At 71.6% G+C, this 230,686-nt stretch carries 186 protein-coding genes, 4 pseudogenes and 2 CRISPR repeat arrays (2 of these 192 cut by a window edge); of the genes and pseudogenes, 82 read left to right on the top strand and 108 right to left on the bottom strand.

What is annotated here, in order from left to right; genetic code table 11:
- On the top strand, positions 1–565 hold the 3' portion of the coding sequence (locus PZB75_RS32095) for a CorA family divalent cation transporter (RefSeq protein ID WP_343286260.1). It extends 20 nt beyond the left edge of the window; only the last 565 of its 585 coding nucleotides appear in the window; its start codon lies off the left edge, out of view; the stop codon is at positions 563–565.
- A gap of 93 nt (positions 566–658) precedes the next feature.
- Here the strand turns inward: PZB75_RS32095 and PZB75_RS26460 are convergent, their stop codons facing one another.
- Both PZB75_RS26460 and PZB75_RS26455 read right to left on the bottom strand, forming a co-directional pair.
- Positions 659–1,453, bottom strand: a complete 795-nt coding sequence (locus PZB75_RS26460) for a VanZ family protein (protein WP_275537799.1) — start codon at positions 1,451–1,453, stop codon at positions 659–661.
- 105 nt (positions 1,454–1,558) lie between these two features.
- The gene (locus PZB75_RS26455; RefSeq protein ID WP_275537798.1) at positions 1,559–2,029 is read right to left on the bottom strand and encodes a cupin domain-containing protein; all 471 of its coding nucleotides are present in this window, start codon (positions 2,027–2,029) and stop codon (positions 1,559–1,561) included.
- Positions 2,030–2,527: 498 nt separating this feature from the next.
- On the opposite strand from PZB75_RS26455, the gene PZB75_RS26450 reads away from it, so the two are divergent.
- The 5 genes from PZB75_RS26450 to PZB75_RS26425 all read left to right on the top strand — a co-directional run bounded on the left by PZB75_RS26450 (position 2,528) and on the right by PZB75_RS26425 (position 9,246).
- Positions 2,528–3,589: an alpha/beta hydrolase gene (locus PZB75_RS26450; protein ID WP_275537797.1), complete on the top strand. Its 1,062-nt coding sequence runs from the start codon at positions 2,528–2,530 to the stop codon at positions 3,587–3,589.
- 623 nt (positions 3,590–4,212) lie between these two features.
- Positions 4,213–5,847, top strand: a complete 1,635-nt coding sequence (gene abc-f / locus PZB75_RS26440) for a ribosomal protection-like ABC-F family protein (protein WP_275537796.1) — start codon at positions 4,213–4,215, stop codon at positions 5,845–5,847.
- A gap of 79 nt (positions 5,848–5,926) precedes the next feature.
- Positions 5,927–7,624 (top strand): ABC-F family ATP-binding cassette domain-containing protein, encoded by a 1,698-nt coding sequence (locus PZB75_RS26435; RefSeq protein WP_275537795.1) that lies wholly within the window; start codon positions 5,927–5,929, stop codon positions 7,622–7,624.
- Between the two features lie 42 nt (positions 7,625–7,666).
- Entirely contained in the window at positions 7,667–8,230 is a 564-nt protein-coding gene (locus PZB75_RS26430; RefSeq protein WP_275537794.1) for a CGNR zinc finger domain-containing protein, read from the top strand.
- Positions 8,231–8,595: 365 nt separating this feature from the next.
- Positions 8,596–9,246 (top strand): hypothetical protein, encoded by a 651-nt coding sequence (locus PZB75_RS26425; protein ID WP_275537793.1) that lies wholly within the window; start codon positions 8,596–8,598, stop codon positions 9,244–9,246.
- Positions 9,247–9,491: 245 nt separating this feature from the next.
- On the opposite strand, the gene PZB75_RS26420 is transcribed toward PZB75_RS26425, so the two are convergent.
- A complete protein-coding gene (locus PZB75_RS26420; protein WP_275537792.1) occupies positions 9,492–9,863 on the bottom strand; it encodes a hypothetical protein in 372 nt (123 codons plus the stop codon).
- A gap of 317 nt (positions 9,864–10,180) precedes the next feature.
- Here PZB75_RS26420 and PZB75_RS26415 point away from each other — a divergent pair, with 317 nt between their 5' ends.
- Positions 10,181–10,621, top strand: coding sequence for a cold shock domain-containing protein (locus PZB75_RS26415; RefSeq protein WP_275537791.1), 441 nt, complete (start codon positions 10,181–10,183; stop codon positions 10,619–10,621).
- Between the two features lie 243 nt (positions 10,622–10,864).
- On the opposite strand, the gene PZB75_RS26410 is transcribed toward PZB75_RS26415, so the two are convergent.
- Complete coding sequence (locus PZB75_RS26410; protein ID WP_275537790.1) at positions 10,865–11,686, bottom strand: helix-turn-helix transcriptional regulator; 822 nt, start codon at positions 11,684–11,686, stop codon at positions 10,865–10,867.
- Positions 11,687–12,831: 1,145 nt separating this feature from the next.
- Here PZB75_RS26410 and PZB75_RS26405 point away from each other — a divergent pair.
- Together PZB75_RS26405 and PZB75_RS26400 are read left to right on the top strand one after the other, a co-directional pair.
- Positions 12,832–14,085 carry a hypothetical protein gene (locus PZB75_RS26405; RefSeq protein ID WP_275537789.1) on the top strand — a complete coding sequence of 418 codons (1,254 nt, stop codon included), beginning with the start codon at positions 12,832–12,834 and terminating at the stop codon, positions 14,083–14,085.
- 18 nt (positions 14,086–14,103) lie between these two features.
- Positions 14,104–16,290: a tetratricopeptide repeat protein gene (locus PZB75_RS26400; protein WP_275537788.1), complete on the top strand. Its 2,187-nt coding sequence runs from the start codon at positions 14,104–14,106 to the stop codon at positions 16,288–16,290.
- Positions 16,291–16,360: 70 nt separating this feature from the next.
- Here PZB75_RS26400 and PZB75_RS26395 read toward each other — a convergent pair whose 3' ends face one another.
- The 10 genes from PZB75_RS26395 to PZB75_RS26350 all read right to left on the bottom strand — a co-directional run bounded on the left by PZB75_RS26395 (position 16,361) and on the right by PZB75_RS26350 (position 26,168).
- Positions 16,361–16,870 carry a DinB family protein gene (locus tag PZB75_RS26395; protein ID WP_275537787.1) on the bottom strand — a complete coding sequence of 170 codons (510 nt, stop codon included), beginning with the start codon at positions 16,868–16,870 and terminating at the stop codon, positions 16,361–16,363.
- A gap of 65 nt (positions 16,871–16,935) precedes the next feature.
- Positions 16,936–18,324: an LLM class flavin-dependent oxidoreductase gene (locus PZB75_RS26390; RefSeq protein ID WP_275537786.1), complete on the bottom strand. Its 1,389-nt coding sequence runs from the start codon at positions 18,322–18,324 to the stop codon at positions 16,936–16,938.
- Positions 18,308–19,138 (bottom strand): ABC transporter ATP-binding protein, encoded by an 831-nt coding sequence (locus PZB75_RS26385; protein WP_275537785.1) that lies wholly within the window; start codon positions 19,136–19,138, stop codon positions 18,308–18,310. Before PZB75_RS26385 ends, PZB75_RS26390 begins: the two co-directional genes overlap by 17 nt.
- Positions 19,114–20,007, bottom strand: a complete 894-nt coding sequence (locus PZB75_RS26380) for an ABC transporter permease (protein WP_275537784.1) — start codon at positions 20,005–20,007, stop codon at positions 19,114–19,116. The genes PZB75_RS26385 and PZB75_RS26380 overlap by 25 nt, the downstream gene beginning before the upstream one ends.
- Positions 20,004–21,068 carry an ABC transporter substrate-binding protein gene (locus PZB75_RS26375; RefSeq protein ID WP_275537783.1) on the bottom strand — a complete coding sequence of 355 codons (1,065 nt, stop codon included), beginning with the start codon at positions 21,066–21,068 and terminating at the stop codon, positions 20,004–20,006. Before PZB75_RS26375 ends, PZB75_RS26380 begins: the two co-directional genes overlap by 4 nt.
- A 20-nt stretch (positions 21,069–21,088) precedes the next feature.
- Positions 21,089–21,625 (bottom strand): flavin reductase family protein, encoded by a 537-nt coding sequence (locus PZB75_RS26370; protein ID WP_275537782.1) that lies wholly within the window; start codon positions 21,623–21,625, stop codon positions 21,089–21,091.
- A gap of 458 nt (positions 21,626–22,083) precedes the next feature.
- Complete coding sequence (locus PZB75_RS26365; RefSeq protein WP_343286285.1) at positions 22,084–23,307, bottom strand: ROK family transcriptional regulator; 1,224 nt, start codon at positions 23,305–23,307, stop codon at positions 22,084–22,086.
- A 358-nt stretch (positions 23,308–23,665) separates the two neighbouring features.
- The gene (locus PZB75_RS26360) at positions 23,666–24,577 is read right to left on the bottom strand and encodes an alpha/beta hydrolase (protein ID WP_275537780.1); all 912 of its coding nucleotides are present in this window, start codon (positions 24,575–24,577) and stop codon (positions 23,666–23,668) included.
- Positions 24,578–24,657: 80 nt separating this feature from the next.
- Positions 24,658–25,938, bottom strand: a complete 1,281-nt coding sequence (locus tag PZB75_RS26355; RefSeq protein ID WP_275537779.1) for a beta-ketoacyl-[acyl-carrier-protein] synthase family protein — start codon at positions 25,936–25,938, stop codon at positions 24,658–24,660.
- Positions 25,935–26,168, bottom strand: coding sequence for an acyl carrier protein (locus tag PZB75_RS26350; protein ID WP_275537778.1), 234 nt, complete (start codon positions 26,166–26,168; stop codon positions 25,935–25,937). The genes PZB75_RS26355 and PZB75_RS26350 overlap by 4 nt, the downstream gene beginning before the upstream one ends.
- Positions 26,169–26,851: 683 nt before the next feature.
- On the opposite strand from PZB75_RS26350, the pseudogene PZB75_RS26345 reads away from it, so the two are divergent.
- Positions 26,852–27,811 (top strand): annotated as a pseudogene (locus tag PZB75_RS26345) (N-acetylmuramoyl-L-alanine amidase); the annotation flags it as partial.
- A 106-nt stretch (positions 27,812–27,917) separates the two neighbouring features.
- Positions 27,918–28,139, top strand: a complete 222-nt coding sequence (locus PZB75_RS26340) for a hypothetical protein (protein ID WP_275537777.1) — start codon at positions 27,918–27,920, stop codon at positions 28,137–28,139.
- A gap of 162 nt (positions 28,140–28,301) precedes the next feature.
- Here the strand turns inward: PZB75_RS26340 and PZB75_RS26335 are convergent, their stop codons facing one another.
- From PZB75_RS26335 to PZB75_RS26285, 11 genes are all read right to left on the bottom strand, one after another.
- On the bottom strand, positions 28,302–29,054 hold the full coding sequence (locus PZB75_RS26335) for an SDR family oxidoreductase (protein WP_275537776.1): 753 nt from the start codon (positions 29,052–29,054) through the stop codon (positions 28,302–28,304).
- A gap of 91 nt (positions 29,055–29,145) precedes the next feature.
- Positions 29,146–29,871 (bottom strand): urease accessory protein UreD, encoded by a 726-nt coding sequence (locus PZB75_RS26330; protein WP_275537775.1) that lies wholly within the window; start codon positions 29,869–29,871, stop codon positions 29,146–29,148.
- Complete coding sequence (gene ureG / locus PZB75_RS26325; RefSeq protein WP_275537774.1) at positions 29,868–30,566, bottom strand: urease accessory protein UreG; 699 nt, start codon at positions 30,564–30,566, stop codon at positions 29,868–29,870. Before ureG ends, PZB75_RS26330 begins: the two co-directional genes overlap by 4 nt.
- Positions 30,559–31,248 carry an urease accessory UreF family protein gene (locus PZB75_RS26320; protein WP_275537773.1) on the bottom strand — a complete coding sequence of 230 codons (690 nt, stop codon included), beginning with the start codon at positions 31,246–31,248 and terminating at the stop codon, positions 30,559–30,561. The genes ureG and PZB75_RS26320 overlap by 8 nt, the downstream gene beginning before the upstream one ends.
- Positions 31,248–32,951, bottom strand: coding sequence for an urease subunit alpha (locus tag PZB75_RS26315; RefSeq protein WP_275537772.1), 1,704 nt, complete (start codon positions 32,949–32,951; stop codon positions 31,248–31,250). Before PZB75_RS26315 ends, PZB75_RS26320 begins: the two co-directional genes overlap by 1 nt.
- Position 32,952: 1 nt before the next feature.
- Positions 32,953–33,393, bottom strand: a complete 441-nt coding sequence (gene ureB / locus PZB75_RS26310) for an urease subunit beta (RefSeq protein ID WP_275537771.1) — start codon at positions 33,391–33,393, stop codon at positions 32,953–32,955.
- Complete coding sequence (locus PZB75_RS26305; RefSeq protein WP_275537770.1) at positions 33,390–33,692, bottom strand: urease subunit gamma; 303 nt, start codon at positions 33,690–33,692, stop codon at positions 33,390–33,392. Before PZB75_RS26305 ends, ureB begins: the two co-directional genes overlap by 4 nt.
- 414 nt (positions 33,693–34,106) lie before the next feature.
- Complete coding sequence (locus tag PZB75_RS26300; RefSeq protein WP_275537769.1) at positions 34,107–35,225, bottom strand: XdhC/CoxI family protein; 1,119 nt, start codon at positions 35,223–35,225, stop codon at positions 34,107–34,109.
- 44 nt (positions 35,226–35,269) lie between these two features.
- On the bottom strand, positions 35,270–37,819 hold the full coding sequence (pucD, locus tag PZB75_RS26295) for a xanthine dehydrogenase subunit D (RefSeq protein ID WP_275537768.1): 2,550 nt from the start codon (positions 37,817–37,819) through the stop codon (positions 35,270–35,272).
- Position 37,820: 1 nt separating this feature from the next.
- Complete coding sequence (locus PZB75_RS26290; RefSeq protein WP_275537767.1) at positions 37,821–38,423, bottom strand: (2Fe-2S)-binding protein; 603 nt, start codon at positions 38,421–38,423, stop codon at positions 37,821–37,823.
- The gene (locus tag PZB75_RS26285; RefSeq protein WP_275537766.1) at positions 38,414–39,316 is read right to left on the bottom strand and encodes an FAD binding domain-containing protein; all 903 of its coding nucleotides are present in this window, start codon (positions 39,314–39,316) and stop codon (positions 38,414–38,416) included. Before PZB75_RS26285 ends, PZB75_RS26290 begins: the two co-directional genes overlap by 10 nt.
- 311 nt (positions 39,317–39,627) lie before the next feature.
- Here PZB75_RS26285 and PZB75_RS26280 point away from each other — a divergent pair, with 311 nt between their 5' ends.
- Positions 39,628–41,421 carry a PucR family transcriptional regulator gene (locus tag PZB75_RS26280; RefSeq protein ID WP_275537765.1) on the top strand — a complete coding sequence of 598 codons (1,794 nt, stop codon included), beginning with the start codon at positions 39,628–39,630 and terminating at the stop codon, positions 41,419–41,421.
- Between the two features lie 174 nt (positions 41,422–41,595).
- A complete protein-coding gene (locus PZB75_RS26275) occupies positions 41,596–42,378 on the top strand; it encodes a hypothetical protein (RefSeq protein WP_275537764.1) in 783 nt (260 codons plus the stop codon).
- Positions 42,379–42,639: 261 nt separating this feature from the next.
- On the opposite strand, the gene PZB75_RS26270 is transcribed toward PZB75_RS26275, so the two are convergent.
- Together PZB75_RS26270 and PZB75_RS26265 are read right to left on the bottom strand one after the other, a co-directional pair.
- Positions 42,640–43,002: a hypothetical protein gene (locus tag PZB75_RS26270; protein ID WP_275537763.1), complete on the bottom strand. Its 363-nt coding sequence runs from the start codon at positions 43,000–43,002 to the stop codon at positions 42,640–42,642.
- A 215-nt stretch (positions 43,003–43,217) separates the two neighbouring features.
- On the bottom strand, positions 43,218–43,973 hold the full coding sequence (locus PZB75_RS26265) for a GntR family transcriptional regulator (protein ID WP_275537762.1): 756 nt from the start codon (positions 43,971–43,973) through the stop codon (positions 43,218–43,220).
- Positions 43,974–44,120: 147 nt separating this feature from the next.
- On the opposite strand from PZB75_RS26265, the gene PZB75_RS26260 reads away from it, so the two are divergent.
- Entirely contained in the window at positions 44,121–44,969 is an 849-nt protein-coding gene (locus PZB75_RS26260) for a (2Fe-2S)-binding protein (protein WP_275537761.1), read from the top strand.
- A 191-nt stretch (positions 44,970–45,160) separates the two neighbouring features.
- The gene (locus PZB75_RS26255) at positions 45,161–46,234 is read left to right on the top strand and encodes a DUF2637 domain-containing protein (protein WP_275537760.1); all 1,074 of its coding nucleotides are present in this window, start codon (positions 45,161–45,163) and stop codon (positions 46,232–46,234) included.
- 207 nt (positions 46,235–46,441) lie between these two features.
- On the opposite strand, the gene PZB75_RS26250 is transcribed toward PZB75_RS26255, so the two are convergent.
- Positions 46,442–46,804, bottom strand: a complete 363-nt coding sequence (locus tag PZB75_RS26250) for an ATP-binding protein (protein WP_275538875.1) — start codon at positions 46,802–46,804, stop codon at positions 46,442–46,444.
- Positions 46,805–47,139: 335 nt separating this feature from the next.
- Here PZB75_RS26250 and PZB75_RS26245 point away from each other — a divergent pair, with 335 nt between their 5' ends.
- Both PZB75_RS26245 and PZB75_RS26240 read left to right on the top strand, forming a co-directional pair.
- Positions 47,140–47,592 carry a ribonuclease domain-containing protein gene (locus PZB75_RS26245; RefSeq protein ID WP_275537759.1) on the top strand — a complete coding sequence of 151 codons (453 nt, stop codon included), beginning with the start codon at positions 47,140–47,142 and terminating at the stop codon, positions 47,590–47,592.
- 39 nt (positions 47,593–47,631) lie between these two features.
- Entirely contained in the window at positions 47,632–48,021 is a 390-nt protein-coding gene (locus tag PZB75_RS26240) for a barstar family protein (protein WP_275537758.1), read from the top strand.
- 80 nt (positions 48,022–48,101) lie between these two features.
- Here the strand turns inward: PZB75_RS26240 and PZB75_RS26235 are convergent, their stop codons facing one another.
- From PZB75_RS26235 to PZB75_RS26190, 10 genes are all read right to left on the bottom strand, one after another.
- Positions 48,102–50,519, bottom strand: coding sequence for a M9 family metallopeptidase (locus tag PZB75_RS26235; protein WP_275537757.1), 2,418 nt, complete (start codon positions 50,517–50,519; stop codon positions 48,102–48,104).
- An 812-nt stretch (positions 50,520–51,331) separates the two neighbouring features.
- Positions 51,332–52,144: a GntR family transcriptional regulator gene (locus PZB75_RS26230; RefSeq protein ID WP_275537756.1), complete on the bottom strand. Its 813-nt coding sequence runs from the start codon at positions 52,142–52,144 to the stop codon at positions 51,332–51,334.
- Between the two features lie 78 nt (positions 52,145–52,222).
- Entirely contained in the window at positions 52,223–53,170 is a 948-nt protein-coding gene (locus tag PZB75_RS26225) for an ornithine cyclodeaminase family protein (protein ID WP_275537755.1), read from the bottom strand.
- The gene (locus PZB75_RS26220; protein WP_275537754.1) at positions 53,167–54,168 is read right to left on the bottom strand and encodes a proline racemase family protein; all 1,002 of its coding nucleotides are present in this window, start codon (positions 54,166–54,168) and stop codon (positions 53,167–53,169) included. Before PZB75_RS26220 ends, PZB75_RS26225 begins: the two co-directional genes overlap by 4 nt.
- A gap of 75 nt (positions 54,169–54,243) precedes the next feature.
- Complete coding sequence (locus PZB75_RS26215) at positions 54,244–55,152, bottom strand: dihydrodipicolinate synthase family protein (protein WP_275537753.1); 909 nt, start codon at positions 55,150–55,152, stop codon at positions 54,244–54,246.
- A gap of 244 nt (positions 55,153–55,396) precedes the next feature.
- Entirely contained in the window at positions 55,397–57,034 is a 1,638-nt protein-coding gene (locus PZB75_RS26210; protein WP_275537752.1) for an NAD(P)/FAD-dependent oxidoreductase, read from the bottom strand.
- Positions 57,015–57,362: a (2Fe-2S)-binding protein gene (locus PZB75_RS26205; protein ID WP_275537751.1), complete on the bottom strand. Its 348-nt coding sequence runs from the start codon at positions 57,360–57,362 to the stop codon at positions 57,015–57,017. Before PZB75_RS26205 ends, PZB75_RS26210 begins: the two co-directional genes overlap by 20 nt.
- Complete coding sequence (locus tag PZB75_RS26200; protein ID WP_275537750.1) at positions 57,359–58,525, bottom strand: FAD-binding oxidoreductase; 1,167 nt, start codon at positions 58,523–58,525, stop codon at positions 57,359–57,361. The genes PZB75_RS26205 and PZB75_RS26200 overlap by 4 nt, the downstream gene beginning before the upstream one ends.
- A gap of 225 nt (positions 58,526–58,750) precedes the next feature.
- On the bottom strand, positions 58,751–60,493 hold the full coding sequence (locus tag PZB75_RS26195; RefSeq protein ID WP_275537749.1) for a pyruvate dehydrogenase: 1,743 nt from the start codon (positions 60,491–60,493) through the stop codon (positions 58,751–58,753).
- Positions 60,494–60,579: 86 nt separating this feature from the next.
- On the bottom strand, positions 60,580–61,935 hold the full coding sequence (locus PZB75_RS26190; RefSeq protein WP_275537748.1) for a protein phosphatase 2C domain-containing protein: 1,356 nt from the start codon (positions 61,933–61,935) through the stop codon (positions 60,580–60,582).
- Positions 61,936–62,117: 182 nt separating this feature from the next.
- Between PZB75_RS26190 and PZB75_RS26185 the strand changes: the two genes are divergently transcribed.
- On the top strand, positions 62,118–63,107 hold the full coding sequence (locus tag PZB75_RS26185) for a helix-turn-helix domain-containing protein (RefSeq protein ID WP_275537747.1): 990 nt from the start codon (positions 62,118–62,120) through the stop codon (positions 63,105–63,107).
- 69 nt (positions 63,108–63,176) lie between these two features.
- A complete protein-coding gene (locus PZB75_RS26180; protein WP_275537746.1) occupies positions 63,177–63,659 on the top strand; it encodes a DUF456 domain-containing protein in 483 nt (160 codons plus the stop codon).
- A gap of 8 nt (positions 63,660–63,667) precedes the next feature.
- On the opposite strand, the gene PZB75_RS26175 is transcribed toward PZB75_RS26180, so the two are convergent.
- Both PZB75_RS26175 and rsgA read right to left on the bottom strand, forming a co-directional pair.
- Positions 63,668–65,053, bottom strand: a complete 1,386-nt coding sequence (locus PZB75_RS26175) for a DNA-3-methyladenine glycosylase 2 family protein (RefSeq protein WP_275538874.1) — start codon at positions 65,051–65,053, stop codon at positions 63,668–63,670.
- A 94-nt stretch (positions 65,054–65,147) separates the two neighbouring features.
- Complete coding sequence (gene rsgA, locus PZB75_RS26170; protein ID WP_275537745.1) at positions 65,148–66,302, bottom strand: ribosome small subunit-dependent GTPase A; 1,155 nt, start codon at positions 66,300–66,302, stop codon at positions 65,148–65,150.
- Positions 66,303–66,712: 410 nt separating this feature from the next.
- Between rsgA and PZB75_RS26165 the strand changes: the two genes are divergently transcribed.
- Positions 66,713–67,213 carry a DUF5949 family protein gene (locus PZB75_RS26165; protein WP_275537744.1) on the top strand — a complete coding sequence of 167 codons (501 nt, stop codon included), beginning with the start codon at positions 66,713–66,715 and terminating at the stop codon, positions 67,211–67,213.
- A 157-nt stretch (positions 67,214–67,370) separates the two neighbouring features.
- Here the strand turns inward: PZB75_RS26165 and PZB75_RS26160 are convergent, their stop codons facing one another.
- From PZB75_RS26160 to PZB75_RS26135, 6 genes are all read right to left on the bottom strand, one after another.
- Positions 67,371–67,778, bottom strand: a complete 408-nt coding sequence (locus PZB75_RS26160) for a rodlin (protein WP_275537743.1) — start codon at positions 67,776–67,778, stop codon at positions 67,371–67,373.
- A gap of 116 nt (positions 67,779–67,894) precedes the next feature.
- Positions 67,895–68,095: a hypothetical protein gene (locus PZB75_RS26155; protein WP_275537742.1), complete on the bottom strand. Its 201-nt coding sequence runs from the start codon at positions 68,093–68,095 to the stop codon at positions 67,895–67,897.
- A 323-nt stretch (positions 68,096–68,418) separates the two neighbouring features.
- On the bottom strand, positions 68,419–68,829 hold the full coding sequence (locus tag PZB75_RS26150; RefSeq protein ID WP_275537741.1) for a rodlin: 411 nt from the start codon (positions 68,827–68,829) through the stop codon (positions 68,419–68,421).
- Positions 68,830–69,039: 210 nt separating this feature from the next.
- Positions 69,040–69,330, bottom strand: coding sequence for a hypothetical protein (locus tag PZB75_RS26145; RefSeq protein ID WP_275537740.1), 291 nt, complete (start codon positions 69,328–69,330; stop codon positions 69,040–69,042).
- 442 nt (positions 69,331–69,772) lie between these two features.
- A complete protein-coding gene (locus tag PZB75_RS26140; protein WP_275538873.1) occupies positions 69,773–69,964 on the bottom strand; it encodes a chaplin in 192 nt (63 codons plus the stop codon).
- A gap of 303 nt (positions 69,965–70,267) precedes the next feature.
- The gene (locus tag PZB75_RS26135) at positions 70,268–70,678 is read right to left on the bottom strand and encodes a rodlin (protein WP_275537739.1); all 411 of its coding nucleotides are present in this window, start codon (positions 70,676–70,678) and stop codon (positions 70,268–70,270) included.
- Positions 70,679–71,013: 335 nt separating this feature from the next.
- On the opposite strand from PZB75_RS26135, the gene PZB75_RS26130 reads away from it, so the two are divergent.
- Entirely contained in the window at positions 71,014–71,793 is a 780-nt protein-coding gene (locus PZB75_RS26130; protein ID WP_275537738.1) for a chaplin, read from the top strand.
- Positions 71,794–71,914: 121 nt separating this feature from the next.
- On the opposite strand, the gene PZB75_RS26125 is transcribed toward PZB75_RS26130, so the two are convergent.
- From PZB75_RS26125 to PZB75_RS26100, 6 genes and pseudogenes are all read right to left on the bottom strand, one after another.
- Positions 71,915–73,978, bottom strand: a complete 2,064-nt coding sequence (locus tag PZB75_RS26125; protein WP_275537737.1) for a reprolysin-like metallopeptidase — start codon at positions 73,976–73,978, stop codon at positions 71,915–71,917.
- Positions 73,979–74,154: 176 nt separating this feature from the next.
- Complete coding sequence (locus tag PZB75_RS26120; protein ID WP_275537736.1) at positions 74,155–75,090, bottom strand: dihydrodipicolinate synthase family protein; 936 nt, start codon at positions 75,088–75,090, stop codon at positions 74,155–74,157.
- Entirely contained in the window at positions 75,087–76,094 is a 1,008-nt protein-coding gene (locus PZB75_RS26115; RefSeq protein WP_275537735.1) for an ABC transporter ATP-binding protein, read from the bottom strand. The genes PZB75_RS26120 and PZB75_RS26115 overlap by 4 nt, the downstream gene beginning before the upstream one ends.
- Positions 76,091–78,054, bottom strand: a pseudogene (locus PZB75_RS26110) (dipeptide/oligopeptide/nickel ABC transporter permease/ATP-binding protein). Before PZB75_RS26110 ends, PZB75_RS26115 begins: the two are co-directional and overlap by 4 nt.
- Position 78,055: 1 nt before the next feature.
- A complete protein-coding gene (locus PZB75_RS26105) occupies positions 78,056–79,006 on the bottom strand; it encodes an ABC transporter permease (RefSeq protein WP_275537734.1) in 951 nt (316 codons plus the stop codon).
- A 66-nt stretch (positions 79,007–79,072) separates the two neighbouring features.
- Entirely contained in the window at positions 79,073–80,668 is a 1,596-nt protein-coding gene (locus tag PZB75_RS26100) for an ABC transporter substrate-binding protein (protein WP_275537733.1), read from the bottom strand.
- A 171-nt stretch (positions 80,669–80,839) separates the two neighbouring features.
- Between PZB75_RS26100 and PZB75_RS26095 the strand changes: the two genes are divergently transcribed.
- Both PZB75_RS26095 and PZB75_RS26090 read left to right on the top strand, forming a co-directional pair.
- A complete protein-coding gene (locus PZB75_RS26095) occupies positions 80,840–81,559 on the top strand; it encodes a FadR/GntR family transcriptional regulator (protein ID WP_275537732.1) in 720 nt (239 codons plus the stop codon).
- Between the two features lie 193 nt (positions 81,560–81,752).
- Positions 81,753–82,733, top strand: a complete 981-nt coding sequence (locus tag PZB75_RS26090) for an acetylxylan esterase (RefSeq protein WP_275537731.1) — start codon at positions 81,753–81,755, stop codon at positions 82,731–82,733.
- 177 nt (positions 82,734–82,910) lie between these two features.
- Here PZB75_RS26090 and PZB75_RS26085 read toward each other — a convergent pair whose 3' ends face one another.
- Positions 82,911–83,657 carry a FadR/GntR family transcriptional regulator gene (locus PZB75_RS26085; RefSeq protein WP_275537730.1) on the bottom strand — a complete coding sequence of 249 codons (747 nt, stop codon included), beginning with the start codon at positions 83,655–83,657 and terminating at the stop codon, positions 82,911–82,913.
- A gap of 150 nt (positions 83,658–83,807) precedes the next feature.
- Between PZB75_RS26085 and PZB75_RS26080 the strand changes: the two genes are divergently transcribed.
- From PZB75_RS26080 to PZB75_RS26065, 4 genes are all read left to right on the top strand, one after another.
- Entirely contained in the window at positions 83,808–84,767 is a 960-nt protein-coding gene (locus PZB75_RS26080; RefSeq protein WP_275537729.1) for a dihydrodipicolinate synthase family protein, read from the top strand.
- A complete protein-coding gene (locus tag PZB75_RS26075) occupies positions 84,764–85,774 on the top strand; it encodes an ROK family protein (protein WP_275537728.1) in 1,011 nt (336 codons plus the stop codon). Before PZB75_RS26080 ends, PZB75_RS26075 begins: the two co-directional genes overlap by 4 nt.
- Positions 85,775–85,842: 68 nt before the next feature.
- The gene (locus PZB75_RS26070; protein WP_275538872.1) at positions 85,843–86,523 is read left to right on the top strand and encodes a putative N-acetylmannosamine-6-phosphate 2-epimerase; all 681 of its coding nucleotides are present in this window, start codon (positions 85,843–85,845) and stop codon (positions 86,521–86,523) included.
- Between the two features lie 60 nt (positions 86,524–86,583).
- Positions 86,584–88,053 (top strand): sialate:H+ symport family MFS transporter, encoded by a 1,470-nt coding sequence (locus PZB75_RS26065; RefSeq protein WP_275537727.1) that lies wholly within the window; start codon positions 86,584–86,586, stop codon positions 88,051–88,053.
- Between the two features lie 21 nt (positions 88,054–88,074).
- Here the strand turns inward: PZB75_RS26065 and PZB75_RS26060 are convergent, their stop codons facing one another.
- On the bottom strand, positions 88,075–89,310 hold the full coding sequence (locus PZB75_RS26060; RefSeq protein ID WP_275538871.1) for an acetyl-CoA C-acetyltransferase: 1,236 nt from the start codon (positions 89,308–89,310) through the stop codon (positions 88,075–88,077).
- Between the two features lie 302 nt (positions 89,311–89,612).
- On the opposite strand from PZB75_RS26060, the gene PZB75_RS26055 reads away from it, so the two are divergent.
- Positions 89,613–91,181 carry a 3-hydroxyacyl-CoA dehydrogenase gene (locus tag PZB75_RS26055; RefSeq protein WP_275537726.1) on the top strand — a complete coding sequence of 523 codons (1,569 nt, stop codon included), beginning with the start codon at positions 89,613–89,615 and terminating at the stop codon, positions 91,179–91,181.
- A gap of 98 nt (positions 91,182–91,279) precedes the next feature.
- On the top strand, positions 91,280–91,672 hold the full coding sequence (locus PZB75_RS26050; protein WP_275537725.1) for a VOC family protein: 393 nt from the start codon (positions 91,280–91,282) through the stop codon (positions 91,670–91,672).
- Here the strand turns inward: PZB75_RS26050 and PZB75_RS26045 are convergent.
- Both PZB75_RS26045 and PZB75_RS26040 read right to left on the bottom strand, forming a co-directional pair.
- The gene (locus PZB75_RS26045) at positions 91,612–92,376 is read right to left on the bottom strand and encodes a helix-turn-helix domain-containing protein (protein WP_275537724.1); all 765 of its coding nucleotides are present in this window, start codon (positions 92,374–92,376) and stop codon (positions 91,612–91,614) included. The genes PZB75_RS26050 and PZB75_RS26045 overlap by 61 nt on opposite strands.
- A 49-nt stretch (positions 92,377–92,425) precedes the next feature.
- Entirely contained in the window at positions 92,426–93,565 is a 1,140-nt protein-coding gene (locus PZB75_RS26040; protein WP_275537723.1) for a YihY/virulence factor BrkB family protein, read from the bottom strand.
- A 17-nt stretch (positions 93,566–93,582) separates the two neighbouring features.
- Here PZB75_RS26040 and PZB75_RS26035 point away from each other — a divergent pair, with 17 nt between their 5' ends.
- The 14 genes from PZB75_RS26035 to PZB75_RS25975 all read left to right on the top strand — a co-directional run bounded on the left by PZB75_RS26035 (position 93,583) and on the right by PZB75_RS25975 (position 107,188).
- Positions 93,583–95,223: an acyl-CoA dehydrogenase family protein gene (locus tag PZB75_RS26035; RefSeq protein WP_275537722.1), complete on the top strand. Its 1,641-nt coding sequence runs from the start codon at positions 93,583–93,585 to the stop codon at positions 95,221–95,223.
- Between the two features lie 271 nt (positions 95,224–95,494).
- Entirely contained in the window at positions 95,495–96,751 is a 1,257-nt protein-coding gene (locus PZB75_RS26030) for a GAF domain-containing protein (RefSeq protein ID WP_275538870.1), read from the top strand.
- A 230-nt stretch (positions 96,752–96,981) separates the two neighbouring features.
- Entirely contained in the window at positions 96,982–97,584 is a 603-nt protein-coding gene (locus tag PZB75_RS26025; RefSeq protein WP_275537721.1) for a GNAT family N-acetyltransferase, read from the top strand.
- A 119-nt stretch (positions 97,585–97,703) separates the two neighbouring features.
- On the top strand, positions 97,704–97,787 hold the full coding sequence (locus PZB75_RS32090) for a putative leader peptide (protein WP_343286284.1): 84 nt from the start codon (positions 97,704–97,706) through the stop codon (positions 97,785–97,787).
- A gap of 135 nt (positions 97,788–97,922) precedes the next feature.
- Positions 97,923–99,620, top strand: a complete 1,698-nt coding sequence (locus PZB75_RS26020; protein ID WP_275537720.1) for a nitrite/sulfite reductase — start codon at positions 97,923–97,925, stop codon at positions 99,618–99,620.
- On the top strand, positions 99,617–99,796 hold the full coding sequence (locus PZB75_RS26015; RefSeq protein ID WP_275537719.1) for a hypothetical protein: 180 nt from the start codon (positions 99,617–99,619) through the stop codon (positions 99,794–99,796). The genes PZB75_RS26020 and PZB75_RS26015 overlap by 4 nt, the downstream gene beginning before the upstream one ends.
- On the top strand, positions 99,793–100,494 hold the full coding sequence (locus tag PZB75_RS26010; protein WP_275537718.1) for a phosphoadenylyl-sulfate reductase: 702 nt from the start codon (positions 99,793–99,795) through the stop codon (positions 100,492–100,494). The genes PZB75_RS26015 and PZB75_RS26010 overlap by 4 nt, the downstream gene beginning before the upstream one ends.
- A 23-nt stretch (positions 100,495–100,517) precedes the next feature.
- The gene (cysC, locus tag PZB75_RS26005) at positions 100,518–101,063 is read left to right on the top strand and encodes an adenylyl-sulfate kinase (RefSeq protein WP_275537717.1); all 546 of its coding nucleotides are present in this window, start codon (positions 100,518–100,520) and stop codon (positions 101,061–101,063) included.
- Positions 101,060–101,995, top strand: a complete 936-nt coding sequence (cysD, locus tag PZB75_RS26000) for a sulfate adenylyltransferase subunit CysD (protein WP_275537716.1) — start codon at positions 101,060–101,062, stop codon at positions 101,993–101,995. The genes cysC and cysD overlap by 4 nt, the downstream gene beginning before the upstream one ends.
- Positions 101,996–103,327 (top strand): GTP-binding protein, encoded by a 1,332-nt coding sequence (locus PZB75_RS25995; protein ID WP_275537715.1) that lies wholly within the window; start codon positions 101,996–101,998, stop codon positions 103,325–103,327.
- Positions 103,328–103,552: 225 nt separating this feature from the next.
- Positions 103,553–104,668 carry an aliphatic sulfonate ABC transporter substrate-binding protein gene (locus tag PZB75_RS25990; RefSeq protein WP_275537714.1) on the top strand — a complete coding sequence of 372 codons (1,116 nt, stop codon included), beginning with the start codon at positions 103,553–103,555 and terminating at the stop codon, positions 104,666–104,668.
- 57 nt (positions 104,669–104,725) lie between these two features.
- Positions 104,726–105,517 (top strand): ABC transporter ATP-binding protein, encoded by a 792-nt coding sequence (locus PZB75_RS25985; RefSeq protein WP_275537713.1) that lies wholly within the window; start codon positions 104,726–104,728, stop codon positions 105,515–105,517.
- Complete coding sequence (locus tag PZB75_RS25980; protein WP_275537712.1) at positions 105,504–106,412, top strand: ABC transporter permease; 909 nt, start codon at positions 105,504–105,506, stop codon at positions 106,410–106,412. The genes PZB75_RS25985 and PZB75_RS25980 overlap by 14 nt, the downstream gene beginning before the upstream one ends.
- An 8-nt stretch (positions 106,413–106,420) precedes the next feature.
- The gene (locus tag PZB75_RS25975) at positions 106,421–107,188 is read left to right on the top strand and encodes a sirohydrochlorin chelatase (protein ID WP_275537711.1); all 768 of its coding nucleotides are present in this window, start codon (positions 106,421–106,423) and stop codon (positions 107,186–107,188) included.
- Between the two features lie 32 nt (positions 107,189–107,220).
- Here the strand turns inward: PZB75_RS25975 and PZB75_RS25970 are convergent, their stop codons facing one another.
- A complete protein-coding gene (locus tag PZB75_RS25970; protein WP_275537710.1) occupies positions 107,221–107,805 on the bottom strand; it encodes a TIGR03086 family metal-binding protein in 585 nt (194 codons plus the stop codon).
- 308 nt (positions 107,806–108,113) lie between these two features.
- On the opposite strand from PZB75_RS25970, the gene PZB75_RS25965 reads away from it, so the two are divergent.
- Together PZB75_RS25965 and PZB75_RS25960 are read left to right on the top strand one after the other, a co-directional pair.
- Entirely contained in the window at positions 108,114–108,953 is an 840-nt protein-coding gene (locus PZB75_RS25965) for an aldo/keto reductase (protein WP_275538869.1), read from the top strand.
- 113 nt (positions 108,954–109,066) lie between these two features.
- Positions 109,067–109,912 carry an ATP-binding cassette domain-containing protein gene (locus tag PZB75_RS25960; RefSeq protein WP_275538868.1) on the top strand — a complete coding sequence of 282 codons (846 nt, stop codon included), beginning with the start codon at positions 109,067–109,069 and terminating at the stop codon, positions 109,910–109,912.
- Positions 109,913–109,961: 49 nt separating this feature from the next.
- Here the strand turns inward: PZB75_RS25960 and PZB75_RS25955 are convergent, their stop codons facing one another.
- From PZB75_RS25955 to PZB75_RS25945, 3 genes are all read right to left on the bottom strand, one after another.
- On the bottom strand, positions 109,962–110,345 hold the full coding sequence (locus PZB75_RS25955; RefSeq protein ID WP_275537709.1) for a nuclear transport factor 2 family protein: 384 nt from the start codon (positions 110,343–110,345) through the stop codon (positions 109,962–109,964).
- Between the two features lie 193 nt (positions 110,346–110,538).
- Positions 110,539–111,750, bottom strand: a complete 1,212-nt coding sequence (locus PZB75_RS25950; protein ID WP_275537708.1) for a S8 family peptidase — start codon at positions 111,748–111,750, stop codon at positions 110,539–110,541.
- Between the two features lie 449 nt (positions 111,751–112,199).
- Entirely contained in the window at positions 112,200–113,090 is an 891-nt protein-coding gene (locus PZB75_RS25945; RefSeq protein ID WP_275537707.1) for a LysR substrate-binding domain-containing protein, read from the bottom strand.
- Between the two features lie 103 nt (positions 113,091–113,193).
- Between PZB75_RS25945 and PZB75_RS25940 the strand changes: the two genes are divergently transcribed.
- From PZB75_RS25940 to PZB75_RS25930, 3 genes are all read left to right on the top strand, one after another.
- A complete protein-coding gene (locus PZB75_RS25940) occupies positions 113,194–113,559 on the top strand; it encodes a nuclear transport factor 2 family protein (protein WP_275537706.1) in 366 nt (121 codons plus the stop codon).
- A 254-nt stretch (positions 113,560–113,813) separates the two neighbouring features.
- The gene (locus tag PZB75_RS25935) at positions 113,814–114,224 is read left to right on the top strand and encodes a heme-binding protein (RefSeq protein WP_275537705.1); all 411 of its coding nucleotides are present in this window, start codon (positions 113,814–113,816) and stop codon (positions 114,222–114,224) included.
- Positions 114,225–114,432: 208 nt separating this feature from the next.
- Entirely contained in the window at positions 114,433–115,299 is an 867-nt protein-coding gene (locus tag PZB75_RS25930; RefSeq protein WP_275537704.1) for an aminoglycoside phosphotransferase family protein, read from the top strand.
- Between the two features lie 81 nt (positions 115,300–115,380).
- Here PZB75_RS25930 and PZB75_RS25925 read toward each other — a convergent pair whose 3' ends face one another.
- Positions 115,381–116,118 carry a 3'-5' exonuclease gene (locus PZB75_RS25925; protein WP_275537703.1) on the bottom strand — a complete coding sequence of 246 codons (738 nt, stop codon included), beginning with the start codon at positions 116,116–116,118 and terminating at the stop codon, positions 115,381–115,383.
- A 78-nt stretch (positions 116,119–116,196) separates the two neighbouring features.
- Entirely contained in the window at positions 116,197–117,429 is a 1,233-nt protein-coding gene (locus PZB75_RS25920) for an SAV2148 family HEPN domain-containing protein (protein WP_275537702.1), read from the bottom strand.
- Positions 117,430–117,979: 550 nt separating this feature from the next.
- Here PZB75_RS25920 and glgX point away from each other — a divergent pair.
- The 3 genes from glgX to PZB75_RS25905 all read left to right on the top strand — a co-directional run bounded on the left by glgX (position 117,980) and on the right by PZB75_RS25905 (position 125,687).
- The gene (gene glgX, locus PZB75_RS25915; protein WP_275537701.1) at positions 117,980–120,202 is read left to right on the top strand and encodes a glycogen debranching protein GlgX; all 2,223 of its coding nucleotides are present in this window, start codon (positions 117,980–117,982) and stop codon (positions 120,200–120,202) included.
- Between the two features lie 94 nt (positions 120,203–120,296).
- Positions 120,297–122,672 (top strand): malto-oligosyltrehalose synthase, encoded by a 2,376-nt coding sequence (gene treY, locus PZB75_RS25910; RefSeq protein WP_275537700.1) that lies wholly within the window; start codon positions 120,297–120,299, stop codon positions 122,670–122,672.
- Between the two features lie 144 nt (positions 122,673–122,816).
- Entirely contained in the window at positions 122,817–125,687 is a 2,871-nt protein-coding gene (locus PZB75_RS25905; protein WP_275537699.1) for a M4 family metallopeptidase, read from the top strand.
- A gap of 101 nt (positions 125,688–125,788) precedes the next feature.
- On the opposite strand, the pseudogene PZB75_RS25900 reads toward PZB75_RS25905, so the two are convergent.
- The 3 genes and pseudogenes from PZB75_RS25900 to PZB75_RS25890 form a co-directional block, all read right to left on the bottom strand.
- Positions 125,789–125,932 (bottom strand): annotated as a pseudogene (locus PZB75_RS25900) (LysR family transcriptional regulator); the annotation flags it as partial.
- Between the two features lie 62 nt (positions 125,933–125,994).
- Positions 125,995–126,561, bottom strand: a complete 567-nt coding sequence (locus tag PZB75_RS25895; RefSeq protein WP_275537698.1) for a DUF1707 and FHA domain-containing protein — start codon at positions 126,559–126,561, stop codon at positions 125,995–125,997.
- A gap of 221 nt (positions 126,562–126,782) precedes the next feature.
- A pseudogene (locus tag PZB75_RS25890) lies at positions 126,783–127,193 on the bottom strand (family 1 glycosylhydrolase); the annotation flags it as partial.
- A gap of 162 nt (positions 127,194–127,355) precedes the next feature.
- On the opposite strand from PZB75_RS25890, the gene treZ reads away from it, so the two are divergent.
- Positions 127,356–129,155 carry a malto-oligosyltrehalose trehalohydrolase gene (gene treZ / locus PZB75_RS25885; protein ID WP_275537697.1) on the top strand — a complete coding sequence of 600 codons (1,800 nt, stop codon included), beginning with the start codon at positions 127,356–127,358 and terminating at the stop codon, positions 129,153–129,155.
- 123 nt (positions 129,156–129,278) lie between these two features.
- On the opposite strand, the gene PZB75_RS25880 is transcribed toward treZ, so the two are convergent.
- The gene (locus PZB75_RS25880; protein WP_275537696.1) at positions 129,279–129,488 is read right to left on the bottom strand and encodes a DUF397 domain-containing protein; all 210 of its coding nucleotides are present in this window, start codon (positions 129,486–129,488) and stop codon (positions 129,279–129,281) included.
- A complete protein-coding gene (locus tag PZB75_RS25875; protein ID WP_275537695.1) occupies positions 129,485–130,312 on the bottom strand; it encodes a helix-turn-helix transcriptional regulator in 828 nt (275 codons plus the stop codon). Before PZB75_RS25875 ends, PZB75_RS25880 begins: the two co-directional genes overlap by 4 nt.
- Before the next feature lie 106 nt (positions 130,313–130,418).
- On the opposite strand from PZB75_RS25875, the gene PZB75_RS25870 reads away from it, so the two are divergent.
- Together PZB75_RS25870 and PZB75_RS25865 are read left to right on the top strand one after the other, a co-directional pair.
- Complete coding sequence (locus PZB75_RS25870) at positions 130,419–130,628, top strand: hypothetical protein (protein WP_275538938.1); 210 nt, start codon at positions 130,419–130,421, stop codon at positions 130,626–130,628.
- 661 nt (positions 130,629–131,289) lie between these two features.
- Positions 131,290–132,453: a methyltransferase type 11 gene (locus PZB75_RS25865; RefSeq protein WP_275537694.1), complete on the top strand. Its 1,164-nt coding sequence runs from the start codon at positions 131,290–131,292 to the stop codon at positions 132,451–132,453.
- A 9-nt stretch (positions 132,454–132,462) separates the two neighbouring features.
- Positions 132,463–132,795: a CRISPR direct-repeat array (repeat unit 28 nt; unit sequence GGACCACCCCCGCGTGCGCGGGGACCAC).
- Positions 132,796–133,127: 332 nt separating this feature from the next.
- On the opposite strand, the gene PZB75_RS25860 is transcribed toward PZB75_RS25865, so the two are convergent.
- From PZB75_RS25860 to PZB75_RS25835, 6 genes are all read right to left on the bottom strand, one after another.
- Positions 133,128–134,273, bottom strand: a complete 1,146-nt coding sequence (locus PZB75_RS25860) for a DUF6596 domain-containing protein (RefSeq protein WP_275537693.1) — start codon at positions 134,271–134,273, stop codon at positions 133,128–133,130.
- A 6-nt stretch (positions 134,274–134,279) separates the two neighbouring features.
- A complete protein-coding gene (locus PZB75_RS25855) occupies positions 134,280–134,687 on the bottom strand; it encodes a YciI family protein (RefSeq protein ID WP_275537692.1) in 408 nt (135 codons plus the stop codon).
- Between the two features lie 249 nt (positions 134,688–134,936).
- Positions 134,937–135,636: direct repeats of the CRISPR family, unit length 29 nt; unit sequence GGGACCACCCCCGCGTGCGCGGGGACCAC.
- Positions 135,637–135,973: 337 nt separating this feature from the next.
- Complete coding sequence (locus PZB75_RS25850) at positions 135,974–137,050, bottom strand: aminopeptidase P family protein (protein WP_275538867.1); 1,077 nt, start codon at positions 137,048–137,050, stop codon at positions 135,974–135,976.
- A gap of 211 nt (positions 137,051–137,261) precedes the next feature.
- Positions 137,262–137,906: a nucleoside/nucleotide kinase family protein gene (locus PZB75_RS25845; RefSeq protein WP_275537691.1), complete on the bottom strand. Its 645-nt coding sequence runs from the start codon at positions 137,904–137,906 to the stop codon at positions 137,262–137,264.
- Positions 137,907–137,995: 89 nt separating this feature from the next.
- Entirely contained in the window at positions 137,996–138,655 is a 660-nt protein-coding gene (locus PZB75_RS25840; RefSeq protein WP_275537690.1) for a response regulator transcription factor, read from the bottom strand.
- Positions 138,643–139,878: a sensor histidine kinase gene (locus PZB75_RS25835; RefSeq protein ID WP_275537689.1), complete on the bottom strand. Its 1,236-nt coding sequence runs from the start codon at positions 139,876–139,878 to the stop codon at positions 138,643–138,645. Before PZB75_RS25835 ends, PZB75_RS25840 begins: the two co-directional genes overlap by 13 nt.
- Before the next feature lie 204 nt (positions 139,879–140,082).
- On the opposite strand from PZB75_RS25835, the gene PZB75_RS25830 reads away from it, so the two are divergent.
- A complete protein-coding gene (locus PZB75_RS25830; protein ID WP_275538866.1) occupies positions 140,083–140,805 on the top strand; it encodes an ABC transporter ATP-binding protein in 723 nt (240 codons plus the stop codon).
- Positions 140,806–141,002: 197 nt separating this feature from the next.
- Positions 141,003–143,600: an FtsX-like permease family protein gene (locus PZB75_RS25825; protein WP_275537688.1), complete on the top strand. Its 2,598-nt coding sequence runs from the start codon at positions 141,003–141,005 to the stop codon at positions 143,598–143,600.
- Between the two features lie 292 nt (positions 143,601–143,892).
- Here the strand turns inward: PZB75_RS25825 and PZB75_RS25820 are convergent, their stop codons facing one another.
- The 4 genes from PZB75_RS25820 to PZB75_RS25805 form a co-directional block, all read right to left on the bottom strand.
- Positions 143,893–144,834: a LysR family transcriptional regulator gene (locus PZB75_RS25820; protein ID WP_275537687.1), complete on the bottom strand. Its 942-nt coding sequence runs from the start codon at positions 144,832–144,834 to the stop codon at positions 143,893–143,895.
- Between the two features lie 185 nt (positions 144,835–145,019).
- Positions 145,020–146,213 (bottom strand): glycine C-acetyltransferase, encoded by a 1,194-nt coding sequence (locus tag PZB75_RS25815; protein ID WP_275537686.1) that lies wholly within the window; start codon positions 146,211–146,213, stop codon positions 145,020–145,022.
- Between the two features lie 174 nt (positions 146,214–146,387).
- Positions 146,388–147,416: an L-threonine 3-dehydrogenase gene (gene tdh / locus PZB75_RS25810; protein ID WP_275537685.1), complete on the bottom strand. Its 1,029-nt coding sequence runs from the start codon at positions 147,414–147,416 to the stop codon at positions 146,388–146,390.
- 480 nt (positions 147,417–147,896) lie between these two features.
- Complete coding sequence (locus PZB75_RS25805; RefSeq protein WP_275537684.1) at positions 147,897–148,715, bottom strand: response regulator; 819 nt, start codon at positions 148,713–148,715, stop codon at positions 147,897–147,899.
- Between the two features lie 107 nt (positions 148,716–148,822).
- Between PZB75_RS25805 and PZB75_RS25800 the strand changes: the two genes are divergently transcribed.
- A complete protein-coding gene (locus PZB75_RS25800; protein WP_275537683.1) occupies positions 148,823–150,439 on the top strand; it encodes a sensor histidine kinase in 1,617 nt (538 codons plus the stop codon).
- A gap of 53 nt (positions 150,440–150,492) precedes the next feature.
- Here the strand turns inward: PZB75_RS25800 and PZB75_RS25795 are convergent, their stop codons facing one another.
- Positions 150,493–151,038 carry a putative immunity protein gene (locus tag PZB75_RS25795; RefSeq protein ID WP_275537682.1) on the bottom strand — a complete coding sequence of 182 codons (546 nt, stop codon included), beginning with the start codon at positions 151,036–151,038 and terminating at the stop codon, positions 150,493–150,495.
- 333 nt (positions 151,039–151,371) lie between these two features.
- Between PZB75_RS25795 and PZB75_RS25790 the strand changes: the two genes are divergently transcribed.
- On the top strand, positions 151,372–151,833 hold the full coding sequence (locus PZB75_RS25790) for a hypothetical protein (protein ID WP_275537681.1): 462 nt from the start codon (positions 151,372–151,374) through the stop codon (positions 151,831–151,833).
- Between the two features lie 319 nt (positions 151,834–152,152).
- On the opposite strand, the gene msrB is transcribed toward PZB75_RS25790, so the two are convergent.
- From msrB to PZB75_RS25770, 4 genes are all read right to left on the bottom strand, one after another.
- Positions 152,153–152,560, bottom strand: a complete 408-nt coding sequence (gene msrB, locus PZB75_RS25785; protein ID WP_275537680.1) for a peptide-methionine (R)-S-oxide reductase MsrB — start codon at positions 152,558–152,560, stop codon at positions 152,153–152,155.
- Between the two features lie 10 nt (positions 152,561–152,570).
- Positions 152,571–153,974 carry a UDP-N-acetylmuramate--L-alanine ligase gene (gene murC / locus PZB75_RS25780; protein WP_275537679.1) on the bottom strand — a complete coding sequence of 468 codons (1,404 nt, stop codon included), beginning with the start codon at positions 153,972–153,974 and terminating at the stop codon, positions 152,571–152,573.
- A gap of 47 nt (positions 153,975–154,021) precedes the next feature.
- The gene (locus tag PZB75_RS25775; protein ID WP_275537678.1) at positions 154,022–154,474 is read right to left on the bottom strand and encodes an indole-3-glycerol phosphate synthase; all 453 of its coding nucleotides are present in this window, start codon (positions 154,472–154,474) and stop codon (positions 154,022–154,024) included.
- Positions 154,475–154,737: 263 nt separating this feature from the next.
- A complete protein-coding gene (locus tag PZB75_RS25770; RefSeq protein ID WP_275537677.1) occupies positions 154,738–155,601 on the bottom strand; it encodes a pyrimidine reductase family protein in 864 nt (287 codons plus the stop codon).
- A gap of 213 nt (positions 155,602–155,814) precedes the next feature.
- On the opposite strand from PZB75_RS25770, the gene zapE reads away from it, so the two are divergent.
- The 3 genes from zapE (at position 155,815) to PZB75_RS25755 (ending at position 158,574) form a co-directional block, all read left to right on the top strand.
- On the top strand, positions 155,815–156,912 hold the full coding sequence (gene zapE / locus PZB75_RS25765) for a cell division protein ZapE (RefSeq protein ID WP_275537676.1): 1,098 nt from the start codon (positions 155,815–155,817) through the stop codon (positions 156,910–156,912).
- A gap of 58 nt (positions 156,913–156,970) precedes the next feature.
- Positions 156,971–157,396 (top strand): OsmC family protein, encoded by a 426-nt coding sequence (locus tag PZB75_RS25760; protein WP_275537675.1) that lies wholly within the window; start codon positions 156,971–156,973, stop codon positions 157,394–157,396.
- Between the two features lie 257 nt (positions 157,397–157,653).
- Positions 157,654–158,574, top strand: coding sequence for a polysaccharide deacetylase family protein (locus PZB75_RS25755; protein WP_275538865.1), 921 nt, complete (start codon positions 157,654–157,656; stop codon positions 158,572–158,574).
- Between the two features lie 335 nt (positions 158,575–158,909).
- Here PZB75_RS25755 and PZB75_RS25750 read toward each other — a convergent pair whose 3' ends face one another.
- Both PZB75_RS25750 and PZB75_RS25745 read right to left on the bottom strand, forming a co-directional pair.
- Positions 158,910–159,092 carry a hypothetical protein gene (locus PZB75_RS25750; protein WP_275537674.1) on the bottom strand — a complete coding sequence of 61 codons (183 nt, stop codon included), beginning with the start codon at positions 159,090–159,092 and terminating at the stop codon, positions 158,910–158,912.
- A 249-nt stretch (positions 159,093–159,341) separates the two neighbouring features.
- Positions 159,342–160,019, bottom strand: coding sequence for an AIM24 family protein (locus PZB75_RS25745; RefSeq protein ID WP_275537673.1), 678 nt, complete (start codon positions 160,017–160,019; stop codon positions 159,342–159,344).
- A 70-nt stretch (positions 160,020–160,089) separates the two neighbouring features.
- On the opposite strand from PZB75_RS25745, the gene PZB75_RS25740 reads away from it, so the two are divergent.
- From PZB75_RS25740 to PZB75_RS25730, 3 genes are all read left to right on the top strand, one after another.
- Complete coding sequence (locus tag PZB75_RS25740; RefSeq protein ID WP_275537672.1) at positions 160,090–160,974, top strand: peptidyl-tRNA hydrolase; 885 nt, start codon at positions 160,090–160,092, stop codon at positions 160,972–160,974.
- Positions 160,975–161,202: 228 nt separating this feature from the next.
- Complete coding sequence (locus PZB75_RS25735) at positions 161,203–162,657, top strand: DUF692 domain-containing protein (protein ID WP_275537671.1); 1,455 nt, start codon at positions 161,203–161,205, stop codon at positions 162,655–162,657.
- Positions 162,658–162,876: 219 nt separating this feature from the next.
- The gene (locus PZB75_RS25730; protein ID WP_275537670.1) at positions 162,877–164,487 is read left to right on the top strand and encodes an alpha/beta hydrolase; all 1,611 of its coding nucleotides are present in this window, start codon (positions 162,877–162,879) and stop codon (positions 164,485–164,487) included.
- Positions 164,488–164,519: 32 nt separating this feature from the next.
- Here PZB75_RS25730 and hemQ read toward each other — a convergent pair whose 3' ends face one another.
- The gene (hemQ, locus tag PZB75_RS25725; RefSeq protein WP_275537669.1) at positions 164,520–165,233 is read right to left on the bottom strand and encodes a hydrogen peroxide-dependent heme synthase; all 714 of its coding nucleotides are present in this window, start codon (positions 165,231–165,233) and stop codon (positions 164,520–164,522) included.
- Positions 165,230–166,792, bottom strand: coding sequence for a protoporphyrinogen oxidase (hemG, locus tag PZB75_RS25720; RefSeq protein ID WP_275537668.1), 1,563 nt, complete (start codon positions 166,790–166,792; stop codon positions 165,230–165,232). Before hemG ends, hemQ begins: the two co-directional genes overlap by 4 nt.
- 126 nt (positions 166,793–166,918) lie before the next feature.
- On the opposite strand from hemG, the gene PZB75_RS25715 reads away from it, so the two are divergent.
- The gene (locus PZB75_RS25715; RefSeq protein WP_275537667.1) at positions 166,919–168,055 is read left to right on the top strand and encodes a DUF4349 domain-containing protein; all 1,137 of its coding nucleotides are present in this window, start codon (positions 166,919–166,921) and stop codon (positions 168,053–168,055) included.
- Between the two features lie 79 nt (positions 168,056–168,134).
- Entirely contained in the window at positions 168,135–169,517 is a 1,383-nt protein-coding gene (locus PZB75_RS25710; RefSeq protein WP_275537666.1) for an FAD-dependent oxidoreductase, read from the top strand.
- Between the two features lie 94 nt (positions 169,518–169,611).
- On the opposite strand, the gene hemE is transcribed toward PZB75_RS25710, so the two are convergent.
- Positions 169,612–170,685 carry a uroporphyrinogen decarboxylase gene (hemE, locus tag PZB75_RS25705; RefSeq protein ID WP_275537665.1) on the bottom strand — a complete coding sequence of 358 codons (1,074 nt, stop codon included), beginning with the start codon at positions 170,683–170,685 and terminating at the stop codon, positions 169,612–169,614.
- A gap of 91 nt (positions 170,686–170,776) precedes the next feature.
- Between hemE and PZB75_RS25700 the strand changes: the two genes are divergently transcribed.
- The 6 genes from PZB75_RS25700 (at position 170,777) to PZB75_RS25675 (ending at position 178,348) form a co-directional block, all read left to right on the top strand.
- Positions 170,777–171,436 (top strand): DUF3000 domain-containing protein, encoded by a 660-nt coding sequence (locus PZB75_RS25700; protein ID WP_275537664.1) that lies wholly within the window; start codon positions 170,777–170,779, stop codon positions 171,434–171,436.
- Positions 171,437–171,842: 406 nt separating this feature from the next.
- Positions 171,843–172,505, top strand: coding sequence for a response regulator transcription factor (locus PZB75_RS25695; RefSeq protein WP_033300087.1), 663 nt, complete (start codon positions 171,843–171,845; stop codon positions 172,503–172,505).
- A gap of 110 nt (positions 172,506–172,615) precedes the next feature.
- Positions 172,616–173,890: a ribonuclease D gene (locus PZB75_RS25690; RefSeq protein WP_275537663.1), complete on the top strand. Its 1,275-nt coding sequence runs from the start codon at positions 172,616–172,618 to the stop codon at positions 173,888–173,890.
- A 376-nt stretch (positions 173,891–174,266) separates the two neighbouring features.
- Positions 174,267–175,493 carry an acetyl-CoA C-acyltransferase gene (locus PZB75_RS25685; RefSeq protein ID WP_275537662.1) on the top strand — a complete coding sequence of 409 codons (1,227 nt, stop codon included), beginning with the start codon at positions 174,267–174,269 and terminating at the stop codon, positions 175,491–175,493.
- On the top strand, positions 175,490–177,622 hold the full coding sequence (locus PZB75_RS25680) for a 3-hydroxyacyl-CoA dehydrogenase NAD-binding domain-containing protein (protein WP_275537661.1): 2,133 nt from the start codon (positions 175,490–175,492) through the stop codon (positions 177,620–177,622). Before PZB75_RS25685 ends, PZB75_RS25680 begins: the two co-directional genes overlap by 4 nt.
- Positions 177,623–177,910: 288 nt before the next feature.
- Positions 177,911–178,348, top strand: a complete 438-nt coding sequence (locus tag PZB75_RS25675; RefSeq protein ID WP_275537660.1) for an NTP pyrophosphohydrolase — start codon at positions 177,911–177,913, stop codon at positions 178,346–178,348.
- 5 nt (positions 178,349–178,353) lie between these two features.
- Here the strand turns inward: PZB75_RS25675 and PZB75_RS25670 are convergent, their stop codons facing one another.
- From PZB75_RS25670 to ngcE, 9 genes are all read right to left on the bottom strand, one after another.
- On the bottom strand, positions 178,354–179,826 hold the full coding sequence (locus tag PZB75_RS25670) for an amino acid permease (RefSeq protein WP_275537659.1): 1,473 nt from the start codon (positions 179,824–179,826) through the stop codon (positions 178,354–178,356).
- Between the two features lie 429 nt (positions 179,827–180,255).
- Complete coding sequence (gene dxs, locus PZB75_RS25665) at positions 180,256–182,181, bottom strand: 1-deoxy-D-xylulose-5-phosphate synthase (RefSeq protein WP_275538864.1); 1,926 nt, start codon at positions 182,179–182,181, stop codon at positions 180,256–180,258.
- A gap of 243 nt (positions 182,182–182,424) precedes the next feature.
- Entirely contained in the window at positions 182,425–183,645 is a 1,221-nt protein-coding gene (locus PZB75_RS25660; RefSeq protein WP_275538863.1) for a sugar ABC transporter permease, read from the bottom strand.
- Between the two features lie 203 nt (positions 183,646–183,848).
- Positions 183,849–184,637, bottom strand: a complete 789-nt coding sequence (locus PZB75_RS25655) for an ATP-binding cassette domain-containing protein (protein ID WP_275537658.1) — start codon at positions 184,635–184,637, stop codon at positions 183,849–183,851.
- Positions 184,638–185,285: 648 nt separating this feature from the next.
- On the bottom strand, positions 185,286–186,401 hold the full coding sequence (locus PZB75_RS25650) for a substrate-binding domain-containing protein (RefSeq protein WP_275537657.1): 1,116 nt from the start codon (positions 186,399–186,401) through the stop codon (positions 185,286–185,288).
- Positions 186,402–186,521: 120 nt separating this feature from the next.
- Positions 186,522–187,721, bottom strand: coding sequence for an ROK family transcriptional regulator (locus PZB75_RS25645; RefSeq protein ID WP_275537656.1), 1,200 nt, complete (start codon positions 187,719–187,721; stop codon positions 186,522–186,524).
- Between the two features lie 195 nt (positions 187,722–187,916).
- A complete protein-coding gene (locus tag PZB75_RS25640) occupies positions 187,917–188,840 on the bottom strand; it encodes a carbohydrate ABC transporter permease (protein ID WP_275537655.1) in 924 nt (307 codons plus the stop codon).
- On the bottom strand, positions 188,840–189,763 hold the full coding sequence (locus PZB75_RS25635) for a sugar ABC transporter permease (RefSeq protein WP_275537654.1): 924 nt from the start codon (positions 189,761–189,763) through the stop codon (positions 188,840–188,842). Before PZB75_RS25635 ends, PZB75_RS25640 begins: the two co-directional genes overlap by 1 nt.
- A 50-nt stretch (positions 189,764–189,813) precedes the next feature.
- A complete protein-coding gene (ngcE, locus tag PZB75_RS25630; RefSeq protein WP_275537653.1) occupies positions 189,814–191,262 on the bottom strand; it encodes an N-acetylglucosamine/diacetylchitobiose ABC transporter substrate-binding protein in 1,449 nt (482 codons plus the stop codon).
- Positions 191,263–192,370: 1,108 nt separating this feature from the next.
- Here ngcE and PZB75_RS25625 point away from each other — a divergent pair.
- A complete protein-coding gene (locus PZB75_RS25625; protein ID WP_275537652.1) occupies positions 192,371–193,276 on the top strand; it encodes a universal stress protein in 906 nt (301 codons plus the stop codon).
- 269 nt (positions 193,277–193,545) lie between these two features.
- Here the strand turns inward: PZB75_RS25625 and PZB75_RS25620 are convergent, their stop codons facing one another.
- Positions 193,546–194,037: a hypothetical protein gene (locus tag PZB75_RS25620; RefSeq protein WP_275537651.1), complete on the bottom strand. Its 492-nt coding sequence runs from the start codon at positions 194,035–194,037 to the stop codon at positions 193,546–193,548.
- A 441-nt stretch (positions 194,038–194,478) separates the two neighbouring features.
- Positions 194,479–197,208 (bottom strand): aconitate hydratase AcnA, encoded by a 2,730-nt coding sequence (gene acnA / locus PZB75_RS25615; protein ID WP_275537650.1) that lies wholly within the window; start codon positions 197,206–197,208, stop codon positions 194,479–194,481.
- A gap of 432 nt (positions 197,209–197,640) precedes the next feature.
- Between acnA and PZB75_RS25610 the strand changes: the two genes are divergently transcribed.
- Positions 197,641–199,170, top strand: a complete 1,530-nt coding sequence (locus tag PZB75_RS25610; RefSeq protein WP_275537649.1) for a UDP-N-acetylglucosamine 1-carboxyvinyltransferase — start codon at positions 197,641–197,643, stop codon at positions 199,168–199,170.
- A gap of 144 nt (positions 199,171–199,314) precedes the next feature.
- Here PZB75_RS25610 and PZB75_RS25605 read toward each other — a convergent pair whose 3' ends face one another.
- Positions 199,315–199,941 carry a TetR/AcrR family transcriptional regulator gene (locus PZB75_RS25605; protein WP_275537648.1) on the bottom strand — a complete coding sequence of 209 codons (627 nt, stop codon included), beginning with the start codon at positions 199,939–199,941 and terminating at the stop codon, positions 199,315–199,317.
- 31 nt (positions 199,942–199,972) lie between these two features.
- Between PZB75_RS25605 and PZB75_RS25600 the strand changes: the two genes are divergently transcribed.
- From PZB75_RS25600 to PZB75_RS25590, 3 genes are all read left to right on the top strand, one after another.
- Positions 199,973–200,632, top strand: a complete 660-nt coding sequence (locus PZB75_RS25600; protein ID WP_275537647.1) for a CatB-related O-acetyltransferase — start codon at positions 199,973–199,975, stop codon at positions 200,630–200,632.
- Positions 200,629–201,537 (top strand): virginiamycin B lyase, encoded by a 909-nt coding sequence (locus tag PZB75_RS25595; protein ID WP_275537646.1) that lies wholly within the window; start codon positions 200,629–200,631, stop codon positions 201,535–201,537. The genes PZB75_RS25600 and PZB75_RS25595 overlap by 4 nt, the downstream gene beginning before the upstream one ends.
- Positions 201,538–201,705: 168 nt before the next feature.
- A complete protein-coding gene (locus PZB75_RS25590; protein WP_343286283.1) occupies positions 201,706–201,960 on the top strand; it encodes a YciI family protein in 255 nt (84 codons plus the stop codon).
- A gap of 281 nt (positions 201,961–202,241) precedes the next feature.
- Here PZB75_RS25590 and PZB75_RS25585 read toward each other — a convergent pair whose 3' ends face one another.
- From PZB75_RS25585 to PZB75_RS25545, 9 genes are all read right to left on the bottom strand, one after another.
- Positions 202,242–202,553 carry a hypothetical protein gene (locus PZB75_RS25585; protein WP_275537645.1) on the bottom strand — a complete coding sequence of 104 codons (312 nt, stop codon included), beginning with the start codon at positions 202,551–202,553 and terminating at the stop codon, positions 202,242–202,244.
- Between the two features lie 558 nt (positions 202,554–203,111).
- Positions 203,112–204,794 (bottom strand): GMC oxidoreductase, encoded by a 1,683-nt coding sequence (locus PZB75_RS25580; RefSeq protein ID WP_275537644.1) that lies wholly within the window; start codon positions 204,792–204,794, stop codon positions 203,112–203,114.
- A complete protein-coding gene (locus tag PZB75_RS25575; RefSeq protein ID WP_275537643.1) occupies positions 204,791–205,699 on the bottom strand; it encodes an alpha/beta fold hydrolase in 909 nt (302 codons plus the stop codon). The genes PZB75_RS25580 and PZB75_RS25575 overlap by 4 nt, the downstream gene beginning before the upstream one ends.
- A gap of 99 nt (positions 205,700–205,798) precedes the next feature.
- Positions 205,799–206,392, bottom strand: a complete 594-nt coding sequence (locus PZB75_RS25570; RefSeq protein ID WP_275537642.1) for a maleylpyruvate isomerase family mycothiol-dependent enzyme — start codon at positions 206,390–206,392, stop codon at positions 205,799–205,801.
- Positions 206,393–206,488: 96 nt separating this feature from the next.
- A complete protein-coding gene (locus PZB75_RS25565) occupies positions 206,489–207,877 on the bottom strand; it encodes a wax ester/triacylglycerol synthase domain-containing protein (RefSeq protein ID WP_275537641.1) in 1,389 nt (462 codons plus the stop codon).
- 53 nt (positions 207,878–207,930) lie between these two features.
- A complete protein-coding gene (locus PZB75_RS25560) occupies positions 207,931–208,896 on the bottom strand; it encodes an SDR family NAD(P)-dependent oxidoreductase (protein ID WP_275537640.1) in 966 nt (321 codons plus the stop codon).
- Positions 208,893–213,671: an SDR family NAD(P)-dependent oxidoreductase gene (locus PZB75_RS25555; protein WP_275537639.1), complete on the bottom strand. Its 4,779-nt coding sequence runs from the start codon at positions 213,669–213,671 to the stop codon at positions 208,893–208,895. Before PZB75_RS25555 ends, PZB75_RS25560 begins: the two co-directional genes overlap by 4 nt.
- Positions 213,668–214,975 carry an acyltransferase domain-containing protein gene (locus PZB75_RS25550; protein ID WP_275537638.1) on the bottom strand — a complete coding sequence of 436 codons (1,308 nt, stop codon included), beginning with the start codon at positions 214,973–214,975 and terminating at the stop codon, positions 213,668–213,670. Before PZB75_RS25550 ends, PZB75_RS25555 begins: the two co-directional genes overlap by 4 nt.
- 37 nt (positions 214,976–215,012) lie before the next feature.
- Positions 215,013–215,387: a carboxymuconolactone decarboxylase family protein gene (locus tag PZB75_RS25545; RefSeq protein ID WP_275537637.1), complete on the bottom strand. Its 375-nt coding sequence runs from the start codon at positions 215,385–215,387 to the stop codon at positions 215,013–215,015.
- A 1,197-nt stretch (positions 215,388–216,584) separates the two neighbouring features.
- Between PZB75_RS25545 and PZB75_RS25540 the strand changes: the two genes are divergently transcribed.
- From PZB75_RS25540 to PZB75_RS25520, 5 genes are all read left to right on the top strand, one after another.
- Positions 216,585–217,598 carry a ParB/RepB/Spo0J family partition protein gene (locus tag PZB75_RS25540; RefSeq protein WP_275537636.1) on the top strand — a complete coding sequence of 338 codons (1,014 nt, stop codon included), beginning with the start codon at positions 216,585–216,587 and terminating at the stop codon, positions 217,596–217,598.
- Between the two features lie 759 nt (positions 217,599–218,357).
- Positions 218,358–219,656, top strand: a complete 1,299-nt coding sequence (locus PZB75_RS25535) for a bifunctional o-acetylhomoserine/o-acetylserine sulfhydrylase (protein WP_275538861.1) — start codon at positions 218,358–218,360, stop codon at positions 219,654–219,656.
- Positions 219,653–220,795 carry a homoserine O-acetyltransferase gene (locus PZB75_RS25530; RefSeq protein WP_275537635.1) on the top strand — a complete coding sequence of 381 codons (1,143 nt, stop codon included), beginning with the start codon at positions 219,653–219,655 and terminating at the stop codon, positions 220,793–220,795. Before PZB75_RS25535 ends, PZB75_RS25530 begins: the two co-directional genes overlap by 4 nt.
- A 152-nt stretch (positions 220,796–220,947) precedes the next feature.
- Complete coding sequence (locus PZB75_RS25525) at positions 220,948–221,538, top strand: hypothetical protein (protein ID WP_275537634.1); 591 nt, start codon at positions 220,948–220,950, stop codon at positions 221,536–221,538.
- A gap of 192 nt (positions 221,539–221,730) precedes the next feature.
- Positions 221,731–230,686, top strand: the 5' portion of a protein-coding gene (locus tag PZB75_RS25520; protein ID WP_275537633.1) for a type I polyketide synthase. The gene runs 143 nt beyond the window's last position; only the first 8,956 of its 9,099 coding nucleotides appear in the window; its start codon is at positions 221,731–221,733; the stop codon falls past the right edge of the window.

Genomic DNA, 230,686 nt, shown 5'->3' with positions numbered 1-230,686 from the left:
CATGCCGTGTCCCACTCTCCGAGCGACGCAAAGGCACCTGCCGCTGCCCCATCTTTTCGCTCACTGCCCAGGAGAGCCTCCAATGACCAGCCTCACCCGCCGCCCCCGCACGGCACCCGATCCTGCCGCGTCGGATCCGCACCGGTGGATGACACTGACCATGGCGTCCGTCGCGACACTGATGGTCGTCCTCAACGTGTCGATCGTGAATATCGCCCTGCCTCGGGCCCGGGGCGATCTCGGCATGAGTGACACCGGCAGACAGTGGACTCGACTGCGTAACCTGGCACGATCCCGAAAGGCTCTGAAAGACTCATCCGCGCAGGTAAGAGGCAATGAAGGCCACATCGCTGCAGGTCAGCGCCGCCAAGTGGACAACTTCAAGAAGATCTCCGCGTGGGCGGCCATCCTGTTCGCCCCGACGCTGGTCGGCACGATCTGCGGGATGAACTTCGACCTGATGCCGGAGCTGCACCGGCGGCTCGGCTATCCGTTCGCGATCGGGCTGATGGCGGTGGTCTGCGGCGGCCTGTACCTCGTCTTCAAACGGCGGGACTGGCTCTGAGCGGACGGCGCCGGAAAGCGCCGAGGCGCCGACGCGGGCCACCCCCGCGCCGGTCACGCCAGCGGGCTTCGCCGCCCGAGGCTGAAGAGCGGGTCAGGAACGCCTGCCGCGCGTACCGGCGTTCGGGCCCCGCCACCGGTCACGGACCCGGTCGGCAAGGGAGCGTCCGGTCCCCGTCCGACGCTCCCTCCTCGCGCCGGATACGGACCTGGACCGTACGGTGTCGATCCAACCGCCCCTGGTACGGGCCGACTTGGACATGAATGGCTTCGACAGCGGTGTCCTGGGTGCTGCGGCCCCGGACGGGTCCCGCTCCGAGCGGCGCCGGCCGGGCCGCGGAAGGTCGTTCCCGCCCACCGGTTCGGTCCGGGCGCGAGGCCGTCGACGGGCCTCGTCGTCGCCGTCCACCATCACGTGGTAGCGGTGACTGATCCGACGGCCCAGCAGCAGATATCCCAGCAGCGCACCGGCCGTGTTGAGGATCACGTCGTCGACGTCGAAGGCCCGGCCCGTCACCAGCGCGCCCTGCACCAGCTCGATCAGCACCATGACCAGTGCGGTCAGGAGAGCCATGCGGACCATCCGCATCCTGCGCGGCACGAGGATCGGCAGCAGCAGGCCGAAGGGGACGCCCAGCAGCAGATTTCCGCCCGCCTGTTTGCACGCGGCGAGGAAGGTGTACTCCTCGGCGTACTGCCGCAGCGAACGCCCCGGCCGCAGATTGGACCTGACCAGATCCTCGGACGCCGGGGACGGCGTCAGGGTCACTTTCGCCAGGAGGAGGGAGAAGGCCACAAGAGCCGTGACGACGACCAGCAGGACAAGTACACGTAACACGACTCGGCGCCCGGTCCGGCGCCGCTCACCACGATCCGCCTCGGCTGTCATTCCGGACAGATGCCCCGGGCTTCCTCCACCACACCCGTTCCGGGACCGGGCTTCCCGAAAGGCGAAGGCGACCTCTCACGCGAGGCGTCAACGGGTGATCGCCCGTCAGTAGGTGGTCACCAGGGGCTTCGTCTCGTCGACGACGTAGGTGGACAGCATCATCGTGGTCACCGTCCCCACGTTGAGGGCGTTGTGGATGGCACCGGCCGGAATGAAGAAGGGGTCTCCGGTACGCAGCCGCAGGGCGGGTCCGTCATCGAATTCCATCAGCACGTCACCGCGCACGATGTATCCGACCTCGACCCCGGGATGACTGTGCCGCCCCGATTCCTTGCCGCGGGGGATGCGAACGAGGGTCTGGACGGTCTCCCAGCCCTTGGTCGGCGAAGGATGCCGCTGAAGTTCCGTACGGGTGACACCGGCGGTCGGGCCGGTCGGATCGATCGGCCCTCGGTGGTCATGAGCACCACCGGACGCATGACCGGCGGCCTCGGCGGCCGAGGGCTTGAGGGCGCTCGCACCGAGAACAGTGACCGCGACTGCGCCACTGGAGCGCATCAGAGCGCGACGGTTCATCATCGTCCATCCCTTGTTCGGTCGGCAGGGAACACCTGGGACATGGGCACCGGAGGACCACCCTGCGGGGCGCGGCCGGTGGCCTTCCGGCGGGAACAGCAAGAACAGCGGGACCAGCCGGAACGCTCGTCCTACCTCGTCGGCAAAATAGCCGTTCCGCCGCAGGTCACCACGGAAGAAGGCCCGGCCCCACTCGAACGGCCCCGTCGCGTCCCGCCGACTCGCGCCCCCATCGGCGCAACGCACGGCCGGACTCCGGCCGCTGAACGCGCCCTATCGGAACTCACGGCCGACACACGTCACCTGCTTGACCGGTGACGACCCCCGTGCGACAGTCATCGCGCACGCACCTCTCGGCCCGGCGCACACGAACCCCCGGCCCGGCTCTCCTGACACACGGGCCGACACACCGTCACGCCGACGCACACCTACGCACGCACACACGGACGCACGGACATGGCGACACACCTGGACACCGGCACACACGGAGGGCTTCACATGATCAACAGGCGTACCTTCAGCAAGGCACTGGGGCTGGGCACAGGTGCGGCCGCGACGTCATTGGCCGGACTGCAGGGCATCCCGACCGCCTCGGCCACCCCGCGGACCGGGACGCGGACACCGGTCGCGCCCACGGTCCGTCCCGGCACGCACACCTCGTTCCCCTCCCTGAAGCGGGTCAGGGCCGGACTGCTCGACATCGGCTACGCCGAGGCGGGCCCCGCCCGCGGCCCCGTCGTCATCTGTCTGCACGGATGGCCCTACGACATCCACAGCTTCGTCGATGTCGCCCCTCTGCTGGCGGCGCGGGGCTATCGCGTGATCGTCCCCTACCTGCGCGGCCACGGGACGACCCGCTTCCTGTCCCCCCGGACGTTCCGCAACGCCCAGCAGTCGGCGGTCGCCCTCGACATCGTCGCCCTGATGGACACCCTCAGGATCGAGCGCGCCGTTCTCGCCGGCTTCGACTGGGGTTCGCGTACCGCCGACATCATCGCGGCCCTCCGGCCGGAGCGCTGCACGGCACTCGTGTCGGTCGGCGGGTACCTCGTCACGAACCTGGAGGCCAACCTCCAGCCGTTGGCCCCACAGGCCGAACACGCCTGGTGGTACCAGTACTACTTCGCCACGGAGCGGGGCCGTCTCGCCATGGAGGACACGGTGAAGCGCCACGACCTGGCCCGACTCGTCTGGGACACCGTCTCGCCGACGTGGAACTTCGACGACGCCACCTTCGAGCGCACGGCCAGGGCCTTCGAGAACCCCGACCACGCCGACATCGTGATCCACAACTACCGCTGGCGGCTGGGCCTCGCCGACGGGGAGCGCCACTACGACCACCTGGAGAGGCGACTCGCCGCGCGGCCGGTGATCGAGGTCCCCACCATCACCCTCGACGCGGACCGCGACCCCTTCACCGCGCCCGGCGACGGCTCGTCGTACCGGGACAGGTTCACGGGCCCTTACGAGCACCGCACCCTGAGGGGCATCGGGCACAACCTGCCGCAGGAGGCGCCCACGGCCTTCGCCCAAGCCGTCGTCGACGTGGACCACTTCTGATCCGCCGAAGGCGGAGCGCAGCCAACAGGAAACAGGGAGCGGAAGGCCGGTCGACCGCGCGGCGACATCACCCGCCAGAAATCACCTCCTTGACAGGTGACGTCTGGAATGTGAGCCTTGATGTCATCCAGCGGTAGGCGCGATCGGCCACCGATCGAGCGGAGGTCGACCATGGAGGACCGGGCCACGACGGACGCCACCGCGGCGGTGCGTCACGCACGCTTCGGCAAGCTGCCCGAGCGCGTCCGTTACGAGGAAATGATCGAGGAGAGACCGGCCTCGCCGAAGGGTGATCCGGTGAGGGACGCGTACAACCCCAAGGGTCATGGTCGTCCTACTCCTGTCTGGCCGCCGACCTGGGACTCTGAGGACTGCCAGACCCGCCGGAACCGGGCGCCGAGGCAGCGGCTCCTGCTAGGATCGACGAGAGGTTCATTCTCTATCGAGGAGTGCGAGACATGGCGGGTGACGACGACATCTCCGGGTGATACCCGGATGTGATCGGCCACCAGCAGGTGCGTGGAAGCACTGCTGTCGTGGCCGTTTGGTCGTCCCCTTTTCCGTCATGCCTGCCTAGGGCAGTGGTGTTTTTTCCCTGCCCTCATACTCCACGAGGTCGTCCCATGTCCGACGCCGTCATCGTCTGCTCGAACCTGTCCTTCTCCTGGCCCGACGACACACCTGTCTTCCACGAACTGTCCTTCGTCCTGGGCGGCGGCCGTACGGGGCTGGTCGCGCCCAACGGCTCCGGCAAGAGCACCCTGCTCAAACTGATCGCGGGCGAGCTGCGTCCCGGCGCAGGCTCGCTGTCCGTGGGCGGCACGCTCGGCCACCTCCCGCAGAGCCTCCCCCTGACCGGGGACCTGACGGTGGCCGAGGTCCTCGGCGTCGCCGCTGTGATCCGGGCCCTGGACGCCGTCGAGTCCGGGGACGTGAGCGAGGAGCACTTCGCGACCATCGGTGACGACTGGGACGTCGAGGAACGCACCCGCGCCCAGCTGGACCGGCTCGGCCTGACCGGGCTCGACCTCGACCGGAGTCTCGGCACGCTCAGTGGCGGCCAGGTGGTCTCGCTCGGCCTGGCGGCCCAGTTGCTGAAGCGACCCGATGTACTGCTGCTCGACGAGCCGACCAACAACCTCGACCTCGACGCACGCCACAAGCTCTACGAGGTCCTGGAGGACTGGAAGGGCTGTCTGCTGCTGGTCAGCCACGACCGGGCGCTGCTCGACCGCATGGAGTGCATCGCCGAGCTCGACCGCGGCGAACTGCGCTTCTACGGGGGCAACTTCACGGAGTACGAGGAGGCCGTGCGGGCCGAACGGGAGGTCGCCGAGAAGAACGTCCGCAACGCCGAACAGGAGCTGAAGCGGGAGAAGCGGGAGATGCAGCAGGCCCGTGAGCGGGCCGAGCGGCGCGCGAGCAACGCGGCCCGCAACCTCAAGAGCGCCGGCCTGCCGCGCATCTTCGCCGGGAACATGAAGCGGGGCGCCCAGGAGTCCGCCGGACGGGCGGGGCAGATGCACGCCTCCCGGGTCGGCGAGGCCAGGTCCCGCCTGGACGAGGCCGGCCGGGCGCTGCGCGAGGAGCAGCGGATCACCCTGGATCTGCCGGACACCGGCGTCCCCGCCGGGCGCACCCTCTTCCTGGGCGAGCGGATGCAGGTCCGTCACGGCGCACAGGCCCAGTTCGCCGGTGCCGGCGCAGATCTGACGATCCGGGGGCCCGAACGCATCGCGTTGACCGGTCCCAACGGGTCGGGGAAGACCACGCTGTTGCGTCTGATCAACGGCGATCTGGAGCTGGACGGCGGCCGGATCAGGCGGGCCGACGGACGCATCGCCTATCTTTCGCAGCGGCTGGACGTGCTGGACCCGGGCCGGACGGTGGCCGAGAACTTCACCGCGTTCGCCCCGCACAGGCCGGAGGCGGAGCGGATGAACCTGCTCGCGCGTTTCCTCTTCCGCGGTGCCCGTGCCCATCTCCCCGTGGAGGTGCTGTCGGGTGGCGAACGCCTGCGGGCCACCCTGGCGTGTGTCCTGTGCGCCGAGCCGGCCCCCCAGTTGCTGCTTCTGGACGAACCGACCAACAACCTCGACCTCGTCAGTGCCGGCCAGTTGGAGAGCGCGCTGGGCTCCTACCAGGGGGCGTTCGTCGTGGTCAGCCACGACGAACGCTTCCTCACCCGGATCGGCGTCGACCGGTGGCTACGGCTGGCGGGCGGTGCGCTGGCGGAGGCAAGGGCACCCCAGGTGTGACTCCCCGGCGTGTCGACCGGGCCCGCGTCCGAGGTGTGTCACCCGGCGGGCCGAGGACCAATCAGTTGGGCTCACCACCATGCCTCAGCCGGCCCTGATCGCACATGACGTCGTCCGCACCCTCGGGAACAGGCGGGTGTTCGACGGCGTCTCCCTCACCGCGTCCCCCGGCCACCGCATCGGGCTGATCGGGGAGAACGGCGTCGGCAAGTCGACGCTGCTGCGCCTGCTCGCCGGTACGGAGGAACCCGACGCCGGCAGCGTCACACGGCCGCCCGGTCTCGGCTTCCTCCACCAGGAGATGCCGTACGACGCCACGTCGACGATCACCGACGTACTGGACGACGCCCTGCGCGAGGCCCGCGCCTGCCTCGCGGAACTCGAACGTCTCACGGAGCGGCTGGCCCGCACCCCGGAGGACTCCCCCGGCTACGCCGAACTGCTCGACTCGTACGGCCGACGGCTCGAAGAGGCCCAGGAGCAGGAGGTGTGGGACGCCGACCGGCGCGCCACGATCGTGCTGGCAGGGCTCGGCCTCGGCCCGGTCCGGCACGACCGGACACTCGGCTCCCTCTCCGGCGGGCAGCGTGGCCGTCTGGCACTGGCGGCGCTCCTGGTGCGGCGTCCCTCGGCACTGCTGCTGGACGAGCCGACCAACCATCTCGACGACGCCGCCGCCGTGTTCCTGGAGGAACAGGTGCGCGGCCTGCCCGGAGTGATCGTGGTGGCCAGCCACGACCGGGCCTTCCTCGACGCCGTCTGCACGGATCTGATCGATCTCGATCCGGCCGTGGGCGGGCCGGTGCGGTACGGCGGCGGCTACAGCTCCTGTCTGGAGCGGAAACGCGCCGAGCGGCAGCGCTGGGAGCGGCGGTACGCCGAGGAACAGGAGGAGTTGGAGGAGCTGCGCCGCTCGGCCGGTGTGACCGCTCGGCTCGTCGCCCCGGACCGCGGACCGCGCGACACCGAGAAGATGGGCTACGGCCGTCGCGCGGGCCGGGTGCAGAACCAGATCTCACGACGGGTGCGCAACGCCACCCGTCGGCTCGAAGAGCTGGAGCGCGACCGGATCGGTGAACCGCCGCGGCCGTTGCGGTTCCGGGGCGGTGCGCCGGCCGAGGAGTCGGCGGAGGGCGTCCTCGTCTCCTTGCGCGGCGTCCGCGTGCCGGGCCGGCTCCTCCTCGACCGCCTCGACGTGTCGGCGACCGAACGCCTGCTGGTCACGGGCGACAACGGATCGGGAAAGTCCACACTTCTGGCCGTGCTCGCCGGGGACCTCGTGGCCGAGGGGGAGGTACGGCGGCGGCCGGGGCTGACCGTGGGGGTACTGGCCCAGGACACCGTGTTCGACCGGCCGGAGCGCACAGCACGTGACACCTATGCCCTCTCACTCGGCGCCGCGCGGGCGGAGGAGGTTCCGCTGGGTTCGCTGGGCCTCCTGCACGAGGCGGACGAGGACCTGCCGGTCGGGCGCCTGTCGGTGGGCCAGCGCCGCAGGCTCGCGCTGGCACTCCTGGTGGCACGGCCGCCGGAACTGCTGCTGCTCGACGAGCCCACGAACCACCTGTCCCCCCGACTGTGCGACGAGCTGGAGGCCGCTCTGGGCACCGGCCCCGGCGCGATCGTCGTCGCCAGCCACGACCGCTGGCTGCGAAGGCGCTGGCAGGGCCGCGAGATCCGGCTCGGCGCCGCCGAGTGTGAGCGCGGTGGCGGCTCGCCGGACGGCTGGCCTTCGCGCGACCCACACCAGGGAAGCGGTGACGGTTTCAACAGGTGACGAATCTTGCGGAGGCATTGGTCACCTGCCAGGATGGTGATCGTGAACCTGAACCATGTCTTCGTGTGCGGCAACCCGGCCCTCGACTTCGCGGCCACGCTGCGGGCGCGCCGGTCGGCGCGGTTCGAGATGTTCGCGACGCCGGACCGGCTGGAGGCGTGGTACCTGGAGTCCGGCGTCGTCGATGCCGTCTCACCCGCCCAGCAGGAGGATGTCGACCGCGCGACGACCGTACGGGAGGCCGTCTACCGGCTGGTCACGGCCCGGCGTCTCGGCGAGGAGTACGGCGACGACGCGCTGGCGGTGCTGAACGACGCGGCCCGCAGGCCGACGGCGGCGCCGCAGCTCACCCCGTCCGGGCGCTGGACGACGGCGACGCCGGAAGAGGCCCTGGCCGCTGTGGCACGGCAGGCCGTCGAACTCCTGAGCGGGCCGGACATGCCGCTGCTCAAGGAGTGCGGCAACCCCGAGTGCACACGCGTCTACATCGACCGCTCGCGGGGCATGCGGCGGCAGTGGTGCGGCATGGAGTCCTGCGGGAACAAGATCAAGGCGGCGGCCTACCGCGCCCGTAAGAGGAGTGCCCCCGCCGCGACAGCACACTGACGCGGCACGGGCCCGCTCACATCGGCGGCCTTCCACTCCTTCGCCGGACGAACACAAGGACGAGGGGACGGGGAACAAGACCGACACCCCGCCCGCCGAGGTGACTCCCGGGAGAAACACGTATGGGTCGGCCCTCGCCACCCGGCGGGTGACACGGTGTCGGCCCTTTGCGCGCGCGGCGCTTGCCTGATCACCGCACCGGCCACGGCATACCAGCTGTTCCGCGGAGCCCCACGGAACAGGGCGAGTCCCACTCCGGAGGGGCGCCATCAGCGCCGAGCACGGCCGCCCCGCGCTTCTTCCCCTCAGGCGCGGCCCAACGGGCTGGGTAGCATGCGCAACGTCATCCATCTACCAGGGAGTGCATGGTCGTGCCCAGTCAACCAACCGCCACCACGCTCCGGTCGCGGTACGTCGAACAAGCCGCGTCGGATCTGGCGGAAAATCGCCGACAGCAGCAGCAACTGACCGAGAAGATCGAGTTGTTGCGGCAGGAGGAGACACTCCTGTCGGACATCCTGATCCTCGCCGAACGTTTCGAGGGCTCCCCGGACACCGCGCACATTCCGCGGCAGGCCCAGAACGAGTCCGCCGCCGCGCCCGGTGGGGCAACCCCCCGGCGCAAGGCCCGTGTCAAGGTTTCCGGCCCGCGCTCCAAGAAGAGCACCACGAAGGCCGGTACGAAGACAGGCGCGAAGACCGGTGCGCAGGGGAAGCCGAGCCATCCCCTGCTGGGACACATCTTCATGGACCTGCTCGCGGAGCACAACGAACCGCGGCTCGCGAAGGAACTGCGCGAGGAACTGCTGGAGAAGCATCCTGACCGGCGCCCGACACCGCAGGTCGTACGCAACACGCTGGAAGCACTCGTAGCCAAGGGCAACATCCAGCGGCACAAGCAGCAGAGGTCGGTGATGTACTCGGTCGTCGAGCCGGACGCTCCGACGCCGGCCCCGGCGCCCGGCACACCAGAGCCCGGCACACCGGAGCCCGGCACACCGGAGGACAGCGACTGACACCCGGCCCTCGGCATGGGCGGACGCACCCCCGACCGGACCGGCCTCACCCGCTCGGGCGAGATGAACTCCCGTACGGCAGAGGCCGGTCGGGCCGTCCGGTCGCACCCGAAGGTGTGCCGCCGCGCGGCTGAAGGTGTACTGATCCCACAGCGGCGCCGCACATGTGCGCACCCGTACGGGGCGTGCGCCCGCGCCGCACGCACGCCGGGCGGAGCCGCACTCCCGCCAGGGCCGGGACCCGCCTACCGGGCGTCGGCCCGTACCCGGTAGCTCACGGCGGTCCAGGGAAAGTCGCCCGAGTTCAACGTCCCCGTCACATAGACGAGGTCGCTGCTTTCACCCGGTGCGCCGGCCCGGCAGTCCGCGTTGAAGAAGACCTCGACGTTGCGGTCCGTCGCCGCGAAGTAGGACCGGGCCGAAGGGGACAGCTCCTGGCACACCCCCACCTGGGCGAGGTCGGCCGCGACGGCGGTGCCCGTCCCGTGGAGACCTGTGTAGAACGTCACTCCGGGACGCACCGCCGCGCTGCTCGGCGCGCCCGTCCCCAGGACGAGCAGACCTCCCGCGGCCGTCGTAGCCACGATCGTCGCCCACTTCTTGTGTCGGTTCGCCATGTGTGCCTCATCTCGGATGCGTACCGGTGACACCGGTAACGGTGCGGAAGCGGCGGTGCGGTGCGCGCGCCACAGAGGACACTTTCCTTGCACTTTCAACGAATACATAAGGAAGAATCCGGCCACGAACGGTGGCCGTTCGGTGGAAGCGCGAGCCCCGCCGGGCTCCCGGTCCGCGGTCACCCGTACTTCCCAAAACGCGGCCGATGCAGCACTGTCTTGCGTATGCTCATTTGATCACTCGCTCTGCCCGCCACCGGGCCGCGATCCTTTTCGGACCGGTGACGGCGCGGGGCCCGAATTGTTTGGAGGTCGGCATGGCTTCTGGTCGTGTGGTCCGGTTCGACGGAGCCCGGGGGTACGGGTTCATCGCTCCCGATCACGGTGGAGAGGATGTCTTCCTGCATGTGAACGAGATGCTGATCCCCGAGTCCTACGTGCGTTCCGGCACGGCGGTCGAGTTCGAGGTCGAAGAGGGGGGCCGGGGGCTCAAGGCGTCGTCCGTCCGCCTCGCGGAGGGACCGGACGGTACACCGCTGACACCGCCGCCCGTCGCTCCGGCCGTCGCGGTGCCCTCCGTGCCCCGGCAGACGGACGGTGACGACTCGCTGTGCGACGTGCTCGGAGCCGACGAGTACCTCAGCGAGGTGACCGAGATCCTGCTCAAGGCCGCGCCCTCGCTCACTGGTGAGCAGATCCTGCAGATCCGCGGTGGGCTGGCGAGGTTCGGGAAGAGCCACGGTTGGACGGAGAACTGACCGGGGGCTGACGAGGCCACGGACCCGCTCGCGGACGGCTGTGCGGCTCCGGTCGCGCGGCCGCCGGTGACCGGCGGCGTGCCCGGTGGCGGCACCGGCCTGCCGGGCCGGCGCCGCGAGGACCGTCGAGACCGGGGTACGGCCGGACGAGCACCGGGGGCAGGGGCACGACCGCGCGTGTTGTGCCACCACGTACCCATCGGCCGTCACCTCCGCCGGTACGCCGGAGCCCGGTCCCCCGGGTCAGGCCAGGGCCTGGCCGACCTCCGGGGGCGTGTTGTCCTCCAGATCGTGCGGGGCGTCGGCCGCGCGGACGTATCCGTCCCGCACGGGGGCGTCCGGCGCCATGGCCGACAGCAGCAGGCTCGCGCCCACCACGGCGAGCGAAGAGGCCATGGCCCGTATCAGCTCAACGCCCTTGCGTTCCACGTCGGTTCGGACCACCGGGGCCGGGGCGGCGCCGGTCCACCACTGATGGGTGCGTCGCCGCAGGACGGCTGTGAGTTCCGCGACGGCCGACGGGAGCGCCGTGGCGCCCGCGGTCCCGTGGCCGACGGCTTCCGGGTGCGCCGGTCCGTCCTGTGACCCGGTACCGGTCGGTTCCGTGGTCGCGGGGTTCTCGACGGGGCGGGCGGCCGGTACCGGCCCGCCACCGGCCAGCTGGCCCGCCCGGTCGGCGAGCGCTTCACGGCGCAGTGCCAGCAGGGTGCCCGGGGGCACGGCGAAGACCGACTCGCAGGACCGGACCAGCGCTTCCGACGGAAGCCTGCGTCCGCCCTCGAAATCGGCGATCGCGCTGTGCGCGCTGTAACCCAGCCGACGCGCGAGCGCCCGTAACGACAAGCCTTCTTCCAGCCGCAACCTGCGCAGGGCAAGCCCCAGCCGGATTTCGGCCGGAAGCGCGTCCGGCGGCTGTGGGGCGGGCCGCGCGTCGGGCAGGGGTCTTTGCGACCGCTGCGCGACCGTTTCCCGCGGCGGCCGGTGCCCACCGCGTCCGGTGCCGGTACATCGCGGTGTGTCGGCGGTTCCGTCCGACGCGGGTCCCACCAGGTCTCGCTCGCTCATCGGAATCGGCCTTTCCCTGCGTGTCGGTGTGCGTTCTCCGGGAAATGGTGAAGCGTCCTCGTTCGGGCATCGACGTTCGCGGACGATCCTCGGCAGCTGTCCCATCACCGGCCGGACCGAGCCGTACGGGAAGGCCCCGTCGCACGGCGGCACCCACGGTGACCGGCACACGGGACGGACCTCATGCGCAGCATGCTTCGAACCGGCTGCCTCCGTCGTCTCATCTGTCCAACACCCGCCGCACCCGCGTCGAACCGGGCGGAGAGCGGCCACCAGGGGAAGCAGCGCGCCTCGTGGCCGGATGAAGCCGTCCCGGCCCGGAGTCGCGCCACGAGGCCACGCGCGGCTGAAGCGCACTCAGGATGCCGCCTGCCGAAGTGCCCGTCAATGGGCGGACATCGCCCCGCCCACGTCGCATGTCCTTTGGTGAATGGCCGGTATCGGTCTGGTGTGAGGACCGTACGGGCGCGTGGCTTGAGGCCGTTTCGCTCCGGCTCCCCCGCCCCGGCACCGGTGCCTTCGGGCGGACGCCCGGCGGGCCCGGTCCGCTGTCCGAGGCGGGCGGGCGGAGGCGTTCTGAGAATGTTCTGCGTACGTTCTGCATGTGTTCTGTGCCCCCTGGAGACCGGCCTCCTCCTGCTACACCTGTTGCTGTTCGCCGGAACACCGCCCGTCCGGCCCGCGAACGATGCCGGCCGCGCGCCGGGCGTTGTACCGGTCATGTACGCACTCCCAGCGAAAGGTCGACACCATGAAGAAGATCACCATCCGCAAGGCCGGCGCCGTCAAGCTCACCGGCTCGGGCGCCTCGCTGTACGGCTGTGGTTGCGCCGCCAACTAGCCCCATGACCGGCGGCGTTCGTCCCTGACCACTGTTCCCGCGTGCGTTCGCGAAGCGGACCGAAGTCCTCGAAGGGCCCCTGGCCCTCAGGGTTTCGGAGGAGAAGCCACCGGGCCTCCGGTCGACGCCGCGAGCGTGCGCACCGGGTGACGCGACGGGGCGAGACCCTCTGTCGGGACCGGCGCCGTCGGTCCGACGCCACATGCCGTGGGTGGTGCGGCGGGTGTCCGTCGTACGCACCGCCCACGGCTCTGCCGCACACCCGGGTACCCGTCCAGCGACGAGGCCGTCCTGTGGAGGACCTATGTCAAGAACTCCGGCACCACAGGCGCCGCGGAACACCGAGGCGTCGGGGGCGGCCCCGGAGCGCGTCGCCTTCCATCCGCTGGTCTTCCAGCCCGAGGGCGACGAGGTGACGGTGGGCCGCATGGACGCCGGCACGTTCGTCGTACTGCCGTCGGACGGCGCGGCGCTGCTGCGGCGGCTGGTCGACGGTGAGAGCAGGGCGCGGGCCGCCGAGTGGTATCTCGTCCAGTACGGCGAACCGGTGGACATCGACGACTTCGTCGCCGATCTGACCGAACTCGGATTCACCCGCGACGCCGATCAGGCGGCCTCGGCACCCGTGCGGGTGCGCTGGGCGCGCCTGGGCCGCGCGGTCTTCTCGCCGGTGTCCGGGGTGTTGTTCGCGGCGCTGATCGTGGCGTGGCTGGGGGTCACCGTGAGGGCCCCGGTTCTGCTTCCCACGTACCACCACCTGTTCTTCACGCACTACATGTCCCTGGTCATCGTGACGCTGTATCTGGCGCAGACGCCGCTGATCCTGCTGCACGAGGCCGCTCACGCACTGGCCGGACGCAGACTGGGGCTGCCGTCACGGCTGTCCGTGGGACGCCGGCTGTACTACCTGGTGTTCCAGACGACCATGGACGGGCTGGTCGCCGTCCCCAGGCGCAAGCGCTATCTGCCGATCCTCGCGGGCATGCTCACCGACGCGGGCGTGCTGGCCGCGCTCACCCTGGTCGCCGCCGTGCTGCGACGGCCCGACGGCACGTTCCCCGCCGTGGCCACGATCGCGTTGGCGCTGGCGTACCTCACCATGCTGCGGCTGCTGTGGCAGTGCTGGTTCTTCCTCCAGACCGATGTGTACTACCTGGTGGTCACGGTCCTTGGCTGTGTGGACCTGCAGACCACCGCCAAGCAGCTCAACCGCAACCGGTGGAACGCGCTGCGCGGCCGGCCGGCCGCGCACGATCCGCGGGGCTGGCACCCGCGTGACCGGGACGCGGCCCGCTGGTACTCGGTGCTGATGGCCGCCGGCTACGCGTTCTCGCTGGCCACTCTGGCGTTCGCCATGATCCCGGCGGCGTACCGGCTGTTCGGCACCGTGCTCGGGCGGCTGTTCGACGGCCGGTCGGCGGGGGCCGCCGAACTGGTCGACAGCGGCGTGTTCCTGCTGCTGAGCATCGGCGAGATCGGGATCGCGTGCGCGCTGTACGTACGCGACAGGCGAGCGGCGAGGGCCGCCGCCGATGACGTCGCCTTCCCTCCCTCCTGACCACACCTGGAGCGCGTCTTGTCCGCTGAAGGAGCCACGTCGACGGGTGCCGACCGGCACATCCTCCTCGTCGGAGCACATCGCCGCGACCGGGCGGCGCGCTGCCGGGAGCTGGTCCTGCCGCCGCCCCTGCTGCCGGCGGTGTCCGCCCACCGGCGGCTGCGCGGCCCGTACACGGCGGCCGGGACACTGATGCGCGCCGTGGTGCCCGGTGTCTTCGCCGAGCGGCCGGACCTGGTGAGTACCCATGAGGTCGAAATCCTAAGCGTGGCACCGGAGTTGCGTGATCTCGTACCGGCCTCCCTGGAAACGCTCACCTCCCTCGCCTCACCCGCCGAGCGCACCCGCTACTACTCCCGTCTGCGCACACGGCGGATCGCGCACGGGCTCACCGACTTCCTGCTCGCGGTGCTGTCCGCCGACGGGACGGGGTCCCGTTCCGTGTTCGTGGACGCATTGGACCAGGCCGATCCGACCGACCGGGAGTTCGTGGCGGTGCTGCTGCGGCGGATGCCCGCCCGACTGTTGACCCTGGTGGTGGGCGGTACGGAGGCGCTGCTCGTTCCGCCGGTCCCCGACGAGCGGCTGGAGCCGGGCACCAAGGGGAACGAGGAACTGTCGCCCTCGGTGCTGGAACGGCACTGCCGTCGCGTGGACGCCCCCCGGTCGTCGCAGGGCGCAGCCGGCGGTGCGGAGATGTCCGGGGACGGGCCGGACGAGGCGGCGGCGGCGGCGGCCGAACGGTACGTCAACGGGGACGGAACCGACGACGAGCTGCTGGCCGCGTATCTGCGCGCACCGCTGTCGGCGCGGCGGGAACTGCACGACCTGCGGGCCGCCGAACTGCGGGCCGACGGCCAGCGCTCATGGGCCTTCGGGGCGATCCCGTACCACCTGATGCACGGCGCGGACCCGCTCGGCGCGGGTACGGCCGCGCTGCTCGACGCCATGGACGACTGCATGCGTCACGGGTTCTACGACGCCGCCATCGACTTCTGCGACCGGGGCCGCGCCCTGGTCGACCGGGAGCGGGACTTCGGCCTGTGGTGGAAGCTCACCAGGAAGCTCCCCACCTGTCTGTCCGCGATGGGCCGGGCCGAGGAGGCCGAGGCGATCTGCGACGAGGCACGGGCCCGCACCCGCGACGCGGCCATCCACATCGAGTGCGCCTACGCGACCGCCATGCTCTACACCCGTCACCGCGAGGCCGGACGCCGGGACCACGTCCGCGCGATGGCCTGGATCAACGAGGCCATCGCGATCGCCTCGCTGCTGCCCGATCCGAAGGACCGCGCCTTCAACACGGTCTTCCACAGCAACGGTCTGGCCCTCATCGAGGCACACCGCAAACGACCGCTGGCGGCGCTCGACCTCGTCACCTCGGGCATAGCCACCCTCGACCGCGAACTCGGCGCGGACGAGCACCATCTGCACCGGTCCGTGCTGCGCCACAACCGGGCACAGGTGCTGACCGCGCTCGGCCGGCTGGACGAGGCGCTGACCGATCTGCGCGCGGTCGTCGAGGTCGACCCGTACTACCCCGAGTACCACTTCGACCTCGCCAACCTGCTGCGCCGGGCCGGACGTTGGCAGGAGGCCCTGGACGAGTACCGGACGGCGCTGCGTCTCGGTCCGCCGTTCCCCGAGGCGTACTACAACCGGGGTGACCTGCGGAACGAACTCGGCGACACCGAGGGCGCGTTGGAGGATTTCACCCTGGTCCTGGAACTCGACCCCGACTTCACGGACGCCTATGTGAACCGGTCCGGCATCCATCTGGCGGCGGGCGACCTGGCGGCGGCCGAGCGCGACGCGCTCGCGGGCCTGGTGGAGTCGCCGGACAATCCCCATCTCCTGGCGGTGCTCGGCCAGGTGCACGGTGAACGTGAGGAGCACGAGGCGGCGCGGGCGGCGTTCGACCGGGCGCTGGCCGCCGATCCCGATCTCGTCGCGGCGCTGTGCGGCCGGGCCACCGTCGCCCATGCCACCGGCCACGCGGCGATCGCGCTGGCCGACCTGGAACGCGCGGTGGCCCTGGCCCCGGACGATCCCGCCGTGCGGTTCAACCACGCGTATCTGCTCCAGGACGCGGGGCGCTGGCAGGAGGCACTGGCCGAACTCGACATCGCGGCCGGGCTCGCGCCGGACGACCCGGACGTGCTGCTCGCCCGTGACGACTGCAGGGCCCGGGTCACCGTGTCCTGACCGGTGCGCGCCCGCCCGGCGAGCCGCCGGCCCGTTCCCGACCGGGCCGGCGGCTCCGCGTCCGTACGGTTCAGCGACGCTTCAGCGAGCCCCGGACGAAGGCCGCCTGGCCCGCGTGCTGGAGGTCGTCCGAGATCACGCTGATCAGGCGCACCCCGAGCGTCACCGGGGGCGACCAGTTCTCGTCCACGACGCGGTCCAGCGCCTTGTCGTCGAGTCCTCGGACGAAGCCGACGCTCCGCTCGTGCACGGCGTCGTGGTAGCCGAGCAGCAGCTCCGCCGATTCCACCCGTACGGCCCCGACCTCCTCGCTGCTCTGACCGTAGCCGGTCGCGCCCTCCTCGAAGGGCAGCTCGAAGCGGGCGGCCCAGTCCTCGTCGAACCAGACCTGTTCGGTCCCCGCCGCGTCCGCGAGGTGATCGTCCTGGACCCGGGTGAGGTGCCAGACGAGCCAGGCGATCGAGTTCGCCCCCTCGTCGATCCGGGCGTTGAGGTCGTCCGGGGAGAGGCCCTCGACCGCGCCGTGCACCGTTTCCTTGATGCGCTCGAACGCATCCGCCAAAATCGTTGCGGTGTTCATACCACCACCATGACCGGTCCACCGCCCGGCCGGGGCGACCGACACGTCGTCCGGGAGCCGCCTCCTCACCCCGCCTCGGCGGCGAGCCCGACCCCGACGTACTCCTCGCGGCGGTCGACGGTGTCGAAGAGGCGGTTGGCGGGGCGGGGCAGTCCGTAGTGCTCGCGGAGGGTGCTGCCGGTGTACTCGGTACGGAACAGGCCGCGTTCCTGGAGGATCGGGACCACCCGGTCGACGAAGACCTCAAGGCCGGAGGGGAGCACGGCGGGCATGATGTTGAAGCCGTCGGCCGCGCCGCTGTCGTACCAGTGCCCGATGGTGTCGGCGACCTGCTCGGCCGTACCGGCGAAGGTGCGGTGCCCCCGGCCGCCTCCGAGTCGCCCGATGAGCTGACGTACCGTCAGGTGCTCGCGCCGGGCCAGTTCCACGATGAGGGTGTAGCGACTCTTGGCGCCCTCGATCTCGTCCTCGGTGGGGATGTCGTCGGGGAGTTCGGCGTCGAGGTCCAGTTCCTCGGGTGCGAGTCCCAGACTCCGCGCCAGCTGGACCTTGGCGTACTCGGGCACGATCAGCCGGTCCAGTTCGGCGTCCAGCTCCAGGGCCTGCGCCTCGGTGTCGCCGATGACGGGCACGATGCCGGGGAGGATCTTGAGTCCGTCCGGGTCACGGCCGATGAGCCGGGCGCGCTGTTTGACGTCCTTGTAGAAGGCGACGCCCTCCTCCAGTGTCTGCTGCGCGGTGAACACCGCCTCCGCGTAGCGGGCCGCGAAGTCCTTGCCGTCCTCGCTGGACCCGGCCTGCACCAGCAACGGGTAGCCCTGTGGCGGGCGTTGTACGTTGAGCGGGCCGTCGACCCGGAAGAACTCACCGGTGTGGCCGATGCGCCGCACGCGTGCGGCGAGGGCGTGGACGCCGCGTTCCTTGTCGGCGACCACCGCGTCGTCGGCCCAGCTGTCCCAGAGTTTGGTGGAGACCTCGACGAACTCGGCGGCCCTGCGGTAGCGGTCGTGATGCGGTGGCGTGTCGTCGAGCCCGAAGTTGCGGGCCGCGTCGGCGCCGGCCGTGGTGACGATGTTCCAGCCGGCCCGGCCGCCGGAGACATGGTCGAGCGAGGCGAACCGGCGGGCCAGGTTGAACGGCTCGTTGTAGCTGGTGGACGCGGTCGCGATGAGACCGATGTGCCGGGTGGCGCCGGCCAGCGCCGTCAGCAGGACGGTGGGCTCCAGCGTGGCGGCGGGGCGCCGGCCCGGGTCGCCCATCAGGACCGGGCTGTCCGCCAGGAACACCGAGTCGAGCCGGCCGCGTTCGGCGACCCTGGCCAGGTGCTTGTAGTGCTCGATGTCCGCGTTGGCCCTGGCCTGGCTCCCAGGCAGCCGCCAGGACGCCTCGTGGTGGCCGGTGGACATCAGGAACGCGTTGAGGTGCAGGGGCTTGCGGTCAGACGTGCCGGGCATGGGTCTTCCTCTCATCGGAAGGGACGGGGGGTGGTGTCACGCCGAGCGCGGCGAGCAGCGTGTCGCGGTACTCCTGGAAGCGGGGGTCGCGCCGGACGCGCGGGGTCGGCAGCTCGACGGCCAGGTCCACGGAGATCCGGCCGTCCTCCAGCACGAGGACCCGGTCGGCGAGTTCGACGGCTTCGTCCACGTCGTGGGTGACCAGCAGGACGGCGGGCCTGTGCCGCTCGTACAGCTCGCGCAGCAGTCCGTGCATCTTGATCCGGGTGAGCGCGTCGAGTGCCCCGAACGGCTCGTCGGCGAGCAGGAGTTCGGGGTCACGCACCAGGGCGCGGGCGAGTGCGGCGCGCTGCTGTTCGCCACCGGAGAGTTCATGGGGCCAGGCGCGTTCGCGCCCCGCGAGGCCGACCTCGGCGAGTGCGGTGAGACCGCGTTCCCTGGTCCCGGGGCCGCGCAGTCCCAGGACGACGTTGTCGACCAGGCGCAGCCAGGGAAGCAGCCGCGAGTCCTGGAAGGAGAGCGACACCCGGTCGGGGACGACGAGTTCACCCGAACCTTCGACCGTGTGGTCGAGGCGGGCCACGGCCCTCAGCAGGGTGGACTTGCCGGAGCCGCTGCGGCCGAGCAGGGCGGTGAACTGCCCCTTGGGGATGGTGAGATCGAGTTCGCGGAGGATGGTCCTGCCGCCGAATCCCCGGACCAGTCCGGTCGTCCGGACGGCGGGCGCGGAGCCGTCGGTGGGGGGTGCCGGGTGGTTCTTCGCGGGTGTGGGGCGGGGGCCCGGGCGGGTCAGCCCGCCAGTGTGCGTCGCCATGACAGGACCTTCCGTTCGATCGTCCGTACCGCCGCGTCGGAGACGTATCCGAAGGTCCCGTAGGCCACCAGTCCCACGATGATCACGTCGGACTGGGCGTACTGCTGGGCCTGGAACATCATGTAGCCGATGCCGCTGGTGGCGTTGATCTGCTCGACCACGATCAGGCCCAGCCAGGACGCGGTCACTCCGAGCCGCAGTCCGACGAAGAAGCCGGGCAGGGAGCCGGGTACGACGACCTTGCGGACGAACTGCGCCCGGCTCAGGTCGAGTCCTTCGGCCAGCTCCACGTACCGGCTGTCGATGGCGGTCAGCGCGGCGTAGGTGTTGACGTACATGCTCACCGCGACGCCGAGCGCGATCACGGTGACCTTCATCTGCTCACCGATGCCGAGCCAGAGGATCAGCAGGGGGAGCATCGCCAGTGCGGGGATGGCGCGTTTGATCTGGAGCGGGCCGTCGACGAGGTATTCCCCGGTGCGGCTGAGTCCGGCCAGGACGGCGAGCGCCGCCCCGGCGACGACTCCGAAGAACAGGCCGAGTCCGGCGCGTTGCAGGGAGATCAGCACATGGTCCTGGAGCCGGCCGGCGGCGATCAGGTCCCCGGCGGTCGCCGCCACGGCGCCGGGGCCGGAGAGGATGCGCGGGTCGAGGTGGCCGGAGGCGGAGGCCGCCCACCAGACGGCGACCACCAGCACCGGGCCGATCAGCCGGCCGAACGGCAGGGCCCGGCCGGGGCCCAGGCGTCTGCGGGTGCTGCGGACGGCGGTGCGGGCCGTCGGGGAACGGCGGGCAGTGGCCGGGCCGGACGGCTCCGGTCCGGTGGCCGCCGGGCCCTGGAGGCGTGTGTTCTCCAGCACTTCGGTCATGACGTCTCCCGGTAGCGGGCGGGTACCGCGGTCGCGGCCAGCCCCTCGAAGCGACGGTCGAACAGTCCGGTGACGTCCTGTTCCGGTACGAAGCCGCCCTCCGCCATCAGATCGGCGGTCTCCTGCTCCCACGCGATGGCCTTGTCCCAGCTCACCGGGAACGTCGGCGCGCGCAGTGAGGCGACGATGCGTGCGCCGTCCTCCTCGGTGACCCCCTGGTCCTTGACGTAGTAGGTGTCGATCCACTGGTCGGTGTGCTCCCACGCCCATACCTGGCCGCGCGCCCAGACCGGGATGAAGCTGCGGACGGCCGCGGCCTTCGCCGGGTCGTTCAGCACGTCGGTGGGCGCCCAGAGCACGACCAGCAGGTCCACGACGTCGGTGGTCACCGCGCGGGCGCCGTCCTTCCCGTACTGATCGAGGTACTTGGTCAGCGTGGGCTCGGCCAGCGGGGCGACGTCCACCTGTCCGGACTGGAGGGCGGTGAGGAACTGGGTGCTGGGCAGGGCGACCAGTTCGACGTCGTCGTTGCTCAGCCCGGCCTTCTTCAGCGCGCGCAGGACGACCACGCCCTGGGCCTGTCCCTGGGAGAAGGCGATCTTCTTGCCCCGGAAGTCCGCCACGTCGGTGAGGGACGAACCGGGCGCGGTGGCGAAGACGTAGATCGGCTCGTTGCGCACCTGTACGGCGACGATCTTCGCGTCGACGCCGATGGCGTTGGCCTGTATCGGCGGAATTCCGGCATTGGCCGCCAGATCGATGGACCGGGCACGAAATCCCTGGATGATGTCGGGTCCGGCATTCAGATTGGGCCACTCGGAGACCTTGAAGGGCACCTCCTTGTCGAGCCCCGATGGTTTCAGCTGGAGCCGGGTGGTGCGGACCGCGACGGAGAGTTTCGTATCGGGCGGTGGAGCACCCGAGGGGAGCTTTCCGACCGTTTCGCTCCGGGCGACCGTACCGGTCTGTGGAGAGCAGGCGGCGAGGCCCAGGACCGTCCCGCCCGCGAGGGCGAGAAAGGATCTGCGGCCGACCATTGCGTACGCGAGTTGCTGAGACATGACCGGTTCCTGATCGTGGGTCAGACGGAGCGGTAGGCGCCGTCGTGGAAGAGAAGCGGGCCGCGTCCCTCGTCGAGCCAGGAGTCGACGACCCGGGCCACGACGATGCGGTGGTCTCCGGCCGGGACCAGTTGTTCGATCGTGAGCCGCAGCCAGCCGGTCACACCGCCGAGGACCGGCTCGCCCCCGGGCAGCCGGCGCCAGTCGGTCGGCGCGGCGAAGCGGTCGATGCCACTGGTGGCGAACGTCCTCGCCAGTCCCTCCTGTTCGGCGCCGAGGAAGTTGACGACCGCGGTGGTGGCCCGTTCGATGTGCGGCCAGGACGAGGAGGTCTCGGCGACGCCGAAGGACACCAGCGGCGGGGACAGGGACAGCGAGCTGAGCGAGGTGGCGGTGAATCCGACCGGGCCGTGGCCCGCGTCGGCGGTGACGACGACCACGCCCGCGGGATAGCGGCGGAACGCCCGTTTGAAGTGGTCAGGGGCGATGCCGGTCGCGGCGGCCGTGGTGGCGTACGAGGGCACGGTGACAGTCAACGTCTCTCCCGAGAGGGGCATGCGGAAAGGGAATCCGGAACGGGGAACCGGAACGGGGGAACTGGAACGGGGTCCCGGAAATCGTTCCGGTGAAGGGAAAAAGATGTGCCGGAGTGGTACGGGCGGGCGCAGCGGGAATCCTGGTGGATTCAGGCGTGCGCACCACCCCGTACGGCCCGCACCCGATTCAGGGGAGGCACGGGCGGGACAGGCGGAAAGGGCGGGACCGGATGCGGGGCTGCGGGCTCAGCGAAGACCCGGACAGGGGTGACAACAGGAATGCCGGGCGTATCCGCACATCGGCTCAGCCGCGCCTCGGCGACATACCACTGAGGGCATGCACCGGGAAATACGCTGTCGGCTGCTCATGAATCCATCATCCCGTTCGGGCGTCGGCCCGGTCAACAATGCAACGATTTGAATTAATTCGGTTCCCCGGTCATCCGGCGGAAACCGGCGACCGGATCACGGAAAGGGCTTCAGGGGTCCACGTACAGGGCGTCGAGTGCCACCGCCCCGCCCGCGGTGGCCAGTACCGAGCCGGTGAAGCTGCTCGGCACCACCGCTCGTTCCGGTGCGCCACAGACCCAGGAGCGCTCCGCCACTTCGGCCCGCAGGTCGGCCAGGCAGTGCGGCAGCCGCCCCACCCCGGGCTCGACCACCACCAGCACTTCGGGGTCGAACATGTCGAGGAGCAGGGCCGCCGCCCGTCCGACCAGCCCGGCCCGGCGACGGAAGAGGGCCACCGCCCGCTCCTCACCGGTCAGCGCCAGTTCGAGCAGATCGGGGAACGACCTGACGGGCAGGCCGCGTTCGAGCGCGTGCCGCACCATGGCGGGCTCCGACACCTCGGACTGGAGGCAGCCGGGCCGGCCGCAGCCGCAGGGCTCGGCCGCGCCGGGCCCGCTCCGGAGGCCCAGGGGCAGATGCGCGACGCTGCCCGCTCCCGAGCGCGGCCCCCGGTGCATGGTTCCCTCGGTGGCGAAGGCGGCGTCCACGACGGCGCCGACGAACAGGAGCACGGTGCTGGCCCGGGTCGACGCCTCGCCGAACATCTGCTCGGCCCGTGCCAGCGCCCGGGAGTGGTTGTCCACGTGGACCGGCAGCCCGGTCGCCGCCGCGAGCACCTCCCGTACCGGAACATCGCGCCAGCGGAGCTGCGGATGCTCCACCACGGTCCCGGCCACCGGATCGACGCGGTGCCCGGTGGCCACGCCGAGGGCGAGCACGGTTCGGCCCGCCGCGTGGCCGGAGACCATCGGGGGCAGGCGCGCTGCCAGGTCGGCGAGCACCTGGTCCGGGCCGGTCCCCCGGTGCGGGCGCCGCTCCTCGGCGACGATCCGGCCGCGCAGGTCCATCAGCGTGACCGTCGAGTGGGCGACCGCGATGTGCGCACCGGCGACCAGATGGCGGCCGGTGTCGATCTCGACGGGGACGTGCGGCCGGCCGCGTCCGCCGGGCCCGGCGGTCTCGGCGCTCTCGCGGACCAGTCCGCGGGCGAGCAGACGGCCGACGTGTCCGGTGACGGAGGCGGGTGACAGACCGGTGAGCCGGGCGACGGTGGAGCGGGCGACGGGCCCGTGGTCGAGGATCGCGCCGAGCACCGAACCGGTACCCGTGGGACGGCGGGTCGGGGCGGGGGCCGGTATGTCGGACCGACGCAGGTGGGCAGGGCGACGGGCGGGTGCGGAGAGACTTTTCACAGAGGTCTTCCAGGTCATCGGTGGCAGCGGGCGACGCGGTGCGGGCTCCTCCGCGGAGCCGCGGTGGCGGAACCGGGCCGGCCGTGCGGCCGACGGGTCCGCTTCTCCCGTGGAGAGGGCGCCCCGCGCGCGGGCGGGCGTCGTGCTCTCAGGCCCGGTGACACGCGGCGGAGCACACACGCTTCAGGTCGACATGACCTCGCGTCGTCAGGTGTGCGGATCGCTGCATGTCGCGCAACGTAACCGGAGCGGAGTGGGCCGGTCAACCCTGCGCGGGTCCGTCGTCCGCATCATGGACGCCTGGGCGCCCGCCCTGTGTTGCGGGACTGTTGCCGCGTCATGTCGTGCCCCTCGGCCGTCAGGGAGTGGCCGGGTCCGGGACTCCGGCCCGGCGGGGCCGGGGCACCCCCGTGAGACCGGGCGCCGTGTCCAAGGGGCGGTCGGTGAAGAAGCGGGCGACGAGATCGGCGACGTCGTCGGCGCGTTCCAGGACGACCCAGTGGTCGGATTCGCCGACCGTGACGAAGCGGCTGCCCTCGATCGTGTCGGCGAACACGCGCTGCCGTTCCGGGGAGGTCACCGTGTCGTGCTCCCCCGCGAAGATCAGGGCCGGCACGCCGGAGAGGCCGCCCGTGAAGTCCGGCCGGTCCGCCAGGGCCCGGTGCAGGGAGTCCACCGCGTGCGCGGAGTGGTTGAGCGCGTGCAGGAACGAACGGCGTACGTAGCGGCGGGCGAGTTCCCTGCGGTGGACGTGCCGGTCCGGGTCGAGGCACATCAGTCCGTCCGCGGCCAGTGCGGCGAATCCCTCCGGGTCACCGGCGGCCAGCCGCTCCACCGCCCTTGCCCAGTAAGCGCGTTGGCCGGCGCTGATGTGGGCGGGTACACCGCCGAGGACCAGCCGGGCGATCCGGTCCGGGTCGCGGCGGGCGCAGCCGAAGGCGATGGCGGCCCCGTAGGAGAAGCCGAAGAGGTTGACCCGGGGCGCTTCCAGCGCGTCGATGATCCCGGTGACCGCCGCGCACAGGGTCTCGGTGGCGGCGCCCGGTGGGAGCGGGTCCGCGGAGCCCATGCCCGGCAGGTCCGCGGTGACGACGTCGGTCAGGGGCCCCAGGTGGTCGTCCATCTGGGGCCAGCCGTACATCCCCTGGAGGGCGCCGCCGATGACGACGGCCGGTTCGGTGCGCGGCGCGGGACACGGGAGCACCCGGTAGCTGTAGCGCAGCCCGTTCTCGGACAGCGACCGGACGATCTCTGTGGTCTCCTCCGCCATGGCCTGTCCGTCCTCCGCCGTTCCGTTGTTCCGCCGGGCCTTCGGCCGCGGCGTGTGTGTGCTGTGCTCGTGCGGGTTCGTCAGGCCCTGGTGAGGACGAGTGCGGCGTTGTGTCCGCCGAAGCCGAGCGAGGTCTTGACGGCCGCGTCGAAGGTCGCGGGGCGCGCCTCCTTGGCCACCACGTCGCCGGGGATGTCCGGGTCGGGTGCGTCGAGGTTGACGGTGGGCGGCACGAGCCGGTGCTGGAGCGCGAGCACCGTCAGGGCCGCCTCGATGCCGCCGGCCGCGCCGAGGGTGTGTCCGGTCATCGCCTTGGTGGAGGTGATGAGGGGGCCTTCGCCGAGGACCCGGTGGAGCATCCGTGCCTCGATGAGGTCGTTGGCGACCGTGGAGGTGCCGTGGGCGTTGACATGGCCGATGTCGGCGGGGCCGAGGTCCGCGTCCGCGAGGGCGGTGCGCAGCGCCCGCTCGATCCCGTGCCCCTCCGGGTCGGGGGCGACGGTCGAGTGCGCGTCGCTGGAGGCGCCGTATCCCGCGAGGTGGCCGCGGACGGTGGCACCCCTGGCGCGGGCGTGCTCGGGACGTTCCAGCACGAGGAGTCCGGCGCCCTCGCCGACCACGAAGCCGTCGCGGTGTGTGTCGAACGGGCGGCAGGCCGCTCGCGGGTCGTCCCTGCGGGTGGAGACCGCCTTCATCTGGCAGGCGCTGGCGATCAGCAGACGGGAACAGACCGATTCGGCGCCGCCCGCGATGACGATGTCGCAGGCCCCGGCGCGCAGCATCTGGTACGCGGTGCCGAGGGCGACGGTACCGGAGGAGCAGGCGGTGGAGACGGCCTGGCTCGGGCCGTGTACGCCCAGGTCCATGGTGACGCTGCTCGCGGCGCCGTTCACGACGGTCAGCGGGGCGAGCTTCGGGGTGACGCGGCGGGCGCCGCGTTCGATGAGGATGGTGTGCTGCTCGTCGTAGAAGGGCAGACCGCCGTGCGCGGAGCCGATGACGACGGCGACCCGGGTGCTGTCCCAGGCCGCCGGGTCGAGTCCGGCGTCGGCGACGGCCTCACGGGCCGCGATCACGGCGAGCTGCGAGAAGCGGTCCATCAGCCGCTGGGCGGCCACACCGAGCAGCGCGTGGGTGTCGAGGTCCGTGATGGAGTACATGAAGTCGCAGGGCAGGCCCTGGAGTTCGGGACGCCGCAGCACCGAGGGCGGGGCGGTGGCCTCGGTGACACCGCGCCAGCAGGCGTCGACCCCCACCCCGGCGGGTGTGACGAGGCCGAGCCCGGTGACCGCCGCCGTGAACGGCTCGGCGAACCGGCGGACGTGTGCCGGGGCCCGGCCCGTGCCCGGACCGGCGGTCACGCGGCGGTCTTGCTGTGCACCGCGGCCACCAGCTGTCCGACCGTGTCCCGCGAGGTCAGCGAGACGTCCTCCAGGTCGACCTTCATCCGGTCCTCGATGAGGAGCCTCAGCTCCTCCAACGCCAGTGAGTCCATGTGGAGTTGGCGGAGAGGAACCTCGGCCCGGATGGCGAGTGGATCGGCTCCGAACTTCGATACCAGCAAGGCGTTGATCTCTTCTGCCGTGTTCATGGGAGGCACTCCTCCGCTCTCGTACGCGGTGACGCCGGCCGCGTGGGGGGTGAGTGCCATCGGGGGACGCCGGCTGCTCCGGAGGCACCCTTTATACGCCTTCGCGGCGGGGACTCCGATCAGAGTTCCCCCGTACGGTGGGAGCCCGTCCAGGTGTACGAATCCGGTCGGCGACGCGGGGCCGGGCGCGGGCCCGGCCGCCGGGTACGGCGCGGTGACCGCTCGTCAAGTCCATCCGGGTGAAAGCGACTTCGACACACCCGCACAGCGTTGTCATGCCCCGAACACTGCATAGCCTGACCGGGCCGCACGGCACTCGGCCCACCCGTCCGGGCCGGAGCCGCTCGCCTCCCCGTGGTCCTCTCCCCCACACAGCAGGAGCAGACATGCCCCGACACCCCTCCACCCCCACCGGGGGCCGCGCATCCGCGGTCACCGCCCTCGCGGTCACCGCCCTGCTCGCCACCGCGACGGCGGGACCGGCCACCACGGCCGCCGCCGTACCGCCCGCCCCGGCCACCTCGTACACCCCCGAAGCCCCTCCCACCTCTTCCGTACCGACCACCTCGTACACCCCGATCACCCCGTCCGCCCCGGCCTCGCCCCAGGTCATGCCTGCCGCCCCCGTCCCCGGCGCCCCGCTCCCCGTGCTCCCCGCACCCACCCCTTCGGACGCCGCCGGCCCGATGAACCACGCCTTCGAGCGGGCCGCCGCGCGGTTCGGCGTACCGCGTGACCTGCTCGTCGCCGTCGCCTACGGCGAGACACACCTCGACGGCCATGCCGGCCGCCCCAGCCAGGCGAACGGCTTCGGTGTGATGCACCTGGTGAGCAACCCCACGAACCGGACCCTGGAGAAGGCCGCCGCGCTCACCGGCCGGCCCGTCGGCAACCTCCGGCGGGACACCGGGGCCAACATCCTGGGCGGCGCGGCCGTGCTTCGCTCGTACGCGGACCGACGGGGCCTCACCCCCGCCGAGCGCGCCGATCCCGACGCCTGGTACCCGGCCGTCGCCGATTACAGCGGCGCCGAGGGCCCGGCCGCCGCGCTCTACGCCGACACCGTCCTCTCCTTCCTGGAGCACGGCGTCGACGCCACCGCCCCCGGCGGCGAGCAGGTCGCCTTCCCCGGCCGCCCGGTCACTCCGCGGAAGGACCCCCTGACCGGCGCGGACGAGCGCACCCGGAGCCCCGACTACCCCCCGGCGCTGTGGGCACCGGCGGACCCGAACAACTTCGACCGGGGCCGGACGGCGGCGATCCAGAAGGTGGTCATCCACGTCACCCAGGGCTCGTACGCGGGATCGATCAGCTGGTTCCAGGACCCGGCCGCCGTGGTGAGCGCGCACTACGTGGTCCGGTCGTCCGACGGCGAGATCACCCAGATGGTCCGGGACAGCGACACCGCGTACCACGCGCGCAGCGCCAACGCCTCGTCGCTCGGGGTCGAGCACGAGGGGTACGTCGACGACCCGTCGTGGTTCACGGACCCGATGTACCGCTCCTCGGCCGCCCTGGTCCGGCATCTCTGCGACCGGTACGGCATCCCGAAGGACCGGACGCACATCGTCGGCCACAGCGAGGTGCCGGGCAACGACCACACCGACCCGGGCCCGCACTGGGACTGGACCCGCTATCTGCGGTACGTCACCACCGCCGACGCCTCGCCGGTGGCTTCGCGGTCGGACGGTGCCTCCCGCTGATCGGTCCGGCGATCTTCGGCGAGAGCTTCGAAAGGCCACCGCGGCCGTGTTCGAACGCCGGGCCGACGGGCGGATGCCGGCCGGCAGGTCCGCCGACGGCTTCACGCCGGGTCCCGGCTTCGTCGCCGACACCCTGGAGACGGCCGCCCGCTGGACGGACCTGCCGGTGATCCGCGACGAGGTGGTGGCCGTGGTCCGGTGCGGGTCCGGCACGCCGGCGACCTCGGCCCACCAGTCCGCCGAGTGCCCGACACCCCGGGCCTGTTGAAGTTCTGACGGGACGGACTCCCGCCGCCGGGCGATCCGTCCGTCAGGTCCGGGTGACGCTCCCGCCGACCGCGCTGGACGGGGACACGCGAACGGTACGGGAGCCGCCGGCGGAGGTGGACCGGGGCCGGCGCCGGGCGGGGCGTCGGCCCCGGTGCGCGGCTCAGCGCAGCTTGATCGCTCCGCCGTCGGCCATCAGGGTCTGGCCCGTGATGTAGCGGGCGTCGTCGCTCGCCAGGAAGGCGACGACCGGGGCGACATCCTTCACGGGGTCGCCGAACCGGCCGAGCGGGACCTTGGCGGCCGAGAGGCGGTACTGCTCGGGGTTGGCCTCGGCCCACCGGGTGACACCCGCCGTGGCGGCCATCGGCGACACGACGTTGACCCGGATCTGGTCCACGGCCCACTCGTTGGCGACCACCCGGCTCAGTCCGCGGATGGCTTCCTTCGCGGCCGCGTACGAGGTCTGGTTCGGCTGTCCGTCGATGCCCGCGCCGGACGCGAAGTTGACGACCGCCCCCTGTGCCTTCCGCAGCTCCGGGTGAGCGGCCAGCATGAAGTTGCGGGTGGCGTACAGGCCGGTGTCCATCGCCAGCCGCCAGTCGTCCTCGGTCTGCTCGACGAAGGGCCGCACCCGGGAGGCACTGGCGTTGTTCACCAGGATGTCGAGCTTGCCGAAGCGTTCCACGGCCGTGGCGACCGCCCGGTCGGCGACGGACCGCTCGGAGACGTCTCCCTGGATGAACGTCACCGCGTCGCCCAGCTCACCGACGAGCGCGTCTCCGGCCGCCTGCTGGAGGTCCACGACGACCACCCGGGCACCGCGCTCGACGAACACGCGGGTGACGGCCTCACCGATGCCGGACGCCCCGCCCGTGACGACCGCGACCTTGTTCTCCAGGTTCTCCGACTTCATCGCACTCTTCCCTCGACGTGTTGTGATGCGGCGCTCCACCCCCGCCCGACGCCCGCACTCTGCACCATACACATCACATGCATCATGCACATCATGACGCTTCCCAGGCCGCCCAGACGTCCGTGAGCCGGCCGAGTTCCGCCTCGACGGCGGGCGCCACCGTGTCCAGGAGGCGCACCTGCGCGCCCGGTCCCGCCAGATCGGTGCGGTACGGGTGGGGCGGACCGCCCGGTCTGCCGCCGAGGGCGGTGACCGAGCCGATGACCCGGTGCGGGCCCAGGATTCCGGGGAGCTCGCGCAGCCACGGGTCCGTCAGGTCCAGGTCCTCGACCAGCAGCTCATCCCCGTCGTAGGAGGCGCGGGTCGTCGCCCGTACACCGCCGCCACGCTCACCCGACCGGCCCAGGACCAGGGTGTCGCGCCACACCATCCTGGCCCCGCGCGCCAGCCGGACGTCCATGGAGCGCTCGACGCTCGCGCCCGACGAGATCACGAACGGCTGTGAGTCCCAGCGCAGTTCGCCGCCCTCCGCGATGTCGATCCGGGCCCGCCAGGCCGAGGTGCCGCCCCGGTGGTCGTAGGCCACGAGCCCGGTGGGTTCGACGAGGCGCAGCCGGGCCCCGGGGCCGACCGTGATCCGCAGTGACAGGTCGTCCCCGGCGAGCAGGCCCGCCGTGGTCCCCACCAGCGCGATGCGCAGCCCGTCCGGGACCGGCAGCAGAGGACGGGGCGCCAGGAAGGAACCGGGACCGAGGTCGCGGGCGAGGTGGCGGCCGGCGCCGTCGCGTTCGACGGTGACGACCGTCGGCGCGGTCATGTGTGGCTGTGGCCGTGCGGCGCCATCGGGCCCGGATCGGCGGGGACATGGGTGCCGGAGCGGTGGCGTACGAGCAGGGCCCTCACCCAGTCGGCGAGTTCGGCGACGGACGCGGCGTCCTTCCTGGACAGTGCCAGCACGGGCAGTCCCGACCGGACCGACTCGGCGTCGGAGACCATGGCCGCGACGTCGACCTCCACATGGGGGGCGAGGTCGGTCTTGTTGATGATCAGCAGGTCGGCGCCGGTGATGCCGGGGCCGCCCTTGCGGGCCACGTCGCCGCCGCCCGCGACATCGATGCAGAAGAGCTGCGCGTCGGCCAGGGCCGGGCTGAAGGTGGCGGTGAGGTTGTCGCCGCCGCTCTCGACGAGGACGAGGTCGAGCGGACCGTACGCCTCCTCCAGGTCCTCGACCGCGTCGAGGTTGGCGCTGATGTCGTCGCGGATCGCGGTGTGCGGGCAGGCGCCGGTCTCGACGGCGCGGATGCGTTCGGTGGGCAGGACACCCGCCGAGCGCAGGAAGCGGGCGTCCTCGTCGGTGTAGATGTCGTTGGTGACGACGGCCATGGACAGTTCACCGGACAGCTCGCGGCACAGGGTGGCCAGGATCGAGCTCTTGCCGGTGCCGACCGGTCCCGCGACGCCGAGGCGCAGCGCACGGACCTGGTGGGTGTGGGGGGATGTCTGGTCAGGCAAGGAAGAGTCTCCGTTCTCGTCGTTGGTGTTCGAGTGCCCACTGTTCGGTGAGCGGGGGTGTGCGGGCGGGCAGTTCGCCCGGGGTGCGCACGGTGAGGGCGGTCGCCACGGCGGACTCGGCGTCCGGTTCGGCGGCGAGGAGCCAGGCGACCGAGTCGAGCGGGTCGCCCGGCAGCAGTTTGAGTGCGGCCGAGGCGATGGTCTGGAGTTCGTCGTAAACCACTCCGTACGCCAACTCCCTTTCGTTCACGTCGAGTACGGCGCCGAGCGCGCCGAGCGCGACCGGTCGCAGCGGGCGCAGCGATGCGGTGCGGGCGGTGGCGAGCGCGGTGACCGCGGGGTGGTCGGGGGCCAGTCGCCGGGCCAGCCGGTGCACTCCCCGGCCGAGCGCGGCCGAGGCCTCGCGCAGGGGAGCCGCCGGGGTTCTGGCGGCGAGTGCCCGCTGTACGGGGCCGTAGTCCACCGGGTCGCCGCGCGCCGCCCGCAGCGCGAGGACGGCGGCCGCGGCCTCGGTGACGGCCGTGGTCCGCAGCCGGGCCCTGAGCAGGTCGGGGATCTGGTCACGGGTGAGTCCGGCCGCCACGGCCGGCTCCAGGCCCGCGCTGTAGGTGTACGCGCCGACCGGGAGCCGCCCGTCCGCGAGCAGGAGGGGCGCGAGACCGCGCGCCGGGGCCTCGCGCATCAGAACATGCTGTACCGCTGGGTGAGCGGCAGTTCGGCGGCGGGGGCGGGCTCGACGGGTTCGCCGTCGATCCGGATGGCGAAGGTCTCCGGGTCCACCTCGATGGCGGGCAGCGCCGTGTTGTTCGGCAGATCCGCCTTGGTGAGGTGGCGGGTGGGCCGTACGGCGACCAACTCCCTGGACAGGGCCAGGCGTTCGGCGAGGCCGTCGGCCAGCGCGGCGGGGGCGACGAAGCTGACCGACAGATGGGCCCCGGCTCCGGCCGCGGCCGTGGGGCGGAGCAGGACGGGCTGGGTGGTGGGGATCGCGGCGTTGGCGTCGCCGAGCGGCGCGTACACCACCATGCCGCCCTTGATCACCGCGGCGGGTCTGATCCCGAAGAAGGCGGGGTCCCAGAGCACCAGGTCGGCGAGCTTGCCGGGTTCGACGGAGCCGACGACGTGGTCGATGCCGTGGGCGACGGCGGGACAGATCGTGTACTTGGCGACGTAGCGGCGGGCGCGTTCGTTGTCGGCGGGCAGGGTGGTGCCGCGGTCGCCGAAGCGCCGCTTCATGACGTGGGCCACCTGCCAGGTGCGGCAGACGACTTCGCCGATGCGGCCCATGGCCTGGGCGTCGGACGAGGTGATGGAGAGGGCGCCGATGTCGTGCAGGACGTCCTCGGCGGCGATGGTGGTGGCGCGGATACGGGATTCCGCGAAGGCCAGGTCCTCGGGCACACGGGGGTTGAGGTGGTGGCAGACCATCAGCATGTCGAGGTGTTCGGCGACGGTGTTGACGGTGTGCGGGAGCGTCGGATTGGTCGACGCGGGGAGGATGTTGGGGTGGGAGGCCACGGTGATGATGTCCGGTGCGTGGCCGCCGCCCGCGCCCTCCGCGTGGAAGACGTGGATGCCGCGTCCGGCGATGGCGTCGAGGGTTCCCTCGACGTATCCGGCCTCGTTGAGACTGTCGGCGTGCAGGGCGACCTGGAGGCCGTGGGCGTCGGCGGCGCGCAGCGCGGCGTCGATCGCGGCCGGGGTGGCGCCCCAGTCCTCGTGGACCTTGTAGCCGCCCGCGCCGCCGAGCGCCGCTTCGCGCAGGGCCTCGTCGCCGACGGTGGAACCCTTGCCGAACAGCATGATGTTGAGGGGGATCGCGTCCAGGGACCGGTGCATCATCGCGAGGTTCCAGGAGCCCGGGGTGACGGTGGTCGCCTTGGACCCCTCGGTGGCTCCGGTGCCGCCGCCGATGACGGTGGTGGTGCCGGTGGCCAGGGCTTCGTGCAGGGTTTCCGGCATCAGGAAGTGGACGTGGGTGTCGACGGCGCCCGCGGTGAGGATTCGGCCCTCGCCGGAGACGACGTCGGTGCCGGGGCCGATGACGAGGCCGGGGTGGACGCCGTCGCTGATGTCGGGGTTGCCCGAGCGGCCGAGGGCGACGATCCGGCCCGCTCTGATGCCGACGTCCGCCTTGACGACGCCCCAGTGGTCGAGGACGACGGCGTTGGTGATGACCAGGTCGAGTGCGCCCTCGGCGCGCGGAGTGGTGGCCTGGGCCATGGATTCCCGGATGGACTTGCCGCCTCCGAAGACGGCTTCGTCACCGCCGAAACAGCGGTCCTCCTCGACCTCGATCCAGAGGTCGGTGTCGGCGAGCCGGACCCTGTCTCCGGTGGTGGGGCCGTACAGCGCCGCGTAGGCCGCGCGGGTCAGCTGGGCCATGTCAGTGCTCCTCCTCTCCTGCCGCACGGGCGTCGTCGGCCGCCACCGCGCCGGGACCGGTGGCGGTCTCCCTCGCGTCGGGGCCACGGGTGGTGGTGGACTCCCTCGCGTCGGAGCCGACGGCGGTGCGGTGGTGGGTGCGGGTACGTGTTCCGGGGAGCACGATCCCGGGCACCACGCGCCGCCCGGCCAGCTCGACGAGCGTCACCTCGGCGCCCACGCCCGGTTCGAACCGCATCGACGTACCGGACGGAATGTCGAGGCGGAATCCCTCGGTCCTCGCCCGGTCGAAGGAAAGCGCGGGATTCGCGTCGGGGAAATTCAGATGCGATCCGATCTGAATGGGGCGATCACCGTCGTTCACCACGATGACCTGTATTTTCACGCCGTTCTCGTTGACGGTCAGCACGCCCGGTCCGGTCCGGATCTCGCCGGGGATCACGGGATCGGCGCCGTGATCGTGACGAGCTTGCGCCCGTCCGGGAAGGTCGCCTCGACCTGGACGTCGTGCAGCATCTCGGGGATGCCTTCCTGCACGTCAGCACGGGTCAGCACGGTCCGTCCACGGACCATCAGCTCGCTCACGGGCGCCCCTTCACGAGCCCGTTCGAGCACCCAGCAGGAGAGCAGGGCGACGACTTCGGGGTAGTTCAGCAGAACGCCGCGCTCGCGCCTGTCACGGGCGACCATTCCGGCAACACTCAGCAGCAATTTCTCCGTGTCGGACGGAGTCAGAAACATGGGAAACCTCCATGGCGGCAGCCCCCGGAATTCACGGAATCACCGGACCACATCCCTCTTATAAGCCTGCCGACCGGCCCGTGGCAACTTTCCACGCACCGCAAAAAGTCCCTTTCCAGGATTATGACCCACTAAATACGGGCAAACAGGTGCGAAATCTGCCCGATTTCGGTGGTTCGCGGCGGGCGATCCGGAAGGAGCGCGGGGCCGCCCGCCCGGTTCGTGGGCGCCGAAACGACCCTCGCGGTACGCCGGTTGCGGACATCGCTCGCCGTGACGCGGCCGTCGGTTCGGCCGCGGTGGTCGCCGTACCGGGACGACCGTGGACGGATCGGCGCCCGGCGCCCGTCCCGGGCCGTCCGGCCGACGGCTTCCCCCGTGACAGGGAGCGGGCTTCCTGCCACGGGAAGGGCGTCAGACCCCCTCATGGTGGATCGAGGTGTGCGCGCCGGTCAGCGGCGTCCCGCTCCCGCCGCGCCGGTCGGCGACGATCTCGGCGGCGATCGACAGCGCGGTCTCCTCCGGCGTACGGGCGCCGAGGTCCAGCCCGATCGGTGAGCGCAGCGCGGCCAGCTCCCGCTCGGTGACCCCGGCCTCGCGGAGCCGGTCGTTGCGCTCCAGATGGGTCCGGCGCGAGCCCATCGCGCCGACGTAGGCGACCGGCAGTTTCAGCGCCGCCGCCAGCAGCGGGACGTCGAACCTGGCGTCGTGGGTGAGCACGCAGAGGGCGGTGCGCGCGTCGGTCGCGGTCGAGGCGAGGTAGCGGTGCGGCCAGTCGACGACCAGTTCGTCGGCGTCCGGGAACCGGGACCTGGTGGCGAAGACGGGCCGGGCGTCGCACACCGTGACGTGGTACCCGAGGAACTTCCCGGCCCGCACCAGGGCGGAGGCGAAGTCGACGGCCCCGAAGACGATCATGCGGGGCGGCGGCACGCTCGACTCGACCAGCAGCGTGAGCGGCTGTCCACAGCGCGAGCCCTCGGCGCCGATGACGACGCAGCCGGTGCGCCCCGCGTCCAGCAGGGCGCGGGCCTCGGCCGCCGCGCTCCGGTCCAGCTCGGGATGTCCGCCGAGCCCGCCCTCGTACGGGCCCTCGGGGCGTACGAGGAGAGGCCGGCCGAGAAGACCCGCGGGCCCCCGCGTGATCCGCGCGACCGCCGCCGCCTCCCCACGCGCGGCGGCGGCCACGGCGGCGGCGTACACCGGTCGCGCGGGGTCGTCCGCGGGTACCGGTGTCACCAGGACGTCGAGGGCGCCTCCGCACGTCAGGCCGGCCGCGAAGGCGTCCTCCTCGCTGTGCCCGAACGTCTCACGGACGGTGACCCCGTCGTCGAGGGCCTGCCGGCACAGCTCGTACACCGCGCCCTCCACGCACCCGCCGGACACCGAACCGATCGCGGCGCCGTCGCGGTCGACGGCGAGCGCCGCTCCCGGCTGCCGGGGCGCGCTGCCGTCGACCGCCACGACGGTGGCGACGGCGAAGTCACGGCCCTGCCCGACCCACCGGTCGAGCTGCTCGGCGATGTCCAGCACGGCGTTCTCCTTACAGGTACGTGAAGCACGGGGACGGGTACGGATCAGGTGCCGGTCAGGTGCTCCGGCCGTACCGGGGTCCTGTTGAGTTCCAGACCCGTCGCGTTCCGGATCGCCGCGAGGACGGCCGGGGTCGAGGACAGGGTCGGGGCCTCCCCCATGCCGCGCAGCCCGTACGGGGCGTGCTCGTCGGCGAGTTCGAGCACATCGACCGGGATGGTCGGGGTGTCGAGGATGGTGGGGATCAGATAGTCCGTGAAGGACGGGTTGCGCACCTTCGCGGTCCTGGGATCGACGACGATCTCCTCCATGACGGCGATGCCGAGCCCCTGTGTGGTGCCGCCCTGGATCTGGCCGGCGACCGACAGCGGGTTCAGCGCCTTGCCGACGTCCTGGGCGCAGGCGAGTTCGATGACCTTCACCAGGCCGAGTTCGGTGTCGACCTCGACGACCGCGCGATGCGCGGCGAAGGAGTACTGGATGTGGCCGTTGCCCTGTCCGGTGCGGCGGTCGAGCGCCTCCGTGCGCCGGGGGCGCCACTCCCGCTCGATGTCGACCGCCTCGTCCTCCAGGACGTCGGCCAGGTCGGCCAGCGCTTCACCGCCCTCGGTGACGACCTTGCCGTCCTCCAGGAGGAGTTCGGCGGTGGCCCAGGCCGGGTGGTGGGTGCCCAGTTTGCGGCGGCCCATCTCCAGGACCCGCTCCCGGACGGCCTCGCAGGTGTGCCTCACGGCGCCGCCGGTGACGTACGTCTGCCGGGAGGCGGAGGTCGAACCGGCGGAGCCGACCCGTGTGTCGGCGGGGTGGACGGTGACCTGGCCGACGCCGAGTTCGGTACGGGCGATCTGCGCGTGCACGGTGACGCCGCCCTGTCCGACCTCCGCCATCGCGGTGTACACGGTCACGACGGGTTCGCCGCCCACGACCTCCATCCGGACCCTGGCGGTGGAGTAGTCGTCGAAGCCCTCGGAGAAGCCGACGTTCTTCAGGCCGACCGCGTAGCCGACGCCCCGTACGACCCCTTCGCCGTGGGTGGTGTTGGAGAGACCGCCGGGCAGGGCCCGTACGTCCGGGCCGGTGCCCGCGTTCTCCCACTGGCGTTCGGGCGGCAGCGGTCTGGCCTTGACGCGGCGCAGCAGTTCGGCGACCGGCGCGGGTGAGTCGACCCGCTGACCGGTCGGCAGCAGCGTGCCCTGTTCCATGGCGTTGAGCTGTCTGAACTCGACCGGGTCCATGCCGAGTCGAGCGGCGAGCCGGTCCATCTGGGCCTCGTACGCGAAGCACGCCTGGACCGCGCCGAAGCCGCGCATCGCCCCGCACGGCGGGTTGTTGGTGTAGAGCGCGACGGCTTCGATGTCGACGTCGTCGATGACGTACGGTCCGGCGCCGAGCGAGGAGGCGTTGCCGACGACGGCCGGTGAGGAGGACGCGTAGGCCCCGCCGTCCAGCACGATGCGGCACTTCATGTGGGTGAGCTTGCCGTCGCGGGTCGCCCCGTGCTCGTACCGGAGCTTGGCCGGGTGGCGGTGGACATGGCCGAAGAAGGACTCGAACCGGTTGTAGACGATCTTCACCGGCCTGCCGGTGCGCAGGGCGAGCAGACAGGCGTGGATCTGCATCGACAGGTCCTCGCGACCGCCGAACGCGCCGCCGACACCCGCCAGCGTCATGCGGATCATGTCCTCGGGCAGACCGAGCACGGGGGCGATCTGACGGAGGTCCGAGTGCAGCCACTGGGTGGCGACGTACAGATCGACGCCACCGTCCTCCGCGGGCACGGCGAGTCCGGACTCGGGACCCAGGAACGCCTGGTCCTGCATGCCGAAGACGTACTCACCGGTCACGATCACATCGGCGCGGGCGGCCGCCGCGTCCGCGTCGCCGCGGACGATGGGCTGGCGGTGGACGATGTTCGGGTGCGGGACGTGGTCCGCGAAGTGGTCGTCGCGGTCCTCGTGGAGCAGCGGGGCACCGGGGGCGGTCGCGGACGCCTCATCCGTGACGAGCGGCAGTTCGCGGTAGTCGACGCGGATCTTCGCGGCGGCGCGGCGGGCCGTCTCGGGGTGGTCGGCGGCGACGAGCGCCACCGGTTCGCCGTGATGGCGGACCTTGCCGTGGGCGAGTACCGGGGTGTCCTGGATCTCCAGGCCGTAGTTCTTCACAGCGGTCGGCAGGTCGTCGTGGGTGAGGACGGCGTGGACACCTGGGGTCGCCAGTGCCTCGGAGATGTCGATGGAGAGGATCTCGGCGTGCGCGACGGTGGAGCGCAGGGTGTGACCCCAGAGCATGTCCTCGTGCCACATGTCGGAGGAGTACGCGAACTCTCCGGTGACCTTCAGGATTCCGTCGGGGCGGAGCGTGGACTCGCCGATGCCGCCCTTGGTGCGGGAACCCTGGTCGGTGCCGGGGGAAGTACCGACGGGAGTGACGGAGGGGATGCCGGCGGAAGTGCGGACGGGGGTCCGGGCGGAAGTCCCGGCGGGGGTGCCGGCGGAAGTCCCGGCGGGGGTGCCGGCGGAAGTCCCGGCGGGGGTGGGGGCGGAGGTGACGGGAGCACCGGCGGAGGCGCCGACGCGGGTGTCTGTGGACCGCATCTCAGATCTCCTCTTCCGCGCGGGCCGCCGCGAGACGGACCGCGTCGAGGATCTTCTCGTAGCCGGTGCAGCGGCAGAGGTTGCCGGACAGTGCCTCGCGGATGTCCGCGTCGGACGGCTCCGGTTCGCGTTCGAGGAGTTCGTCGGCGGCGACCAGCAGGCCAGGGGTACAGAACCCGCACTGCACGGCCCCCGCGTCGATGAACGCCTGCTGGATCGGGGCGAGTTCACCACCCGCGAGGCCGCTCTGTCCACCGTCCGGCCGGGCCTGGCGCCGGGCGGTCTCGTCGGGTCCCGTACCCCCGGCGGCGTGGCCGGTGCCGTGGTGCCGGGCCGCGCGCCGGGCGGCCCGGTGGGCGGCCAGGTCCGCGAGCCCTTCCACGGTGACGATCTCGCGCCCCTCCGCCTGTCCCGCCGCCACCAGGCAGGAGCAGACCGGCACGCCGTCGAGGCGGACCGTGCAGGACCCGCATTCGCCCTGCTCGCAGGCGTTCTTGGAGCCGGGCAGTCCCATCCGTTCTCGCAGGACGTGGAGCAGGGACTCGCCCTCCCAGACGTCGTCGGCCTCGTGCCGCCGTCCGTTGACGGTGAACGTCACGCGCATGACCAGGCCGCTCCTTCGGTGCCGCGGTCGTCGCCGCGGTACGACTCCCAGGCCCAGCCGAGGGTCCGGCGGGCCATGATCCGGACGGCGTGTCTGCGGTAGGCCGCCGTGCCGCGTACGTCGTCGATGGGGTTGCACGCGCCCGCGGCGAGCTGGGCGAACCGCTCGGCTACGGACGGTGTGAGCGCCGCTCGGCTCTCCCAGAGGCCGCCCTCGTCCAGCGCGGCGGTGAGGAATTCCTCGGCCGTCCCCGCCCGGACGGGGGTGGGGGCGGCCGAGCCGATGCCGGTGCGGACCGTACGGGTGTCGGGGTGGAGGGCGACACCGAAGGCGCAGACGGCGATGACCATGGCGTTGCGGGTGCCGACCTTGGAGTACTGCTGCGGTCCCGCTGCCTTCTTGATGTGGACGGCCCGGATCAGTTCGTCGGGGGCGAGGGCATTGCGCTTGACGCCGGTGTAGAAGGCGTCGATCGGGATCATCCGCGTACCGCGCACGGACTCGGCCTCGACCTCGGCGCCCGCGGCGAGCAGGGCCGGATGGGCGTCGCCCGCCGGCGACGCGGTGCCGAGGTTGCCGCCGACACCGCCCCGGTTGCGGATCTGCGGCGACGCGACGGTGTGGGCGGCCAGCGCCAGTCCGGGCAGCTCGGCCCGCAGGTGCGCCATGACGCGGCTGTACGGGACGCAGGCGCCGAGCCGTACGTTCTCCTCGCCCACCTCCCACTCCTGGAGGTCGGCGACGCGGTTGAGGTCCAGCAGGTACTCGGGCCGCCGGTGGTCGAAGTTGATCTCGACCATCACATCGGTGCCGCCCGCGATGGGCACGGCCGCCGGGTGCGCGGCCTTGGCGGCGAGCGCGTCCTCCCAGCGGGCGGGACGAAGGAAGTCCATGGCGGCTCTCTTCTCCTCGAACGGGTCGTTCGCCGGGGCCGGGGACGGTCCGTCCGCGACCGGTTGTCCAACCATCTGTTGACGCGGTGTGCCCTTCAGTACACAAGCAGTGCTCCGACCGGTGCAGTCACCGAAACCATGAAGAGTTGGCTGGTCGCCTTCCTCGTCTTGTAGATTCGAACGAATGACGGGGACCGGCGGCCTCACCCCACCGCACAGGCCGCTCCCGTACCTCCCTCCCACGCACCGACCCACCCTCTTCCGCATCACCCAAATCTTCCGTACCAACCACACAGATCGGCGGCGACGACATGCGGCTGCGCGCACTGCTGGACACCGACGCGCTGGGCCTGCGACTGCTCGGCGGCGATGAGGAGCTGGACAGGAACGTCCGCGGTGTCATGACCACCGATCTGCGTGATCCGAGCCGCTATCTCTCCGGCGGTGAACTGGTCCTCACCGGGCTGGCCTGGCGGCGGGACGCGACGGACTCGGAGCCCTTCGTACGCATTCTGGCGGGCGCCGGGGTCGCCGGCCTCGCGGCGGGCGAGGCGGAGCTGGGCGCGGTGCCCGACGATCTGGTGGAGGCGTGCCGGGCACACCGGCTGCCGCTCTTCGCCGTCCATGAGACCGTCGCGTTCGCAACGATCACCGAGCATGTGGTGCGCCAGGTGTCGGGCGAGCGGGCCGACGACCTGGCGGCGGTCGTGGACCGGCACCGCAGGCTCATGACGTCCGGCCCCGCGGGTGGTGGTCCCGATGTGGTGCTGGACCTCCTCGGCTCCGATCTGGACCTGCGGGCCTGGGTGCTCTCGCCGACCGGCCGGCGGATCGCGGGGGCCGGGGAACCGCTGCCCGCGCCGCTGGCCGCCCGGCTAGCGGGCGAACACCTGGCCGCGGCCCGGACCGGCCGCCGGGGCCCGCACCGGGTCGACGTCGACGGTACGACGTACTCGCTGTTCCCGATCGGGAACACTCCCCCAGCCGTCGTACCGGCTCCCCAGGAGCCCCGCGAGGTCCGGAACGCGGCGCTGTCCGACTGGCTCCTGGCCGTCGAGGCCGACGCGGGCGACTGGCCCGCCGCCCGGCTCGATCTGCTCCAGGGCGTCACCCAGCTGATCGCGGTCGAACGGGACCGCCGCGACGCGGCCCGCGCGGTCCGCCGCAGACTCGCCCAGGAAGTCGTCGAACTCGTCCAGGCGGGAGCCCCGCCCGCCGAGATCGCGGCCCGGCTGCGGGTGGCCACGCCCGTCCTGCTGCCGGGCGTCGGGACCGTACCGCACTGGCAGGTGGTGGTGGCCCGGGTCGAGTGGACCGCCGACGGGGGTACGGGGGTGCCGGGCGCGGACGGTGGCGGTACGGGCCCCGCCGGAGCGGACGGACCGGGCGCGCGCGGCTCCGGCCCGGCCGGGGACGGCGCGGTCGCCCAGGCGCTGCTGGAGGAGATCCTGACCGGCCCGGAGGCCACCGGCCCGGACTCGGGTGACCGGATCGCGGTCGCGTTGACGGGTGACGAGGCGATCGCCCTCGTCCCGCTGCCGGCCGGGGCCGGTGCGGAATCCGCCAACGGTGGCCACGAGGGCCGGGACGGCCATGGGGACCATGACCGCGCCCTGCACGCCGACGCGCTGCTCACCGCCGTCCGTGACCCGCTCGGCGCGGGGCTCGGCGACGACGGCCGGCTGACACTCGGTGTCAGCGCCGCCGTGCACTCCGCCGAGGGGCTGCGCGGCGCCCTGGAGGAGGCCCGGCACGCCCGACGGGTCGCGGCGGCCCGCCCGGGACGGGTCCGCGCCGCCGGACACCACGAGCTGGCGTCGCACGTCCTGCTGCTGCCGTTCGTCCCCGACGACGTGCGCCGCGCCTTCACCGCCCGGCTGCTCGACCCGCTGCGGGACTACGACCGGCGCCACCGCGCGGAGCTGATCACCACGCTGGAGGCGTTCCTCGACTGCGACGGCTCCTGGACCCGGTGCGCCACCCGATTGCACCTCCACGTCAACACACTGCGCTACCGGGTCGGGCGGATCGAGCAGCTGACGGGCCGCGATCTGTCGCGCCTGGAGGACAAGCTCGACTTCTTCCTCGCCCTGCGCATGAGCTGACCCCCGCGCCCGTGAACCGGGGCGCGACGCGCCCACCGGACCCCGCCCGGGACCGGGCCGATTGTGAATTCATTCACCTGCCCCCTTGGCTCGGCGTGCCATTCCGTGCTGAGATGCGCGCAGACTCAACAGCTCAATGGCGCGCTCGGGGAGGGCAATGTGGCGCATACCGCCATGTCTGGTTCCGGAACGACAGCCGATGACGATCCGCCGCTCCAGACAGCGGTATGGCGGCTGCGGTCACGCGCCTGCTGGACGGACGCCGCCGCACTGCTCGAAAGGGACGCCGCCACCGATCCCGCGACGGCGCTCCAGCGGTCCGCCCTGCTGACCGAACGATGTCTGTACACCGGGCACGGCTGGACCGACGCCGAGGACGCGCTGCGGACCGCCGAGGCGCTCGCCCACGACGACGCCGAACGCGGCGGCGCCGCCTGTGAGCGCGGCCATCTGGCGTACGCGTCGACGCTTCTGCGGGTACGCGACCGGGCCGACGAGGCCCGGGTGGCACTGAGCCGCGCCGCCGCGCTGCTCCCTCCGGGCGCGGCGGGCCGGCCGCTGCTCGACTTCCGGCGGGGCCTGATCGCGCAGAACATCGCGGACTCGCCGCAGGCCGCCCGCGCCGCGTACCGCAGGGCCCACGCGGGTGCCACGGCCCGGGGCGACGAACTGCTGCTCTCCGACACCTGGCGCCATCTGGCCTCGCTCGCCCTGAACGACGGCGAGCTGGCGGAGGCCAGGCACGGCTTCGCCGAATCGCTGCGGATCAGGGAGGAACTGGGGTTCCTGGTGGGTACCGCTCCGGCGCTCATCGCGCTCGCCGCCACCGAGACCGGGCCGGAGGCGGCCCGGCTTCGCGCGGAGGCCGGACGGCTGTTCCGGCTGCTCGGCGGGGTCCCGTCCTGGCTGGCTCCCCAGCTGGAGCCCCCAGCGCCGGAGACCGCCGAGGCGAGCTGAACCGGGGCCGGCCCGCGGCCCCGGCGCGATCGCGACGAGGGGGACCGGCACGCGGACCGGTTCCTCGGGCACCAGGTCGGCGCCTCGAACACACGGGCCGACGTCCCAGGTACGAGAACCGGTGCCTCGGCCTCGGGCACCGGCCCGGAACCTCGGACACATGTGCCGACATCCCAGTACGGGAACCGGTGCCTCGGACACACGGCTCGGTGCCTCAGCCTCGGACACCGGGCCGACGTCCCGGACACACGGGCCGGTGCCTCAGGTCAGGTCGACGTCCACCGGGTCGCCCGGCTTCCAGCCCGCGTCGCTCCACTCCGGGACCGGCTTCGGGGCGGGCGGCGCGGGCGGCGGGTGCGGGCCCCGGTTGGGGTTCTGCGGGATGTGCCGGGAGCCCCCGCCGCCGGACCCGCCGCCCGATCCGCCCTCGGCGGGCCGACGCCCCGCGTCCTGGGGGCCGCTGTCGCGCGGGGGCGGTGTGCCCGGCGACTTCGGCGGTGCCTTCCTGCGGGGCGGCGGCACGGGAAGCGAGACGGCCGGGGAGACAGCGGGAGAGACGTCCGCGGAGGTCCGCGGGGAGACTTCGGCGGACGGCGACAGGGACCCGGCGGTGGCCGACGGCACCGGGGAGACGGGACTCGACGGAAAGCCGGACACGGTCCCGGACGGCGACACGCTCGGTGCCGGACCCGCTCCGCCCCCGCCCGAGCAGCCCACCGCTCCCAGCACCACCGTCAGCGCCGCGGCCACGGGCCACCGGACCCCGCTTCGCACCATTCCCGCCCCCAGAACATTCGAACAATCAGGGGCACACACTATCGCCGCAGGTCACGGAGATGTCAGCCGTCCGAGCCCGTGAAGTGTTCCCGTACGAGCGACTGCACCACCGGCAGGTCCTGGGCGATCAGCGCGTCGAGCAGCGCGCTGTGCTCCGAGGCGTCGGCGAGGAGGTCCGCGCGGCGCGTCACCGGGCCGCCGTCCAGGGGCCACTGCGAGCGCCGGTGGAGGTCGTCGGCGATCGTCACGAGCTGCCGGTTGCCGGAGAGTTCCAGGACGGCGCCGTGGAAGGCGCGGTCGCACTCGACGTACCGCGCGCGGTCACCGACCGCCGCGGCCGAGACCGTGGCGTCGGCCAGCGGGCGCAGCCGCCGCCAGCGGGCCGGCGGCACGGTACGGGCCAGCCGCAGCATGACGGGGACCTCGATCAGGGCGCGCACCTCAGCCAGCTCGGCCAGCTCGCCGGGACCGCGCCGGGCGACCCGGAATCCCCGGTTCGGCACGACCTCGACCGCGCCCTCGATGGCCAGCTGCTGCATCGCCTCACGGACGGGCGTCGCCGATACGCCGAAGCGGGCGCCGAGCGCGGGGGCGGAGTAGACCTGGCCGGGGACCAGCTCGCCGTCGACCAGGGCGGAGCGCAGGGCGCCCAGGATCTGACCGCGCACGGAGTGCCGCACCACCCGGGGGGCGGGGGGATCGGCGGGAGGCTGGTCGCCGCGGGCCTGCTCCGGCACCCGAACGGTGGAAGGGGTGCTCGCGGACACACCGGGCGGGTGCGGGGCCCGTACGTCCCCGCCCGTTCTGCCCTGCTCCACTCGGACCTCCTCGGCCTGCCGTGGGCCCGACTCGCCTGCGCCACGCCCCTCGTGCACGATAGGCGCAGATGACACCGGTTCACACATCGTCCTGATCGAGTAAGGTAAGCCTTACCTGAAAGCGATCGCGATTCGGTGGTCCCCCGCATGCCCCTCTCCACCCTGCCCACCAGCACCGCGCAGTCCGCCGTGACGGACGCGTACGCCCGGCTGACCGAGGTCTTCCCCGGACTGCGGGCCGAGGTGCTCACGGACGGTGAGGCGTTCCCCTCCGGTCCCGGCTGGGTACGCGCGGACGAGCTGGCCTCCGGGGGCGCCGCCCTCGACAGGTTCCTGGCCTGGGACGACGCGCAGGTGGTCCGCGACCACGGGCGGCCGGCCCGCCCCGACGTGATCGCCAGCTTCGGCCTGCACCGCTACGTCTGGCCGGCCTGCCTGCTGGTGACCGTGCCGTGGTTCCTGCACCGCCGGGTGCCGCGCGTGCCGGTCGCGAATGTGGCGTTCCAGCGCACGCTCGGTCACCTCGCCGTGCGGGTGCGGGAGTTCGCCTGCCTGCCGGACGACCCGGCGGCCGCGCTGCCCGGCGCCCGGGTGGTGGCCGACGAGGCCGCGCTGAGGGCCGAGGTGCGGACGTCCGTAGCCGAGCACATCGGCCCGGTGCTCGACGGCTTCGGCCCGCGGATGCGGCGCGGGAAGCGGGCCCTGTGGGGCATGGCGACGGACGAGATCGTCGAAGGGCTCTGGTACATCGCCCATCTGCTCGGCGAGGAGCGCCGCGCGATGGCCGAGCTGGAGGAGCTGCTGCCGGGCACCACCAAGCCGTACGTCGGCACGGCGGGCTTCCGTGAACTCACCGGCCCCGGGGGCGAGTCGCTGCCGACCAGGGACCGGGCCAGCTGCTGCCTCTACTACACCCTGCGCCCCGAGGACACCTGTGTGACCTGCCCGCGCACCTGTGACGCCGACCGGGTCCGCAGGCTCTCCGTCGGCCCTTGATCCACACCACCATTTCAGGTGATAAAATCCGCACGTAACTCCATTCTCGCGTAAGGGAATTCGAGAAGACCCCGCCAACCACCGCCTGTGACGACCCAATGGCGTGCTCTTGACCCGAAAAACCCTGGACGCGTGAGGATTTCCGCCATTATGGGCGCCCGAAACCCCCTACGCGACGCAAGGAACCGTGCATGAGAATGACCGACATATCGCTCGGCTGGCTGCTTCCGGGCGCCGTGCTGCTCGTAGGAGTCGTCGCTGCGGTGACGGTGCTCCTACGCGGCAAAGGCGTTGCCGGGAAGAGCGGCGCCGACGAGAGCTGGGAACGCAGCGAGGACCGGCGCAGACGCAAGGAGGCGCTGTACGCCAGCGCCTCGTACGTGCTGCTGTTCTGCTGCGCCGCGGTCGCCGCCGCACTCTCCTTCCACGGGCTCGTCGGCTTCGGCCGGCAGAACCTCGGCCTCTCCGGGGGCTGGGAGTACCTCGTCCCGTTCGGACTCGACGGGGCGGCGATGTTCTGTTCCGTCCTGGCGGTGCGCGAGGCCAGTCACGGTGACGCGGCCCTCGGCTCGCGGCTGCTGGTGTGGACGTTCGCGGGAGCGGCCGCCTGGTTCAACTGGGTGCACGCGCCCCGGGGAATGGACCACGCGGGCGCGCCGCACTTCTTCGCCGGGATGTCCCTGTCGGCCGCGGTGCTCTTCGACCGCGCGCTGAAGCAGACCCGCCGGGCCGCGCTGCGCGAACAGGGCCTGGTGCCCAGGCCGTTGCCGCAGATCCGGATCGTACGGTGGCTGCGGGCACCCCGGGAGACCTTCCGGGCCTGGTCGCTGATGCTCCTCGAAGGCGTCCGCTCCCTGGACGAGGCGGTGGACGAGGTCCGCGAGGACCGCAGGACACAGGAGCAGGACCGGCTCCGCAGGAGGGACCAGGAGAAGCTGGACCGCGCCCACATCAAGGCACTCAACCGGCAGAACCGCGCCTGGAGGCGGGTGGGCCGGGGCGGTCGGCAGGTGGACGTACCGGCCATCGCGCCGTCGACCGGCTCCGCACCCTCCACCGCGGAGCCTGCCATAGTGGTGCCGGGACAACTGCCCGCGCGGCCCTCCCTCCAGGCCGTGCAGGGCGCGGACCCGAGGAGCGCATCGGTCCCGTCCGCGGGTGAGCTGACGACGGTCGACCTCACGGCGGAGGACGACACCCAGACGCTGCCCCGGCTCGATTCGCTTGAGCGCAAACTCAAGGACCTGGAGCAGCAGTTCGGCTGAGTCCGTTCCTGACGGGTACGGCCTCGCCCGGAACCCGACGATCGGACAAGCCGTCAGGCGTCGGCCCAGGACCTCAGGTCCTGGGCCGACGCCTGACGTTTCGGTCGGGGCCCGGAGCACCCGCCCGCGCCGGTGCGGGCGACGGAACCCCGGCGCCGTCGAAGGCACCGGGTGGTCACCGCACCGGACATCGAGCCCGGCGGGGCGTCAGGCCCCGTCGTCGCGCAGTTCGAACCAGACCACCTTGCCGAGAGCCTGCGCGTCGATCCCCCAGGAGTCCGCGAGACTCCGCACCAGGAACAGTCCCCTGCCGTGCGTACCGTCGTCGGCGATCGGTACGTACGACTGCGGCAGGCCGGGTACGAAGTCCCGCACTTCCACCCGCAGCCGGCCCTTCGCGAGGGTCACCGTGACGATCGCGCCGTGCCGGGTGTGGATCAGTGCGTTGGTGGTCAGTTCGCTCAGCAGGAGTTCCGCGGTCTCGGCGGCCTCCGAGGTCGACCGGTGACGCAGGAACTCCCGTAACGCCCGGCGTGCCTCGGATATCGACGACAGCTCCGTGTGCCCCAGTCTGAGGCACAGAGTGGCGAGTTCACGCTCACCCTCCGGCCACGTCCGCCCCGGGTTCTCCCCCAGCACGGACTCGGCACCTCCTCGACGCTCCATCAACTCCCCCGTTCTCACAGTTGATCGGTCTGCCTTGCCGTAGGACGCGCCCACCGGGATGCATGCCCCCGGCGGAACTCCCTCACGCACACCGCCCCACCAATGGGACGCACGCCACGTACATCCGCGCCATGCCGGTACACCTGAGCGACACATAGATGCACATTTAGTCAACGTCTGAGTAATTTCCGTCAGTTGGCGTTGACGCTGCGCCATCTACGCGCGTCATCATGAGATTCATGCGAATCTCCCCACGGTTCACCACGCTCGGCGGCGTCGCCGCCCTCCTGTCCGCCCTCTTCGTCGGCGGCCCGGTCACCGCGACCGCCGCACCCGTCCCGGTCTCCGCGCCCTTCACCACCTCCGCACCGGCCCCCGGCGCCGACGCCCGCCCCGGCTTCGCCTCGGTCGGCAGCGTGTGCTACTCCGCCCTTCCGTCCCAGGCGCACGACACCCTCGCCCTCATCGACGCGGGTGGCCCCTTCCCGTACCCGCAGGACGGCACCGTCTTCCAGAACCGCGAGCGGGTGCTGCCGCGCCAGAACTCGGGCTACTACCACGAGTACACGGTCATCACCCCGGGTTCCCGGGACCGCGGGGCCCGGCGCATCGTGACGGGCGAACGCTCCGAGGAGGACTACTGGACCGCCGACCACTACGAGACGTTCGCCCTCGTCGACCACGACTGCTGAGTCCGCGTGCGGGCCGCCGGACCCCGTAACCTGCGCCCCATGACTGTGACGTATGTGCTCGAAGGCGCCGGGATCACGGACCTGGACCGGTTCTGGCAGGTGGTCGGCGAGGCGGTGAACGGCCCCGGCGGCTACTTCGGCCGGGGTCTGGACTCCTTCGCCGACTGTCTCGGCGGCGGCATGGGCACGCCACCCGACGGCGACTTCACCATCGAGTGGCGTGATCACGGGCGGTCCGTCCGGGCTCTCGGTCATGCGGAGACCGCACGATACCTGCGACGCCTGCTCGAAGGGGCCCATCCCACCAACCGGACCGCCCTGCAAGGGGAGTTGCTGGACGCGTTGGCCGGTCGGGGACCGACCCTCTTCGACCGGCTGGTGGAGATCGTCCGGACACGGACCGCGCCCGGCACACTCCGGCTGAACTGAACCCGCACGGTCGGCCGGTGGCTGAACCGCACCACCGACCGACCGCGCGGAAGCTGCGCCGGCCGGAGCCGGCGACGGGATCAGAACTGGGTGGAGACGCTCACTCCGTCGAACGCCTTGACACCGTAGAGGCTGATGTAGTTGGCACCCGACCTCGGGTTCTTGATGGTCAGGGTGTGGCTGTTGCCGGTGCCGGTGGCCCGGTTGGTGTAGCCGCTGGTGGTGGCCCAGCCGCTGGTGCTGTAGTAGAGGTCGGCGTCACCCGTGCCACCGCTCGCGGTGATCTTCAGCTGGGTGGTTCCGGCGGGGACGTAGACGTACAGGTAGGAGTAGTTGCCCTGGGTGGCCGTCAGCCCGCTGCGCTTGCAGTTCTGGTCGAGCTGGCGGGCGTCACCGGCGGTGCACTCGGGGTTGGGGTCGGTCGACGGGTCGGTGGGCGGGTTGGTGGTCGTACCGCAGTCGCCCGCGGCGCACGCCGTCAGCCAGGTGTTCCAGTCGGCGTCGTAGCGGTTGCCGATGGTGGAGGTGAGCAGGGTGCGGGCACCGTTCCAGTCACCGACGCGGTAGAGGCCGAGCAGCTTGTCGACGTCCGCGCGGTGCGACTGGAGCATGTAACGCACGGCCAGGTAGCCCCAGTTGTAGACCCGGGTCTGGTCGGCGTTGTCGTAGGTGGTGTCGAAGAGGGTCCGCAGGCTGTAGGTGTGCGACGCGGCCTGGGCGATCGCGTCGTCGTAGGTGACGTTGCGGTACGTGTAGGAGACGTACTCCGCGAAGCCCTCGATCCACCAGATCGTCGGCGTGGTGATGCCGGCGTCGAAGTCACCGAGCATGTCGAACCGGCCGTCGAGGTAGTGCGTGTACTCGTGGTTGAGGTTCCAGATCTGGAAGGTCGGGCGCGCCCACTCGGCCTCGTAGGCGATGAACCGCGGCTGGTTGCCCGCCACGGAGGGGTCGCCCTCCAGGTACATGCCACCGTTGTTGGTGTCGATCCCGTAGATCGCCCCGGCGTAGGTCTGGTAGTCGGTGGTGGAGTCGAACACCACCACCTCGATGGTGGAGTTCTTGTCGTTGGCGACCGGACCGTTGTCCTTGACGACGCTGTGGAAGTACGCGTCCTGGTTGCGCAGGCTGGTGCAGCTGGCGGCGAGGTCCGTCGTGGACATCTCCTGGGCCAGGATGCGGATGCTGTCGCTGCAGGTGTACTTGACCGGCAGGACGGCGGACTTCAGACGGTTCGCAAGGTCACAGGTGCCGTAGTAGGAGCAGTTGGCCTTGTCGTAGTAGTCGGTCATCTCGGCGAGGCCGACCCAGAGGGGGGCGGTGCGGCCGGTTATGGAGCTCTTGCCGAGCAGACCCGCCACGAGGGGCTTGACCTTGGGCCGCAGCGATTCTTCCTGGAGGAAGCGGGCGAGCTCACGGCCCGCGTTCGAGGTCAGGTACGACTGGTCCGTGCCCAGCAGGTCCAGGTGGTTCGAGGCGAAGCTGGACAGCGAGGTGAGCAGGCTGGAATCAGCCTCGATCGCGCTGATGAACGCCGGAACCTGGTGGCCGCGGAAGGTCACGGTGTAGACGTTGTTGACCGCTTTGAGCATGTTCCGGGAGCTGTTGTACGAGGAGTTGTAGCCCGCGAGCAGCCGCTTGACGACGTACAGGTACCGGGCGTTCTGCTCGGCGCTGTCGATCAGCGTGACGGCCTCGGCCAGGGTCTCGCCGTTGGCGTCGGTGACGTCCGACGAGTGCGAGGAGGCGAAGAAGCCGTCGAGGCCACCCTGGATCGCCGTGCGCAGCGCGGTGCCGTAGGTGCCGACCGTGCCCGGGTCGTAGTACTGGACGTAGTAACCGGCCCGGAGGTAGAGGACCAGCTGCGGCATGCCGGTGCTGCTGTTGCCCGGGTAGGCGGCGGAGATGTCGCGCATGGCATTGGCGACGGAGACCATCTGCGCCTCGCGGAAGGCGTAGTAGCCGTCGCTGCCCTTGACGCTGAAGAGGGTGTTGACGCAGTCGGTCGTCGACGACTTGATCTGCTGGACGAGCGCGCTGCCCGTGCGGCTGGTGAAGTCCGAGACGTTGCAGGTGGCCGCGGCGGCGAGTCCGGCGGACTTCGCCATGGCGCGGGCCTTGGACTTCATCGAGGGCGCCGGGTCGCTTGACGGAGTGGTGCCCGGACTGTCGTAGTCCCGCTTGAGCGCGTCCTTGGACGCGGCCAGCGGGGGGCGGTCCGCGGGCTTGAGGGCCTTGCTGCCGACGTGGTCGGAGTCCGCGACCGGCGCGGCGAGGGACTGTGCCGCGGGGCCGCCGCCCGGCTTGTCGGCGTTGATCGATGCCGCGCCGGCCGAACCGGCCAGACCCGCCGCCGCATTGGCCGTCGCCGCGGTGGAAGTCGCGGGCCCCGGCTGGGCTGCCTGGCTCGGTGCGGAGAGCATGCCAACGCCCAGGCATGCAGCCAGGACCACGGTTGATAGCCCGGTAAATCTTTGTCGAACCGTTCGGTTCTTCACGTGCCGCCTCCCAGCGGTGTGGTGGCCGCGCGACGCTGCGCGGCCGTGGGGGATGCGGGGATTCGAGGTGGGACTGGCTCTGCCCATCGTCCTGCGATGGCATGGACACGCCTCGCTTCCCTGCGGGCTGTACAATGGCACATGTCACATGTCCTTTGGAAGACGCTGGGCCCACATTCATTTCCGCGACATCTTCCGGACGCGTCCGACGCCCTCCGAACCGCCCCGCGAACCCTCCGGGAACTGTCTGCGGACGGACTCACGCGCGGCGTTGGGAGTTGGACCGAGAGGGAGCGGGCAGGGGACCGGGGAGGGAGCCGGAGGGATGCCGCGCACGGCACGGAACCGACTCACGGGGGCACGGCTGCGCGTGCGGCGGTCCGCGCGCGCGATGGCCCGTGCATGCGGAGGTGCGTGCGGTGGTGCGCGCGGCGGCCCGCGCTCAGTGGCCGCGCCCACCACGATCCGCACTCCGACTCGACGCGCCCACCACGATCCGCCCGCCGGCTCGACACGCCCGTCGGCTCGACACGCCCAAGGGCATGAACACATGGGGCGTCGAGGTGAAGCGCGTCAGCCTGGAGGGACGGGCTCACGGCCTGACGTGACGTCACCGCCTCGGCCACCTGGAGCACTCGGCGTCAGCGGCGAAGGGGGTCTTCAGCTCACGGGAAGCGCACGCCGCTCGGCCCGTGCGCGCTCATCGGGCGCGCGGCCCACGTGCGACGCGTCGCGTACGGCTCAGCCCGTGGCGCCACGCGCCCGGTGCGCCATTCATCCCTCGCACGCCGCCGGACGGCGATTACGGCAGGTCACTTCTCGTCGAGGCTCAGCGACAACTTCCCGGGGGCGGACGCCCGCCCCGACGTCCCCGTACCCAGCCGTCCACCGGCCCGTACGGTCCGTCCCCCGCTCCGCACCTCGGTCGTCCCGACGGCCGGTTCCTCGGCCGGTTCTTCGGCCTGGTCGCCCGCCCACAGTGACCGGACGTGCGACATATGGGCGAGCATGCACTCCTCGGACCCCGCCACATCCCCGGCGATGATCAGGTCGAGCAACTGCACATGTTCCTCGGCCGAGGCGATCAACTGCCCGTTCTCGGCGAGCCGGTTGAGGCCGAACAGCCGCGACCGCTTCCGCAGATCGCCGACCTCCTCGACCAGCCTGCGGTTGCCGGCCAGCCCGAGGAGGTCGAGGTGGAACCGCCGGTCCGCCTCCAGATAGCCGAGGATGTCGTGCTCGCGTGCGGCGTCGACGATGGCGAGGGCGAGGGGCCGCAACGCCTCCAGCTCCCGGCTCTTGCCCATCCGGGCGATCCGGCCGACGGTGGGCACTTCGATCATGGCCCGGAGTTCGGTGAAGTCGTCGAGGTCCTGCTCGGTCAGCTCGGTGATCCGGAAGCCCTTGTTGCGGACCGCCTCGACCAGCCCCTCCCGGGCCAGGTCCAGCATGGCCTCACGGACCGGGGTCGCCGACACCCCGAACTCCGACGCGAGAGCGGGGGCGGAGTAGATCACCCCGGGGCGCAGCTCGCCCGCGATCAGCGCCGCCCGCAACGCGTGCGCCACCTGGTCGCGCAGATGCTCCTGTGCCGAGATCACATTGAGCGACGTCAGGCGGGCCATGTCTGTTCCTCCAGCACCGTGCGGAGCCCCAGAATACAATGTCACCTTTCCACCGGGCCCCGCACGCCGATGCCTGAATCAGGGGTTCAACCTCCGATGGACGGCCGCGGCGATCGCCAGGTCCTCCCAGCCCATTCCGACGCTCTTGAAGAACCGGGGACGGCCGGACGACGCCAGTTCCTTGCGCAGCTCCGTACCCACGCCGTCCTGCGACACCAGATCGGCGAGGTTCCCCGCGATGTCCTCCGGCGCGATGGCGCCTTCGGCGATCGGTACGAGGAGGTCGCCCGCCTCCGCCAGCGCGGCCGACCTCGCCTCCACCAGGACGATCGAGCGGGCCACCAGCCGGGAGTCGGTCTCCCGGGCATCGGGCAGGTGCGAGCCGACGGCCACGACCGTGGCTCCGTCCCGTACCGACGCGCCGTCGAACAGCGGCGTCCGGGACGTGGTGCAGCACAGCACCAGGTCGGCGGTGGCCACCTCCTCGGGGCCGCCCTCGTCCGCGCGCAGACCGAGGGTCCGGGCGTGCGCCACGAGCGACGCCACCCGCTCCGGGGTGCGGCCGATCACCGTGAGCCGGTCGACGGGGCGTTCGGCGAGCACGGCTGTGAGGTGGCCGTACGCCTGCGGTCCGGTACCGAAGATCACCAGGTGGCCGACGGACGGGACCGTCAGGTGTCTGACGGCGAGGGCGGAGACGGCCGGAGTACGCAGGGTGGTGAGCGCGGCACCGTCGAGCAGGGCGAGGGGGACCAGGGTCGGCCCGTCGAGCAGCAGGTAGCTGCCGGTGATGCGGGGCAGCCCGAGCGCCGCGTTGCCGGGCGCCACCCCCGCGATCTTCACCCCCGTGACGTCCTGGGTCGTCGCGGGCATGAGGAGCAGTTCGCCGCCGGGCACCGTCAGATTGCTGCGGGCGGGAACGGTCTCCGGATCGAGCCCCTCGCGCAGCGCCTCCTCCAGCGCGTCCACGGCCGCCGCCGGGCCCAGGGCCTCGATGTCGGCGGCGCCGATCAGGGGAAGACTCACAGCAGGAATCCTTCGGGGAAGGGGTCGGACGGGTCCAGGAAGAATTGTGCGGTGCCGGTCAGCCAGGCGCGGCCGGTCACGGTGGGCACGACGGCGGGCAGTCCGCCCACGGTGGTCTCCTCGACGAGGCGTCCGGTGAAGGAGGTCCCGATGAACGACTCGTTCACGAAGTCGGTGTGCAGCGGGAGTTCGCCCCGGGCGTGCAGCTGCGCCATCCGGGCCGAGGTGCCGGTTCCGCACGGGGACCGGTCGAACCAGCCCGGGTGGATGGCCATGGCGTGTCGGGAGTGCGCCGCGTCGGAGCCGGGGGCGATCAGCTGGACGTGCTTGAGGCCGCGGATGTCGGGGTTCTCCGGGTGCGTGGGCGGGTCCGCGGCGTTGATCGCGTCCATGAGCGCGAGCCCGGCCGCCAGGATGTCGTCCTTGCGGGCCCGGTCGAAGGGAAGTCCGAGGTCGGCCAGTGGGAGCATCGCGTAGAAGTTGCCGCCGTAGGCGAGGTCGTAGCGGACGGTGCCGTGACCCGGGACGTCCACCTCGCGGTCGAGCCCGGCGCAGAACGCGGGGACGTTGGTGAGGGTCACCGCGGTGGCCGCGCCGTCCTTCACCTGGACGTCGACGCTGACCAGCCCGGCGGGGGTGTCCAGCCGTACGGTGGTGACCGGCTCCACGACCTCGACCATGCCGGTCTCGACGAGGACGGTCGCCACCCCGATGGTGCCGTGGCCGCACATCGGCAGATAGCCGGACACCTCGATGTAGAGGACGCCGAAGTCCGCGTCGGGGCGGGTCGGCGGCTGGAGGATCGCGCCGCTCATCGCGGCGTGGCCGCGCGGCTCGTACATCAGGAGGGTGCGGACCGCGTCCCTGTGCTCCCGGAAGTAGCGGCGCCGCTCGGCCATGGTGGCGCCCGGGATGGTGCCGACGCCCCCTGTGATGACGCGGGTGGGCATGCCCTCGGTGTGCGAGTCGACGGCATGGAAGATGTGGCGTGTCTGCAAGGCTCCCCCTGGGTCGGCCTGGTGGGTCGGAAGGTCTCTCTCACATGTGGCGGCGCACCCGTCGTGCGCCCGGTGTCAGTTCAGTCCTTCGGCGAGCGCTTTCTCGGTCGCGGCGCGGACCGCGGCCGCGGCGTCGGCCGGCAGCGGGAAGCGCGGCGGGCGGCAGGGTCCTCCGTGGCGTCCGACGACATCCATCGACACCTTGATCGCCTGGACGAACTCCGGCTTGGAGTCCCATCGCAGCAGTGGGTGCAGTTGCCGGTAGAGCGGGACCGCGGTCGCCAGATCGCCGGTGACGGCGGCCCGGTACAGCTCCACACAACAGTCGGGCAGCATGTTGGGGGTTCCCGCGATCCACCCGACGGCGCCGGCCAGGGCGAGCTCCAGGAGGACGTCGTCGGCGCCCACGAGCAGATCGAGGCCGGGCGCCAGCTCGGCGATCTCGTACGCCCGGCGGACGTCGCCGGTGAACTCCTTGACGGCGACGACCGCGCCCTCCTGGTGGAGTTCGGTGAGCAGCCGCGGGGTCAGGTCCACCTTGGTGTCGTACGGGTTGTTGTACGCGACGACCGGTACCCCGACCGCCGCCACCTCGGCGTAGTGGGCGCGGACCGCGGCGTCGTCGCAGCGGTAGCCGTTGGGGGGCAGCAGCAGCACCGATCCGGCGCCCGCCTCGGCGGCCTGTTCGGCCCAGCGCCGCGACTCGGCGCCGCCGTACGCGGAGACGCCCGGCATCACCCGGTCGCCGTCCCCCGCCGCCTCCACGGCGACGCGTACGATCCGGGCCCGCTCGTCGTCGGTGAGGGTCTGGTACTCCCCCAGCGAACCGTTGGGGACGACACCGTCGCAGCCCGCGGCGATGAGCTGCCGGACGTGTTCGCCGTACGCGTCGAAGTCGACGGACCGGTCGTCGCGCAGGGTCAGCGGGGTGGCGACCATGACGCCTCGCCAGGGGCGGGTGCGGGCGGGCGGGTTCGGCTGCATCGGGGCTCCTTGAGAGGTGTGAGAGGGCGGGGTGGGACGGTGGCGCGATTCCGTGAGGTGGCGGCGGGTCGGGGACGGTGGGTCGAGGTGCCGGACGGCGGAGGACCACTGTCGTACGGGAGTCGCCGGATGGCCCCGGCTCCGCCTCCGACGCGGCGGACCGGGTCCGGGCCGGACGAGAGGTCCCGGTGCCTCTCCCGGCAGATCTTGCTGGGAGGTGCACCAGGGGCTGTCCCGTGATCCCTCAGGTCCGGTCGCCAGGGGCGGCCTCAGCGAGCGCGGACAGGGGGACCGGGCATGCCAGTGGTCGTCGGCCCGGCCCGGCCGCCTCCTCACCGGCGCCGTGGCAGCGGGCCAGTTCACCGACGGCGAAGCCGCACATCCGGCCCTGGCACCAGCCCATTCCGGCCCGGGTGAGCAGTTTGACCGTACGGGCGTCTCCCGCCCCCAGGTCGTCGAGCGCCGTACGGACCTGTCCCGCGGTGACCTCCTCGCAGCGGCAGACCTCGGTGTCGTCCGCCGTCCAGCCGCTCCAGCCCCGGCCCGGCCGGTGTGCCGCGCCCATGACCTCGGCGAAGGCGCGCATCCTGCGGCGCGCCAGGCGGAGCGCTGTCACCCGGCGGCGGTCCACCCCCGGGGCCGTCCCCCCGCCGTCGTCGATCACCGAGAGAGCAGCCAACTCGCCCTCCGCAAATGCGAGTTGCACTCCTCCGATGCCTCCCGGCTCGCCCGCCGCCCAGATGCCCGGCACGGTGGTGCGCAGTCGGCGGTCGAGGAGCAGCGCGTGGGTGCCGTCGGCGCAGCGGCGGGTGGCGCAGCCCAGCGTGGTGGCGAGTTCGATCTGGGGCACGAGCCCGTGCCCCACGGCGAGGGCGTCGCAGTCGATGCGGCGATCACTGCCCGGTACCGGCCGCCAGTCGCGGTCGACGCGGCTGACGGTGACGCCCTCCACCCGTCGTGTGCCGTGCACCGCGGTCACCGCCCGGTGCGACAGCACCCGTACACCGCTCCGCGCCAGGGCGAGTCCGTGGCGCGCGCCCTCCGCCAGCTTGCCCGGGTTGGCGGCCAGCACATGGGGGGCGCGGGCGTACGCGGCGTAACCGGACGCCTCCACCAGGGCCGGTACGTCGGCCCCGGCCAGGGTCAGTGAGGCCGCGACGGCCTGGAGGAGCGGGCCGCTGCCCGCGACGACGACGCGCCTCCCCGGCAGCACCAGCCCGGACTTCAGCATGGCCTGGGCCCCGGCGGCGCCCACCACTCCCGGCAGGGTCCAGCCGGGAAAGGGGAGTTGGCGCTCGTGGGAGCCGGTGGCGAGCAGCAGGCGGCGGGCCCGGACGGTGGCCCGGCCCTGCCCGCCCGCACCGGTCAGGGAGTGCAGGGCCCAGTCGTCGCCGGTCCGCTCGACGGCCCACACCTGGTGTTCGGCCAGATGGCGGACCCTGCCGGTGGCGCGGTGCCGGTCCAGCCGGGCGGTCAGGCCGGCGAAGGCGGCCCAGCCGTGGTGCAGGGCCTCCGGCCGGGCGGCGCCGAGGCCGGGTGCCGGGCTGCGGTAGTACTGCCCGCCCGGTGCGGCCGACGCGTCGAGCAGGACGACGTCGAGGCCGTGGTCGGCCGCCGTGACGGCCGCGGCGAGACCCGCGGGCCCGGCGCCGATCACCGCCAGCGCGGCGGACGCCGTCGCCCCGGCGGAGGCACCGGAGGTGCCGGGGACCTCGCCGGTGGTGCCGGACACCCCGCCGCCGGGCCCGGACCGCACGCCCGCGTCCGAGGGGCCGGAGGCCCCGCCACGGCCCGGCCCCACGCCCCGGTCCGGACCCCGGTCGGGGCCGGGTCCTCCGCCCGGTCCCGGGACCCCGGAGACCTCACCCGAGGTGTTCTGCATGTCCGTCGCCCTCCTGGGTGGTCACGGTGTCGCCGGGTCCGGCGGGGAGCAGGCAGGCCCGCTGATTGGGCCGGCCGTTGACAGTGGCCAGGCAGTCGAAACAGGAGCCGATTCCGCAGAAAGCCCCCCTGGGGCGGCCGTTCACCCGGGTGGTGCGCCAGGCCAGGACCGAGGCCGCCCAGAGGGCCGCGGCGATGCTCTGACCGGGCAGCGCCGGGATCGTACGGCCGTCGAAGGTGAACTCGAACTCCGGCTCGGGGACCGCTCCGACCAGTTCGGCGGGCGTACGCGCCCGGCTGCGCTTCACGGGGCTCCTCTCCGCGGTCATGCCGCGTCGCGGGTGGTGTCGAACCGCTCGGGCGCGAACGGTCCGGGGTCGAGTACGGGAGTCTCCCCCCGGATCGCGTCCGCGATCAGCCGGCCGGTGGCCGGCGCCAGCCCGATCCCGGCGCCCTCGTGTCCGCAGGCGTGGAACAGTCCGGGAACCCGGGGATCGGCCCCGATCGCCGGGAGGTGATCGGGGAGGTACGGACGGAAGCCGTGATAGGTCCGCAGCACCCGGACGTCGGCGAGCACCGGGAAGAGTGCCGTGGCCCCGGCGGCCAGCCGGCTGATCACCGGCACCGACAGGGTGCGGTCGAAGCCCACGCGTTCACGGCTGGCGCCGATGAGCACCGGCCCGGACGGGGTTCCCTCCACCACGGGCGAGGTCTGGAGTGCGGCCGACCCGCTCGACACGTCGGCCACGTACTCCGCCGCGTACACCTTGTGCCGGATCAGCGGCGGCAGCGGTTCGGTGACCAGGACGAAGCCCCGTCGCGGCAGCACGGGCAGCTCGACCCCGGCCAGTGCCGCCAGTTCGCCGCCCCAGGTGCCCGCGGCGTTGACCACCGCCGGTGCGAGCAGTTCACCCTTGTCGGTCCGCACTCCCCGCACCTCGCCCGAAGCGCCGGTGAGCACGGCGACGACCTCCACGCCCGGCAGCGTCCGTGCCCCACCGCGCCCGGCGGCCCGCAGCAGGTGGGCCGCGGCGAGGGCCGGTTGGACCTGGGCGTCCTGCGGGTAGTGGACTCCGCCGGCCAGACCGCGGGCCAGATGCGGTTCGAGGTCCCGCAGTTGGTCCGCGGCCACCGCGAACGCCTCGACGCCGACAGCCCTCTGACCGGCCGCCGTCGCGCCCAGTGTGGCCAGGGACGCCTCGCCCGCCGCCACGACCAGGCCGCCCTTCTGCTCGTACTCGATGTCCGGGGGCAGTTCGTCGGCCAGCTCGCGCCAGAGCGCGGCGGAGAGCAGGGCCAGGTCCAGTTCCGGACCGGGCACCTTGTCGGAGACCAGGAGGTTTCCCTCACCGGCTCCGGTGGTGCCACCGGCGACCGGGCCACGGTCGACGACGGCCACGGAGAGTCCGGACCGGGAGGCGTAATAGGCGCACGCGGCGCCGACCACCCCGGCCCCGACGATGACGACATCCAAGGGCTGTCTCATGAGCACGGCAGTAATATGTCACATTGCTCAAGGCGTGCCAAGAGGGCGCATGAGGGCACGCGGAGGAGCCTGACGAACGCCCGGAGGCACCCGGAAATCAGCCCGCCGATGCCCCGGAGAACACCTGGTGAACGCCTGGAGCAGCCACGAGCCCCCCGCCCCGGGTCCCGTCGGCCGCTGCCCTCTCCCCCGGCGGGCGAAACCGTCGGGGCGCTCCCGCACGGCCGGCGCTCAGGGCCGTGGCACGTTCCGCAGATTGGAGCGGGCCATCTGGATCATCCGGCCCACTCCCCCGTCCAGCACCACCTTGCTGGCGGAGAGCGCGAACCCGGTCACCATCTCGGCACTGATCTTCGGCGGGATGGAGAGCGCGTTCGGGTCCGTGACCACGTCGACGAGCGCCGGGCCCTTGTGCCTGAACGCGTCCTTCAGCGCTCCCGCCAACTGCTTCGGCTTCTCCACCCGCACGCCGTACGCCCCGGCGGCCCGCGCGATGGCGGCGAAGTCCGGGTTGGTGTTGGTCGTGCCGAACGACGGCAGGCCCCCGACCATCATCTCCAGCTCGACCATGCCGAGCGAGGAGTTGTTGAACAGCACGATCTTGACGGGCAGGTCGTACTGGACCAGGGTCAGGAAGTCGCCCATCAGCATGGTGAATCCGCCGTCACCGGACATCGAGACGACCTGACGCCCGCGGTCGACGAACTGCGCGCCGATCGCCTGCGGAAGCGCGTTGGCCATCGAACCGTGGCTGAACGAGCCGATCACCCGACGCTTGCCGTTCGGCGTCAGGTAGCGGGCCGCCCACACATTGCACATACCGGTGTCGACGGTGAACACGGCGTCGTCGTCGGCCAGTTCGTCCAGCACGGCGGCGACGTACTCCGGATGGATCGGCACGTGCTTGTCGACCTTGCGGGTGTACGCCCTGACGACGCCCTCCAGCGCGTCGGCGTGCTTCTTCAGCATCCGGTCGAGGAACTTCCGGTCGTCCTTGGGGCGGACCAGCGGGGTCAGACAGCGCAGGGTCTCACGGACGTCCCCCCAGATCGCCAGGTCCAGCTTCGAGCGCCTGCCCAGGTGCTCGGGTCGCACGTCGACCTGGACGATCTTCACGTCGTCCGGCAGGAAGGCGTTGTACGGGAAGTCGGTGCCCAGCAGGACGAGCAGATCGCACTCGTGGGTGGCCTCGTAGGCGGCGCCGTAACCGAGCAGCCCGCTCATGCCCACGTCGTACGGGTTGTCGTACTGAATCCACTCCTTGCCGCGCAGCGCGTGCCCGACCGGCGACTTCACCCGCTCCGCGAACTCCATCACCTCCGCGTGCGCGCCGGCCGTGCCACTGCCGCAGAAGAGGGTGACCCGCTTCGCCGCGTCGATCATCCGCCGCAGCTTCTCGATCTCCTCGTCGCCGGGCCGGACCGTGGGCCGCGAGGTGACGAGCGCGTGCTCGATCGACTTCTCCGGCGCCTGCTCGGAGGCGATGTCGCCCGGCAGCGCCACGACACTGACCCCGCCGCGGCCGATCGCGTGCTGGATCGCCGTCTGGAGCAGCCGGGGCATCTGCTGCGGGTTGGAGATCATCTCGTTGTAGTGGCTGCATTCCTGGAACAGCTGGTCCGGATGGGTCGCCTGGAAGTAGCCGAGGCCGATCTCGCTCGACGGGATGTGTGAGGCGAGGGCCAGTACGGGGGCCATCGAGCGGTGGGCGTCGTAGAGACCGTTGATGAGGTGCAGATTGCCCGGACCGCAGGAGCCCGCGCAGGCCGCCAGACTGCCGGTGATCTGCGCCTCCGCCCCGGCGGCGAACGCGGCGACCTCCTCGTGCCTGACCTGGACCCACTCGATGGCCGAGTTGCGCCGGATGGCGTCGACGACCGGGTTGAGGCTGTCGCCGACGACCCCGTACATCCGCTGGACGCCCGCCCGGACGAGAATGTCCACGAACTGCTCCGCCACGTTCTGCTTGGCCATGGGTGCGCACCCTTCCTGCACTGTCGGCCCACCGGGCTCCGGTCGCCGTACGGTCTCCGGAGTCCATCAACCCACGGCCCACGCGGTTACGCCTCCCAGACGGCGGCCCCCGTACGGTCGTCGGCGTACCCCTTGGCCCTGAGCTGGATGTCCGCGAGGTACGCGGCGAGACCGGGCGGGCCGCCGGTCGTCCAGCGTCCGGCGAGCGCGTCGGTGAGGGCCGGCTCACCGCGTACGGGGTCGGCGAGACCGGGGCCGCACAACAGGAGCGTGTCGCCCGGACGGGCCTGTGCCGCCCGGAACAGGAAGCGCCCGTCGGACGGTGGGACCGGCTCCCCGTCCACGTCGTACGGGGCCGGCGGCGACGCGTCCCCCGGGGCCATGGCGGGCCGTTCGCCGTCCGGAGTCTCCTCGCCCCCGGCTCCGCCCTCTGCGGCCACCCGTGGTTCGAGGTCCTGCCAGGCACCGTCGCGGAGCCGGAACAGCCCGCCGGGACCTTCCCCGAAGACGACCCGGGTACGGCACTCCGGGTCGGTCGGCAGCAGGAGGCAGCGCAGGCCCGCCGTGTACTCCTCCGGTCGCAGCCTCAGCTCGGCGGCGCGGGTGCGGAGCCTGCCGTAGCCACGGTCAGTCAGCCGGTGCAGCCCCGCGCGCAGGTCGGGCCGCCGGTCCGCCCGTATGTCGTCGCAGAGCCGGGCGTGGCTGCGGCCGACGGCGCGGGCGATCCAGCGGCAGAGGTCGGCCGCCGCACGATGCGTCCCCGTCCCGGCCCGGCCGCCGCCCGCGACGGCGACCAGGACGAGGGCGTTCTCCGCCGTGCCGAACCGCACGGTGAGCAGGGAGTCCCGGCGCGGCTCCCCCCGGAACCGCGCGGAGTCCCCGCGCACGGAGGCGGCGCGCAGGACGTACGAGCCGTAGCTCGCCCCGTCGAGCACGGTGTCCGCGAACGGGCCGTCGAGTTCGTCCAGCTCATCGGGACCGGTGGCGGGCAGGGCGGTGGGTTCGGCGTCGTAGGTGGGCGGCCGGTCCCCCACGTACCCGACGCGCGGCCGGTCGTCGGCGGTGTCGGACCCGTCGGCGGCGCGTGCCTCGGCGGGGGTCCGGGCGGTGGCACGGCCCGGCCCGGATTCAGCTCCTGCCACCGTCCCGTCCGCCACGGTCGGCTCCGCCCGTGGTACGGGGACCGGCTGCGGCACCACCGTCCTCGGCCCTTCGAAGGTCCGCGGCCGGGTGGGCTCCGCCGGTCTCTCCCACGGCGCGCGGCCCGGCACCGTCCGGGACTCCGGTACGGGATCGGCGGCCTGCCCCCGATCCCGTACCCCCACCTCCGCCCCTGCCTCCGCCTCCGCCTCCGCCACGATCCCGACCGCCACCGCCTCGTCGTACAACCTGTGCCACCAGTCGTCCTCGCGGGTGACGCGCCCCTCCCCCTGCTGGCTCATGCCCTTGATTCTCCACCGCCAGGGCCCGGGAAAACCTGTTCATCGGGAAATAGCGATCCGCTGGGCACAACGGCGAGCGTTACGGGGATGATGGCCCGCGGCGGATTCACGCCGTGGCCGCGTTCCGCCACGGCCGGCCCACGAGTCCGGCGGAACGAACACGCTCGGGGAGGAGTCCGGAGTTGCTGGGAGCCATAGGTCTCGACGAGAGGCAGGAATCGGCCTACCGCGCGCTCGTCTCCGTGGGGGCGGCGGAGGTGACCGATCTCGCGCACCGGTTGGGGCTCCCCGAGCACGACACGGACCTGGCGCTGCGCGGGCTGGAGCGGCACGGACTGGCCGCCCGGTCCTCCACCCGCGCGGGACGGTGGGTGGCGGCGCCGCCCGGGGTGGCGCTGGGCGCGTTGCTGACCAGGCAGCGCCGTGAGCTGGACCGGGCGGAACGGTCGGCCGCGCGGCTCGCGGAGGAGTACCGGGCGGAGGCCGCCGAACCGGCCCTGCACGACCTGGTGGAGGTGGTCACGGGGGCGAGCGCGGTGGCGTACCGGTTCCAGCAGCTCCAGCTGGGGGCGGCCGACGAGGTCTGCGCGCTGATCACCGGCAAACCGGTCGCGATGAGCGGCGCGGCCGACGGATCACGGAGACGGGCGGCCGACCGGGGCGTGACGTTCCGGGCGGTGATCGAGCGTGAGGTGCTGGCGCTGCCCGTCGCGGTCCTGGAACTGCCGACCGCGCGGAACCGCGACGCGCGGATCAGGTCCGTCGACCGGTTGCCGACCGAGTTGGTCGTCGCCGACGGCCGTCTGGCGATGGTGCCGATGACCGGGCACGGCACGGAGCCCGCCGCACTCGTCGTCCACGCCTCCGGTCTGCTGGAATCGCTCACGGGACTGTTCGAGGCGGTGTGGCGGGAGGCGATGCCGCTGCGACTCGGCGGGAGCGGCTGGGAACGGGAGGGCCCGGCGGGACCCGACCCCACCGATCTGGAGATCCTGTCGCTGCTGCTGGCGGGACTGACGGACGCGAGCGTGGCCAAACAACTGGAGCTGGGGCTGCGTACCGTGCAGCGGCGGGTGAAGGGTCTGATGGAGCTGGCCGGGGTGTCGACGAGGCTCCAGCTGGGCTGGCACGCGTACGAGCGGGGCTGGGTGTCCCGGGGAGGACGGGGCTGAACCGAGGGCTCTCCCCACCCGGGTCGCGGCCGGCGAGCGGGACGTGACGGAGTCCGGCAGGCTGGCCGGATGAGTGTGTGGCAGCTCGTCGCCGTCGGTCTGGTCATGCTGCTCGGCCTGATCGGAGTGCTGGTGCCGGGGGTGCCGGGCCAGGCGATCGTCTGGGCCGCGGTGCTCTGGTGGGCACTGACGGACACGACCCCGGTGGCCTGGGGGGTGCTGATCGGGGCGACGGCCCTGCTGTTGCTGAACCAGGCGCTGAAGCCGTTGCTGCCGTCGCGTCGGCGGGGCGAGTCGGGTGCGCCTCGCGGGACGCTGATGCTCGGTGGTCTCGCCGGGATCGTCGGCTTCTTCGTGGTGCCGGTGGTGGGCTGCGTCCTGGGATACGTCGGCGCGGTCTACGGCGCCGAGCGGCTGCGGCTCGGCAGCCACGCGGCGGGCTGGTCGTCGGTGCGCTCGGTGATCCGGGCCACCGGTGTCTCCGTACTGGTGGAGCTGTTCGCCTGTCTGCTGGTCACGGGCGCCTGGCTCGGCACGGTCATCCGGGGCTGACCCGCCCCTCACCGCGCTCCGGCACCGGCCTGGGCCCGGCGGGCGTGCTCCAGATGGCGTACGGCGTACGACCGCCACGGTCGCCACGCCCCGGCCCCCGGGATGTCGTCGGGATCGACGTCCGGATCGCCCAGTGCCCGCATCCTGATCAGGGCCGCGGCCCTCGGTCCGATCCCCGGCAGCCGCAGCAGGGCCCGCTCGGCCTCGTCCCGGTCGGCCCCGGCGTCGAGCCGTACGGTCCCGTCGGCGAGCGCGGACGCCAGCGTCCGCAGTTCCGGCCGCTCCTCCCCCGCACCGGCCAGCGCCCCCGGCTCCGGGAAGACGTGGCTGAGACCACCGCACGGCGCGTCGAGGCGCTTCCCGTACGCCTCCACGAGTCGCCCGGCCTCGGCACGCCCCAGCAGCGCCCGCACGGCGAACTCCTCCGGGTCGGCCACTCCCGGCGAGCGCAGTCCGGGCCTGGCGGCGACGAGCGGGGCGAGCCGGGGATCGGCGCCCAGCGCCTCGTCCACGGCGTACGGATCGGCGTCGAGATCGAGGAGCCGGCGCAGCCGCTGGACCGCCGTCGTCAGATCACGCAGATCGGTGAGCTGGATCCGGGCGTCCAGCCACGCCCCGGCGGACCGCTCGTCGACGGCGACGACACCGGAGCCGTACGGCAGCCGGAGGGTGCGCCGGTAGACACGGTCGCCGGGTGTCCCCGTCATCTCCTCGACCAGCGGAACCGTCTCCTCCGCGAAGAGGTCGAAGACCTCCCGGGCCGCGTACGGGCCCCGGTGCGCGAGCCGCAGCGGGATGCCGGCCCGGCTCGCCCCGTCCGGACCGCCCACCGGCCCGGCCCCGGACTCGGCCCGCAGACCGCTGGGGGTGCGGGAGTAGATCTTCCGGACCGTGTCGTTGAACTGGCGCACGCTCGCGAACCCCGACGCGAAGGCGATCTCGGTGACCGGCAGGTCCGTGGTCTGGAGCAGGACCCGGGCGGTGTGGGCCCGCTGGGCTCGGGCGAGAGCGACGGGACCGGCACCCAGTTCGGCGGTGAGCTGCCGCTGCGTCTGGCGTGTGCTGTAGCCGAGCCGGTGGGCCAGGCCGGGCACCCCTTCCCTGTCGACCACGCCGTCGCTGATCATGCGCATGGCCCGTCCGACGACATCGGCCCGTACGTTCCAGGCCGCCGAACCGGGGACGGCGTCCGGGCGGCAGCGCCGGCAGGCCCGGAAGCCGCCCCGCTGGGCGGCTGCCGCGGTCGGGAAGAAGCGGACGTTCTTCCGTTTGGGGGTGACGGCGGGGCAGCTCGGGCGGCAGTAGATCCCGGTCGTCTCGACGGCGAAGAAGAACTCCCCGTCGAACCGCGCGTCGCGGCTGCTCACCGCCTCGTACCTGGTCTCGTCGTCCATCACACCGTCCAGTGTGCACCGGCCGGGACCGGTGCACTCGCGGCTTTCGGACGTCGGCCCCGAAGGGGGTTCCGGGGCCCGGAAGGCGTGCGGCCTACCGCAGCCTGCCCCGCTTCGCCGCCAGGGCGGCCCGTCCTTCGGCCTCCCTGCGCTTCCATACGTTCCGCAGCTCGGACCGCACCCTGGTGTCGGTCCTGGCGACGAGGCGCTGGTTCTCCCGCAGCAGCCCGCGGTAGCTGTCGAGCCGCCGCTCGGGCAGCGCTCCGTCCTCGACGGCGGACAGCACCGCGCACCCGGGCTCGGAGACATGGCCGCAGTCGTGGAACCTGCACCCCCGGGCCAGTTCCTCGATCTCCGAGAAGAGCCGCCCGACCCCGGTCTGCGCGTCCCAGAGCCCGACACCGCGCAGCCCTGGGGTGTCGATGAGTACGCCGCCGCCGGGCAGCACCAGGAGGTTGCGGGTCGTGGTGGTGTGCCGGCCCTTGCCGTCGGCCTCGCGGGTGGCCCGGACCGCCATCGCGTCCTGTCCGAGCAGCGAGTTGGCGAGGGTCGACTTGCCCGCGCCGGACACTCCGATCAGCACGCTCGCCCCACCGGAGATGACGGCGGCCAGCACATCGAGCCCTTCCCCGGTGGCGGAACTGACCGGCAGCACCTGCACACCGGGCGCGACGGACTCGACGTCCTGGACGAGATGCGCCACCGTGGCCGCGTCCGGCACCAGGTCGGACTTGGTGAGCACCACGAGCGGTTCGGCGGCGGAGCCGGAGGCGTCCGGGCCGTCCCGCAGCAGCGCGTCACCCTCGGAGCTGGACATCGCGAGCGCCAGGAACCGTTCCAGGCGCCCCAGGTCGAGTTCGGCGGCGATCGACACACAGATGGCGACGTGGTCGATGTTGGTCGCGAGCACCTGCCCCTCGGAGCGCTGGGAGGTCGTCGAGCGTACGAAGGCGGTGCGCCGGGGCAGCAGCGTCCGCACGAACCGCGGATCACCGCCGGGGTCGACGGCCACCCAGTCACCCGTGCAGATGATCCGCATGGGATCGCGGGGCACCACGAAGGCGGTGTCGGCGCGGACGGTGCCGTCCGGGGTGACGACATCGGCCTGCCCACGGTCCACCCGCACCACCCGGCCGGGCACCAGGCCCTGCTCGGCGTACGGGGTGAACGCGGCGGCCCAGCCGTCGTCCCAGCCGTAGCGGGACAGCGGGTGCGACGGCGAGGAAGCCGACAGGAACGAGAAAGACAAGGGGAACCCTTCGAAGGAGTGGCCCCGGCCACGCGCACACAGGCGCGGACGAACGCGAAGGAGATCCGGAACGGATCAGCCGGTGACCACGGGGATGAGAACGACACACTTCCGGTCGTGGGCAGTGCCCGTCGCAACGACAGTCATCAAGTCCTCACCTCCTGATTCACGCGACGCGTGCGGTCCTCCGCACCCGGCTGACGGCAGCGGCCGAGGCCACTGTCCGGAACACCGCGGATTTTAGCCCGGGGTCCGAGGGTGGCGCCAACGGATTTCGGCCCGCCCCGACCCCCTGCCCGCTCCCGAACCGGGCGTCGTGCCAGTCATGTTCGCCGAAGTTGTCAGGGAAGTCCCCCGATCAGGTGATACGCGTGCACTACGCCCGTTCCCTGGCGGTTATGGTGCCGGACATGACCTCACCCCAGACCGCCACCGCCCCTTTCACAGCTAGCCAGTTGGGCACGCTCGTCGTGATCGGCTGGAGCGGCCCGCACCCGGAGAACGGCCAGGACGTCGCTTTTCTGCTCAGCTACTCCCTCGGCGACGGGAGGGACGGACCCGAGGCCGGTGAGGCGGCGATGCGCGCCGCCCTGGAGCGCAGCGGACTGCCCGTCGACGGCAGCCTCGTCAAGGCCGCGGAGACCCCCGGTCTTCCGGTGAAGCTCCTGGTCCAGGCCGGGCAGGCGGTGCTGACGCTGCCTCACTTCACCGCCCAGTACCCGGCGCCCGCCGAGTGGCTGTCCGCGGCCACCGAGCAGGGCGAGGCGTACGCGATCTTCGCGACCCGTCCCTGGCCGGAGGCCGCGCCCGGACGGCCGGTCACCGAGGAACTGCTGCGTTCGTTCGCGGCCGACGAGGAGGTCATCAGGACCTCGGCCCACTGCCTGTTGCCGGTGAGCGCCCTGGCCTGACGCCCGGCTCCACCTCCGGACATCAGTGTCCCCGCGCCCGATACGCCGCGATGCCCACCGCCCCCCGTAGAGCGGTGGGCATCGTCATGAGCGATACCGCACAGAGATGTGCGGGCGGCACGAGGATGTCACCTCGTGCCGCCCGCAGGTGACTACATCAGCGGTTGGCGACGCCGTTGCCGGAGAGCACCGGGATGCCGTCGACGAGGTGCGACAGCGCCTCGTCACCCTTCGCCTGCGTGGAGTTGTCCGCGCACTGCTGGTTCTGCGGGGAGGCCAGCACGTTGACGTCCTGGACCGTGATCGGCACGACGCCGATCAGCGAACCGAGGTTGGCCTTGACCGGCACACCGAGGCAGAGGTCGTTCAGCGTGCCCTGGATGAGCTGCGACTGCGGGCTGCCGTCTCCCTGGGTGGCGGCGTTGCCGTAGGCCTGGGTGGCGCCGTTGCCGTTGAACGACGTGGTGCCGGTGTCGTTGCCGATCGCCATGGCCGTGGGGGCCAGGGCGGCCGAGAGGCCGACCAGGGACGCGGCCACGGCCGCACCGGCCATCATCTTCTTCATCAAGCTTCACCTTTCGGAGCGTTCCGTTCTGGAACGTACTGATCAACCGCGTACGGACAGATCGGTTCCGCAGTACCACTCAAACGGGTTGATTTTGCCGCACATGGACGTCCGGCTCAGCTGCCATGGGCGTCGCCCGAGGTCCGGGCCGCGGGAACGAGCCCGCTCGCACGGGACGGTGCCGCGCTCGTGGAAGAAGTGGGCCCGGGGGCGCACGAGGCGGCCTGCCACTCGGCGAGCAGCCGGTCATAGATCGGTGTGGCGTCCCCCGGGTGCTGCGGTCCGCCCGACGGGCCGCGACTGTCGTACTGGTCCATGGAGGGGCTGTACCCGCTCTTCGGACCGGATCGGCAACCGCTGCGGCATCCGGCCCAACGGGCGTCGGGCCGGATGCGGACGGTGGAGGCACGCCGAAGGGCCGGCCCGTCCGGGCTGCCGGGTAACGGCTGCCGCGTTGGACGGACCGGCCCCTCGTGTTCCGAGCACTTCGGACCACTACGGACAGGCAGCGGCCGGGCCGTCCCCGCGGAATTCGAGATCAGCGGGTGAGGTCCGGAGCCGTACGGTCCCCGCGCCGGTCACCGCACCACGCCGGTCGCGACGTCGGTGCGGGGAAGCGGTACTGGTGCCCCTCCGGGGACTAGCGGTTGCCCGCACCGTTGCCGGAGAGGATCGGGATGTTGTCCAGGATGTGCGACAGCGCCTCGTCGCCCTTGGCCTGTGTGGAGTTCTCGGTGCACTGCTGGTTCTGCGGCGAGGACAGGACGTTGATGTCCTGGACCGTGACCGGCACGACGCCGACCAGCGAGCCGAGGTTGGCCTTGGCCGGGAGGGCGATGCAGGGCTTGTTGAGCGAACCCTGGATCAGGGCGAACTGCGGGCTCCAGTTGCCGTGGGTGGCGGAGTTGCCGAACGCCTGCGAGGCACCGTTTCCGTTGATGGAGGTCGTGCCGTTGCTGTCGCCGACGGCCAGCGCCTGCGGAGCCATCGCGGCGGAGACACCGACGACGGAGGCAGCGATGGCTGCCGAAGCCATAATCTTCTTGATCATGAAATAGCCCTTCTGGTTTTTCTGTGTGCCCGCCTATCCGGAGCGCACTGACCAACTCGTTCCGGCGGGAATGGTTGTGGAGTTTCACCCGAACGGTGCTCTCTCGTCCGGGTGATCTCCGGACGAGCGTGAACGGGAAATGCGAAACGCGTGAGCTGACCGCTTCAGGCGAGCGGTTCATCGGCGACGAACGCGCCGCCCCCGGTCCGGTCAGCGGCCGAGTGCCACCCCGCCGAGCAGCGGGGCGGCGCTCTTGGCCACTCCGGTGGCCTCGCCGGCCAGCCTTCCGACGGTGCCGTCCTTCTTCGCCGTCTCGGCCGCCTTCGCGACGGTTCCGACCACGGGGTCGATACCCTGCGGCGCCCTGGTCAGCACCTGCTGGATGCCGCCGTCGAGGCTGAAGTTGGGGGCCGTGGCGTCAGTGACGGCGAAGGCGGGAGCAGCCGTTCCGAGGGCGACCAAGGAGCCGGCGACGAGGGCGGCGGTCTTCGCGTACTTCACTTTCAGGTTCCCTTCTCCAGCGGCAGCTGCTTCGGTCGCGTCTCGCGCCGCACAGGCCATCCTTGACCCGTGACTTCTGCCGCTTTCCCTCTGGCTAACGATTCTTCGGAGCCGCGGCAACTGCGTGCTCCGACATTTCTCGGACAGCCCGGATACGCGGCACGCTTGCATGACTAATCACTGGATCGGGTGCACCGCAGGACATCGGGCGGGAATTGGTGGTGCACTTGTCCCGCACCGTTCCGGATGTCCGCCCGGACGTCCGCCCACCAGCCGCCGGGCGCACAGCGCCTCGGGCCGGCGGAATGCCTCCGGCCGTCCGCCGCGTCCGGGCGGGAGAACACAGCCGGAACGGGCCCCGAGGAAAAGGGGAAGGCCCCGGAGCGCGCTTTGTGCGCTCCGGGGCCTTCCGCTGTGAACGACCGTGTCGGCGGACCGACGGTCAGCTGTTGACGCAGGTGTTGCCGAAGGCGGGGTTCAGCAGACCGATGACGTCGATGGTGTTGCCACAGAGGTTGATCGGAACGTGCACCGGAACCTGGAGCACGTTGCCGGACAGCACGCCCGGGGAGCCGGCGGCGAGGCCTTCGGCGCCGGAGTCGGCGAACGCGGGAGCGGCGGCGCCCATCGCCATGAGGGTTCCGGCGGCGACGGCGGCGATCTTGGTGTACTTCACTTTTGTCCCTTTCGACAGTGGAGTCCGAAGCGGTCACGATTTTCGCGCCGCACGAGCGGTGTCCTGATCACTCGTAACTCCACGGCTGTATTTCGTAACGATTTAAGACCGGGATCGAAACTATTGCAGGAGCGGTTTGCTGAAAAACCGCCCGAATGACGCAACGGGCCCACCCGGATCACCGAGTGGCGTCCGGGACGCGGCGGCGGGCCCGGCCACCGCGTCGAGGAGTGCGCGGCCGGGCCCGTCGTCGCGTCGGGCTCAGCGGTTGGCGACGCCGTTGCCGGAGAGGACCGGGATGTTGTCGAGGATGTGCGACAGCGGCTCGTCGCCCTTGGTCTGGGTGGAGTTCTCGGTGCACTGCTGGTTCTGCGGCGAGGACAGGACGTTGATGTCCTGGACCGTGACCGGCACGACGCCGACCAGCGAACCGAGGTTGCCCTTGAGCGGGAGACCGATGCAGGGCTTGTTCAGCGAACCCTGGACCAGGCCGAACTGCGGGCTCCAGTCGCCGCGGGTCTCGGCGTTGCCGAACGCCTGCGAGGCGGCGTTGCCGTTGACGGAGGTGGTGCCGGTGTCGTTGCCGATCGCCAGGGCCTGCGGAGCCATGGCCGCCGAGAGGCCGACGATGGAGGCCGCGACGGCGCCCGTAGCAAGAACCTTCTTGATCACGATGAACCCTTCTCGTTCCTGAATGCCCCGTGCCGGAGCGCGCCCTGCCCAACTCACCTCCGCACGTTTGGTTCTCGCCATTCACCCGAATGCCGGACACCCGGACCACGACCGGAACGGACGGCGTCAACCGCGGCCTCGCCAAGGACCGTCCGCTCGTCCCTCGTTCGAGTGGTTACGGAATTTCCACCCGATTTCAAGTTTCCTCCGCAATCAGCCGTCGTTATGGCTGTCGTCAACGTCTCCGTGCCCCACCACGGGGCTGCTCCGTCCCGGAAACGGGAAAGAACGACGGGCCGTCGGCCCGCACGAAGTGTCCTAAGGAAGGGCAGTACATGCGACAGGCTTTGAACAAAAGCATGCTCATCATGGCGGCGGCGTCAGGCATCCTGACCGCGACCGGCGGTCACGCATACGCGGACGCGTCGGCAGGAGGCGCCGCCGTGGGGTCACCGGGCGTCGGTTCGGGCAACGCCGTCCAGGTGCCGGTGCACATTCCGGTGAACCTCTGCGGCAACACGGTCGACGTCGTCGGCCTGCTGAACCCCGCCTTCGGCAACAGCTGCGCCAACGTCTCCGGCGGTGGCGGCAGCCACTCCGCGCAGGGCGCCGACGCGGAGGCCGTGGCCACCAACTCCCCCGGCGTGCTGTCCGGCAACGTCGTCCAGGTGCCGGTGGACGTCCCGGTCAACGCCTGTGGCAACTCCGTCGACGTCGTGGGCGTGCTCAACCCCACCTTCGGCAACGGATGCGTCAACGCGTCCGACCCCGTGGGCCGCCCGCCGGTCGACCCGCCCCGCCAGCCGCCGACACACCACCAGCCCCCCACGCACACCACTCCGCCCACGCATCACACACCTCCGGCCGAGCCCCCCCTCACTCCGGACGAGCCGCCCATCACCCCGGAGACCCCTCCGGCCACTCCGGAGGAGCCGCCGCTCGCCGCTGACGAGCCGGCGCTCGCCGCGGACGACCCCGCGGCCTCGCCCGCGGCGACCGCTGCGCTCCTGGCGGACACCGGAGCCGGACAGGTGGGCCTGGCGGCCGGGGCCGGCGCCGCTCTGCTGCTCGGCGGCACGGTGCTGATGCGCCGTACCCGCGCCTCCAGGAACTGAACCGACCGTCCGCCCTCCCCGGCTGACCTGCGAAGGGTCCGGTCGGACAGCCTCGGCTGTCCGACCGGACCCTTCGTGTTCCAGGGCACCGGGGCCTTCACGCGGCCGCTGGGCCGCGTCGTCAGCGCTTCGTGAGCACCGGAGCGAAACGAGCGGTGATCAGATGACTGTCCGCGCCGAAGGTGACGGCCGTCTGTCCGATGCCCGGGGTCACCCTCCCGCCGTACTTCTTGCCGTCCATGAACCAGCCGACGAAGCGGTACCCGCGTGACGGCGTGGCCGTCACGATGACGGTGTCCCCCTCGGCGAACAGGCCTGGCCGCGACGGCTCGATCGTGCCGAGACCGCCTTCGACGGCCGGCATCAGCGGATGGACGGCGGGCGCGAACGTGGCGCTGAGGACCAGGTCCTCGTCGCCCAGGTCCACTCCGACGTCGGCCGTGTCACCCGCGTACGAATCGCCCAGTTCCCAGCCCACGAAGTGGTAGCCGGGTTCCGGGACCGCGCTGTACAGCAGTCCGACGCCCATCGCGGCGGCCTTCGCCGCGGGGGCCTGCTTGACCGCGCCGCCGCGTGTCGTCCTGGTGACGACCTTGGGGGCGGGAGTCTTCCCCTTGACGAAGAAGGCGACCAGCTTCCGGTCGAAGCCGACCGGGACGCGCGCGGTGGCCGACGTGCCGGCGACCCGCTTGCCGTCGAGGATCCAGTGCGAGAAGACGTACCCCTTGGCCGGCTTGGCGGTGAACACCGCGGTGGTGCCCTTCGGGTACGGACCGGTGCGGGCCGCCGCGACCGTGCCGGACGACTTGGGGGACACGGAGGTGGTGACCCCGCACAGGGCCTCGGTGCTCTTCGCCGCGCGGTAGGCCGCGACCCCCTTGACCGTCGTGTTGAACACCTCGCCGGTGTCGGCCTCGTCGGGCCTGCCGAGCGGGACGCCCAGGGCTTCGCCGCGGTACGTCTCGTGGGCGTTGGCGAAGTGGTTGATCCGCCCGCAGCGGCCCTTGGTGGCCTTGCGGCAGCCCGATTCGTACGCCATCAGCGACGACCAGTTGCCGGACTTGGGGAAGTAGCCGTTGGCGCCCCGGGGCGGCGGCTGCTTGGGCTGGGTGACGCGGTCGTGCGAGGCGCCGAGGTTGTGTCCGATCTCGTGCACGAGGGAGAAGTGGCTGAGCGCCGACCGGGCGACGACCGAGAACCCGTAGTTGCTGGTGTTGACCGACGGTGCGGTGGGCGTGTAGGCGAGGCCACCCGCCGCGTTGCCTCCGGCGATGACGGAGACCAGGTCGGCGCCGTACTTGTCGCGCAGCGGGTGCAGTTCGTCGGCGACCTTGTCGTTGGTCGCGGCGACGGCCTTGATGAGTTCCTGGGTGACCCCGTCCTGGGCGGCCGTCACCTTGACCGGGGTGACGTGGACCAGCCGCAGTCTGGCCTTGGTGCCGCTCACCGCGAACGCCTCGTTGGCGAGCGCCACGGCCCGGGTGATCTCGGCCCTGATCTGCTTGTCACCGCCCGCCTCCGTGGTGGCCTTCGGGGTGTAACCGATCAGCAGGTCGATGAGGGTGATGCCCTGTCCGCCTTTGCACGCGGCCGCCGCGCGCGGGGTGACGGCGGTGTCAGCCGCCGCTCCGCGGGGTCCGGCCGGTGGTGTTCCGAGCCCGGGTTCGTTCTCGTCGGTCAGCGGGGTGACCTGGCTGATCCGTACGGTGCCCGGACCGGTGGTCTCGACCGTGTAGACGTCACCACCCAGCATGAACTCGGCGTTCATCCGCTCGTTGTCCGGGACGCCGTCGCAGCCTCCCTCCAGGGTCACGAACCCGCGCTGCCCGGACCCGCCGCCCACGCCGCCGGTCCACAGGAGGGTGCCGCCCGAGGTGTACCGGCTCTGCTCGGTGAGCTGGATCGAGACGTCGTCGAAGAGCGGGAACGTCGCCGGGCGGCCGTACTGGTCGCCGCAGAGCGGGCCGAGGGCCGCCGAGTCGATCCGGGCGTGCCGCACGCGCGTCGCCGCGCCGCCGATGTCGTCGGCGGCACCGACCTCCGGATCGGTGCTCGCGGGGGCGGTGAGGATCGTGCGGTGGCCCCCGGCCGCCGCAACGGCGGCCGGGGGCGGCGGGGCGAAGGCGGTGGCGCCGAGCACCATCGCCCCCACCGCGACGCCACTGGTCCATCTTCTTACGGACATGCACTGCCTTTCTGTCTGTTCACGAACAAACAGGACAGTGCCCCGCGTGCCGGACGTGTCACACGGTCGCCCTCCGATGTCACCTCTCCGGGCGGCGCGCACCAGGGCCGGTCGGCGGCATCCGCGAGCCGGGGCGGGCGCCGGGGGAAGGCCGGGGCACCGGGGCTGACCGGACGTCAGGTCCGGGACAGTCCGGCGCGGTCCAGGCAGGCGGCGACGGCCGCGGTCTCCTCGGCGTCGAGCCGGCGCATCGGCGGGCTCATCACATTGGTGGCGATCACACCGCGCAGCATGAGCGCCGTCTTGAACGCGCCGAGTCCGGCGGCCGTCGCGGAGGCGGTGCCGGGGCGGGCCGCGCGGACGATGTCGAAGAGGGCGACGAGGCGGTCCTGTTCGGCCTTCGCCGCCGCCCAGTCGCCCCGTACCGCGGCCTCGTGGAGCCGGACGTATCCGTGCGGGTCGACGTTGCCGAGTCCGGGAACCGAGCCGTCGGCGCCGCTGAGCATCATCGCGTCGACGACGAGTTCGTGTCCGGTGAGCACGGCGAAGCCGGGCATTTCGCGGGCGCCGATGGCGAGGCGGCGGAACGCCCCGTCGTCGCCGCTGGAGTCCTTGACACCCGCCAGGACGCCGTCCGCGGCGAGCCGCAGCAGCAGGTCCGGGTCGAGCTTGCTGTGGACGCAGACCGGTACGTCGTACGCGAGGAGCGGCAGGTCGACGGCGGCGGCGACCAGGCGGAAGTGCCGGTCGATCTCGGTGTCGTCCGTCCGGGTGTAGAAGGGGGCGGTGACGACGACGGCGTCGGCGCCGCGCGCGGCGGCTGCGTGGGCGCGTTCGATCGCGCGGTCGGTGGTGGTCTCGATCGCGCCGACGAGGACGGGGACCTGTCCGGCCGCGGTGGCGGTGATCACCTCGATGACCTCGTCCTGGCGGCCGGGGGTCAGATAGGCGGTCTCGCCGGAACTGCCGAGCGCGAACAGGCCGTTGACACCGCCGTCGATGAGGTGGCCGACGACCCGTTCCAGGGACGCGCGGTCGAGCTCGCCGTCCGTGGTGAGGGGGGTGACGACGGGCGGGATCACTCCGCTGTGACGGGGGGTGCGGGCGGTCATGCGGTGCTCCTTGCGGACGGTACGGAGGCCGCCTCCCCGGGGAGGCCGGCGGGTGTCTGGGGGTGGACGCAGTGCCAGCGGTGTCCGTCGGCGCCGGCGCTCTCGGCGGGGAAGACCGTGGCGCAGGCGTCGTCCGCCTTCCAGCAGCGGGTGCGGAACGGGCAGCCGGACGGAGGGTTGGTGGCCGACGGCACGGGGCCGGTGAGCACGATCCGTTCGGTGGTCTCCAGCAGGCTGGGCGTGGCGGAGAGCAGTGCCTCGGTGTACGGGTGGCTGGGGGCGCCCGCGACGTCGGCGGCGCGGCCCTGCTCGACGATCCGGCCTAGGTAGAGGACGGCGATGCGGTCGGCGAGGTAGCGCACGGTCTGGATGTCGTGGGAGATGAACACCATGCCGAGGCCGAGGCGTTCCCGGAGGTCGACGAGGAGGTTGAGGACCTGGGCGCGGACGGAGACGTCGAGTGCGGAGGTCGGTTCGTCGGCGACGATCAGTTCGGGTTCGAGGGCCAGGGCGCGGGCGATGGCGACGCGTTGGCGCTGGCCACCGGAGAGCTGGCCGGGCAGGGCGGCGAGGGTGTGGCCGGGCAGGCCGACCAGGTCGAGGAGTTCCTCGACGCGCCGTTCGCGCTCGTCGCGGGTGCCACGCCGGTGCACGTCGAGCGGGTCGCGCAGGATCTGACGTACCGTCAGTCGTGGGTTGAGCGCGGTGGAGGGGTCCTGGAAGACGACGCCGACGGCGGAGCCGAAGTCGTCGCGGCGCTGGGCCGCCGACATCTCCCAGAGGTCGCGTCCGTGGAAGCGCACCTCTCCCTCGGTGGGCTTCTGGAGGCCGGTGAGGACCCGGGCCAGCGTGGACTTGCCGCAGCCGGACTCGCCGACCAGTCCGACGATCTCGCCGCGCTCGATCTCCAGGGTTGCGTCGGTGAGGGCGTGCACCGCGTCCCGGCGGAAGACCCCGCCGCTGCGTGCCTTGTGGCGTACGTGAACGCCGTCGAGCCTGATCACAGGGCGCTCCCTTCCAGCTGTGCGGTCCTCGCCGGGTGGTGGCAGGCGTAGTCGTGGTCGTGCGTGGCGCCGTGCCGGGCGAGCGGGGGGACGGTGGTGCGGCAGAGTTCGGTGGCGGCGGCGCAGCGGGAGGCGAAGCGGCAGCCGTCGCCGAAGCCCTGGGGCGCCGGGACCACGCCGTGGATCTGGTGCAGCCGGTCGGCGCCCGCTTCCAGCGAGACGACGGAGCCGAGCAGGCCGCGGCTGTAGTGGTGGGTGGGGGCGGTGAGTACGGAGCGGGTGTCGCCGATCTCGGCGAGACGGCCGGCGTACATCACGGCGACGCGGTGGGAGAGGTCTCCGACCAGGGCGAGGTCGTGCGAGACGAGGACCATGGCGAAGCCGAGTTCCTCGCGCAGCTTGATGAGGAGTTCGACGACCTGGGCCTGCACGGTGACGTCGAGCGCGGTGGTGGGCTCGTCGGCGATGAGGAGGCGGGGGCTGCGGGACAGGGCCATGGCGATCAGGACGCGCTGGCGCTGGCCGCCGGAGAGTTCGTGCGGGTAGCTGCGCAGGGTGCGTCCGGGCGAGAGGCCGACGAGTTCGAGGAGTTCGGCGGGGTCTTCGTACCGCCGCGTGAGGTGAGCCTGCGGAGCTGGGTGCCGACGAGGACGGACGGGTTGAGGGAGGAGAGCGCGTCCTGGTAGACCATGGCGATCTCGGGGCCCATCAGGGCGCGCCGTTCCTTGGTCGAGAGCTTCAGCAGGTCGCGGCCCCGGTAGATGATCTCGCCGCTGATCTCGGCGTTGCGGGCGAGGAGGCCCATGACGGCGAGGCTGGTGATGGATTTGCCGCAGCCGGACTCGCCGACCAGACCGAGTGTTTCGCCCTCGTGGACGGTGAAGTCGAGGGAGTCGACGACGGGGACGGTGCCGTAGCGGTCGGGGAAGCGGATCGCGAGGTCGCGTACGACGAGGAGTTCGCCGGCGTCCTCCGGTACCGGGACGATGGTGGGTTCGGTGGCGTTGACGCGCCGGGCGAGCTTGTCGAGGGCGGCGTCGACGGATTCGGCCGAGCGGGCCACGAGCGGGTCGGCGCCGGCCGCCGTGGGTCCGGGCGTGACGCGGGCGCTCTTCGGCGCGGCGGAGGCGTCGGTGAGTCCTTCGGAGAGGATGTTGAGCGCGAGGACGGTGATCAGCAGGGCGAGGCCGGGGAAGAAGGTGGCCCACCAGCCGCCGGCGAGGAGGATCTGCCGGCCGTACGCGAGGACGCTGCCCCAGCTGGGGTCGGGGTCCTGCACTCCGGCGCCGATGAAGGACAGGCTCGCCTCGAAGATGATGGCCTCGGCGACCATCACGGTGGCGAAGACCATGACCGGGGCCATGCAGTTGACGGCGACGTGCCGGAGCACGATGTAGCCGCGGCGGGCGCCGATGACCTTCTCGGCGGCGACGTAGTCCTCCCCGTACTGGGACAGCACGTTGGCGCGGACGACGCGGGCGAGCGACGGGGTGTAGACGAAGGCGATCGTGAAGATGATCACCGGGATGCTGGTGCCGAAGACCGCGACGAGGACGGCGGCCAGCGCGATCGGCGGGAACGACATCACGATGTCGAGGGTGCGCATCACGGATTCGTCGCCGAGTTTGCGCGAGGTGGCGGCGAGCGCCCCGAGGAGCGCGCCCGCGACGAGGGCGAGGGCGGTGGCGCCGAGTCCGATGATCAGGGAGTAGCGGGAGCCGTGGACGACGCGGGCGAACACGTCGCGGCCCGCCCGGTCGGTGCCGAACCAGTGGGCGCCGCCGGGGGCTTGGACCGGGGTGCCGGTGGTCAGCGGGTCCTGGGTGAGCAGGGGCGCGAACACGGCTCCGAGGATGACGACGAGCAGGACGCCGAGGGCGACGCGGGAGGTGACCGGGAGGGCGCGGAACGCGATTCCGGGGCGGGAGAGCTTGGCGGCCAGACGGCCCGTGGCGAACATGTCACACCGTCCTGATGCGCGGGTTGACCAGCAGGTAGAGCAGGTCGACGATGACGTTGACCACCAGGAAGGCGATGGCGATGGTCAGTACGGTGCCCTGGACCAGGGCGACATCGCCGCCGGTGACACCTTCGAGGATGAGTTTGCCCATGCCGGGCAGGTCGAAGATCGCTTCGATGACGACGGCGCCGCTGAGCAGATAGCCGACCTTGACGCCGAGCACGGTGAGCGGGGTGACGAGCGCGTTGCGCAGCACCGAGCGGATCACCATGGACGACGGCAGGCCGCTGCCGCGGGCGGTACGGACGTAGTCACGGTCGAGTTCGGCGACCATCGAGGTGCGGACGAGCCGGGCGAGGGACGCGGCCACGGGCACCGCGAGCGAGATCGAGGGCAGGGCCATGGTCCTGAGCCAGCCGCCGAAGGAGTCGCCCGGGTTGGTGTAGCCGCCGGTCGGGAAGAGCGGTGTGTTCAGCGCGAACTGCTGGATGAGGAGTACGCCGAGCCAGAACGAGGGGATGGCGACCCCGGCCATGGAGAGCACCCGGAAGAGCTGGTCGGGCCAGCGGTCGCGGTACATGGCTCCGACGACGCCGAGCAGGACGGCGAGGACGACCGCGATGATCAGTCCGAGGACCGTCAGCTGGAGGGTGAGCGGGAAGGCGGCGGTGATCCGGTCGACCACGGGCACGCTCGGCGGCACGGTCATGCCGAGGTCGAAGTGGAGCAGTTGGCCGAGGAAGTGGAAGTACCGCACGGGCAGCGGGTCGTTGAGGCCGTTGGCGTCGGCGAAGGCCGCGCGGGCCTCGGGGGTGGCGCTCTCCCCGAGCGCGTTGAAGGCCGGGTCGGCCGGCGAGAACTGCAGCACCACGAAGACCAGCAGCGCGATGCCGAGGATCATCACCGGCATCATCGCGACGCGGCGCAGCGCGAGCCGGAGAAAAGCAACCATCGTCGGGTTCCTTGGGATTGGGCGGGCGGGCCCGGGCCCCCGGTGCGGGGCCCGGGCCGTGATCGGTCAGGCGCGGCCGACGTCCACGAAGGACAGGCCCGTGGTGGGCAGCGGCTTGAAGCCGGGGAGGGCCTTCTCGTTCCACGCGGTGGGGAGCTTGCGGTGGAGGATCGGGTAGAGCGCGGCCTCGTCGGCGACGAGGTCGGTGACCTGGCCCCACAGCTCCCTGCGCTTGGCCTCGTCGGCGGCCTGGGCAGCCTTGTCGAGGGTCTGCTTGACCTGCTTGTACGCGGCCGATCCGGCCCAGCCGTAGCGCTTCTCGGGCCAGAATCCGTAGTAGAACCAGCGCAGCAGCAGGTCGGCGTCGTTGCCGAAGACGGAGGGGTCCCCGGGGGCGACGAGGACGTCGAAGTCGCCCTTGTCGACCTTGGCGTACTGGGCCGGGGACTGGGCGATGTTCAGGGTGACCTTGACCCCGGCCGCCTCCCAGCTCTCCTTCAGCAGCGGTGCGATGTCCTTGACCCAGCCGGTGTCGGTGGTGAGGACGGTGAAGGAGAGGTTCTTCGCGCCGGCCTCCGCGAGCAACCGCTCGGCCTTGGCCACGTCGTGGGTGTAGACGGTCGCGGCCTTGGTGTAGTCCGGGTGGGTCGCGGGGACGTAGCCGGTGGCGGCGGCGGCGTTGCCGACCATCGCGGTGGAGATGATCTTCTCGGTGTCCAGGGCGTAGTGCAGCGCCTGGCGCACCCGCTTGTCGGCGAAGCGCTTGTCGGCGGTGTTGAACATCAGGAAGAGCAGGCCGAAGGACTGCACGGACTCCGTCTTCGCGCTGCCGGAGAGCCGCTTGACGTCGATGTACGGGACGTCCTCGATGGCCTGGACGCGGCCGGACTCCATGGCGCTGACGCGGGCCGACTGGTCGGACATCAGGCGCCAGATCATCTTCTTGGCCTTGGCCGGGTGGGGGCCGTTGTACTTGCCGTACGCCTCGAAGACGATCTTGTCCTCGCGGGTCGCCTCGACGAACCGGTACGGACCGGAGCCGACCGGCTTGGCGTCGAACGCCTTGGGGTCGGCCGAGACGATCTTCTTCGGGACGATCCGGGCGACGGCTATGCGCGAGGGGAAGAGCGCGAAGGCGTACTTGAGCTTGAACTCGACGGTGCTCGCGTCGACGGCCGTGACCTTGTCGACGAACGGCACGAACTGGGCCATCAGCGAGGAGTTCTTGGGGTCCAGGATGCGTTCGAAGCTGAACACCACGTCGTCGGCGGTGACCGGTGATCCGTCGTGGAAGGTGGCGCCCTCGCGGAGCGTGGCGCGGTAGGTGGTGGCGTTGATCTTCTTCGGCACCTCGGTGGCGAGCGCGGGACGGGCCACGAGTGTCGCCGGATCGAGATCGACCAGGCCCTCGAAGATGTGCATGTTGGCGGCGTACGGGGTGGCACCGGAGGTGATCATCGGGTCGAAGCCGGTCGACAGGGGGTACGAGAGCCCGGCTTCGATGGTGCCCGCGCCGTCGCCCTTCCCGGCCGAGCCGTCGGCGGTCGAGGACGGGCCGCCGCAGGCGGCGAGGCTCGCCGTGATGGCGGCGGCCGCGCCGATGGCACTGGTGTAACGCAGGAAGGTGCGGCGCTCGACACCGGCTGATCTCAGCTCGGGCACGGGTCCTCCAGGGACGTTGAGGGTGGGGCGGAAGGGGCGGGGCGTGGGGGGATCGGCGTGGTCTCGGGGACCGGTGGAGTACGTAGCGTCAGACGTCAGATGTCTGATGCCTTGATAGCGTGGGAACGTAGCTTGACAATCGAGAGGGGTCAAGAGGTGGGGAGTTCACATATGTCCGGTACGCGGCCCGGCCGGCAGTTGCTCAGACAGGAAGTCGTCGAGGGGATCAAGCGCTACATCCTCGAAAAACAGCTCCGCCCCGGGGACTCGCTGCCCACCGAACCCGCCCTGTGCGAGGCGCTGGGCGCGAGCCGTTCGAGCGTCCGGGAGGCGATGAAGATCCTGGACGCGCTGGACATCGTGGAGGTGCGGCACGGACACGGCACGTACGTCGGCAGGCTCAGTCTGTCCGCGCTGGTGGAGAGCCTGACGTTCCGGGGGCTCCTCTCCCCCGACGACGACTTCCAGGTGCTGGCGGACCTCGTCGACGTCCGCGAACTCTTCGAGCGCGGCATGGCCGACCGGATCGTCTCGCTGCTCAGCCCGGAACAGCTCGACCGCATGGACGCCCTGGTGGCGACCATGCGGGAGACCGGCGCCCGGGAGGGGCACGGGTTCGTGGAGGCCGACCGGGCCTTTCACGCACTGCTGGTGGCGCCGCTCGGCAATCAGCTGATCGGCCAGCTCTCGATGGCGTTCTGGGACGTGTACACGATCGTCGCACCGCATCTGGACGGTTTCACGCACGCCGACGAGACGGCGACGGTCGCCGCCCACCAGAACATCGTGGACGCGGCGCGGGCCGGGGACACCCCCGGATTCATCAAGGCGCTGGGGGAGCACTACGCGCCGGTCAGGCGCCGGATCTCCGAGGCCCGCGCCCGGGGCTGACCGCCGGGCCCCCGGCCCGGAAGGACCGCCCCGGGAGCGGAGCACCGCCCGTCCGGCGACCCCGCCACCGAGCCCGGCGGGCGGGGCGAGCCCTTGACGGCCCCCGCGCCGGTGCCTAAGGTCCGTGTGCCGCCAAGACATCAGACGTCTTCTGTCCTGGCGCTTCCCGGACCCGCCCCAGGAGGGCACCTCCATGCCTCTGACCGATCTCCCGCTCGCGGACTGCCGCGCCTTCCGCCCGGACCTCCCGGTGCCCGCCGATTTCGACGAGTTCTGGGCGCGGACCCTGGACGATTCCCCGACGTCCCGTCAGGAGAGCCTGGACAAGCCGGAGTTCACGCGTGTCGACACCGGGCTGCCCCTGATCCGGACGTACGACGTCACCGTCCCCGGGTTCGCGGGGCGGCCGGTGCGCGGCTGGCTCCACCTGCCCACCGGGGACGCCCGTCCGCTCGGCTGCGTGGTGGAGTTCCTGGGATACGGGCGAGGCCGTGGGCTGCCCCACGAGAAGCTGCTGTGGTCGTCCGCCGGTTACGCGCACCTGGTCATGGACACCCGCGGTCAGGGCTGGTCCGCGGCAGGTGGCGCCACCGCCGACACGGACGCCGGGGGCGCCGGAACCGTGCCCGGGTTCGTGACCCGGGGCATCGAGAGTCCGCGTACCCACTACTACCGCCGGGTGTTCGTCGACGCGGTGCGCTGCGTCGAGGCCGTGCGTGGCCACCCGGAGGTCGACCCCGGCCGGGTCGTCGTCACCGGGGTCAGCCAGGGCGGCGGTATCGCGCTGGCGGTGTCCGGGCTGGTGCCGGGGCTGGCGGGGGTGATGCCCGATGTGCCGTTCCTGTGCAACTTCCGGCGTGCGGCGGAGATCAGCGGCAGACCGCCGTACACCGAGATCGCCGACTATCTGAAGCTCCACCGCGACCGCACCGAGGCCGTGTTCACCACCCTGTCCTACTTCGACGCCGCGCTGCTCGCCGAACGCGCCACCGCCCCGGCGCTGTTCTCGATCGCGATGATGGACGAGGTCTGCCCGCCCTCCACCTGCTTCACCGCCTACAACCGTTACGCGGGCCCGAAGGACGTCCGGGTGTACGCGTTCAACGGGCACGAGGGCGGTGCGGAGTACCAGCAGCGTGAGCAACTGGTCTGGGTGCGGGCGCTCCTCGGCTGACGGCCCGCCGCCCGGCCCCGGACGCGCGGTGGGGCCCCCGGCCACGCCGTGACCCCGGCCGGTCCGCCGAATCCTTCCTCCCTCCCGGCGCCGAGCCGGAGACGCCTCCGGGACCGCGCTCCGGCGGAGCCGGTGCGGGGCGGCGGTGGACCCAGGCCCACTGCCGCCCCGGGGGCGTCAGGTCCGTACGTCCGGAAGCGCGTTCCCGGGCCGTCGGGCCCGGGTGTCCGGACCGCGCGGCGGGGCGTTCAGGCGGGCGCGGATTCCGTCGAAGTGCGTCCGCATGGCCCGTACCGCGCGTTCGCCGTCGGCCGCCGCGACCGCGTCGACGATCTCGCGGTGCTGGGCGCAGGTGGTCGCCGGGTCCTGGTGTCCGTCGTCGAGGTCTTCCCGCACCCGGTCCATGGCCGCCCAGAAGGCGTCCAGCACCTCGCTGAGCAGGTGGTTGTCGAACGAGGCGTAGAGCGCCAGATGGAAGGCGCGGTCGGTCGAGCGGGCGACCCGGCCGGTGTGCGCCTCGGTCTCCATCGTGGCCACCAGCCCACGCAGCACGTCGAGATCGGCCGCCGGGACACCGGCCGCGACGGCCCCGACGAGGCCCGTCTCCAGCGCCTCCCGCACCTCCGTCAGCTCGGCGAGTCCCGGCGCGCCCTGCCGGTGGCGGACGGCGGCCCGGAAGGCGAGCCCTTCGGCGAACGGTGACAGGGACAGCGAGCCGACGAACGTCCCGGAACCCCGGCGGATCTCGACCACGTTGACGGCCTGGAGCGACTTGAGCGCTTCACGCACCGAGACCCGTCCGACGCCGAAGACCTCCATCAGCTCGGCCTCGGTCGGCAGCGCGTCTCCGGGCGCCAGCCTGCGGTCCAGGATGAGTTCCTTGATTCCGCGCTCGACGTCCTGAGCCATGGTGGGCCGCGCCACGGCGTCCTCCTGAGTTCTCGGTGCCCCTTGACCGGTCGCCGGAGCATCTGCTTAAGGTGAAACAAGACATCAGACATCTTACGTCCCATGTCCCGGTTGCGCGGCCATTGCGGCCGTGGCCGGTGTTTCGACACGCTGGAGCCCTTCACCATGCCTCTGACCGCACCGCTGCACGGCGTAGTACCGCCGGTCTGCACCCCGCTCGACTCGCGGGGGGACGTCGACACCGCGTCCCTGGCGAGGCTCGTGGAGCACCTCGTCGGCGGGGGCGTGCACGGCCTCTTCGCGCTCGGTTCGACCGGCGAGGTCGCCTATCTGACCGACGAGCAGCGCGCCACGGCGCTGGAGACGGTGATCAACGTGGCGGACGGACGGGTGCCGGTGCTCGCCGGTGTCATCGACACGACGACCGCCCGTGTCGCCGAGCACGCGCGGTCCGCCGCCGAACTGGGCGCCGACGCACTGGTCGCGACCGCGCCGTTCTACACCCGCACCCACGGCAAGGAGGTCGCCGGGCACTTCAGGCGGCTGCGTGAGAGCGTCGATCTGCCGCTCTTCGCGTACGACATCCCGGTCGCCGTGCACAGCGAGCTCGCCCCCGAGCTGGTGCGCGAACTGGCCGAGGAGGGCACCCTCGCCGGTCTCAAGGACAGCAGCGGCGACGAGGGCGGTCTGCGCAGGCTGATCGTCGAGCTGGGCGGGCGCACCGGCCGCGCGGAGGGTCCGGCGCCCCGGTTCAGCATCCTGACCGGTTCCGAACTCACCGTCGACGCGGCCCTGTTGGCAGGCGTGGACGGGGTCGTGCCGGGCATCGGGAATGTGGACCCGGCCGGATACGTCCGGCTGTACGACGCGGCGCGGGCCGGGGACTGGTCGCTCGCCGCGAAGGAGCAGGAGCGGCTCGTGGAGCTGTTCGCCATGGTCGACGCGGGTCCGGAGGCGGACATGGGCCGCAGCTCGTCGGCGCTCGGTTCGTTCAAGGCGGCGCTGCGGCTGCTCGGTGTCATCGACCGCGGTGACACGGCGTTCCCGCAGATCCAGCTGTCGGCCGAGTCGGTCGCCCTGGTCGCCCGCCGGCTGCGCGCCGCCGGTCTGCCGCCGGTCCGATGAACCGGCCGTTCTCCACGGGGGAATCCCCCGGCGCGGGGGACCGCCCCGGCGCGGCGGCCACGGCGTTCGCCGGGCCGGTGATCGGGCTGGACCTCGGGGGTACGAAGATCGCCGCCGCGCTCCTCGACTCGGACGGTGGCGTGCTGGCCCGTGCCACCCGGGCCACCCCCGCCCGGGACGGCGCGGCGGCCGTGCTGGACGCGCTCGCGGCCACCGCCGCCGAGGTGGACCCCGCCCGGCTGGCCACGGCGGTGGGCGTCGCGGCGGCCGGGGTGGTCGACCCCCGTACCGGCATGGTCACCAGCGCGACCGACTCCATCCTCGGCTGGGCCGGTACCGCGCTGGGTACCGGGCTCGCGGACCGCACCGGGCTGCCGGTCGCCTGCGACAACGACGTACGCGCCACGGCCGGTCCGGAACTGGCCGCGCTCCGCCCGCCCGGCGGCCCCGGCACGGCGTCGCTGATCTTCGCCGCGGTCGGGACCGGGGTGGGCGGCGCGGTCGCCGTGGACGGCCGGATGCTGCACGGCGCCTCGGGGGTCGCCGGGCATCTGGGGCACCTGCCGAGCCCGGCGGCGGCCGGGCTGCCCTGCACCTGCGGCGCGAGCGGCCATCTGGAGGTCATCGCCTCCGGGCCCGCCGTCACCGCGCACTACGAGCGGCTGGCCGGCACGTCGGTGGACCGGCTGGAGACCGTCGCCGCACGGGCCGCCCGAGGCGACGACCACGCCGTCCGGGCCATCACGACCGGTGCCGCGGCCGTCGGCCAGGTCCTGGGCGGGCTCGCCAACGCCCTCGGCCCCGACCGGGTCGTCGTGGGCGGCGGGGTCCCCCGGATCGGACCGCTGTACGCGGACGCCCTGACCGCCGCCTTCACCGCCGAGCTGATGCCTCCGCTGCGGGGGCTCGTCCCCGTACCGCCACTGTTCGGGCACGACGCGGCCGTGCTCGGCGCCGCCGCGCTGACCACCACTCTTCCCCTCCACCACCCGGGAGCCCTCCGATGAACGAACCCGACGCCACGACCACCCCAGGACGGCCGACCACCACCGCGGCGGCCGGCCGCCGCGCGCCGCTGACCGCCGCCGAGCTGGCCGAACGGCTCCGGGGCACGCTGATCGTGTCCTGCCAGGCCCCTCCCGGGGACCCGATGCGTGAGACGGACACGCTCGTACGGCTCGCGCGGGCCGCCGCGGCCGGGGGCGGCGCGGCGATCCGCGCCAACGAACCCGAGGTCGTCGCCGCGATCTCCGCCGCCGTCGATCTGCCGCTGATCGGGCTGTGGAAGGACGGTGACGTCGGTGTCTACATCACGCCCACCCCCCGGCACGCCGTGGCGGTCGCCGAGGCCGGTGCGCACATCGTCGCGGCCGACGCCACCGACCGACCGCGCCCCGACGGATCGGCCTTCGCGGACCTGGTCGCCGCCGTCCACGCGGCCGGTGCGCTGGTCATGGCCGACGTCTCCACACTCGCCGAAGGAGTGACCGCCGCCGCGCAGGGCGCCGACTTCGTCTCCACCACGCTCTCCGGCTATGTGCCGGGCACCCCGAAGCGGGACGGCCCCGACCTCGACCTGGTCGCCGCGCTCTCCGCCGCCATCGACGTGCCGGTCGTCGCCGAGGGCCGGATCGGCACCCCCGAGGAGGCCGCGGCGGCCCTGGCCAGGGGCGCCCACAGCGTCGTCGTCGGCACCGCCATCACCGCCCCCACCGCGCTGACCGCGCGCTTCGTCGCCGGGATCGTCCGGCCCTGACCCACCCCCACGCGGGGCGGCCGCTCGCCGGCGGGCGCCGTCCCGCATCCTGGAGACACCGTGCACACCACACCACCCCCCGCGCCTCCCTGGTACCGCGAGGTGAGCCGAACCCAGTGGAAGGCGTTCTTCGCCGCCTGGATCGGCTATGTCCTCGACGGCTTCGACTTCGTGCTGATCACTCTCGTCCTCACCGAGATCAGTGACGACTTCGGTCTGAGCACGGTCCAGGCGGCCGGCCTGATCTCCGGCGCGTTCATCACCCGCTGGCTCGGCGGCGCCGTGCTCGGCGCCATCGGTGACCGCTACGGACGCAAGCTGTCCATGGTGCTGAGCATCCTCCTGTACTCGCTGGGGACCTTCGCGTGCGGTTTCGCCTGGAACTACCAGAGCCTGTTCGCCGCCCGGCTCGCCATCGGCATGGGTATGGCCGGTGAGTACAGCGCCAGTGCCACGTACGTCATGGAGAGCTGGCCCGCCCGGCTCCGCGCCCGCGCCAGCGGCTTCCTGATCTCCGGGTTCTCGGTCGGCTCGGTGCTCGCCGCGCAGGTCTACGGCTGGGTGGTGCCCTCGCTCGGCTGGCGGTGGATGTTCTACCTGGGCCTGATCCCGATCGGTGTCGCGCTGTGGATGCGCCGCTCACTCCCCGAGGCGGAGGAGTGGACCGAGTCCGTCGCGGAGCGGGACGCCAGGCCCAACCCGTTCCGGCCCCTGTTCAGGACCCGCCGGTCGGCCACCATCAACACCGTCGTGGTCGTCGTCGCCACCGTCGCGCTCTTCCTGGTCTTCACCCCGGGCGGCGCCGGAATGGTCCCGGCGCTCTCGGTGGTCGCCGGGCTCGCGCTCCTCGCGCTCGCCGTGCAGCTCGGCGGACGGCGCGGCTGGGTGCTGTACGTCTCGATGATCGTGACGCTGTTCTTCGCGTTCCTGTACTCGTGGCCGACCCAGGCCCTGTTGCCGACCTATCTGAAGACCGATCTGGGCTACACCACCGACCAGGTCACCGATGTCCTCTACTTCGCCGGCTTCGGCACCATGGTGGGCTGCTGGGCGGCGGGCTTCCTCGGTGACCGGATCGGAGCGAAGAAGGCGTACGCGCTGACGCTGCTCGCGTCGCTCGCCTTCGTCTTCCCGGTGTTCGCCGTGCGGAACAACCTGTTGCTCCTCGGCATACTGCTGTTCCTGCTCCAGGCGACCAGCTTCGGCATCTCCGGGCTCCTCCCCCGCTACATCGGCGGCCACTTCCCGACCGAGAGCCGTGGTGCGGCGCTCGGCTTCACGTACAACGTGGGCGCGCTCGGCGGAGCCGTCGCCCCCGTCCTCGGCGCGCACCTCGCGTCCGGGATGGACCTGGGGCGGGCCCTGGCCGTGCTGACGTTCGCGGGCACGGTGATCGTCGTCCTGCTGGTCGGCCTCGATGTCCCGGCCCGGCTGAACCGGCTGACGGACCCGGACGGGCCGGCGGACCACCTGGCGGAACCGGCACCGCGCGAGCGCGTGCCCCGGGCGAGCACCACCGGGATCGGCTGACCACGGATCACGGGAGGGTCCTCAGCCGGCGTCGATCCGTTCGAACACGGCGGCGAGTCCCTGGCCGCCGCCGACGCACATCGTCTCCAACCCGTAGCGCGCCCCACGGCGGTGGAGTTCCCTGGTCAGGGTCGCGAGAACACGGGCGCCCGTGGCACCGACCGGGTGGCCGAGGGAGACCCCCGAGCCGTTGACGTTGATCCGCTGCTCGTGATCGGTCTCCCCCAGGCCCAGTTCCCGGGTGCACGCCAGCACCTGGGCGGCGAACGCCTCGTTGATCTCGATCAGATCCAGGTCGGCCAGGCCGAGACCGGCCCGGCCCAGCGCCTCGCGGGTCGCGGGGACGGGCCCGAGGCCCATGGTGGCCGCCGGCACCCCTGCGCGGGCGAAGGAGACCAGCCGGACCAGCGGGGTCAGACCGAGCCGGGCGGCGGTGGCGGCGCTGGTGACCAGGCAGACGGCGGCCGCGTCGTTCTGCCCGCTGGCGTTGCCCGCGGTGACGGTCGCCTCCGGGTCCGAGGCCAGCAGGACGGGGCGCAGCGCGGCGAGCTGTTCGGCGGTGGTGCCGGGGCGCGGGTGCTCGTCGTCGGTGACGACCGTCTCGCCCTCGCGGGTCCGTACGGTGACGGGCACGGTCTCCGCCGCGTACCGTCCTTCCTCCGCCGCGCGGGCGGCGCGCCGCTGGGAGCGCAGCGCCAGGGCGTCCTGGTCGGCGCGGCTGATCCCGTACGTCCGCCGCAGGTTCTCGGCGGTCTCGATCATGCCGCCCGGGACGGGGTGGTGGAGGCCGCCCGCCGTGACCCGGCCGCGGGCGAGCGAGTCGTGGAGCTGGAGGCCGGGTCCCTTGATGCCCCAGCGTCCGTCGTGCGTGTAGTAGGGGGCGCCGCTCATCACATCGGCGCCGCCCGCGAGGACGACCTCGCTGAAACCGGCCCGGATCTGCATCGCCGCGTCGAGGACGGCCTGGAGGCCGGAACCGCAGCGGCGGTCGATCTGGATTCCGGTCACCGACTCGGGGAGTCCGGCGTCGAGCGCGGCGACGCGGCCGATGGCCGGGGCGTCGGCGGAAGGGTAGGCGTGCCCGAGGATCACCTCGTCGACCCTGGCCGGGTCGATGCCGGTTCGGGCCACCACCTCGGCGATGACGCGCGCGGCGAGCGACGCCGGGGTCTGCTGGGCGAAGACGCCGCCGAAGCGGCCGATGGGGGTGCGCAGCGGTTCGCAGACGACGACGTCGGACGGGTCGGGCGCGGACAGGGGCACGGCGGGGCCTTTCGACGACGGCGGCGGTGGCGGTGACGGTGTCAGTGGCGGTGGTGACAGGCGAAGGGTGGTGAACGACGGACGGTGGCGCCCGCCCCGTCCACCCGCTCCACGACGGCCGTGCGCGCGCCGACCGATCGATCGGTCAGCAGTTCGGTCACGACCTTATGCGGGTGGTGGACAGCGATCAATGGGCGCTGACACGGTGGCGACGCACGCCCATGGACCCGGCGGCCACAGGCCGGGGCGGGGCGGGCGTACCGCGTCAGGATCAGCCGAGAGGACCGTGGACCGTCATGCGTATCAGAATCGTCGGCGCCGGAGCCATGGGCCGGGGCATCGCCCAGTGGGCGGCGTCCGGGGGCCACACCGTCGAGTTGTGCGACGTACGGCCCGAGGCGGTGACGGAGGCGCTGGAGTTCGTACGGTCCATGCTGGAGCGGGCCGTGCGGAAGGGGCGGCTGTCCGCTGAGGAGGCGGCGGCCACCTCGGACCGGCTGATCCCGCTGGCCGACCCCTGGGCGGAGAGCGCGGACGTCGAGCTGGTCGTCGAAGCCGTGCGGGAGGACCTGGGGACCAAGGCGGAGGTCTTCGGCAGGCTGGAGCGGGCGCTGCCCGCCTCCACCGTCTTCGCGACCAACACCTCCTCCCTGTCGGTCACCCGGATCGCCACGGCCCTGAAGGACCCGTCCCGGCTGGCGGGCCTGCACTTCTTCAATCCCGTACCGCTGATGAGGATCGTCGAGGTGGTGCCGGGCGCCGCCACCCGTCCGGAGATCCCGGGCGCTCTCACCGCGCTGGTGGAGAGCTGCGGTCACCGGGCGGTGACGGTCGCGGACACCCCCGGTTTCCTCGTCAACCACGCCGGGCGCGGTCTGGTGACGGAGGCTCTGGCGCTGCTGGAGGAGTCGGTCGCGGACCCGGCGGGCATCGACCGGATCGCCCGTGACGTGCTCGGGCTGCGGATGGGTCCGTTCGAGCTGATGGACCTCACCGGTCTCGATGTGACGGCCGCCGTGATCGACTCGATCTGGCAGGGGTTCCGGTACGAGGACCGGCTCCGCCCCTCGTACCTCACCCCGAACCGGGTCGTCGCGGGTCTGCACGGCCGCAAGACCGGGCGCGGCTGGTTCGGGTACGGCGCCGACGCGCCGGGCCCCGCCCCTGAGCGGCCGGTCACGGGTGACGCGGACCGTCCGGTCCAGGTGGTGGCCGAGCCGGGCGGTCCGGGCTCCGGCGGCTCCTGGCGCACGGAGCGGGCGGCGGCGCTGCGGGACGCGCTGACGGCTTCGGGCGCCACCGTCCGGACCGGCGCGGCCCCCGCCGCGGACGCCCTGGTGCTGGTGCCGGTCTGGGGCACCACGGTGGCGGCGGCCGTGGCCGCGCTCGGACTGCCCGCCGCCCGCACCTTCGCTGTCGACCCGCTCGCGGCGGCCGGGCGCCGTCGGGTGCTCGCGGTGACGGCGGCGTCGGACCCGTCCGCCGCCCGGGACGCCCGAGCGGTCCTGGCACGGGCGGCGGACGGCGAGGACCCCTACGCCGTGTCGGTCGTACGGGACACGGCCGGTTCGGTGGCGCAGCGGCTGCTCGCCTCGATCGTGTCGGTCGCCGCGTCGATCGCGGAACGCTCGCTCGCCGCGCCCGGGGACATCGACCTGGCCGTGACGGCCGGGCTCGGCTACCCGGTGGGCCCGCTGGCCTGGGGGGACCGGATCGGTGCGGGGCGGATGCTGGAGCTGCACCGGGCGCTGCACGCGACGACCGGCGACCCGCGCCACCGCCCGACCCGCTGGGTCACCGAACGGGCCCAGCTCGGGCTGGCGCTGACCGACCCGGGGACGGCGCCCGGGACGTGCGACGGCTGACGCGGGCGGGGCGCCGCGGAGCGGCCGGACGGGCGGCGGCCGGTCCCCGTGACCGTTTCGTACAAGACCGGTGGGCACAGCCGTTCTACGTTCGGTTCATGACTCCACGACTTGACGCGATCGGCGTCACCACCGGCGACCTGACCGCCTCGCTCGCCTTCTACCGTCGGCTCGGGCTCGACATCCCCGCCGACGCGGACTCCGCACCCCATGTCGAGGTGACCCTGCCGGGCGGGCAGCGCCTGCTGTGGGACACCGAGGACATCGTCCGGTCCTTCGACCCCGGGTGGCCTGGGTCGAAGGGCGGCGAACGGCTGGGGCTCGCCTTCCGCTGCACCGGCCCGGCCGAGGTCGACGCGGTGTACGCGGACCTGACCGGCGCCGGGTACCGGGGGCATCTCGCGCCCTGGGACGCCGTCTGGGGACAGCGCTACGCGATGGTGCTCGACCCGGACGGGTGCGCGGTCTCGCTGTTCGCGGACGCCTCGTAGCCCGTACGCGTACCCGCCAGGTAGGCGCCGAGCGTCATACCGGTCAGATCCCGCATCTCCCTGGCGAGATGGGCCTGGTCGGCGCAGCCGGCCGCGAGCGCCGCCTCCGCGTACGGCGTGGCGGACCGTACGAGAGCCAGCGCGCGTTGCAGCCGCAGCACCCGGGCCAGCGTCTTCGGGCCGTATCCGAAGGCCGCCCGGGAGCGGCGGTGCAGCTGACGGACCCCGAGTCCGACCGACCCGGCGGTGGCGGCGACGGACCGGCCGCGCCCCAGTCGGGCGGCCACGGCCGTCATCAGCGGGTCGGGCGGTCCGGTGTCGGCCGCCCGGCGCAGGGCCAGTTCCTCCAGCGCCACCGCCGGGTCCGGCGCGTCCCCGATCCGCTCGACGAGCCGACGGGTCGCGGCTCCCGGCCACAGGTCGGCGAGGTCGACGCGGCTGTCGCGGAGTTCGTGCGCCGGTACACCGAGGAGTACGGGCGCCGTCCCGGGCGCGAAGCGGATGCCGGTGAAGCGGCCGCCGCCCACGTCCGACGCCTCGAAGGCGCGGGTGTCGGGGCCCGCCACCAGCAGCCGGTCACCGCTCCAGAGCAGATCCATGCAGCCGTCGGGCAGCACCGGCCGGGGCCGCCCGGCCGGGGCGTCCAGGGTCCAGACGGTCGCGCCGTCGAACCGCGACGCCCGCTCCTCGTACCGCTCACGCATGTCCACGACGCTCCCGGGAAACCCTGGTCGTCCCTCTCGTGCCGGTGTCTCAGCTGTCCTTCTCGCGTCCGGTGTGCAGCCGGGACCTCACATCGTCCGGTGGCAGGAACCGCGACCAGCGCTCGGGGAACTCGGACGGCATGTACGGGCTGTCCTCCAGGTCGTCGCCGTCCTCCCCGTCGTCCCAGGACCAGGTCTCCGACTGCGTCCTGGCGACGAACTCGGCGGCCTGCGCGGCGCGGATGCGGTCGTTGGCCGCGCGGGCCGCGGCCGTCGCCATCGAGGGCCACACCCGGTCGATGGCGGCGTTGACCGCCGCGCCCACCAGTACCGCGAAGGCGGAGACGCCGATCCACAGCAGCACGGCGATCGGGGCGGCCAGGGACCCGTAGATGGTGGGGCCCTCGACCGTGCTGGTCAGATAGATCCGCAGCAGGAAGCTGCCGATCACCCACATCCCGAGCGCCACCAGTGCTCCCGGCACGTCCTCCATCCACGGTGAACGCACCGGCACCGACACGTGGTAGAGCGTGGTCAGGAAGGCGATGGTCAGCATGATGACCATCGGCCAGTACAGGACGCTGACCACCTCCGTGCCCCAGGGGACGAACTCCACGACCCGGTCGGGACCGACCACGAGCACCGGCAGGACCACCGCGCCCAGCAGCAGCGCGACGACGTACAGCAGGAAGGACAGCAACCGGGTCTTGACGATGCCGCGCTGGCCGTCGAGCCCGTACATCACGGTGATGGTCTCGATGAAGACGTTGACCGCGCGCGATCCGGACCAGAGCGCGATCGCGAACCCGATCGAGATGACGTCCGGCCGGGCCCCGGTGGTGACATCCTCCAGGAGCGGCTTGGCGAAGTCGTTGACGCCCCGTTCGGACAGGACGGTCTGCGCCGCGTTGAGGATGTTCCGTTCGATGGAGGCGACCGTGGTGGTGCTGGTCCATTCGTCGACGTAACCGAGCAGCCCGATCAGACCGAGGAGCAGCGGGGGCAGGGAGAGCAGCGTGAAGAACGCCGCCTCCGCCGCGAGGCCCAGGATGCGGTATTCCATGCAGGAATTGACCGTGTCCTTGAGCAACTGCCAGGCCATCTGCCGCTTGGACACGTTGCGATAGAGGACCCGGGCCCGGTGGAACCGGCCGCGTGGCCGCTCGGGTGTTTCGTTTGCTGCCTGCACCTCCTTACCGTAGCGGCATGGCAGCCACCACCCACACAGTGACCAATCAGGTTCCGCCCCTGGTCGGCTATGACGTCTTCGCCGCCGACCGGGCCCTCACCGAGGCGGTGGAACGGCACGTCGCGCCCGGACTCCTGGGCGAGGTGCGCGAAGAACTCGGAGCGCTCGGCCGGGCCGCCGGTTCCGCGCAGGTCCAGAGATGGGGCAGGCTGGCGAACGAGAACCCGCCGGGGCTGCGCACCCACGACCGGTACGGGAACCGCGTCGACGAGGTCGAGTTCCACCCGGCCTGGCACCGGCTGCTGGGGCACGCGGTCTCGGCCGGGCTGACCAACGCCTGGGGCAGGCCGGGGGGCCATGTGCGGCGCGCGGCCGGGTTCCTGGTCTGGACACAGGTCGAGGCGGGGCACGGCTGTCCGCTGTCGATGACGCACGCCGCGGTGCCCTCGCTGCGGACCGATCCGGCGCTGGCGGCCGAGTGGGAGCCGCGGCTGACGTCCTCGGTGTACGACGAGGAGCTGCGGCCGGCCGCGCTGAAGGCCGGGGCCCTCCTCGGGATGGGGATGACGGAGAAGCAGGGCGGCACCGACGTGCGGTCCAACACGACACGCGCCGAACCGCTGGCGGAGGACGGGACCTATCTGCTCACCGGGCACAAGTGGTTCTGTTCCGCGCCGATGTCCGACGGGTTCCTGGTGCTGGCGCGGGCGGCCGAAGGGCCGACGTGTTTCCTGGTGCCCCGGGTGCTGCCCGACGGCGGGCGCAACGTGTTCGCGATCCAGCGCCTCAAGGACAAGCTGGGCGGCCGGTCCAACGCCTCGGCCGAGGTCGAGTTCGACGGGACGTGGGCGCGCCGGGTCGGTGACGAGGGGCGTGGGGTGCGCACCATCATCGGGATGGTGGCGGCGACCCGGCTGGACTGTGTGGTCGGGTCGGCGGCGCTGGTGCGGCAGGCGGTGGCTCAGGCGATCCACCACTGCGCGTACCGCGACGTGTTCGGCGGTCCGCTGATCGAGAAGCCCCTGATGCGCAACGTGCTGGCGGACCTGGCGCTGGAGTCGGAGGCGGCGACGGTGCTCGCGCTGCGGCTCGCGGCGGCGTACGACGCGGACACCGAGGAGGAGCGGGCGTTCCTGCGGATCGCGGTGCCCGCGGCCAAGTACTGGGTGACGAAGCGCTGCACGCCGGCGGTCGCCGAAGCTCTCGAATGCCTCGGCGGCAACGGGTACGTGGAGGAGTCGGGGATGCCCCGGCTGCTGCGCGAGGCGCCGCTCAACTCGATCTGGGAGGGTTCGGGGAACGTCCAGGCGCTGGACGTGCTGCGGGCGCTCCAGCGCGAGCCGGACGCGTTGAACGCGTTCCTCCAGGAGGTGGGCCTGGCGCGGGGGGCCGATCACCGGCTCGACCGGGCGATCAGGGATCTGCTGACGGAGCTGGCCGATCTCGACGCCGTGGAGGCGCGGGCACGCAGGCTCGTCGAGCGGATGGCGCTGGTGCTCCAGGGGGCGCTGCTGGTGCGCTGGGCGCCGCCGGAGGTCGCGGACGCGTTCTGCGCGTCGCGGCTCGGCGGGGACTGGGGGTCGGCGTTCGGGACGCTGCCCCACGGGGCGGGGCTCGGCGTCGTCGTCGAGCGGGCGCGGGCGTTCACCGACCGGTAGCCGGGGGGCCGTCCCGGCGGACGGCGGGGGTTCCCCGCCCCGGGCGGGCGACGGGGGGGTGGTGCTGCGCCGACACGGCACCACCCCCGCGCTTTCGCACACCGGACGGCGGGGCACAGGCTCCGTCGTACGGTGTTCCCCACTGTCGTACGCGATCCGGGCCGGTGGCCAGGGTTGCAGGGGGTTGCAACCATTGCGAGGTGTGCGCGGTAATGGGCACCGGGGGTGTGGAGTGGAGACGGACTCTGGCGGGGCGGTCCGGTCCGCCGCGCTGCGCGCGGACACCTCCCGCGCCCGGCGCGCGCTGCGCGAGGCGCGGGAGGCCGGACTGAGCGGGGACCGCTCCGGGTTCGCTCCGCGCGCCGAGATCGGTGCCTCCTGGGCCCGGATGCTGCGCAGCGGCGTCGACCCGGAGCAGTCCACGGAGAGCGCGTTGCTGGAGACCGACGAGATCGAGCACCGGCGCAGGAGTTCGGCGCTCGGCGAGGTGATGCCGGTGTTACGCGACGGCCTGGCGTCGGTGGCCGACGCGTCCCGGCAGATCATGGTCGTCACGGATGTCGAGGGCCGGGTGCTGTGGCGTCAGGGCGATCGCGGGGTGATGCGCCGGGCGCGCGGCATCTGTCTGGAGGAGGGCGCCGCGTGGGCGGAGACCGCGACGGGCACGAACGCCATCGGCACGGCCCTCGTCGCGCGGGTCCCCGTACAGGTGCACTCGGCGGAGCACTTCGTGCGCTCGCTGCACGACTGGACGTGCGCGGCGGCTCCGGTGCGCGACCCGCGCAGCGGGCGGCTGCTCGGCATCGTCGACATCAGCGGCCCGGCCGCCACCTTCCACCCCACGACCCTGGGCCTGGTGGGGTCGGTCGCCCGGCTCGCCGAGAGCGACCTCAGGACCCGGCACCTGTACGCCATCGAGCGGCTGCGTTCGGTGGCGGCGCCGATACTGTGCCGGATCGGCGGCCGGGCGCTGGTCGTGGACGCCCACGGCTGGCTGGCCGCGGTCACCGGGATGCCGCCGGTCGACCGGCTGTCGCTGCCGAAGGCGTTGCGCCCCGGCCGGGTCTGGCTGCCGTCGCTCGGCATGTGCGGGGTGGAGCCGCTGGCGGGCGGCTGGCTGGTGCGGGTGGCGGACGGTCATCAGGACGCGCCGCCGCGCAGGGTGGTGCTGGATCTGAGCAGGCCCCGGGCGCTGGTGGTGAACGTGGTGGGCCCGGTCGGCACCTGGACGCGCCGGCTCTCGCCGCGCCACGCCGAGCTGCTGTTCGCGCTCGCGCTGCGCCGGGAGGGGCGTACGGCCTCCGAGCTCGCGGAGGACATCTTCGGCGATCCGACCCGGACGGTGACGGTGCGGGCGGAGATCTCCCGGATGCGGCGTGATCTGGCGGAAGTGCTCGCGCACCGCCCGTACCGGTTCGGCGAGGGGGTCGAGGTGGAGGTGATCCACCCGGAGCATCCGGCGGACCTGCTGCCGCGTTCGACGGCTCCGGTGGTGGTCGGGGCGCGCGCACCGGGGACCGGCGTCTGACGCGCGCCCCGCGCGGGGCCGGGCCGGGATGGGCCGGGCCGCCGGCGCGGGGCCGGATCAGGATGGGCCGGGCCGCCGGCGCGGGGCCGGATCAGGATGGGCCGGGCCGCCGGCGCGTGGCCGCCCGCGCGGGGCGGTTCCGCGGCCCCGCGCGGCAGCGGGACCCCGCCGCGTACGCGTCCCCGGGCCCGGCTCGGGGCGTGACCGGGCGGCATGATTCCCTGGGCGCCATGAGCGACACGACACGCCACGCCCCGGGGCCCGCCACGACCGAGGTGACCATCTGGTCCCTGGAGCAGACCTCGCCCGCGGACCTGCGGCCCGCCACAGCGCCGGACGGGGATCTGCGGATCGTGCGGTCGCAGGTGCCGCTGCCCGAGTTCAGCCGTTTCCTGTACACGGCCGTCGGCGGCGACATCCGGTGGACCGACCGGCTGGGCATGACGTACGCGCAGTGGCAGGAGGCCCTGGAGCGGCCGGGCGCGGAGACCTGGGTGGCGTACGAGAACGGCACACCGGCCGGATACGTCGAGCTGGACGCGCAGGACGACGGGGCCGTCGAGATCGTGTACTTCGGACTGATACCCGCCTTCCGGGGTCGGCGGATCGGCGGCCACCTCCTCTCGTACGGGACGGCGCGCGCCTGGGACCTGGCGCGACGGTGGCCGGAGCGGAAGCCCACCGAGCGCGTCTGGCTGCACACCTGCTCCAAGGACGGGCCGCACGCCATGGACAACTATCTGCGCCGCGGATTCCGTCTCTTCGACACCAGGACCGTGACCGAGCCGGACGTGGCGAACCCGGGACCCTGGCCCGGCGCAGACCTCCGATAGCCGACCAAGGCGACAATTGGACAGTGACCGATGACACACTGTCTCGCCTGTCGAGACCATGTCGTCCACATCATGGATAGTGGTGGACTGGTCCGAGATCCACGTGCCACGCTTCCGTCATGTCTGGAACTGGAATTGCCTTGGTGAGTCGACGCCACGTCGACCTCGTCCGCGTGTCCAGCGCCATCTGTCCGGCCGGCTGAGAGTCCCAGCACCGCCGCGTTCCCGCTGTCCCGCAGTTCCCTCGTTCTCCTCTGTTCACCCCTGCGCACCGCCGCGCCTCATCGCGAGTGTGCAGCTCAGAGCCGCCCACCCGCAGTCCCGAAGGACGTATTGTCATGGCCGCCACCTCGGACCAGCCTGCGACCACCGCACCCCGCCGCAAGGCCGGCCGCCACCGTGGCGAAGGCCAGTGGGCCCTGGGGCACTTCACTCCGCTCAACGCCAACGAGCAGCTGAAGAAGGACGACGACAGTCTCAATGTGCGGACACGCATTGAGACGATCTACGCCAAACGTGGTTTCGACTCGATCGACCCGAGTGACCTGCGCGGACGCATGCGCTGGTGGGGCCTGTACACGCAGCGCAAGGCCGGGATCGACGGCGGGAAGACCGCGGTGCTGGAGCCGGAGGAGCTGGAGGACAAGTTCTTCATGCTCCGGGTCCGCATCGACGGCGGTCGGCTGACGACCCGTCAACTCCAGGTCATCGGCGAGATCTCGCAGCAGTACGCCCGCGGCACCGCCGACATCACCGACCGGCAGAACTTCCAGCTGCACTGGATTCGCATCGAGGACGTTCCCGCGATCTGGGAGAAGCTGGAGGCCGTGGGGCTCTCCACCACGGAAGCCTGTGGCGACTGCCCGCGCACCATGATCGGTTCGCCGGTGGCCGGGATCGCCGCCGACGAGATCATCGACGGAACCCCGGCCCTCGACGAGATCCACGAGCGGTACATCGGCAACAAGGAATTCTCCAACCTCCCCCGCAAGTTCAAGACGGCGATCTCCGGTTCCCCGGTGCAGGACGTCGTGCACGAGATCAACGACATCGCGTTCGTCGGTGTCGAGCACCCCGAGCACGGGCCCGGCTTCGACCTCTGGGTCGGCGGCGGTCTCTCCACCAACCCGCGGATGGCCGAACGCCTCGGCGCCTGGGTGCCGTTGGACGAGGTGGCGGACGTCTGGGCCGGCGTCGTCGGCATATTCCGCGACTACGGTTACCGCCGGCTCCGCAACCGCGCCCGGTTGAAGTTCCTGATCGCCGACTGGGGCGTCGCCAAGTTCCGCCAGGTGCTGGAGGACGAGTACCTGAAGCGCCCCCTGGTCGACGGGCCCGCCCCCGCGGAGCCCAGCAGCCGCTGGCGCGACCACATCGGTGTCCACCAGCAGCGGGACGGCCGGTTCTACGTGGGCTTCGCCCCCCGGGTCGGGCGGGTCGACGGCTCCACGCTGACCAAGATCGCGGAGCTGGCGGAGGAGCACGGCTCCGGCCGGGTACGGACCACCGTCGAGCAGAAGATGATCATCCTTGACGTGGAGCAGGACCGCGTCGAATCGCTGTCCGCCGGTCTGGAGGCACTGGGCTTCCAGGTGAAGCCCTCACCGTTCCGGCGCGGCACGATGGCCTGCACCGGTATCGAGTTCTGCAAGCTCGCGATCGTCGAGACCAAGGGGCGGGCCGCCGCGCTCATCGACGAACTGGAGCGCAGGCTCCCGGACTTCGGGGAACCGCTCACCATCAACGTCAACGGCTGCCCCAACGCCTGCGCCCGCATCCAGACGGCGGACATCGGGCTCAAGGGCCAGCTCATGCTCGACGACGAGGGAAACCAGGTCGAGGGCTACCAGGTCCACCTCGGTGGCGCGCTGGGCCTGGACGCCGCGTTCGGCCGCAAGGTCCGTGGCCTGAAGGTCACTTCGGCCGAGCTTCCGGACTACGTCGAGCGCGTCCTGGGGCGGTTCCAGGCGGAGCGCGAGGACGACGAGCGGTTCGCGACCTGGGCCGCGCGGGCCAGTGCGGAGTCCCTGTCGTGAGCGAGCGTGCCGCGCCGTTCCACTGCCCGTACTGCGGCGACGAGGACCTCCGTCCGCACGAGGCGGGCCACGGCGCCTGGGAATGTGCCTCCTGCAACCGGGCGTTCCAGCTGAAGTTCCTCGGGCTCCTCGCCCGGGGGCTTCGGACCGACGACCCGGGAGGGGAACGGACATGACGGACACTCTGCGGACGGACGATCTCAAGGAGCTCGCCGAGCGGGCCGGCCGGGAGCTGGAGGACGCGTCCGCGCCGGAGATCCTGAAATGGGCCGTCGACACCTTCGGCAAGCGCTTCTGCGTGACCTCCTCGATGGAGGACGCGGTGGTCGCCCACCTGGCCTCCCGGGTCTCCCCCGGGGTCGACGTGGTCTTCCTGGACACCGGCTACCACTTCCCCGAGACCATCGGGACCAGGGACGCGGTCGAGGCCGTGATGGACGTCCGTGTCATCACGCTGACACCGCGCCGGACCGTGGCCGAGCAGGACGCCGAGCACGGACCGAGGCTCCACGACCGCGACCCCGACCTGTGCTGCGCGCTGCGCAAGGTCCGCCCCCTTGAGGAGGGCCTGACCTCGTACGCGGCCTGGGCGACCGGACTGCGCCGCGACGAGTCCCCGACCCGGGCGAACACCCCGGTGGTCGGCTGGGACGAGAAGCGCCGGAAGGTCAAGGTCTCGCCGATCGCCCGCTGGACGCAGGACGACGTGGACACGTACGTCACGGAACACGGCGTCCTCACCAACCCGCTGCTGATGGACGGTTACGCCTCCGTGGGCTGCGCGCCCTGCACCCGCAGGGTGCTGGAGGGCGAGGACGCGAGGGCCGGCCGCTGGGCCGGACGGACGAAGACCGAGTGCGGACTGCACGGCTGATGACGAACGATCAGGAGATATCGATGAGCGTGACGGAGACGGGCGCCACCGTCTGGCTCACCGGACTGCCGAGCGCGGGCAAGACCACCATCGCGTACGAGCTGGCGGGACGGCTGCGGGCCGACGGCCACCGGGTGGAGGTCCTCGACGGCGACGAGGTCAGGGAATTCCTCTCCGCGGGCCTCGGCTTCTCCCGCGAGGACCGGCACACCAATGTGCAGCGGATCGGCTTCGTCGCCGAACTGCTCGCGGCCAACGGCGTGAAGGTGCTCGTGCCGGTCATCGCACCGTACGCGGACAGCCGGGACGCGGTGCGCAAGCGCCACCGGACGGAAGGCACCCCCTACCTCGAAGTGCACGTCGCGACACCGGTCGAGGTCTGCTCCGAACGGGACGTGAAGGGGCTGTACGCCAAGCAGGCCGCGGGTGAACTCAGCGGCCTCACCGGGGTGGACGACCCCTACGAGGAGCCCGAGTCCCCGGATCTGCGGATCGAGTCGCACCAGCAGACCGTGCAGGAGTCCGCCGCGGCGCTTCACGCGCTGCTCATCGAGAGGGGCGCGGCATGACGACCGCCACCACGCTGTCGGAAGGCACCGACAATCCCTACGCACTGAGCCACCTCGACTCGCTGGAGTCGGAGGCGGTGCACATCTTCCGTGAGGTGGCGGGGGAGTTCGAGCGGCCGGTGATCCTGTTCTCCGGCGGCAAGGACTCGATCCTGATGCTGCACCTGGCGCTCAAGGCGTTCGCACCCGCGCCCGTGCCGTTCACGCTGCTGCACGTCGACACCGGGCACAACTTCCCCGAGGTCCTGGCCTACCGCGACCGGACCGTCGCCGAGCACGGACTGCGGCTGCACGTCGCCTCCGTACAGGAGTACATAGACGCCGGGAAGCTGCGCGAGCGGCCCGACGGCACCCGCAACCCGCTCCAGACCGTGCCGTTGACCGAGGCGATCCAGCAGCACCGCTTCGACGCCGTGTTCGGCGGCGGCCGGCGTGACGAGGAGAAGGCACGGGCGAAGGAGCGGGTGTTCTCGCTGCGCGACGAGTTCTCGCAGTGGGACCCGCGCCGCCAGCGTCCCGAGCTGTGGCAGCTGTACAACGGCCGCCACGCCCCCGGCGAGCACGTCCGGGTCTTCCCGATCTCCAACTGGACCGAGCTGGACGTCTGGCAGTACATCGAGCGCGAGGGCATCGAGCTCCCCGAGATCTACTTCGCCCACGAGCGCGAGGTCTTCAACCGGTCCGGCATGTGGCTGACCGCCGGCGACTGGGGCGGCCCCAAGGACGGCGAGCACGTCGAGACCCGCACGGTGCGCTACCGCACGGTCGGCGACATGTCCTGCACCGGCGCCGTCGACTCCGACGCGACCACGCTGACCGCCGTGATCACCGAGATCGCCGCCTCCCGGCTCACCGAGCGGGGCGCGACCCGCGCCGACGACAAGATGTCCGAGGCCGCGATGGAAGACCGCAAGCGCGAGGGGTACTTCTAAATGACCACCACCACCGAGACGTTGTCGACCACGACGCTGCTGCGGTTCGCCACCGCGGGATCGGTCGACGACGGCAAGTCCACCCTCGTCGGACGTCTGCTGCACGACTCCAAGTCGGTCCTCACGGACCAGCTCGAAGCCGTCGAGCGGGTCTCGCTCGGCCGCGGCCAGGAGGCACCCGACCTCGCTCTCCTGACGGACGGGCTGCGGGCCGAGCGCGAGCAGGGCATCACCATCGATGTCGCGTACCGCTACTTCGCCACGCCCCGGCGCCGGTTCATCCTCGCCGACACCCCGGGCCATGTGCAGTACACCCGCAACATGGTGACGGGCGCGTCGACGGCGGAGCTGGCCGTCGTGCTCGTCGACGCCCGCAACGGTGTCGTCGAGCAGACCCGCCGCCACGCCGCCGTCGCCGCGCTGCTGCGCGTCCCGCACGTCGTGCTCGCGGTCAACAAGATGGACCTCGTCGAGTACGCGGAGCCCGTGTTCGCCGCGATAGCCGAGGAGTTCACCGCGTACGCCGCCACGCTGGGCGTGCCCGAGATCACCGCCATCCCGATCTCCGCGCTGGCCGGCGACAACGTGGTGGAGCCGTCCGCGAACATGGACTGGTACGGCGGCCCGACCGTTCTGGAGCACCTGGAGACCGTCCCGGTCAGCCATGACCTGACGGCGTGCCCGGCCCGGTTCCCGGTGCAGTACGTGATCCGTCCGCAGACCGCGGAGCACCCGGACTACCGGGGATACGCCGGCCAGATCGCCTCCGGTGTGCTGCGGGTCGGTGAGCCCGTCACGGTGCTGCCCTCGGGTCTGACGTCGACGATCGCCGGGATCGACGCGCTCGGCGAGAGCGTCGACGTCGCGTGGGCGCCGCAGTCGGTGACCGTGCGGCTCGCCGACGACCTGGACGTCTCGCGCGGCGACCTGATCGCGCCGAGCGCGTCGGTGCCGCCCGTCACCCAGGACGTCCTCGCGACCGTCTGCCACGTCGCCGACCAGCCGCTCACCGTCGGCCGTCGGGTGCTGCTCAAGCACACCACCCGCACGGTCAAGGCGATCGTCAAGGACATCCCGTCCAGGCTCACCCTGGACGATCTGTCCCAGCACCCGGCGCCCGGACAGCTGGTCGCCAACGACATCGGCCGCGTCGTCGTCCGTACCGCCGAGCCGCTGGCGCTCGACGCCTACTCGGACTCCCGGCGCACCGGTTCGTTCCTGCTGATCGATCCGGCGGACGGCACGACGCTCGCCGCCGGCATGGCGGGCGAGTCGTTCGCCGCGGTCGTCACCGAAGCCGCCCCGGACGACGACGCGGAGTGGGACTTCTGATGAGCATCGACATGTACGCGACGTTCGCGAAGGAGGGCGGCCGGGTCGGCAGCGGCGCCCTCGGCAGCGGTCAGGGCGGGGTCGCACGATGTGCGCGCTGACGTACGCGCACTGCCTGCGCGCCCGCTCGTACCACCCGTTCAGACGCAGACCTGCCGACTTCCCGGCCGCGTCCCCGGATTTCCGAGGGACGTGAGTTCCGGGCCAACGAGAGGACCACCTCCCGTGCCTGCCACCCACGCCCCCCTGCGCCGCGGCATCGCCGCCGTCGCCGCCCTGCCGCTGCTCGCCGTGGCGCTGACCGCCTGCGGTTACGGCTCCGAGGCGAAGGACGACGACGCCAAGAAGGCGAACGTCTCCGCCGGAGGCAAGAAGCTCTCCACCGACACCGTCAAGATCGGCTACTTCCCCAACCTGACCCACGCCACCGCGCTGGTGGGTATCCAGGAGGGCCTGATAGCCAAGGAGTTGGGCGGCACGGCGGTCCGGCCCTCGACGTTCAACGCGGGGCCGTCCGAGATCGAGGCGTTGAACGCCGGTTCGATCGACATCGGCTTCATCGGCCCCTCGCCCTCCATCAACGGCTACACCAAGTCCAAGGGCAAGAGTCTGCGGATCATCGGAGGTTCGGCGTCCGGCGGGGTACGGCTGGTCGTCAACCCCAAGAAGATCAAGTCCCTGGACGACCTCAAGGGCAAGAAGATCGCCACCCCGCAGCTCGGCAACACCCAGGACGTGGCGTTCCTCAACTGGATCGCCGAGAAGGGCTGGAAGGTCGACGCCCAGAGCGGCAAGGGTGACGTCTCCGTGGTCCGCTCGGACAACAAGGTCACCCCGGACGCGTACAGATCGGGCTCCATCGACGGCGCGTGGGTGCCGGAACCGACCGCGTCGAAGCTGGTCTCGGAGGGCGCGAAGGTACTGCTCGACGAGACGTCGCTGTGGCCGGACGACAAGTTCGTGATCACCAACATCATCGTGTCGCAGAAGTTCCTCAAGGAGCACCCGGACGTCGTCGAGGCGGTGCTGCGCGGGTCGGTGAACACCAACGCGTGGATCAACGCCAACCCGGAGAAGGCGAAGGCGTCCGCCAACGCCGCGCTCAAGGCGCTGACCGGCAAGGCGCTGGCGCCGGAGATCCTCGACCCGGCGTGGAAGTCGATCCAGATCACCGACGACCCGCTGGCCGCCACTCTCGACGCGCAGGCCGGCCACGCGGTGAAGGCCGGGCTGCTGGAGAAGCCCGACCTGAAGGGCATCTACGACCTCAGGCCGCTGAACAAGATCCTGAAGGCCGCGGGCAGGCCCGAGGTCGCGGACGCCGGCCTCGGCGCCGAGTAGAGCCCGATACCGATTCCGATCCCGTACCCGATCCAGGATTCCCAGGAGGTGACGACCATGGCGACCACCACCCTCACCACGTCCGAGGACCGTCTCGCGGTCGAGCACGCCGCTCGCATCGCGCACGTGTCCAAGTCCTTCTCCGGACCGGCGGGGCAGCAGCTCGTCCTGGACGACATCACACTCGATGTCGCTCCCGGCGAGTTCGTCACCCTCCTGGGGGCCTCCGGGTGCGGGAAGTCGACGCTGCTCAATCTGGTGGCCGGGCTCGACCGTCCGACCGCGGGGTCGATCGAGACCCCCGGCGGGCGGCCCGCCCTGATGTTCCAGGAGCACGCCCTCTTCCCGTGGCTGAGCGCGGGCAAGAACGTCGAACTCGCGCTGCGGCTGCGCGGCGTGCCCAAGGCGGACCGCCGTCCGGAGGCGGAGCGGCTGCTCGAACTCGTCCGGCTCGGCGGGGCGTACGGAAAGCGGGTGCACGAGCTGTCCGGTGGTATGCGGCAGCGCGTCGCGATGGCCCGCGCGCTCGCCCAGGACAGCCAACTGCTGCTGATGGACGAGCCGTTCGCCGCGCTCGACGCGATCACCCGGGACGTGCTGCACGACGAACTGACCCGGATCTGGCGGGAGACGAACGCCGCCGTGCTGTTCGTCACCCACAACGTCCGGGAGGCGGTGCGGCTCGCCCAGCGGGTCGTGCTCCTGTCGTCCCGGCCGGGCCGGATCGCCCGGGAGTGGACGGTCGACATCGATCACCCGCGCCGCATCGAGGACACCGCCGTCGCGGAGCTGTCCGTCGAGATCACCGAACAACTCCGTGGGGAGATCCGCCGTCATGGCCAGCACTGACACCAAGTCCGACGAGATCACGCCGGGCGGCGCCAAGTCCGACGATCTGGCCGGCCTTGAGGCCGGTCTCGACGCACTGGACGCCGTGCAGCTGCGTCGCACCCCGATCGGCCAGGTGCTGGTCCGCAAGGTGCTGCCGCCGCTGGTCGCGGTGGTGCTGGTGCTCGCCATCTGGCAGCTGCTGGTCCAGGCGCACGTCACCGAGGACTACAAGCTGCCCTCCCCGTCCGCGGTGTGGGACAGCGCGACCACCATGTGGTTGCAGGGGACCTTGCTGGAGGTCGTCTGGACCAGTGTGTCGCGCGGCCTGCTCGGTTTCCTGCTGGCCGTCGCCATCGGTACGCCGCTGGGTCTGCTGGTCGCCCGGGTGAAGCTCGTCAGGGCGGCGATCGGCCCGATCCTGTCCGGGCTCCAGTCGCTGCCCTCGGTGGCGTGGGTGGCCCCGGCGGTGATCTGGCTCGGGCTCAACGACTCGATGATGTACGCGGTGATCCTGCTGGGCGCGGTCCCCTCGATCGCCAACGGGCTGGTGTCCGGCGTCGACCAGGTGCCGCCGCTGTTCCTGCGGGCGGGCCGGACGCTCGGCGCGACCGGGCTCAGGGGGACCTGGCACATCGTGCTGCCCGCCGCGCTGCCGGGCTATCTGGCGGGGCTCAAGCAGGGCTGGGCGTTCTCCTGGCGCTCGCTGATGGCCGCCGAGATCATCGCCTCGTCACCCGATCTCGGCCTGGGGCTCGGGCAGTTGCTGGAGAACGGCCGCAACAACTTCGACATGCCCGGGGTCTTCCTGGCGATCATCCTCATCCTGTTCGTCGGTATCGCCATCGACCTGCTGATCTTCAGTCCGCTGGAGCGGTGGGTGCTGCGCAGCCGCGGTCTCCTCGTCAAGAACTGAGTCCTGACATGCCCGCCCCGGTCCTCCTAGTCATCGCCCACGGCAGCCGCGACCCGCGGCACGCCGCGACCGTGCGCGCGCTCACCGCGCGGGTGCGTGCGCTGCGGCCCGAGCTGCGCGTGGAGACCGGCTTCCTCGAATTCAACTCCCCTTCGGTCACGGAGGTGTTGGACCGGCTGGAAGCCGAGGCGGCGAAGGAGCCGGGGGTACGGGAGGTGGTGGCCCTGCCGCTGCTGCTGACCCGGGCGTTCCACGCCAAGTCCGACATCCCCGCGGTGCTGGACGAGGCCCGGCCGCGGCTGCCCCGGCTGTGCGTCAGGCAGGCCGAGGTGCTGGGCCCGTCACCGCTGCTGCTCTCGGCGCTCCAGTGGCGGCTCCATCTCGCCGGGCTGCGGCCCGGCGACCGAAGCTCGACCGGGCTCGTCCTGGCCTCGGCGGGCTCCACAGACCCGGAGGCGATCGCAGTGATCGCTGAAATCGCGCGGGAGCTGCGGCACACCGGTTGGTGCGCCGTGCGGCCTGCGTTCGCCTCCGCATCCCTGCCCCGGACCGAGGACGCGGTGCGGGCGCTACGGGCGGACGGTGTGCGCCGGGTGGCCGTGGCCCCCTATGTCATCGCGCCCGGCTTCCTCCCGGACCGCATCGCCCGGGGCGCCCGGGAGGCGGGTGCGGACGTGCTCGCCGATGTGCTGGGACCGGCACCGGAACTGGCGCGACTGCTGGTGGACCGGTACGAGGAGGCGCGGGCGTACCGGGCGGTCTCGGCCGGCGCCTGAGGGTGCCGGCCGGGACCGGGGCGCCGGGGTTCTCAGGCGGCCGTCCAGTGCGGATCGCGTCCGCTGTGGGCCAGGGCGCGCGTGAAGGGCGTCGCCGGGCCGGCCACGGGCACCGCGTCGGCGTAGCCCTCGTACTGCCGGTAGAGCGCGGCGTGCTCGTCGACGCCCGCCAGGAGGTACGCCGCCGCTTCGTCGGAGATCCGGAAGTCCTGGCCGGTGGCCCTGGCCACGTCCCAGCCGTGCAGCGCCAGCTCCTCGGTGAGCATGGCGGCGACCGCCGGCGCCGGGGACGGGGAGCCCCCGAGGTCGATCTCACCCTCCCAGACCGCGGGGTCGGCCCAGGCGGCGACGGCCCGGTCCAGCTCGGCGGCGTACCGCTCGGCCCAGTCGCCGTCCGCGGTGAAGTCGCGGGTGGTGAGCGTGTCCGGCAGCACCGCGCGCCGGGCGCGGTGCTCCAGTCCGTACGAGGTGTAGAGCACCCAGTGGTTGACGAGCCCGCGTACGTCCCAGTCGGCGCAGGGAGTGACGGGCGAGGTGAGCTGTGCGGCGTCGACGCCGCGCGCGATGCGGGCGGCCTCGGCGGCGCATTCGGCCAGGTGGGCGTGTGCGTTCTTCATGTGCTTCACGCTAGGACGACGGTTCGCGGCGGTCTTGAAGAAAGGCGACAGCGGACGACCGGGGACGGTGGACGGTGACGGAACGCGACCGGGGTGGCGGAGCGACCGGGGTGGTAGAGCGGCTGGGGTGCTGGAGCGGCTGGGGTGGCGGGTGGGCCGACACGGGGGCCGCGGCGGCGGGGATTACCGTGGGTGGCGTGCCCCCCTTCGCCGCTCCTTCGAGTCCTTCCGGTCCCGCCGGTTCCGCTGATCCGGCCGGTCCCGCCGGTCTCTCCGTCTTCCCGGATGTCTCCCGCTCCTCCGGTGACGTGTTCGCGCTCGGTGGTGAGCTGCCGGTGCGCCGGCTCGGTTTCGGTACGGCCCAGCTGACCGGGCCCGGCTACTGGGGGCCGCGCGGCGACCGTACCGACGCCGTCGCCGTGCTGCGGGGGGCGGTGTCGCGCGGCGTGACACTGATCGACACCGCGGACAACTACGGCCCCGGGCTGGCGGAGGAACTGGTCGCCGAGGCGCTGCGTCCGTACCCGGCCGACCTGGTGGTGGCGACCAAGGGCGGTGTGGTGCGTACGAGCGACAGCGCCTGGCACGTCGCGGGCCGACCGGAGCGGTTGCGGGCCATGTGCGAGGCGAGCCTGCGGCGGCTGCGCAGGGACCGGATCGATCTCTACCAGCTCCACCGGTTCGATCCGGCCGTGCCGATGGCGGAGCAGTTGGGCGCCCTGGACGCGCTGAGGCAGGAGGGTAAGATCCGGTTCATCGGTCTGGACACGCTTACCGCCGATCAGCTGGAGCAGGCCCTTTCCCTGACCGGGATCGCCTCGGTGCAGAACCGCTTCAATCTCCTCGACCGCGGCTCCGACGCGGTGCTGGACCTGTGCGAGGCCCACGGCCTGGCCTTTCTGCCCTGGTTTCCGCTGGCCAACGGCGCGCTGACCGGTGAGGACGCTGCGGCGCTCGCCGATATCGCCGAACGGTACGGCGCCACGCGCGGGCAGATCGCCCTCGCCTGGCTGCTGCACCGCTCCCCCGTGCTGTGCCCGACACCGGGCACCGGTTCGCCCGCTCATCTGGCGGAGAACCTCGGTGCGGCGGAGATCCGGCTGTCCGCCGAGGACATGGCCCGGCTGACGGCGCTCGCACCCGCTTGAAGGAGTACCCGAACGTGACCACCCGTACCACCACCGCCACCACCGCTGCCGGCGTCTGCGCTGACGCGGCGGTGGTTCCCCCTCCCCCGCCCTCGGACGCGCCGACGGGCGCGGTGACGGCCACCGCCGGCCCCACCGGCCCGGCGGCCTCCGGGCCCCCGGTGATCCGGGCCGACGGGGTGGCCGTCGTCCGGGACGGCAACGTACTGCTCGACGCGGTGTCGCTGACCGTGCGCGCCGGGGAGCACTGGGCCCTGCTCGGTGCCAACGGGGCGGGCAAGAGCACCCTGCTGGGGCTGCTCGGCGCGGTGAACCATCCGACCCGTGGCACGGTGGAGGTGCTGGGCCGGACGCTGGGCCGGGTCGATCTCCGCGAGCTGCGCACGCTCCTCGGGCATGTGAACCCCCGTCATCCGCTTCGGTCCCCGCTGCCGGTGCGCGATGTGGTGCTGACCGGGCTGACCAACTCGATCGAACCGGTGCCCCGTTGGTCCGCGACCGCCGAGCAGCGCGAGCGGGCCGACCGGCTGCTGGAGATGCTGGGCATGGGCGGCAAGGCCGGTTCGCGCTGGCCCTCGCTCTCCCAGGGCGAGCGTGGCCGTACGCTCATCGCCCGCGCGCTGATGCCGAGTCCTCGACTGCTCCTGCTGGACGAGCCCGCCACCGGCCTCGACCTCGCGGCCCGCGAGCAGCTGCTGGACAGTCTGGACACGCTGCGCGAGGAACATCCGGAACTGGCGACCGTCCTGGTCACGCACCATCTGGAGGAGCTGCCGGTGTCGACGACGCACGCGATGCTGCTGCGGGGCGGGCGATGCGTGGCGTCGGGTCCGGCGGACGACGTGCTGACGACCGATCAGGTCAGTGAGTGCTTCGGTCACCCGGTGCGGATAAGCCGCACGGACGGCAGGTGGACGGCGCGGGCGCAGCGGGTCGGCCGAGGGAGGCCGTCGGTCTGAGGCCGCCGGTCCGGGAGAACCGGAAGGTCCGGGAGACCTGCGAGCCCGGTCAGCTCCGGCCGGACCGGTCCTCGGTGAAGGGTGTGCCCTGGTGGAAGTAGAGGAGCCAGCGTCCGTCGGTCAGCCGCCACAGTGAACTGCGGTGGGCCCGGCGCCCCTTGTCCTCGGTGTCGAAGGTGAGCTGCACCAGGTCGTCGGAGAGCTGTACGCCCTTCATCCGGGACGCGGTGAGCGGGCCCGGGTGCGGGGCCTTGTCCGAGACCAGCTCGTCGATGAGGGTGTCGCGGTCCCAGACCTGACCACTGGCGCCGATCTCCGTGAACTCGGGGTGCAGCAGTTCGGAGAGGAGTTCGGCGGAGCCGCGCACCATCGGGTCGAGGAGGCGGAGTTCGCCTTCCGTGGCCGCGGCCACGGCGGAGGACGGCTCGGTCACGTCTCGGCTCCATGGGCCCGGCGGCGGAGGTACGGCCGCGGCTGGTGCGGTGCCGTGTACGTCGTGGTCATGCTGGACACCATAGGACGATCCCTCCGCGACGCGCGGCCGCCGCGCCCCGTGGGGGAGGGCGCGGCGGTCGTCGGTCAGGTGCTGCCGGGTGTGCTCCGTCCGGCGGGCACGGGCGGGTCGGTCACTCGACGATCTTCAGCAGCTTGTTGGCGGTGCCCGGCGTCGGGTCGCTGATCGCGTCGGGGGTGGCCCCCTCGGTGAGCGCCGTGGCGACCTGGTCGGGGGTGGCGTCCTGGTGGCCGCCGAGGTAGACGGCGGCGGCGCCGACGACGTGCGGGGTGGCCATGGACGTACCGGAGATGGTGTTCGAGCCGGTGTCGCTGTCGTTCCAGGACGACGTGATGTCCGAGCCGGGGGCGTAGATGTCCACGACGGGGCCGTAGTTGGAGAACGACGACTGGTGGTCGTCGACCGTGGACGAGGCGACGGTGATGGCGGACTCGACGCGGGCCGGGGAGGTCTGTCCCGCGTCGCTCGACTCGTTCCCGGCGGCCACCGCGAAGGTGACCCCGGACGCGATGGCCTTCTCGACCGCGGCGTCGAGGGCCGGGTCGGCGCCTCCGCCGAGGCTCATGTTGGCGACGGACGGGCCCTTGTGGTTCGTGGTGACCCAGTCGATTCCGGCGACGACCTGCTCGGTGGTGCCGGAACCGGAGTCGTCGAGGACACGGACCGCGACGATGTCCGCCTTCTTGGCGACCCCGTAGGTGGCGCCCGCGATGGTGCCCGCCACATGGGTGCCGTGGCCGTTGCCGTCGTCGGCGCTGTCGTCGTTGTCCACGGCGTCGAAGCCCGAGGTGGCGCGGCCCTGGAACTCCTTGTGCGTGGTGCGGACGCCGGTGTCGATGACATAGGCGGTGACACCTTCGCCCGCGCTGTCCGGGTAGGTGTACTTCTGGTCGCCGGCGGTCGCGGTCTGGTCGATCCGGTCGAGGCCCCAGGACGGCGGGTTCTCCTGGGTGGCGTCGATGTGGAACGTCTTGTTCTGGACGACCTTGGAGACGGCCGGGTCGGCGGCCAGTCGCTTGGCCTCGGTCTCCGAGAGTCCGCCGGCGGAGAAGCCGTCGATGGCGGCGTCGTAGGTGCGGTTGAGCCGGCCGCCGTACTCTTTGGCGAGCTTGGCCTTGTGCGCCTTGTCGGTCTTGTGGTCCAGCATCACGATGTAGCTGCCCGACACGGCGGTTGCCGCGTCCGCGCCGTAGACGGTGCCCAGTGTGGGGGTGGGCGCCGCTCCGGCGGAAGAGGTACCGAACAGGGTCACTCCGGCTGCCGCCGCGACGGCGGTGATGGCGGCGGTGAGCTTCGTCCGGCGTGCGCGCTTGTGAATTGCCATGAAGAGGGATCTCCTCGTCATTCTTTGTGGGGGGACTGACCCTCGGCCGGAAGATCTCCGGGGGTTGGCTCGAAACCCTGACCGATTGACACGCACAGATCAAGAGCCTGTTGCAGTTGTGACTTACACAACAACGCTTCATAAAAAGAAATCAGCCATGCCTGGCCGAGTTCGGCGCCCGATATGAACGACCCGCCTCGGCACAGGCGTTGCACCACGCTCACCGGGCTGGACACCTTCGTCGGGGCGCGACGCGGCACCCCCACCGGGCACGTCGGCCGACGGAAGGAGAAGGCTTGATTCCGCCCCCGCCTTCCGGCGGGGACATCCGATCCGCCACTCACATCAGGCGGTTGGCCCGTGGTCGGTCCCCGGCGAAGCCGCTCGGCCGGTTCGCACCGGCCCGGGCCGAGTGGGACCGAGGCACCGTCGAGCGGGCGTTGCGGGTGTCACCGCCGAGCAGGATCGGTGAACGCCTTCCGGGTCCGCACCAGCAGCTCGCGCACCGAGGGGTTGTGCGCGCTCTTCCAGATCAGGGCGAGCAAGGCCGGTGCTTCGACGTCTTCGACGGTGCGGGCGACGAGCCGGTCACGGTGGCTCACGGCCATCGACTCACTGAGGACGGCGACGCCGAGCCCTCGCACGGCGAGGTCGGCGATCGCCTCCGCCGCACTGGCCTGAAACGCGATCACGGGCTGGAGGCCCCGCGCGGCGCAGGCACGGTCGAACACCGCGCGAAGACCCGTACCGGGTGGCATGCACACGATCGGGTGGGCGGTCAGGTCGCGGAGAGCGACGCGCCGTTGGTCCGCCAAGGGGTGTCCGGCCGGAACCACCGCGACAAGCCGCTCGCTGATGATGGTCAGCGCGTCCAGCCCTTCGGGGGTGGCGGTCGCCGTCCCGATGAGGGCCAGGTCGACGGCGCCGGCGCGCACCCCTTCGACCAACCGGTCGGAATTGTCCTCCAGCAGCGAGATCTCCACCCCGGGATACGCCTGGTGGAACGCGGCGAGGGCGTCGAACAGCGGAGTGAGGGTGCAGCCGATGACCATCCCGACCGTGAGCCGGCCCTGGAGGAGGCCGGTCACCTCACCCACCGCCTGGCCCACCGCCCCGGCCGAGGCGAGTGCGGCACGGGCGTGTTCGAGCGCGGCCTCTCCCGCGACGGTGAGGGTGGTGATACGCGCCGACCGGTCGAACAGCTCGGCACCGAGTTCGCGTTCCAGCCGACGGATCTGCGCGCTGACGCCGGACTGGCTGATGTGCACTCGCTCGGCCGCCCGGGTGAAGTTCCGCTCTTCGGCGACGGCGACGAAGTACTCCAGCTGCCTCAGTTCCATGACTGTGGATTCTAGTTTCCAGCACAACCATCCGTTGGACTTCTGATCACTGGGTGGCCAGGCTGGGAAGCGCCGAAGCCCACGTCAACGCCAGGAGGAACCAATGCCGGAGTACGAGAAGGCCATGCGGCCCGAGGACATCACTCGCCTGTTCGTCGAACGGTCCAACGCCGGTGACGCGGCCGGGGTCGCCGCGCTCTACGAGGAGGACGCGGTGATGGCCTACCCGCCCGGCGAACTGACGGTGGGACGTGAGGCGATCCGTGGGCTGTGGGAGAAGGTGCTGGCCAACCGCCCCAGCTTCGAACCGGAACAACCACTGCCGACCCTGATCAGCGGCGGCATCGCCCTCACCTCGACGCCGCCGAAGGACGGGGCCGGCGCCCGCGCGCAGGTCGTCCGGCGCCAGCCCGACGGAAGCTGGCTGCGCCTGCTCGACCAGCCCGAGTTCACCCCGCCCACCCACTGAACCCCCGGACTCCTGTGAGCGGAGGGGCCCGGTGGCTCAGGAGGACTCACGGGGCATCACGCCGTTGACCGAAGTGAGCGCCACCCGGGCAGTCCGCGGATCGTCGGCGTGGAAGCGGAGCACCCGGGCTGCCTCCCGCCGCCCCAAAGGGCGCACCACGAAGACCGGTTCGGGCGGGCCGGTCGTCGGCGACACGGCGCCCTCGGCCGTCGCTGTTCGCGGCTATGCCACAGCCATCTCCTAGAGTCAGGCATATGCTGACTTATCAGACCGTCTCCCTCGACGACGCACGCCGGATCATCGACGCCGGTATCGCCAAGGCCGAGGAGATCGACTCGCCCAGCAACATCGCCGTGGTCGACACCGGGGGAAATCTGGTGGCCCATGTGCGGATGGACGGGTCGCAGCTCGGCAGTATCGAGCACTCCATCGACAAGGCGCGCACCAGTATGTTCTTCAGGAAGCCGACCGGTGACCTCGCGGAGGACTCCCGGCCCGGCGGGCCCCTGTGGGGGATCGCGCTGTCCGGGTACGGCACGGTGATCGTGTTCGCCGGCGGGCTTCCGCTGGCGGTGGACGGGCGGATCGTGGGGGCGATCGGGGTCAGCGGTGGCACCGGGGAAGAGGACACGGTCATCGCCAGGGCCGCGGTGGCGCGGCTGTAGCGGCCGAGGGCCGGGCGGGCCGTCCGGCGCTGCCGTAGCCGCCGTGATCACCGTTGTCCATGGCCGGTGGCCACTGTGGCTGCCGGGCCTCGTCCCTCCATCGGCAGGCGGGCGTGCAGGCAGGCGTGCAGGCAGGCAGGCGGGCGTGCAGGCAGGCAGGCAGGCACCGACGGTCCACCAGTGTCCGAACGGATGCGAAAATCGGACCATGGACGAGATGCGTGCGCGTGAGGTACTGACCGCTGCCGGGACGTCCGGCGAAGCGGAACTGCTCGCGCTGGGTGAGAACGCGGTGTTCGCGGTCGGGGACCTGGTGGTCAAGGTCGGCCGGGACGCCGTCCGGAACCCGGAGCTGCGCGCACGCGCCGAGCGCGAGGTCGCCGTCGCCCGATGGCTCGCCGGTTCCGGGGTGCCCGCCGTGCGCGCGGCCGAGCCGACGGCCCGGCTGGTCGCGGGCCACCCGGTGACGGTGTGGCACCGGCTTCCCGACGCGGTGCGCCCCGCCGAACCGCTCGATGTGGCGCGGCTCCTCACCCTGGTGCACGCGCTGCCCGCCCCGGAGGGCTTCACGCTGCCGCGCCGCGAGCTGCTGGGCGGGGTGGAGCGCTGGCTGCGGCTGGCGGGGGACGTCATCGACCCGGCCGACGCCGACTATCTGCGTGAGCGTCGCGACGGTTTCGCCGCCGCGGCGGCGGCGCTCGTGCCCCGGCTGACCCCGGGTCCGATCCATGGCGACGCGCTCCCCCGCAATGTCCATGTCGGGCCGGACGGGCCGGTCCTGGTGGATCTGGAGACCTTCTCGTCGGATCTGCGCGAACACGATCTGGTGGTCCTCGCGCTGTCCCGCGACCGGTACGGTCTCGACGCGGCGGCGTACGACGCGTTCACCACGGCCTACGGCTGGGACGTCCGCGAGTGGGACGGCTGCTCCGTGCTGCGCGGCGCCCGCGAGACCGCGAGCTGTGCCTGGGTGGCCCAGCACGCCCCGGCCAACCCGAAGGCGCTCGTGGAGTTCCGCCGCCGGGTGGCGTCGCTGCGCGACAACGATCCCGAGGTCCGCTGGTACCCGTTCTGACCTCGATCCCGAGGTCCGCTGGTACCCGTTCTGACCGGACCCCGCCCCCCGAGCGCCCGCGCACGACCCGAGGCCCACGGGTCAGCGTGGGACGGGCGGCACCGGGGTCGGCGCGCGCAACGGCCAGTTGCCGTCGATCACCGCGTCGGCCGTCCCCTTGCGGCGCAGGAACCGCTGGAAGTCGGCCGCCCATTCGGCGTACCACCCGATCTGACGCTCGTGCAGCTCGACGGCGGTCAGCTCGGCCACCGAGCCGTGCCGGCCGGCTATCGCGTACGCCACGCGCACCGCTGCCAGCGCGTCCGCACCCGCGTCGTGGGCGCCGCCGTGCACCACGCCGTACTCCGCGCAGGCCGCTTCGAGGGTGCGCTTGCCCTTGCGGTAGCGGTCCACCGCCCGGTCGATGGTGTACGGGTCGACGACCGGGCCGATCTCCGCGCCGCCCAGCCGGTCGGTGAGCGACGGCAGCCCGTGCCGCCGCAACTCCGCCGTCAGCAGCGTCAGATCGAAGGCCGCGTTGTACGCCACGACCGGCACGCCCTCGCGCCAGTACCCCGCGAGCGTGTCCGCGACCTCGTCCGCGACCTCGCGCACCGGCCGCCCCTCCGCCGCCGCCCGCTCACTGCTGATGCCGTGGATCGCCGATGCCTGTGCCGGGATGCGAATCCCCGGATCGGCCAGCCAGGTGCGCTGCCGCACCGGCTCCCCCGCACTGTCCGCGACCTCGACGACGGCCGCGGTCACGATCCGGGCCTCCAGCGGCTCGGTCCCCGTCGTCTCCAGGTCGAAGCCGACCAGCGCCTGCCGGTGCCAGCTCATCCCGTACCTCCTTCGTGGTGCTCCCCCAGGTGATGACCACCTTCCCACGCGGCACTGACAACACCCCTCGGGAATCCCTCAGGAGACGGGGCGGGAGTCCGTCCACACGGATTCGAACTCCTCGCGGTACGTTTCGAACAGACCGTGCTCGCTGTCCTGCCCGGACCTGACGACCGCACGGCCGCCGCCCCGCAGCACCAGCACGGGTGACTCCATGCCACGGGCGCTGCGCAGATACGGCTGGACGACGCCGACCGCGTCCGGTCCGTCGCCGTCCACCAGATACGCGGTGAAGCGCGGCGTCTCGTCGAAGACGTGGATCTCGAAGGCGCCGGGGTCGCGGAGCTTGGACCGTACCCGCCGCATATGGAGGATGTTCATCTCGACGGTGCGGCTCAACTCGCCCTTCTTCAGGGCCAGTTCCCGCTCACGGCGCTTCACCGCGCTGCTCGCCGGATTGATGAAGAGCAGCCGGACCCGGCATCCCGACTCGGCGAGCCTGACCAGGCGGCGGCCGGAGAAGTTCTGCACGAGCAGATTGAGTCCGATGCCGATCGCGTCGAGCCGCCGGGCGCCGCCGAAAAGGTCCTCGGCGGGCAGCTGGCGTTGCAGCCGCACCCGGTCCGCGTGGACGGAGACCACGTCGGCGTACCGGTCGCCGACCAGTTCCTCGACGGCGTCGACGGGCAGCCGGTCGGCGGACGGGACGGCGGCGCCGCTGCCCAGGATCTCCAGCAGCCGGGCGGAGGCCCGCTCCGCCTGGGCGAGGACCGCCTCGTTGAGCGCGCGGTTGCGGGAGACCACGTTGCGGGCGACCTCCAGCTCGTCGAGGACCAGCTCGACATCGCGGCGGTCGTCGAAGTACGGCTCGAAGCACGGCCAGTGCTGGACCATCAGCTCGCGCAGTTGCGGCAGCGTGAGGAAGCTCAGGACGTTGTCGTCGGCCGGGTCGAGGAGGTAGCCCTTGCGCCGGGAGACCTCGCGCACCGCGACGGCGCGCTGCACCCACTCCTGGCCGGCGGGTCCGGCGGCGGCCACCACCCAGTCCTCGCCGTGCACCGGCTCGTAGACGGGCCGCAGCACCGCGGCGACCACCGCCCGCAGCCGTTGTTCGACCAGGTTGAGCCAGATGTAGGCCCGCCCGGCCCGCTGGGCGCGGGTGCGCACCTCGCTCCAGGACTCCGCGTCCCAGTCCAGCGCCGCACCGATCTCCATGGGCTGGGCGAGGGACACCGCCCCCGGGCGGGCATCGCTGGACTCCCCCTCGTGACCCGCGTCACCTGGGGGCAGCTCGAACCCTCCCGAGCTCACCCTCGTACCGCCTTCCACTCCCCCACCAACGATCAAGGAAGGGTACTCCGCGAGCGGTATCCGGTGCAGCCGGATGGACAGGTCCCTTTGCCAACTGCCCGTACGCGTGGGCGCGTTCCCGGGGCCCGGTTCGGGGGAAGTGAGCTGATTCATAGGGTTTGGGCGCCGCGGCCCCGTGCGGGGCACGGGAACACGGCCGGCGAGGAGCCACCACGGGACCGTTCCGGGCGACACGGAGAGGCCCCGTGTTGACCGGTCCGGGTGACGTCCCGCGCGGTGACCGGCGAAAGCTTGCCGGGAGCGGTACTAGGAGCTTGCCCCACTTTCGGGGAGTATCGGAAGAAGTAAGGGGTGTCCCGTCGTCCCGGGCAGAACAGCGGGCGGCGTCGGATGCGGTGCGTCGCGGGGCGGAGGAACGTTCGCATACCGGATGTATGCGGGCGCTCCGACGACGCCGTGAGGCGCCGTGGCTGTCGTCGCCCGTCCGCCGGGGACGACGGCGCGTCCCTTGGCCCGCACCACCCGGATCAGAAGTGGAAGAGTCCTATCTATGCAGGTCTGGCCGGGACAGACATATCCCCTCGGCGCCACCTACGACGGCGCCGGAACCAATTTCGCGGTCTTCTCGGAGGCCGCCCACCGAATCGAGTTGTGCCTGCTGCACGACGACGGTTCCGAGACGGCGGTGGAGCTGAGGGAGACCGACGCCTTCGTACGCCACGCGTATCTGCCCGGGGTGATGCCCGGTCAGCGCTACGGGTTCCGGGTGCACGGACCGTACGAGCCCCAGCGCGGTCGGCGCTGCAACTCGGCGAAACTGCTGCTCGACCCGTACGCGCGGGCGGTCGCCGGGCAGATCCGGTGGGGGGAGGCGATGTACGGCTATCCGTTCGGGCGGCCCGACGCGCGCAACGACCTCGACTCGGCGCCGCACGCCATGTCGTCGGTGGTGGTCAACCCGTACTTCGACTGGGGTGACGACCGGCGGCCCCGGACGGACTACCACCGGACGGTGATCTACGAGGCCCATGTGAAGGGTCTGACGATGCTCCATCCGGGGCTGCCGGAGGAGCTGCGGGGCACCTACGCGGGGCTGGCCCATCCGGAGGTGATCGCGCATCTGACGGAGCTGGGCGTCACGGCGATCGAGCTGATGCCGGTCCACCAGTTCGTCCAGGACCACCGTCTGGTGGACGCGGGACTGGCGAACTACTGGGGTTACAACACGATCGGGTTCTTCGCCCCGCACAACGCGTACGCCTCCTGGGGCGACCGCGGCGAACAGGTGCTGGAGTTCAAGCAGGCGGTCCGGGCACTGCACCAGGCGGGCATCGAGGTGATCCTCGACGTGGTCTACAACCACACGGCTGAGGGCAACCACCTTGGGCCGACGCTCTCCTTCCGGGGGCTCGACAACGCCTCGTACTACCGCCTGGCGGCCGACCGGCGGTACTACACGGACACCACCGGGACCGGGAACTCCCTGCTGATGCGGTCGCCGCACGTCCTGCAACTGATCATGGACTCGTTGCGGTACTGGGTGACCGAGATGCATGTCGACGGGTTCCGCTTCGATCTCGCGGCGACCCTCGCGCGGCAGTTCCACGAGGTGGACCGGCTGTCGTCGTTCTTCGACCTGGTGCAGCAGGACCCGGTGGTCAGCCAGGTGAAGCTGATCGCCGAGCCGTGGGACGTGGGTGAGGGCGGCTACCAGGTGGGGAACTTCCCGCCCCTGTGGACCGAGTGGAACGGCAAGTACCGCGACACGGTGCGCGATCTGTGGCGGGGCGAGCCCCGGACACTCGCGGAGTTCGCGGGGCGGCTCACCGGCTCGTCCGATCTGTACCAGGACGACGGGCGGCGACCGCTGGCCTCGATCAACTTCACCACCTGCCACGACGGGTTCACCCTGCACGACCTGGTGTCGTACAACGACAAGCACAACGAGGCCAACGGTGAGGGCAACCGGGACGGCGAGAGCCACAACCGGTCGTGGAACTGCGGCGCCGAGGGTGAGACGGACGAGCCGGAAGTGCTCGAACTGCGGGCCCGGCAGATGCGGAACTTTATCGCCACGCTGATGCTGTCGCAGGGTGTGCCCATGCTCAGCCACGGCGACGAGTTCGCGCGTACCCAGCGGGGCAACAACAACGCGTACTGCCAGGACAACGAGCTGTCGTGGGTGCGCTGGCCGGCCCCGGCCAAGCGCGACGAGGACGGCGCGGAGGGGGACGGGGACCGTACGGAGAGAGACGGGGACGGGGACGGTACGGACGGGGACGGTACGGGGAAAGGGGGCGCGGCGGGGCCGGACAGCGCCGGGATGCTGGAGTTCACCCGGTTCATGGTCTGGCTCCGCCGGGACCATCCCGTGTTCCGCCGCCGCCGGTTCTTCCACGGGCGGCCGGTGGAGGGCACGCATGACGAGCTGTCCGACATCGCCTGGTTCACCCCCGAGGGCGTCGAGATGACGCAGCGGGACTGGCAGGCCGCGCACGCCAAGGCGCTGACGGTGTTCCTGAACGGGCACGCGATCTCGGAGCCGGGGCCCCGGGGCGAGCGGATCTCCGACGACTCGTTCCTGCTGATGTTCAACGCGAGCGCCGACACGCTGGAATTCGCCGTTCCGGTCCATCACGGGCGGCAGTGGCGGGTGGTGGTGGATACCGCACGCCCGGAGGGGATCGCGCCGGGCTCGGGGCCGAAGGTGTCGGCGGGCGACCGGCTGACACTGATCGGCCGCAGTATGGCGGTGCTGCAACGCCCGGCGTGAGGGCTGCCGCGTCACCGTGCCGTGCGGCACCCGGTGGGGTCCTTCCTCCGGGTGCCGCGACAGAGAACCCGTCAGGAAGGGTACGTACGTCCGCATGACGCCCACCGCCACCTACCGGCTTCAGCTCCAGCCGGACTTCCCCTTCGCCGCCGCCGAGGAAGCCGTGCCGTACATCGCCTCGCTCGGCGTGTCGCATCTGCATCTCTCCCCCGTCCTGGAGGCGGTGCCCGGCTCCCGGCACGGCTACGACGTCGTCGACCCCGGCCGGGTGCGGGCCGAGCTGGGCGGCGAGGAGGGGCTGGGAAAACTGGCAGGTACGGCCCGTGCGCACGGGCTGGGACTGGTGCTGGACATCGTGCCCAACCACATGGCCCTGGCGCCCCGGCACAACCGCCGCCTGTGGGAGGTGCTGCGCGAGGGGCCCGCGTCGCCGTTCGCCCCCTGGTTCGACATCGACTGGGCGGCGGGTGACGGCAAGGTGCTGCTGCCGGTGCTCCCGGGGCGGATCGGCGACGAGATGTCCCGGCTACGGGTCGACGGCGACGTGCTGCGCCACGGCGAGCAGGAGTTCCCGCTGCGCGAGGGTACGGCCGGGCTGCCGCTGCCGGAGCTGCTGGACGCGCAGCACTACCGGCTCGGCTGGTGGCGGCTGGCCCGTACCGAGCTGAACTACCGTCGGTTCTTCACGATCTCCGATCTGATCGGTGTCCGGGTGGAGGACCCCGAGGTCTTCGCCGCCACCCACACGAAAGTGCTCGAACTGGTCCGGGACGGCATCGTCGACGGGCTGCGCGTCGACCACCCGGACGGGCTCGCCGACCCGCCGGGCTATCTGGCCCGGCTCTGCGAGGCGACCGACGGGCGGTGGACGGTCGTGGAGAAGATCCTGACCGGTGACGAGCGGTTGCCCGCGGGCTGGGCGGTCGCGGGGACGACCGGTTACGACGCGCTGCACCGGATCGACGGGGTGTTCACCGACCCGGCGGGCGCGGCGGAGCTGCTGGGCCACTACCAGGACTTCGCCGGTCCTCCGGGCGACCGGGGCGGCCACTGGCCCGCCACGGTCCGCCGGGCCGCCCACCGGGTGGTGGCCCACGAACTCGCCGCCGAGACCGGGACACTGACCCGTCTGGCCGCCCGGATCTGCGCCTCGGACCCCGCGCTGCGCGATCACGCCCCGTGGGCGCTGCGCACCGCGGTGCGGGAACTGCTCGTACGGCTGCCCGTCTACCGTCCGTACGTCACGGCGGGGCGGCTCTGTTCCGCCACCGCGGAGGCGACCCTCCCGGAGCAGGCGGTCCGGGACGCGAAGGCGGTGTTCCCGGTGCCGGAGGAGGCCGCGGCCGTCGATGTGGTGCGGCAGCTGGCGCTCGGGCGGCTGGGTGGTGGGGCGGACCGGTCGGCGTTCTGCACCCGGTTCGCGCAGACCGCGTCCGCGCTGCACGCGAAGTCGGTCGAGGACGCGGCGTTCTACCGGTACACCCCGCTGCTCTCCGCGAACGAGGTGGGCGGTGACCCCGGGCACCCGGCCGTCGATCCCGTGGACTTCCACGCGTTCTGCGCCCGGATCGCCCGCGACTGGCCGGCCACCGGGACGGTGCTGAGCACGCACGACACCAAGCGCAGCGCGGAGGTACGGGCCCGGATCGCGGCGCTGTCCGAGTGTCCCGGCCGCTGGGCGGAGCAGGTGGCGACGCTGGAGCGGGCGGCCCCGGTCGCGGCCCCGGACCGCCGACTGGCCTGGGAGGCGTGGCAGACCGCCTTCGGCTGTTCGGGCGTTCCGGCCGGTGAGCTCGCCGGCCGGCTGGGCGCGGCGCTGCTGAAGGCGGTGCGGGAGGCGGGCCTGTTCACCGGGTGGACCGAGCGCGATCCGGGGTACGAGCGCGCGGTGACGGACTTCGTCGCGGCGGGCCCGGCCGCCGTCACGGGGCCGGTACGGGAAGCGGCCGAGCGGTTCGCGGACGGGTTGGCGCCGTTCGTCCGGGCCAATGTGCTGGGCGCGGCGCTGACCCATCTGACGATGCCGGGCGTGCCCGATCTCTACCAGGGGACGGAACGGGAGTACGTGGCGCTGGTCGACCCGGACAACCGGCGGCCGTTGCGCGTACCGGACGGGGAAGAGCCGCCCGACGAGAAGGCCGCGGTGACGGTGGCCGCGTTGCGGCTGCGCCGGGAGCGGCCGGAGGTGTTCGGCGAGTCGGGGGCGTACACCCCGCTGACCGCGCACGGTCCGGCCGCCGCGCACTGTCTGGCCTTCTGCCGCTCGGGCGCGGTGGTCACGGCGGTGACCCGGCTGTCGCTGCGGCTGGCGGAGGCGGGCGGCTGGCGCGATACGGCGCTGACGCTGCCGGACGCCGGACCATGGACCGATCTGCTGTCTCCGGGGCGGGAGTTCGCCGGGGAATCGGTCGCGGTGGCGGAGCTGTTCGCCGACCGTCCGGTGGCGCTGCTCCACCGGGTGGAGCGGTAGGGCGCGGAAGCGGTGGGGCAGGAGTGGCCGGAAGTCATCAGTGGGCGTCCGGCCCCCATTGAACGGAGCGGTGCATCACCGCTTCCATGGCCCCTGCCGACGGCGCTCCGCCGCCGGCACCACCGACAAGGAGGTCGGGAAACGATGCGTCATCCCCGGCAGTCAAGAAGAGCGAGAGGCCGCAGAGCGCGGCTGAGTGGCATATCGGGTGCGGCGGCGCTGATCAGCGCCGCCGCACTCGTCGTATCAGCTCTGCCCGCCGACGCCGCCACAGTGCCAACTCCCTTACCGCCGAGCCCCGGAGAAGTGGTCCAGGGACAGCGGACCGACACACCCGCGCTGGTCCAGGGCATCCGGGAGCAGGCCCCGGCCGCCGCAACCCCCGAAAACGCCGCCCGCACCTACCTCAACGCCAAACAGGACCGATACCGGATCACCAACGCCCCACGCGACCTGACACCCGCCGGAACCACCGTCACCGACGGCCACGAAACCGTACGCCTGCAACAGAAACACCACGGCATACCCGTCCTCGGCGGCGAATACATCGTCCGCATGCAGAACAAGGACGGCACACGCACCGTCACCGGCACCTCCGGCAAATACTTCACCGCACTGCACACCGACACCACCGCCGAGGTCACCGAAACACTCGCCGTCGAACGCGCCGTCGAGGCCGTGCTCGCGGAGCTCAACAGGCAGAACTGGACATCGTCCCGGGGTGGGACGGAGGAGGACACGCCCCCGCTCAAGGGCATCGCCCGTGGACTCGTCGTCCTGCCCAGAGGCCCGGGCGTCCTCACCCACCACATCACCGTGCACGGCACGGACCCCGCGAGCGGGGAACCCGTCGTGCGCGAGATCTACATCGACGCCCACGCCGGATACCCGGTTTTCCAGTACAGCGGAATCCAGACGTTCGGCACGCCCGTCACTTCTGCGGGGAAGTCCCGTACAGCGGCCGGGAAGCCCGCCGCATCCAGCGTCCGGCAGCGGACGCCGGTCGCCGAGCAGGGCACCGGCGTCAAGCTGGACGGCACATCCGTCGCCCTTGAGGTCGAGCAGGACGCGAGCAGCGGTCTGTACGTGTTGCGCGATCGCACCCGCATCCCCGCCGACGAGTACACGACCAAGGTTCTTTCCACCTGGGACGCCCGCGGCAAGCTGGTCGGTGACGTGTCCGGCGGGTGGCCGGACGGCATCAAGGAGTTCGGTTCGCCGACCCCCGCGTTCGGCGCCGAGGCCACCGATGCGGGCGCCGTGGACGCGCACTGGGCGGCCGGGCAGGTGTACGACTACTTCAGGGACGAGCACGGGCGCAACAGCCTCGACGGCCACGGCACGAGCATCAACTCCCTCGTGGGCGTAACCGGTTACTCGGGTACGTACGTCAATGCCTTCTGGGACGGGCAGAAGATGGTGTACGGCATCGGTGACGAGGAGTACCGCCCGCTGTCCGCAGCCGTGGACGTGGCTGGTCACGAGATGACGCACGGCGTGATCGAACGCTCCGCGAGACTCGTCTACGCGGGCCAGTCGGGCGCCATGAACGAGGCCATCGCGGACTACTTCGGTAACACCATCGAGGCGAAGGTGCACGGCACCTCGGCGACGGACCCCGACTCGGGACTCGTCGGCGAGCGGCTCTGCCGGACGAAGGCCCCGCGCGAGTGCGCGTTGCGTGACCTCAACGACGGGCGGACCACGACCAGGTCGTTCATCGGTTTCGACTTCATCAACGACAATGGCGGCGTCCACCAGAACTCGACCATCTTCGGCGGCGCGCTCTGGGACGCCCGCGAGGACCTGGGCCCCGATCTCACCGACCGCATCGTCTACAAAGCCCTCACCGAGTACCTCACCCCGCTCGACGGCTTCACAGAGGGACGGGCGGCGGTACTCGCGGCCGCCAAGGACCTGGGTGTCAAGTCAGCGGACCAGAAGACGCTCCAGCGGGCCTTCACCGCACACGGCATCGTGCCCGGCTGGGAGTTGGCCATCGGCTCCGACTCGGACGTCCTCCTCGGCCGGATCAACACCACCGGTACGGGGCCTGATGCGGGCGGCGGATGGTGGGCGGTGTCCAAGTCGAACGAGGACGGTTCGGAACCGTACTCGGTATGGGCCGGGCGCACCGACGGCAAAGGCCAGCCCAAGCTGATCAGCCCCAACGACGGCCGCTACCACGACAATCCCGCCACCGACGGCAAGACCGTGGTGTGGACAGCACACGGCGTGGACGGCGTCGACCTCCTGGCCAGACCGCTCGCGGGCGGTCCGGTGAAGATCCTGTGGCACGGCAGGAGCGCGAGTGGTCCGGTGAGCGTCGACGGTGACGTGGTGGCCTTCGACCACGCCAATATCGGCGGGCGTGCGGCGGTGTCCTATCTGAGCCTGAAGGACCCGCAGAACATCCACAACTTCGGCGGTGGCACCTATCAGAGATCACACAGCTCGTCCGCGAACCACGGCAAGGTCGCCTACCAGTCCAGAAACCGGGTGCGCGGCGTGACGTACGCGTTGACCACCAATGTCATCGATGTCGCCACCGGTGTGAAGACGGTGGTCCAGCAGGCTCCGGACGAGACGACTCTCGGCCCGACAGCCATCAACGGAACGCGGGTCTTCTGGCTCCTGGAGGACTGGTCGGGCGAGAACGACACGATCGTGCTGCGCAGCGCAGCACTCGACGGTTCCGGCGTGGTGGACCTCACGCCGGCGACCGGACCGGACGCGCTGTACGGGCGCAGCGTGACGGCCTCCGAGACGGCGGTCACGGTCGGTGCCTACGTCCCCGACGACGAGATCCGCAATGAATCGCTGCCCAAGCTCTACCAGTTCGACGCGAACGGCTCGGTCGACGAACCGGGCACCAGTAAGGGCCGGGTCTCCTGCAACCGCGGTACGCAGACGTGGGGCGCGGCGGTGGACGGCAGCCAGGTGGTGTGGCTGGACTCGACGACCGGTACGACCAACCTGGTGACCCGCACCCGGCCGACGGGCCGGTGCGACTGACACACAGAGCAGCACGACGAGAGCCGGGGCCCGGCGGACACCTCACCCGCCTGGCCCCGGCCGATCCCCCAGAGGTCCCGGTGCGGCCAGGAGGCGCGCGGCAGTTCTGTGAACTCGGCCGCCGCACCCGTCAGTTCGACCCGCGAGAAGACCGCGAGCTGTCGCCGCCGGGGCGGATCGACGGCGAGGACCGCGCGGTCCTCTCCGACCGCGCCCCGGACCATGTGCGCCGGGACCGCCGCGACCCGGGCGGCCCCCGGGTCCCGTACTCCTCGCCGCGGCCCGCGTCGATGGGTCCGGAGGTCGCTCAGGCGGGCGGCCGGGCCGGGGGCGCGGAGAGCCGGAAGCCCATCCGTCCGAAGCTCACCTGGTCCCCGTCGCGCACGGCGACCACCCCGGTGACGCGTCGGCCGTTGACGCAGGTCCCGTTGGTGGAGCCGAGGTCGCGCAGGAACCAGCAGCCGCCGCGCACGGTCAGTTCGGCGTGGGTGCGGGACACGGTCTCGTGGTTGAGCCGCAGCCCGTTCCCCGGGTCACGGCCGATGAACAGCGGATACGGGCCGGGGCCGGGCAGCAGGAGCTTCGGCAGCCGCTCGGTCTGCCAGGCCCTGCGCAGCCGTTCGGAGAAGGCGGAGACTCCGCTGACGGTCCGGAACAGCCGTCCCGACCAGCGTCCTCCGGTGCGCAGATCGGCGGTGAGCGCGTCCAGTTCCTCCACGCGGCCGGCGGTGAGGGCGAGTTCCATGCGCCGTACGAAGGTGTCGTGCGAGAGCCTGCCCTGCGCCGCTCCTTCTCTGAGCACGTCGAGGGCACGGTCGCGCTGGGCGTCGGAGAGCCGCGCGGGATACGTGGGGGACTCGAAGGAGGACGTCACACCATCAATTGTCGGGCCGCCCGGCCGGGGTGTCCAGAAGAGCGGGTCGGCGATGCCTCTTTCCCACCCCTGCCGACCTGCCCTCCGACCTGCGCTTCCGGCCTGCTTCCGGCCTGCTTCCGTCCCGGGAGAGGACAGGTCCCCTTCCGGCTCGCGCGGAAGGCGCGGTGCGAAGTGTGCGGCCCGCCGCGGGGCCTCGTACGGGGGGATTCCCTCGCCATCCGTTCGAGCCAGCCGCCCGCCTCGTCGAGCGGGAGCGGGGTGTCCCAGTGGTAGAGGGTGGGGGCGGGGGTGATGCCGTGGTCGCAGAGTTCGTCGACGAGGCGGTCGTAGAAGTCGAGTCCGGCCGTGTTGACCGGTCCGCTGCCGCCGGGCACGACGCGCGGCCAGCTGACGGAGAACCGGAAGGCGTCGGCGCCCAGCCCCGAGAGGAGGGCGACGTCCTCGCGGTAGCGGTCGTGGAAGCCGGTGCCGAGGGTGGTGTCGGTACCGCCCTTGATCCGTCCGGGCCGCGCGGCGAAGGCGTCCCATCCGGAAGGTCCCTTGCCGTCGGTGTCGACGGCCCCCTCGGTCTGGAAGGCGGACGCGGAGGCACCCCACAGGAAGCCCGGCGGGAACTGCGGCACGGTCATCTCGACCTCCATGAGCCGTACGTTACGAGCACGACCAAACAGGGAAACGATCAGAACCAGACCTTAATCGCCAGTAACAGACTCCATCCAGTGTCGCGGGCCGGTGATCATCACTTCTGCCGATCATGGGACACACCGTGAGTCCCGGACGAGGAGTGGTGAATGCGGTTCCAGGTGTGGGCACCGGAGGCAGCGACGGTCGGGCTGCGGCTCTCGGGCACCCTGCGGGTGATGGAGCGCGATCCGGTACGGGCGGGCTGGTGGACCGTCGAGGCGGAGGCCGGCGACGGCGACCGGTACGGCTTCGTGGTGGACGACGGGCCGGTCCTGCCCGACCCGCGTTCGCGCCGCCAGCCGGACGGGCCGGACGGCGAGAGCGCGGTCGTCGACCACGCCGCGTACCCCTGGCGGACCACTGACTGGGCGGGTCGGGGGCTGCCGGGCTCGGTGCTGTACGAACTGCACATCGGCACGTTCACCACCGAGGGCACCTTCGACGCCGCCGCCCGGCGACTGCCGCACCTCGCGGAACTGGGCATCAGCCATGTGTCGCTGATGCCGGTCTGCCCGTTCCCCGGCACCCATGGCTGGGGGTACGAGGGCGTGGCGCCGTGGGCCGTGCACGAACCGTACGGCGGCCCGGACGGGTTGAAGCACTTCGTCGACACCGCGCACGCGCTGGGGCTGGCGGTCGTGCTGGACGTGGTCCACAACCACCTCGGGCCGTCCGGCAACCATCTGCCCGCCTTCGGCCCGTACTTCACCGAGACGCACCACACCCCGTGGGGCGCCGCCGTGAACCTCGACGCCCCCGGTTCGGACGAGGTGCGCGCGTATCTGCTGGGCAGCGCGCTGGGCTGGCTGCGCGACTACCGGCTGGACGGGCTGCGGCTCGACGCGGTCCACGCCCTGGCCGACACCCGCGCGCTGACGTTCCTGGAGGAACTGTCCACGGCGGTCGACGCGCTCGCCGCCGAGCTGGGCCGCCCGCTCCCGTTGATCGCCGAGTCCGACCTGTGCGATCCGCGTACGACGACGCCCCGCGCCTCGGGCGGTCTCGGGCTGCACGCCCAGTGGAACGACGACTTCCACCATGCCCTGCACACGGCCCTGACCGGTGAGTCGCAGGGCTACTACGCCGACTTCGCGCACGCCCCGCTGGCCGCCGTCGCCAAGACCATCACCTCTGCCTTCTTCCACAACGGCACCTACTCGACGTTCCGGGGCCGTACCCATGGCCGTCCCGTCGACACCACCCGCAGCGCGGCCCACCGTTTCGTCGGCTACGCCCAGACCCACGACCAGATCGGCAACCGGGCCCTCGGCGACCGCCTCGCCGCGACCCTCTCCCCCGGCCTGCTGGCGTGCGCGGCGACCCTGGTCCTCACGGGACCGTTCACCCCGATGCTGTTCATGGGCGAGGAGTGGGGCGCCCGCACGCCCTGGCAGTTCTTCACCGACCACACGGACCCGGCCCTGGCGGACGCCGTACGGGACGGCAGGCGGCGGGAGTTCGCGGCGCACGGCTGGTCGGCGGACGAGATCCCCGACCCGCAGGACCCGCGCACCCGTGACCGTTCCTGCCTGGACTGGACGGAGCCCGAGCGCGAACCGCACGCCCGGCTGCACGCCTGGTACCGCGAACTGATCGCGTTGCGCCGCACGTTGCCGGACCTGCGCGATCCGGACCTGGCGACGGTACGGACGGCCCACGACGAGGCGGCCCGCTGGCTGGCGTACCGACGCGGGGACCTGCGGATCGCGGTGAACCTGGGGCCGACGCCTGCGGAAATCCCGCTGGGCGGCGGTGCGGGCGGGAGCGGGGATGGGGGTGGCGAGAGGAGCGGCGGGGTCGGCGGGCGGGTGCTGGCCGCGTGGACGCCGGTCCCGGCGGCGGGGCCGGGGCCGGACGGGGTGCTGCGACTGCCCGGGGAGTCCTGCGTGGTGCTGGCTGACGACTGAGAAGGTACGGGGCGAGACTGCGGGCCGCTTGATGTGGCGGACCCCATGATCTGCTGCACCACGCGGTGAGCAGCATGACGTCCCATCGCCTTCTGCACGATGGGACGTCGCTTGAGCAGCCGGTCAGACGATGCCGAACCCGCCGGCCTTGACGCCCGCCACGAACGAGGCGAACGTGTCGGCGGGGAAGCTCAGAACCGGACCGCCCGGGGCCTTGGAGTCACGGACGGGAACCACGCCGCGCGAGACGACGAGGTTGGCGGCGACCTCGATGCACTGGCCGCCGTTGCTGCTGTAAGAGGACTTGAACCAACGGGGGGAATCGGTCGTCACGGGGTGCCCTTTCGTACCTGCTCGATCACGGCTACGGATGCCGCCTGGGACAGCGCTTCGGCTTGCATCTGATGGTAGGCCGTTACCAGAGGCTGCACGAACCTCATATCGCGCTCCAGACGCCCTTGCTGTGCAGACTCGGCGTACGCAATATGAGACCGGTCGGCAAGAGTCAGCAGCGTTACGGGCAGATCGAACGCTCGTCGCTCACCGAGGTCGAATGGGGCCACCTGTACGACGGTTGAGGGAAGCTCGGCGAACGCGGTGAGCCGTTCCAGCTGTTTCTCCATGACTCCGGGGCCACCCACCGGGCGCCGAATGCAGCTCTCATCAAGAACGACGTACACCAAGGGTGAGGGAGTCCGCTCCAGGGATGCCTGTCGTTGAGCAAGGAGCGTCAGCCGCTCTTCTGCCTGCTGCTCGGTGATTGCTCCGCGTCGCACGGCGCCGGTAGTGATGGCGGCAGCGTACTCCGGCGTCTGGAGCAAGCCCGGAATGATGCCGAGCTCGAAGAGCCTGATCTCCGCCGCACGTACCTCATGGGCGACGAACTCCGGGAAGCCCTCAAGTATTGCGGTGTTCCATACAGCCCGACCCTGGCGTTCGAGTCTGTCCCCAGTACCGAACGCCCTGTCAGCACTTGCCGCGAAGCGAGGAGTTGGGGGTCGACGACCAGTTTCGACGGCGGAAATGTGCGTCCCGGAGCACCCCATGCGCTCCCCCAGTTCGTCCTGTGTCCAGCCGCGCTCATCCCGCAGCGTGCGCAAACGCTGCCCGAAGGCCGCACTCGGTGACTTTTCAGGGTCCAGCTCTTTCCGGTTCAACGGCTACCACCTAACTCCCCGAGCAACTGACACAGGTTGAGGACAGCCCGACTGTAGGCCACGCTGTGCCGTCTTGGTAGTGGAACAACTACGGAGAGGAACGATCGTGCCTGCGATGAACGTCCCCGAAGGCGCTCAGGAGTCGCCGCACGCCCCGGCCCCCGGCGCATCCGCCGAGTGCCGGGAGTGCCAGGAACTCCGCCTGGAAGAAGCCATCGCCAACGACGAGGGTGATCTCAGTACGGCTGTGGACTACCGGGTCCTCCTGCGCCGTCACCAGCAGACGGCGGACTGCTCGGAGCGGCGGCCGGCATGACGAAGCCGAGGCCGCCGTTGCCGGAGTTCAATCCGCTGCGCTTCCCGCCATGTGAGTGCGAGCGGTGCCGCGCCGACAAGTCCCGGGCCGTGGAGTCCCTGTTGATACGGCGGTTGCGCACCAGGGTCGCCGAGGAGAACCGGCTTCGAAAGTCGATTCGACGGGCGTGGTGACCCACCCCGAGTACACAGCGCAGACCTGTGTGGGTGATGCGGTGGTGACTGTCTCTCTCGGTGGACCTTCACTGCCGCGCACGCCGACCCGCGCTCCGCGACTGCGGCTGCGGCTGCGGCTGCGGAACCCCATGACTCGTGAAGAAGCTCTCGCCCTGTGATCAACATCCTCATCCCGGACACAGCCTCCAGCAGCCGGGATGACTGCTGTGAAACCTCCGCCCCTGCCACATAGGACCCGGTACCAGAACAGCACGAGTCCGTGGCCCCCGCTCTGCGGCAGGGGCGGGACCGAACCCTCGCGGCACCCCGGTCGGCCGTTTCGAGGACAAGCCCGCCGACGGCCCACGGGGGCCACAGTGGGCCGTTCTCTCGGTAGGCGTGCCCGCTCCTCGCGCAGCGTGCGCGTCGAATGACTCGAACGACTGCGATCCTGCCAGCACTGAAATATGTGACCCCGCCTACTGATCACGGAAAGGCTCAGCAGCATGGACTGGAAGAGGCGGGCGCAAGAACTCGCCGACCGGGTGACGGACCCGGACTCTCGGTGGCGCGACGCTGTGGCGAGCGTGCCCCGTCATGAACTGATCCCGCGTTGGTGGGACATGGACGACTCGGGCGGATGGGTTCTGCGCGAGGGCGCGAACGACTCACACGCATGGGCCAAGGCGGCCTATGGCGACCGGTCGTTGGTCACCAGGGTCGGCGCTCTGCACGCCGACCACGCGAATCCCGGCGACCGGCCCGACGGGGCACCCACGTCGTCCGCCACGCTGCCGAGCCTGGTCGTACGCATGCTCCGGCACGGGCGACCGGGTCCGGGGCTCTCGCTCCTGGACCTGGGCACCGGAGCCGGCGGACTCGCCGCGTACGCGTCCCGAAGGTTGAGGGACGGGAGTGTCACGAGCCTGGACGTGGACCCCTACCTGACCGACGCGGCGGGTGCACGCCTCGCCGACATGGGTCTGCACCCCGAACTCATCACTGCGGACGCGACCGAACACGTACCGGGCCTGTACGAGCGGATCGTGTCCACGGTAGGGCTGCCCACTGGCCCGGGGCTCCGACCGACCCTTGCCGCACTGGTACCGGGCGGCCGGATCGCGACGACGCTGGGGCGGACCTGTCTGATCGTCACGGGCTGGAAGCACACCAACGGGGACGTGATCGGACAGGTGGAGCGCGACACCGCCGGATTCATGCTCACCCGATCCGGCGACGACCACCCGCCCACCCTCTCCGATCTGCTCGCCCTCGCCCGGGACACCCGGGGAGAGGAGACGAGCACAGGCCGCTACCCGGTGGTGGACGTGGCGAACGCCTGGGAACTGCGCTCCATGCTGGAAGTCACCACACCCGGTGTGGAGCACGTATACGAACAGCACGGCCGGCACCGGACCGCCTGTCTGGTCCACCCGGACGGTTCATGGGCCCGAGCCACCGCCGAACGGACCGACCCACCGGAAGTCCACCAGGGCGGACCACAACGACTTTGGACAGCCCTGGAACGCACCCGCAACCGCCTGAACGCAGAAGGCTCTCTGCCCCTGCTGGGCGCACGTGTCCACATCACGCCTGACGGGATATGTCACCTCTCAGGCGGAAACTGGCACGCCACGATGGGCAGCGGCAATGGCGACGACAACCAATAGTCCGTGCTCGAATTAGCCCTGCGTGCGCGGGGATCAAGTGAGCGGGTTGACCACGACGTGGTCGAGGAGGGGACCACCCCCGCGTGCGCGGGGACCACGAGCGCGGTATCCCGCTGCCGGACAGCCCGCCGGGACCACCCCCGCGTGCGCGGGGACCACATGCGGGCGGCCATGTTCTTCGACTGCTCGTGGGGACCACCCCCGCGTGCGCGGGGACCACTCGTCGGCGAGCCGGGACGGGTTCTTCGGGGCGGGACCACCCCCGCGTGCGCGGGGACCACCAACGGGGGAGAGGTGCGCGGTTCAGTGCAGCCGGACCACCCCCGCGTGCGCGGGGACCACAGCAATTGACCTGGGACTTTACACCGACGAGAGCCTGTTTTTACTTACTTCCAGAGATCCCGACATTCCGACTCTCTGCCGTGTATGGAACAAATCCGCCCACTCATTCCGTCTTCCTGGTCATCGCCATCCGCCGTGAAGGGCAACCGGCCAAGGATGCCATTGACGTTACTGCTCCAGCCAGCTTCGACTGTCCCTCCGACCTGGCCCATGCCGCGGGAACCACGACGCGTCAGGCCCGAGTGACCATGCGTCCGCGCCTCTTCGCCACTGACGGTTGTGCCATCCCAGTCCGGAAGGCCGCTCAGGACCGCAATCCTCACCGGGGCCCGTCAGTGGCACCGTCGGGCATTGAGCCGGGCGGCCTGGCGCGTCAGGTGGTCGCGCTCGGCGAGGTTGGGTGCCTTTTGTGCCGCCTCGGCGTAGAACCGCGCCGCCGTCGCCAGGTCTCCGTCACGCTCGTGGAAGTACGCCGCCACTGCGGCGTGGCGGGGCAGTGAGTCATCCAGCGCCCCAAGCGCCGCAAGGCCCGCGCGCGGTCCGTCGGCCTCGCCGACGGCCACGGCGCGGTTGAGCCGGACGACCGGACTGTCGGTCAGACGCTCGAGTTCGTCGTACCACTCGACGATCTGCACCCAGTCGGTCTGCTCGGGGGTGGGCGCGTCAGCGTGTAGTGCCGCGATGGCGGCCTGAGCCTGGAACTCGCCCAGCCGGTCGCGGGCGAGGGCCGCCTGAAGGATCTCGACGCCTTCCGCGATCGACTCGGTGTCCCACCGGCCCCGGTCCTGCTCGGCGAGCGGTATCAGACTGCCGTCGGACGAGGTCCGGGCGGCACGCCTGGCGTGGTGGAGCAGCATGAGTGCGAGCAGCCCCGCCACCTCTGGGTGGTCGATCGCGGCCGCGAGCTGCCGGGTGAGCCGGATGGCCTCCGCGGCGAGGTCGACGTCGCCGGAGTAGCCCTCGTTGAAGACCAGGTAGAGGACGCGCAGCACGGTGGCGACGTCGCCGGGCCGGTCGAATCGCACGCCGGAGACGGTGCGCTTGGCCCGGCTGATGCGCTGGGCCATGGTCGTCTCGGGCACGAGGTATGCCTGGGCGATCTGCCGGGTGGTCAGTCCGCCGACGGCACGCAGCGTGAGCGCGACCGCGGACGACGGCGTCAGCGAAGGGTGGGCGCACAGGAAGTAGAGCTGGAGCGTGTCGTCCACCGGGGGCACCGGACCGGGCACGGGCTCCTCGTCGACAAGGTCCTCGCGTCGGCGGCGGGCGCTGTCCGCCCGGGTCGCGTCGAGGAACCGGCGCCAGGCCACGGTGATCAGCCAGCCTTTCGGGTCCCGTGGCAGGTCGGCCGGCCAGACGCGGACCGCCTCGACCAGCGCGTCCTGCACGGCGTCCTCGGCCGCCGCGAAATCGGCTCCGCGGCGGACGAGGATCGCGAGCACGCTCGGTGTGAGGCTCCGCAGCAGGACCTCGTTCACCTCAGGTCACTCCGTGATGGTGGGCGGTGCGGCCAGGAACGGGCGCAGTTCGAGCCATTCGTGGATCGGCTTCCCGCCCGCACCGGGAGCGGCCGACAGCTCTCCGGCCAGCTCGACGGCGCGCTCGTAGCTGTCGACGTCGATCACCATCCAGCCAGCGATGAGGTCCTTGGTCTCGGCGAACGGGCCGTCGGTGACCGGCGGACGGCCCTCGCCGTCGTACCGGACGAACGTTCCCTCAGGGGCGAGCGCCTGACCGTCGACGAACTCGCCGGTCTCCTCAAGCCGGGCCGCGAAGTCGTGCATGTACCGCATGTGGGCCGAGATCTCCTCCGGCGTCCACCGGTCCATGGGCACGTCGTTGACCGAAGCCGGGGCGCCACGGTAGTGCTTGAGCAGCAGGTACTTGGCCATGGTGTTTCTCCTCGGTGCTGGTGCGACCCATTGTGGTCGCGTTCACTGCTGGGACGGAGCCAGCCACGGGTTCTCGACATCACCGCCCGAATTTTTTGGGCTCTCGTAGATGAGCCTGCACGAGCCGTCTCGCGGTGTCAGGGGCCATGGCGCGCGAAAGCAAGACAGACCGAACCCTCCAAGATCACGAGCGACCAAGCAACGGGGTGAGGAGAAGACCCTTATCGAACACGGGATCTCCACTTGAGAGAGACCAACCCCGCGTGCGCGGGGACCACAGCTACCGGTCGCCCGCCCGGTGCCGGAGGTGGGGACCACCCCCGCGTGCGCGGGGACCACTCGACCACGGTCAACGCCGCGAGGTACGAGAGAGGACCACCCCCGCGTGCGCGGGGACCACGCCACGTCGTACAGCCATCCCCTGGTCGGGTGGGGACCACCCCCGCGTGCGCGGGGACCACGTCGCGTCCACCGGCAGCCCGTCCTCGTTGACGGGACCACCCCCGCGTGCGCGGGGACCACCCGTCGAGCGCGCTGCGGAGGAGGTTCCGCCAGGGACCACCCCCGCGTGCGCGGGGACCACACCTGGGCGTTCCTCAAGCCGGTCGTCGACGGGGGACCACCCCCGCGTGCGCGGGGACCACGAACTCTGGATACCTCATGGGCGTCATTATGGGGGACCACCCCCGCGTGCGCGGGGACCACGCCCTCCAGATCGTCCTTCCGCTCATCGGCCCGGGACCACCCCCGCGTGCGCGGGGACCACCCGTCCTCCGCCAGTCCGGCATCAGCGACGACGGGACCACCCCCGCGTGCGCGGGGACCACAGATCGACGGCTCCGCCGGTGGTCATGACGTGGGGACCACCCCCGCGTGCGCGGGGACCACACCACCTGTCCCAGGCGATGACCTCCGCCAGGGGGACCACCCCCGCGTGCGCGGGGACCACAGCAATTGACCTGGGACTTTACACCGGCGGAAGCTTGTTTTTACTTACTTGCAGAGATTCCGACATAACGGCACTTCCTCGCGTACCGGACCGGCACCACCCGCCCACTCCGTCCTCCCCCGTCGAAGCCACTCGCCCGCCCCCAAGCCGTTCCCCTGTCGTTTCCCCGCCGGTGCCCCGCGAGCGCCACCCGCCCGTCCGTCCCGTCCAGACGGCCCGCCCTCCGCACCCTCCGTGCCCTCCGTGCCCTCCGTGCCCTCCGTGCCCTCCGTGCCCTCCGTGCCCTCCGAAGGCTCCACCCTCTCCGCTCCCTCCACCCCTCCGCTCCCTCCCCTCTCTACTCGACGACCGCCAACTCCCTCGCCGTGCCGTTCAGTCGGCGGCCCCCGTCCTCCGTGACCGTCACGATGTCCTCGATCCGGACGCCGAACCTGCCCGGCAGGTAGATCCCCGGTTCCACCGAGAAGCACATCCCCGGAACCAGCGGCTGTTCCTCGCCCTCGATCATGTACGGCGGCTCATGAGTGGTGACGCCGATTCCGTGGCCCGTGCGGTGGATGAAGCGTTCGCCGTATCCGGCCTCCGCGATGACCGTCCGGGCCGCCCGGTCGACGTCCTGGCACGGGACCCCGGGCCGGACCGCGCGGCATCCGGCGTCCTGCGCCTCGCGGACGATGTCGTGCACCCGCTGTTCCTCGGCGGTGGGTTCGCCGACGTGGACCGTACGGGAGGTGTCGGAGCCGTAGCCGTGCATGAGCCCGCCGAAGTCCAGCACCACCATGTCGCCCCGCTCGATGGTGCGGTCGCCCGCCTCGTGGTGCGGGTCGGCGCCGTTCGGGCCGGAGCCGACCACCGTGAAGTCGACCTGCGAGTGCCCGAACTCCAGGAGCAGCCCGGCCAGATCGGCGGCGACCTCGGTCTCCCCGCGCCCGGAGAAGCGGACCTTCAGGATCTCGCCGTACGTGGCGTCGGCGGCGGCCCCCGCGGCGGCGAGGCGTTCGAGTTCGGGGGCGTCCTTCACCGCGCGGAGCATCGGCAGGGCCTCGGTGAGGGAGGCGTACGTCGTGTGCGGGAGCGCCTGTTGCAGGGCGAGCAGATGCATGGCCCAGGCGTTGTCGCTGACTCCGTACCGCCCCCGGCCCTGGAGCAGCGGGGCGGTCGCGGCGTACGGGTCCTTGCCGTCGGTCCAGTCGCGCAGGGTGAGGGCGGGGGCTCCGACGGCCCGTTCGGCGTCCGGTGCCTCCAGGGTCGGGACGACGAGGACGGGTTCCTGGCCGGGTGTGAGGACGAGGAGGGTGAGGCGTTCGGTGGTGGCGGTCGGCCGGTAGCCGGTGAGGTGGACCAGGTCGGGCCCCGGTGCGATGAGCAGCCCTGCGAGCCCTGCGTCGGCGGCGGCCCGCGCGGCGCGGTCCATCCTGGCCCGATAGGTCTCCGTCGTGAACGGCACGGGCGCGGGCGCGGCGGTGGGGCCGGGGCTCGGACCGGAGCTGAGGGTCGGACTCGGGCTCGGGTTCGTACCGGGGCTGGGGGTCGGGCTCGGGCTGGGGCTGGGCATACGTGACCTCCTGGCGGCGCGACGGCATACAGCATCCTGCCCGTCCGGGCCGCCGGGCGCGAGTGGTGTGTCAGTACAGGCCGGGGTGTACGAGAAGGTCGGCGCGGTCCCGGCCCCGCTCGACAAGCCGGGCGTTGGCCTCGTCGGACTCGGCCACCCAGCGTTCCGCTTCGGCACGGTCCTTGCCGTACCGCACATGCCGGTCCACCAGCCACCGGGTCCGTACGGCGGGGTCGGGCGCCAGGAACCACACCTCGTCGAGCAACCCTCGTACGGCGGCCCAGGGGCCCTCCTCGTACAGGAGGTAGTTGCCCTCCGTGATGACGAGCGGTGTGTCGGGCGGTACGGCGATGCTCCCGGCGATCGGCTCCTCCAGGGACCGGTCGAACGCGGGGGCGTAGACGGGGCCGGGCTCGTCGGGGGCGCGCAGTCTGCGGAGCAGCGCGGTGTAGCCGTGGGCGTCGAACGTGTCGGGAGCGCCCTTGCGGTGACCGCGGCCGAGGCGGCTCAGTTCGGCCTGGGCCAGGTGGAAGCCGTCCATGGGGACGAGGACGGCGAGCCCTTCGAGGGCGTCGACGAGCCGGACGGCCAGGGTGGACTTGCCCGCTCCGGGCGGACCCGCGATACCGAGGACGCGGCGGTGGCCGGGGGCGCCGGGTGTGATGAGGCGGCGGGCCCGGTCCGGCAGTGCGCCGAGGTCGCTCGTGTCGTCCATGGGGGCATTGTGCCGGGCGGTGGAAGGGGGGTGTGGATCGGGTGGGGGTGGCATGTGTGAACAGAAGGACTTCCCCGGTCCCGCCCTTCTCAGCGCTCGCCCTTGCCCTCCAGGTAGGCCAGCACCGCGAGCACCCTGCGGTGCACGGTTCCGTCGTCCGGTTCCAGGCCGAGCTTGGCGAAGATGGAGCCGATGTGCTTGCTCACCGCCCGTTCGGTGACGAAGAGTTCGCCCGCGATGGTGGCGTTGGCCTTGCCCTGGGCCATGTGTTCCAGCACTTCGCGTTCGCGGGCCGTGAGGCTCTGGAGGGGGCGGGCCGAGGCTTTGCGGGTCAGCAGTTGGGTCACCACTTCCGGGTCGAGCGCGGTGCCGCCCGCCGCCACCCGGTCCAGGGCCTGGAGGAACTGGTCGACCCGGCCCACCCGGTCCTTCAGCAGATAGCCGATGCCCTGCGCGCCCTGGGCCAGCAGTTCGGCGGCGTAGGTCTCCTCGACGTACTGCGACAGGACCAGGATCGGCAGGTCGGGCAGTTGGGCGCGGGCGGCGAGCGCGGCGCGCAGCCCCTCGTCCCGGAAGGTCGGCGGCAGCCGTACGTCGAGGACGGCGATGTCCGGGCGGTGCTCCAGCAGGGCGGGCAGCACCTCGGGGCCGGCCGCCGCGTCGGCCACCACCTCGTGGCCGGAGCTGGTGAGCAGCAGGATGATGCCCTCCCGCAGCAGGGCGTTGTCCTCGGCGATCACGATCCGCACGGCAGCTCCACTTCGATGTACGTCGGCCCCCCGGCGGGGCTGCTGATCCGGGTGGTGCCGTCCAGGGCGGCGACCCGCCGTCTGATTCCCACCAGCCCGCTGCCGGCGCGTTCGTCCGCGCCGCCGTGCCCATCGTCGCCGATGGCCACGCGCAGTGCGCCGGTGGCCCGGTCGATCCGTACGGTGGCGGTCGTGGCACCGCTGTGCTTGCTGATGTTGGTGAGTGCTTCGGCGAGTACGAAGTAGGCGGCGGCCTCGATCGCGGCGGGCAGCCGCCGCCCGTCCTCGATCCCGTCCAGTTCCACCTCGACCGGCACGCTCACGTCGGCGGCCAACGCCCGTACGGCGCCCGCGAGTCCACGGTCCGTCAGGACCGGTGGGTGGATGCCGCGCACCACGTGCCGCAGCTCGGCGAGGGCCGCGTCGGCGCCGTCCTGGGCCTCTTCGAGGCGGGCGCGGGCCAGGTCCGGGTCCCGGTCGAGCAGTTGCTTGGCGAGGCCGATCCGCATGGACAGGGCGACGATCCTGGCCTGGGCGCCGTCGTGCAGGTCGCGTTCGATGCGGCGGAGTTCGGCGCCGTGCGCCTCGACCGCTCCGGCGCGGCTCTCGGTCAGCTGGGTGATCCGCTCGGCGAGTCCTTCGGGGTGGGTGGGCCTGAGGAGCGACCGGGTCCAGTTCGCGGACAGATCGGCGAGCACGGGGTGCCAGCGCAGTACCCAGCCCTGCCGCCGGGGCGGTGGTGTGCCGTACTCGTCGACGGCCCGCCGGTCCAGGAGGTGGGCGACGGAGAGCACCACGCCGTCGACGAGCAGCCCGATCGGCCAGAGCACCAGGGCGGCGTAGCCGAGGACGTTGCCCATGAGGGTCTGGGCGGGCAGCCAGATGACGTCGCGCCAGGTCGTGGGGTCGGTGAGGACGAGTCGGGCCCGCTCGACCGTTCCGCCCTCGTCCAGGGGCGGGTACGGGGTCGGGGCGAACGGCACCCCGAGCCGCGCCGAGGCCCTGCGGCGCTCGAACTCCGCGAACCTCCTGAGCAGCTTCGCGGCCTCGGGCAGGGCGGGCAGCCCGATGACCAACGCGGCGAACATCAGCACCACGACCACCAGGAACGCGCACAGATAGGTGCACAGGGCCACCGGGATGCCGACGAAGAGGTAGTACGAGGCGTCCCAGGACCGCCGGACGGCGGCGGTCAGCGGGGTGGGGGCGGGGGTGGGGCTCATGATCTGCCACATTAAGCGGTCGTCCGCCGGTCGGCGGTGGTGCGCTCCCCCGGTTCGTGGTGGAGCTGGCTGTACCCCCTTCCGGGACCGCGCACCCTCGTCCGCGGAGCCTGTGGTTCGTAACGTTTACCCAGGTCAGGAAGTATGACCGGACAGCGCTGCGGTACGGACGACACGGCCGTACGACGGCAGGAACACGGAACGGTGGACACAACGGTGCGGACAGTCACGGCGGTACGGGCCCCGGCGCTCGCCCTGGAGTCGGTGAGCCGGCGCTACGGGCGGCGCGGCAGCGGTGAGGAGGCGATGGCGCTGGATTCCGTCAGCTGCGAGATCCCGGCCGGAAACTTCACCGCCGTGGTGGGACCTTCGGGGTCGGGCAAGAGCACGTTCCTCCAGTGCGCGGCGGGTCTCGACCGGCCGACGGCGGGGACGGTACGGGTCGGCGGCACCGATCTCGGTGCGCTCAGCGAGGCGGCGCTGACGCGACTGCGCCGGGACCGGATCGGCTTCGTGTTCCAGTCGCACGCGCTGAATCTGGTGCCCTCGCTGAGCATCGAGGAGAACGTCGTGCTGCCGCTGGTGCTCGCCGGGGCCGATCCGGCGGGCGCCGATGTGCTGGCGCGCGGCCGGGACCTGCTGGCGCGGGTCGGTCTGGCGGGCCGGGGTTCCGGTGGACCGGGGACCCTCTCGGGCGGTCAGCAGCAGCGGGTCGCGGTGGCGCGGGCGCTGGTGACCGAACCCGATGTGATCTTCGCGGACGAGCCCACGGCGTCCCTGGACCCGGAGTCGGCGGCGCTGGTGCTCGGTCTGCTGCGGGACGCGGTCCGGGTCGACGGCCGTACGGTGGTCATGGTCACCCATGACCCGTCGGCGGCGAGCTGGGCGGACACCGTCCTGACGATGGACGGCGGTCGGCTGCGATGAGCGCGCGCAGGAACGGTGGCGGAGGTCTTCTGGCCCGGCGCGGCGGAAAGGACCGCCGGTCGGCGTCGAAGCCTTCGGAACAGCGGCCCCCGGAGGAGCGATTCGCGGGACAGCAGTCCTCGGAGCAGCCGTCCCCGGGACAGCGATTCTCGGAACAGCCGTCCTCGGGCCGGCGGCCGTCCGTGCGGAAGCCGTCGGTGGCCGAGCGGTCCGGCGCCGAGCCGACGGCGGACGCGCGGGCCGGCTCGCGGCGGGCGTCGGCGTTTCTCGCCCGGCGGTCGTTGCGGGTCCAACGCCGGGCCTGGGCCGCGGTGTTCGCGGCGACGGCCGCCGCGGCGGCACTCCTCGGCGCGTTCGCGTTCGTCATCGGTTCGGTACTGCTCGCGCAGCCGCCGGTGGACCGTTACGCGGGCGCCGACGCGGTGGTGGCGGCCGACCAGAAGGTGACGTACACGGTGAAACCGTGGGGCAGCGAGCCGAGGACCGTGACGGCGTACCTGCCGGAACGCGCCCGGCTCGACCGCTCCCTGCTGGCGAAGGTCCGGGCGGTCGACGGCGTCGCGAACGCGGTCGTGGACGATTCGGTCCCGGTCGCGCTGGGCGACGACGGGTCGGCCGCGGTCGGCCGCTCCTGGCCTTCGGCGGTCCTCACCCCGTACGAACTGACCGAGGGGCGGGCGCCGAGAACCCCAGGGGAGGTGGTCGTGGACGCCTCGCTGGTCCCGGCCGGGACCCGGCCCGGCGACCCGGTACGACTCCAGGTCGGCGGCGCGGCGCGCGCGTACACCGTCAGCGGAGTCGCGCACACCGGCCACCGGGGCGCGGGCGCTCCCGCAGTCTTCTTCACCGAACAGCGGCTCACCGCGCTCGCCGGTCACCCCGGGACGGTCGACACGATCGGTGTCGTCGCCGAACAGGGCGTTTCCAGTGGCGCGTTGAACTCGGCGTTGCGCGACGCCCTGCCGTCGGACACCGCCACCGGGCGCGACGTCCGGGTCCTGACGGGCGCGGGCCGCGGCCAGGCCGAGTGGCTGGACGCGATCGGCGGACGCAACGAACTCGCGCAGTTGCTGGCGGCCGTGACAGGCACCGTGGTCATGGTGGCGCTGCTGGTGATCGCGTCCACCCTCTCGCAGGCGATCCACCAGCGGTCGGCCGAGCTGGCCCTGCTGCGCGCGGTCGGGGCGAGCCCGCGCCAGATCAAGTCGGCGATCGGCCGGGAGGTCACCCGGGTGGCACTCGCCGCCGCGGTGCTCGGTGGCGTCGGATGCGTACCGCTGGGGCTGATGATGCGGTCGTTGCTGACCTCGGACGCGCTGCCGCTGCCGGTGCCGGTGTGGCTGCCGTTCGCGGCGGGCGGCGCCGCGGTCCTGGTGGTCGCGCTGGTCGCGCGGCCCGTCGCGGCGCTCGCGGCCCGGGGGATCACCCGGCTGCGGCCGGCTGCGGCATTGGGCGCGGCCCGGACGTCCGAGCCCGCCGCCCCCGGCCGGTTCCGGACGATCACCGGGGCGGTGCTGGCGTTCGCGGGGATCGGTTCGGCCGGTGTGGCCACGGCGCAGGGCGGTCAGGCGGCGGCCGCCGCCGCGTCCGGCGCGGCGGCCTCGCTGGTGATCGCGGTGGCGCTGCTCGGTCCGTGGATCGCGCGGGGCGCGATGCGGGTGCTGGGCGTGCCGGTCCGACGACTGGGCGGGGTCGCCGGGTTCCTCGCCGACCGGACCGCGACCGCGCACACCAGGCGGCTCGGTGCGGCGATCACACCGATCGTGCTGGTGGTGGCGTTCGTCTGCGTACAGCTGGCGGCGGGTACGACGCTGGAGCGCGCCGCCGACCGGCAGGCCGCCGCCGCGCTGCGCGCGGACCTGGTGGCGACGGGCCCGGCCGCCGGGTTCCCGGCGGAGGCGGTGGCCGCGGTACGCAAGGCACCCGGGGTGGCGGCCGCGACGAGTGTGATGCGGTCGGCGGTCGTGCTGGCCCATCGCGAGTTGGGCGATCCGAAGCTGGAACGTCTCCCCGTACTCGGCGTGAGCGCCGACCAGTTGACGGGCGTTCTCGATCCGCGGGTGACCTCGGGCGATCTGAGGAACCTGACCGGAAGCTCCACGATCGCGGTCGGCGAGGAGCGCGCCCACAGTCTCGGGGTCGGGATCGGCGACACGGTCGAACTGCGCCTCGGTGACGGCACGGAGACCGAACCGCGCGTGGTCGCGGTGTACGAACGGTCCCTGGGCCTGGGCGAGTTCATGCTGCCGCGCACGGCGCTCACCGGGCATGTGTCGGCGCCCGGCGACGAGCGCGTCCTGATCGGTTCGACCGGCCCGGACACCGCCGAGGCCGTGCGGAAGGCGCTCGCCCCGTACAGCGGGGTGCGGGTGAGGGCGGCGGTCCCGGACGACGTACGGACCAGCCTGTCGACCTCGGAGCAGGACGACGCGCTGATCATCATCGGGGTGGGGGTGATCGGCGGCTTCGCACTGCTGGCCGTGGTCAGCACGCTCACCCTGATCACGGTGGGCCGGAAGGACGAACTCCGGCTGCTGCGACTGGTCGGCGCGGGCCGTCGGCAACTGACGCGGATGCTGTTCCTGGAGACGGGTCTGGTGGCGGTCGCCGGCCTGGTGATCGGCACGGTGGTGGCGGCGATACCACTGTCGGCGTTCGCGGTGTCGATGGCGGGCACGGCGCCGTACATGCCCCCGGTCCAGTACGGGGTGCTGGCGGGAGCGGTGATCGTGGCGGCGGCAGCGGGAACCCTGCTCCCGGCATCGGCGGCCCGCCGCCGCAGGATCAACGCCTGAGCGACAGGTAGCTAAGGGCTGTCCCGCCAATCCCTGGTGGGCGTGCGACGACAGCTACGGCACCTCGCGGCGTTGTCGGAACGTCCCCATACATCCAGTATGCGGACGCCCCTCCGCCTGGCGACGCACCACACCTGACGCCGCACGCTGATCCACCACGGATCGCGGGACAGCCCTTGGTGGCGGACCGGGCGAGGGGTCCGGGTGTCGGGACGGGACACGGGCCCGGCGCGCCACCCGGGCGGGCCGCCGTGGTCCCGAACCCGGACCGCCGGGGCCCGGACCACAGGTCTCAGCGCTCCACCCGCGACGTCGGCGCCGGCAGGGCCGCTTCCCGTTGCGCCGCCGCCAGGAGCGCGTCCAGCACCGGGCGGATCAGTGGGTGGCCCTCCGCCCCGTGGCGTACCGCCGCGAACACCCTGCGGGTGGGGGCGCTGCCCTCCACGGGCCGTACGACCACCCCGGTCAGTTCCATGCCGCGCAGGGCCGACCGGGGTACGAGGGCCACCCCGGCGTCCGCCCCCGCCAGCGAGACCACCGCACGGAAGTCGTCCGACGAATGTTCGAGCCGGGGTTCGTATCCGGCGAACTCGCAGGCCAGGACGACCACGTCATGGCAGGGATTGCCCGGGTACGGGCCGATCCAGGGGTCCTTCGCCAGGTCCGCGACCGCCACCTGTTCCTGACCGGCGAGCCGGTGGCCCACCGGCAGCACCGCGTCGAACGGTTCGGAGTACAGCGGCACCCGGGTCAGCCGCTCGTCGTCCTCGCCCGGAGCGCCCCGGTACTCGACGGCGACCGCCACGTCCACCTGCCGGTCCAGCACCATCGGCACGCTCGCGTCACCCTCCGCGTCCTGGACGCGGACCCGGATGCCGGGGGCGGTGAGCGTCAGTTCGGAGATCGCCGGGGCGAGGACCAGGCCGATGCCCGTCGCGAACGCGGCGACCGTGACCGTCCCGGCCACTCCCGCGCTGTACGCGGCCAGCTCGGCCTCGGCCCGCTCCAGCTGCGCCAGCACGGCGTTGGTGTGGGTCAGCAGGATCTCCCCGGCGGCGGTGAGCCGGGCGCCGCGCGCGCTCCGTTCGACCAGCCGGTGCCCGGTCTCCTGCTCCAGGGCGGCGAGCTGCTGGGAGACGGCGGACGGCGTGAGGTACAGCGCGGCGGCGGCCGCGGTCACCGTGCGGTGGTCGGCCACCGCACGGAGGATACGCAACCGCCGTGCATCGATCATGCGCCCATTCTCCCAGGTCGCGGGCGGTCCCCAGCCCGGGTCCCGCGCCGGGCCCCGCGCCGGGTCCTGTGTCCGGGCGCGTCCCCGGGGACGGTCCGCCGACCCGGGCCGCCGGGGCCGTCGGTACAGATACGGGTCCGGTAATCGTCCCCGGGTACGGGTCCGGGCCCGGTGATCGTCCCGCGCTACTCCCCCAGCGCGGCCCGCGCGTCCACGAACGCGTCCACCGCCCGGTTCACGTCCTCGGTGGAGTGCGCGGCCGAGAGCTGGACCCGGATGCGGGCCTGGCCCTGCGGAACGACGGGGTACGAGAACCCGATCACGTACACCCCCCGTTCCAGCAGCAGCTCCGCCAGCCTGCCTGCCTTCGCCGCGTCCCCGATCATCACGGGGGCGATGGCGTGGTCGCCGGGCAGGACGTCGAAGCCCTCCTCGGCCATCCGGGACCGGAACAGCGCGGTGTTGGCGTTCAGCCGCTCCCGCAGGTCCCCCGCGGACTCCAGCAGGTCGATGACCTTCAGCGAGGCGGCGGCGATCACCGGGGCGAGGGAGTTGGAGAAGAGGTACGGGCGCGAGCGCTGCCGCAGCAGCGCGACGATCTCGGCGCGGGCCGCGACATAGCCGCCGGACGCCCCGCCGAGCGCCTTGCCGAGGGTGCCGGTGATGATGTCGACCCGGTCCATCACACCGTGCAGTTCGGGAGTGCCCCGGCCCCCGGGGCCGACGAAGCCGACGGCGTGCGAGTCGTCGACCATCACCATGGCGTCGTAGCGGTCCGCGAGGTCACAGATCTCGCGCAGCGGGGCGACGTACCCGTCCATCGAGAAGACGCCGTCGGTGACGACGAGGCGGCGCCGGGCCCCGGACGCCTCCTTGAGCCGCTGCTCCAGGTCGGCCATGTCCCGGTTGGCGTAGCGCAGCCTGGACGCCTTGGAGAGGCGGATGCCGTCGATGATCGAGGCGTGGTTGAGGGCGTCGGAGATGACGGCGTCCTCGGGGCCGAGCAGGGTCTCGAAGACACCGCCGTTGGCGTCGAAGCAGGAGGAGTACAGGATCGTGTCCTCCTGCCCGAGGAACGCCGAGAGCCGTCGCTCCAGCTCCTTGTGGACCTCCTGGGTCCCGCAGATGAAGCGGACGGACGCCAGCCCGTAGCCCCAGCGGTCCAGCGCCTCGTGGGCGGCGGCGACGACCTCGGGGTGGTCGGCGAGGCCCAGGTAGTTGTTGGCACAGAAGTTCAGCACCTCACCGGCCCGGCCGCCGGAGGTGACGGCGACGGTGGCGGACTGCGGGGTGCCGATCACCCGCTCGGGCTTGTGCAGCCCGGCTGCGCGGATCTCGTCGAGGGTGGTGCGCAGGTCGTCGCGTACGGAGTCGAACATCAGGGGTGTCTCCCAGCTGGGTACGGGGGCTGGACGCGGGGCGCCGGATACGAAGGGCCGGCTACGAGGGGGCTGGTTACGGGAACGGTACGAGGGACCGGCGGACCGACGGCAGACCGACGGACCCGACGGTCCGTCGGCGGACCGAACGCCTGACCGGGGCGGCCGGCCGGGTCAGGAGGTCCAGTCGAGGATGATCTTGCCGCCGCGACCGCTCGCGGCGTCGTCGAAGGCCGCCTCGAAGTCGCGGTAGCCGTACCGCCCGGTGACCACGGGGGCGAGGTCGAGGCCGCCCTCCAGCAGCACGGACATGGCGTACCACGTCTCGTACATCTCACGGCCGTAGATGCCCTTGATCGTGATCATGGAGGTGACGACATGGGCCCAGTCGACGGCGAACTCCTCGGACGGCAGTCCGAGCATCGCGATCCGTCCGCCGTGCGTCATGTTCGCGATCATGTCGCGCATGGCCTCGGGCCGGCCGGACATCTCCAGTCCGATGTCGAAGCCCTCGCGCAGACCGAGATGACGCTGCCCGTCGGCGATGGTCTCCTCGCCGACGTTCAGGGCCAGGCTGACACCGACCTTGCGGGCCAGCTCCAGCCGGGCCTCGCTGACATCGGTGATGACGACACTGCGGGCGCCCGCGTGCCGGGCGACGGCGGCGGCCATGATGCCGATCGGCCCCGCGCCGGTGATGAGGACGTCCTCGCCGACCAGCGGGAAGGACAGCGCGGTGTGCACGGCGTTGCCGAACGGGTCGAAGATCGCGGCGATGTCGAGGTCGACGGGGACCCGGTGCACCCACACGTTGGACGCGGGCAGCGCGACGTACTCGGCGAACGCGCCGTCCCTGCCGACCCCGAGCCCCAGCGTGGAGCGGCACAGGTGGCGCCGTCCGGCGAGGCAGTTGCGGCACTTCCCGCACACCAGGTGCCCCTCGCCGCTGACGAGGTCGCCGACCTCGATGTCGACGACGTCGGCACCGATCGACGCGACCTCGCCGACGAACTCGTGCCCCAGGACGAGCGGGGTGCGGATGGCCTGCTGGGCCCAGCCGTCGTACGCCCGGATGTGCAGGTCGGTGCCGCAGATGCCGGTACGGAGCACCTTGATCAGCACATCGCCGGGCCCGGTCTCCGGTTCCGGCACGTCCGTCAGCCAGAGTCCCGGCTCGGCCTTCTGCTTCACGAGTGCCTTCACGGCCGCGACTCCCTGTGCCCGATGAGTACCCCGGACCGTGGGCATGCCAAGGACAGCCCGCGGCCCGGGGAAGAGTGGAGAAGACGGTGGGGCAAGGGCGTGCCGTTGCGGTGCGCGTGCTGCCCTCGACCGTCACTGAGCAATCTGCCGCACCGGGGGCCGCAGGTCCATCGAGGTTTTCTTAAGCGCCTCCGCAGCTCCGCTTCATACCCGGCGGCTCCGCTTCATACCCGGCAGCTCCGCCTCATGCCCGGCAGCTCCGCCTCACGCCCCGCAGCTCCGCCTTACACCCGGCCCGCGAACGGGCGGGCCCACGGCAGCGGTCGCGGCTGTACGTCGCTCAGTCCGACAGGCACGGTCCGGCGCTTACGGTCTTGCCGACACCCGCCCGGTCGAGCACCGCCCGGCGGGACGCGAGCCGTGACCGGGGCCCCTTTCGAGGGGCCCCGGGGCGTGCCGGTGCGCGCGTACGGCTGCCGTTCAGCCGCTGTCGCCGAAGCGGACCGGGGGCGTCACCGCGGTGTCGAGGAAGAAGGAGTCGATGCTCTGGACGGTCTCGATGAACTCGTCGAGGTTGACGGGTTTGGTGACGTACGCGTTGGCGTGCTGGCGGTAGGCGTCGTCGATGTCGTCCGGCGCGGCGGAGGTGGTCAGCACGACGATGGGGATGCTGGAGAGTTCGTCGTCGTTCTTGAGGACGTTCAGCAGCTCGCGGCCGTTCATGCGGGGCATGTTGAGGTCGAGCACGATCAGGTCGGGCCGGTCGGTCCGGGGGTCGCGGAGGTATTCCAGCGCGGCGACCCCGTCGTCGGCCCGCTCGATCCCGCGTGCCATGCCACGCTCGGTCAGGGCTTCCTCGATCAGCATGGCGTCGGCCATGTCGTCCTCGACGAGCAGGACGGTGTACGTACGGGGGACGAGGCCGTTCATGAGCGAACTCCGGGTCTGGTGGTGAGGTAGCGGGCGTGAGGCGGGGCGGGCGGTGAAGACGAGTCCGGGCCAGCGTTTGCGGGCGCCCTGGCGGCTGACGCCCCAGGCCCTGCCCAGTTGCGGATAGCCGGCACCCTCCAGCGCGGCGGCCCGCGCGGCCAGTGCCGCGCACTCCTCCACCGCCCGGCCGAGGTGTGCCAGGGCGCGCAGTGACGCCAGTGCGTCGCTCCGCGGCTCGTCCGGGTCCTGCTCGTCGGCATCCGCCACCGGCGTGAGGAGGACAAGCTGCCGGGCGGCCTCGGCGACGGCCTGTCGTGCCCGTTCGGCCAGTTCCTCCTGCTCGGCGCTGATCCTCGTCTCCACTGCCATGGGTGCACCGTAGACGGTGAGACACCCCGGGGACAACCGTGGTTGTCATCGCGGGTAGGGTGGCGCAGCCCCGGTGCTCCGCCGGGGCCAGGGAGGATGGACCCGACGTGCAGAACGACGCCGTGCAGCAGGCCCCGGTGACACCGCCGCCGCGGTCGGCCGGGAACGGCTGGACCACCCGTGGCTGGCTGAGTGCCGGTTCCGCGGCAGCGCTGGTGGTCCTCCTTGTCCTGGCCGGGTGCGGTGTCTGGGTCCTCGCCCATTCCACCGACGTCAACAGACGGCTCACCGACCGCTGGTCGCCGGCCCTGATCGCCTCCGTCCGGATGGAGAGCGCCCTGGTCAATCAGGAGACGGGCATCCGTGGGTACGGCCTGACGGGGAAGCGTGAATTCCTCAAGCCGTACCAGGACGGCATCGCGCAGGAGAAAAGGGCGGCCGGGGAACTGGTGCGTCTGACCGAGGGCGACGAGCGGGCAATGGCCGATCTGTCCCAGGTGCGCGAGTACGCCGAGCGGTGGCAGACCGCGATCGCCCGCCCCGTCAGCGCGGCGGCCGACCCCATCGGCTCCGCCCGGCAGCGCGCCGAGTCGGGCAAGGCCGCGTTCGACGCTCTCCGGGCCTCGCTGAGCGAACAGCAGGTCCACATCGAGGACGAGCGGGACAGGGCGCGCCACGACCTGGAGGAGGCACGCACCCTGCGCAACACCGTCTTCGCCGCCATCCTGTGCGTCGTCCTCGTCCTCATCGCGCTCGTCTTCGTCGGGCTGCGCCGGGGCGTCCAGGTGCCGCTGGACCGGCTGCGTACGGATGTCCGGCAGATCGCCGACGGCCGGTTCGAGCACTCCGTCACCCCGTCCGGCCCCGCCGACCTGAAGGCACTGGCGACGGACGTGGAAGAGATGCGCCGGCGCCTGGCCGGGGAGCTGGCCTTCAGCGACCGCGCGCGGGCCGAGCTGGACGAACGGGCGACGGAGTTGCGCCGCTCCAACGAGGAGCTCGAACAATTCGCCTACGTGGCCTCCCACGACCTCCAGGAGCCGCTGCGCAAGGTCGCCAGCTTCTGCCAGCTGCTGGAGCGCCGCTACGCGGCTCAGCTCGACGACCGCGCCAGGCAGTACATCGGCTTCGCGGTCGACGGCGCCAACCGCATGCAGACCCTCATCAACGATCTCCTCACGTTCTCCCGCGTCGGACGCCTGCACGCCGAGGACGCCGACGTCGACCTTGAGGACGTGCTGCGCCGCACCACCAACTCCCTGGGCATGGCGATCGAGGAGACCGGGGCGGTCCTCACCCATGACCCCCTCCCCGCGGTCCACGGCGACCCGACCCAGCTCGGCGTCCTGCTGCAGAACCTCGTCTCCAACGCCATCAAGTTCCGCGCCCCGGGCGTCGTGCCCCGGGTCCACCTCAGCGCCCGTGAGTCGGCGGACGTCACGGACGGCACGGACGGCGGTCCTCGCTGGGAGTTCGCGGTGACCGACAACGGCATCGGCATCGAACCCGAGTACGCCGAGAGGATCTTCGTTATCTTCCAGCGCCTCCACGGCCGTGACACCTATCCGGGCAACGGCATCGGCCTCGCCCTCTGCAAGAAGATCGTCGAGTACCACGGCGGCACCATCACCGTCGACACCGGCCACACTCCCGGCACCCGCTTCGTCTTCACCCTCCCCCCGGCCCACTCCGAGACGCCCGCCGCGGACGCGGGGGACCAGTGATGCGGTGACCTACCGATCATGGACTTCGCCCGCGTCGACGACGGTCAGGACGCTCACGGTGTCCTTGGGACGCGGAGAACGGCGTCGAGAGCGCGCAGGCTCTCCCCCACGCGCCCGCCTCCCGGAGGTGCGGCGGGCAGACGGCCGAGCACCGCGATGACCGCTGCCGGTGCGTGACGGCGCGCCCATTCGAGGGTCCCGGCCGGGTCACACCGGCCTTCTCCGGATGCCAGCTCCTCCGCACGTGCAGCGTGCGCTGCCGCACCGAGGATGTGTTTCACCTGGTGAGCGCTTGCCCTGGGATGAAGGTACGCGGCGGCAGCCGCGTGACTCGCCGCTCGTGCCGCGTCGGCCGCGCCGGGCGAAGCGGCTTCTCGTGCGGCTCTGTACGCAGCCCACGCGCGCTGCCGCAGGGCGCCCGTGCGCCGACCGCCTCCGGCGAAGGTGTGCGCCGCGTCGACGGCGTCACGCGGGCGCGGGTCGGCGGGAAGCTCCCGCTCGAAGATCCACAGCACCCTGCGGGCACAATCAGCCGCGTAGCCCGTGATCTCACGGAGTTCGTGTTCGCTCAGCTCTATCTCGTCCGACTCGGTTGGCACGGTTCAATCCTGCCGCAGGCCGCCGGCGGCGCGGTACCGGCGGCTCGTGGCCCGGGGCGAAGTCGTCGCCGACCAGGAGCGTCCGACGCCCGCTCGCCGGACTCGGGGACCGGCCCCCGGCCGTCTTCCGGGCGGACCGGACCCTGCTGACGCGGACGCCCCCGTGGTCCCCGCCGACGGGTGATCCCGCCCGTGTCCCGACGGACCGGCGCGACCTGGTGCGTCACACCTTCTCCCCTGCGCGCCGGCGCCCCACCGGCCGCCAGGTACCGTGGGTACGTACCGATCTCGTGGGCCTCCTGCCGGGCTGCGTGAACCCCAGGAGGAACACACATGACGACCAACAACGGGCGCAAGGACGTCATCCGCAACCGGATGGCGACGACCGGCGAGTCGTACAACGTCGCCGCGCGCAATCTCAAGGCGATGAAGGACATGGGCGCCACCCGTGACGCCGTCCTCACCCAGCGCTGGCGCCCCGCTCCCTCGCTCGACGTGCCGTGCCCCTGCGGCGGCACCTGTGAACCGGGCGAGACCTGCGACCGCTGCCACGCCAGGCACCGCCACGTGGCGCGGCACCCGGGCAGCCTCACCGAGGTCGAGACCTGGGCGGACCGCTACGACTGCCTCGGCTGCTCCGCCTCGTACACCCTGACCATCACCCTCCCCGGCCGCCCGTGGGGCGTGGCCGAGACGGTGATCCAGGGTGGATCGGCCGAGGAGGTCGTACGGGCCCGGGTCTTTCCCGGAGTCGTACACCCCCAGCTCCGCCCGGAGCCCTCCGAGGAGGACTGACGGGCCGCCTCCCCACCCGGGAAGCGGGACCGCGCCATCTGCTCGGGGGCAACGAGACCGGCCGCCCACCGCAGGTTCCCGGTCCGATCAGGGGGCCGGTGCCGGGAGCCCTTGGCCTTGCTTGTCCGGTTTCGTTCCTGTTCGTGAGCCTCGTGCATGACGTACCGTCATGTGCCGCTGAGAGGCGGTGCGCCCTCTCCCGCGCCGAGGAGCGGCCCGACGACGTCGAGGAGCACGTGATGAGCCCGCCCCCGATCACCCGGCCGCACCGCGCGTTCGCGGACCCGCTGCGCGAACGTCGTGACCAGGGGTCCGGCCGTCAGCCGTTGTCCGGTGTCAGCCTCAGCGAGATCGAGTTGATGCAGTAGCGCTGGTCGGTCGGGGTCGGGTACCCCTCCCCCTCGAAGACGTGCCCGAGGTGCGATCCGCAGCGGGCGCAGCGCACCTCGGTGCGGGCCATGCCGTGGCTGCGGTCCTGGATCAGTTCGACGGCGTCGGTGTCCTTCGGGTCGTAGAAGGACGGCCAGCCGCAGTGCGACTCGAACTTCGTGTCGGAGCGGAACAGCTCGGCGCCGCAGGCCCGGCAGGAGTAGACGCCCTCGGTCTTCGTGTCGGTGTACTCACCGACGAAGGCCGGTTCGGTGCCCGCCTGGCGCAGCACCGTGTACTCGGCGGGGGACAGCTCCGCCCGCCATTCCTCGTCCGGCTTCTCGATGTCGTACGGCACGATCGCTCCCTCAGCTCGACAGGTGGTCCAGGATGCGCGGCCCGAGGTCCGTGACGTCGCCCGCTCCCATGGTGAGAACGAGATCGCCGGGCTTCGCCATTCCCGCGATCACCTCCGGGACCGTCGCCTTGTCGTGCACGGCGGTCACATCGGCACCGGACGCCCGTGCCGCGTCGATGATCAGGGTGCTGGTGATGCCGGGGATCGGGTCCTCGCGGGCCGGGTAGATGTCGAGGACCACGGAGGCGTCCGCGAGGGCGAGGGCCTGGCCCATCTCCTTGCCCAGCTCCTGGGTGCGGGAGAACAGATGGGGCTGGAAGACGACCAGGATGCGGGAGTCGGTCGTGGCGCCGCGCATCGCTTCGAGGTCGGCGGTCATCTCGGTGGGGTGGTGCGCGTACGAGTCGACGACCTGCACGCCCGCGGCCTCGCCCTTGAGCTGGAGGCGGCGCTTGACACCGGTGTACGCGCCGAGGGCCGTGGCCAGTTCGTCCGCCGGGATGCCGAGGGCGGCGCCCGCCGCGAGGGCGGCGACGGCGTTGAGCGCGTAGTGGCGGCCGGGGACGGAGACCGTGAAGGTGAGGTCCTCACCGCCCAGGGCGACGGTGACCTCGCTGGTCAGTCCGCGCGGGGTGATCGTGCGGACGCGTACGTCGGCCGTCGCGGACTCCCCGTACGTGACGATGTTCCGCGCTCCGGAGGTCCCGAGGTCGGCGACCCGCCGGGTCAGCTCGACCGCGCCGGGCTGGTCGGCGGAGATCACCAGGGTGCCGCCGGGCACGATCTTGCCGGTGAACGTCTCGAAGGACTCGTAGATCTCGTCCATCGAGGCGTAGTTGGCGTGGTGGTCCAGCTCGACGTTGAGGACGATCGCGACCTCGGGGTCGTACTTCTGGAAGCTGCGGTCGCTCTCGTCGGCCTCGGCCACGAAGATGTACCCGCCGCCGTGCGCCGCGTTGGTGCCGGGGCCCGCGAGGTCGCCGCCGATGGCGTACGAGGGGTCGAGACCCAGCTCGGACAGGGCGACGGCCAGCATCGAGGTGGTCGTCGTCTTGCCGTGCGTACCGGCGACGGCGAGGGCGCGGGTCCCCGTCATCAGTGAGGCGAGTGCGTCGGAGCGGTGCACGACGGGGACCGACAGCTCGGCGGCGCGGGCCAGCTCCGGGTTGTCGGCGCGGATCGCGCTGGAGACGACGACGCACGTCGCGTCGTCCGCCAGATGCCCGGCGGCGTGACCGATGTGGACGGTCGCCCCCAGCGCCCGCAGGGCCTCGGCGGTGGCGGACTCCTTCGCGTCGCTGCCCACCACCCGGGCGCCGCGCTGGGCGAGGATCTTCGCGATGCCCGACATTCCGGCGCCGCCGATGCCGATGAAGTGCGGCCGTGCCATGGCGGCAGGGATACCGGGTGCCATGCGTGTGTCTCCCCAGAGGTGCGACGTGAATGCGATCGCCGCCCAGCCTATTCGCTGTGCGCGAAGAGCTTGAGCACCGGTACGCCGACCTTGTGACGGGCCCGGGAGGCCCAGTCGCGGTGGAAGAACTCCTCCACGTAGTGCGGGGCCGTCAGCACGATGACCTCGTCCGCCCGCGCCTCCTCGACGACCGACTTCAGCCTGTCCAGGGGGTGCTCCTCGATCACCTGGCCGACCGCGTCCGAGCCCGCGTCGCGGAGGGCGGCGAGCGACCCCTCCAGGGCCAGCTCGGCGGGCTTGCGGGCCTCTTTACCCTCCGGTTCCTCGGGCTCGCGGGCGGCTTCTCTCAGCTCCCCGAGCGCCACGTCGTCGATCGCGCGCAGCAGCACGTCCGCCTGGTCCCCGCGCGGCTGCATCAGTACGACGAACGAGATCTGCTCCTCTCCGTGCAGGGTGGTGACGAACTCCACGTCCTCGGAGGTGAGGGGCTTCTCGATCATCAAAACGCTTGTGAACACGCAGGCGCCCTTCTACTTCATCAACTTCATCGACCGTGGACGGTCGCCGACCGTGGACGACCGCTGCTGAAACCATCCTTCCCCGTGTTCCCACGGGGTCTCCGGGTAAGTCTGCCCGGCCGAAGTTAACCGGAACGGGAAATTCCGCTGATTGTCGGAACCGTTGTCAGAACCGATTGTCGGATCTGTTTCTCAGTGCTGGTTGTGAGAAACAATTGTCCGAACGGATCGTTCCGAACCGATGGTCAGCTTCCGGGCCGGTCCGGCGCGGCGGTCCGGTGGTCCCTGCGGTAGCGGCCGAAGAGGAAGCCGCCCTCCTCCAGCAGGGAGGCCAGGGCGAATCGTTCCGGCACTGTCAGGGCCGAGCCGACCGCGATCCGCTGGGCGTCCCCGGCGGTCAGCAGCGGGGAGACGGTGAGACAGAGCTCGTCGAGCACACCGCCCGCCACGAACTGGCCGAGCATCCTCGGGCCGCCCTCGGTGAGCAGCCGCTTCAGCCCCAGGCCGGCCAGCTCGCGCACGGCCCGGTCCGGCTCGACGGTCGCGCCGTCCCCCGCGATCACCACCCGGGCGCCCGCGTCCTCGGCGGCCCGGACGCGGTCCGCGGACGCGCCGGCACCGGTGACCACCAGGGTGCGGACCAGCGGCGAGGCGAAGAGCGGCAGCGAGAAGTCCAGGTCCAGGCTCGCGCTGACGACGGCGACGGCGGGCGCGGGACCCTGGCCCGCCGCGGCCCGCCGCCCGGCGAAGGCGTCCCGGGCCCTGGCGGGGCGGTACCCCTCCAGGCGTACGGTCTCCGCGCCGACCACGACGGCGTCGGCGAGCCCGCGCAGGGTGCCGAAGATCCGCATGTCGGCGGCGCAGGAGATCGGCTGTGAGCGGCCGTCGTGCTGGGCGGCGCCGTCCAGTGTGGAGACCATGTTGGCGCGCAGCCAGGGGGTGTCCGTGGCGGGGTACGCGTACGCGTCGGCCAGCTCGTCGAGGCTCCACTCGCGGTCGCCGTCCGGGGTCTCCGGGCTCCGTCGGCGGTCACCGTCCGGGGCGCTGCTGGTCGCCGGGGCTCCGCTCGCCGCTCGTGTCGGGTCGGTCACAGGGAAGAGGCGTCGCATGTGGTGCAGTCTCGCACGGCCCTCACGGCCTCCCCCGTGAGAGGGGCCGGGCGGCGACCGGCCTTCCGCGGCTTCGGTGGCGAGGCGCGGAAGGGCGTCGCCGCGGAGCGTCGTCGACCGGTGACGGCGCAGCGAGCGGGGCCGCACGGCGCCGGCAGCCCGCTCCCTGTCGTGGGGAGGCCGACGTCGGGGAGGCCGTTATGGTGGGGAGTTGTGTCGTCCTCCACCGCCGTGCCTGGGCAGAGCCCCATAGCCGAAACGGCCCCGTTGTCCCTGTGCGCCCGTGAGCCGCGCGTCCCCGCCGACCGGCTGGTCGCGGAGATGGTGCCGCCGCCGCGCTTCGACTCGGTGCGCTTCGCGACGTACGTACCCGATCCGAACCAGCCGAGCCAGAGCGAGGCCGTGACCGTGCTCAGCGCGTTCGCGGCCGGGCTCGGCGGCGCGCACGCCGGTGGCGGCGGCAAGCGGTCGTGGTTCGGCAGGAGCAAGAAGCCGTCCGCGCCGGCCGGTCCGCGCGGCGTCTATCTCGACGGGGGTTACGGCGTCGGCAAGACGCACCTGCTCGCCTCGCTCTGGCACGCCACCCCGGCGGAGCCGTCGCTGAAGGCGTTCGGGACCTTCGTGGAGCTGACCAATCTGGTGGGCGCGCTCGGCTTCCAGCAGACCGTACGGACCCTGAGCGGTCACCGGCTGCTGTGCATCGACGAGTTCGAACTGGACGACCCGGGTGACACGGTGCTGGTGTCGTCGCTGCTCAGCAGGCTGGTCGAGGCGGGGGTCGCGCTGGCCGCCACCTCGAACACGCTGCCCGGGAAGCTCGGCGAGGGCCGGTTCGCCGCCGCCGACTTCCTCCGCGAGATCCAGGGGCTCTCGGCGCACTTCCGTCCGCTGCGGATCGACGGCGAGGACTACCGGCACCGGGGGCTGCCCGAGGCCCCGGCGCCGTTCTCGGACGCGCGGGTCACCCGGGCCGCGTACGCCACGGCGGGCGCGTCGCTGGACGACTTCCCCTCGCTGCTCGACCATCTGGCGCGGGTCCACCCGAGCCGGTACGGCGCGCTGACGGACGGCGTGTCGGTGGTCTGCCTCACCGATGTGCGGCCGGTGCCCGACCAGTCGACGGCGCTGCGGCTGGTGGTCCTCGCGGACCGGCTGTACGACCGGGAGGTCCCGGTGCTCGCGTCCGGTCTGCCGTTCGACCAGCTGTTCAGCGACGAGATGCTGAACGGCGGCTACCGGAAGAAGTACTTCCGGGCGATCTCGCGTCTCACCGCACTGGCCCGCGACGCGAAGGGACTGGCGGAGCAGTAGGTTCGGGAGCGCGGTCATCAGTACAGCCGCACACCTCATCCGAAGGGACATCTTCAGAATGGCTACTACGCGTCAGGCACACACGGTCTGGGAAGGCAACCTGACCGAAGGCACGGGGGTCGTCACCCTCGACTCCTCCGGCATCGGTGAGTACCCGGTCTCCTGGCCGTCGCGCGCGGAGCAGGCGAACGGGAAGACCAGCCCGGAGGAGCTGATCGCGGCGGCCCACTCCAGCTGCTTCTCCATGGCACTGTCCAACGGTCTCGCCACCGCGGGGAACCCGGCGGCCCGGCTGACCACCCAGGCCGAGGTCACCTTCCAGCCCGGCACCGGCATCACCGGCATCCACCTCACCGTGCGGGGCGAGGTCCCCGGCCTGGACGAGGCGGGCTTCGCGAAGGCCGCCGAGGACGCCAAGGCGAACTGCCCGGTCAGTCAGGCCCTTTCGGGCACCACCATCACGCTCACCGCGTCGCTGGTCTGATCCGATGAACGGCCGGGGGGCGGCGGTGTGGCCCGCCACCCCCCGGTCATATGATCGGTTACTTTCCGTCGGTGATCGATTGTGTACGCAGAGCAGCTGACGCTGCACGAAACCGGACGCCACGGACCGCGCTGACTTCGCTGATCTCGCCGGTTTCGGTGCCCCCGACGACCCCAGCTGCCCCACCGGCCTCGCAGACCTCGCCGGTCCCACCGGCCTCGTCGACCCCACCGGTCCCACCGCTTTCGGCGCCCACCCTGACAGCCCTGACGATCCTGGGGGCCGTCGTCGGGGGCGCACTCACCGGCTGCGGCACCGCCGGCCCCGCCCCGGACCAGGTCTCCGCGGACGGCGCGGTCACACACGCCCCCGCACACTCGGCCTCGCCGCCGCGGATGTCACAGACACCTCGGGTGCGGAAGCCGCCCACGATGGCGCCGGGCCCGGCCGGGCGGACCCCGGTCTTCTCGCGAAGTGCCGGGACGAGCGACAAGGTCGTGGCGCTGACCTTCGATGCCGACATGACGGCGGACCAGGGTCCGCGCGCGGCGGCGGGCGAGCACTTCGACAACCCGGAACTGATCGCGCTGCTGCGTCGGCTGAAGGTGCCCGCGACGGTGTTCATGACCGGACGCTGGGCCGACGAGTATCCGAAGCAGGCCCGGTCGATCGGCGCCGACCCGCTGTTCGAGGTCGCCAACCACTCGTACAGCCACTACGCCTTCAAGGGCCCCTGCTACGGACTCCCGGTCGTCGAGAAGGGCGGCATGGGCGCCGATGTGGAGCGGGCCTTCGCGTCGTTCCGCAAGGCGGGCGTGCGCAACGTGGTGCCGTACTTCCGTTTCCCCGGTGGGTGTTACGACGACACGACACTGCGCGCGCTGGCTCCGTCGAAGGTGACGGCGGTCCAGTGGGACGTGGTCAGCGGCGACGCGTTCGCGACGGACGCGGACGCGGTGACCCGCCAGGTGCTGGACGGGGTGAAGCCCGGCTCGCTGGTCGTCATGCACTGCACCCGCAGCGCGGCTCCGGTCACGGACCGGGCGGTCGCCCAGGTGGTGCCGGAGCTGCGGAAGCGGGGGTACCGCTTCGTGCGGGTGTCACAGCTGATGGGTGCGGCGGGGACGACGACGGTCGACAACCACGGCAGCGGCCGGTCTCCGGGCTTGGCGCGCTGAGAGGTGCGGCCAGGTGCGGCCCGCTCCGGGTGGCACCGCTCAGCCGGTTCGGCTCCCCGGCCGGCCCGGCGCTCGATTGTCAGAGTCCGCTGATACAAGACCGTCGTGAACATACTCGGACAACCGAGGTCGCCGCCACGGATGTACTCACGGCCCTGGGCGCCGCCCCGTCCCTCGCCCCGTCCGCCGTCCGGTCGGCCGTCCTCGCGCGCGTCGCGGACGCGTATCGTCCTCGCGCGCGTCGCGGACGCGTAAAGGTCTTCGCTTCCCCGGCGAGGCGCGGCTCCAGGCGCCACGGGTCCCGCATGATCCGAACGGGAGGCCCGGCGGCGTCCTCAGCCGGAGCAGGCCGTGCGGCCCGCTTCCTGCCATTCGCAGACCGGGCAGAGGGTGCTGCCCTTGACCGACTCGGGGTACTCGGTCGGCTTCCGGCACAGCACGCACTCGGCGTACGGAGGCCCGTCCGCCACCGTGTGCGCGGGGGTCGGTGCGGGCGTCTCACAGTACGAATCGTCCATGCGTACGAGGTTACTCAGCCACGCAAGGCGGTGAGCCGGCTCGTCACCGCGTCACCGCCGTGGAGACCGAGCGGCGGGGTGCGGACACCGGAGCCGCGCCCGACGACATCGAGGCCGGCCTCTTCAGTACGGAAACCGGCCGCCGACGCTCCGGTTCCGTACCGGCTGCCCGTACGGAAACCGGCCGCCGACGCTCCGGTTCCGTACCGGCTGCCCGCTCCTCGACGCCTCCGGGGCGCGGGCGGGCCGTCAGTTGGCCGACGCCTTCTCGGGCTTGACCTCGCTGGGCCGTACGATCACGAACCCCTCGCCCTGGAGCATCAGCTGGACCGCTTCGCCGGAACCGCCGCGCACCATCGAGCCAAAGCTCTGCGAGCGGTGCAGCGAGGTGTTCAGCTCGGCGCTCCAGCCGACGACCGCGTCCGTGTCGACGTACACCGGCTGCTGAGCGGTGACCGGGATCACGATGGGGTGGCCCTCGCAGACCAGGGCCAGCTTCCCGTATCCGGTGAAGACGCTGTTGAAGAGGCCGCCGCCGGCCATTCCGGCGCCCTTCACGGTCTTGATCTCGTACTGGAGGGTGGGGTCGAAACAGAGGACGTTGCGGCCGTTGACGGTCAGGACGTCGCCCTGCTCCATGTCCACGATGAAGCAGTTGGCGGCCTCGTGCGCGAACCACGCCTCGCCCTGACCGCGTACCGCCATCAGCGGCAGCCCCTCGCCGGTGACCGCCCGCTTGAGCAGACCGCCTATCCCCTGTCCCTTGCGCTCGAACTGGAGATTGCCGCGGAAGGCGATCATCGACCCCTGGCGCGCGTGCATCTCCCCGTTCACGGCGTATTTGACTGATTTGTCGTTCTGGAGAGTCATGCCGGGGGCGGTGGCGGGCTGGGCCAGGTGTTCGCTGGAAAAGAGATCGCTCTTCATGCGGTACATCCTCACCTGAGGCCCGCGATACGCCAAGGGTCGTGGCCGGGAGGGCTGGCAGACTGGGCGGGTGAGCAGCAGCAACGACATTCCCGCGTCCGCTTCCGTCCCGAATCACCCGGATTCCGGAGCCCTTCCGAAGGCGCCGGTTCTTCCCGGGGTCCCGGGCCCTTCGAACGCGTCGGGTCACGAGGGTCAGGCCCCCCGGTCCGACGAGAGTCCGGCCCGCTCCGACGAGGCCACGGCCCGGTCCGGGGCGAGCCCCTTCCAGGTCGAGCCGACGGACCGTGACGCCTCGCCGCAGTACGTGCTGCCGCTGGTGGTGCGCATCGAGAAGGCGGCGCCCCCGGCCCGTACCGACGCGCTGCGCACGGCCGCGCGGGCGGTGCTGGTGATGCTCTCCGACGAGAGGTCGCTGGGCGAGGGCGAGTGGGCGCGCGCCGTGCGGGACTGGCAGGACGCCCGTATCCGCAAGGTGGTGCGCCGGGCCCGGGGGTCCGAGTGGCGCAAGGCGTCCGAGCTGCCCGGGATCACGGTCATGGGCGAGAGCGCCGAGGTGCGGGTGTTCCCGCCGGTTCCGCTGGACGGCTGGCCCAAGGAGCTGGCGAAGCTCCAGGTGTCGGGCACCGACCTGGACGACCCCGAGCCCCCGGCCGCGCCCGATCCGGCCGGTCCGGTGCTCTGGCTCAACCCGGAGCTGGACATGTCGGCGGGCAAGACCATGGCGCAGGCCGGACACGGCGCGCAGCTCGCGTGGTGGGAGCTGTCGGACGCGGAGCGCGAGGCGTGGCGCGAGGCCGGGTTCCCGCTGTCCGTGGCGACCCCCGACGCGGCGCGCTGGGCCGGACTCACCGTGAGCGGACTGCCCGTGGTGCGGGACGCCGGGTTCACGGAGATCGCCCCGGGTTCGTGCACGGTCGTCGCCGACCACCCGGCGCTGCGTCGCCACCGCTGAGGCCGACGGGCGGGGGGGTCGGCGAGCGCGGGGCCAGTGGGCGGCGGGCGCGGCGGGCGGCGGGCGGCGGGCGAGCCGGCCGGCGACCGATCCGTCCGATCCACCGGCCCGCCGAATCCGCCGGGCCGGCCCCGGAACCTCAAATCGGCCTCTGAACGTCCCCCTCCTGGGGTTCATCGACGTGCGGCCGGGCCATCACCCCGGCACCAGGTGGACGAAGGGGGCGGCATGAAGCTGGGCATCGGGATCGGCTGGCGACCGGAGATCGCGGAGGCGGTCGAGGCACTACCGGGGATCGACTGGGTCGAGGCGGTCGCGGAGAACATCTGCGTCGACCACCTCCCCGACTCACTGGTTCGGCTCCGCGAGCGCGGCGTCACCGTCGTCCCGCACGGCGTCTCGCTCGGCCTCGGCGGGGCCGACCGACCGGACCCGGGGCGGCTGGCGGACCTGGCGGCACGGGCCACGCTGCTCGAAGCCCCGCTGGTCACCGAGCACATCGCGTTCGTACGGGCCGGAGGGCCGCGCACCGCGTCGCGGAGGCTCGAAGCGGGCCATCTGCTGCCCGTACCGCGCACCCGCGAAGCGCTCGACGTGCTGTGCGAGAACGTCCGGATCGCCCAGGACGCGCTGCCGGTGCCGCTGGCCCTGGAGAACATCGCGGCTCTGATCAGCTGGCCCGACGAGGAACTGACCGAGGGACGGTTCCTGGCGGAACTGGTGGAACGCACCGGGGTGCGGCTGCTGATCGACGTGGCCAATCTGCACACCAACCACGTGAACCGGGGCGAGAACCCTGCGGCGGCACTGGACGAACTGCCGCTGGAGTCGATCGCGTACGTCCATGTGGCGGGCGGTGTCGAGCGGGACGGGGTCTGGCACGACACGCACGCCCACCCCGTCACCCGGCCGGTCCTGGACGTCCTGACCGAACTGCGCGCCCGGGTCACACCTCCCGGCGTCCTGCTGGAGCGCGACGACGACTTCCCGCCCGCGTCGGAACTGGCGGCCGAACTGGACCTGATCCGTGACACGTTGGACACGGCGGCCCACCACCCGGCCCGCCCGACGCTCCGGGCCCGACCGGCACGAGACGTGCGAGTGGCACGTGAGGTGCCTGAGGTGCCTGAGGCGGAAGCTCCGCAGCAGCACCCGCACCCCCAGCAGCCACCGCCGGAGCCCACCACCGGCGTGACCACAGCCATCACCACAGCCACAACGACCACCGCAGCCACCACCCGGCTCCGGGTCCCCCCGACCCCCGAGCGGACCACCACCGCCCGCGGCCACCTCGCCGTGGCCCAGACCGCCCTGCTCTCCGCCCTGGTCGCGGGCACCCCCGCCCCCGAGGGCTTCGATCCACGCCGACTCGCCGTCCAGAGCCGCGCACTCGCGGCCAAGCGGGCCGGGATCGTCGCCAAGGTGGCGCCCGAACTGCCGGACATCCTCGGCGAGGACTACCGGCGCGCGTTCATCGCGTACGCCAGGAGAAACCCCCTCACCACGGGACACCGGCGTGACGCGCTGGACTTCGCCGAGACGTTGCTGTCCGTCGGACGTCCCGCCGATCCGGCCGCCCGGCGCCGACTGACCCAGTGGTGGCGGGACCGTTCGGGCTCACGCCCGCCGAACCGTGCGGTCCGCCTGGTACGCGCGGCGCGCGGCGTACTCGTCGGGAGGTGACCCGAAGCGGGAGGTGACCCCGGCCGGAGGTGACCCCGGCCGGAGGTGACCCCGAAGCGGGAGGTGACCCCGAGCCGCCCGCCTCGGCCACCCCCACCCGGCCGCCACGACGAGCATCAGGGTCATTCCATATGACATTCGGAGCCAGTGCTTTACATCGTTGACCGCTCGCCCGACCATCCCCCTTCGGCTTCATCCGTCCGCACGAAGGGAACACGCGTGAGAGCAGTAGCGCTGTACGGAACCATCGGCTCCCTGGTCCTCTCCGCCCTGACCGTCGCGCCCGCCACGGGCCTCGACCACCCGCGCGAGGGCGTCCGCCGGGCCGCCGAGGACACGGGCACGATGATCGCCGCCGAGCGCGCGGCGGCGGCCGGGATCGCCTTCGGCCCGTGCGCCGAGGCCGAGATGCTGCCGGACTCGGTCCGGTGCGGCACCGTCGGCGTACCGCTCGACTACGCGGCCCCCCTCGGCCGCCAGATCCGACTGACCGTCAGCATGGCCGGGGCCACCGGCGGTTCGGCCGAGCGCCAGGGCGCGCTCGTCTACAACCCGGGCGGACCCGGCGCTTCGAGCCTCACCTTCCCGATGGTCGGCGAGCTGGCCGAGTGGAAACGGATCGCCCGTGCCTACGACATGGTGGGTTATGTGCCCCGCGGAGTCGGTGACTCGGCCCCGCTGTCCTGCCAGGACCCGGCCGATTTCGCCAGGGCGCCCAGCGATTCGCCCACGCACCCGTCCGAGGCGTACAAGCGGAAGCGGATCGCGCGGGCCAAGGCGTACGCACGCGGCTGCGCGCGCGGCGCCGGACCCGCGCTGCGCCACTACTCCTCGATCAACAACGCCCGCGACCTGGAGGTGCTGCGCGCGGCGCTGGGCGAGCGGAAGCTGACGTTCATGGGTGCCTCGTACGGCACGTACATCGGCGGTCTGTACGCGACGCTGTTCCCGTCCCACGTCCGGCGCATGGTCTTCGACTCGGTGGTCGACCCGGACCCGGACACGGTCTGGTACCGCTCCAACCTCGACCAGTCGCGCGCCTTCGAATCGCGCTGGAGGGACTTCCGTACCTGGGTCGCGAAGCACGACGAGACGTACCGGCTGGGAACCACGGCCGCGGCGGTGGGGCGGCGGTACGAGAAGGTGCGCGCGGAGCTGGCGGTGAAACCGGCGGGCGGGAAGGTCGGCCCCGGTGAGCTCCAGTCGGCGTTCCTGGGGGCCGCGTACTACGACGACTACTGGTCGATGCGGGCGACGGCGCTCTCGGAGTACGTGCACGGCGACCCGCAGCCGCTGATCGACCAGGCCACACCGCGGCCCGCCGGGATCAAGGACAGCGAGAACGCCAACGCGGTCTACACGGCCGTCGAGTGCAACGACGCGCCGTGGCCCACCGATTGGCGGGTGTGGGACCGGGACAACACCGCGCTCGCGCGGACCGCGCCGTTCGAGACCTGGGACAACGCCTGGATGAACCTGCCCTGCGCGTACTGGCCCGCGCCGAGGCGGCAGCCGGTCGACATCGGTACCGCGCGGGGAGCGCTGCCCCCGACACTGATCCTGGCGGCCGAACGGGACGCGGCGACCCCGTACAAGGGGGCCCTGGAGCTCCAGCGGCGGCTGCCGGGCGCGGCACTGGTCACGGAGCGGGGTTCGGGGTCGCACGGCATCGGCGGCGGTGAGAACCCCTGCGTCAACGCCTACCTGGAGTCGTATCTGCTGACCGGAAGGACGCCGGTGCGGCGCGCGCAGTGCGCGCCGCACCCGGAGCCGAACCCGGTGTCGCTGGAACGGGGGGCGGCGCGTGACGCGTCGTTGCCCCTCGTCTGATCTTCCGGGCCAGGGTGGCCGGGACCCGCTCGCTACGCGAGTCCGGCCACCAGGTCGGAGAGCGACTTCCTGCGGCCCGTGAAGAACGGGACCTCCTCACGGACGTGCATCCGGGCCTCGGAGGCGCGCAGGTGACGCATCAGGTCGACGATACGGTGCAGTTCGTCGGCCTCGAAGGCGAGAATCCACTCGTAGTCGCCGAGCGAGAACGACGCGACCGTGTTGGCGCGGACGTCCGGGAAGCCGCGCGCCATCTTGCCGTGGTCCGCGAGCATCCGGCGCCGGTCCTCGTCGGGCAGCAGGTACCAGTCGTACGAGCGTACGAACGGGTAGACGCTGATGTAGTCGCGCGGCGTCTCGTCGGCCAGGAACGCCGGCACGTGCGCCTTGTTGAACTCGGCGGGGCGGTGCAGCGCCATGTTCGACCAGACCGGCTCCAGCGAACGGCCGAGCCTGGTCCGGCGGAAGAGGTTGTACGCCTCCTGGAGGGCGTCCGCGGTCTCGGCGTGCCACCAGATCAGGAGATCCGCGTCGGCCCGCAGACCGGACACGTCGTAGGTGCCTCGGACGGTGACGTCCTTGGCGTCGAGCTGGTCGAACAGCTCCTGGACCTCGTCGGCGTAACCGGCGCGGTTCTCGGGCAGCACATCCCGCAGCTTGAAGACGGACCACAGGGTGTAGCGGACGACCTCGTTGAGGTCCTTGGCCTTCTTGCCGGCGTTGGGGATCTTCTCAGGCGCACTCATACGGCTATTGTCCCGCCTCGCTCCCCGTGCCCGGCGCCAGGGTCGGCCTGGTGTCGATCTCCGTGCCGGGCGGGGTGGCCGGCACGCCCACCGGGGCCCAGGCCCGCGACGATCTCGTCAGCCGCGCGGACGGCGCTCGCGACGCAGGCCGGGATGCCGACACCGTCGTACACCGCCCCGCAGACCCGCAGGCCGGGGAGTTCGGCGACCGCGCCGCGGATGCGGGCGACCCGGGTGAGATGACCGACCGGGTACTGCGGCAGTCCGCCGGTCCAGCGGGTGACCCGGGTGTCGACGGGGGCCGCGGCGAGTCCGGTGGCGGTGGCGAGGTCACGCAGTGACACGTCGACGAGTTCGCGGTCCTCGCGGTGCAGCTGCTCCTCCTCGTCGTACCGGCCGACGGAGGTGCGCAGGAGGAAGAGGCCGGGCGCGGAGTCCGCGACCCAGCGCCATTTGTTGGTGGAGAAGGTGGACGCCTTGATGGTGCGGCCGTCGACCGGCGGTACGAGGAAACCGGAACGCCCGGCCGACAGGTCCGGCGCGGTCACGTCGGAGCGCCGGAACGCCATGGTGACCAGGGCCATCGACGCGTACTCGACGCCGGCCAGTTCGGCGGACGCGGCCGGGGACTCGGCGGCCAGCAGGGTGGCGGCGGGCCCGGCCGGGGTCGCCAGGACGACGGCGTCGGCGGTGAACACCCGGGCGTCGGTACGGACGTCCCAGCCGTCGCGGGTGCGGCTGAGGCCGAGCACGGGGGTGCCGGTCACGATCTCACCGCCCTGCTCACGGACGGCCGCGGCGACCGCCCGGGGCAGGGTGCCGATGCCACCGTCGATGCCCTGGAAGACCGGTCCGGTGTGCTGCCGGGCGGCGGCCCGGTCCTGGACCCGCCGCACCCCGTCGAGCAGCGAGCCGCCCTCGCGTGCCACCTCGAAGAGCTGCGGTACGGCGGCGCGCATCGAGATCCGGTAGGAGTCGCCCGCGTACACGCCGCCGAGCAGCGGTTCCACGAGCCGGTCGACGACCTCGCGGCCGAGCCGGTCCGCGACGTACGCGCCGACCGCGACGTCGTCACCGACGGTGGCCGGAGGCAGGTCGCGTTCCCGGGCGATCCGCGCGACGCCTTCGGGCGAGAGCAGCCCGCCGAGCGCGGCGGGGTCGCCGGGGACGCCCATCACATGGCCCTTGGGCATGGGGCGGAGCGCGTCCCGGGTCCAGACCGACGCGGTGGCGGTGGCGGGTGGCTGAAGCCGGTCGCCGAGCCCGACGGCCTCCGCCAGCCGGACCGCCTCGGGCCGTCTGGCCAGCATCGACTCGGCGCCCAGGTCGACCGTGGCGCCCCCGACCTCACCGGTCATGAGCTTGCCGCCGAGCCGGTCGCTCGCTTCGAGCAGGGTGACCCGCTGCCCGGCGGCCAGCAGCCGGTGGGCCGCCGTGAGTCCGGCGATGCCACCGCCGATGACGACGACGTGTCCCGTACGCGTGTCCACGCCGTCTCCCGTGCGCGGGTCCGGCGGGTGCCCGTCGCGCGCGGCCACGCCGTTCTGTGATCGCTCCATGCCCCCACTCTCTCAAACCCGTTCCGAGGCCCGACCGTGACCGCTTCGAAACCGGTGGACGCAACCCGATCCGCCGTCCGGAACGTCGAACCGTCGTCAGCACCACGCGCCCCGGGGGAGAACTTCATGCGATCAGGCCGTCCCGTACGTCACCGGGCGTCACGTCCGTCCGGCACCACCGCCACGCACCGCGCCACCACGCACCGCACCGCCACGCACCGCGCCGTCACCAGGGGCCGCAGCGTCACGGCCCGCACGGCCCTGGCCGCCGGGCTGCTCGCCGCGCTCCTCGCGCTGAGCGGCTGCGGCAGCGGCAGCGGCAGCCGATCCGCCGACCGCGCCGACGCCAGGAGCGGCCAGGACAGGGCCGCGGCGGCCCCGGAAGGCGCGGGCAGCGCGGACACGGCGAAGTCCGGGGAACACCCCGCGGCAGGTGCCACGGCAGCGCCGAAGAAGCCGGGGGCGGCGTCGGCCACCCATGTCATCCGTACCGCCACGCTGTCCGTGGAGGTCAAGGACGTGCCGGGGGCGGTCGCCGCCGCGCGGGCGGCGGCGACGGGTTCGGGCGGCCTGGTCGCGAACGAATCCACCGAGCGGACCGACGACGACCACGAGACGTCCCGGCTGGTGCTGCGCGTCCCGCAGGACGGCTACGAGGCGGTGCTGCGCGATCTCGCGGGCGCCGGAAAGCTGCTGTCACGCACCTCGGACGCCCAGGACGTCACCGATCAGGTGGTGGACGTGAACAGCCGGATCGCCACCCAGCGGACGAGCGTGGCCCGGGTCAGGGCGCTGATGGACCGGGCCGACCGGCTGGCCGACGTGGTCGCCCTGGAAGGCGAGCTGAGCACCCGTCAGGCGGCGCTGGAGTCGCTGCTCGCGCAGCAGGCGTCGCTCAAGGACCGCACCACGATGGCGACGATCACCCTGGTGCTCACCGAGCCCGACGCGGTCGCGAAGGAGTCCGAGGACGACCCGGGCTTCCTGGACGCGCTCGGCGGCGGCTGGGACGCCTTCGTGACGCTGCTGCGCTGGGCCGCGATGGCGCTGGGCGCCGCGGCGCCGTTCCTGGGCGCGGCGGTCGTGCTCCTGCTGCTGGTACGGCTGGTGCGCGGCCGGTACCGGAAGCCCGCGGCGGCCACGGCCGGTGCGCCCGTCGTGTCCGCCCCCGGGTCCGCCACGCCCGACGGGCCGGACGCCCCCGCCGTGCCCGCGCCCGCGTCCGCTCCCGGGACGCTCCCCTCGCACCCGCCGCGCACCTGACGGCCGGGTCGCGGACGTCACTCGCCCGCCGATCACCGTAGCGTGGGCGGCCGGACACTCGGCGGCGAAGGGACCCGGCATGACAGCGGAGCGACTGGTGGTCATCGGAGGTGACGCGGCGGGCATGTCCGCCGCGTCGCAGGCACGCAGGCTGAAGGGGCCGGACGAGCTGGCCGTCGTCGCCTTCGAACGCGGCCGCTTCACCTCGTACTCCGCCTGCGGCATCCCGTACTGGGTCGCGGGCGACGTCGACGGACCGGACGACCTGGTGGCCCGTACCCCCGAGGAGCACCGGGCCCACGACATCGATCTGCGGCTGCGCACCGAGGTGACGGAGATCGATGTCGCCGGGTGCCGGGTGCGGGCGACGGACCGGGACACGGGTGAGACGTACTGGACCGGGTTCGACAAGCTGGTGATCGCCACGGGCGCCCGCCCGGTGCGGCCGGGGCTGCCCGGGATCGACGCGCCCGGTGTGCACGGCGTGCAGACCCTGGGTGACGGGCAGGCGCTCCTCGACTCGCTGGAGCAGGCGAAGGGCCGGCGCGCGGTCGTCGTCGGCGCCGGGTACATCGGTGTCGAGATGGCGGAGGCGCTGCTGCGCCGCGGCTTCGAGGTGACGGTCCTCAACCGGGACGAACAGCCGATGACGACACTCGACCCGGACATGGGCCGGCTGGTCCACCGGGCGATGGACGGCCTGGGCATCACGACGGTCAACGAGGCCGAGGTCACCCGGATCGAGACCGGCGCCGACGGCCGGGTCACCGCGGTCGCCACCGACGACACGACCTACCCGGCGGACGTGGTGGTCCTCGGGATCGGGGTGGAGCCGGAGACCTCGCTGGCGCGCGCGGTGGGTCTGCCGGTGGGGCCGCAGGGCGGGCTGCTCACCGATCTGTCGATGCGGGTCGTCGGCCACGACAACATCTGGGCGGGCGGCGACTGCGTCGAGGTCCTCGACCTGGTCGCGGGCCACACCCGGCACATCGCGCTCGGCACGCACGCCAACAAGCACGGCCAGATCATCGGGGCGAATGTGGCGGGCGGCTACGGCACGTTCCCCGGGGTCGTCGGTACGGCCGTCAGCAAGGTCTGCGACCTGGAGATCGCCAGGACGGGGCTCCGCGAGAAGGACGCCCGCGCCGTGGGGCTGCGGTTCGTCACGGCGACCGTCGAGGCGACCGGCCGCGCGGGCTACTTCCCCGGTGCGGAGCCGATGACCGTGAAGATGCTCGCGGAGTACCGCACCGGCAGGCTGCTGGGGACGCAGATCGTCGGGCACGAGGGCGCGGGCAAACGGGTCGACATCGCGGCGGTGGCACTGACGGCCCGGATGACGGTGGAGCAGATGACGGCGCTCGACCTCGGCTACGCGCCGCCGTTCTCCCCGGTCTGGGACCCGGTCCTGGTCGCGGCACGCAGGGCGACGGCGGAGGTCCGCAAGGCGGGCGCCGCCTGAGTCCGCCCGTCGGCGGTGGTACGACGACGGAGGCCGTCGCCCGGATCGGGCGGCGGCCTCCGTGACGGACCCGGACAGCTCGGGCCCTGGGGTCTCAGCGGGCGGTACGGGTGTGCACGTCCTCCACGAGACGCGTCAGGGCGTCCGGGTCGGTCGTCGGCAGCACGCCGTGACCGAGGTTGAAGATGTGCCCCTCCAGACCCGCGGCGGCGTCCAGCACCTCGCGGGTCTTGGCCTCCACCGTCTCCGTCGGCGCGAACAGCACCGCCGGGTCGAGGTTGCCCTGGAGGGCCTTGCCGGGGCCGACCCGGCGCGCGCCCTCGTCCATCGGGACCCGCCAGTCGACGCCGACGACGTCCGCGCCCGCCTCGCCCATCGCGCCGAGGAGTTCACCGGTGCCGACACCGAAGTGGATGCGCGGGACGCCGTACGGGGCGACGGCGTCGAAGACCTTCGCGGACGCCGGGAGCACCGAGCGGCGGTAGTCGGCCGGGGCGAGCGCCCCGACCCAGGAGTCGAAGAGCTGGACGGCCGAGGCACCGGCCTCGATCTGGACCTTGAGGAAGGCCCCGGTGATCTCCGCGAGCCGGTCGAGCAGGTCGGCCCAGAGCTCCGGGTCGCCGTACATCATGGCCTTGGTGTGCTCGTGGTTGCGGGACGGGCCGCCCTCCACGAGGTAGCTGGCGAGCGTGAACGGCGCCCCCGCGAACCCGATGAGGGGGGTGGCGCCCAGCTCCGCGGTGAGCATGCCGATGGCCTCGGTGACGTACGGGACGTCCTCGGGCGTCAGATCGCGCAGCCGGGCCAGATCGGCGCGGGTACGGATCGGCTCGGCGATGACCGGGCCGACGCCGGGCTTGATGTCGAGGTCGATGCCGATGGCCTTGAGGGGGACGACGATGTCGCTGAAGTAGATCGCGGCGTCGACCTTGTGGCGGCGGACCGGCTGGAGGGTGATCTCGGTGACCAGCTCCGACATCATGCAGGAGTCGAGCATCGCGATGCCCTCGCGCACCTTCAGGTACTCCGGCAGCGAGCGTCCGGCCTGGCGCATGAACCAGACCGGGGTGTGCGGCACCGGCTCTCGCCGGCACGCCTTCAGGAACGCCGAGTCGTGGGTGGCGGGTGTCTTCGTCTGCTGGCCCGGGGGGCGTTCGTTGGCACTCACGTCCAGAATCTTCGCATGTGGCGGGAAGGACCCGGCCCCGCCCGGGTGTCTGTCCCCGCACCGGGCTCCGGTTCCGCCTACTCTTCCCGGCATGGCTCCGGCTCAGGGACAATTCTCCGATCATTCCGATGGCGCTGACGGCGAGGACAGCGCGGAGGACGGTTCCGTCCCGTCCGCGTTCCGGTCGGCGGTGGAAGCGCTGCGCGCGGCGCGGCTCCGCCCCGAGCTGGAGGTGGAGCCGACGCGACCACCCCAGCGCCTCGCGCCGCACGCGTACGCGCTGGAGGCGGCGGTCGTCGACGGCGAGGACGATCTCGCGGACGGCCGTCTCGTACTGCTCCATGACCCCGAGGGCCACGACGCCTGGCAGGGCGCGTTCCGTCTGGTGACGCTGGTACGCGCGGAGCTGGAACCGGAGATGGCCGCCGATCCACTGCTGCCCGAGGTCTGCTGGTCCTGGCTGACCGGCGCGCTGGACGCCCGGGGTCTGTCGTACGGGGAGGCGGGCGGCACGGTCACCCGGGCGGGTTCGCACTACTTCGGCGCGCTGGCCGAGCGACGGGCGGCGACCCAGATCGAGATCCGGGCGTCCTGGACGCCGCGCGAGGGGCGTGGCGGGGTGCCGGACACGGCGGCGCACCTGATGGCGTGGGGGGACCTCCTGTGCCAGGTCGCCGGACTGCCCCCGTCGGCCCAGGCCGACGCGGCGGTGGTGACGCTGCCTCAGCGGCGCGGGCCGCAGGTCCCGTAGCCGTCCGCCTCCGGGCGGCCATCGGGAGCGACGGACAGGGGGCCGTACACCACGGTGTACGGCCCCCTGTCGCGCGCCACCGGGCGGGCTCGGACCGCTGCGGGGAGACCTGGTCGTCGGGAGCCTCCCGGACCGTTACGGGAGTCCGGGGCAGCGGCGTGCGTCCAGGGCCGCCGCACGGGCCCGGGGCCGCCGGAAGGGTGCCCCACATCCCTCGTACACCGATCGGCTCTCTTTTCGTACAATCGATCGCGCGTCCTATTTGCCCGAATTGTTACTCACCAAATCGTGATCTTCCTCTAAAGGAGGACGGGTCTGCTGCCGAAGAGGTCAATGACCCTTCAAGCACGGTTCGCCCCGGCTTCATCCCCGAGCCGGCCCGTCCAGCCACTCCCCAGGAGGCCTGGTGTCCGTTCTCCTAGAGCAGCCCGCAAGCCTGGTCGCCTACCGCCCGAACAAGCCGACGGCCATGGTCGTCGTGGCCGACCCGCGCGTCCGTTCCACCGTCACCCGCCATCTGTGGGCCCTCGGAGTTCGCGACGTCATCGAGGCTTCGTCCATCGCGGAGGCGCGTCCCCGCGTCGGCAACCCGCGCGACATCTGCGTTGCCGACGTCCATCTGCCCGACGGTTCCGGGCTGACCCTGTTGTCCGAAACCCGAGCCGCCGGCTGGCCGAACGGCCTCGCCCTCTCCGCCGCCGATGACATCGGCGCCGTACGCAACGCCCTCGCGGGCGGCGTGAAGGGCTATGTCGTCACCGGCACCCGTACCAACATCGGCCACCCCACCCGCCCCGGCGTCGCCCCCATCGGCGCCAACGCCGCCCGCATGCACCGCCGCCCGCCCGGCTCGCCGAGCCACCCCGGCGGCTACCGCGAACTGTCCGGCCGCGAGGTCGAGGTCCTGCGACTGGTCGCCGAAGGCCAGTCCAACAAGGCCATCGGCGTCTCCATGGGACTGTCCGCCCTGACCGTCAAGAGCCACCTCGCCCGGATCGCCCGGAAGCTGGGCACCGGAGACCGGGCCGGCATGGTCGCCGTCGCCCTGCGTACCGGCATCATCCACTGAACCGCACCGGCCGGCCGTCCTCCGGGACACCGGCCGGTTTACATGCATCGGCGCCCGTCGACGGAACGTTCCGTCGACGGGCGCCGCACTTCCATGGATACCCTTGACAGGTGACCGACGCCCAAGAGACCGCAGCAGACAGTTCACTGCGAACCACCGGGGGCGCTCCCCCGGCCGACGTCGCCCCGGCGCCGATCCCCTTGCTCGAACCTCGCGAGGGCATTCCCCCGGTGGTGACGTCGGACGACGCCCTCGCCGAGGTGGTCGCCGCCTTCGCCGCGGGTACCGGACCGGTGGCCGTGGACGCCGAGCGCGCGTCCGGCTACCGCTACGGGCAGCGCGCCTACCTGGTACAACTCCGCCGGGAGGGAGCGGGCAGCGCGCTGATCGACCCGGTCGGCTGCCCCGATCTGTCGACGCTCGGCGCGGCCCTCACCGGCAGTGAGTGGATCTTGCACGCCGCCACCCAGGACCTTCCGTGCCTGCGCGAAATAGGCATGGTCCCGACCGGGCTGTTCGACACCGAGCTGGCCGGGCGACTGGCGGGCTTCCCCCGTGTCGGCCTCGGCGCGATGGTCGAGAGCGTGCTCGGTTACGCCCTGGAGAAGGGTCACTCCGCCGTCGACTGGTCCACCCGGCCGCTGCCCGACCCGTGGCTGCGTTACGCCGCCCTGGACGTCGAGCTGCTGATCGACCTGCGGGACGCCCTGGAGGACGAGCTGGACCGGCAGGGCAAACTGGAGTGGGCGCGCGAGGAGTTCGACGCGATCGCCTCGGCGCCGCCCGCCCCGCCGCGCAAGGACCCGTGGCGCCGCACCTCGGGCATGCACAAGGTGCGCCGGCGCCGTCAGATGGCGGTGGTACGGGAGCTGTGGACCACCCGGGACCAGGTCGCCCAGCGCCGCGACATCTCCCCCGGCAAGGTCCTCGGGGACGCCGCGATCATCGAGGCGGCGCTCGCGGTGCCGCCGAACATCCACGCCCTCACGGCGCTGCCCGGCTTCGGTCACCGCATGGGCCGACGGCAGCTGGAGCAGTGGCAGGCGGCCGTCGACCGGGCCAAGGCACTGCCCGATGCCGAGCTGCCGCAGCCCGGCCAGCAGCCCGCGGGCCCGCCGCCGCCCCGCTCCTGGGCGGACAAGGACCCGGCCGCCGCCGCCCGGCTCTCGGCGGCCCGCGCCTCGGTGTCGGAACTGGCCGAGCGGCTGAACATGCCACAGGAGAACCTGATCACCCCGGACACCGTCCGCCGGGTCTGCTGGGAGCCGCCCCGGGACGCGAGCCCGGACACCGTGGAGGCCGCGCTCGCGAGTCACGGCGCCCGGCGCTGGCAGATCGAACACGTCGCCCCGCTCCTCGTACGGGCCCTGTCGACCACGTCCTGACCTGCTCCCCCGCACCTCGAAACACCGCACCCCCGGCCCGATCGGCCGGGGGTGTTCCGTTTCCGCGGCGGAGGCGGAGGGCACCCGGAGCGGGGGACGCGGCTGATCGGCCGTCACCTCGCACCGGTCGACATCTCGGACGGAGCGGGTGATTCCGTCCGTCCCCGGTCATCACCACGGCGGTCGGCGAGAGGCGAATTCACGCCAGGTTGCCGACGTCCGGGCCGGGCCCCGGCGGGCCCGTCGGCGTGTGACCTTCACCGCTGTCGACGTGGGGGGTGGGCAGTCTGGTTACCCGCAAGTAGCATGACAGTGGCGGTACGCCCCCGGGCGTGCCCCGCAGCAGTGCCATCCCGCACCCTGGAGGAGAGCCATCGTGCCTCGTACCATCCGGGACGTCGTCTTCGTCGACGGCGTCCGCACCCCGTTCGGCAAAGCGGGCCCGAAGGGCATCTACCACGAGACCCGCGCCGACGATCTCGTCGTGAAGGCCATCCGGGAGCTGCTGCGTCGCAACCCGGACCTGGACCCGGCCCGGATCGACGAGGTCGCCATCGCAGCGACCACCCAGATCGGCGACCAGGGGCTCACGCTGGGCCGCACCGCCGGAATCCTGGCCGGGCTGCCGCAGTCCGTGCCCGGCTACTCCATCGACCGCATGTGCGCGGGCGCGCTGACCGCCGTCACGTCGACGGCCGGCTCCATCGCCTTCGGCGCGTACGACGTCGTCGTCGCGGGCGGTGTCGAGCACATGGGCCGCCACCCGATGGGCGAGGGCGTCGACCCGAACCCGCGCTTCGTGTCGGAGAAGCTGGTCGACGAGTCCGCCCTGTTCATGGGCATGACCGCGGAGAACCTGCACGACCGGTACCCCTCGATCACCAAGCGGCGCGCGGACGAGTACGCCGTACGTTCCCAGGAGAAGGCCGCCAAGGCGTACGCCGACGGCAAGATCCAGCAGGACCTCGTACCGGTCGCCGTCCGCCGCACCGACGCCGAGGTGGGCGAGACCGGCTGGGGCCTGGTCACCGCCGACGAACCGATGCGTCCGGGCACCACCATGGAGTCGCTGGCCGGTCTGAAGACGCCGTTCCGCCCGCACGGCCGGGTCACCGCGGGCAACGCCGCCGGGCTCAACGACGGCGCGACCGCCTCGCTGCTCGCCGCCGAGGACGTCGCCCGCGAGCTGGGCCTGCCGGTGCGGATGCGGCTCGTGTCGTACGCCTTCGCGGGCGTCGAGCCGGAGGTCATGGGCTACGGCCCGATCCCGTCGACCCAGAAGGCCCTCGCCAAGGCCGGGCTGTCGATCGAGGACATCGGTCTCTTCGAGATCAACGAGGCGTTCGCCGTCCAGGTGCTGGCCTTCCTTGAGCACTACGGCATCGCCGACGACGACGCGCGTGTCAACCAGTACGGCGGCGCCATCGCCTACGGTCACCCGCTGGCCTCCTCCGGGGTGCGTCTGATGACGCAGCTCGCCCGGCAGTTCGAGGACCACCCCGAGGTGCGTTACGGCCTGACGACCATGTGCGTCGGCTTCGGCATGGGCGCCTCCGTCGTCTGGGAGAACCCGCACTTCGACACCGCAGGAGGCAGCAAGTGAGCACGTCCACCAGCGCACTCCTGAAGAGCGCGGCCGAGCTGTTCCCCGGTGAGGTCGTCACCCAGGCCCAGGTCCGCCACCTCGACCTGCCGGCCGGCGCGGGGCGCTTCGCGCTCATCACGCTGGACAACGGCCTGGACCACACCAAGCCGACCACCTTCGGACCGCGGTCGCTGGCGAACATCGACGCCGCGATCGACCAGGTCGAGAAGGAGGCCGCCGACGGCGAGATCGTCGGTGTCGGCATCACCGGCAAGCCGTTCATCTTCGCGGTCGGCGCCGACCTCAAGGGCGTCGAGCTGCTGAAGCGCCACGAGGACGCGCTCGCCATCGGCAGGAGCGGCCACGACGTCTTCCGGCGCCTCTCCGGGCTGGCCGTGCCGACCTTCACGTACTACAACGGCGCGGCGATGGGCGGCGGCGTCGAGATCGGTCTGCACTGCTCGTACCGGACGGTGTCGGCGGCGGTCCCGGCGTTCTCGCTGCCCGAGGTGTTCCTCGGTCTGGTGCCCGGCTGGGGCGGCTGTGTGCTGCTGCCCAATCTGATCGGCGCCGACCGCGCGGTCTCCGTGATCATCGAGAACTCGCTGAGCCAGAACCGTCAGCTCAAGGGCCGGCAGGTGCGTGAGCTGGGGATCGCCGACGCGATCTTCGAGGGCGCCGACTTCCTGGAGCGGTCACTGAGCTGGACCGCGTCCGTCCTCACGGGCGCGACCACCGTCGAGCGCGCCGAGATCGACCGCGGTGACGCCTGGGACCAGGCGGTGGCGCGCGGCCGGGCCGTGGCCGACTCCAAGGTGCACGGCGCGGCCCCGGCCGCCTACCGCGCGCTGGACATCATCGCCGCCGCGAGGAGCGGCGACCTGGGCGCCGGTTTCGACGCCGAGGACCAGGCGCTCGCGGACCTGATCATGAGCGGCGAGCTGCGCTCCGGGATCTACTCCTTCAACCTCGTCCAGAAGCGCGCCAAGCGCCCGGCCGGCGCCCCCGACAAGTCGCTGGCCCGCCCGGTCACCAAGGTCGGCGTGGTCGGTGCCGGACTGATGGCCTCCCAGCTCGCTCTGCTCTTCCTGCGCCGTCTGGAGGTGCCGGTCGTGCTGACCGACATCGACCAGGAGCGGGTCGACAAGGGTGTGGGGTACGTCCACGCCGAGATCGAGAAGCTGCTCGGCAAGGGCCGGATCAACCAGGACAAGGCCAACCGTCTCAAGGCACTGGTCACCGGTGTCCTGGACAAGGCGGAGGGCTTCTCCGACGCCGACTTCGTCATCGAGGCGGTCTTCGAGGAGATCGGCGTCAAGCAGCAGGTGTTCGCGGAGGTCGAGGCGGTCGTCCCGGCACACGCGATCCTCGCCACCAACACCTCGTCCCTGTCGGTGACGGAGATGGCGTCGAAGCTGAAGCACCCCGAGCGGGTCGTCGGCTTCCACTTCTTCAACCCGGTGGCGATCCTGCCGCTGCTGGAGATCGTCCGCGGTGAGCGGACCGACGACGCGGCGCTCGCCACCGCGTTCGGTGTGGCGCGGAAGCTGAAGAAGACCGCGGTGCTGGTGAAGGACGCCCCGGCGTTCGTCGTGAACCGCGTCCTGACCCGCTTCATGGGCGAGGTCCAGAACGTCATCGACGAGGGCACTCCCGTCGAGACCGCCGAGCGGGCCGTCGAACCGCTCGGTCTGCCGATGTCACCGCTGGTGCTGCTCGAACTGGTCGGTCCCGCCATCGGGCTGCACGTCTCCGAGACCCTGAACCGCGCCTTCCCGGAGCGGTTCACGGTCTCCGAGAACCTGGCGGCCGTGGTGAAGGCGGGCAAGCGCGGCTTCTACGTCCACGACTCGGGCAGGCCGGAGCTGGACCCGGAGGTCATCGCGCTCCTCAAGCAGGGCGATGTCGTGCTGACGGAGGACCAGGTACGGGAGCGGGTCCTGGACGCCGTCGCGCAGGAGATCGGCCTGATGCTGGACGAGGGCGTCGTCGCAGAAGCCCAGGACGTCGACCTCTGCCTGATCACGGGCGCGGGCTGGCCCTTCCACCTGGGCGGCGTCACACCGTACCTGGACCGTGAGGGCGTGTCCGAGCGGGTGACGGGCAAGAAGTTCCTGGCGCCGGGCGTGGCGAGCGTACCCGCGTAACGCCGCACGCGTGGCGGGCCGTACGGATCGATCGCCTTCCGTACGGCCCGCCGCCGTTCCATGCCCCCCGCCTCCCGCCGGGGGCGTGCGGCGTGGGGCGCGGCGCGGGCGATGTGTGAGGTGATGCGCGGACGCGTGTGTCGTGGTGCGCGGAGGTTCGTACGACGTGATGTCGTGAGGGTGTGTGTCGTGGCGGTGTGTGTCGTGGCGGTGTGTGTCATGGCGCTGTGTGTCGTGGTGCTGTGTGTCATGGCGGTGTGTGTCATGGCGCGCGGCTAACCTGCCGGAATGACCGGCACCGGATCGAACCCCTCGGCACACAGGTCCGGGACCACCCTGCTCATCGTCGACGCCGCGAACGTGGTCGGGTCCGTCCCCGACGGCTGGTGGCGGGACCGGCGCGGCGCGGCCGAGCGGCTGCGCGACTCCCTCGTGGGTGTCGCCGAGGACGGGCTGCCGTCGCTGGACACGGGGCCCGTGGAGGTGGTCCTCGTCGTCGAGGGGGCGGCCCGGGGTGTCACGTCCGTGCCGGGGGTACGGGTGGAGTCGGCGCCCGGCAGCGGTGACGACCTGATCGCCGGGCTGGTCGCCGCCGTCTCCGCGTCGGACCCGGACCGGCCGTGTGCCGTGATCACCGCGGACCGGGAGCTGCGGCGGCGGGTCGAGGCGTACGGCGCCCGGTGCGCGGGGCCCCGCACGGTCCGTCCCGCGCCGCCTTCCGCGTGACCCCGTCAGGCGTTCTCGCTCGGGACCCGGCTGTGCCGACGGCCGTACGTGAAGTAGATGACGACGCCGACCACCATCCAGATCCCGAACCGCAGCCAGGTCTCGGCGGGCAGGTTGACCATCAGCCACAGCGACGCCAGCACCGAGACGGCCGGGACGAACGGCACCAGCGGGGTGCGGAAGGAGCGGGGCAGATCGGGTCGCCGACGGCGCAGCAGGACGACCCCGGCCGCGACGACGACGAACGCGAAGAGCGTGCCGATGTTGACGAGTTCGGCGAGTTCGTCGATCGAGGTGAAGCCCGCCACCAGGGCCACCACCCCGCCCAGCAGGAGCGTGGAGCGGTACGGCGTCCCGAACCTCGGGTGGACGCGTGAGAACGCCCTCGGCAGCAGCCCGTCCCGGCTCATCGCGAAGAACACCCGGGACTGGCCGAGAAGCAGGATCAGACAGACCGAGGTGAGTCCGACGACGGCGCCGAAGCTGATCAGCCCGGCCCAGAACGGATGGCCGACCGCCTTGAAGGCGTCGGCGAGCGGGGCGTCGACCGTCAGCAGGGTGTACTTCCGCATGCCGGTGACGACCACCGAGACCGCCACGTACAGGGCGGTGCAGACGAAGAGCGAGCCGAGGATGCCGCGCGGCACGTCGCGCTGCGGGTCGCGGGTCTCCTCGGCGGCGGTGGCGACGATGTCGAAGCCGATGAAGGCGAAGAAGACGACGGCCGCGGCGGTGAAGATCCCCATGACGCCGAAGTTGCTCGGGGTGAAGCCGAACACCAGCTGGGCGAGGGGGGCCTGGAGGCCGTCACCGCCCTGGGACGGCTGCGCGGGCGGGACGAACGGCTTGTAGTTCGAACCGGTGATGAAGAACGCCCCGACGACGATCACCAGCAGCACCACGGTCACCTTCACCGCGACGATGACGTTGGTCACCCGGGAGGAGAGCTTCATGCCCGCGACCAGGACGCAGGTCAGGACCAGGATCAGCGCGCACGCCAGCAGGTCGAAGCCGAATGTGCCGTTGTGCGTCCCGGAGAGCGCCCGGGGCAGATCCAGTCCCGCGGTGTCCAGCAGCGAACGCAGGTATCCGGACCAGCCGACGGCGACGACCGCGCAGCCGAGCGCCAGCTCCAGGACGAGGTCCCAGCCGATGATCCAGGCGGGCAGCTCACCGAGTGAGGCGTAGGCGAAGGTGTAGGCGGAACCGGCGACCGGGACGGTCGAGGCGAACTCCGCGTAGCAGAGGGCGGCGAGTCCGCAGACCAGACCGGCGACGACGAAGGCGAGCGCCACGGCCGGGCCCGCCGTCTCCTTGGCGATCTTCCCGGTGAGTACGAAGATGCCGGTGCCGATGATGACACCGACGCCGAAGACCGTGAGGTCGAGTGCGGACAGCGACTTCCTGAGGGCGTACTCCGGGGTCTCCGTGTCCTTGATCGATTGCTCGACCGTTTTCGTGCGGAACAGTGTGTTCACCCGGTTGCCTCCGTGATCGTTGAAGATCGTCCGTCACTCTGTTCGCGTGCGTCACCCGAATCACGGCAATGATCGAGAGAGAGCGCGGCGGCGGAGGCCACCCGGTCGGGCGATTCACCCGAGGGGCCCCAGGAGAGGGAAGGCCACTGGGCCGTACGGACCACGACCGGTCGGCCGTACCGGCAACGGCCGGGCCGTCCGGTGGTGGCGGGGCGGGAGTGAGGAAGGAGTGGAGGGAGGCGAGGGGCCGCGCCGGGAGGTGGGCGCGGGAGCCCGCACGGGGGCGGGGCCCGGAGGAGCGCGGGGGCAAGGGCCGGCGACTCACAGGTCGCGCGGGGACATGGCCGCGCCCCCTCGCTCCTTCCGCCGTGTGCGCGGGTGGAAGGAGCGAGGGGGCGCGGCTGTGGGTGTGCGTGCGGGCGGTACGGGTCAGTCCCGGGCGGTCTCCACCGTACGGCTCTCGTACCGGCCGTCGAGCTTGGCGACCAGGCCGGTGACCTGGCGGGCGATGTCCGGTGCGGTCAGCCCGATCTCGGCCATGACCTCCTTGCGGGAGGCGTGGTCGAGGAAGCGGGGCGGGATGCCGAAGTCGCGCAGCGGGACGTCGACCCCGGCGTCGCGCAGGGCCTGGGCGACGGCGGAGCCGACCCCGCCGGCCCGGCTGTTGTCCTCGACGGTGACCACGACACGGTGGCGGTCGGCCAGCGGCGGCAGTGCCTCGTCGACGGGCTTGACCCAGCGCGGGTCGACCACGGTCGTCGAGATGCCCTGGGCGTCCAGCAGATCGGCGATCTCCAGGCACATCGGGGCGAGCGCGCCGACGGAGACCAGCAGGACGTCCGCGGTGTCGGTGCCGGGCTCGCGCAGCACGTCCATTCCGCCGACCCTGCCGACGGCCTTGACGGCGGGGCCCACCGCGCCCTTGGAGAAGCGGACGACGGTCGGAGCGTCGTCGACCTCGACGGCCTCGCGCAGCTGGGCACGGACCTGGTCGGCGTCGCGCGGGGCGGCGATCCGCAGGGTGGGCACGCACTGGAGGATCGACATGTCCCACATGCCGTTGTGCGAGGCGCCGTCCGTGCCGGTGATCCCGGCCCGGTCCAGTACGAACGTCACACCGCACTTGTGCAGGGCGACATCCATCAGGACCTGGTCGAAGGCACGGTTGAGGAAGGTCGCGTACACCGCGAAGACCGGGTGCAGTCCGCCCGTGGCGAGGCCCGCCGCGGAGACCGCGCCGTGCTGCTCGGCGATGCCGACGTCGTAGATCCGGTCCGGGAACGCCTTCTCGAACTTGGCGAGGCCCACGGGCTGGAGCATGGCCGCGGTGATCGCGACGATGTCCTCGCGCTCCTTGCCGAGCTTGACCATCTCCTCGCCGAAGACCGAGGTCCAGTCGAGTCCCGAGGTGGCGATCGGCAGTCCGGTGTCCGGGTGGATCTTCCCGACGGCGTGGAAGCGGTCGGCCTCGTCCAGCAGGGCCGGGGTGTAGCCGCGGCCCTTCTCGGTGAGGCAGTGCACGATGACGGGCCCGCCGAAGCGCTTGGCGCGCTGGAGCGCGGACTCCAGGGCCTCGATGTCGTGGCCGTCGATCGGGCCGACGTACTTCAGTCCCAGGTCCTCGAACATGCCCTGCGGGGCGATGAAGTCCTTGAGGCCCTTCTTCGCGCCGTGCAGCGTCTCGTACAGCGGCCGTCCGACGACCGGGGTGCGCTCCAGCAGGTCCTTGCCACGGGCCAGGAAGCGCTCGTAACCGTCGGTGGTGCGCAGGGTGGCCAGGTGGTTCGCGAGGCCGCCGATGGTCGGCGCGTAGGAGCGCTCGTTGTCGTTGACGACGATGACGAGCGGGCGGTCCTTGGCGGCGGCGATGTTGTTCAGCGCCTCCCAGGCCATACCGCCGGTGAGCGCGCCGTCGCCGATGACCGCGACGACGTGGTCGTCCTTCTTCAGCACCTCGTTGGCCTTGGCGAGGCCGTCGGCCCAGCCGAGGACGGTGGAGGCGTGCGAGTTCTCGATGACGTCGTGCTCGGACTCGGCCCGCGAGGGATAGCCGGAGAGCCCGCCCTTGCTCTTGAGCCTGGTGAAGTCCTGACGGCCGGTGAGGAGTTTGTGCACATAGCTCTGGTGGCCGGTGTCGAAGAGCACCTTGTCCTTCGGCGACTCGAAGACCCGGTGCAGAGCGATGGTCAGCTCGACCACGCCCAGGTTGGGCCCGAGGTGGCCGCCGGTCTTGGAAACGGCGTCGACGAGGAAGGTCCGGATCTCCTCGGCGAGCTGGTCCAGCTGCTCAAGACTGAGCCGGTCCAGGTCGCGCGGGCCTTCGATGCGGGTCAGCAGATCCCACCCGTCGCCCACCACCGCCCTCGGACGACGCGCTGCGCGCGGCTGTGTCACCGTGCCTCCTTGCGTTTTGAGCTGGGTCGAGCATGCCGATCAGATGAGTCTAATGTTCCGTCTGCGACAACGGGGGGCGGGCGGCCGTTCGCCGGCGCCGGTCGATGTCGTACATGTATACGTACACGCGTGTGCCCGGACCCGCGAAAGGGACCGGGCACACGGGCACGGGGCGTGGACCAGGGAGGACCGTGCCCGTGCCGGTCAGGCGCGGCCCGCGGTCTTCTGGGTCTTACGGGTGATGGCGTCGATGACGACCGTGGCGAGAAGCACACCGCCGGTGATCATGTACTGGATCGGTGAGGCGATTCCCTGGAGGGCCAGGCCGTACTGGATCGAGATGATGACCAGCACGCCGAGCAGCGCGTTCCAGGTGCGGCCACGGCCGCCGAACAGGCTGGTGCCGCCGATGACGGCCGCCGCGATGGCGTTCATCAGCAGCTCACCACCGCCCGCGCCCTGGTTGGCCGAGGTGATCTTCGACGCGATGAACAGCCCGCCGATCGCGGCGAAGGTCCCGGAGATGGCGAAGACCGAGACCCGGACCAGCACCACGTTGAAACCCGCGCGGCGGGACGCCTCGACGCTGCCGCCGAGTGCGAAGACCTTGCGCCCGTACGTGGTGCGGCGGAGCGTGAAGTCGGTGAGCACCAGGATCACCAGGAAGATCAGGACGGCCAGCGGCAGGCCCTTGTACTGGTTGAACATGATCGCGACGGCGAAGGCCACGACGGCGAGCAGGGCGGTGCGGACGACGATCTCGCTGAGCGGACGGGACGGCACACCCGCTGCCTCACGGCGGCGGTTGTCGAAGAAGGCGGAGAGGAAGTGGACGACGACGGCGAGCAGCGCGGCGCCGTACGCGACCGCGACATCGCTGAAGTAGTAGCTGGTCAGCTTGGCGACAAGACCCTCGGGGTCGAGGTTGATGGTGCCGTTGCTGCCGAGGATCTGGAGCATGAAGCCGTTCCAGAACAGCAGGCCCGCCAGGGTGACGGCGAAGGCCGGGACGCCGATCCGGGCGAAGAAGAAGCCGTGGATCGCGCCGGCCGCGGCGCCGGTCAGCACGGCCAGGATCATCGCCCACCACTCGGGCATGCCGTGCGTGACGCTCAGCACGGCAAAGGTGGCGCCCGCGACACCGCTGACCGAACCGACCGAGAGGTCGATCTCGCCGAGCAGCAGGACGAAGACGATGCCGACCGCGATCAGACCGGTGCCGACCATGGCGACGGAAATATCGGAAAGGTTCCCGGCGGACAGGAAGTTCGAGTTCAGGCTCTGGAAGATGGCCCAGATGACGATGAGGCCGACGACCACCGGCAGGGACCCCAGGTCCCCGGCGCGCATCCGGCGCCTGAACTCACCCAGGTATCCGGCGAACCCCTGCTCGCGTACGAGCAGCCGGGGGTCGACGGCGGTCACGGCGGCCGCCGCGGGGGCGGGGGCGTCGGTCGGCGCGGGGGCGGGGGTGTCGGTCGGCGCGGGGGCGTCCGACCCGCCGGGCAGCACGGTGCCGGGTGGTGCGGTGTCGGACCGTGCGGTGCCGGGCGCGTTCGCGTCGGCCGCTCGGGGGGTCGTCTTCGACAGGTTCGTCGCCGTCTTCGCCCCGGAGGTGTTCTCGGTACTCACTTCTGGACCTCCACACTGCGTGCCGCACGGCGGGTCACGGCGTTCTCCGTGGCGCCCGTGATGGCGGAGATGATCGCTTCCTGTGAGGTGGTCGCCACGTCGAAGACGCCGTTGTTCCGGCCGAGCCGGAGCACCGCCACCTTGTTCGCGACGGCCTTGACGTCCGCCATGTTGTGGCTGATGAGGATGACCGCGTGGCCGCGCTCGCGCAGCCGCTCGACCAGGTCGAGGACCTGGGCGGTCTGCTCGACGCCGAGCGCGGCGGTCGGCTCGTCGAGGATGACGAGCTTGGGCTCGCCGAGCATGGACCGGGCGATGGCCACGGTCTGGCGCTGACCGCCGGAGAGCGAGGCGATGGGGATGCGGACGCTGGGGATGCGGATCGAGAGCGTGCTCAGGAGTTCGCGCGACCGGCGCTCCATCTCGACCTCGTCGAGGATGCCGAACCTGCGCAGCTCGCGGCCGAGGTAGAGGTTGCCGACGACGTCGATGTTGTCGCAGAGCGAGAGGTCCTGGTAGACGGTCGCGATACCGAGGTTCTGCGCGTCGTACGGCTTGTTGATCCGGACGGGCCTGCCGTCCCACTCGATGACACCGTCATCGATGGGATGAACCCCGGCGATGGTCTTCACCAAGGTGGATTTTCCGGCGCCGTTGTCGCCGACCAGGGCGAGGACTTCGCCGGCGTGGACCTCAAGCTCTACATCGGTGAGCGCCTGAACGGCACCGAATCGCTTGGAGACCCCGCGCAACGCCAATACGGGCGTGGCGGACACATGAATCATCTCCTTCGTCGTCTGACCGGCGGGACGCCTCGTCGGGAGGGAGGCGCGGTGGGGGAAGCGCGGGTGGTCGAGCAGAAGTGAGCGGAAAAACGCTGAGGGGAAGGGACGGGGAAAGGAAGAGGAAGAGATGGAGGGGAGGGGGACGAAGAGGGGGGAAGTGATCCGTCCGGCGCCCCGCCCGGCAGCGGGACAGTGAATGGGCGGGGCACCGGACAGGCTTCGAGGGCACGGGCCGTCTGTACGAGGACGGGCCCGGCGCCGGGGGTCGGCCGAGGGGCCGGGTGGTCCGGCGGTCGTTCGGACGTGTGCTTTTTGCGGTCGTCCGCTTTGCGGTCGTACACCGCTTCGGCCGTGCGCCGTTGCGGTCGGGCGCTCTTCGGCCGTGCGCTGTTGTGGTCGCGCACCACTTGCCGCGCACCGCTTCGGCCGTGCTGGTCGTGCGCACTGCTTCGGCGGTGCTGTTCGCCCGCGCACCGCTTCGGCGGTGTTGTTCGCCCGCGCGTGGCTTCGGCCGTTGCGCGCGGAGAGAGTCCGGGCGGGCTCGCGGCGCCGGGCCGCCGAGCCGGACCGTCGGGTCCTGACCGACGGGACCCGGACGCCGGGGCCGGGCCTCGTGCCTCGGCCCGCCGTACCGCGCATCTCGACGGCCTACTTCAGACCCAACGTGTCGCAACCGGCCTTGTACTTGACCGTGCAGATCTCGTCGAGGGTGTAGATGCCGTCCTTGAGGATCGTGTCCTGGATGTTCGTCCGGGTGAGCGAGACGACCGGGATCAGCAGCGTCGGGACGCCCTTCTGACTGGCGTTGTCCACCGTCGTCTTGGCGATCTTGTCCACCTTCTCGCCCTTGGCCAGGGCCACGGCCATCTCGGCCGCCGCGGCGCCTTCGAGGGCGTACGGCTTGTAGACGCTCATGAACTGCTCGCCCGCGATGATCCGCTGCACGGCGGAGAGTTCGGCGTCCTGCCCGGTGACCGGCGGAAGCTTGGTGAGACCGGCCGCCTTGAGGGCGGTGATGATGCCGCCCGCCATGCCGTCGTTGGCGGAGTACACGCCGTCGATCTTGTCCTTGCCGAGGGCCGTGATCGCCGCCTCCATGTTGGCGTTGGCGTTCTCCGGCTTCCATTCCTTGGTGTCGTACTCCTTGCCGAACGTGACCTTGCCCTCCAGCTCGGCCTTGGCGCCCTTCTTGTAGCCGGCGGCGTTCGGGTCGGTGATCGCCCCGTTCATCATCACGACGGTGCCGCCCTTGGCCTTGGGGCCCATGGCCTCCAGCAGGGCCTTGCCCTGGACATGGCCGACCTCCTCGTTGTCGAAGGAGGTGTACGCGTCGACCGGGCCCTCGGCGAGACGGTCGAAGGCGACGACCGGGATGCCCGCCTCCTTCGCCTTCTTCACACCGCCCTCGATGGCCTTGGCGTCCACCGCGTCGACGATCAGCGCGTCGACCTTGTTGGTGACCATCGTGTCGACCTGCTGCGTCTGGAGCGAGGCGTCCTGCTTGGCGTTGGAGTAGATCACCTTGCCCTTGCCGCCGGTCAGTTCACTGACCTTCTTCTCGATGAGCGGCTTGTCGAACTTCTCGTACCGGGCCGTCTGGTTCTCGGGAAGGAGCAGGCCGATCTTCAGATCGTCCCCCTTCTTCGCCGAGGAGCCGTCCTTGGCCTTGTCTCCGGACTCCTTCGCGCTGCCGCAAGCCGCGAGGGACACGGCCATGGTGGTTGCGGCGACGACTACCGCGGCGCGACGCACACGCATGTTCATCTTCGAACCTCCCTGCCGAGGCCGCGACGGTGCGGCCGAGGTGGCAGGAAGTCAACTCGGCTGTACCGCCAACGTCAAGGAGTAAATTCACAACGAGATGACAACGGTGCCATTCATTCTCTAAGTGAAGGCGGGAGCCTCCGTGGCGAGCGCACTCTCCAAAAGGCTCGAATCCCCCATCTCGCTGAGCACCAGGGCGAGCGCCCCCAGCACCTCGGCCCGCGCGCCGAGTGCTCCCGGCAGCATGGAGAGCTGCCTGGCGGCGCTGGGGATGGCGTACCTGGAGACCGAGTCCCGTATCGGCCCGAGCACCAGGTCCCCCGCCTCCGCGAGCGATCCGCCCAGCACCATCCGGCTGGGGTTGAGGAGGTTGCAGAGATTGGCGACCCCGCTGCCGATGTGCCGACCCACGTCCCCGATCACCCGGCGGCAGCCGGGATCGCCCTCCCTGGCCAGCTGCACCACCCGCTCCATGGTGAGGTCCGGGCCGTGGCTGGGCCGGAGGAGTGGCAGGACGTACCGGGCTGCGGTGAAGGTCTCCAGGCAGCCGCGGTTCCCGCAGCGGCACACCGGCCCCGACTCGTCGAGCGTGATGTGCCCGATCTCGCCGGCCGTGCCGCCCGGACCCCGGTAGATGCGGCCGTCGATCACCAGTCCGGCGCCCACCCCGCTGGCGACCTTGATGTACGCGAGGTCCTTGACCCCGCGGCCGCTCCCCCAGACCAGCTCGCCCAGCGCGCCGAGGTTGGCGTCGTTGTCCACGTACACCGGAGCGCCGAGCCGGGCGGCCAGCTCCTCGCTCGGATTGACCCCCGTCCAGCCGGGCAGGATGGAGGTGGAACCCAGGGTGCCGGACTCGACGTCGATCGGCCCCGGCACGCCGAGCCCGATCCCGACGACCTTGCCCGGACTGATCCCGGTGGACTCGATCAGCCGGTTGACCAGCTGCTCCGCCCGGCCGAGACCGTGCGAGGACGAGGCGTCGACGTCCAGCGGCTCCGACTCCTCCGCGAGCACCTGGTGGGCGAGGTTCCCGACCGCCACCCGCAGATGCGCGTGCCCGAAGTCGACCCCGACCACGATGCCCGCGTCACCGCTGAGGGAGACGCTGCGCGCCCGGCGCCCCCCGGCCGAGGTGGGCGTCACCTCGACCGTGCCGCTCTCCTTCAGTTCCCGGACGATGTTGGAGACCGTGGCCGCGGACAGGCCGGTACTCCTGGCGATCTCCGCCTGGGTGAGTGAACCGGCCATACGCACGGCGCGCACGACCCGCTCCAGATTGGCGCGATGCAGAGATGTCTGCGACCCCGGAGTCTCCATCGACCCTCTCATTCCTGCCTTTTTCTCTAACATGTGAACCCTAAGCTGAGCGTTTTGGGACATCCCCCGTCAAGACCTTGAGCCTAAGGGCCGACGGGCGGTCCGTGGCAGGCCCGCGACGACCAGCCCCTACGCAGACGAACCGCCCACCGGCACACGGCCGGTGGGCGGTTCGTCTGTGAGGTTGTACGGGTATTACTTGACGGCTCCCGCGGTCAGACCGGCGACGACCTGACGCTGGAAGATGATGTAGGCCGCGAGGACCGGCAGCATCGCCATCACCAGACCCGCGAACAGCCCTGACCAGTCCCCCTTGTACCCCTGGCTGGTGGCCAGTTCGACGAGGCCCTGGGAGAGCACCCGGTTGTTCGGGTCGGTGTTCAGCACCGTGGGCAGCATGTACTGGTTCCACTGCCCGAGGAAGTTGAAGATGCCGACGCTGATCAGGCCCGGCTTCGCCATCGGCAGCATGACCTGGAAGAACGTCCTGCTGTGCGAGGCACCGTCGATCATCGCCGCTTCCGCCACCGAGCCTGGCAGCGTCTTGAAGAACGACGTGAGGAAGAAGACGGTGAACGGCAGCGAGTACGCGATGTAGACCAGGATCAGCCCGTGCACCGAGTTCAGCAGCCCCATGTTGTTCATGACGAAGAACAGCGGGACCAGCGCCAGGATGATCGGGAAGCTCATCCCGCCGATGAACAGGTAGTAGAGGAACCGGTTGCCCGGGAAGTCGAACCGCGCCAGCACGTACGCCGCCATCGAACCGAGCAGCAGGGTGCCGATCAGCGAACCGCCCACCACCAGGATGGTGTTGAAAAAGTAGTCGCTCATGTGCGCCTGGGTCCAGGCACGCGACCAGTTCTCGAAGTGCAGCTTGTCGGGCAGCTTCCACGGCGTCGACAGGATCGAGTCATCGGTCTTGAAGGACGCCATGATCGCCCACAGCAGCGGCATGACGACCAGGATCGCCCAGATGATCAGCACACCGTGCGAGAAGACGTTGAGGATCTTGCCCTCGCCGCTCTTCTCCTTGCCGCCGGACGCCGGGCGCCGGGCCGGTGGTGTGTGCTCCGCCTCCGGAGCGGGCGGAGCGGGAGGGGTGTCAGTGGTCTTCATCAGAACTCCAGCCGCTCGCGCCGGCCCAGTCGCATCACGATGGCCGCGAAGGCCATGGTCACGATGAGCAGTCCGACACCGATCGTCGTTGCGTAGCCCGCCTGGCCGTCGCGGAAGGCCGTCTGGTACACGTACAGCGGCAGGACGGTCGTCGAGTAGTCAGGACCGCCCGGCCCCACGGTCATGACCTGTACGGAGGTGAACGCCTCCACGCCGAGCGCCAGGATTCCCATGTAGACCCAGCCCGACTGCACCGTGTCCCACAGGAGCGGGAGGGTGATCCTGAAGAAGGTCGTGAAACGGCTGGCCCCGTCGAGCAGCGCGGCCTCGTAGAAGTCCCTCGGGATGGACGCCATGCCGGCGGAGAAGAGGACGACGAAGAACCCGACCGTCGACCAGACCAGAACCGCCATGACGCAGTAGAGCGCGAGTTTCGGATCGCCCAGCCAGTCCGGCTGGATGCTTTCGAGGCCGATCGCCTTGAACGTCGAGTTCAGCATGCCGTCACTCGGGTTGAAGGCGAACTGGAACAGCAGCGAGACGATCACGATCGAGAGGACCTGCGGGAAGAAGTACGCGATCTTGTAGAAGGCCGAGCCCCGCACGCCGGAGACGGCGGCGTTCTTGCGCCGCCGTCCGCCGACGTTGAGCATGAAGGCGAAGAAGAGCGCGAGGCCCAACGTCACCAGCGGCAGCAGCAGCACGAGCAGCACGCTGTGCTGCAACGACTTCCAGAAGATGTCGTCCTTGAGCATCCGGCTGTAGTTGTCGAAGCCCACCATCTTGAATTCAGGACTCAGACCCGTCCAGTCCGTGAACGAATAGTAGATGGACTGGACGAACGGCCAGATGACGAAGACCGCGTACAACGCCAGTGGAGCTGCCAGGAACCCCACGATGAACCGGTACTTGCCATGCTGCATCGTCTACCGCCCCCGATCTTTTCGCGGGTTCCGCCGCTGGTGACGGTTGCTCACTGGTGCTTGTAGTGCTTGATGGACTGGTCCTTGGCCGCGGCGTCCGCGTAGGCCTGGATCTTCTTGATGGTCTCCGCCGGGGTGGCGCGGCCGGCCATCATCTCGCCGAGGCCGGAGACACCGATCTGCTCCTTCTGGAGCTTCACGTACCAGTCCTGGAGGCGCGGGTTCACCACGTTGTCGCCGGCCTTCTTCAGCGCGTCGACACCGGCCTGCATGGCCGTGGACAGGGTCAGCCCGTCGGTGCCGCCGTTGTAGGCACTGAGCGACTTCACCTGCTTGGTGAAGTTCTTGGAGGACTCCTCGCTGAGCATGATGCGCAGCTGCTCCATGCCGCCCTCGGGGTTCTTCGCCTTGGCCGGGACGACGAAGGGCTCGCCGCCGGACGCCCAGATGGTGCCGAACGGCAGCTTGTCGGACGCGTCCAGGCTGGACGGCGCCGCGACCATCATCTTGAAGTCCTTGGGCGTGGTCGGCGCCGCCTCGTTCTCCACCCAGGAACCGTTGGGTATGAAGAGCGCCTTGCCCTTGGTCCACTCGGTCTGCGACTGGATGTGGGTCATGCCCGGGGTGCCCTTGAGGACGTACCCCTTCCGGTACAGCTCGTAGTACGCCTCCAACGCCGCCTTGACCGCGGGGTCCTTCCAGGCGTTCGGCTCAAGGTTGTCGATCTTGTCGAGAACCTCCCGGCCACCGATCTTGCCGATGAACGGGTAGAGCGAGAACGGCAGGTAGTACGGGTACTTCCCGGGGTAGGTCCAGCCCGCGATGCCCTTCTTCTTCGCCTTCTCGCACAGGGCGAGCATCTGGTCCCAGGTCTCGGGGTACTGCGCGTCGAGGTTGTCGAGCGCGGTCTGCGAGTACCAGACGCCGTAGACCGTGTACGCGTAGTACATGATCCACACGGGGTCGCCGTCGAACTGCCCCATCTCCAGGACACCGGGGCGCAGGGTGTCGCGGACCTTCTTGCTCGGGTCGTCGATGGACGGCGCGTTCATCAGCGGTGTCAGGTCGAGCAGCTGGTTCTTGCCGACCAGCACACCCATGTCCATCTGCTCGGCGCCCGAGTTGTCGATCAGGTCCGGCGGGGTGCCGCCGTTGAAGCGCGGCTGGAGCTGCGACTGGATCTTCTGGGTCGGGACGTGCTTGACCTTCGGAGCCTTCGGGAACGCCGCGTTGTACTTCTTCTCGGCGTCGATCGCGTACTGCTGACCGAAACCGCCGTCGAAGATCACGAACTCCAGCGGAGCCGTCTCGTTCACACCGAGCGGGTTGGTCTTGCTGGCCGTGCCCTTCTTGACCTTTTCGTCGCTGCCGCTGTCGCCACTCGCACAGGCCGACAGGAAGCTCATCGTCGGAACAGTGATCAGACCGAGTGCGGCAGACCGCTTGATCAGGTCACGACGGCCAAGGCCCTCATTCTTATGAGCGGAGGTGGAAGCCATGCTCAAGTCCTCGCCTTCTCCAGGACTCAGGCGGTGTACCGGTCACCCGTCGATATTCGCCTCAGGCGAAGGGGCCCCGCCACCGCGGTCAGTTGCGCTTGGGTCATGCGGATTCTCTTGCTTGCCATGTGCAGTGGGGGGTTGTCGGGAGACGGTACAGCGGATGCGGCCGTGGCGTCCCCCGGCCGCTCCGTCCCTCTTTGTCCGGGCCATGAGAAACGACTGGGCGGACGCCGACAGGTATAGTCCACTTCCCGCCAACTGAGCAAGATCGAAAGCCAGTTTGAGCGTGAGTCTTTCCCGAGTTGAGACCTCGCGGACACATCGGCACCGTATGCCCTGGTCAGCACGGGTGGGTTTTCGCAATACGGTTGTTTTTGCGGAAGTTCGAGGTCGACGGTCGTCGGGTCGCCTGGACGATCAACGCGGTGCGGACCCCCCGCGCACCGCCGGCCCGGACGGCTCCGCACGACTCATCGCGCGACTCCCGCCGTGGGTGCCGTGCGCCCGCCACCCGGTGTCCATGTACCGGGCACCCGCTTCCCGTGTGCCCACCATGCACTTCCCGTAGCGCAAGTGACCTGCGGGCGCGGCCGCCACCACACCGGCGCCGGACGACACCTCCGGAACAACTACCCATCGGTAGAGGGGCGTTCGACTTCCGTTCCGAGGCGGGTACGGAACCGGCCCCCGACCGGGCATGACCGGGCCCGAAGGGACGACACCGCAGGTGGCGGGGGCTCTCGACACATCGGTACGGGAATCAGGCACGGACGCGGGTCCTGTGGGCGCCGCGACCGGCCCACGCGTCTGAGCACGCCCGGCGTCCCCGGCGCACACGCGCCGGCCATGGACCCCAAGCGGAACGTCGCCCTTCGCTAAGGCAACGGCCCACCCGGTGCGAAGGCGCACGAGCCGTCCCCGACCCAAAGCCCTTCAAGATCCTTCAAGGACCTTCAAGGCCGAAGCAGCGGCGGACGACGACGAAGGACGGCAGCGGACAACGACGGGCCACGACCGCTCGAAGGGGGCCGACCGGCCCGATCGTGGCGGGACGGACACGTAAGGATGGGGGTGGCACAACGTTCGATCGATGGAGGTTCTGGTCATGACGCGTCCGGTCACGGTAGGGGTGGACGGCTCCCCCGAGAGTCTGTCCGCAGCCGAATGGGGGGCCAGGGAGGCGTCGCGCCGCGGCGCCCCGCTCCGACTCGTGCACGCCTGGGAATGGGAACCCTTCTCCGCCCCCTTCGATCTGCCGACGGGACTGGACCAGGACGCTCTCGCCCGGCAGGCGCACCGGACGCTGGCGGCCGTGGACGAGACGGTCGCCGGGCGTCACCCGGGACTGCCCGTGAGCCACGAGATCCTGGGCCGTCCCGCGGTCGAGGCGCTGGTGGCCGAGGCGGACTCCGCCGAACTGCTCGTCCTCGGATCGCGGGGATACGGGCCGGTGAGCGGATTCCTGCTCGGGTCCGTGGGCCAGCAGGTCATCGCGGAGGCCAGGCGTCCCGTGGTGGCCGTCCGGCCGGCCGTGCCCTCCGGCGACACCGCCGCCGAGGACGCGGCGGGGGTGCCCGGTGGCGAGATCGTGGTGGGTCAGCACGGTACGGGCGAGGACACCGATCCCGTGCTCGCCTTCGCCTTCGAGCAGGCCGCGGGCCGGGGCGTCGGCATCCGGGCGGTACGCGCCTGGAATCTGCCGCCGCTGTACGCGTACAACCCCAGCTCCTTGTTCCTGGCCGACGAGGCCGGTGTGCTGGCGCCTCTGGAGCGGAAGCGGCTGGGCGAGGCGCTGGCGCCCTGGCGGGCGAAGTACCCGGAGGTGCCGGTGACGGAACAGGTGGAGCTGGGCAGCGCCGCCGAGGTCCTGCTGTCGGCGTCCGGCCGGGCCCAGCTCGTCGTGGTCGGCCGCCGGGCGCGGCGCGGCGCGCTCGGCTCGCGCATCGGGTCCGTCGCCCACGCGACGCTGCACCATGTGCCGTGCCCGGTGGCGGTCGTTCCGCACAGCTGACGACGTCGCGGACACAGTCCGTGCCCCCGTGGGGCGTGGCACCCGTCCACCCCTCGCTCCGGCCGGTGGCCCCGCACGCCGCCGCCCCCGCCCCGGTGTCGGGGCGGGGGCGGGGTCGCGCGGGCCGGGTCGGTGGACGGCGTGGACTCGCGTGAGGGACACGCCACCGTCCGGCACCTGGCCCGCGCGGTGGGGCAGACCGGCGGGGTGTCGGCCGGCCCCACCGTCAGCGGTCGGCGGGTCGGTGCCCCGCCGCGCCGGGGTGCGGGTCAGTCACCGGTGTTGGTCGCCCAGACCGGCCGGTTGGAGCTGTTGTAGACGACGACGTTGCCGTCGTCCTGCACCGCGAGGTACGCCCCCTTGTGCCAGGTGCCGGCCGCCCAGACCGCCTTGCCCGCTCCGTCGTACACGACGAAGTTGCCGTCCTCCTGGAACACCGCGCAGTTGCCGCGGCTCCAGGCGTTGGGCGCCTGCCACGCCGCGCGGCCGTCCTTGTACAGGACGAAGTTGCCGTCCTCCTGCATGCGCAGGCTGGCCCGGCCGTTCCCCGACGTCCACGCCTGGTTCTGACAGATCGTCGCCCGCGGCCGGATGATGTTGTCGCGGCGTACGGCGACACCCGTCGGCGCCGTCAGGGTGTGCCCGGCCGAGGCGGTCGCCAGGCTGGGCGCCGCCGCTTGGGCACCGCCCGCCGCCAGGCCGCCGATCGCCAGCGCGGCCGACACCGCCGCGACGCACACAGAACTACGAAGCTTACGCACGGATCTCCCTAGGAACTCTGCTGAACTCGGCCCAGGAGCGGGCCTCCGTCGTTCTCCGGGAACAAATAAACGCCGCGTCGCGGTGCGCGTCCAGACGGTCACCGAATGTGACACTCCAATGAGCGATGGCCTGTTCCCCAAACCCCTCACATGGCGGGGCCGCTCTTCGCACGGCACCGGGTTGACCGCTCCGACCAGGCACGACACGGCTCTGCGGCGTCGTAGGGGCCGACCTCGAATCACCCACGCGAGTAGGGGGAGCGCTTCCCGCGCTCCGGCGCGCGCCGGGGGCCGTCCCGGCTCGGCCTCCGGCCGCCGGAGGGAGCGTCCGGGGGAACACCCCTCCCCGCCCCGGGCACGCCGAAGGGCCGCACCCCGGGTGAACGAATTCCCGGGGTGCGGCCCTTCACAGCCGTGGAAGCCCTCGGCGGGCCGTACGGCCTACTTGCGGATCAGGCTGCGCAGCACGTACTGCATGATGCCGCCGTTGCGGTAGTAGTCCGCCTCGCCGGGGGTGTCGATGCGGACGACCGCGTCGAACTCCACACCGGTGTCGGTGGTGACCTTGACCGTGCTCGGCGTGGTGCCGTCGTTCAGCTCGGTCACCCCGGAGAAGGAGAAGGTCTCCTCGCCGGTGAGGCCCAGCGTCTCGGCGGTCCGTCCCTCCGGGAACTGGAGCGGAAGGACACCCATGCCGATCAGGTTCGAGCGGTGGATGCGCTCGTACGACTCGGCGATGACGGCCTTGACGCCGAGGAGCGCGGTGCCCTTGGCGGCCCAGTCGCGGGACGAACCGGAGCCGTACTCCTTGCCCGCCAGGACGACGAGCGGGATGCCGGCGGCCTGGTAGTTCTGCGAGGCGTCGTAGATGTACGAGACCGGGGCGTCCGCCTGCGTGAAGTCGCGGGTGAAGCCGCCCTCCGTGCCGGGGGCGATCTGGTTGCGGAGGCGGATGTTCGCGAACGTGCCGCGGATCATGACCTCGTGGTTCCCCCGCCGCGAACCGTACGAGTTGAAGTCGCGGCGCTCGACGCCGTGCTCCGTCAGGTACGTACCGGCCGGGGTGTCGGCCTTGATCGCGCCGGCCGGGGAGATGTGGTCGGTGGTGACCGAGTCGCCCAGCTTGGCCAGAACACGGGCACCGGTGATGTCCTCGACCGGGCTCGTCTCCATCGTCATGCCCTCGAAGTACGGGGGCTTGCGGACGTAGGTGGACTGCGGGTCCCACTCGAAGGTGTTGCCGGTCGGGATCGACAGCGCCTGCCACTGGGCGTCGCCCGCGAAGACGTCCTGGTAGGACTTGTTGAACATGTCCTCGCCGATGGCGTTCGCCACGACGTCGTTGACCTCGGCCTCGGTGGGCCAGATGTCCTGGAGGTGGACCGGCTTGCCGTCCTGGTCGACGCCCAGGGCGTCCTTGGTGACGTCCACCTTCATCGAACCGGCGATGGCGTACGCGACGACCAGCGGCGGGGACGCCAGGTAGTTCATCTTGACGTCGGGGTTGATCCGGCCCTCGAAGTTGCGGTTGCCCGAGAGCACCGAGGTCACGGCCAGGTCGTTGTCGTTGACGGCCTTGGAGACCTCCTCCGGCAGCGGGCCGGAGTTGCCGATGCAGGTGGTGCAGCCGTAGCCGACGAGGTTGAAGCCGAGCTTGTCGAGGTACGGGGTCAGGCCCGCCTTGTCGAAGTAGTCGGTGACGACCTTCGAGCCGGGCGCCAGGGTGGTCTTCACCCACGGCTTGCGGGTCAGGCCCTTCTCGACCGCCTTCTTGGCCACGAGCGCGGCGGCGACCATGACGTACGGGTTCGAGGTGTTGGTGCAGGAGGTGATCGCGGCGACGGTGACGGCGCCGTGGTCGATCTGGTACGTCGAACCGTCGGGGGCCGTGACCGTGGCCGGGTTCGACGGGGCGCCGTTGCTGACCGCCGGGGCGTCGGAGGCCGGGAAGGACTCCTTGCCCGCCTCCATGTCGTCCACGACGTAGTTGCGGACGTCCTGGACGAACTGCCGCGAGGCGTTGGCGAGGACGATCCGGTCCTGCGGACGCTTCGGACCCGCGATGGAGGGCACCACCGTGGAGAGGTCGAGCTCCAGCCTCTCGGAGAAGTCGGGCTCCGCGGCCGGGTCGAGCCAGAGGCCCTGCTCCTTGGCGTACGCCTCGACGAGCGCGACCTGCTGCGCGTCACGGCCCGTCAGACGGAGGTACTTCAGGGTCTCGTCGTCGATCGGGAAGATCGCGGCGGTGGAACCGAACTCCGGCGACATGTTGCCGATGGTGGCGCGGTTCGCGAGGGAGGTCGCGCCGACGCCCTCACCGTAGAACTCGACGAACTTGCCGACGACGCCGTGCTTGCGCAGCATCTCGGTGATGGTCAGCACGAGGTCGGTGGCGGTGGTGCCGGCCGGCAGCTCGCCGGTCAGCTTGAAGCCGACGACGCGCGGGATGAGCATGGAGACCGGCTGGCCGAGCATCGCGGCCTCCGCCTCGATGCCGCCGACGCCCCAGCCCAGCACGCCCAGGCCGTTGACCATCGTGGTGTGCGAGTCGGTGCCGACGAGGGTGTCGGGGTACGCCTGGCCGCCTCGGACCATGACCGTGCGGGCCAGGTGCTCGATGTTGACCTGGTGGACGATGCCGGTGCCCGGGGGGACGACCTTGAACTCGTCGAAGGCGGTCTGGCCCCAGCGCAGGAACTGGTAACGCTCCCTGTTCCGGCCGTACTCCAGCTCGACGTTCTGCGCGAACGACTCGGAGGTGCCGAACTTGTCGGCGATGACGGAGTGGTCGATGACCAGCTCGGCCGGGGCGAGCGGGTTGATCTTCGCCGGGTCGCCGCCCAGCTCCTTCACGGCCTCACGCATGGTGGCGAGGTCCACGACGCACGGGACGCCGGTGAAGTCCTGCATGATCACGCGCGCCGGCGTGAACTGGATCTCCTGGCTCGGCTGGGCCTGGGAGTCCCAGCCGCCGACCGCCCGGATGTGGTCGGCGGTGATGTTCGCGCCGTCCTCGGTGCGCAGCAGGTTCTCCAGCAGCACCTTCAGGCTGTAAGGGAGGCGCGCGGAGCCCTCGACCTTGTCCAGCTTGAAGATCTCGTACGACTCGTCACCCACACGCAGTGTGCTGCGGGCGTCGAAGCTGTTCGCCGACACGACAGTCTCCTTCATCAATGTGCGCGTACTACCCGCACTGTGCCTCTTTGCGGCTGGCGCCGCGTATCGCCGCCACGGCCCTCGACCATCCGCTAGGGTAAGGATTAGTTAGGTAACCCTTACCGGGCTGGCGGCTGCGGTACGCCTCGGCAGATATCTCGATGTCGAGATAACTCTAGTACATGGCCGCCGTCCGGTCATGTCCGGATGCCTCTTGTGCGCCCATGAAGGTGAGACCCCGCGACCGGTCGGGACATCCATCCACCCGGACCGCACCCTCCGACGGACGCGCCCGACTCGCGCACACGGGCGACGCGGCGCACCATGGACGCATGCCCTTTCCCTGCCGGGGCACACGTATCGCGCGACGGCGCGACCCGTCGACTGCCACAGCCCACCGGCCGACCTCGCCAGACGAACATCTCATATCTGAGATAACCTGTCGTCATGTCAGACGACTACCTCGCACGCATCGGCAAACTCATTCGTGACGCCCGTCAGCACCGGGGCTGGACACAGAGTCAACTCGCCGACGCGCTCGCCACCAGCCAGAGCGCCGTCAATCGCATCGAACGCGGCAATCAGAACATCAGCCTTGAGATGATCGCGCGCATCGGTGAAGCGCTCGACAGTGAGATCGTGTCGCTCGGCTACGCCGGGCCCATGCATCTGAGAGTGGTCGGCGGACGTCGGCTCTCCGGTTCCATCGACGTCAAGACGAGCAAGAACGCCTGTGTCGCGCTCCTCTGCGCCTCACTGCTCAACAAGGGCCGTACGGTGCTGCGCCGGGTCGCCCGCATCGAAGAGGTCTACCGCCTCCTGGAAGTGCTGAACTCCATCGGCGTACGGGCCCGTTGGATCAACGACGGCACGGACCTGGAGATCGTCCCGCCGGTCCGTCTGGACATGGACGCCATCGACGCGGAGGCGGCGCGCAGGACGCGCAGCATCATCATGTTCCTGGGCCCGCTGGTGCACCGCCTGGACCAGTTCAAACTGCCGTACGCGGGCGGCTGCGACCTCGGTACGCGCACCATCGAGCCGCACATGATCGCGCTGCGCAGGTTCGGCCTGGAGATCGCGGCGACCGAAGGGCTCTACCACGCCCAGGTCGACCACACGGTGTCCCCGGACCGCCCGATCGTGCTGACCGAGCGCGGCGACACCGTCACCGAGAACGCGCTGCTGGCCGCCGCCCGGCACGACGGCACCACCGTCATCCGCAACGCGTCCTCCAACTACATGGTCCAGGACCTCTGCTTCTTCCTGGAGGCGCTGGGCGTACGGGTGGACGGCATCGGCACCACCACACTGACCGTGCACGGTGTGCCGCAGATCGATGTGGACGTCGACTACTCCCCCTCCGAGGACCCGGTCGAGGCGATGAGCCTGCTCGCCGCCGCCGTGGTCACCGAGTCGGAGCTGACGATCCGCCGGGTGCCGATCGAGTTCCTGGAGATCGAACTGGCGGTGCTGGAGGAGATGGGCGTCGACTGCGACCGCACCGTCGAGTACGCCGCCGACAACGGCCGCACCCGGCTGGTCGACCTGACGGTGCGCCCCTCCAAACTGGAGGCGCCGATCGACAAGATCCACCCGATGCCGTTCCCGGGCCTCAACATCGACAACGTGCCGTTCTTCGCGGCGATCGCCGCGTCCGCGCACGGCAAGACCCTGATCCACGACTGGGTCTATGACAACCGCGCCATCTATCTGACCGACCTCAACCGACTGGGCGGCAGACTGCAACTCCTCGACCCGCACCGGGTCCTGGTGGAGGGTCCCACCCGCTGGCGCGCGGCCGAGATGATGTGCCCGCCCGCCCTGCGGCCGGCCGTGGTGGTGCTCCTGGCGATGATGGCGGCCGAGGGGACCTCCGTACTGCGCAACGTGTACGTGATCAACCGCGGTTACGAGGACCTGGCGGAGCGGCTCAACACGGTGGGGGCGCAGATCGAGACCTTCCGGGACATTTGATGTGAGGAGGTCACAGCGCCCCTCCCTGCCCCGTCACTTGGCGGGGCAGGGAGGGGCGCTGCGGCACCTCCAGGACTTCTCCGGGACTTCTGGCGCCGCGGTGGGCTACGAGCCGCGCTCCACAAGCTCGCCGACCGGCCGCGGCTACGCGAAGCGGAGCCCTGGCACCGCGGCCGAGGGCTGATCCCGGGGGCCGGGTTGGGGTCGCAGCAGTCGGTCGACCAGCCCGTCGACGTAATCCGGGGTGAGCGGGACCATGCCGAACAGGACACGGATATACATCGGGGCCAGGATGTGGTCCAGCACGTCGAGCGCGTCGGGTGCGTGCTCGCCCCGGTCGCGGGCGCGATCGAGCATGGACCGCAGTTGCCGGGTGCGTTCGGCGCGGAGGTCGGCACTGGCTTGCAGGCCCTGCTGGCCGCTGCCCGACAGGGCGACGGCCAGGTGCAGCACCGCCGGGCCGTCGGGTCCGGTGATCTCGCGGGCCACCTGGGCCGCGTAGGTGCGCAGGTCGCCGGCGAGGCTCCCGGTGTCGGGCATCGGCGACTGCGCGTTGAGGCGGGTGAGCGCCACGTCGGTGAGCAGGGTTTCCAGGCTGCCCCAGCGGCGGTAGACGCTGCTGTCCGCCACGCCCGCGCGGGCCGCGATCTCGCCGACGGTGAAGTTGCCGTAGCCGCGCTCGCCGATCAGGTCGGTGACCGCCTGATGCACCTGCGTGCCGACGCGGGCACTGCGCCCCCCGGGCCGCCGGGCTCCCTGTCGCTCGTTCATGCCCCCACCTTAACGCAGCAGAGACTTGCGTTTGCGGGGTGGGCCCCCGACCACCGCGCACCCGCTGCCCGCCCGTGAGCGCGTGGTGTTCCTCAGTCCGCTGGTCACCTCACCGAACATAGCCGTGGGCGAGTACACGTACTACGACGACCCGGACGGCGCCGCGGACTTCGAGGACCGCAACGTCCTCCACGCCTACGGGCCGGAGCGTCTCGTCATCGGCGAGTACTGCGCGATCGCCTCGGGAACCACGTTCCTGATGGCCGGCGCCGAGCATCCGACGATGGGGGTGCCGACGTACCCGTTCACCATGTTCGGCGGCCGGTGGGCCGAGCGGACGCTGGACATCGTCACCGGCATGCCGAGCCGCGGCGACACGGTCGTCGGCAACGACGTCCGGTTCGGGTATCGGGCGACCGTCATGCCGGGTGTACGGATCGGCGACGGCGCCGTCATCGCGGCCGGCGCCGTGGTCACCGCCGACGTCCCGCCCTGCACTGTCGTCGGCGGCAATCCGGCCAGGCCGATCGGGCAGCGCTTCGACGACGCCGATGTCGAGCTGCTGCGGCGCGCCGCCTGGTGGGACTGGCCCGCCGACCTGGTCACCGAACACGCCCGCACCATCATGGCCGGAACCCCGGCCGACATCGAACGCATCGCCACCAAGCACGGACGGGGGAAGTCCCTTTGAACCACGCGACGCCGACATCCGTCGAAGAGCACACGGTGGCCGACCACGCGGCCGGACCCTACGCCCTCACCACGGGACCGGACGGCGCCCTGTGGTTCACCCTCGTCCACAGCGGCCGGATCGGCCGCCTCGTCCCCGGCGAGGAGCCGACGAGCCACCGACTCGCTCCCGGCAGCGGGCCGACCGTCATCACACCGGGCCCCGACGGCGCACTGTGGTTCACCGAATACCGGGCGGACCGCATCGGGCGCATCACCACCGACGGCGTGATCGACGAGTTCGAGGTGCCCGGCTCCGGTTGCGGTCCGTTCGGGATCGCGGCGGGCCCCGACGGTGCGCTGTGGTTCACCGAGACCGCCGCCGACCGCGTCGGCCGCATCACCGTCGACGGTCACCTCACCCGGTTTCCGCTGCCCGTCACCGGCGCGTTCCCCTCGGCGATCACCGCCGGCAGCGACGGCGGCATGTGGTTCACCCTGAACCAGGCCAACGCCATCGGGCGGATCGGCATGGACAGTGCGGTCACTCTCCACCCCCTGCCCACCGAGGCGGCGGCGCCGGTCGGGATCGCCGCAGGCCAGGACGGAGCGGTCCGGTTCGTCGAGATCGCCGCCGGTCAGATCGGCCGGATCACTCCCGACGGGCGGATCACCGAGTTTCCGCTGCCGGATCGCACAGCCCGGCCGCACGGCGTCACCGTCGACGGGCGGGGCAGCGCATGGTTCACCGAATGGGGCGGCAACCGCGTCGGCAGGGTCACCCCCGACGGCTCCATCACCGTCCACGACCTGCCCACCCCCCACTCCGAACCGCACGGCATCACCGTCGGTCCCGACGGCGCCCTGTGGACCGCGCTGGAGATCGGCTCACTCGCCCGCATCGCCCCGCCGGACAGCCCCACCTGAACAAGCCACCCGCCACCCACGCCGTCAGCAGTGGTCGCCCGTACGGCGGCCGGAGAGGAAGTCCCACGAAATACGCACTCGTGATCTTCGAGACGGACGAGTCGCGCCGCCGGTTCCAGGCCGACCGGGCCGCGTACCGCAAGGAGCACGAAGGAGTACGAGGGCTGGATCGGTGGCCTCGCCACGGCCGGGAAACTGGTCGGTGGCGACGCTCTGGAGACCGAGCACACCGCTCCCGCGACCGTGCGCACTGCGGCAGACGGGACGTCAACGGTGACCGACGGGCCCGCGCACACCGGCGATGAGACCCTCGGCGGCTGGTTCATCGTCGAGGTGGCCGACCGGGCGGAAGCCCTCGAACTGGCCAAGAGCCTCCCCACCCCGGAGACCGTCGAGGTCCGCCCGGTCCTCGAATCCGCCTGACCGACGCCGGGAAGCGGCCCGACGGCGCGGAGCCCGGCGTTCGTCGAGCGATCGCGGACACGCCGCCTCCCGGTCTCGCGGATCTTGAGCTTCAGCGACTCAGGACCCGAGGCGAAAGGCGGCGTGTCTCACGCGTCAGGGCCTGCCGGACACCCGTACACGTGGCGGAAGAACCGTTGTCCCGGCATGCTCTGCGGGCCGGGACCGCGCGGGTGCGGCCCCCCGCGGGCCCTACGCGGGGCTTGCTCGCCGCGGGTGCGGCGGAGCAGCCGTCGTCGTCATCAGTCGGTGCGGTCGACCCAGACGTTGACGATGTACTGCGAGCCCCACGGGTTGGAGGCGACGGACTTCTGGCCGACCGGGGCCCAGTCACCCAGGATGATCCTCTGCGGAAGCCTCGGGTCGAGGGCGTTCAGCACCATGTGTATCCGGTGGTAACCGGTCCCGGTGGTGCAGAGGCTGGAGACGGGGTTCGAGGTGGAGATGGTGCAGTTGCCGGGCGCTGCCTGGGCGGGAGCGGCTACGGCCAGCATCGTTCCGGCCGCGGCCGCCGCGAGGGCGGCAGCACCGATCGCACGTCTTTTTCTGCGCATGGATTCTCCTTGGTCCGGTGACGAGGGAACTCGGTCCGAGCCGTCTTCCGACGGCTCGGTGGTGCATGCGGAGCAGTGGTGCGGCATCGTTCCGGCTTCGGCGGACGGGTACCCGCGGTGGCCGAGAATGCTCCTCTCACAGATGTGACGGAACACCATCGGAAGGGGCGAGACGACGAAAGACCGGCGAATGCGTAAAGAATCTTGCCCAGGCGCGCCGGTCCTGACAAGACCTTGGTCAGGTTTGGTACAGACCAATCTGAAAACAGGCCCGCACCTGTACTCATCGGCGAAACGGAGTCTCCGGCGGCGCCAACAGGCCCTTTTTCCCTGCGCCTTGATCCGTCCCACCGGATGCCGTCGCGACCCGCGGCCACAGGATCACATCCGGCCACCACTCGGGCGTGGTGCAATCCGGTGGCTCAGGTGGCGATTTCAGAGTTGAGCGGGCACGCGGTCTCCGGACGTCCGTGCCGAAGCGGCCCGTTCCGTCTCTTCGACGGGGCCTTCGAGGCCGTGGAAATGACGGACTCCACAGGGCAGGCGATCCGGGCTGTCTCAGGGCGCGTTGAAGTCTGTGACGATGTGGTCGAGGCACCGTTCGACCACCGCCGCGATGGTCAGCGCCGGATTGACGGCGGCCGTGGAGCCGGGCATGAGCGCGCCGTCGAGGCAGTACAGGCCGCGGTAGCCGCGCAGTCTGCCGTAGGCGTCGGTGCTCTTGCCCAGTACGACACCGCCGACGGGGTGCGCGGCGACGGGATGGGTCTGCCGGTCGGCCGACACCACGCCGCCGCCCGGCATATGACGTGCGACGTGGCGCACAAGGCTGTCGACCGCGTGCCGGGAACTCGCGTCGTACTCGGCCTTCCAGTGCAGTCCGGCCTTGCCGTCGGCTGCAAGCGTCCATTGCCCGAAACGGTCGGAGATACCCATCCCGAGACAGACGAGGAGTCCTGGGCCCACGGGGAAGGGCATGGGTGAGTGCATCACACCGGCGGTGCCGTCGAGGTTGCGTACGAGAACCGCCGGGGGGCCGCCCTGTGGTGGGCCGAGCGGTATCGGAGCCGTACGGACCAGGGTCAGATGGTCTCCGTTGGTTCCCCATCCCTTGCCGATGGATTCGTGCAGCCGTGGCAGGGCACCGGTCTCGCGCGCGGTCAGCAGGATGCGCGGTGTGTGGGCCCCCGCCGCGAGGATCAGTTTGTCGCACACGAACACCAGTCGCTCGACGGTGGTCCCCTGCTGGTCCAGGCGTTCGGCGAGCACGCGATAGCGGCCCCCGGGGTCCTGCGACACATGGGTCACCCGGTGGAGCGCCCGCACCTTCGTCCTGCCGGTCGCTTCGGCCCGCGCCAGGTAGGTGCGGTCCACGCTCATCTTCGCGCCGCTGTTGCAGCCGGTGAAGTGGTACTGGCCGATCACCGCGGACGCCTTCTCGGTGCCGTCGAGTTCGCCTCGGACGATGTCGAAGTCGAAGTTGCTCACGATGGTCTCGGCCGGGAGCCCGGACCTCTTCGCCGCGACACTCCACAGGCGGTTCGAACGATACGGCTCCCGGGCGAGCAGGTCGTCGGGGAACGGTGCGGCCACCAGGCGCTCGCGTGCCCGGGGATAGTAGACGCGGTCGAGTTCGTCGTAGTCCAGTTCGGTGGGGAACAACCGCCGGAAGGGTCCGGGGCGGGGCTGGGCGAGCACACCCCCGTAGACCAGCGTCCCCCCGCCGACTCCGACGCCGCTGAGGACCACGACGCCGTCCTGGGTCATCACGTCCAGCAGTCCGGTCGAACGGGGCAACGCGGCCGAGAGTGCGTGGCGCAGCAGGGACAGCAGAGGTGTGCGGGCCGGCGGCAGGGGGGTGGAATCGTCGTCCAGCCACACCAGTCGGCTGTCGGGGCGGGGAAACGCGGGAAAGGTGTTCCCGGCGGGTGTGACGGGCCAGCGCCGGCCTCGTTCGAGGACCACGTTGTCCACTCCGGCCTCGGCCAGCCGGAAAGCCGCGATGCTCCCGCCCACGCCCGAACCGATGATGACGACCCTGTGCCGTTCCTCGCGGTCGGCCTCCGCGCCGCCGGTGAGTACGGACGCGCCGACCCGGCCGGGGCCCGACGCGCCGGGCGGTCCGTACGTCCGGGTCGCCGGTGTGTCCGGTCCGTCCGGCACGTCCGGTGCGTGCGGCACGTCACGTACGTCAGGTGCGTCGTGAGCCTGCGTCCCGTCGTCCAGGGTGTCGTCGTTCATGGACGTCCTCCCCCGTCGGTGTTCCTGTCGCCGTTCGGCGGTATGAGTTCCAGGTCGTCGCGGACGAAGGGCCCGAGCGCATCCATGAACTCCTCGTGGCTGTCGAGGTACGAGACGTGCCCGGCCCCCGCCAGGGCGGCGAAGCGGCCTCTCGGCAGACGGCGTGCCGCCGCCCGTCCCTGCCACACGGGGAAGAGCTGGTCGGAACACCCCCAGACCACCAGGGTCGGCACGTCGATCTCGTCGAGGCGGTCGATCACGATGACGCTCTCGCGCTGGCCGGTGATGCCGCCGCACTCCCTGAACACCTTCAGCGACGTGCGCAGTGTCTGTCGTGACCGGGCCAGCCGGAACTGGGCCGCCCACGTCCTCGTGGGAATGCGCCACGGCTGGCGCAGGAGCAGGTTGCTCGAAACGGTGAACGCGGCGGCCCCGCCGGGGAGCGAGACGAAGGCGGAGGCCAGGTCGGCCGCGCGCGTCGGCAGCAGGGCCAGCGCGATGGCCACGGGGTGGACCGCCCGGCCGAGGCCACAGGCGTCGATCAGCGTCAGCCTGCTGACGAGATGTGGGTACCGCAGGGCCAGTTCGGCCATCACGAGGCCGCCGTAGGAGTGACCCACCGCGATGACGGAACCCACCTCCAGGACGTCGAGGAAGTCGGCGACGAACGTCGCCATCGCGTGGGGGCGGACGTCCCGCTGCGGGCTCGTACCGTCCAGCCCTGGCAACGACAGTGAGATGACCCGGTGCGTCAGGGCGAGTTCACGCATGACCGGGAACCAGCCTTGGGTGTCGGAGGCGATACCGGGCACCAGCAGGACCACCGGGCCCTCTCCGACCTCGTAGAAGAGGGTGGAGACGCCTCTCACCAGGACTCGCCGCTTGGTCGGCTCGAAGTCGATCACGGTGTTCCTCCTCGAACTCGGACTGTGCGGGACGGGTGCCCGACCGGCGCTCTCGCCGCTCGGGGCTTCTGGGGCGGGGACAAGGCCCTCCGGCACGGGTCAGTTGAAGACCAGCTCGTCCGACACCGAATCCCGTCCGGCGAGCCACAGCCCCAGAGCCTCTCTGGTGCCGCGGACCTCGGGCACGCACCCTGAACGAGTTCCGATCGGGGGGTAGCCGTCCGTCGGGACCACCCGGTACCTGAGGACCCTCACGTTCGTCCTCAGGCTCAGCAGCGCTCCGTCCCAGAGGATGAACGTGGGTACGGAGGCCGGGAGGTCCCTGCTCAGTCCGAGGCCGCGCACGATGTCCTGATGGTGGATCGCGAGGTCCCCCAGGGTGACCACGGCGCCGACCCGGCTGGTCAGGGACGGCTGTGCCGCCCAGATTCGGGCCCTCGCCATCAGGCGGCTCCGCGGCGACCGGCGGGCCCGCTCGACCTGTCTCCTGTTGGCGCTCTGGAGGAACGGTCCGTAGGGAAGGTAGGTCGCCGCGAAACCGTCCACGGACAGGAGATGCCCGAGGATGTCCCGTGGGGACCACTCGGAGCACAACGTGCGCCCGGAGTCGAATGCCTCGTCCGACAACTGATCCAGTGTGACGATCAGACGGCGCCTCTCGGCGCGCAGTTCCTGTTCGAGGGGGAATCCCACTGTCGCGGCCTCCTGTCAGCTCGTCGGTCCGAGGGGTTGTTCCGGGGCTCCGGGCCGCGCCGCGGCGCGGATGCCTTGCGCCGGGGGGCGGGCGGATCAGCCGGTGATCATTTCGTGGAGGCTCTGTTCCAGGCAGTGGTGGAAGAGACCCGTGTCCGTGACGGCGGCGGGGTCGAGATTGGTCCCGATGGCGCACGTGCCGTCGTGCGAGGCCATCGTCACGTTGGCCGCGGCCCCACCTCTGGGGGCCCAGGCCACCGCGTTCGTCACGTGCGCGCCCGCGGCGTAGGTGGGGCGGGAGAACCCGGGAACGCTGGTGACCACGAGGTCGACCCCGCTGCGCAGCACAGGCGGGACGGCCCACCGGTGGACCATTCCCGGGACCCATGAGCCGAGGTCGGCCAGAGTGGTGCAGACCTCCCGGAGAAGCACGTTACGAGCGTCGGTGATCGCGCGGTGCACGGCCGCCATGCGGGCAGGCGCCGACATGTCGCCGACCGGTCCGGCGATGCGCACCGAGGCGATGATGTTGCCCGCACCTGTCTCGAAGGGTTGGCGTATGTTCACCGGCACCAGGGTCGGCACACTTCCGTGGTGCACCCCGTGGTACTCGTGGTAGCGGTGGAACGCGCCCAGTACCGCCGAGATGTAGGCCGATGTCACCGACACGTCCGCGCCCCTGCCCGCGGCCTTCAGATCCGTCAGGGGAACGCTGACCATGCCGTAGCGGCTCGCGGAGCTGCGCCCGCGAAGGAGCGGTGACGGCGCGACGGGCCGGAGCAACTGCGCGGCGGCCCGGCCCGCGATCCGGGCTCGGGCCCCGGCGGCGTTCGGCGTTGTCAGCCATCGGACGGTCTCCCGGAGAACCGCTCTCGTGCCGGCGGCGACGCCGTGGGCCGCCGAGGTCAGGGGCGGGCGCCCGACGGGGGCCGTTCGCCGGTCGACGCGTTCGTCGGGGCGCCGCGGGCCGTCGGGGAGGCCGGCCGGCGCGGCGTCGGGAAGCAGTCTGTTCATGACCGAGACGATGGTGACCGCGTCACCGATGCTGTGGTGCCACTTGAGGAGAATCGCGGCCCGGTCCTCGCCGTGGCCCTCGACCAGCGTGGCTTCCCAGGGCGGGTGCAAGGGGTCGAAGTCCGTGCTGTTGCGCCACTCGACGAGGTCGAGGAGGTCGCGCAGACCCCCCGGGTCGGGCAGGCGCATCCGGTGGACGTGCCGGGTGAGGCGGAAGTGCGGGTCCGGTGCCCAGGCCGGGGTTCCGGCGCGTACGGTTGTGTCGACCACCCGGTGGGTGAGCCGGGGCAGTCTTCCGACGATCCACCGGCAGCCGTCGAGGAAGGTGTTCCAGTCCGGTTCCGCGTCGAGGAACCAGAGCCAGGTGACGTGCGGCCGGGTCAGGGGTGTCGCCCCGATGCGCCAGAAGAACGTGTCCGTACCGTTCATCGGGCCGGGTGCGGACCACCCTCCGATCGTCCATCCGTGCATGGTCGCTCCTCGTGGGGTGGTGCCGCTCGTGCCGTGTTCCTGGGCCGGGTGTGTCATGAGAGACCGACCAGTTCCTCGGACCGCTCCCACACGGCGCACTGGAGGCCGGGGCGGAAACGGTGGAGGGCGGGCGGCAGGAGGACGGCTCCGGGCGTGGTGGAGTAGAAGCCCCCGCTCCGGCCGGTGAACCGCGGGTCGCCCGCGAGCCGCAGGGCCTGCTCGGCGCCCTGACGAGCGTTACGGACGAGCGGGGTCCGTTCCGCCAGCGAGAACAGGACCGAGCCCATCGGGATGTTCCTGGCGAGTCCGGTGGACACCAGGCCGGGGCAGAAGGCGTTGGCGGTGATCCCGCGCGAGGTCCATCTGCGTGCGATCTCCTGGGTGACGAGCACGTTGAGCAGCTTGGAGCGGGCGTAGACGGCGAGGGAACCGAGCGGACCGTACGAGCCGGGTTCGGCGAAGGTACGGGGATCGATGCGCAGGACGCTCCGGTGCGATTCGGAGGCGACCATCACGATCCGCGAGGGGGCTCCCCGCTCCAGCAGGTCCACGAGGAGGTTGGTGAGGAGGAAGGGACCCAGGTGGTTGGTGGCGATCATCCTGTCGAATCCCTCGGCACTGGTCCTGGGGCGCAGGTCGTGCGTACCGGCGTTGTTGACCAGAACGTCCAGGCGAGGCAGCAGGTCGTGCACCTCTTCGGCCGCCCGGCGGACGTCCCCCAGGGCGGAGAGGTCCGCCACGATCATCCGTACGTCCGCGGCCGGCCTCTCCCGGTTCAGCTCGGCCAGGGTCGCCTCGCCCCGCGCCCGGTCGCGGCAGATGAACACCAGACGCGCCCCCGCCGCGACGAGGCCCCGGGCGGACTCCTTGCCGATGCCTGAGGTCGCGCCGGTGACGACGCAGTACGTACCTTCCATGGCGCTCTCCCTCTCCCGGTCCCGCGCGTCCCGGCGGGGCCCCTTCGCGGCGTCCGGCGTCCCCGGGGCGGGGACGTGTCCGGCTCGGGCCGTGCCGCTCATGCCGGCATCTCCACCAGTTCGACGCCGGACATCTCCAGCAGGAGGCGGCCGGTGGGGGTGACCGCCCGGTGGACGCCGCTCGGACCGACCGACACCACGAGCCCGTGTCCATGACGAAGCAGCAGGTCATGGTCGTTGGCGCCGTGGGTGTGCAGGTCGACACGCGATATCGAGCGCGGCACGAACAGGGGGTGGCTGTCTTCGTCGGCGCAGCGCAGAGCGGATGTCCGCAGGGCGGCGCACATCAGCAGTGCCGGTGTCGTCATGGTGCGCAGTCCGGGGTACCCCGCGAGGTCGGGGGTCCAACTTCCCTGTGCGAAGCCGCCGTCGACGGTGCAGTGCGAGAGGTTGCGGAAGGGGCCGCGCAGCGACACGGTTGCCCCCGGCGCGGCGTACGGGTCCTGGGCGGGCCGGGGGGAGGCCGCGTGCGGAGGGCTCCACGGGGGAGGGTCCGAGGGGGCGTCGCCGGACAACAGCACCTCGGTCCGGAAGTGGTGGAGGTTCCCCGGCCGCAACCGGCCGTCCGGGCCCAGGGTGTCGGAGTGGACGCTCACCGTCACGGCTGTGCGGGGCTCGTCGTCGCCGGACCGCCGCGGTGACAACCGTGCCCTGATCCGCAGGGGGGCGGGCCTGCTCCGGCTGAACGGACGGATGAAGGTGTCGAAGTGTGCGTCGCGGAATCCGGTGGTGAACGTTCCCGGGACCAGCGCCTGCGCCGCCTGCGCCGCGAGGTCCAGGATGAACGTCGCGGGTATCGTCGGTTTGCCGCTGACCAGGTGGTCGCGCAGGTGGCGTTCTTCCTCCGCGACCACCGGCCAGACCCATTCCGCGCTGTGGTCCGGGGAGTTCGGCGATGTACGCCACGACGGCCACAGCCGGTCCGCGGGCCGTGCGGTCGGCTCGGCGTGGACCAGGCCGGGCACCTGGCGGCGCAGCCGGTCCCGCTCCGTCCGCCCCAGATAGACCGACGCGCCCCCCACCCGCGCCGCGGCCGCGAGTTCGCCGAGGAACTGCGCTGTGCCCTCAGCTGTCGAGATGGGGGTGAACTGCTCCTGACGCGACACGTGTTCCTGGTACAGGGCGTCGGACCCCATGCCGGTCTGGCGCCACATCGTGAAGCCGACGGTGATCTCTCTCGTACCCGTGGCCGTCTCGGCGGTGGCCTCCAGGTAGGCGTTGCCGGAGGCGTAGTCCGTGTCCCCGGGCGCGCCCGCGGCTCCCGAGTAGGAGCCGACGTTGCACCACAGGGACGGCCGCCGCGGACCCAGCGCCGCCCTGAGGTGGAGATGGCCGAGCACCTTGGTGTCGCGTACCGCGCGAAACGTGTCGAGCCGCTTCTTCTCCAGGAGGGTCGAGGCCACCTGGCCCGCGGCGTGGATGACGAAGTCGACCCGGGTGTCGGCGCGCAGCACCTGGCCGACGGCCTCCCGTACCGCGTCCTCGTCGCGTATGTCGCATGCGAGGTAGTGCACCCGCCCGTCACCGAACCGGGCCTTGAGCGCCGCCAGTGTGAGGTGCAGCCGACGCCGCTTCAGCAGGGTGTCCGCGCGGTCCACCAGGGATTTCGGGGTGAGTTCGGGGTGGCTCCCGCGGAGGCGGCGGATCAGGCCGGCGCGGGCTCCCGCGAGCCGGTCCTCCGGGAGGTCTTCGAGTTCCGGGGGTACGGGGCCCTCGGCGGTGCGGCCCAGGAGCCAGAGGGTGGGCCGGGCGTGCCCGGCCAGGGCTTCGAGCAGGGCTTGGACGATGTCGCCCGCCCCGCCCGTGATCAGGCCGACGGATTCGTCGCTCAGTGGCAGGTCCGAGGGCAGGACGGGGGCCGTGAGCGGCGCCGGGTGCAGGGCTTCGGTCCAGCGCCTTCCCTGGAGGTAGGAGACGGCGGGGGGCGGGAGCGGGCGGGCGGTGCGTTCGCGCGCCACGCGGGCGAGCAGATCGGTGGTGACGGCCTCGTCGGTCGTGAGCGTGAGGGCGATCGTGCCCGGACGTTCCCATCGCAGGCTCTTGACGAATCCGTCGAAGAGGGCGGCGACCGGGTGAGGCGTCCGGTTGCCCGGGGCCCCGCCCAGCAGGACGGCCAGTGAGCTGTCCGGCTGCCAACGGGGCCAGAGCCGCTGGGCGATGAGGAAGACCGCGTCGTGGAGGGCCAGGGCCCGGGGTACGGAGAGGGCGGCGAGGTCTCCCACCACCGTCAGGTGCGGGGCGGCGGAATCGACCGCGGTGAGCATCCTGTCCGCCGCCGTCGCGGACATGGGCCCGCCTTCGTCGTCCGGCAGGTGCAGGACGAGTGAGTCGCTGTCGTGAAGGTCGTCGCGGATCGTGACGCCGTCGTCAGGGGACGCCAGCAGCACGACGCCTCGCCGGGGCAACGACGGTGACGTCCGGGTGCCGGTCTCACTCGTACGGGGCGCGGCCCTGGTCACGAGCTCCTTGCGGTAGCGGCGTGTCAGACTCGCCGACCCGTCGGCCGTCCGCCCCGGAGGCGCCTTGTCGGCGGGCCCGGCCAGCAGGGCCGTGTCGTGGTGCTCGGCGGGCAACCGGACGGGCAGGGCGGCGCGTTCGACGGCACGCAGCAGCGCGAGGGCGTGGTCGGCCGCCAGGTAGCTGCGCTCCGGGGCCGCCGCTGACCGCTCCCGCGGGGCGGTGCCGAAGGACAGCCGGGCGAGGACCGGCAGTTCACGCTCCTCGGCGGTGTCGCTCCTCGTCACGGCCAGGAGGAAGGCGCCCTCACCGAGGGGCGCGGGGCCGAGCCCCGACAGAACGGCGTTCCCGGCGGCTCCGTTGCCGTTGACAGCGACGACCAGCGCCAGGTCGAGTTCACCCGTCCTGAGGTACCGGTGGGCCACCCGAAGAGCCGTGAGTGTGCCGTCCCTTCCCGCGTCGACGGCCATGCTCGGACCGTGCAGGTCGTACCGGGCCGCGATGCGGGAGGCGATGACGTTCGGCAGCACGCCCGCCTGCGAATCCTCGGTCGTCGCGGGGAACCCCTCGCGGACCCTCTCCAGGTGCTTCGATACGTGGGAGAAGGCCGGGTCGTCCCCGTTCCGGTCGAGCAGCCAGGCCGCGTCGCGGGCGTAGCAGCGCATCGCGGTTCCGACGAGTCCGCGTGGCATCCCCGTGTGCGCGGCGATCACCCCGGTCGTCTCCCGCACGTCAGCCCACAGCTCCCCGTGCTCCGCGGCGAAACGCGCCGCGACCTGGAGCGCCATCAACTGGCAGGGGTCGACCACGGGAATCGTGCGCCCCGGCATGCGGACCTCGGCGGGCGAAGGCGCGGGGTAGGGCCGGGGGAACGCGTGGTGTGGTGCGGCCGCCGTCCCGCGCAGCCAGTCGCGTACCGACGCCGTGGACGGTTCGCCGGGCAGGTGGGCCGACCAGGCGACCAGTACCAGTTCCTCCGAGTCGGGCCGGACCGGCGGACCGGAGCGCGGGTCCGTACCGTCGGCGCGGTCGGCCACGAGCAGGTGCCCGTTGGTCCCGCCGAAGCCGAAGGCCGAGACGCCGACGGTGCGGTGCCCGTCCGGCCTGGGTGGAAAGCTCACCGCCTCGGCCGGGACCCGGACCGGCGCGTCGCTCATCCGGCTCTCCGGCTCCCGCGCTCCGAGCTGTCCGGGTATCCAGCCGTTGCGCAGGGCCAGCAGCGCGTGCATCAGGGAGAGGACTCCGGCGCTCCAGCCCGTATGGCCGAAAACGGGTTTGTTGCTGCTGCACCACTGCGCGGAACCGGGATCGAGCGCCGCGAGGACCTGTGACTCGACGCCGTCGCCGGCCGGTGTGCCGGTCCCGTGCGCGACGACCCAGTCGACCTGTTCCGCTGCGACGGCGTTGACCGACCGGGCCCGCCGCACCGCGCGTCGCTGACCGTCGGGGTTGGGGGCCGAGATGGACTTGCCGCGGCCGTCCGCGGCCCCGCCGAAGCCGAGGAGCACACCGAGGACGGTGTCCCCGTCCTGCCGCGCCCTCCGCAGCGTCTTCAGCGCCACGAGCCCGGCGCCGTCGCTGAACAGTGTCCCGTCCGACGCTCCGGTGAAGGCCCGGACACGGCCGCGAGGGGAGAGCCCGCTCAGTTTGGCGAACATCACCGCCATGGTCGGGTCCACGACGTTGACACCACCGCAGTAGGCGATCTCGCACTCCCCCGCGAGCAGGGCCTTGCTGCCCAGGTCCACGGCGTAGAGCGAGGAGGCGCACGCGGTGTCGACCACGAAGGACTCGGTCACCCGCTCCGGCAGCCCCGCGAAGGCCCGGCGCACCACGGCGTCGGGGGTGGCGGCCCGGTCGAGGGGCACCGCGTGCCGGTAGTGTTCGAGCAGGGCCGCCCGGACCCTCGCGGCCTGGACGTCGTCCGGCGCCGACCGGGCGAGGATGTCCACCAGCACCGACTCGACGAGGCTCTGGCTGCCTCCCGGCCACGCACCGACGTACGCCCCGCAGCGGTAGCCGGGGTCGATCCGGACGCCCGAGCGCGCTTGCAGAACCGTGTGCCGGAGCCAGCGGGCCGCCTGGTCGCGTCCGGGGCCGACGCCTTGTTCCGCCTCCGCCAGAGCGGGATGGGGCCGGAAGGTGTGCAGGTAACCGGCCCTGCGTGCGTAGGTCCGGTCCGGCTCCTGCCGGTCCTCGGACCAGAACCGGCTCAGCTCGAAACGGTCCCCCGGTTCGCTGAACACGTCACGCCCGCCGTTGAGCGTCCGCCACAGCTCACCGGGGCTGGAGGCACCGGGCACCGCGACTCCCATTCCCACCACGGCGACCAGGTCGTCGGCCTCGCCCGGCACGGTCATCGGCGCTGCTCCTCCACCAGATCGGCGATCCTGTCCAGCGTGGTCGCGCGGACCCTTCGCTCGGCGGGCGGTTCGGCCAGCCCGTACTGTTTCCGCACCCGTTGGAACAGTGCGAGCTGTTTGGCGGAGTCGACGCCGAGGTCGGCCTCCAGGTCCATGTCAGGGGTCAGCATCTCCACCGGGAAGCCCAGGTCCTCGGCGTACAGGCCCGCCAGCTCGGTCAGTACCTCGGCGCGGCCGGGCAGCGCGTCCTGTTCGGGCGGTTCCGTCCGTGGTTCGTGCGTGACGGGCTCCTCAGCGGGGCCGGGCCCGGCGGGGGGTGGGCTCCAGCTGACCGTGAATCCCGCTTCGTCGAAGGAGGCGGTGATGCTCTCCATGCCGCCTCGGCTGGGCAGCAGGGGAAGTGCGCGCGCGGACGAGGGCAACGAGGACCTGACGATGCCGGTGAGCGCTTGACGGGCGCCGGCCTCGATGAACGTCGTGGTGCCCGCCCGGAACAAGGAGAGCAACGCGTCGTAGAAGCGCACCGGGGCCACCATGTTCCGTACGATCACCTCCCGGACGTCCGCGACGGTTCGCACGTGTCGGCCCAGAACCGGGGAGAACACCGGTACGCGGGGTTCGTCCAGCGGGATCTCCGCGGTGGCCTCGCGGAAGATGTCCGCGGCGAGGTGCAGAGCGGGATTGTGGAAGGCGTACCGGGCCCGCAGCCGGGTGGCTCTGAAGCCCAGTCCGGTCGCCACCTCCTGCGCCACCCGCAGTGACTCCAGCGGGCCGGAGACGACCGTCTGTCCCGGCCCGTTGTCTATCGCCAGGCGGAGTTCGGGGTCGTCGAGCAGGCCCACGAGATGTTCCGCACGGCGAGCGGGGACGTCCAGTGCGACGAGTCCTCCCTCGGCCGGGTCGGCCCGGTGGAAGGCTTCCGTGCGAGCGCACGCCATGCGGGTGACGTCGGCGACCGAGACCGCGCCCGCGGCCGACAGGGCGGCGAACTCGCCGAAGCTGTGGCCGACCAGGACGTCGGCCCGCAGCCCGAGCCCGGCCAGCATTTCGAAGCCGACCGCGTTGACGGCGTAGATCGCCAGGTCCAGTTGGTCGCTGTTCTTGGTGAGGAGGTCGTCCAACGGGGCCGCGTCCCGCTCCAGCACCAGCGGTGTCACGGGCTCGAAGCCGTGCTCGGCGGCCACCGCGTCGATCGTCTCAAGCGCCTCGGCCGCCCTGGGGAAGTGCCGGGCGCGATCAGCGAGCACCCCGGGCAAGTAGGCACCTTGGCCCGGGAACAACACCGCCACGTGTGAAGTCATGAAGACACCTTTTCGTGAGGGGGCAGTGGACGTCGCACTACTGCTGTCCGTCGGAGTCGACCGGGAGCAGCCCCTGCCCGGCGTAGAAGGACTTGGCGACGGCGAGGGCGTTCAACGTTCTGGGAAAACCGGCGTACGCGCTGATGTGGGCGAACACCGCGACGACGGAGGAGGGAGCGATGCCCAGCCTGTGTGCGATGGTCAGATGGAGCTTCAGTTCCTTCTCGGTGTCGCCCAGAACGGCGAGGGCCGCCAGGGTCACCAGCTCCCGTTCACGGTGGTCCAGGCCCGGCTGCTGGTGCAGCGTCCCGAAGACCGTCTCGATGACCAGGCGTGCCGTGCTCCCGCTGATGGGCGCCAGATCATCGAGGAAGTCCTGTATGGCGTCGCGGCCGGCCAGCTGGTTCGCCACCCTCAGGCCCTGCTCGTACCTCGTTTCGCAGTGCCCTTGATGTGCTTCGTTCCGATCCTCCGCTGTCATCACCAGTCATCTCGTTGCGTCCGGCGGAAGTGCGACGAATCCTGTCGGTCTGCCTCCGAGTACGCCAAGCCGGTGACGGGATCGGGAGCGAAGGACTGTCGCATCTCCGGAAAGAGGGTTCCGCGTCGAGTAGAGAAAGAGCATTCCGCCTCGGAACGTTTCCCTCGCGTGTCCGTTCACGACTCCCCGACCGAGATGAGTGACGTGCACCCACCACGAAAGGCATGACGCGAACGGCTCTGTCGTCCTGCACGGCACCCCTGGGGCGGGGCCGGCGCTCGCCAGGACCGGAGTGGTCCGGCGAGCAAAAGCGTTCCTCAGTTCGACTTTTCGAGTCTCTGCTCCAGTCGAGGCGCTTGTCTACGGGAGCGTTCGAGGCGTCGGGGGCGCGTTGAAGGCGCGGGCGCGTTCCACTTGCACCCGCGCCCCTTCCGACCGCGAAGCCACGCCCGCGCACCCCACCACGACCGTCGAGCCTCCCGGCTCCGGCGACACCGATCGGTCGACAGTCAAAAGCCGACAGCCGCGCCTCACGTGGGCCGTGCACGGCGGGTGCGACGGGGGAAGGCCGGGAGGGCGCCAACGCCCGTCGGGAGCGGAGACGTCAAGGCGGTGTTACGCCCTCATGAAGGAAACGCCCTTCTCCCCACAGGTAAATGGAATTTTTTCGTGGATATGGTGAACTCGATCTTTCCCGGTGACATCCGGTCCGATATCCATCACGGTGCACGCGAGGCACCTCAGGGCGAGGCGTCATCACGCCACACCCTTTATGTCTGACATACCCGCATGACATCGACGTGATTCACGTCACAGAATCCGCGGGGGCGGTTGACACCCCGTCCGATCCACACATGCAAAGGGGCGCCGACTTCGCTCGCGGCTACCGTTAAGGGCGAGTAAAGCACTGGTTCGGACCTGGACAGTATCAAACTTGTCCACAACCCCCGAGAGGGAAAGCAGACCAGTTCGCGGTCACTGTCGGTATCCCCGGGCCCCCTCTTTCCGGACACCTTTATGATGTTGACAGGATTGCACTCGTGATGTGTATGTTCCACTCGGGTGGCGCATCCCGGGCGACAATGGCACGGGTGCCCTTCGTGAAACGAATGAGCCCTGGAGGAGCAATTGTCAGCCAGGACGGACCACGAGGCCACATCGGACTCGGCCGGCTCGTGGGCCGGAGGCCCCGGCCGCCCGGTCACCGCCGATCTGACGCCTGCCGTGAAGGTGCCGATCGCGGCACTGTCGACGGGCGATTCTCCCCGGCTCGGTGGCGCCGACGTCGAGCACTGCCGGGTCATCGCCGAATCCGCCGCCGATCTGCCGCCGATCGTCGTGCACCGGGCGACGATGCGAGTGATCGACGGAGTTCACCGGCTACGGGCCGCCGAACTGCGCGGTGACGAGGTCATCGCGGTGCGTTTCTTCGCCGGCAGCGCCCAGGACGCCTATGTGCTGTCGGTCGAGGCGAACACCACACACGGCCTGCCGCTGTCCAAGATGGAGCGGATGGTCGCTGCGGACCGGATCATGAACTCGCACCCCGAGCGGTCGGACCGGTCCATCGCGGCGCTGACGGGGTTGTCGGCGCGCACGGTGGCCGCACTGCGACGGCGTTCAACCGGTGAGCGACCACGCTTGAACACCCGTGTCGGGCAGGACGGCCGGGTCCGTCCGGTCAACAGCGCCGAAGGCAGACGCCTCGCCGGCGAGTTGATGGCCAGCGACCCGAACACCTCGCTGCGCCGGATCGCCGCTGTGGTCGGGCTTTCCCCCGCGACGGTGCTCGACGTACGCCGACGGCTCGATCGCGACGAAGATCCCGTCCCGCCGAGCCAGCGGACATCACCCGCCCCGGTCGCCCGGCCATCGCGAGGAAAGGCCACGGGCGGCCAGGAGGACCTCGACGCACTCCTGCACAGCCTCAGCAAGGACCCGGCGCTCCGCTTCACCGAAACCGGCCGTCTGCTGCTGCGATGGCTGCACCGCCAGGCAGCGGGCACGGAAGAACAGGTCAGACTGCTCGACAAGGTGCCGGCGCACTGTGCCGCTCCGGTCGCCGAGCTGGTACGCCGCTGCGCGGAGCGGTGGCTGGAGATGGCCGAGCAGATGGAACAGCGCAGACGTCAGATCGTCTGAGCCGAACCGTCCGATACTTCCCGCCCCCACGAGGTGTCCGAAGGCGTCTCGGTGCGTTCACGGCCCGCGCCCTCCGCCGCATCCGTCGCGGCCACACGCAGGCGCACGCAGGCACACGCAGGCACACGCAGGAAAGATTCCCGGGTCCGCTGTCGCTGTCACTCCGCGACGCACGGCCCGGGAATTCTCGTTTACGGGCGCACGCCGGGGCGGCCCGGACGCCGTACACCCCGTACACCCCGTATCGATGCCCGATGCCTGGATACCCGGTGCCGATGTCTGGTGCCCGGGTGTCTCCGTACTGATGCCGGACGCACGGATGTCTCGTACCCATGCGTGGCGCACGGATGTCTCGTACCCATGCGTGGCGCCGGATGTCTCCTGCCGATGCCGGACACCCCTGTACTCCGGGCAGTTCCCGCGCCTGTTTCCTCATGATGCTTTCAGCGTTGACCGGGATGCCTCCGACCGGACTTCCGGTGCTTTCGCATGCTTCCTTTGTGAATACTGGGTCAACGGTGTGATGAATCAACGGACAAGACCCGTTCCTTTGTGCGCGTCAAGGGTGTTCGCCTCACACACATCGAACCTTTCACACCGCAGGACGCCTCGTTAGCATCAATCCCCGGACAGCGCTGAAACGTGCCGTCCGCCATTCCCCCCATTCCCCTCCCTTTCCCAGAACCCGGATCGATCCGTTTTCCATACGAGAGGAAAGCCGTGTCCCTTACCGACGCCGGCGTCACCACCGAGAACGCGATCACCGCTCCTGACCCCACAGAGGCGTGGAGCTTCGAGACCAAGCAGATCCACGCCGGTCACACGCCGGATTCGACCAGCAACGCCAGGGCCCTGCCGATCTACCAGACGACCTCCTACACCTTCGACAGCACCGCGCACGCCAAGGCGCTGTTCTCGTTGGAGGAGACCGGCAACGTCTACTCCCGCATCATGAATCCCACCCAGGACGCGATCGAGCAGCGGATCGCGGCACTGGAGGGTGGCGTGGCGGCCTTGTTGCTCGCCTCCGGGCAGGCCGCGGTGGCCTCCGCCGTGCTGAACCTGGCCACCTCCGGCGACCACGTCGTGACCAGCCCGCGGCTCTACGGCGGCAGCTACACCCTGTTCCGGCACACCCTGGGCCGTTTCGGCGTCGCCGTGACCTTCATCGAGGACCCGGACGACCTGGAGCAGTGGCGGGCCGCGGTCCGGCCGAACACCAAGGCGTTCTTCGGAGAGAGCATCTCCAACCCGCGCAATGACGTCTTCGACATCGAGGGGGTCGCTTCGGTGGCCCATGAGCACGGCATCCCGCTGCTCATCGACAACACCGTGGCCACGCCGTACCTCATCCAGCCACTGCGGCACGGTGCCGACATCGTGGTGCACTCGGCGACGAAGTACCTCGGTGGACACGGAACCACGATCGCCGGCGTGCTGGTCGACGGCGGAACCTTCGACTGGGCCTCCGGACGGTTCGGCAACTTCACCACCCCGGACCCCAGTTACCACGGTCTCGTCTACGCCGAGCTGGGCCCGCCCGCCTACGCCGTAAAGGCACGTGTCTCACTGTTGCGGGACCTCGGCGCCGCCATCTCCCCTTTCAGCGCCTTCCTGTTGGGACAGGGCATCGAGACCCTGAGCCTGCGGGTGGAGCGGCACGTGCAGAACGCCGCCGCGGTCGCCGAATTCCTCACCCGACGGCCCGAGGTGGCCTCGGTGGCGTACGCGGGCCTGCCCACCTCGCCCTGGTACGACCGCGCGCTCGCGCTCAGCCCGCGCGGTGCGGGCGCCGTGGTCGCCTTCGAACTCGCGGGCGGCGAGAAGGCCGCCACCACGTTCATCGACGCCCTGACGCTGCACAGCCATGTGGCGAACATCGGCGACGTGCGCTCGCTCGTGCTGCACCCCGCGACCACCAGCCACGGCCAGCTGAGCGAGGCGGAACAGCTCACCGCGGGTGTCACGCCCGCAACCGTGCGGCTGTCCGTGGGACTGGAGTCGATCGAGGACATCCTGGCGGACCTGCGCGCCGGGTTCGACGCGGTGGAACAGTGACCGTCGGCCTGGTGCCGTCCGCGCCGCGCGTCGACTTCCCGCCGCCCGACGGCCGGCCGTGCCACATCGAGGTGGGCCCGCTGGCACTGGAGTCCGGCGCGGTGCTGCCCGAGGTGCGGCTGGCGGTGCAGTGCTGGGGCCGCCCCTCGGCGGCCCGGGACAACGTGGTGCTGGTGCTGCACGCCCTGACCGGCGACGCGCATGTGGTCGGGCCGGCCGGGCCCGACCGGCCCACCCCCGGCTGGTGGGACGGGCTGATCGGCGAGCGCCGGGCGGTGGACACCGGCCGCTGGTGCGTACTGGCGGCCAATGTGCTCGGCGGCTGCCGGGGCAGCACCGGTCCCGCCTCCCCGCACCCCGACGGCGGGGTGTGGGGAGGGCGGTTCCCCGACGTGTCCGTACGCGACCAGGTCGCCGCCGAGGCGGCGCTGGCCGACGCGCTCGGCATCACGCGGTTCGCCGCGGTGGTCGGCGGGTCGATGGGCGGCGCGCGGGCGCTGGAGTGGGCGATCGGGTATCCGGAACGGGTCGGCGCGGCGCTGGTACTGGCCGTGGGGGCGCGGGCGACCGCCGACCAGATCGGCACGCAGAGCACACAGATCGAGGCGATCACCGGCGACCCCGACTGGCAGGGCGGGAACTACCACGGCACCGGCCGCCGTCCGGCCGCCGGTCTCGCCCTGGCCCGCCGGATCGCGCACCTGACGTACCGCACCGAGATCGAGCTGGACGAGCGCTTCGGCAATGCCCCGCAACACCCCGGCCACCCGACATACGCGGCCGAGAGCTATCTGCGTCACCAGGCACGCAAGCTGGTCGACCGGTTCGATCCGGCGAGTTACGTGACGCTCACCCACGCGCTCAACGGCCACGACGTGGGCCGCGGCCGTGGCGGGGTGCACGCCGCGCTGGCCGGCTGTCCGGTGCCGACGGTCGTCGCGGGGATCGACAGCGACCGGCTCTACCCACTCCGGCTGCAGCGTGAGCTGGCCGAGAAGCTGCCCGGCTGCCGCGGCCTTGAGGTCATCCGTTCCCGGCAGGGGCACGACGGCTTCCTGACCGAGACCGCGGCCGTGGGCGGACTGCTCGCCGGCACGCTCCGGCTGGTCAACTCCCAGGCCGCCCGGGGCCAGGGCTGAGGCGCCCGGCCCTGCGCCACGGGGACCTGCGCACGGATCTGCGTCACGGGCCCGCCTCACGGGCCTGCGCCACGGGCCGGGCGCCTCAACCGCAACCTCAACCCCGGCCCCGGCCCCGGCGGCCCTCGTACGTACCCCGGAAAGGAATCACCGTGGCCCGCATCCCCTACCCGGAGTTCGCCCCCGACTTCCGTATGCCGACACCCCTCTACGGCAGCCCGCAGGACGCGACGCTGCTCAACGTCTTCCGGATGCTGGGGCACAGTCCGGGCTTGCTCACGGCCGTGGCGAACATCGGCCTCAGCCAGCTCACCGAAGGCGAACTGAGTGACTTCGACAGGGAATTGACGATACTCGCCGGTGCCCGGTGCTTCGGTTCGGACTACGTCTGGGCACAGCACGAACAGCTCGCCGCCCAGTTCGGCATCTCCACCGATCAGCTCAAGGCGCTCCACGCCTACGACCTCGACGCCCCGTGTTTCGACCGGCCTCAGCGGGATCTGCTGGCTCTGGTCGCGGAGGTGGCCGCCGACGCCAGGGCGGACGACGCCCTGCTGAAGCGCGTACGGGACCACCGTGGGGACCGGCAACTCGTGGAGATCATCGGCCTGGTCGGTGTCTACTTCCTGGTCTCGCGGGTCACCACGACCCTTGACATCGAGATCGACCGTCGCGAGCTGGACAGCGCGCTGGATGCCGTGGGGCACTCGTCGGCTGCCGACCGAGAGCCGTCCACCCGCTGAGGACCGTCCGTCGCCCGAGAGTCGCCCGTCGGCCGAGGGCCGTCCGTCCGCTGAGGGCCGTCCGTCGGCCGATCCGTCCGTCGCGGTCCCGGCCGGTCCCGCGCCCCTCGCCGCACACCCCGTTCAGCGCCCCTCGCCGCACACCCCGTTCCGCACCCCCGTACCCGAACCGCCCTGGAGAAGAGGAACACCGTGAACAGGTCCTCGATGTCCGCAGGTGAGCTTCCGTCGAACTCGGCCGACGCGATCGCCGTTGTCGGAATGTCCGCGCGTTTCGCACAGGCGTCGACCGCCGTGGAACTGTGGACGCTGCTGCGCGAAGGCCGCGACGTGATCAGCGAAGTGCCACCGGATCGATGGGACGTGGACGCCTTCCATGACACCGATCGAACAGCCGCCGGCCGGATGAACTCCCGTTGGGGCTCCTTCCTCGACGACATCGACCGCTTCGACCCGGCCTTCTTCCGCCTGTCTCCGCGCGAGGCGGCGATGATGGACCCCCAGCAGCGACTCATGCTCGAACTGGGCTGGGAGGCGTTGGAGGACGCCCGGATGCGGCCCGAAGTGCTGCGCGGGCGCCGGGCCGGGGTGTTCATCGGCTCCATCTGGGACGATTTCGCGCGCCTGGTGTACCAGGACGCGGTCGCCGAGAGCACCCAGCACACGATGCCCGGCGTGCACCGGGGAATGATCGCGAACCGGCTGTCCTACTTCCTGGGCGCCACCGGCCCCAGTCTGGTCGTGGACACCGGGCAGTCCTCGTCCCTGGTCGCCCTGCACCTCGCCTGCGAGAGTCTGCGCCGGGGGGAGTCGGAGGTGGCGATCGCCGGCGGGGTCAACCTGAGCCTGCTGCCGGAGACCTCGGTCATCTCCACCAAGTGGGGCGGTCTCTCCCCCGACGGGCGCTGCCGCACCTTCGACGCCGAGGCGAACGGGTACGTCAGGGGTGAGGGCGGCGGCGCCGTCGTGCTCAAACCACTGGCCCGCGCGGTGGCCGACGGCGACCGGATCTACTGCGTGGTGCGGGGCAGCGCGGTCGGCCACGGTGGCGGCGTCAGCATGACCACCCCGGACGAGCGGGCCCAGCGCGAAGTCCTCCGGCTGGCCTACGAGAACGCCCGGGTCGATCCCGGCGCCGTGCAGTACGTGGAGTTGCACGGTACCGGGACGAAGGTCGGCGACCCGATCGAGGCCGCCGCGCTGGGCTCGGTGGTCGGCACCGCCGGTTCCGGCCGTGCGCTGCGTGTCGGCTCGGTGAAGACCAACCTCGGGCACTTGGAGGGGGCGGCCGGTATCGCCGGCTTCCTGAAGGTCGCGCTGAGCGTGTGGCACCGGCAGTTGCCCGCGAGCCTGCACTACCGGACACCGAATCCGGAGATCCCCTTCGACGCCCTCCGCCTCGCCGTGCAGACGGAGCTGGACGACTGGCCCGCCACGGACGGTCCGCTGACCGCCGGGATCAGCTCGTTCGGCATGGGTGGCGCCAACTGCCATGTGGTGGTGGCCGAATCGCCGGTATCGCTCCCGGACAGGCCCGGTGCCGCCACGGCGCCGCCGGTCACTCCGTGGGTGTTGTCGGGGCGTTCGCCTGCGGCTTTGCGGGCCCAGGCGGTGCGGTTACGCAAGCACCTGGACACACTGGGCGACTGGGACCCGGTCGACGTGGGCTGGTCACTGGCCACCACCCGTACCACCTTCGAGCACCGCACGGTGGTGACGGGTACGAACCGTGCGGAACTACTGGCCGGACTGGACCGAGTGACCGAAACACCGGACACAGCCGAGGCACCGGACACCCCGGTGGTCTCCGGTGGGCTGGGATTCCTCTTCACCGGTCAGGGTGCGCAACACCCCGGGATGGGCGCCGAACTGTACGCACGGTACCCGGTGTTCGCCGAGGCCCTGGACGAAGTCTTCGCACACTTCGACGGACTCGGACTGCGCGAGGCAGTCTTCTCAGGCGAACGACTCGACGAAACCGAAGTGACACAGCCCGCACTCTTCGCGATCGAGATCGCCCTCTTCCGCCTCATGTCCTCCTGGGGCATCACACCCCACTACCTCATCGGACACTCGATCGGAGAAATCGCCGCCACCCACGCCGCCGGAGCCCTCACCCTCCCCGACGCAGCCACCCTCATACGCGCCCGAGGCCGACTCATGCAAGCACTGCCACCAGGCGGAGCCATGATCGCCGTCAACGCCACCGAAACAACAGTCCAACCCCTCCTCACCGACCGGGTAAACATCGCAGCCGTCAACGGCCCCACCTCCATCGTCATCGCAGGCGACGAAAACGCCACCCTCAACATCGCCAACCAACTCGCCGAACAAGGACACCGGACCAAACGGCTCACCGTCAGCCACGCATTCCACTCCCCCCACATGGAACCCATGCTCGACCAGTTCCACCACATCGCATCCACCCTCACCTTCACCACACCCCTCATCCCCATCATCTCCACCGTCACCGGCCAACCCCTCACCCAACAACACCTCAGCACACCCGACCACTGGACCAACCACGCACGCCAACCCGTCCGATTCCACGACGCCATCCACACCGCAGAAACCCACGGCATACGCACCTACCTCGAAATAGGCCCCCACACCACCCTCACCGCCCTCATCCCCGAAAACACCCAACACCCCCACACCACCGCAACCCCCCTCCTCCGCAAAGGAAAACCCGAACCCGAAACACTCATCAACGCCCTCACACACCTCCACACCCACGGAACCCACATCAACTGGACCCACGCCTACCACCACACCAACCCCCGCACCATCAACCTCCCCACCTACCCCTTCCAACGCCAACGCCACTGGCTGACGCCCTCGGCCGGCGGCACCGACCTTGCCGCAGCCGGGCTGAGCCCGCTCCGGCACCCGCTGCTCGGCGCCGCGATCGAGCAGGCCGACGGGGACGGAGTCACCTTCGTCGGACGGCTTTCGCTGTCGACGCACCCATGGCTGGCCGATCACACGGTGCTGGACACCGTCGTGCTGCCCGCCACCGCGTTTGTCGAGATGTCGTGGTACGCGGCCGACTTCGTCGACCGTGCGACGGTTGACGAACTGACGCTCACCCACCCGCTCGTGGTGCCGCCGAGCGGCGGCGTCCAGTTGCAGCTCACGCTCTCCGGAGCCGACGGGTCGGGTCGGCGCGACCTCAGCGTGCACACCCGGCGGGACGGCGAGTGGGTGCTCCATGCCGTCGGCAGTCTGTCGGACACTCCGGCGGCCCCTGCCGTCCCGGCGGCCCACGCGCTCTCGGCCGACTGGCCGCCGTCGGGCGCCGCGGAAGTCGATCTGCACGACGTCTACGAGCGGGTCGCCGCGCACGGTTACGAGTACGGCCCCGCCTTCCAGGGACTGCGCACCGCCTGGGCCGACGACGACAGCTTCTTCGCGGAGGTCGAGCTGGATCAGGAGCAGCCCGGCGAAACGTTCCTGCTGCATCCGGCGTTGCTGGACGCCGCGTTGCATGTACTGCTGCCCGGGGTGGTCGAGGAGTCGGGGCCGACCCGGCTGCCGTTCTCCTGGTCCGGGGTTCGGCTGCACTCCGAGGGGGTCACCAGGCTCCGTGTCGCGTTCCGCCGGTCCGGCCGCGACACCGTGTCAGTGGTCGTCGGCGACGACACGGGCGCGCCGGTCGCGACCGTGCAGGAGCTGCGGTGGCGGGAGATCCCCGCCGACGCGCTCGGTCGGACCGACGACCGGCCGTCGCTGTTCACCGTGCGGTGGCGGGAGATCCCACTGGCCGAAAACGAAGAAGCCGAAGGAGACGGAGAAGACGGAGAAACCGGGGCGACCGGCGCGACCGGAACACTCGGCGCGTCGGAAGCGGCTCCGTACATCCTTCGTTCCGCCGAGGATCTGGCGGCGGCCGACCTTCCGCCGGTCGTCGTGCTTCCCGTGACCGGCTCGACCACGACCAGTTCGACCAGGACCGGATCGATCGCGGCCGAGGCAACGATCCCCGTGCTGGAGACCGTACAGCGCTGGCTGGCCGACGACCGGTTCGGCGGCGCCACCCTGGTCGTCCTGACCCGGGACGGGGAAGCCGATCCGGCCGCCGCGGCGGCCTGGGGGCTCGTCAGGTCCGTGCAGACCGAGCACCCCGGACGGGTGGTGCTGCTCGACACCGACGGCACCGCGGAGTCGGAGCGGGCCCTCGCCGCGGCCGTCGCCTCCGGCGAGCCGCAGCTGGTCCTGCGCGACGGCGCCGCCTCCGTACCCGAGCTGTCCCCGGTGAGTGACCCGGTCGAGGAACGGTCCGCGTTCGGTCCCACGGGCACCGTTTTGATCACCGGTGCCACCGGGGCGCTCGGCGGACTGCTCGCCCGCCACCTCGTGTCGCACCACGGCGTACGGCAACTGCTGCTGGTCAGCCGGAGCGGTGGACAGGCACCCGGCGCGACCGACCTGGTGGCCGAACTGTCGGCGCTGGGCGCCCAGGTCAGGCTGGAGGCGTGCGACGTGGGCGACCGTGACGCACTTGCCGGGCTGCTCGCGTCGATCCCGGTGGACCGTCCGCTGTCAGCCGTGGTGCACACCGCGGGCGTCCTCGACGACGGCATCATCACCGCGCTCACCCCGGAGCGGCTGCGTGATGTGCTGCGCCCCAAGGCGGACGCGGCCTGGAACCTGCACGAACTGACCCGCGACCTCGATCTGTCCGCGTTCGTGCTGTACTCCTCGATCTCCGGACTGATCGGCGCGGCGGGACAGGCGAACTACGCCGCCGCCAACACCTCTCTCGACGCGCTCGCCCACCACCGCAGGGCACACGGTCTGGCGGCCACCTCGCTGGCCTGGGGCCTGTGGGAACAACAGGGCGGCATGGCGCAGTCGTTGGCGGACAACGACATCCAGCGGATGGCACGCGCCGGGGTCGGTGTGCTGAGCCACGCCGAGGGGCTCGCCCTGTTCGACCGCGCCCTCGCCACGGACCATCCGGCGCTCGCGGCGCTGCGGCTCGACCTCACCGTCGCCCGGTCCTCGGGCGCAGACGTACCCGTCCTGCTGCGCCGGCTGGCCGGCGGCAAAGCGCCCCGGCGCCGGGAGCGGCCCCGTGCGCAGGCGCAGGACGGTCTCCGGCTGTCGGGCCTGTCCGAGGCGGAGCGGCGCGAGCGGCTGTCCGAGGTGGTGCGGACCCGGGCCGCCGAAGCACTCGGCCACGGCGACTCCGCCGGCGTCCGGACCACGGATTCCTTCCGCCATCTCGGCTTCGACTCGTTGATGGCCGTCGAGTTCCGCAACAAGCTCAGTGCCGCGGTGGGGCTCCCTCTGCCGACCGGGCTGGTCTTCGACCACCCGACCCCGGACGACGTGGTCTCCTACCTCGACGAGCGGCTGGCAGGACCGGCGGTGGCCGCCGCCCCGGTGGCCACCGCCGCACCGGCCGAATCCGCCGGAGCGGGTGGCGGTGACGACCCGTTGGTCGTGGTGGGGATGGCGTGCCGGTATCCGGGCGGGGTCGGGTCCCCCGAGCAGTTGTGGGACCTGGTCGTGCAGGGACGTGACGCCATCGGGGACTTCCCGGCGAATCGCGGCTGGGCCGAGGACCTGTACGACGCCGACCCCGACGCGGCGGGACGGACCTACGCCCGGGGCGGCGGGTTCCTGTACGACGCGGACCAGTTCGACGCCTCCTTCTTCGGCATCTCACCACGCGAGGCGGTGGCCATGGACCCGCAGCAACGACTGCTGCTGGAGACCGCGTGGGAGACCTTCGAGAACGCCGGAATCGACCCGCAGACCGTACGCGGCAGCGACACAGCCGTCTTCGTCGGCGCGATGTACCACGACTACGCCCCGCCGGTTCACCAGATGCCCGAGGAACTGGAGGGGGTGCTGCTGACCGGCAACACCGCCAGCGTGATCTCCGGGCGGCTGTCGTACATGTTCGACCTGACCGGTCCGACCGTGACCGTGGACACGGCGTGCTCGTCCTCGCTGGTGGCGCTGCATCTGGCGGCGAAGGCGCTGCGCTCGGGCGAGACCTCACTGGCCCTGGTGGGTGGTGCGACAGTGATGTCCACGCCCGGCACCTTCGTGGAGTTCAGCCGGCAGCGGGGGCTGGCTCCGGACGGCCGGTCGAAGTCGTTCTCGGACGACGCCGACGGCACGGGCTGGGCCGAGGGCGTGGGACTGCTCCTGGTCGAACGGCTCTCCGACGCCCGACGCAACGGACACCGCATCCACGCCGTACTACGCGGCACAGCCATCAACCAGGACGGCGCCTCCAACGGCCTCACCGCACCCAACGGCCGCTCACAACAACGCGTCATCACCCAAGCACTCCACGACGCACACCTCACCCCCACCGACATCGACGCCGTCGAAGCCCACGGCACCGGCACCCGACTCGGCGACCCCATCGAAGCAGAAGCCCTCATCGCCACCTACGGACAGAACCGCACAACACCCCTCTGGCTCGGATCACTCAAATCCAACATCGGACACACCCAAGCCGCCGCCGGAGTCGGCGGAATCATCAAAATGATCATGGCCCTCCACCACCAACTACTCCCCCCCACCCTCCACATACACAAACCCACCCAACACGTCGACTGGACCACCGGCACCGTCCAACTCCTCACCCAACCCCAACCCTGGCAGAACAAGGACAAACCCCGACGCGCCGGCATCTCCTCCTTCGGCATCAGCGGCACCAACGCCCACGTCATCATCGAACAAGCACCACAAACACACCCCCACCCCACACCGAACCCCCTGCCCGCCGTGCCCTGGGTGGTGACCGCCCGGAGCCCACGGGCGCTCCAGGCCCAGGCCGAGCGGCTGCGGGAGCACCTGGCCGGGCTGGACGACTGGGACCCGGCGGAGATCGGGGCCGGTCTCGCCGCCTCCCGTGCGGTCCTGGACCACCGCGCGGTGGTGGTCGGTACGGACCGTGCGGAGTTGCTGGCCGGGCTCACCGACGCGGTGGCCGGCCAGGTGACACCGATCGCCGCGCGCGGCCGGGACAAGGTCGTCCTCGTCTTCCCGGGCCAGGGCTCGCAGTGGACCGGCATGGCGACCCAACTGCTCGACACCTCGCCGGAGTTCGCCGCTGCCATGTCCCGGTGCGAGCGTGCGCTGGCGGAGCACACCGACTGGAACCTGATCGAGGTGGTGCGGGAGTCACCCGGCGCGCCCGGTCTGGACCGGGTCGACGTCGTACAGCCGGTGCTGTTCGCGGTGATGGTGTCGCTGGCCGAGGTGTGGCGGGGACTCGGCGTCGTACCGTCGGCCGTCGTGGGCCACTCCCAGGGGGAGATCGCCGCCGCGTACGTGGCGGGTGCGCTCTCGCTGGAGGACGCCGCCCGTGTCGTGGCGCTGCGCAGCCGGGCGCTCCTCGCGATCGCCGGCCATGGGGGCATGCTGTCCGTGCCGATCGCCCAGGACCGGGTCCGCACACTGCTGGAGCCCTGGGCCGGACAGCTGTCGGTGGCGGCGGTCAACGGGCCCGCCTCGACGGTGGTGGCCGGTGATCTGGGCGCGGTGGAGCAGTTGCGCGACCAGCTGACCGCCGACGGGGTACGCGTCCGGATGGTGCCGGTGGACTACGCCTCGCACTCACCTCATGTGGAGGCCGTACGGGAGGAGATGACCGCGGCCCTGTCCGGTATCCGGCCGCAGCGGTCCGAGGTGCCGTTCTACTCGACGGTCTCGGCCGAGCGGTTGGACACCCGGGAGCTGAACGAGGACTACTGGTACCGCAATCTGCGCGGTACGGTCCGGCTGAAGGAGACCACAGAGGCTCTGCTGGACGCCAAGCACACCGTGTTCATCGAGGTCAGCCCCCACCCGGTGCTGACCGTCGGGATTCAGGACACGGTGGACGCGGTGGGCGGCGACGCGGTTGTCACCGGGACGCTGCGCAGGGACAACGGTGACATGGCGCAACTCTTCCGGTCCGCCGCGCAGTTGTTCGCCGACGGCGTGGCCGTCGACTGGGCCGGGGTGTTCGAGCGGGTCGGTGCCGCGCCGGCGGAGCTGCCCACCTACGCGTTCCAGGGCGAGCGGTACTGGCTCGACCGTACCGGGGTGCATGTCACCACGGCCGCCCCGCGCGCTCCGGGGCTGGTGGGGCGGCTGGCCGGGCTGACCGGTCAGGAGCGCTCCGAGCTGCTGGCCGGGGTGATCGCCGAGGAGTTGGCGCTGGCGCTGGGCCTGGGTACGGGCGGCAGCGTGGAGGCGACCGAGACGTTCACCGAACTCGGTCTCAATTCGCTGTCCGCGATGGAGTTGCGTACCCGGCTGGCGTCGCTCACCGGCGTCCGGCTGCCCGTGACGGTGCTGTTCGACCATCCGACGGTCGATCAGCTGACCAAGGTGGTCGAGGAGTTGCTGACCGAGTCCGAGTCGGCGGCCGACGAGGAGTCCGAGTCCGCATCCGGGGCGGCGGCCGTGACCGACCCGGGGGTGGGGGTGGCCGGCACGCCGGGGACCGCGGTGGAGCCCGGCGCACCGGCCGGTACCGCGTCCACGCCGCTGATGTCGCTGTTCCGCTCGGCGTGCGCGACCGGTCTGATCAGTGAAGGGCTCGACATGCTGGCTGCCGCCTCCCGGCTGCGGCCGGCCTCGGAGCGGATCGCGCCTGCCCGGCCGCCGATCCGGTTCTCCCGGGGCGAGCGGCAGCCGGCGCTGGTGTGCCTGCCGTCCTTCGTCGCCCCGGCGAGCCCGTACCAATTCGCCAGGTTCGCCTCGGTCTTCCGGGGCGAGCGGGACGTGTACTCGCTGACGGCGGGCGGCTACGCCGACGGGGAGTCGCTGCCCGGGACCGTCGAATCGCTCGTGGCGGCCCAGGCCGAAGCGGTCCGCGCGTGTGTTCCGGACCAGCCGTTCGTCCTGGTCGGCTACTCTTCGGGCGGCTGGCTCGCCCAGGCGGTGGCCGAGGCGCTGGACGGGGAGGCAACGATCGCGGGCGTCGCGCTGCTGGACAGCTATCTGCCGGGGGACGCGGAGATTCTGCGCATCCAGTCGACGCTCTTCGAGGAGCTGGCCACCAAGCCGGAGGTCGCCGACCTGGTCGACGACGCGAATCTGACCGCGATGGGCCGCTACCTCGGTCTGTTCCGCGGCTGGTCGCCCCGGCGGACCGTCGAGCCGACGCTGATGGTCCGGGCCACGGAGCTGC

The sequence above is a fragment of the Streptomyces sp. AM 4-1-1 genome, assembly GCF_029167625.1.
Classification (GTDB): Bacteria; Actinomycetota; Actinomycetes; order Streptomycetales; family Streptomycetaceae; genus Streptomyces.
Note: the sequence above shows the minus strand (reverse complement) of the source record. Positions and strands in the feature narration are given on the sequence as shown.

What these genes read in the sequence shown, in the direction of transcription:
- PZB75_RS26210 (WP_275537752.1), bottom strand. Translation starts at nt 57,034, where the DNA reads ATGCAGAACACCTCGGGTGAGGTCTCCGGGGTCCCGGGACCGGGCGGA.
- PZB75_RS25760 (WP_275537675.1), top strand. Translation starts at nt 156,971, where the DNA reads ATGGCTACTACGCGTCAGGCACACACGGTCTGGGAAGGCAACCTGACC.
- PZB75_RS26075 (WP_275537728.1), top strand. Translation starts at nt 84,764, where the DNA reads ATGAACCGGCCGTTCTCCACGGGGGAATCCCCCGGCGCGGGGGACCGC.
- PZB75_RS32090 (WP_343286284.1), top strand. Translation starts at nt 97,704, where the DNA reads ATGTCTGGAACTGGAATTGCCTTGGTGAGTCGACGCCACGTCGACCTC.
- PZB75_RS26260 (WP_275537761.1), top strand. Translation starts at nt 44,121, where the DNA reads ATGCCCCTCTCCACCCTGCCCACCAGCACCGCGCAGTCCGCCGTGACG.
- murC (WP_275537679.1), bottom strand. Translation starts at nt 153,974, where the DNA reads ATGGCACCCGGTATCCCTGCCGCCATGGCACGGCCGCACTTCATCGGC.
- PZB75_RS26155 (WP_275537742.1), bottom strand. Translation starts at nt 68,095, where the DNA reads ATGGACCAGTACGACAGTCGCGGCCCGTCGGGCGGACCGCAGCACCCG.
- PZB75_RS26245 (WP_275537759.1), top strand. Translation starts at nt 47,140, where the DNA reads ATGCGAATCTCCCCACGGTTCACCACGCTCGGCGGCGTCGCCGCCCTC.
- PZB75_RS26380 (WP_275537784.1), bottom strand. Translation starts at nt 20,007, where the DNA reads ATGACCGAAGTGCTGGAGAACACACGCCTCCAGGGCCCGGCGGCCACC.
- PZB75_RS25940 (WP_275537706.1), top strand. Translation starts at nt 113,194, where the DNA reads ATGCCGGAGTACGAGAAGGCCATGCGGCCCGAGGACATCACTCGCCTG.
- PZB75_RS25775 (WP_275537678.1), bottom strand. Translation starts at nt 154,474, where the DNA reads ATGATCGAGAAGCCCCTCACCTCCGAGGACGTGGAGTTCGTCACCACC.
- PZB75_RS25710 (WP_275537666.1), top strand. Translation starts at nt 168,135, where the DNA reads ATGACAGCGGAGCGACTGGTGGTCATCGGAGGTGACGCGGCGGGCATG.
- PZB75_RS26375 (WP_275537783.1), bottom strand. Translation starts at nt 21,068, where the DNA reads ATGTCTCAGCAACTCGCGTACGCAATGGTCGGCCGCAGATCCTTTCTC.
- PZB75_RS26020 (WP_275537720.1), top strand. Translation starts at nt 97,923, where the DNA reads ATGGCCGCCACCTCGGACCAGCCTGCGACCACCGCACCCCGCCGCAAG.
- PZB75_RS25625 (WP_275537652.1), top strand. Translation starts at nt 192,371, where the DNA reads ATGACGCGTCCGGTCACGGTAGGGGTGGACGGCTCCCCCGAGAGTCTG.
- PZB75_RS25995 (WP_275537715.1), top strand. Translation starts at nt 101,996, where the DNA reads ATGACCACCACCACCGAGACGTTGTCGACCACGACGCTGCTGCGGTTC.
- PZB75_RS26360 (WP_275537780.1), bottom strand. Translation starts at nt 24,577, where the DNA reads ATGGCGGAGGAGACCACAGAGATCGTCCGGTCGCTGTCCGAGAACGGG.
- PZB75_RS25555 (WP_275537639.1), bottom strand. Translation starts at nt 213,671, where the DNA reads ATGACCGTGCCGGGCGAGGCCGACGACCTGGTCGCCGTGGTGGGAATG.
- PZB75_RS25820 (WP_275537687.1), bottom strand. Translation starts at nt 144,834, where the DNA reads ATGATCGATGCACGGCGGTTGCGTATCCTCCGTGCGGTGGCCGACCAC.
- PZB75_RS26050 (WP_275537725.1), top strand. Translation starts at nt 91,280, where the DNA reads ATGACTCCACGACTTGACGCGATCGGCGTCACCACCGGCGACCTGACC.
- hemG (WP_275537668.1), bottom strand. Translation starts at nt 166,792, where the DNA reads ATGGAGCGATCACAGAACGGCGTGGCCGCGCGCGACGGGCACCCGCCG.
- glgX (WP_275537701.1), top strand. Translation starts at nt 117,980, where the DNA reads ATGCAGGTCTGGCCGGGACAGACATATCCCCTCGGCGCCACCTACGAC.
- PZB75_RS26120 (WP_275537736.1), bottom strand. Translation starts at nt 75,090, where the DNA reads ATGACCGCCCGCACCCCCCGTCACAGCGGAGTGATCCCGCCCGTCGTC.
- PZB75_RS26255 (WP_275537760.1), top strand. Translation starts at nt 45,161, where the DNA reads ATGAGAATGACCGACATATCGCTCGGCTGGCTGCTTCCGGGCGCCGTG.
- PZB75_RS25930 (WP_275537704.1), top strand. Translation starts at nt 114,433, where the DNA reads ATGGACGAGATGCGTGCGCGTGAGGTACTGACCGCTGCCGGGACGTCC.
- PZB75_RS26215 (WP_275537753.1), bottom strand. Translation starts at nt 55,152, where the DNA reads ATGCAGCCGAACCCGCCCGCCCGCACCCGCCCCTGGCGAGGCGTCATG.
- PZB75_RS25560 (WP_275537640.1), bottom strand. Translation starts at nt 208,896, where the DNA reads ATGAGCGGCACGGCCCGAGCCGGACACGTCCCCGCCCCGGGGACGCCG.
- PZB75_RS26010 (WP_275537718.1), top strand. Translation starts at nt 99,793, where the DNA reads ATGACGGACACTCTGCGGACGGACGATCTCAAGGAGCTCGCCGAGCGG.
- PZB75_RS26175 (WP_275538874.1), bottom strand. Translation starts at nt 65,053, where the DNA reads ATGGACGACGAGACCAGGTACGAGGCGGTGAGCAGCCGCGACGCGCGG.
- PZB75_RS25845 (WP_275537691.1), bottom strand. Translation starts at nt 137,906, where the DNA reads ATGGACGACACGAGCGACCTCGGCGCACTGCCGGACCGGGCCCGCCGC.
- PZB75_RS25610 (WP_275537649.1), top strand. Translation starts at nt 197,641, where the DNA reads ATGTCAGACGACTACCTCGCACGCATCGGCAAACTCATTCGTGACGCC.
- PZB75_RS26165 (WP_275537744.1), top strand. Translation starts at nt 66,713, where the DNA reads ATGACCTCACCCCAGACCGCCACCGCCCCTTTCACAGCTAGCCAGTTG.
- PZB75_RS25565 (WP_275537641.1), bottom strand. Translation starts at nt 207,877, where the DNA reads ATGCACGGATGGACGATCGGAGGGTGGTCCGCACCCGGCCCGATGAAC.
- PZB75_RS26045 (WP_275537724.1), bottom strand. Translation starts at nt 92,376, where the DNA reads ATGCGTGAGCGGTACGAGGAGCGGGCGTCGCGGTTCGACGGCGCGACC.
- pucD (WP_275537768.1), bottom strand. Translation starts at nt 37,819, where the DNA reads ATGCGGTCCACAGACACCCGCGTCGGCGCCTCCGCCGGTGCTCCCGTC.
- PZB75_RS26335 (WP_275537776.1), bottom strand. Translation starts at nt 29,054, where the DNA reads ATGAAGTCGGAGAACCTGGAGAACAAGGTCGCGGTCGTCACGGGCGGG.
- PZB75_RS25975 (WP_275537711.1), top strand. Translation starts at nt 106,421, where the DNA reads ATGCCCGCCCCGGTCCTCCTAGTCATCGCCCACGGCAGCCGCGACCCG.
- PZB75_RS26150 (WP_275537741.1), bottom strand. Translation starts at nt 68,829, where the DNA reads ATGATCAAGAAGATTATGGCTTCGGCAGCCATCGCTGCCTCCGTCGTC.
- PZB75_RS25750 (WP_275537674.1), bottom strand. Translation starts at nt 159,092, where the DNA reads ATGGACGATTCGTACTGTGAGACGCCCGCACCGACCCCCGCGCACACG.
- PZB75_RS26055 (WP_275537726.1), top strand. Translation starts at nt 89,613, where the DNA reads ATGCGTATCAGAATCGTCGGCGCCGGAGCCATGGGCCGGGGCATCGCC.
- PZB75_RS25970 (WP_275537710.1), bottom strand. Translation starts at nt 107,805, where the DNA reads ATGAAGAACGCACACGCCCACCTGGCCGAATGCGCCGCCGAGGCCGCC.
- PZB75_RS25635 (WP_275537654.1), bottom strand. Translation starts at nt 189,763, where the DNA reads ATGCAGCATGGCAAGTACCGGTTCATCGTGGGGTTCCTGGCAGCTCCA.
- PZB75_RS26410 (WP_275537790.1), bottom strand. Translation starts at nt 11,686, where the DNA reads ATGAGCGAGCGAGACCTGGTGGGACCCGCGTCGGACGGAACCGCCGAC.
- PZB75_RS26080 (WP_275537729.1), top strand. Translation starts at nt 83,808, where the DNA reads ATGCCTCTGACCGCACCGCTGCACGGCGTAGTACCGCCGGTCTGCACC.
- PZB75_RS25550 (WP_275537638.1), bottom strand. Translation starts at nt 214,975, where the DNA reads ATGACTTCACACGTGGCGGTGTTGTTCCCGGGCCAAGGTGCCTACTTG.
- PZB75_RS26290 (WP_275537767.1), bottom strand. Translation starts at nt 38,423, where the DNA reads ATGCGCGTGACGTTCACCGTCAACGGACGGCGGCACGAGGCCGACGAC.
- PZB75_RS25850 (WP_275538867.1), bottom strand. Translation starts at nt 137,050, where the DNA reads ATGGACCGCGCCGCGCGGGCCGCCGCCGACGCAGGGCTCGCAGGGCTG.
- PZB75_RS26125 (WP_275537737.1), bottom strand. Translation starts at nt 73,978, where the DNA reads ATGTCCGTAAGAAGATGGACCAGTGGCGTCGCGGTGGGGGCGATGGTG.
- PZB75_RS26190 (WP_275537748.1), bottom strand. Translation starts at nt 61,935, where the DNA reads ATGAGCCAGCAGGGGGAGGGGCGCGTCACCCGCGAGGACGACTGGTGG.
- PZB75_RS25700 (WP_275537664.1), top strand. Translation starts at nt 170,777, where the DNA reads ATGGCTCCGGCTCAGGGACAATTCTCCGATCATTCCGATGGCGCTGAC.
- PZB75_RS25835 (WP_275537689.1), bottom strand. Translation starts at nt 139,878, where the DNA reads ATGAGCCCCACCCCCGCCCCCACCCCGCTGACCGCCGCCGTCCGGCGG.
- cysC (WP_275537717.1), top strand. Translation starts at nt 100,518, where the DNA reads ATGAGCGTGACGGAGACGGGCGCCACCGTCTGGCTCACCGGACTGCCG.
- PZB75_RS26385 (WP_275537785.1), bottom strand. Translation starts at nt 19,138, where the DNA reads ATGGCGACGCACACTGGCGGGCTGACCCGCCCGGGCCCCCGCCCCACA.
- PZB75_RS26285 (WP_275537766.1), bottom strand. Translation starts at nt 39,316, where the DNA reads ATGGACTTCCTTCGTCCCGCCCGCTGGGAGGACGCGCTCGCCGCCAAG.
- PZB75_RS25815 (WP_275537686.1), bottom strand. Translation starts at nt 146,213, where the DNA reads ATGTTCGACTCCGTACGCGACGACCTGCGCACCACCCTCGACGAGATC.
- ngcE (WP_275537653.1), bottom strand. Translation starts at nt 191,262, where the DNA reads ATGGCTTCCACCTCCGCTCATAAGAATGAGGGCCTTGGCCGTCGTGAC.
- PZB75_RS26460 (WP_275537799.1), bottom strand. Translation starts at nt 1,453, where the DNA reads ATGACAGCCGAGGCGGATCGTGGTGAGCGGCGCCGGACCGGGCGCCGA.
- PZB75_RS26320 (WP_275537773.1), bottom strand. Translation starts at nt 31,248, where the DNA reads ATGCGCGAGGCCCCGGCGCGCGGTCTCGCGCCCCTCCTGCTCGCGGAC.
- PZB75_RS25925 (WP_275537703.1), bottom strand. Translation starts at nt 116,118, where the DNA reads ATGAGCTGGCACCGGCAGGCGCTGGTCGGCTTCGACCTGGAGACGACG.
- PZB75_RS25945 (WP_275537707.1), bottom strand. Translation starts at nt 113,090, where the DNA reads ATGGAACTGAGGCAGCTGGAGTACTTCGTCGCCGTCGCCGAAGAGCGG.
- PZB75_RS26370 (WP_275537782.1), bottom strand. Translation starts at nt 21,625, where the DNA reads ATGCCCCTCTCGGGAGAGACGTTGACTGTCACCGTGCCCTCGTACGCC.
- PZB75_RS25650 (WP_275537657.1), bottom strand. Translation starts at nt 186,401, where the DNA reads ATGAACATGCGTGTGCGTCGCGCCGCGGTAGTCGTCGCCGCAACCACC.
- PZB75_RS26090 (WP_275537731.1), top strand. Translation starts at nt 81,753, where the DNA reads ATGCCTCTGACCGATCTCCCGCTCGCGGACTGCCGCGCCTTCCGCCCG.
- PZB75_RS25805 (WP_275537684.1), bottom strand. Translation starts at nt 148,715, where the DNA reads ATGGCAGTGGAGACGAGGATCAGCGCCGAGCAGGAGGAACTGGCCGAA.
- PZB75_RS26420 (WP_275537792.1), bottom strand. Translation starts at nt 9,863, where the DNA reads ATGGCGAACCGACACAAGAAGTGGGCGACGATCGTGGCTACGACGGCC.
- PZB75_RS25865 (WP_275537694.1), top strand. Translation starts at nt 131,290, where the DNA reads ATGGACTGGAAGAGGCGGGCGCAAGAACTCGCCGACCGGGTGACGGAC.
- PZB75_RS26350 (WP_275537778.1), bottom strand. Translation starts at nt 26,168, where the DNA reads ATGAACACGGCAGAAGAGATCAACGCCTTGCTGGTATCGAAGTTCGGA.
- PZB75_RS25715 (WP_275537667.1), top strand. Translation starts at nt 166,919, where the DNA reads ATGCGATCAGGCCGTCCCGTACGTCACCGGGCGTCACGTCCGTCCGGC.
- PZB75_RS25640 (WP_275537655.1), bottom strand. Translation starts at nt 188,840, where the DNA reads ATGAAGACCACTGACACCCCTCCCGCTCCGCCCGCTCCGGAGGCGGAG.
- PZB75_RS26035 (WP_275537722.1), top strand. Translation starts at nt 93,583, where the DNA reads ATGGCAGCCACCACCCACACAGTGACCAATCAGGTTCCGCCCCTGGTC.
- PZB75_RS25605 (WP_275537648.1), bottom strand. Translation starts at nt 199,941, where the DNA reads ATGAACGAGCGACAGGGAGCCCGGCGGCCCGGGGGGCGCAGTGCCCGC.
- PZB75_RS26435 (WP_275537795.1), top strand. Translation starts at nt 5,927, where the DNA reads ATGCCTCAGCCGGCCCTGATCGCACATGACGTCGTCCGCACCCTCGGG.
- PZB75_RS25675 (WP_275537660.1), top strand. Translation starts at nt 177,911, where the DNA reads ATGACCGGCACCGGATCGAACCCCTCGGCACACAGGTCCGGGACCACC.
- PZB75_RS25905 (WP_275537699.1), top strand. Translation starts at nt 122,817, where the DNA reads ATGCGTCATCCCCGGCAGTCAAGAAGAGCGAGAGGCCGCAGAGCGCGG.
- PZB75_RS25585 (WP_275537645.1), bottom strand. Translation starts at nt 202,553, where the DNA reads ATGCGCAGAAAAAGACGTGCGATCGGTGCTGCCGCCCTCGCGGCGGCC.
- PZB75_RS26140 (WP_275538873.1), bottom strand. Translation starts at nt 69,964, where the DNA reads ATGGCGATGGGCGCCGCCGCTCCCGCGTTCGCCGACTCCGGCGCCGAA.
- PZB75_RS25735 (WP_275537671.1), top strand. Translation starts at nt 161,203, where the DNA reads ATGAAGCTGGGCATCGGGATCGGCTGGCGACCGGAGATCGCGGAGGCG.
- PZB75_RS25790 (WP_275537681.1), top strand. Translation starts at nt 151,372, where the DNA reads ATGACGACCAACAACGGGCGCAAGGACGTCATCCGCAACCGGATGGCG.
- acnA (WP_275537650.1), bottom strand. Translation starts at nt 197,208, where the DNA reads ATGAAGGAGACTGTCGTGTCGGCGAACAGCTTCGACGCCCGCAGCACA.
- treY (WP_275537700.1), top strand. Translation starts at nt 120,297, where the DNA reads ATGACGCCCACCGCCACCTACCGGCTTCAGCTCCAGCCGGACTTCCCC.
- PZB75_RS26415 (WP_275537791.1), top strand. Translation starts at nt 10,181, where the DNA reads ATGGCTTCTGGTCGTGTGGTCCGGTTCGACGGAGCCCGGGGGTACGGG.
- PZB75_RS26230 (WP_275537756.1), bottom strand. Translation starts at nt 52,144, where the DNA reads ATGGCCCGCCTGACGTCGCTCAATGTGATCTCGGCACAGGAGCATCTG.
- PZB75_RS26095 (WP_275537732.1), top strand. Translation starts at nt 80,840, where the DNA reads ATGTCCGGTACGCGGCCCGGCCGGCAGTTGCTCAGACAGGAAGTCGTC.
- cysD (WP_275537716.1), top strand. Translation starts at nt 101,060, where the DNA reads ATGACGACCGCCACCACGCTGTCGGAAGGCACCGACAATCCCTACGCA.
- PZB75_RS26240 (WP_275537758.1), top strand. Translation starts at nt 47,632, where the DNA reads ATGACTGTGACGTATGTGCTCGAAGGCGCCGGGATCACGGACCTGGAC.
- PZB75_RS26160 (WP_275537743.1), bottom strand. Translation starts at nt 67,778, where the DNA reads ATGAAGAAGATGATGGCCGGTGCGGCCGTGGCCGCGTCCCTGGTCGGC.
- PZB75_RS26395 (WP_275537787.1), bottom strand. Translation starts at nt 16,870, where the DNA reads ATGAACACCGCAACGATTTTGGCGGATGCGTTCGAGCGCATCAAGGAA.
- PZB75_RS25745 (WP_275537673.1), bottom strand. Translation starts at nt 160,019, where the DNA reads ATGAAGAGCGATCTCTTTTCCAGCGAACACCTGGCCCAGCCCGCCACC.
- abc-f (WP_275537796.1), top strand. Translation starts at nt 4,213, where the DNA reads ATGTCCGACGCCGTCATCGTCTGCTCGAACCTGTCCTTCTCCTGGCCC.
- treZ (WP_275537697.1), top strand. Translation starts at nt 127,356, where the DNA reads ATGCGGTTCCAGGTGTGGGCACCGGAGGCAGCGACGGTCGGGCTGCGG.
- PZB75_RS26105 (WP_275537734.1), bottom strand. Translation starts at nt 79,006, where the DNA reads ATGGTTGCTTTTCTCCGGCTCGCGCTGCGCCGCGTCGCGATGATGCCG.
- PZB75_RS25985 (WP_275537713.1), top strand. Translation starts at nt 104,726, where the DNA reads ATGGCGACCACCACCCTCACCACGTCCGAGGACCGTCTCGCGGTCGAG.
- hemQ (WP_275537669.1), bottom strand. Translation starts at nt 165,233, where the DNA reads ATGAGTGCGCCTGAGAAGATCCCCAACGCCGGCAAGAAGGCCAAGGAC.
- PZB75_RS26315 (WP_275537772.1), bottom strand. Translation starts at nt 32,951, where the DNA reads ATGGCCCAGCTGACCCGCGCGGCCTACGCGGCGCTGTACGGCCCCACC.
- PZB75_RS26025 (WP_275537721.1), top strand. Translation starts at nt 96,982, where the DNA reads ATGAGCGACACGACACGCCACGCCCCGGGGCCCGCCACGACCGAGGTG.
- PZB75_RS25770 (WP_275537677.1), bottom strand. Translation starts at nt 155,601, where the DNA reads ATGCGACGCCTCTTCCCTGTGACCGACCCGACACGAGCGGCGAGCGGA.
- PZB75_RS26195 (WP_275537749.1), bottom strand. Translation starts at nt 60,493, where the DNA reads ATGGCCAAGCAGAACGTGGCGGAGCAGTTCGTGGACATTCTCGTCCGG.
- PZB75_RS26305 (WP_275537770.1), bottom strand. Translation starts at nt 33,692, where the DNA reads ATGTTTCTGACTCCGTCCGACACGGAGAAATTGCTGCTGAGTGTTGCC.
- PZB75_RS25855 (WP_275537692.1), bottom strand. Translation starts at nt 134,687, where the DNA reads ATGGCCAAGTACCTGCTGCTCAAGCACTACCGTGGCGCCCCGGCTTCG.
- PZB75_RS26205 (WP_275537751.1), bottom strand. Translation starts at nt 57,362, where the DNA reads ATGACCGCGGAGAGGAGCCCCGTGAAGCGCAGCCGGGCGCGTACGCCC.
- PZB75_RS25950 (WP_275537708.1), bottom strand. Translation starts at nt 111,750, where the DNA reads ATGGCAATTCACAAGCGCGCACGCCGGACGAAGCTCACCGCCGCCATC.
- PZB75_RS26405 (WP_275537789.1), top strand. Translation starts at nt 12,832, where the DNA reads ATGTCAAGAACTCCGGCACCACAGGCGCCGCGGAACACCGAGGCGTCG.
- PZB75_RS25645 (WP_275537656.1), bottom strand. Translation starts at nt 187,721, where the DNA reads ATGGAGACTCCGGGGTCGCAGACATCTCTGCATCGCGCCAATCTGGAG.
- PZB75_RS26180 (WP_275537746.1), top strand. Translation starts at nt 63,177, where the DNA reads ATGAGTGTGTGGCAGCTCGTCGCCGTCGGTCTGGTCATGCTGCTCGGC.
- PZB75_RS26130 (WP_275537738.1), top strand. Translation starts at nt 71,014, where the DNA reads ATGCGACAGGCTTTGAACAAAAGCATGCTCATCATGGCGGCGGCGTCA.
- PZB75_RS26280 (WP_275537765.1), top strand. Translation starts at nt 39,628, where the DNA reads ATGCGGCTGCGCGCACTGCTGGACACCGACGCGCTGGGCCTGCGACTG.
- PZB75_RS25580 (WP_275537644.1), bottom strand. Translation starts at nt 204,794, where the DNA reads ATGAACGACGACACCCTGGACGACGGGACGCAGGCTCACGACGCACCT.
- PZB75_RS26390 (WP_275537786.1), bottom strand. Translation starts at nt 18,324, where the DNA reads ATGCCCGGCACGTCTGACCGCAAGCCCCTGCACCTCAACGCGTTCCTG.
- PZB75_RS26425 (WP_275537793.1), top strand. Translation starts at nt 8,596, where the DNA reads ATGGTCGTGCCCAGTCAACCAACCGCCACCACGCTCCGGTCGCGGTAC.
- PZB75_RS26275 (WP_275537764.1), top strand. Translation starts at nt 41,596, where the DNA reads ATGTCTGGTTCCGGAACGACAGCCGATGACGATCCGCCGCTCCAGACA.
- PZB75_RS25655 (WP_275537658.1), bottom strand. Translation starts at nt 184,637, where the DNA reads ATGATTCATGTGTCCGCCACGCCCGTATTGGCGTTGCGCGGGGTCTCC.
- PZB75_RS25980 (WP_275537712.1), top strand. Translation starts at nt 105,504, where the DNA reads ATGGCCAGCACTGACACCAAGTCCGACGAGATCACGCCGGGCGGCGCC.
- PZB75_RS26330 (WP_275537775.1), bottom strand. Translation starts at nt 29,871, where the DNA reads ATGACCGCGCCGACGGTCGTCACCGTCGAACGCGACGGCGCCGGCCGC.
- PZB75_RS26455 (WP_275537798.1), bottom strand. Translation starts at nt 2,029, where the DNA reads ATGAACCGTCGCGCTCTGATGCGCTCCAGTGGCGCAGTCGCGGTCACT.
- PZB75_RS25935 (WP_275537705.1), top strand. Translation starts at nt 113,814, where the DNA reads ATGCTGACTTATCAGACCGTCTCCCTCGACGACGCACGCCGGATCATC.
- PZB75_RS26450 (WP_275537797.1), top strand. Translation starts at nt 2,528, where the DNA reads ATGATCAACAGGCGTACCTTCAGCAAGGCACTGGGGCTGGGCACAGGT.